The organism is Kitasatospora fiedleri (genome assembly GCF_948472415.1).
Classification (GTDB): Bacteria; Actinomycetota; Actinomycetes; order Streptomycetales; family Streptomycetaceae; genus Kitasatospora; species Kitasatospora fiedleri.
On sequence record NZ_OX419519.1, the window covers coordinates 1,762,716 to 1,992,211 of the forward strand.

Below are 229,496 nucleotides of genomic sequence, written 5' to 3' on the forward strand. Positions count from 1 at the left end.
CGCTGAACGACGTCGCCGAGGCCCGGCTGCTGGAGCGGGTGATCGGCACCGGCGCGTCCGTCACCTCGGTCAAGGGCGTGCTGGGCCACTCGCTGGGCGCGGCCGGCGCGGTGGAGGCCGCGCTGACGGTGCTCACCGTGGAGCACGCGACGGTGCCGCCGACGGCGAACCTGGAGCAGCCCGACCCGGAGATCAAGCTGGACCTGGTGGCCGGGGCGCCGCGTCCGCAGCAGGTCGGCCTGGCGGTGAGCAACTCCTTCGGGTTCGGCGGCCAGAACGCGGTCCTGGTGGTCGGCCGGGCCTGACCGCCCTGCCGACCGGGCCCGACCGACCGCCCTGCCGACCGGGCCCGACCGCCCCTCACACACAACGGAAATGGGACCGTGAGCGAGACCTTGGTCAACGACAGGACCGACAACAGGTACGACGTCATCGTGGTCGGCGCCGGCTCGGCCGGCTGCGCGGCCGCCGCCCGCTGCGCCGAGGCGGGCGCGCGGGTCCTGCTGCTGGAGGCGGGCGGCACCGACACCAACCCGGCGATCCACGACCCGCGGCGCTTCGGCGAGTTGTGGTTCGGCCCGGAGGACTGGGCGTACCGCACCGCCGCCCAGCCGGGGGCGGCCGACCGGCAGCTGCACTGGCCGCGCGGCCGGGTGCTGGGCGGGTCGAGCTCGCTCAACGCCATGATCTGGGCCCGCGGCGCGGCGCTCGACTACGACCACTGGGCGTACCTCGGCAACGCCGGCTGGTCCTGGGCGGACGTGCTGCCGGTGTTCCGCCGGATCGAGGACTACGACACCGGCGGGGACGGGCTGCGCGGCGCGGGCGGCCCGGTGCCGGTGCTCACCGACTACCGGCCCGACCCGGTGCACCTGGCCTTCCTGGAGGCCGCCGGGAGCATCGGCGTCGAGCGGCAGGAGAACTACAACGACGGCCGCCCGCACGGCATTTCGCAGATCCAGTTCACCATCGCGCAGGGCCGCCGGTTCAGCGCCGCCGCCGCGTACCTGCGCCGCCCGGGGGTGCCCGGGCCCGAGGTGCTGACGGGGGCGCGGGCCCGGCGGCTGCTGCTCCGGGACGGGCGCTGCACCGGCGTGGAGTGGGTGCGCGAGGGCCGGCTGGAGTCGGCCACCGCGGACGCCGAGGTGGTGGTCAGCGCGGGCGCGATCGAGTCGCCCCGGCTGCTGATGCTCTCCGGCATCGGCGATCCGGCCGAGCTGAAGGCGGTCGGGGTGGAGGTGGCGGCGGCCCTGCCCGGGGTCGGCCGGAACCTGCACGACCACCTGCTGGTGCCGGTGCTGTTCTCCACCGAGCGCGACCCGGGCCGTCCCTCCGAGGGGCTGGGCCCGGCCCAGACGCACCTGTTCTGGCACAGCGGCCCGGGCCTGCCCGGCCCCGACCTCCAGCCGCTGCACTTCCCCGTGCCGATGTACCTGCCCGGCATGTCCGGCCCGCCGACCGGCTTCACCCTCCAGGCGGGCCTGGTCCGGCCGGCCGGGCGCGGCTCGATCCGGCTGACCGGTGCCGAGCCGGAGGACGAACTGCTCATCGACCCGGGCGTGTTGAGCACCGCAGCGGACGTGGACCGGCTGGTCGCCGCGGTCGAGCTCTGCCGCGAGCTGGGCAACGCGGAGCCGCTGCGCACCGAGTGGGGGGCGCGCGAGCTGTACCCCGGCCCGGCGGGCTCCGGCGCGGAGCTGCGCGAGCACGTCCGGCGCACCGTCGGCACCTACCACCACCAGGTCGGCACCTGCCGGATGGGCGTGGACGCGGACGCGGTGGTCGACCCGCGGCTGCGGGTGCACGGGGTGGCGGGCCTGCGGGTCGCCGACGCCTCGGTCTTCCCGACGGTGACCACCGGCAACACGCACGCCCCGGCGCTGCTGGTGGGCGAGCGGGCGGCCGAGTTCATCGCGGCCGAGCACGGCGCCGGGTGGGTGGGCGCGGCGAACTGACGAGACGTCAGGAAAGTGGGGGCGGACCGGCGGCTGCCGGTCCGCCCCCGTCGTCGGTGGCGGGTCAGTGCGGGCGGGCGCCGATCAGCTCCGGGGCGTTGCGCTCGACCAGCTCCTCCAGCAGCGCGGTCTCCGGGTTGTACGGGGTGATCACCACCAGCCGGTGCACGCCGAGTTCGGCGTAGGCGCGGACGGTGTCCGGGTCGAGCGGCCGGGAGGGGGCGACGGTGATCCGCAGCGGTGGGCCCTGGCGGCCGACCTCGGCGGCGGCCTCGGCCAGCGAGCGCAGCTGCTCGGCGGTGGCGGCCGGGCTCAGCCGGAAGCCGAACCACTCGTCGCCGTACCGGGCGGCCCGGCGGTGCGCGGCCCGGCTGTGGCCGCCGACCAGCAGCGGCACCGGGCGCTGCCGGGGCGGGGGTGCGCGTCGACGCCCGCGAAGTCGACGAACTTGCCGTGCTGGGAGGGGTGTTCGTCCTCCCAGAGCGAGCGGACGGCCCGCAGGTACTCGTCCATCTGGGCGCCGCGTTCGCGCACCGGGACGCCGAGGGCGCGCAGTTCGGGCTCCAGGTAGCCGACGGCGGTGCCGAACAGCAGGCGGCCGTCGCTGACCACGTCGAGCGAGGCGAGCTGCTTGGCCAGCACCAGCGGGTTGCGCTGCGGCAGCACGATGCAGCCGGTGCCGAGCCGGATCCGCTCGGTGCGGGCGGCGAGGTGGGTGAGCGCCACCAGGGGTTCGAGCAGCGGCTGGTCGGGCTCCAGCGGCGATTCGGGGGTGCGCGGGGCCGGCAGCACGACGTGGTCGGCGGCCCACAGCGACTCGTAGCCGAGCCGCTCGGCGCGGCGGGCGAGGCGGGTGGCCGTGGCCGGGTCGGCGAACGGGCCCAGGTTGGCGCCGAACAGCCCGACGACGGGCAGGGCGGGTGCGGAGTCGATCACGGGGTGGGTGTTCCCTCGACCTGCGCCAGGAACACCTCCACCGCGGCCCGGAAAGCGGCCGGCTCCTCCAGGTGCGGCAGGTGGCCGGAGGCGCCGAACTCCAGCCGCCAGGCGCGCGGCAGGCCCCGGTAGAGCGCGTCGACGGCCTCCGGGACGACCTGGTCGTGCCGGCCGGAGACCACCAGCGCGGGGAGGCCGACGGCGGCCAGCCGGTCGGTGACGTCCCAGTCCCGCAGGCTGCCGGTCATGCTGAACTCGCTCTCCCCCATCATCGTCCGGTACACCGTGGGGTCCTCGGCCATCGCGGCCATGGTGCGGCGCAGCGCCTCGGGCGCGGGCCCGGCCCGGTAGACGTGCCGCCGGTAGAACGCGGTCATCGCCTCCCCGTACGCGGCCGGGTCGACCGGCTCGCCCGCCTCGTGCCGCGCCAGCACCTCGCGCTGCTCGGCGGGCAGCCGGGCCAGCAGCCCGGCGACGCCGCGGACGTAGGCGGGCGAGGAGGCGAAGGTGTCGGCCAGGACCAGCGCGCGCAGGCCGGCGGGCCGGGTCAGCGCGGTCTCCAGGGCGAGCATGCCGCCCCAGGAGTGGCCGAGCAGGTGGAAGCCGCCGGACAGGCCCAACGCGTCGGCCAGGGCGTGCAGTTCCTCGACGAACAGCTCGGGGGTCCAGAACCCGGCGGGCGCCTCGGGGCGGTGCCCGGAGCGGCCGACGCCGTACTGGTCGTAGAGCACGCAGGGCCGGCCGGCGGCGGCGAGCGCCTCGGCGAGCGGCACCAGGTAGTCGTGGGTCATGCCGGGGCCGCCGTGGCAGAGCACCAGCGGCGCCCGGCCGCCGTCGCCCCCGCCGTCGCCGTCGCCGTCGCCGGGGAGGTCGCCGGGGTGGCTCCCGACCACCCGGTACCAGGTGCGGCCCCGGCGCCACTCCAGCAGGCTCCCGTCCTCGTCCCGCCGCGTCGACTCCGCCATGTCGGACCCCCGTTCGATGGTCCGGACATCATCGCGACCGACCCTGACCGGAGGCTGACCGTGTCCTGACCACCGGGGTGGCGGGGGGTGCGGTCAGCCTGCGGTCAGCCTCCGGTCAGACGCTGCTGGCACGATGTCGGCCGGCCGTCTGACGTGCGGCGGCCGGCTGTCCGCCGCCCGTGCGAGCCGTCCCGGAGGAGCCCGTGAACGAGGTCCGTCCCCCCCAGCCCGAGGAGATCGGTGCCGCGGTCCGCCAGGTGCTCGGCGACTCGCTCGGCTACCTGTACCCGGCCGCGCTGCGGGTCGCGGTCCGGCTGGGCCTGCCCGACCTGCTGCTGTCCGGCCCGCAGAGCGCCGAGCAGCTGGCCAAGACGGTCGGCGCGGACGCCCCGTCGCTGTACCGGGTGCTGCGCTTCCTGGCCACCCGCGGCCTGTTCCGCGAGGACGGGGCGGGCGCCTTCCACCTGACCCCGGCCGCGCACGTGCTGCGCTCCGACGTCCCGTACTCGGTGCGCAGCACCGCGCTGCTGCTGACCGACCGGATGTACTGGGAGTCCACCGGCCGCTTGGAGCAGACCGTCCGGGACGGCCGCACCGCCTTCGACGGGATCTTCGGCGCCCCGCTCTTCGACCACCTGGCCGCCGTCCCCGAGGACGCCGAGACCTTCAACCGGGGCATCGCCGACCTGTCGGTGATCGAGCAGGGCGGCATCGCCGACAGCTACGCGTTCCCGGCCGAGGGCACCGTGGTGGACGTCGGCGGCGGTCCCGGCGGCTTCCTGCGCACCGTGCTGAGCCGCAATCCGGGCCTGCGCGGCGTGCTGTACGAGCAGGCGTCGGTGCTGGCCGGGCACGAGCTGGACGACCCGGCGATCGCGGGCCGCTGGGAGACCGCCGAGGGCGACTTCTTCAGCACCGCCCCGGGCGGCGGCGACCTGTACGTGCTCAAGCGGGTGCTGCACGACTGGGACGACGAGCACTGCCTGCGCATCCTGCGCGCGGTGCGCGACGCGATGCCGGAGCACGCCCGGCTGCTGATCGTCGACGCGGTGGTCCCGGCCGGCAACGACCCGCACCCCGGCAAGCTCTACGACATCGCCATGATGACCATCTTCGACGGCAAGGAGCGCACCGAGCCGGAGTTCGACGCCCTGCTGGCGGCCACCGGCCTGCGCCGGACCCGGACCGTCCCGACGCCGGGCACGGTGTCGATCGTCGAGGCCGTCCGGGCCTGACCCGGGCCCCTTCCCCGGCGCCGTTCCGCCACCGTCGTTCCGCCGCCGTTCCGCCGCCGCCACCGTTCCGCCGCCGCCGTTCCGCCGCCGTCCAGGGAGACGCGATGCCCACTCAGCAGGACCCGGGGACCCCGGAGAGCGCCGGTCCGCCGCGCGGCCGGACCGAACCGGTCTTCGTGCACTTCGACGACCTCGACGCGATGGGGTTCGTCCACAACTCCCGCTACCCGGTGCTGCTGGAGCACGCGCTGACGGTGTTCTGGGCCCGCGAGGGCTTCACCTTCACCGACGGCCGCTACAGCCGGCCGGACGTGTTCCTCGCGGTCGCCGAGTTCGCGATCTCCTACCGCAGCCCGATCCGCGGCATCGGCGAGGTCGGCGTGCACTTCTGGATCTCCCGGCTCACCGACAGCACCGCCGAGTACGGCTTCCGGGTGCTGTCCGCCGACGGCGGCACGGTGCACGCCGAGGGCCGCCGGGTGCACGTGCGGATCGACCGCGAGACCTTCCGACCGACCTCCTGGACACCGGAGTTCCACACCGTGGCGAAGACACTGCTGTGACCGGACACCGTACCGACGTCCCCGCCGACGTCACCCCCGTTGCCGATGTCGCCCCCGCCGCCGCCGCTCCCGCCGCCGACGCCGGGTCCGCCGCGGCGGGCTCCGCGCCGTCGCCGGAGCGGGTGGGCCGCGGCTTCGTCGCGGGCATCGCGCTCGCCTCGCTGGGCCTGTGGGCCGCCCTGTACACGCCCGTCCAGGTGCTGCTGGCCCGGCAGCTGGAGGTGGTCTCCCCCGGCCACAAGGAAGCCTCGCTGGCCCTGGTGACCGGGGTCGGCGCCCTGGTCGCCCTGGTCGCCAACCCGCTGGTGGGCGCGCTGTCCGACCGGACCACCTCGCGGTTCGGTCGGCGCGGGCCGTGGCTGGCGGGCGGCAGCCTGCTGGGCGCGGCGGGCCTCGGGCTGCTCGCCGGGCAGCACACGGTGGCCGGGCTGACGGCGGGCTGGGTGATGGTCCAGCTGGGCCTGAGCGCGGCGCAGGCCGCGCTGGTCGCGGTGGTGCCGGCCCGGGTGCCGGTCTCCCAGCGGGCCGTGGTGAGCGCCTGGGTGGGGGCGACCCAGCCGCTGGCGGTGCTGGTCGGCACCGCCGCGGTGACCGGCCTGGCGGACGACGCGGCCGGCTACCTGGTGCTGCTCGTCCTGCTGCTGGCGGCCCAGCTGCCCTTCCTGCGCTCCCTGCGCGAGGCCCCGGCGAAGGCCGCGGCACCAGCGGCGGGCGGCCGGATCGGGCCGCGCGCCCTGCTGCGCTCCTTCCTGATCAGCCCGCGCCGCCACCCGGACTTCGCGCTGGCCTGGCTGACCCGGCTGCTGATCCAACTCGGCAACGCCACCGGCACCCTCTACCTGCTGTACTTCCTGCGCGACCGGATCCACTACGAGACGCTCTTCCCGGGCCGCAGGGCCGAGCAGGGCCTGCTGGTGCTGGTCGGCCTGTACTCGGTGGGCATCGTGCTGGCGGCCTTCGCGGGCGGCGTGGTCTCGGACCGGATCGGCCGCCGCAAGGCCCCGGTGACGGCGGCCGGCCTGGTCATCGCGGTGGGCGCCGGACTGCTGGCGGCGGTGCCGACCTGGCCGGTGGCGATCGTCGCGGCGGCGCTGTTCGGGCTCGGCTACGGCGTGTACGTCTCGGTCGACCAGGCGCTGATCACCGAGGTCCTGCCGGACCCGGAGACCTACGGCAAGGACCTGGGCGTGATCAACGTGGCGGCGGCGCTCCCCCACGTGCTCGGCCCGGCGATCGCCGCCCTGCTGGTCACCCACCTGGGCGGCTACCCGGCCCTGTTCGGCACCACGGCGGTGCTCAGCGCCCTCGGCGCGGTCCTGGTCCAGCGCATCCGCGGCGTCCGCTGAGCCGGCGCCCGCCGGGAGGGCACCCGCCGGGCGGGGGCACGTGGAGAGGGCGCCCGCCGGGAGGGCGCACGTGGAGAGGGCGCCCGCCGAACCGCGGACGGGCGGGCGCGGCGGGCGCCCGGGGGCGGGGTCAGGCGCAGTCGGGGCAGAGGCCGCGGTAGGTGACCTCGGCGGTGGCGATGGTGAAGCCGAAGCGTTCGGCGGCGGGGAGGGCGGCGAGCGGGTCGCCGGTGGGGTGGACGTCGCGGACGGTGCCGCAGCCGGAGCAGACCAGGTGCTGGTGGGGCTGGTGGGCGTTGGGGTCGTAGCGCTTGGCACGGCCGTCGGTGGCGACCTCGAGGACCTCACCGAGAGTGACCAGTTCGCCGAGCGTGTTGTAGACGGTGGCGCGGGAGATCTCGGGGAGGCGGTCGGCGGCGCGGGCGTGCACCTCGTCCGCGGTGAGGTGGACGTGGTCGCCGTCGAGCACCTCGGCGACCACCCGGCGCTGGGAGGTCAGCCGCCAGCCGCGGGCCCGCAGTCGTTCCAGCAGGTCACTCATCTCGTTCACCCAATCAGCTCAACATTCGCCCGAACTGTACAGCGGGCGTCGCCGGACACCCGATTCGAGCGGGACCACCACCCGATTGACCATGTTCTTGACTTAGACTTCGTCTATCTTAGGATCTGTTCCGGCGAACAGCCAAGGTGCCCGTCGCAGAACGTGATCCGCCCGACCCGGAGGGACATCCCCATGCCCGAGAACGACGACGCCATCGTCACCGACCCCAAGTCCGAGGGTGCGGGCGGCTGCCCGGTCGCGCACGGCCGGGCCGCCCATCCGACCCAGGGCGGCGGCAACCAGCAGTGGTGGCCGCGCCGGCTGAACCTGAAGATCCTGGCGAAGAACCCGGCGGTGGCGAACCCGCTGGGCGCGGACTTCGACTACCCGGCGGCCTTCGCCTCGCTCGACCTGCCGGCCGTCAAGCGCGACATCGAGACGGTGCTGACCACCTCGCAGGACTGGTGGCCGGCCGACTTCGGCCACTACGGCCCGCTGATCATCCGGATGGCCTGGCACAGCGCCGGCACCTACCGGATCACCGACGGCCGCGGCGGCGCGGGCGCCGGCCAGCAGCGCTTCGCCCCGCTCAACTCCTGGCCGGACAACGTCAACCTCGACAAGGCGCGCCGCCTGCTCTGGCCGGTCAAGCAGAAGTACGGCCAGGCGCTGTCCTGGGCCGACCTGCTGATCCTGGCGGGCAACGTGGCGCTGGAGTCGATGGGCTTCGAGACCTTCGGCTTCGGCGGCGGCCGGGCGGACGTCTGGGAGGCCGACGAGGACGTGTACTGGGGCCCGGAGACCACCTGGCTGGGTGACGAGCGCTACACCGGCGACCGCCACCTGGAGGAGCCGCTGGGCGCCGTCCAGATGGGCCTGATCTACGTCAACCCGGAGGGCCCCAACGGCAACCCGGACCCGGTCGCGGCGGCCCGCGACATCCGCGAGACCTTCCGCCGGATGGCGATGAACGACGAGGAGACCGTCGCGCTGATCGCCGGCGGCCACACCTTCGGCAAGACCCACGGCGCGGGCCCGGCGGACAACGTCGGCGACGACCCCGAGGGCGCGGGCCTGGAGGAGCAGGGCTTCGGCTGGCGCAACAGCTACGGCTCCGGCAAGGGCGCCGACACGATCACCTCCGGCCTGGAGGTGACCTGGACCAACACCCCCACCGCCTGGGACAACTCCTTCTTCGAGATCCTGTTCGGCCACGAGTGGGAGCTGACCAAGTCCCCGGCCGGCGCGCACCAGTGGAAGCCGAAGGACGGCGCCGGCGCGGGCACCGTGCCGGACGCCTTCGACCCGGAGAAGAAGCACGCCCCGCAGATGCTCACCACCGACCTGGCGCTGCGCTTCGACCCGGTGTACGAGCAGATCTCCCGCCGCTTCCTGAACGACCCGGCGGCGTTCGCGGACGCCTTCGCCCGGGCCTGGTTCAAGCTGACCCACCGCGACCTGGGCCCGGTCGTCCGCTACCTCGGCCCGGAGGTCCCGTCCGAGGAGCTGCTCTGGCAGGACCCGCTGCCGGCCGCCCAGGGCGAGCCGATCGACGCGGCGGACGTGGCGGCGCTCAAGGCGAAGCTGCTGGACTCCGGCCTGACCACCGCCCAGCTGGTGTCCACCGCGTGGGCCTCGGCGGCGTCCTTCCGCGGCAGCGACAAGCGCGGCGGCGCGAACGGCGCCCGGGTCCGGCTGGAGCCGCAGCGCGGCTGGGAGGTCAACGACCCGGAGCAGCTGGCGCAGGTGCTGCGGGTGCTGGAGGGCGTGCAGCAGGAGTTCAACGCGCGGGGCGGCAAGCAGGTCTCGCTGGCCGACCTGATCGTGCTGGGCGGCACCGCGGCGGTCGAGCGGGCCGCGAAGGAGGGCGGCGTCGAGGTCGAGGTGGGCTTCCGCCCGGGCCGGGTGGACGCCACCCAGGAGAAGACCGACGTCGAGTCGTTCGCCGCGCTGGAGCCGCAGGCCGACGGGTTCCGCAACTACCAGGGCAAGGGCACCCGGCTGCCGGCCGAGTACCTGCTGGTGGACCGCGCCAACCTGCTGAACCTGTCCGCCCCCGAGCTGACCGTCCTGGTCGGCGGCCTGCGGGTGCTGGGCGCCAACACCGGCGGCTCGCAGCACGGCGTGCTCACCGAGCGCCCGGGCACGCTGTCCAACGACTTCTTCGTCAACCTGCTCGGACTGGGCACCGTCTGGGCACCGGTCGCCTCCGACCACACGGTGTACGAGGGCCGGGACGCCTCCGGCGCGGTGAAGTGGACCGGCACCCGGGCCGACCTGGTGTTCGGCTCCAACTCGGAGCTGCGGGCGCTGGCCGAGGTGTACGCCTCGGACGACGCCAAGGAGAAGTTCGTCAAGGACTTCGCCGCCGCCTGGACGAAGGTCATGGAGCTGGACCGCTTCGACCTGGCGTGAGGGTGAGCTGACGGAGGGCCCGGACCGCACCGGCGGTCCGGGCCCTCCGCCGTGCCGTCAGCGGCGCAGTTCCAGGGTGCAGCACTTGACCGCGCCGCCGGCCCGGAGCAGTTCGGTCAGGTCGACGCCGATCGGGGTGAAGCCGCGTTCGCGCAGCCGCTCGGCGAGGCCGACGGCGGCCTCCGGGAGGACGACGTGCGCGCCGTCGGAGACCGCGTTCAGGCCGAACACCCGGGCGTCGTCGGCGTCGGCCAGCAGCGCGTCGGGGTAGAGGCGCTCCAGGACCGCCCGGGAGGCGGCGTCGAAGGCCGGCGGGTGGTACATGATCTCGGTGTCGCTGAGCACCGCGAGCGCGGTGTCCAGGTGGTAGTAGCGGGGGTCGACCAGCCGCAGGGTGACGACCTCGCGGCCGAGGAACTCGCGGGCCTCGGCGTGCGCGGCGGTCTCGGTGCGGAAGCCGGTGCCGGCCAGGACGCGCTCGCCGGCCACCAGCAGGTCGCCCTCGCCCTCGTTGATCCGCTCGGCGTCCTTGACCCGCCAGCCGCGCTCGCGGAACCAGTCGGCGTACGCGGGGCCCTCGGCGGCCCGTTCGGGGTGGCGGAAGCGGGCGCCGAGCACCCGGCCGTCGAGCGTGGTGGCGCCGTTGGCGGCGAACACCATGTCGGGCAGGCCGGGCAGCGGCTCGATCAGCTCCACGGTGTGGCCCAGGCGCCGGAACAGCGCGTGCAGCTGGTCCCACTGGGCCAGCGCGGTGCCGGTGTCGGTGGGCTTGGCCGGGTCCATCCACGGGTTGATGGAGTAGTCGACGGTGAAGTGCGCGGGCCGGCACATCAGGTAGTGGCGCGGGGTCGCGGTTCGCGGCGACACGGTGGTGTCTCCTTCCGGGGCGGGACGGAACGGCCGACGGTCGGTCGGGGGCGTTCCGTGCGCGGGCACGTGCGGTTCCGCACGTGCGGTTTCACACGTGCGGTTTCAACTGCCGATGGACTGTGGGAAGGCGAACAGCCGGTCCGGGTCGTGGCGCTGCTTGGTGGCCGCCAGCCGCGGGTAGTTGGCACCGTAGTAGGCGTCGCGCCAGCCCCGCAGGTCCGGATCGGTGAAGTTCAGGTAGGCGCCGCCGGTCGCGTGCGCGGCGATCAGGTGGTCGAGTCCGGCCAGCCAGTCCAGGTGCGGGGCCGGGTCCTCGCCCGGCAGCCAGGAGGTGTCCAGGCTGACCAGGTACTGCGCGTCGCGGTGGACGAAGGCGGTGGCCGCCGGGTCGACCCGGTTGATCGCCCCGCCCCAGCCGAACAGCGCGAACCCGCAGCCGTCGGCGTTGCCGCCGGGCGGCGCGGCGGCCAGGTGCGCCAGCGCGGCGGCCAGTGCGGCGGGCGGCAGCGGGCGGGCCGCGAAGTGGGTGCGGACGGCGAACGCGCCGCCGCTGGTCTCGTGCCGGAGGTAGTCCATCGCGTCCCAGAAGGCCCGGTCGGCGATCTCCGCGCGCAGCGGCGGCCCGGCGGCGAACGCCGGGGCGAGCAGCGCGCGCAGTTCGGCGGCCGGGCCCAGGTGCAGGCCGACGGTGGAGACCAGGGTCCGGCCGCCGGAGGTGGCGACGCCCAGCCGCAGCGAGGTCTCCTCGGGCGCGGTGAGCATCAACTCCTGGACGGTGTGCAGGACGTGCTCGGCGTGCTCGGCCTCCCAGAGCAGCAGGCAGGTGGACGCGGCGGGGGCCTCGACGGCCTGGAAGGTCAGGTCGAGGTTGATCCCGAAGTTGCCGCCGCCACCGCCCCGGCAGGCCCAGTACAGGTCCTCGTTGCGGTCCGCGTCGCAGGTCAGGACGGTGCCGTCGGCGGTGGCCAGGGTGGTGGCGCGCAGCGTGTCGGCGGTCAGTCCGAACCGGCGGGAGGTGGCGGCGGAGCCGCCGCCGAGCGCCAGCCCGGCGATCCCCACCCCGGCGCCGTTGCCGAGCGGCAGCGCGAGGCCGTGCGGGCGCAGCGCGGCGTACAGCGCGCCGGTCAGCACGCCGCCGCCGACGGTGACCCGTCCGGTCGCCGGGTCGACGGTGATCGCGTCGAGGGCCCGCAGGTCCACCACCAGGCCGGAGTTGACGGAGTTCCCGGCGTACGAGTGCCCGCCGCCGCGCGGCACGATCGGCACCGCGTGGTCCCGGGCCCAGTCGATGGCCCGCAGCACGTCCGGCGGGCCGGCGGCCCGCAGCACGGCGGTGGGCGCGCGGTCGGCCCAGCGCTCGTTGAAGGCCGCGGAGGACTCGTGGAAGGCGGCGTCCCCGGGGCGCAGCAGCGGGCCGGTGGTGTGCTTGTCGAGCAGCGCCCAGTCGGCGGTCACGGGGCGATCTCCTCGATGGTGGAGGTGCCGGTGCCGGGGGTGGGGCCGTAGCGCTCCCAGGTCTCGTGCAGGCGGATGCGGCCGTCGGGGGTGAGGGTGGGGGTGTTGTGGGTGCGGCCGCAGACGATCTGGCCGTCGGTGAGGACGAAGGTGTAGCCCATGGCGAGGGTGCCGTCGGGTTGGCGGGTGCCGGCGGTCCAGCCGCGCTGGATGGTGCCGCCGGTGACCTCGCCCCAGACCAGGTCGCCCTGCTGGTGGTAGACGGCGACGGTGCGGCGGTCGCCGTCGGGGGCGTGGAAGCGGCGGCCGTCGTAGTCGAGCGGGGCGGGGTGGCGGGGGTTCACGCCTGCCACCAGATGGCGTAGTAGGCGAAGTCGGTGTCGTGCGGGTTGGCGACGGCGTGGTCGGTGTCGGCGGGGAGCAGGACGAGGTCGCCGGCGGCGATGGGGTGGCTGCCGTCGGCGGTGCGGACCTCGCCGCGGCCGCTCATGCAGATGAAGAGTTCACGTTCGGTGTGCTGGTGGGTGTCGGTGAGGTCGCCGGGGCGCAGCACGCACCAGGCGCCGTGGAAGGGGGTGGTCAACTCGCCCCAGGGGTGCAGGAGTTTCAGGTCGAGTCCGTGGGCGCGTTCGAGCTGCCGGGGTTCCTGGCGGCGGATCACCAGGCCGGGCGGCGGGCCGTTCTCGGGCATGGCGGGGCTCCGTTCGGCGGAGGCGGTGGCAAAGGGGAAGAGGGAAGCGGGAAGCGGGTCAGCGGGCCGCGGCGGCGTGGCCGAGGCCGGCGTCGCGGGCGAGGACCAGGGCCTGGGCGCGGTCGGCGACGCCGAGCTTGCCGAGGATGCCGGAGATCCGGTTGCTGACCGTCTTGGAGGCGAGGGCGAGTTCCCGGGCGATGAAGGTGTTGGAGCGCCCGGCGGCGAGGTGTTCGAGGACCTCGCGCTCGCGGTCGCTGAGCTGCGGGAACGGGTAGCTGCGCGGGCGCGGGCCGACGCCGATCAGGGTGCCGAGCCGGGCCGCGATGACGCGGTCGAGGATGGCCTCGCCGGCGCCGACGGCGTGGATGCCGCGGACGATCTGGTCGGCGGTGGCGCGTTTGACCAGGTAGCCGCGGGCGCCGGCGTGGAAGGCGGCGGCGACGGCCTTGTCGTCGTCGAGGGGGCTGAACACCAGGACGCCGGTCTCGGGGGTGAGCCGCAGCACCTGGCTGATCATCCGCATGCCGGTGCCCTCGTCCATCTGCGGGTCGAGGACCAGCACGTCGGGCCGGTGCCGGGAGGTCGCGGCGAGCACTTCGCCGGTGGTGCCGGCCTCGCCGACCACCGCCGCGCCGCCGCCGGACTCCACCATGGAGCGGACGCCCTGGCGGACGGCGGGCTGGGCGTCCGCGAGCAGCACGGTCAGCGGTGCGGTGGTCCCGTGCTGGTTCATCGTCCCCTCGCGGCGTGTGGTGGTGCGGCGGGTGGTGCGCGGTACGACAGCGGTGCGGCGGCGGTGCGGCGGTCCGGCGGCGGCGGTGCGGCAGCGGTACGGCAACGGATGATCACGGGTAGTGACGATTCCGTTATCTCATCATGATCCGATCAAACCGGCACCTCAAGTGCGCAATGTCATACAGGAGTTGGCAGATGTGACGATTGGGCGGCGGCTTCCCGGGCCTTGCGCATGATCTCCTCGCGGCCGCGCCAGTGCGACCAGAAGGCGCCGGTGTAGCCGAGCCCGCCCAGGCTGGTGAGGAAGGGGTTGTCGGCGTAGTTGTTGTCGTGCTCGCTCATCCCCTCGACGGTGGGCAGCATCACCCGGTGGTGGTCGGCCGGGTCGATCAGCGCCCACAGGTCGGTGACCGCGCCGTGCCAGCGCTCGGCCGGGTCGGCGGCCCGGGCCGGGTCGGGCAGCAGGTCGGGCGAGAAGTAGCAGACCAGCCGGAAGTTGCCGTGCTCGTCGAACATGAACTGCCGCTCGTACTCGGCCGGGGAGGCGCACATCCGCAGCGGCTTGAGCACGATCGGGCCGTCGGCGGTGTTGGACTGGAGGCCGGGGACGGTGCGCACGCCCGCGCACCGCTCGGCGATGTCGATGCCCATCGGGGTGTACGGGAACAGCCGCAGGCCGAGCGAGAAGCCGGTGACGGTGGCGTCCAGCGCCATGAAGGCGTCCACGCAGGCGCGGACCGTCTCGGGGGTCTCCCCCGGCATGCCGAACAGCGCCTCGACCATGGTGAGGATGCCGCGCTCGTGGCACAGCCGCACCAGCCGCTCGGTGTCGGCGAAGGTGTAGTAGGTGCCGCCCTTCTCGGTGACCTTCCAGCCGCTGAGCACCTCGGGGCGGATGTGGTCGCTGCCCACGTTGACGCCCCGGCAGCCGGCCGCGGCCAGCAGGTCGGCGAACTCCTCGTCGAACGGGCTGGGCTGGCAGTAGACCCAGAGCCGCAGCTGGTTGAGCGGGTTGTCCGGGTCGGCGTGCCGGCGCCGGACGACCTCCCGCAGCAGGTTCTTGGCGTGCGCGATGGACAGGTTGAACTCGCTGTCGGTGGTGTGCTGGTCCAGGATGCCCTGGGCCGCCAGCGACTCCATCTCGTCGACCACCGAGGCGATTTCGCGCTGCCCGTAGCGGGTGCCCTTGGCATCGGGCTCGACGCAGTGCGAGCAGCGGTAGGCGCAGCCGTTCTTGGTCAGGATCGAGCCCAGGCCGCCGCGCCGGTAGTACTCCAGGTTGTCGACCCGGCGCGGCACGCCGGAGCGCCGCCGGTACACCGAGAGCCGGTCGACCTGCCAGACCCGGGGCTCGAACTGCCCGGTGGCCTCGGCGGGCTGGGGCTTGCCGTGGCGGACGGTGAGGACGGCGGGCGGCACCCGGACGGCGCCGCGCGCGGTGTTGCGGATCAGGCCGGGGATGCCGGCGGTGTCGCGACCCTCGGCGACCGCGGCGGCCAGCTCGCAGAGGATCTTCTCGCCGGGGCCCTTCACGCCGTAGTCGATGCCGAAGTACTCGACCAGCGCGAACGGCATGGTGGAGAAGCCGATCCCGCCGCCGACCACGGGCGCGTCGGTGTGCCGGCGGATCTCGGTGATGATCTCCCGGTGCTCGCCGACGAACGGGCGCTGCTCGAAGGCGTACACGGTGTCGGTGTTGCGGACGGTCACCCCGACCAGCATCGGGGAGCGCTCGGCGAAGTACTCGTGCAGGCAGGCTTTCCAGTCGTCGCGGCGGAAGGTCAGGTCGAGCACCTCTACCTCGAAGCCGTCGTCCTCCAGCGCGGTGGTGAGCACGTCGAGGGCGTACGGCGCGATCGGCGGATGCACCTTGTTCGGGTTGACCAGCAGGACGAGTCTGCTCATCGGGGTTCCCTCCCTTGGGGGTTGGCGGCGGGGGGCTCAACTGCGGCTGCGGCGCGGGCTGGTCCGCGACGGGGCTGGTCCGCAGCGGGGGCTCAACTGCGGCGCGGGCTGGTCCGCGGCGCGGGCTCGGCTGCGGCGGGGGCTCAGACCAGGCCGAGGCTGATGCCGAACTCCGGCTCGGAGCCCAGCAGGTAGGCCCCGGCGGACTGCAGGATGCGGTCCTGGGCGACCAGGTGCTGGACGAGCACGGTGGTGTCGCGCAGCCAGCGGTCCATCGGCGAGGAGCGGTTGATCGACCAGGTCTGCAGCAGGTCGTAGAGCCGGGCGACCACGTCGCGGGAGCTGCGGAAGGCGTGCAGCCAGGACAGCGGGGAGGCGGCCCGTTCGGTCGGGGTGAGGTCGTCCAGGGTGCCGCCGGCCGCCAGCACCGCCCACTGCCGGCGCATCGCGCCGTACACGCCCTCCCGGGTGGCGTTGAACTCGGCCTCCAGCCGGGCGAGTTCGGTCTGCACCCGCCAGCTGTCGGCCCAGCTGCGGCCGGCCATCCGGTCGTAGCGGGTGGTGGCGACCTCGCGGGCGTGGTCGAGGGCGGCGCGGGCCACCCCGAGCGGGACGCCGCACATCGCCCGGGTGAAGGAGTCCGGCTGGGCGAGCGGGCCGGGGCGGCCCTGCGGGCTGGCGAAGGTGTAGGTGTGCTCCTCGGGGACGAACACGTCGTCCATCGTGTAGTCGCAGCTGCCGCTGCCGCACAGGCCGGTGGTGTCCCAGTTGTCGACCACCTCGACCGCGGAGCGGGGCACCAGGAACTGCCGGGAGTCGTGCCGGTGCTTGCTGCCGGGCTCGGCCCAGGGCTCGCCGTCCTGGTAGAGGAAGGCGCCGGAGGTCACCCAGTCGGCGTGCTTGACGCCGGAGCCGAACGACCAGCGCCCGCTGAGCCGGAAGCCGCCGGGGACCCGCTCGGCCCGGCCGGCGGGCTGGAGCAGTCCGGCCACCACCAGGTCCAGGCGCGGGAAGACCTCCTTGGCGACGGTCTGGTCCAGGAAGTTGGCGTAGATGCCGGTGTTGGCGCCGATCACCGCGCACCAGGCGGCCGAGGCGTCGCCGTACGCGAGCGCCTCCACCACCTCGGTCTGCTCCATCGAGGTGAGCCCGGGGCCGCCCCACTCGGGGCCGTAGCACATGCCGAACACGCCGGTGGAGCGCAGCAGTTCGACCACCTCGGCGGGCAGGGTGCGGTGGGCCTCGATCTCCGGGGCCCGCTCCCGCAGCACCGGCGCCAGCTCCTTCGCCCGGCGCAGGATCTCCGATGTCATCGCGTCACTTCTCCTTCTCTGTCGGGGGTGGGGCGTCGGGTCAGGTGGAGAGGCCGAGGCTGATCCGGAACAGCGGCGGCCGGCCGAGCAGGTAGGCGCCGACCGACTCCAGCACCGCGTCCTGGGCGGTGAGGTTCTGGCACATCACGGCGGTGTCGCGCAGCCAGCGGTCCATCGGCGAGGAGCGGTTGATCGACCAGGTCTGCAGCAGGTCGTAGAGCCGGACCACGACGGCCCGGGAGGTGCGGAAGGCGTGCAGCCAGGCGAGCGGGGAGGCGGCCCGCTCGGTCGGGGTGAGGTCGTCCAGGGTGCCGCCGGCCGCCAGCACCTCCCACTGCCGCCGGGCCGCCCCGTACACGCCCTCCCGGGCGGCGTGGAACTCGGCCTCGCAGCGCGCGAGTTCGGTCTGCACCCGCCAGCTGTCGGCCCAGCTCCGGCCGGCCATCCGGTCGTAACGGGCGGTGGCGACCTCGCGGGCGTGGTCGAGCGCGGCGCGGGCCACCCCGAGCGGGACGCCGCACAGGGCGCGCATGAAGGAGTCGGGCTGGGCGAGCGGGCCCGGGGTGCCGCGGACCTCCCAGAAGGTGAAGGTGTGTTCCTCGGGGACGAACACCCCGTCCATCGTGTAGTCGCAACTTCCGGTGCCGCGCAGGCCGGTGGTGTCCCAGTTCTCGACCACCTCGACGGCGGAGCGGGGCACCAGGAACTGCCGGGAGTCGTGCGCGTGCGGGCTGCCGGGCTCGGCCCAGGGCTCGCCGTCCTGGAACAGGAAGGCGCCGGAGGTCACCCAGTCGCTGTGCTTGATCCCGGAGCCGAACGACCAGCGCCCGCTGAGCCGGAAGCCGCCGGGGACCCGCTCGGCCCGGCCGGCCGGGGCGAGCACGCCCGCGGTGATCAGGTCCAGGTCGGGGTAGACGTCCTTGACCACGGACTGGTGCAGGAAGTTGGCCAGCAGGCCGCTGTTGGCGCCGATCACCGCGCACCAGGCGGCCGAGGCGTCGCCGTACGCGAGCGCCTCCACCACCTCCAGCTGCTCGATCGAGGTGAGTTCCGGGCCGCCCCAGGCGCGGGCGAAGCACATCCGGAACACCCCGGTGGTGCGCAGCAGTTCGACCACTTCGGCGGGCAGGGTGCGGTTGGCCTCGATCTCCGGGGCCTTCTCCCGCAGCACCGGCGCCAGCTCCTTGGCCCGGCGCAGGATCTCGGCGGCGTCCAGGGCCGCGGCGGCGCTCACCGGTCCACGTCCAGCAGCCCGGCGGGCATCGCGAACGGGGCCCGCGGGTCGGCCGGACCGACCTCGGAGACCCGGGTCTCGACCAGCTCGGCGGCGGCGGCCAGGCGCTGCTCGCAGGCGGCGAGGCTGTCGGCCTCGCAGACCACGAAGGAATGCCGGGCCAGGTAGCCGCCGGGGGGCAGCCGCAGCACGGTGCCGGTCGGGGCCATCGGCGCGGCGTGCAGCAGGCCGGGCGCGTCGCCGGGCTTCGGGAGGGTCAACTCCTCCAGCCGGCAGTCCTGTTCGGGGCAGCCGAAGCGGATGCCGGCCACCGCGGCACGGCTCGGGGCGGTCCGCGGGCGGCGGCCGACCGCGACGTCGAACAGCACCTCGCCGGGCTCGATGCCGGTGGCGATCCGGCCCAGCAGCGGGATCAGGTCGCCGCCGAGCCGGCCGTTGACCTCGATGATCAGCGGTCCGCGCGGGGTGAGCCGCAGCTCGGTGTGGGTGATGCCGTCCTCGACGCCGAGCGCCCGGTGCGCGTCGGCCAGCACGGCCAGCAGCGCGGGGTCGGCGAGCAGCGGGTCGGCGGCGTCGACGATGTGGCCGACCTCCTCGAAGTACGGCTCGTCGCTGCTGTACTTGCGGGCCAGGAACAGCGGCAGGTACTCGCCCCGGTGGACGGCGCCGTCCACGCTGATCTCCGGCCCGCCCGCGTACTCCTCGACGATCACGCTGGCCCGGTACGGCCCGGGGTCGACCCGGCTGGCGGACAGCGCGGTGTCGAACGCCGCGTCGAGCTCACCCTCGTCGGCGGCGAAGACCACACCGATGCTGGCGCCCATGGCGCGCGGCTTGAGCACCACCGGGTAGCCGATCCGGGCGGCGGCGGCGCGAGCCTCCGCCAGGTCGGTGGTGAGCGCGAAGCCGGGCTGGCGCAGTCCGGCGGCGGTGAGCACGGTGCGGGTGCGGTCCTTGTCGCGCACGCCGCGCACGCCGCGCTCGGACAGGCCGGGGACGCCGAGTTCGGCGGCCAGCAGGCCGGCGTCCAGCACCAGCGGCTCGTCCCAGCAGAGCAGGCCGACGATGTTCCGGCGGGCGGCGATCTCCCGGACGGTGGCGTTCATGGTGGCGGTGTCGAAGACGTCCGCGACCACGATCTCGTCGAAGTACTCGCGCTGCCAGGTCGGCCGCAGGTTGTTGACCAGCAGCAGTTCCAGCCCGGCGGCGCGGGCCCGGCGGCTCATCGGGCCGACCAGGTACTCGCGGTACTCCTTCAGCCCGCTGCCGATCACCAGCAGCGTGCCGGGTGTTGCTTCCTGACGTTCCGTCATGATTCCTCCGCTGCGCGGGAGTCGAGGTCGAACCGGACCAGTGCGGCGGCCTCGTCGGCCAGCCGGCGGGCCTCGGCGGGGGTGTCGGCGAGGGCGGTGACGATGCCGACCCGGTCCCAGGAGCTGCGCAGTCCGGCGGCCCGGTGGCCGGGGGCGATGCCGACCACGGCCAGTTGCACGCCCTCGGCGGCGGCGGCCGCGTCCAGGCCGTGCACGGCGGTGACGGTGCCGGGCCGGTCGGGGGCCAGGAAGGCGGCGGCGGTGGCCCGTTCGGCCTTGGCGGGCAGCGGGCCGGGGTCGTCGCCGCGCATCAGCGCGTAGTAGGCGCGGGTGAGGTCGACCGGGTAGGCGGCCTCGATCAGGTCGGTGATCGAGTCGCCGGGCAGCCGTCCGGCGCACTCGACCAGCACCGGGACGCCGTCGGCGAGGATCCACTCGCAGTGCAGCACGCCGGTGCCGAAGCCGACGGCGGCGGCCAGCCGTTCGGTCTCGGCGGCCAGCAGTTCGCAGGTGTCCGGCGGCAGTTCGGCCGGGACGGTGTGCCCGGCCTCGATCGGGTACCGGCCGGGGTAGAGCAGCTTGCCGGTGGTGTTGGCGAACACCGGGCGCCCGCCGGAGACCAGCATCTCGACGCTGAACTCCGGCCCCTCGACGTACTCCTCGGCCAGCATGGCGGCCGCGATCGGCCGGTCCGGGACGAACACGCCCTCGTCCTGGGCCTGCCCGAACGCCCAGGCCGCCTCGACCTCCTCCGGCCCGCGCACCACCAGGGTGCCGACCGAGGCCTGCCGGTTGGCGGGCTTGAGCACCGCCGGGCCGGGGTGCCGGGCCAGGAAGCCGGCCAGCCCGGCGGCGTCGGCGACCGGCTCGCTGGCCGGGTTGGCGATCCCGGCGGCAGCCGCGACCACCCGCAACTGGTGCTTGTCGCGCAGCAGTTGGGCCGCGCCCAGACCGGCCCCGGGCAGCCCGTAGCGCTCGGCGAGCCGGGCCGCGAACGGCACCGCGTACTCGACGGCGGGGATCACCGCGACCGGGTCGAGCCCGGGGTGGGCGGCGAAGAAGGCGTCCGCCCGGCCCGGCAGGTGGTACTCCCACTCGATCAGCCCGCGGGCGTAGTCGATGCCTTCGACGGCTTCGGCGAGGTGCCGCTTGCGGGCGACGTCCGGCTCCTCGACGTAGACCACCGAGCCGGTCTCCTGGAAGGCGGCCACGGCGGGTACCGCGAAGGCCACGTAGCCGACGATCAGCACCGGGCCGGCGGGGGTGGGGCGGGCGTTCATACGGTCTCCTCCACGGGTTCCGGATCGGTGTCCCGGCGCTCGGCGTCCGCCGGGCCCGCCCGGTGCTTGATGCCGAGCAGCGCGAGCACCCCGGCCAGACCGTTGACCAGCGCCATCAGCACCCAGAACCCGGCGTGCAGCCTGGTCCAGGCCCAGACGCCGAACAGCGGTCCGACCGCCGAGGCCAGCCCGGCCGCGGCCTGCATGGTGGCCAGGTAGCGGGCCTTGGCCGCGGCCGGGAAGGTCGCCGGGTGGGCGAACATGCTGGGCCCGGCGATCATCAGGCCGCTGACCGCGAGCACCGCGCCGAACAGCACGAACGCCCCGGAGTGCACGGCCAGCCCGTAGGCGGCCAGGCCGAGCGAGTTGACCAGGTGGCCGACGCCGACCGCCAGGTGGGTGGGGATGCGGGTGATGTACGCGGTGATCTTCAGCTCGCAGGTGATCAGCACCAGCGAGGAGGCGGTCAGCACCGCGCTGTACAGCCAGGTCGGGTAGCCGTCGTGGACGATCTCCAACGGCAGCGAGATCGAGGACTGCACGTAGGCGACCGTCCCGAGCACCACCGCGGCCAGGTAGGCCAGGTACGCCCGGTCCCGGAGCATCGCCGCGTACGCCGCCCGGCCGCCGGAGCGCCGCTCGGCCTTCGCCTGCGGGGCCGGCTCGGGCACCTGGTGCCGGGGCAGCAGCCGGTGGGCGAGCAGCGCGTAGACCAGGGTGGTGGCGCCGTCCAGCCAGAACAGCAGGTCCCAGTCGAGCAGGATCACGCCCGCGGCGATCAGCGGGGCGAGCGCCGCGCCGGTGTTCAGCGCGATCCGCATCATCGAGAACGCCATCACCTGGTAGCGCTCCGGCATCAGGTCGCTGAGCAGCACCGAGGCGGCCGGCCGGTACGCCTGGGCGCACAGCCCGGCGAGCGCGATCGCCACCAGCAGCGCCGGGACCCGCCCGGGCCGGGCCAGCAGCGGCAGCACCGCGACCAGCGGCGCGGAGCAGGCCATCGCCGCGACGATCGCGGTGCGCGCCCCGAGCCGGTGGGTGATCTCCCCGCCGAGCACGGTGCCGAACACGGTGCCCAGGCTGTAGGCGGCCAGCGCCAGGCCCGCGGTGCCGTCGGACATCCCCCGGTGCGTCAGGTACAGCACCAGGAAGGTCTGGACGAACGCGCCGAGCTGGTTGACCAGGACGCCGCCGAGCAGGTAGCGGACGGTGGCCGGGGTGGCCCGGAGCGTGTCGAGGACCCCGATCGGTGGCCCTTCGTCGGTCATGCCGCCTCCCTCACTGCCTCGGCGATGCGCTCCGCGACCAGCGGAGCGGTGGAGAACCCGCTGCCGCCGCAGGCGGCGCGGGTCCACAGGCCCGGGGAGACCCGGGCCAGCAGCGGGCCGCCGGTGGCGGCGTCCGCGGTGTAGTGGCAGACCCGGACGCCCGCCACGGGGTAGCGCTCCAGGTCGGGCAGGACGCCCTCGGCGGCCAGCCGGTCCAGGTACGGACGCTGGTCCTCGCCGCCGCTGTCGGTGTCCGCGACGGGGCGGCACACCGTGTCGGAGCTGAGTTTGAGCAGGGTGCCCGCGCCGGGCGGCAGCACCCAGCCGCGGCCCTCGCGGCCGAGGCCGCCCGCGGTGGGGGCGGCGTCCCAGCGGTCGCCGCCGGCCGGTCGGCCCAGGTAGAGCATGGTCTGCCGGTACAGGGTGACGGGGCTGTCGGCGAGCCGGCGCGTCCACGGGCCGCCGGCCAGCAGGGCCAGGTCGCCGCGGAGCACCTCGCCGGTGTCCAGCACGATCCGCCCGGAGCCGGTGAACACCGAGCGGACGGTGCTGTGCGGGCGCAGCGCCACCCCCGGCCGGGCGGTCAGCCAGCGGGCGGCGGCGCGCAGCACCCGGTCGGCGAGCAGCACGCCGCCGGTGCGCTCGCGCACCCCGACGGTGCCGGGCGGCAGGCCCAGCGGCGGGAGGTCGTCCGGCGCGGGCAGGTCGACCGGGACGCCGGCCTGCTCGGCCGCGGCGAGCAGCTCGTCGAGGCGGTCCGCGGGGTGGGCGGTGAGGACCCCGACCCGGCGGTACAGCGCGGTGCCGAGCAGGGTCTCCAGGTCCTCCCAGTGGCGGTGCGCGGCGAGCCGGCGGGCGGTGCCGTCGGGGTCGCCGGGCAGCAGGGTGCGGAGGGCGCGGTGCTGGTCGTGCGAGGTGGCGTCGGGGTTGGGCAGCGGGCCGCGTTCCAGCACGGTGACCCGGTGCCCGGCCCGGGCGCAGGCGACGGCGGTGAGCAGCCCGGTGACGCCCGCGCCGACCACCAGCACGTGCGCGGCGGCGCTGCCCGTGCTGCCGGTGGTGCCGCTGTCCGCCCGGACGGCGCTGCCCGTCCCGCCGGTGGTGGCGCTGCCCGTCCCGCCGGTGGTGGCGCTGTCCGCCCGGGCGGGGGCGGTGCTCACCGTCCGCCGCCGCGCACGCGGGTCGCCAGCCGGGGCAGGGCGCGGGGCAGGGCGGTGGTGGCGGTCGGTTCGGCGGGGATGGCGGGGTCGGGCAGGGCCTCGGCGCCGAGGTCGACCAGCAGCGGGGCGGCGCAGCGCAGGAACAGGTCGAGTTCGTGCCAGAAGTCGCCCGCGTCGGCGTCGGTGACCTCCCAGCGGTCGAGCCGGCCGAGCTGTTCGGTGAGGGTGAACGCGGCGGCGCTGAGGCTGAAGCGGCGCGGGCGCAGGGCGGCCGCGAAGCGTTCGGCGATCAGGGCGGCGGCGTGCCGGGAGCGGTCGCTGACCGGCAGCGGGCCGCGGTCGAGGTACGCCTCGGCCTTGGCGGCGACCCGGTTCCAGGGTTCGACCAGGCGCTGGCCGCAGACCCGGTCCATGGCGGCGCGGGTGAAGTTGGTGCGCTGGAAGTCCGGTCCGGTGACGGCCAGGTAGTAGCGGGCCAGGTCGCGCGGGACTTCGGCGGTGAGCTGGCGTCCGGTGACGACGTGGCCGCGGCTGGTGGAGAACTTGTCGCTGTCGAGTTCGTAGAACTCGTTGGTGACGAAGTGCGCGGGCAGGGCGAGTCCGCCGAGGGCCAGCAGCATGGCGGTGCCGGCCAGCGCGAAGGCGAAGCTGGCGTCGGAGCCGAAGAAGTAGACCACTTCGGGCCCGGCCTCCAGCGCCCAGTGCCGTTCCTCGTCGCCGGGCACCTCGCCGCGCGACTCGGCGGCCAGCGCGATGGCGTGCAGGCTCCAGGCGACTGTCTCGGTGTCGGAGTACAGCACCTGGCCGGGGGTCTCGGCGAACGGGGCGGGGATGCCCCAGTCGATCGGCAGGGTGATCGGGTAGTCGGGCAGCCGGCGGGCCATCAGCTCCTCGACCAGCTGGGCGAGCCGGGGCCGCATGGTGGGGGCGAGCCGGGCGAAGTGGCTGGCCAGGGCGGCCCGGTGCTCCTCCAGCGGCAGGACCAGGACCTCCTTCTCCCGCAGTTCGACCGGGAGTTCGGGGTGCCGGGTGGAGCGCGGGCCGAGCAGGTCGCCGGAGGCGATCCAGTGGCCGCAGTTCTCGCACAGTCCGGCGCAGCCCTCGGCCAGGCAGACCGGGCAGCCGCCGCGGACGTAGGCGTCGGTGAGGTACTCGCCGGTGGCCGGCAGGTACGGGAAGCGCACCTTGCGCAGCCGCAGGTGCCCCTCGCCGTGCAGCCGCTCGAAGAAGGTGCGGACGGTCTTCAGGTAGCGCTCGTCGAAGCGGACGAAGCCATCGGGGACGATGCCGGCCGCGGCCAGGGTGGCCTCGACCTGTTCGGCGGCGCGCAGCCGCAGTTCCTCGGGGGCCTCGCCGAGCCGGCGGGCGGTGGTGACGATGTAGTTCTGGGTGAAGTGGACGCCGGTGCCGAACAGGCTGTCGCGGCCGGTGGCGCGGGCGTAGCGGGCGCAGACGTCGGCGGAGAGGAACGGCCCGGCCAGGTGGCCCAGGTGCAGGTCCCCGTTGGCGGTGGGGCCGGGGGCGATCACCAGCAGCGCGGCCATCAGCGGGCACCGGCCGGGGCGAGGCCGTGGCGCTCCAGCAGGTCGCCGGTGATGTCGCGGGCCCGGTGGGCGAGCACGCTGATCAGCGAGTCGGCGATGCCGTGGGTGGCCTCGTTGACGCCCTGGAGGTAGAGCGCGGCGTCGGTGCCGGTGCCCAGGTCGACCCGGTAGTCGCGGCTGACGGTGACGTCGGACAGGCCGGTCTTGCCGGTCAACTCCCGTACCAGGGACGGCATCCGGCTGTCGTAGCCGGTGCCGAGCAGGACCAGGTCGCAGCTCATCTCGGTGACCTTGCCGGTGCGCCGGTCGCGCAGGTCGAGGACCACCTCGCCGTCCTCCTCGCGGGCGGCGAGCACCTCGGTCATCGCCCGGACCTCGGCCCGGCCGGTGCCGATCATCTTCTCCCGGTAGAGCAGCATGTACAGCTCGTCCAGGAAGGGCGGGGCGAGGGCCGCGTAGTTGGTGAACCGCATCTCGTCGAGGAGCTGGGCGCGGGTCTCGGCGGGGGCGTCGAAGAACTCGTCGACGAAGGACGGGTAGAACAGCTCGTTGACGAACTTGCTGGTCTGGTAGTTCTGTAGGCCGATCGAGCGGACCAGCATGGTGACGGTGGAGTTCGGCAGGTTCTCGTACAGCGCCATGAACATCTCGGCGGCGCTCTGCGCGCCGCCGACCACCACGGTGCGCAGCGGGGCGTCCTTGTCGACGGCGTTGATCCGGCTGCGGAAGCGGGCGCTGTGGATGAGCTTCTCGGCGGGCAGGTCGGCGAAGACCTCCGGGATGTGCATGTCGCGCCCGGCGCCGACGACCAGGTCGCGGCAGCGGACGGTGTCGCCGTCGGCGAGGGTGACCTGCCAGCCGATCAGCCGGCCGTCGGCGTCGTGGCGCGGCTCGGTGGCGGTGACCCGGGCGTCGTAGCGGATCTGCACCTTCTCCAGCGAGCGGGCCACCCACTGGAGGTAGTCGGAGAACTCCCAGCGGTGCGGGTGGAAAGTGCCCAGGTTGATGAACTGGTCGAGCCGGTCGTGCTGGTGCAGGAAGTTGAGGAACGAGAAGCGGCTGCGCGGGTCGCGCAGCGTCACCAGGTCCTTCAGGAAGGACACCTGGCTGCGGGCCCAGGGCATCAGCAGGTCGCGCTGCCACTTGATGTCCGGGGCCTGCTCCAGCAGCAGGGTGCGCTCGGCCAGTTCGGCCGATCCGCTCTCCTCGATCGCGGCGGCGAGGGCCAGGTTCGCCGGGCCGGCGCCGATCGCCAGTACGCCCACCTCTAGGTCAGCCACATCTTCCCCCTCGGGAACTCGGTTGAACTCGGTTTCGTCCAGGGCCGGTTGTCGTGTCGGCGTCGCGGCGGCGTCGCGTCGTCGCGTCGAGGAATCTAGGAAGCCGGGCTTCCCGGCGGGTAGGGCGCGCTTCCCGGCGGCGGGGGAAATTCCGGACGGGCGCGCGAAGGGCCCCGGGGGAGCTTCCCCCGGGGCCCTTCCGGCCTTCCCTACTTACGGGTGATGCGCAGCACGCCGGTCTCGGTGCCCTGGTAGAGGGTGCCGTCGGGCGCGGTGGTGCCGGTCATCTGGAGCGGGTTGTACAGCAGCCCGATGCCGAAGGCGGTGCTGGTGAGCTTGGCGCCGGTGGCCGGGTCGATCACGGCGTGCGCGTAGGTGGCGAAGGTCTGCGCGCCGATCGAGTCGGTCGGGCCGCTGACGGTGGCGGTGTAGATCAGGTTGTCGCCGAGCGAGAGCCGGGGCAGCGCCGCCGACTTGACGTCGCTCTCCCAGACGGTGGCGCAGCCGGTGCCGCTCTCGTTCAGGTCGACCCGGGCCAGGCCGCCCTGGTAGGAGGCCGAGGACGGGACGCTGGCGGGCGCGCCCTCGGGCAGCGCCGGGTACGGGTAGCCGTAGGTGTTGGTGACGAACACGCTGCGGCCGGAGGCGATCACCGCGTCCTCGGTGCCGCTGGCGGCCCACTTGGTGAGCACCGGCGTGGCGCAGACCGGCGCCGGTCCGGCGTCGACCTTGTAGACCAGCAGGTTCTCGTGCGGGGCGGCGTTGTCGGTGAGGGTGACGTACTCGGTGCCGGTGCCGGGCCCGAAGAAGCTGGGCGTGGCGCCGGTGCCCCAGCTGAGCTGGCCGGGCTTGCGGCCGGGGCCGCGGTCGTAGGGGCGCGCCACTGCACGACGGGCGTGCCGTCGGCGGCCTGGCCGAGCAGGTAGAGGGCGTGGTCGGTGGCGACGGCGGTGTGGCCGGGGACGGTGGAGATGCTGTTGGCGACGCCCTCGCCGGTGGCCAGGGTGCGCACCGCGCCGGTGGCGGTGTCGGCGGTGCCGATCACGCCGCCGCCGGTGGCGAACCAGACCTTGCCGTCCCAGCCGGGGCTGAGGCCGACGATGTTGTCGCCGGACGGGACGGCGCCGGCCAGCGGGGTGCTCTGGTCGACGGTCAACTGCCAGCCGCTGCCCGCCCGGTGGTGGCCGATCCGGAGCAGGTTGTCGTTGCCGTCGACGCCGACCAGCCGGTCGTCCTGGTCCAGGTAGGCGTACACGCCGCCGAACAGCGCGCCCTTGGGCAGCTCCAGCGAGGCGAGGTCCTTGCCGTTGGCCGGGTCGAGCAGGTGCACGGTCGGGGTCTGGCCGAAGATCGTGGTGCAGAGCGCGACGGGGTAGCCGTCCCGGCCGACGGTGACGGTCGGGCAGGCCGAGGCGAGCGCGGTGCGGCTCCAGTTGACGGCGCCGGTGCCGGGCCCGGCGTACGGGGTGGTGTCGCTGGACGCCGAGTCGCCGTGCATCCCGGCGTTGCCGTTCGGGGCGGTCGCCGGGTTCTGCGGCGGCAGCGGTCCGAAGGCGGTGGCGGCGAGCGCGGCGGCCAGGGCGAGGGCGGGGAGCAGCAGTCGTGAGCGCATGGCAGGTCCTGTTCCGGGAGTCGGACGTGTTCCGCCGGGAGCGGAAGGAAAGGACGCCGAACGGCACCGGGGCAGGAAGGCGCGGGGCCGCTCGGCGGAGTGCGTGAGCGGCCCTCGGCAGGAGGGAGGGGAGCGGGCCGCGTCAGCCGACGCGGCGACACCCCGTCGTGGTGGCACGGCCATGGTCGACATGGCGGCGGCTCACCAGCAGGGTCATGTCAGGCACCCTAGCGCCGCCACCCCGCCCCCCGCCGCCCCCGTCCCACCCCTCGGACGGCCCCCTGACCTTCCGTCACCGCCCTTTCCTCCAGGCGCACTCGATACCGGTGCCGCCTCCGCTCCCCCGCGCCCGCCCCGCGACGCGGGAGCCGGTGCGGGTCGTCAGAGCATCCGCTGCGCGGTCGCGGCCCGGGCCAGCAGGGCCTCGGCCTCGGCGGTGCGGCCCTGGGCGGTGAGGATCCGGGCCCGGTACTCCATGGCGTGGGCGTCGCCCAGTTCCTCGGCGCGCAGGAAGGCGTGCACGGCCCGGTCGAGGTCTCCGCGGCTGCGGAAGGCCACGCCCAGCGCGGTGATCGGGAACGCCTCGTCCTGGGCCAGGATCACCGGCGCCCACCGCTCCACCCCGGCCCGGTCCCCACGTTCCAGGGCCTGCCTGACCAGGCCGAGCATGGCGTCCGGGTCGCCGAGCGCGGCAACCTGTTCCCAGATCACCTGGGCCCGGTTGCTGTCCCCGGCCATCGAGTGGTGCGTACCCAGGTTGAACCCGGCCACGGTGTTCCCGGCCGCCCAGGCGCGTTCCCAGCAGTACAGCGCGCCGGCCGGGTGGCCGTTCGAGTGGAACAGCGACCCCAGCTCACCCAATGCGACCTCGTCGCCGGCGTCCGCGGCGGCCAGCAACGCGGTCAGCTCCTCGTCCGGCGGCCAGCCGGACGTCCCGGCCGCCCCCGGCGTCCCCGCCGACGCTTCCTGACGGTTCCGGCGCCACCACCGCCACCCCACCGCGACCACTCCCACCGCACCCGAACCACCGTGACCCGGTGATGATGCCACCCCGCCCCGGACGCCCGTCCGGCGGCCCGGCCGGTTCCGGCGGGCCGGGGCGGGGCATGGCTCGGGGGGACGGTCGGGCGCGGGGTGGGAGGGGGCGCGGTGGGTACGGAGTGGGCGCGGACGGGAGAGTTTCGGGGACGGGACCGGCGACTTCGCGGGGCTGACGGAGCGGCTGGAGTACCTGCGCTGGCTGGGGGTGGACGCGGTGTGGCTGAACCCGTGCTTCGTCTCCCCGTTCGGCGACGCGGGCTACGACGTGGCGGACTTCCTGGCCACCGCGCCCCGCTACGGGACGTCGGAGGAGCTGGCGGAGTTCACCGACGCGGCCCGGCGCGGCGGCATCCGGGTGCTGCTGGACCTGGTCGCGGGCCACACCTCCGACCGGCACCCGTGGTTCGTCCGCTCGGCCGCCGACCCGGACGACCACCGCTACGTCTGGGCGGACCGCCCGGCACCCGGGTACGTGGCCTCGCCGGGCGGCCGGCCCGGCTGGTACCGGCCGAACTTCTTCGACTTCCAGCCCGCGCTGAACTTCGGGTACGCCCGCACCGACCCGGCCGAGCCGTGGCGGCAGCCGGTGGACGCCGAGGGCCCGCGGGCCAATCGGGCGGCGCTGCGCGAGGTCATGGCGCACTGGTTCGGCCTGGGCGTCGCGGGCTTCCGGGTCGACATGGCCTCCTCGCTGGTCAAGGACGACCCCGGGTTCACCGAGACCGGCCGGCTGTGGCGCGAGACCCGGGCCTGGATGGACGCGCACCACCCCGACCGGGTGCTCCTCGCCGAGTGGGGCGACCCGGCCCGGTCCGTCCCGATGGGCTTCCACGGCGACTTCTTCCTCCAGTTCGGCGGCCCCACCGGGGGCGCGGCGCTGCGCTCGCTGTGGAACAACGGCGCGGGCACGGTGCACGAGGAGTGGCCCGAGCAGCCCTGCTACTTCGATCCGGACGGGCGCGGCTCGATGCGCCCGTTCCTCGCCGAGTGGGACCGCGCCGCGCGGGCGACGGCCGGGCGGGGCTTCGCCGCGCTGCCGACCGCCAACCACGACTTCTCCCGGCTGGCCTGCGGCCCGCGCACCCGCGAGCAGCTGGCCGCGGCGTTCGCCTTCCTGCTGACCTGGCCGACCGTCCCGGCGATCTACTACGGCGACGAGATCGGCATGCGCTTCGTGCCGGACCTGCCGGACACCGAGGGCAGCGTGCTGGGCCCGCGCTACAACCGGGCCGGTTCGCGCACGCCGATGCAGTGGGACGCGACGCCCGGCGCCGGGTTCTCCACCGCCCCCGCCGACCGCCTCTACCTGCCGCCGGACCCGGCCCCGGACCGCCCCGACGTCGCCGCCCAGCGCGCCGACGAGACCTCCCTGCTGCACCAGGTCCGGCAGTTGATCGCACTGCGCCGCGCGCACCCCGGCCTCGGCCCGGACGCCCCGGTCGAACTGCTGCACACCGGCTACCCGCTGGCGTACCTGCGCGGCGGGCGCCACCTGGTGGTGGTCAACCCGCGCCGCACCCCCGCCTGCCTCCCGGTGGAACGCGACCTGCCGGGACGGCTGCTGCTCGGGCGGGGCGTGTCGCTGACCCACTCGGTGCTGCGCGCGGAGGGCTTCTCGTACGGGGTCTTCACCCGCTGACCCGGGCCCGCACCCGTCCCGGAATCCGGCCCGGCCCGGCCCCCGACCCCGGCACCGGCGCTTCCCGACATTCGGTCGGAAACCGGACCGCCCGCGCGGCGCTAACATGCCGTCAGAGTGAGCGTTCCGGACGGGAGTTGACGATGGTCGAACTGGTGGTGGGGTCGCGCGCCAGCCAGCTGGCGCGGGCCCAGGTCAAGGAGTTCCTCGCCCCGCTGCGCGAGCGCTTCCCGGACGTCGTGTTCCGCCACCGGGTGATCCTGGAGGACGGCGACCTCGACCGGAAGTCCGACCTGCGCGAGGTCTCCGAACGCGGCGGCGGCGCCGCGTTCGCCGGACGGCAGGCCGCCGCCCTGCTCGACGGCGAGGTCGACGTGGTCGTCCACTCCCTCAAGGACCTGCCCACCGCCGACCCCGACGGCCTGGTGCTGCTCCCCTCCCCGCCGCGCGCCGACGTCCGGGACGCCCTGTGCGGGGCCGCCCTCGCCGACCTCCCGGCCGGCGCCCGGGTCGGCACCTCCGCCGCCCGCCGGATCGCCCAACTCCTGCACGTGCGGCCCGACCTGGCCCCCGAGCGAATCCGCGGCAACGTCCCGACCCGGCTGGCCCGGCTGCGCACCCTGGACGCGGTCGTCGTGGCCGCGGCCGGCCTGCACCGGCTCGGCCGCGCCGGGGAGGCCGCCGAGTTCCTCCCGCTCGACCGCTTCCCGCCCAGCCCCGGGCAGGGCGCCCTCGGCATCCAGGTCCGCGCCGACGACGCCAAGGCCCGCGAACTGCTCGCCGGCACCGGCGATCCCGGCACCGACGCCGAGGTCCGCGCCGAACGCGCCATGCTCGCCGAACTCCACGGCGGCTGCTCCGTCCCGGTCGGCGCCCTCGCCACCACCGCCGACGGCATCCTCACCCTGCACGGCCAGATCACCTCCCCCTGCGGCACCCGGCAGATCGAGGCCCGCCTCTCCGGCACCCCGGCCGGCCCCGAGAAGCTCGGCCGCGCGGTGGCCGGCCTGCTCCTCGACCAGGACGCCGAGACCCTGCTGCGCGGACCGCGCCCGCGCCCGCTCGCCTGAACGGGTGCCGGAACGCACCGACCGATTGCCGCCGGCGCCCGGCGCCCGCCCGGACGAGGCTCGACGCCATGGACAGCAACCGACTCGAAGGACACGTCGCCCTGGTGACCGGCGGCAGCCGGGGCATCGGCGCCGCCATCGCGCTGCGGCTCGCCGCGGAGGGCGCCGACGTCGCCCTGACCTACCGCCAGGACGCCGAACGGGCCGAACAGGTGGCCCGGCAGATCGAGGGACTGGGCCGCCGGGCCCTGGCGATCCGGGCCGACAGCGCGGACGAGACGGCCCTGACCGGCGCGGTGGCACGCACCGTGCGCACGCTCGGCCGACTGGACGTGCTGGTCAGCAACGCGGCCGCCTTCCCCGCCGGCCCGCTGGACGGGGTCGGCACGGCGCAGCTCGACGCCGTCCTGGCCGTCAACGTCCGCGCCCCGTTCCTGCTGGCCCGGGCCGCCGCGGCGCACCTGCCGGAGGGCGGCCGGATCATCGGCATCGGCAGCAACATCGCCGACCGGGTCCCCTTCCCCGGCCTCGCCCTGTACGCGATGACCAAGACCGCCCTGGTCGGCCTGACCAAGGGCCTGGCCCGCGAACTCGGCCCGCGCGGCATCACCGTCAACCTGGTCCACCCCGGTCCGACCGACACCGACGCCAACCCCGCCGACGGCCCCGGCGCCAGCGCGATCAGCGGCCTCACCGCCCTCGGCCGCTACGCCGCCCCCGCCGAGATCGCCGCCACCGTCGCCCACCTGGCCGGGCCCGACGCCGGGTACGTCACCGGCGCGGTGATCGCGGTGGACGGCGGCTTCTCGGCCTGACCGCCCCGGCCCTGGGCGGCCCTGGGCGGCCCTGGGCGGTCAGAGCACCAGGTCGTCGTGCTCGTCGAAGATCCAGCCGTCCTCGTACAGCACCTCGAACAGGTGGCCGTCGGGGTCGGTGAAGTACCCGCTGTGCCCCCAGGGGTTCGGGCCGGCCGGGCGGGTGACGGCGGCGCCCAGCTCGGCGGCCCGGGCCATGACCCGGTACACCTCGTCGGCGCTGCGGGCCACGTACGCCAGGGCGAAGCCGGCGAAGCCGCCCGGCCCCGGGTCGGGCAGCCCGGCGTCGGCCGCGAAGTCCGCCCGGGACTGGAACCCGACCGCGACGCCGCCCAGTTCGAACAGCGCGAACCCGTCCGAGCCGGCCGCGGACCGCCGCCAGCCCAGCTCCTGGTAGAACGCCACCGAGGCGGCGACGTCGCGCACCCCGAGCAGGATCAGGTTGAGTCGCTGACGCATGTCTTCCTCCGGTGGCCGTGTCCGGCGCGCCATCCTGCCACCCGCCGCCGACAACCCCGTCCGGCGCCCGCGGGCTCAGCCGCGCAGCCCGTCCCCGAGCAGCAGCAGGCCGAGCGCCAGCGCCGCCGCCGCGATCACCGCCAGGAAGGGGGCGCGGCTGCGGGGCGGGGCGAGCAGGGTGGCCAGGGCGGGCGGGGCGGTGACGGCGAGGGCGGGCCAGCCGGGGGCGAGCAGCAGGGCCGCGGCGGTCGCGGCGAGGACGGCGACGGCCGCCGAGGCGCGGCGGCCCAGCCGCTGGGGCAGGCCGCGGATGCCGGCGGCGCGGTCCGCGACCAGGTCGGGCAGCACGTTGGCGAAGTGCCCGGCGACACCGAGCAGCGCGCCCGCGCCGAGCACCCCGGGGGCGGGCCAGGGCCGTCCGGGCAGGGCGAGCGTCACGAACGCCGGCAGCAGCGCGAAGGCCACCGCGTACGGGAGCCAGGACCAGGCGGTCGCCTTCAGCCGCAGGTTGTACGCCCAGCCCGCGGCCACCGCCACCAGGTGGACCGCCGCCGCGGCCACCCCGCAGGCCGCCGAGAGCAGCACGCAGCACACCACCGCCCAACGGGTGGCCCCGGCGACCTGCCCCGCCGTCACCTCCGCCGCGGCGAGCGGCTTGTCGGGCCGCCCCGCGTCCGCGTCCCGCCGCCGGTCGATCAGGTCGTTGCTCCACCCGATCGACAACTGCCCGGCCCCGACCGCACCGGCGGTGAGCACCGTGCCGAGCGCGCCGCGCCCGGCCGCCGCGGCCATCGCGGCGGCCAGGGCGGTCACGGCGGCGGAGGGCGCGGGGTGGCAGGCCCGCAGCAGGGCCCCGATCCGGGCCCGGGTCACCACCGCTGCGCTGCTCACACCGGCCAGGCTAGGGGGTGCGCGGCGGATCGCCGCCGAGGACATGGACGAATCGCCAAGATCCCCTCCAGCAAAGGCAGTCCACCCGCCCCGCGCGGCCCGGCGGACCCCATGACCCCCGACCCGCCCATGACCGCCCAGGTCCGCTCAGGCCCACCCGGGCCTGCCCCCGGAAGGAGGAACCGACAGCGGAGGGCCCCGGTTCCGCCGCCCGTGCCATCGGGACGCCGGGCCATCATCCCCGCCTGCGGGCCGATCCCGTCGACAGCGGCGGCCGGTGCCCAGGAGCCCGTGATTGACGCTCCGTCACCGGCCGAGACGCGCCCGGCCGGGCGAATTGACCGGTTCTCTCCGCATCTTCCCTATTCTGGGCCGGTGACGCGGATCGCGGCTGTGCACGGAGTGCTCCCGGCCCACCGCTACGGGCAGCGGGAGTTGGCCGGGCGGTGGCGGCGCTGCGCCCGGGCGCCGGGCAGGCGGGGGCGTTGGCGGAGCGGTTCTTCGCGGGGGCGGGGGTGGAGTTCCGGCACCTGGCGTTCCCGTTGGAGCGCTATCCGGAGCTGGGCGGTTTCGGCCGGGCCAACGACGCCTGGCTGACGGCCGCCGCCGAGCTCGCCGAGCGGGCCGCCGCGCGGGCCCTGGACGAGGCCGAAATCCCCTCCCACCGGGTCGACTTCGTGGTCTCCACCACGGTCACGGGCATCGCGGTCCCGTCCCTGGAGGCCCGGTTGGCGCCCCGGCTGGGGCTTCGCGAGGACATCCGGCGGCTGCCGCTGTTCGGGCTGGGCTGCGCGGGCGGGGCGGCGGGGGTCGCGGCGGTGGACGACCTGCTGGCGGGCCGTCCGGACGGGGTGGCGCTGCTGCTGGCCACCGAGCTGTGCTCGCTGACGCTCCAGCGCGCCGACACCTCGGCGGCGAACCTGCTGGCCACGGCGCTGTTCGGGGACGGCGCGGGCGCGCTGGTCGCGGTCGGCGACGCGGCCGGCGACGCGCTCGGCCGCACCGGGCCCGAGGTGGTGGCGACCCGCAGCCGGCTGTACCCGGGCACCGAGCGGCTGCTCGGCTGGGAGGTCGGCGACTCCGGGTTCGGCATCCTGCTGGGCGCCGAACTCCCGGAGTTGGTACGGCTGCACGTGGGCGAGGAGGTGGCGTCCTTCCTGGCCGCGCACGACCTCAAGCCGGGCGACGTGACGGCCTGGATCTGCCACCCGGGCGGCCCCCGGGTGCTGGACGTGCTGGAGGAGGAACTCGGCCTGCCCGCCACCGCGTTGGCCCCGAGCCGGGCCTCGCTGGCGCGCTGCGGCAACCTCTCCTCGGCGTCCGTGCTGCACATCCTGCGGGACGTGCTCGCGGCCGGCCCGCCGCCGCCCGGCTCGTACGGGCTGATGCTGGCGCTCGGGCCCGGCTTCGCCTCCGAACTCGTCCTCCTGCGCTGGTAGTCGAAGATGATCCCCTACACCGTCCTGATCGCGCTGGTCGCCGTGGAGCGGCTGGCGGAACTGCTGGTCGCCCGCCGCAACGCCGCCTGGAGCCTGGCCCGGGGCGGCGTCGAGTACGGGCGGGGGCACTACCCGGCGATGGTGGTGCTGCACACCGCGCTGCTGGCCGGTTGTCTGCTCGAAGTCCGGTACGCGGGGCGGTCGTTCCTGCCCGTGCTGGGCTGGCCGATGCTGGCGCTGGCGCTGGGCGCGCAGGGGCTGCGCTGGTGGTGCATCCGGACGCTGGGGCCGCGCTGGAACACCCGGGTGATCGTGGTGACGGACCTGCCGCTGGTCTCCGGCGGCCCGTACCGGTGGCTGCGGCACCCCAACTACCTCGCGGTGGTGGTCGAGGGCTTCGCGCTGCCGCTGGTGCACACGGCGTGGGCCACCGCGCTCTGCTTCACGGTGCTGGACGCCTGGCTGCTGGCCACCCGGCTGCGCTGCGAGGACGCCGCGCTGACCCGCTGCCGGGTGGCCGGGTGATCGACCTGCTGGTGGTCGGCGGCGGCCCGGCCGGGCTGGCCACCGCGATCCACGCGGCCCGCGCGGGGCTGGCCACCACCGTCCTGGAGCCGCGGCCGACGCCGATCGACAAGGCGTGCGGCGAGGGCCTGATGCCGGGCGCGGTGCGGGCCCTGGAGCGGCTGGGCGTCGAGGTCGGGGGCCGCCCGTTCGCGGGCATCCGCTACCTGTCCGCGGACGGCGCCCGCACCGCCGAGGCCCGCTTCCGCACCGGGTACGGCCTGGGCGTGCGCCGCACCGCCCTGCACGCCGCGCTCGCCGCCCGCGCCGAACAGCTCGGCGTCCACCGCCTCACCACCCGGGCCGACGGACTGCGGCTGGACCGACACTCGGTCAGTGTCGGCGAGTTGACCGCCCGCCACCTGGTCGCGGCGGACGGCCTGCACTCCCCCGTCCGCCGCGCCCTCGGCCTGCACCTGCCCGCCCCCGGGCGGCACCCGGCCCGGTACGGGCAGCGGCGGCACTTCGCGGTCCGGCCGTGGAGCGACCTGGTCGAGGTGCACTGGTCGCGGCACGCCGAGGCGTACGTCACGCCGATCGCGGACGGGACGGTCGGGGTCGCCGTGCTCGGCACCGCCCGCCTCCCGTTCGACCGCCAACTCGCCTCCTTCCCCGCCCTGTTGGACCGCCTCGGCGACGCACCAGCCGGCCCGGTCCGGGGCGCGGGCCCCCTGCGGCAGCGGGCCGGGGCCCGGGTGCACGGCCGGGTCCTGCTGGTCGGCGACGCCGCCGGCTACCTGGACGCCCTCACCGGCGAAGGCGTCGCCCTCGCCCTGGCCTCCGCCGAGACCGCCGTCCACTGCCTCACCACCGGCCGCCCCGCCACCTACGAACGCGCCTGGCACCGCGCCACCCGCCCCTACCGCCTCCTCACCTCCGCCCTCCTGACCACCCGCCACCACCCCTGGCTGGGCCCCCGCATCGTCCCCCTCGCCGCCACCCTCCCCCCGCTCTTCCGCACCGCCGTCAACCTCCTGGCCCGCTGACCCGGACCGGGCCGGCGGGTCGGGCGACCCGCCCGGGGAACCACCCTCCGCACCGGACCGGCGACGCGGAGTGACGCCGACGGGCCGTTGCGCGGGGGGCGCGGGACACTGGGGGTATGAGCGAGTCCGGAGACATATTCCACCCGCCGGTCGTGGTCCGCCCGCCGACCCGCGGGGTGCGGCCGTACCGGCGGGTGGAGATCTACGGGCGGACGGTGGGGCGGGCGACCGGGCCGGAGGAGGTGGTGGAGCTGATCCGGCGGGCGGGGGTCGCGGAGCCGGACCTGGACGATCCGGACCTGGTGGGGTGGCGGGGCGGGGACCGGACGGTGTGGGGGCGGACGGCGTGAGGCGGTCGTGGCGGGTCAGGGGGCGGGGAGGGCGCGGAGGTAGGCGCGGACCGCTCCGGAGGTCTCGTCGGGGCGGCCGATGACCAGCAGGTCCGGCCCCGGTGCGGTTCCGTGCAGGGGGCGGTAGGTGAGGCCGGGCAGGGTGATCCGTTCGGTGGCGGCGGGGACGAGGGCCACGCCCGCGCCGGCCGAGGCGAGGGCGAGGACGCCGAGGGTGCTGCCGACCACGCGGACCCGGGCGCGGTCCTTCTCGGCGGCGGGCCGGATCCGGGACAGGACGGTCTCGTCCTCCTCGCGGCCGGCGAAGACGATGAGGTCGTGGGTGGCCAGCGCGGCGGCGGTCACGGCGGGGGCGGAGGCCAGTTCGTGGTCGGAGCGCAGGGCGACGGAGAGCGGGGTGGGCGCGCGGCGGGTGACCCGCAGGCCGTCGGCGTCGCCGAGGGCGAGGTCGGGGCAGTAGCCGAGGTCGAGCGTGCCGTCGCGCACCGCCTGGACCTGGGCGGCGGGCGGGAGTTCGGTCAGGGCGAGTCCGACCCGGGGATGGGCCAGGCGGAAGTCGTGCAGGTCGTCGGGGAGGACGCCCTGGAGGACGGCGACGCCGGAGAAGCCGATCCGCACCGTCCCGGTCTCGCCGCGCACGGACTGCCGGGCGGCCCGCAGGGCCCGGTCGGCCTGCGCCAGGGTGCGGCGGGCCGCGGGGAGCAGCAGTTCGCCGGCCTCGGTCAGCTCGACGCTCCGGCTGGTCCTGGTGAACAGCCGCCCGCCCACCTCGCGCTCCAGGGCCTGCACCTGGGCGCTGAGGGTGGACTGGGTGACGTTCAGCCGGGCGGCGGCCCGGCCGAAGTGCCGTTCGTCGGCGACGGCGACGAAGTAGCGCAGGTGCCGCAGTTCCACGGACCGCCTCCCGTCCATCGTCCGCAGCGATCGTTCGATCGTATCTTTCGGTTGGATCTATCGCTCTCCGGAGCGAAGACTGGACGCATGAACGCGACACTCCAGGACCGACAGGACATCGCCGACCTCATGACCGGGTGGATCCACCGCGACCTGGGCGACTGGGAGCGGCTGAAGGGCCTCTTCCACCCGGACGGCCGGATCGAGATCACCTGGTTCGAGGGGCCGGCGCACGAGTTCGTCGACGCGTCCGCCCGGATGGGGGCCTCCGCCTTCCGCACCAAGCACCTGATCACCGCGCCCGTGGTGACCTTCTCCGCGGACGGCACCCGCGCCGTCAGCGAGACCAACGCCGTCATCATCGGCGAGAACACCGACCTCCGGCTGGGCTGCGAGGGCCACAACCGGTTCGTCGACCGCCTGGAGAAGCGAGACGGGGTGTGGCGGATCAGCGACCGCAAGAGCGTCTACGACTTCGCCTCGTTCACCTTCCCGGCCGGCCCCGTCGACATCGACCCGCGGGCGGTCGACCGGCACCCCCGGGAGTACGCGGCCCTCGCCTACCTGCTGGAGGCCACCGGCTACCCGGTGGGCCGGGTCTTCGCGACCAGGGGCAGCGAGCTGGAGCGCGACCTCAAGGAGTCCGCGTCCGCCTGGCTGCACGAGCGGACGGACGGCTGACGACCCGCCCGCCGCGCGCCACCGCGCGCACCCCCGCCGCCACCCACGAAGGACGTCGAACAGCACGATGAGACTGATCACCATCGAGGAACACACCCTGCACCCCGGCGTGGCCCGGGCCTCCGCCGCCCGCACGGCCGAGGTGAGCCCCGGCTTCGGCGCGTCCTACGCCCCGGCGAGCGGCCTGCCCTACAGCCCGTCGGCCGAGGTGCTGGAGGATCTGGACGAGGGGCGGCTGGCCGCCATGGACGCCGAGGGCATCGACCTCCAGGTGCTGTCCAACCTCACCACCCAGTACCTGCCCGCCGACGTGGCGCCGGAGCTGGTCCGCGACGTCAACGACCGCCTCGCGGCGGCCGGTGAGCGCCACCCCGGCCGGTTCGCGGCCTTCGCGTCCCTGCCCACCACCGCCCCGAGCACGCCCCGGACGAACTCCGCCGCGCGGTCCAGGAGTTGGGTCACGTCGGCACCCTCATCCACGGCCGGACCGACGACGAGTTCCTCTCCGCCGAGCGCTTCGAGCCGATCCTGCGCACCGCCGCCGAACTGCGCGTGCCGATCTACCTGCACCCGGCGCCGCCGAGCCGGGTCACCGCCGCCGACAACTACGAGGCGGGCCTGGCCCCGGTCGTCGCCACCCGGTTCGCGACCGCGGCCTGGGGCTGGCACAACGAGTCCGGCATCCACTTCGTCCACCTGGTGCTCAGCGGCGTCCTCGACCGCCACCCCGAGCTGCAGTTCATCCTCGGGCACTGGGGCGAGGCGGTCCCCTGGTACCTGGACCGCCTCGACGAGGCCCTGCCGCGCAAGGCCACCGGCCTGGACCGCACCATCGGCGAGTACGTCCGGCAGAACTCCTACTACACCCCAGCGGCATGTTCACCGCCCCCCACCTGCGCTTCTGCACCGACCTGCTCGGCACCGACCGCATGATCCACTCGGTCGACTACCCGTTCGTCGGCAACGCCGGAGCCCGCGCCTTCCTGACCGGCTCCGGCCTCTCCGAGGACGCCCAACACGACATCGCCCACCGCAACGCCGAACGCCTCCTCGGCCTCTGACCGACCCGCCGGGCGGACCTGTCGCGGGACGCCGCTCAGACCGCCCGGCGGTAGAGCCAGACGCCGAGCGGGGCGAACACGGCGATGATCCCGGCGTCCCAGGCGAGGGCCTGCCAGACCTGGGTGCCGAGCGGGCCGCCGACCATCAGGGCGCGGACGGCCCCGGCGGTGACGGTGACGGGCTGGTGGTTGGCGAAGACCTGGAGCCAGCCGGGCATGGTCGAGGTCGGGACGAACGCGGAGGAGGCGAAGACCAGCGGGGCCAGGACGGGGAAGGCGGCGGCGGTCGCGGTCTCCGGGTCGCCGACGGCCAGGCCGACGACGGCGAAGACCCAGGACATCGCGAGCCCGAAGGCCAGCACCAGCAGCGCGCCGGCCAGGAACGCCAGGACGCCGTTGTGGATCCGGAAGCCGACCAGGAAGCCGACGCCGGTCATCAGCGCGACCACGAACACGTTCCGGGCCAGGTCGGCGGTGGTCCGCCCGGAGAGCACCGCGGAGCGGGCCATCGGCAGCGAGCGGAAGCGCTCCATCAGCCCGGTCTGCAGGTCGCCGGCCAGGCCGATCGCGGTGTTGACCGCGCCGAACGTGACGACCTGCACGAACACCCCGGGCATCAGGTAGTCGACGTACGAGACGCCGTGCAGGACCGCGCCGACCACCCCGCCGAACACGTACCGGAACATCAGCACGAAGACGATCGGCTGCACGGTCGAGAAGATCAGCAGCCGCGGCACCCGGCGCAGCGCGATCAGGTTGCGCCCGGCGACGGCCAGCCCGTCCCGGACGGGGGCGAGCAGGCGGTCGAGCAGCGGCGGTTCCAGGGGGCGGCGACGGTCATGACGGCGGGTCTCCTGCGGCGGAGGATGCGGCGGGGGGCGCGGCGGGCGGGCCGGTCCCGGTGCGGTGGCCGGTGAGGGCGAGGTAGACGTCGTCGAGGCTGGACTCGCGGACGGCGATGGTGCGCGGGGTGAGCCGTTCGGATTCGAGCGCGTGCAGGACGTCCATCAGCAGCAGCGAGCCGTCCGCGCTGGGCAGGCGCAGCACCGCGCCGTCGCGTTCGGGGGTGTACCGGAGGCGGTCGGTGAGCAGGGCGGCGGCGCGGGTGGCGCGCGGGTCCTCGCCCATGCCGAGTTCGAGGACGGTCGTGCCGAGGCGGGACTTGAGGTTGTGCGGGCTGTCGTCGGCGACCACCCGCCCCTCGGCGAGGACGGCGACCCGCTGGGCGAGCCGGTCGGCCTCCTCCAGGTACTGGGTGGTGAGCAGGACGGTGGTGCCCTCGGCGACGAGTTCGCGGATCAGCTCCCAGAGCGCGGTGCGGCTCTGCGGGTCGAGGCCGGTGGTGGGCTCGTCGAGGAACAGCACGGGCGGTTCGGGGACGAGTGCGGCGGCCACGTCGAGCCGGCGGCGCATCCCGCCGGAGTAGGTGCGCACCGGTCGGTCGGCGGCCCGTTCGAGGTCGAAGCGGGCCAGCAGGTCGGCGGCACGCGGGTCGCGGCGGTGGCGGGGCAGCTGGGTGAGGCGGCCGATCAGGCGGAGGTTCTCCCGGGCGGTCAGGTTGGGGTCGACGGCGGCGTACTGCCCGGCGAGTCCGATCAGGCGGCGGACGGCGGCCGGGTGGGCGGCCACGTCGGTGCCGAGCACCTCGGCACGGCCGGAGGTGGGCCGGATGATGGTGGTCAGGATGCGGATCGTGGTGGTCTTGCCCGCGCCGTTCGGCCCGAGCAGGCCGAACACGGTGCCGGGCGGGACGGCGAAGTCGACGCCGTCCAGGGCGACGAAGTCCTTGAAGCGCTTGCCGAGCCCCTGGACCCGGATCGCGCTGCCGGTGCCGCCGGTGCCGCCGGTGTCGCCGGTACTGCCGGTACTGCCGGTTCCGGCCGACTGGGTGGTCATGGGCGCCCCCTCGGGCGAGTGGTACCCCTCCAGTGTCCGCCTGCCCGGGCGAGGGGCGAATCGGGCGCGGGGGCGGGCGGGGGACGGGCCCCGGGGTGGGCCTTCCGGGGCAACGGGGTCCCTCCTGGTGCGGAGCGACCCGGCTCTGGAGTGGCCGGGCGGCGGCCGGCGGGGGTGGATGGTCTCCAGTGCCGCGCCGTCCCCTGGAGCCCCGATGCCCCGTACCCGCCGTGCTGCCGCCGCCCCGCTGTCCCGTACCCGCCGCCCCGCCTGCCGCAGGTGCCGCACCCGCTGGGCCGCCGTGGCCGTGGTGCTGTCGCTGTCCGTCCTCCCGGTCGCGGGGTGCTCGGCGTCCTCGGACCCGAGCGCCCCGCCGGCCGCCGAGTCCTCGCCCGCCACCGCGGTGCCGGCCGCCGACGCGGGCCCGTCGGTGTCGGCGTTCGCCACCACGGCGGGCACCCGGGTGGCGCTGGCCGGGGTGGGCAGCCTGGGCCCGATCCTGGTGGACGACCAGGGCCGCACCCTGTACCTGTACGGTGCCGACACCTCGGTGCACGCGACCTGCCTGGACGAGTGCGCGAAGTCCTGGCCGCCGGTGACCACCCCGGGCTTCCCGTCGGCCGGGCCCGGCGTGGACGACGGGCTGCTGGGCGCGGCGGCGCTGCCGGACGGGACGGCCCAGGTGCTGTACAAGGGCCACCCGCTGTACCGCTACACCGGCGACCACGGGCCGGGCGAGACCGCCGGGCACACGGTGGCGGGCCCGCAGGGCCCCTTCTACGCCGTCACCTCGCTGGGCGACCCGGTCGGCGTCGACATCGCCACGCTGCGCGGCGCGGGCGGCGCGGTCCCGAGCCCGGGCGCGAGCGCGAGCGCGGGGGCCAGCGCGAGCGCGAGCGCGGGGGCAAGCGCCGGCGCGGGGGCCACGCCCGCACCGGACGCGACCACCGACCCGACGGCGTCACCGACGGCGTCACCGACGACACCCCCGGCGGACCCGGGCGCCCAGACCCCGGCCGCGCAGACACCCGCTCCGACCGCCCAGGCCCCGGCCGACGGCTCCGGAGCCGCCCCCGCCGGTGGCGATCCGGCCGGTGGCGGTGCCCCGGCGGGCGGGGCGGGGTCGCAGCCGGGCTGAGCCCGCGGTCGCGAAACGCCCGCCCGGGACGCCGTTCCGGGCGGGCGTTTCGCGACCGGCTCCGCGACCGACTCCTCGACCGGCTCCGCGACCGCGACCGTAGCCGGTCCCGCGGTCGCTCGTTGACAAGTGTCGCCGCCGGGCCGATCCTAAGCAAGCGCTTAGTCAGTACGCCCCGACCCCTGCGAGGTGCCCCGATGACCACCGCTGCTCCGCCCGGACTGGACCTGGAGAGGCTGCGCGCCCACCTGGACACCGCGCTGCCGGCGCCCGTCGCGGGGCCGCTCACGGCGCGGCTGTTCGAGGGCGGGCGGTCCAACCTGACGTACCTGGTCGAGGACGGCGCCTCCCGCTGGGTGCTGCGCCGTCCGCCGCTCGGGCACGTGCTGGCCACCGCGCACGACATGGCCCGCGAGTACCGGGTGCTGGGCGCGCTGGCCGGGACGGCGGTGCCGGTGCCGCGGCCGGTGCTGCTGGTCGAGGACACCGGGGTGATCGGCGCGCCGTTCTACCTGATGGAGTACGTGCCCGGCACCGCGCACCGGGACGCGAAGGCGCTGGCCGCGCTCGGCGAGAACCGGGTGCACGCCCTGGGCGTGCGGCTGGTGGAGACCCTGGTCGCCCTGCACGCGCTGGACCCGGACGCCGCGGGCCTGGCCGGCTTCGGCCGCCCCGAGGGCTTCCTGGAGCGCCAACTGCGGCGCTGGGGGAAGCAGTTGGACGCCTCCCGGAGCCGCGAGGTGCCGGGCGCGGACGAGCTGCACCGGCGCCTCGCCGAGACCCTGCCGGTCTCTCCCGCCCCGGCGCTGGTGCACGGCGACTACCGGCTGGACAACGTCCTGGTGGACGGCGAGGACCGGATCGCCGCCGTCCTGGACTGGGAGATGTCCACCGTCGGCGACCCGCTCACAGACCTGGGCCTGCTGGTGATGTACACCGAACTGGCCCGCCGCTTCGACGGGTTGCTCCCCGGCGCGGCCCTCGCCCCCGGCTTCCCGTCCACCGCCGAGCTGGTCCGCCGCTACGCGGAGGGCTCCGGCCGGGACGTCGCCGGGCTCGGCTGGTACGTCGCCTTCGCCTCGTTCAAGCTGGCGGTCGTGCTGGAGGGCATCCACTTCCGCTACACCCAGGGCGGCACCGTCGGCGCGGGCTTCGACCGGGTCGGCGAACTCGTGCCGCTGTTCGTGGAGTTCGGGCTCGAATCGCTGGAGGGCTGAGGAATGGATTTCGGGTACGACGCCAGGACGACCGAGCTGCTCGGTGAACTCGGCTCCTTCATGGACGAGTTCGTCTACCCCGCCGAACCGGTGCTGGCCGGGCAGCTCGACGACCCGGAGCGCGAACCGTGGTCGATCCCGCCGGTGATCGGCGAGTTGCGGGCCGCCGCGAAGTCCCGCGGCCTGTGGAACCTGTTCCTGCCCGGGGAACTGGGCGCCGGGCTGACCAACCTCCAGTACGCACCGCTGGCCGAACTCACCGGCCGCTCCATCCTGTTGGCCCCGCCCGCGCTCAACTGCGCGGCCCCCGACACCGGCAACATGGAGCTGCTCGCCCAGTTCGGCTCCCCCGAGCAGCGCGAACGCTGGCTGCGACCGCTGCTCGACGGCACCACGCGCTCCGCCTTCGCGATGACCGAGCCGGACGTGGCCTCCTCGGACGCCACCAACATCACCACCCGGATCGAGCGCGACGGCGACGAGTACGTCGTCAACGGCCGCAAGTGGTACATCACCGGGGCGATGAACCCGGACTGCGGGATCTTCATCGTGATGGGCAAGACCGACCCCGCCGCCGAGACCCGCCGCCAGCAGTCGATGGTCCTCGTCCCGCGCGACACCCCGGGCGTGCGGGTGCTGCGCGGCATGCGGGTGTTCGGCTACGAGGACACCGACCACGGCGGCCACGCCGAGATCCTGTTCGAGGACGTCCGGGTGCCCGCCGCGAACCTGATCGGCGAGGAGGGCGGCGGCTTCGCCATCGCCCAGGCCCGGCTCGGGCCCGGCCGCATCCACCACTGCATGCGCGCCCTCGGGATCGCCGAACGCGCCCTCGAACTCACCTGCCGCCGGGTCAGCTCCCGGGTCGCCTTCGGCCGTCCGCTCGCCGACCAGGGCGTCGTCCAGGACTGGATCGCCGAGGCCCGGGTCCGCATCGAGCAGGCCCGGCTGCTGGTCCTGAAGACCGCCTGGCTGATGGACACCGTCGGCAACCGCGGCGCCCACACCGAGATCCAGGCGATCAAGATCGCCGTCCCGTCCACCGTCGAGTGGATTCTCGACAAGGCCGTCCAGGCGCACGGCGCGGCCGGCGTCAGCCAGGACACCCCGCTCGCCCAGCTCTGGTCCGGCAACCGCACCCTCCGCCTGGCCGACGGCCCGGACGAGGTCCACAAGCGCTCGCTCGCCCGCCGCGAGCTGAGGAAGTACCGCTGAGGACAGGGGAGTCGGAGGAACAATGACGGGGCCCCCGCCCCGGGGCCCCGTCAGGGGACGATCGCGAGGCGGCCCGTGGTGGTGCCGGAGGCGACGTCGTGGACGGCGGTGGCGGCGGCGTCCAGCGGGAGTCGGGCGGAGACCAGCGGGCGGGGGGCCAGGGCGGTGAGCGCGGCGTGGCAGTCCCGGACGGCGGCGGGGTCCTCGGTGACGTAGCGGCCCCAGTGCAGGCCGAGCAGCGAGTAGTTCTTGACCAGGGCGTGGCCGAGGGCCGGGGCGGGGATCTCGCCGGAGGCGAAGCCGACCAGCACGATTCGGCCCTCGAAGGCGATGCACCGGGTGGAGCCGGTGAAGGCGGGGCCGCCGACCGGGTCGAAGACCACGTCCGCGCCGCGCCCGCCGGTGGCGTCCTTGACGGCGGCGACGAAGTCCCCGGCGCGGCGGTCGACGACCAGGTCGGCACCCAACTCCCTCGCCACCGCGGCCTTCTCCGGCCCGCCGACCACGGCGATGACGAACGCCCCGGCGGCCTTGCCGAGTTGGACGGCGGCGCTGCCGACGCCACCCGCCGCGGCGTGCACCAGCAGGGTCTCGTCGGGGGCCAGGCGGGCGCGGCGGTGCAGGGCGAACCAGGCGGTCTGGTAGGCGATGTGGAAGGAGGCGGCCTCGGCGTCGTCCAGGTGGCCGGGGGCGGGCAGCGCGGTGGCGGCGTTCATCAGGGCCTGCTCGGCGAACGCCCCGGCGGGCAACTCGGCGGTGCCGATCAGGCGTTCGCCGGCGCGCGGGCCCTCGGCGACCTCGCCGCAGAGTTCCACGCCGGGGGTGAACGGCAGCGGCGGGCGGACCTGGTAGAGCCCGGCGGCCATCAGCGCGTCGGGGAAGTTGACGGCCGCGGCCCGGACCTTGACCAGGAGCTGGCCGGGGCCGGGGACGGGCGGGTCGGCGTCCTCGACCAGCTTCATCACGTCGCGAGGCGCGCCGAGTTCGGCGATCTGCCAGGCTCGCATCAGTTCTCCTGGAGGGTCTCGATCTGCTGCTGGAGCCGGTTCATGCCGTGCAGCCAGCGGTCGGGGGTGGTGGCGCGGGCCGCGTAGTGGTCGGCGGTCTCCGGGTGCGGCAGGATCAGGAACTCCCCGGCCGCCATGCCGCGCAGGGCGGCCGCGGCGGCCTCGGCGGGTTCGATCGCGGTGGGCCGGAGCAGCACCTGCCCGTGGGTGCCGGTGCCGTCCAGCATCCGGGTGCGCACCCCCTGCGGGCAGAGCGCGTGCACCCGGACGCCGCGGTGCCGGTAGGTCGCGGACAGCCACTCGGCGTAGGCGAGCGCGCCGTGCTTGGTGACGGCGTACGGGGCGGAGCCGAGCATGGTGAGCAGTCCGGCGGCGGAGACGGTGGCCAGGAAGCGGCCGGTGCCGCGCTCCAGCCAGTCGGGCAGCAGCAGGCGGCTGGCCCGGACGTGGCCGAGCACGTTGACCTGCCAGGCCGTCTCCCAGGCGTCGGGGGTGGCGTCGGGGCCGCCGGTGGTGGCGACGCCCGCGTTGGCGCAGTACAGGTCGACGGCGCCGAGGTGGGCGCGGGCGGCGTCGATCAGGGCGGCGACGCCGTCCTCGCTCGCCGCGTCGCCGGGGACGGCGTGCCCGCCGGTCTCGGCGGCGACGGCGCGGGCGGCGTCGGCGTCGAGGTCGTTGACCACCACCCGGGCGCCGGCGGCGGCCAGCGCCCGGGCGAGGGCCGCACCGATGCCGTGCCCGGCGCCGGTGACGACCGCGCCGACGCCCTCGAACTCCGCGCCGGGGCCGGTCGCCGCGAGGCCGGTCGCGTCGGGGCCGGTCGCCGCGAGGCCGGTCACAGCCCGCCACCGAGGGTGACGCCGCCGTCGACGACCAGGGTCTGGCCGGTGATCCAGCCGGCGTCCTCGGAGAGCAGGAAGCAGACGGCGCCGGCCACGTCCTCGGGCAGGCCGAGGCGGCCGAGCGGGTAGGCGCGGGCGACCTTCTCCTCCCGGCCCTCGTAGAGCGCCTCGGCGAACTTGGTCTTGACCACGGCGGGGGCGACGGCGTTGATCCGGACGCCGGGGCCGAGCTCGGAGGCGAGTTCCATGGTGAGGCGGATCAGCGCGGCCTTGGAGACCCCGTACATGCCGATGCCGTGGGAGGCGCGGAGGCCGGCGATGGAGGCGACGTTGACGACCGCGCCGCCGTGCTCGGCCATCCAGGCGGCGTGGGCGCGGCGGGTCCAGGCCAGCGGGGCGAGCACGTTGACGGCGAGGATCTTGGCCGCGGCGGCGGGGTCGGTGTCCAGGACCGGTCCGTAGACGGGGTTGATGCCGGTGTTGTTGACCAGCAGGTCGAGGCGGCCGTAGGTGTCCAGGACGGTGGCGACGGTCTCCTCCTGGTGCGCGGCGTCGTCGGACTTCCCGGCGACCGCGATCGCGTGCGCGGGCCCGCCGAGGGCCTGGACGGCCTCGTCCAGGGTCTCCTTGGTGCGGGCGGTGAGGCAGACCTTGGCCCCGCGCCGGACCAGTTCCCGCGCGATGCCGAACCCGATGCCCCGGCTCGCGCCGGTGACCACGGCCACCTTGCCCTCGAACGACACTGTCATCGCCGTACCTCTCGGATCTGCGGGTGCTCCGGGCCCCCGCGTTGACTAAGCGCTTGCTTAGCATCTTGGCGGCGGGCGACACTGTCAACAGCCCGACCCGCCGACCCGCGCCCGACCGTCTGGGAGGATGACCCCCATGACCGACCCAGCGACCGCCGCACTCTGGCCCGGGGAGCGCACCGAGGCCGCCCGGCGGCTGCTGCTGGCCGCCGTGGACTCCTTCGCCCGCCGCGGCTACCACGCCACCACCACCCGGGACATCGCCACCGCCGCCGGGATGAGCCCGGCCGCGCTGTACATCCACTACCCGTCGAAGGCGGCGCTGCTCGCCGAGATCTCCCGCACCGGCCACCGGGCCACCCTGGAGCTGGTGGAGCGGGCCGAGGCCGCCGGGTCCGACCCGGTGGAGCGGATGCGGGCGCTGGCGGAGTCCTTCACGGTCTGGCACGCCCGCGGCCACACCGTCGGCCGGATCGTCAACCACGAGCTGCACGCGCTGCCCGAGGAGGACTTCGCGGCCGTCGCCGAGCTGCGCATCCGGATCGAGGAGGCGGTGCTGCGGATCATCGCGGACGGGGTGGCGCGGGGCCTGTTCCGCGTCCCGGACCAGCGCACCGCGGCCCGCGCGGTCACCTCACTGGGCATCGACGTCTCGCGCTGGTACACCGAGCGCAGCAGCGAGTCCCCCGAGGAGCTGGGGCGGCGCTACGGGCAGCTGGTGCTGCGGATGCTGGGCGCGCCGGCCGACCGGATCGGCGACTGAGGCCGACCGGATCGGCGACCGGCCGCGCGCCACTGGACCTCCCACCCTCCCGGCGATTAGGTTAGCCTTACCTAATCGCCAAGGAGGCTCCCCGTGCTGCCCCAGCCCGACCGCCGCCCGACCGCCCACGAACGCGCCCGCACCCTGCTGGAGTTCGCCTCCTCCGCCGTGCTGGACGTCCGCGGCGCCGACCTCACCGCCCGTCCCGGCCTGCCCCCGCAGGTCGCCTGCGCGCTGCGGCCGGACGGATCGGTGGCCGTGCTGGTCGGCCGCGAGTCGGCCCTGCACCGGATCACCGCGCTGGCCCGCGACCCGCTCACCGCCGAACTCGACTGCGTGGACGTGGCCCCCGTCGCCGTCCCGCACCGCATCCGCGGCCGCCTCCAGGTCCAGGGCCTGCTCTCCCGCTCCCCCGGCGAGGACCCGGCCGCGCTGTTCCCCCGCCACGGGCACCGCGGCGAGGCCGGCGTGCTGCTCCGGCTGGAGCCCGACCACCTGGCGCTGGACGACCTGTGGGGCTCCGAGTGCTGCCTCGACCCGGACGGGCTGGCCGCCGCCGAGCCCGACCCGGTGGCCGCCGAGGAAGCCTGCCTGCTCCAGCACCTGGCCGCCGCCCACACCGACCAGCTGCGCGAACTCGGCGCCCGCGCCCTGGACCGCCCCGACGGCCCGCCGACCGGCTGGCACCCCGCCGACCGGCTGCGCGAGGTCCGCCCGGTCGCCCTGGACCGGCGCGGCCTGCGGGTGCGCCTGCTCGGCGCCGGCAGCGCCCTGGACGCCCGCTTCGAGTTCCACCGCCCCGTCGCCCACCCGGAGGAGCTGCCGGAGGCGATGCACCGCCTGTTCGCCCCGGTCCTGCACGGCGGCCAGGGCGACTGACGCCCGGGGCCCGGCGGACAGGGCCTAACCGGGGCCGAGGACCGAGAAGCGCCCGCCCTCGGCGTCCGCGAGCCGGGCCACCCGGCCGTACGGGGAGTCGGCCGGGCCGTCCAGCACCCGGCCGCCGAGGTCGACGGCCCGGCGGGCGGCGGCGTCGGTGTCGGCGACCGAGAAGAACACCTCCCAGTGCGGGGAGAGGTCCCGCGCGGCGCGCAGCGCGGCGACGCTGCGGCCCTCGGAGCGCAGCACCACCCGCTCGTGCTCGTAGCGGACCTCGAAGTGCGCCGGGTCGCGGTCGTCCCAGCGGAACACCTCGCCGTAGAACAGCGCGGCGGCGAACGGGTCGGCGGTGCGCAGCTCGATCCAGGCGGGGGCGCCGGGCCGGGTGGCCCAGGGGGTGTCGCCGGGCCGGAGGTCGACGGGCTCGCCCTCCCAGATGCCGAAGGTCGCGCCGAACGGGTCGGCGGCCAGCGCGACCCGGCCGGCGTCGAAGGCGAGCGGGCCGACCGCGAGGGTGCCGCCGCGCTCGCGGACGCCGTCGGCGGCCCGGTCGGCGCTCTCGATGCCGAAGTAGGTGGTCCAGGCGACCGGGCGCTCCCAGGCGGTGCCGAGCTCGCTCAGCCCGGCGACCTCGACGCCGTCGGCCAGCGCGCGCAGGTAGCTGCCCCAGCGGTCCGGCCCGGGGGCGAACTCCCAGCCCAGCAGCGGCCCGTAGAAGTCCCGCGCGGCCGGCAGGTCCCGGACCGTCAGGCCGACCCAGCACGGCACCGCGGGCACGCAGCGCACCGTGGCCGTTCGCTCCACCATCCCGCGGGCTCCCTTCGCCGCTCCGCCGGCCGGACGGCCGGACCCGCCCAGCCTAGGCCGACGGCCCCGCCGGATCGTGGTCCGCCTCGCGGGCGAATCCCGGCCGCCGCACCGGGCCGACCGGCGCGGGTCCCCCGGTCGGACGCGTGCCGGTGCCAAGGTCGGGCAGGACGGGGGCACGGGAACACCACTGCGGGAAGGACGTGGGCATGGACACCGGGATCGTGATCGTCGGGGCGAGCCTGGCCGGGGCGAAGGCCGCCGAGGCGCTGCGCGCGGAGGGCTACCAGGGGCCGGTCACCCTGGTCGGCGACGAGTCCGAGCGGCCGTACGAGCGGCCGCCGCTGTCCAAGGGGTACCTGCTCGGCAAGGAGGAGAAGGAGAAGGCCTACGTCCACCCCGCCGACTGGTACGAGCGGCACGGGGTGACGCTGCGGCTGGGCACCGCGGCCACCGGGATCGACCCGGCCGGGCACACCGTCACGCTGGAGGGCGGCGAGCGGCTGCCGTTCTCCAAGCTGCTGCTGGCCACCGGTTCGGCCCCGCGCACGCTGCCGGTGCCGGGCGGCGACGGGAACTTCGTGCGGACGCTGCGCCGGATCGGCGACAGCGAGGGACTGAAGGCCGTATTCCGCCCCGGGGCCCGGGTGGTGGTGGTCGGCGCGGGCTGGATCGGCCTGGAGGCCGCCGCCGCGGCCCGCACCGCCGGGGCCGAGGTCACCGTGCTGGAGGCCGCCGAACTGCCGCTGCTGCGGGTGCTGGGCCGGGAGGCCGCGCAGGTCTTCGCCGACCTGCACCGGGCGCACGGCGTCGACCTGCGGCTGGGCGTGGAGGTCGCGGAGCTGCGCGCGGACGGCGTCCGGCTCGGCGACGGCGGCACCGTCCCGGCGGACGTGCTGCTGGTCGGCGTCGGCGTCAGCCCGAACACGGCGCTGGCCGAGAACGCCGGGCTGACCGTCGACGACGGCGTGCGCACCGACCAGCACCTGGCCACCTCGCACCCCGACGTGTTCGCGGCGGGCGACGTGGCCAACGCCTTCCACCCGCTGTTCGGCCGGCCGATCCGGGTCGAGCACTGGGCGAACGCGCTCCACCAGCCCGCGGTGGCCGCCGCCTCGATGCTCGGCAAGTCCGCGGTGTACGACCGCGTCCCGTACTTCTTCACCGACCAGTACGACCTGGGCATGGAGTACACCGGCTACGCGGAGCCCGGCGGCTACGACCGGGTGGTGTTCCGGGGCGACGTGGCCGGGCGGGAGTTCATCGCGTTCTGGCTCTCCGGCGGGAAGGTGCTGGCGGGCATGAACGTCAACGTCTGGGACGTCACCGACCCGATCCGCGAACTGGTCCGCTCCGGGCGGCCGGTGGACCCGGAGCGGCTGGCCGACCCGGCGGTGCCGCTGGCCGAGCTCTGACCCGGCCGGGTCGTCACGGGCGGCCCGGGGCCCGCCTCAGGTCACCTCGCGCCGTCGCACGTCGTCTCAGGTCACCTCGCGCCACATCAGCGGGGCCATCGGGTCGGCGGTCGGCCGGCTGACCTCCTCGTGCGCCTTGGTGAGCAGCTGCATGGCGAGGTCGTTGAGCGCGCGGGCCCCGGCGACCTCCTCGCCGACCCGCAGTTGCGGGCTGTCGTCGTGGTGCCGGGTGGAGAAGCCGTGCCCGCGCAGCTCGGTGCCGTCGGAGAGGCGGACCAGCGCGGCCGCCTTGGTGCGGTCGCCGTCCTCCTGGAACTCCATCTCGATGTGCCATCCGACCAGGGTCCTCATCATGGCCGCCACCTCCCGGGTGGGTACGGGGTGTTCGAACCGGTCCGGTCCTTCCAGGGTGCGCCGGGCGGACCGGACCGGCCAGGGGAGCCCGTCACGGCAGGGGTTCCGCGGGGGCCGGGCCGTCCGGCGCCTCGGGCGCGCACTCCTCGCGGCCGGTGTCGGTGTGCACCACGCGCACCGGGTGGCCGGGGTCGTCGGGGTGGATGATCTGCTGCGGTCGGCCGCAGCGCGGGCAGAGCAGGGGAATCCGGTTCATCGCCACTGTCCACGCGCCCCGCGGCGGGCAGCTCCCCGGGCCCGCGTGGCCTCCTCACCTCCAGTGTGCCGCCGCACCGCCCCCGACCCTCAAGTCCGGGGCGCCCGGTGTCGATAACCGTGACGGGGGTGCGGCCCGGGCGCCAGCGCCGCACCCCCTCCCCCGTCCCCCTTTCTCCCTCCTCCGGTGCTCGGAATAGTTCCGCAGGCAGTGGAGTTGTGCGGGGCGACGGACCCGATCGGCGGGGCCAGGACGGCGAGAGGCAGGTGGCGACGATGAGCACGGTGGAATTGACCAAGGACAACTTCGACGAGGTGGTCCAGGGCGAGGACGGCAAGGCGTTCGTCCTGATCGATTTCTGGGCGGCCTGGTGCGGCCCGTGCCGCCAGTTCGCACCGGTCTTCGAGCGGGCGTCGGACAAGCACGCGGACCTCACCTTCGCGAAGGTCGACACCGAGGCCCAGCAGGAGCTCGCCGCGGCGTTCGACATCCGGTCGATTCCGACCCTCGCGATCATCCGCGAGGGCGTCCTGGTCTTCGCCCAGCCCGGCGCGCTCCCCGAAGCCGCCCTGGAGGACCTGATCGGCCAGGCCCGGAAGCTCGACATGACCGAGGTCCACGCCGGCGTCGCGGCCCAGAAGGCCGACCAGAACTGACCGCCCCCGCACGGCGGTTCCCCCGCACCACCGAGGACCTGCACAGGGGCCCCGGAGCGCCCACGCCTCCGGAGGCCCCTACCGTGCGTCCGGGTGCCTCCTGTCCCGCCGAGGCCGGCCGGATCAGTTCTCCTGGTAGGGCTCGCGCAGCGGCCGGGGGCGGCGCGCCCCGCTGGTGATCTCTTCGGGCAGGTCGGTGCCCGCGGTGTAGTAGCGCCCCTGGGCCTCGCCCTTCGCGGTGAGCCAGCCGGCCCGGACGAGTTCGCGGATGTCGCGCTGGGCCTGCTGCTCGCTCAGGTCGGCGTCCGCCTGGTAGGTGGCTCGGCGGACCCGGTTGCCCATGGCCGCCGGGTAGAGGGCGTAGAGCATGCGGTCGGGCCAGCCGCGCCGCTCGATGACGTCGTCCAGGGTGGTCCAGACTTCACGGGTGGTCTCCACCTGCCGTTCGACGGCTTGGGCCTGTTGGTGGTGGGCCCGCAGGCAGAAGCGGATCCAGACCAGGGTGTCGCGTTCCGGAGTCCACACCGGTCCGCCGACCTCGGCGAGGACGTCGTAGTAACGGTAGGTGTTGCGGGCCCGGCCCAGCCACTCCTCGATGCTGGAGAACTCCGGCGCCACCACGCCTTCCCGGGCCAGCACCAGAGTGTGCAGCGCCCGGGACATCCGGCCGTTGCCGTCTGCCCAGGGGTGGATCGCGACCAGGTTGAGGTGGGCCATCGAGGCCCGGACCAGCCCCGGCCGGTCCAGGTCACCCTCGTTGAGCCAGGCGACCAACTCCGCCGTGAGCGCGGGGACCGAGTCGGCGTCGGGCGCGGTGTAGGCGGCGATGGTGGGGTCCTCCGCCGAAGTGACGTAGACCGGGCCGGTGCGCCACCAGCCCGGGCGCTTGAGCAGGTGGTGGCCCTGCATCATGAAGTGCAGGGCGTTGAGCAGTTCCTTGCTGAAGGAGAAGTCGTCCCCGGCTTCGGCCAGCCGCTGGATGTAGGTCATCGCCTGCCGGTAGCCCTCGATCTCGGCGGCGACGGTGTCGTTCGCCTCGATCGGAGCCTCTCCGACCATGATGTCCTCGACGTCCGAGACGCTCGCCGCGTAGCCCTCGATCGTGTTCGACCCGGCGATCGCCCGGGCGGTGAGGTTGCGCCGCAGTTGGCCCTCCCAGCGGCGGGAGGTGCGCAGGTGCAGTCGCAGCCGCCCGCGCATGTCGTCGATCTCGGCGAGGACGGCTTCGTCGACGTCACGCAGCACGGGCGTCTTGTAGAGCATGAGGAGATGACACCATGACGGTGTGACGGCGTCAACAAAGCATCGGTAGCCCGGGTCGATCGAGGACGACCGCCCGACTCGGGACCGGGAGCCGGGGTTCAGGAGTCGGCGGCGCGCAGGCGGTCGCTGACGGTGTGGAGGATGTCGGCCAGGGCGGTGAGCTGGTCCGGGGCGAGGACGTCGATGAGTGCTTCGCGGACGGCGGCGACGTGGCCCGGGGCGGCGGCCCGCAGGGCGGTCCAGCCCTGGTCGGTGATTTCGGCGAAGACGCCGCGGACGTCGCTGGGACAGGAGCGGCGGCCGACCAGTCCGGCCTTCTCCAGTTGGGTGACCTGGTAGGTGAGGCCGCTCTTGGAGGTGACCAGGCGGTCGGCCAGGTCGGTCATCCGGAGCGAGCCGCCGGGGGCGGCGGAGAGCTGCACCAGGATCTCGTACTGGGTGTGGGAGAGCCCCGCGTCCTCCTTGAGCTGGCGCTCCAGTCGGCGGGCGACCAGGTTGGTGGCGGCGACGAACCCGCGCCAGGCGGCCATCTCGGTCTCGTTGAGCCAGCGGGGATCGTCCATGCCCCGCAGTCTACTCCGGTTGTTCAAATTCGAACTCGGGTGTACCTTGGGAGCGCAAGGTTCAAATTTGAACTACACGGTGCGGGACCACCCGGTTCCGCACCGCACCGCCGACGGCGAACGGCAGCGCGGCCCCGGCAGCAGGAGGACGGACCCATGAGCACCCCCACCACCGAGCGCATGCCCGCGCTCTACCTCTCGCACGGCGCGCCCCCGCTCGCCGACGACCCGGTCTGGCCCGGCGAACTCGCCGCCTGGTCCGCCGACCTGCCCCGCCCCAAGGCGATCCTGATGGTCTCGGCGCACTGGGAGGAGGCCCCGCTGGCGATCGGCGCGGTGCGCACCCTCCCGCTGGTGTACGACTTCTGGGGCTTCCCCGAGCACTACTACCGGGTCCGGTACGCCGCCCCCGGCGCGCCCGAGCTCGCCGAGTCCGTCCGCAAGCTGCTGCGCGCCCCCGGCACCCCCGTGCAGGACGTGCCGGACCGCGGGCTGGACCACGGCGCGTACGTCCCGCTGGTCGAGATGTACCCCGACGCGGACATCCCCGTCCTCCAGGTCTCGCTGCCCACCCTGGACCCGCGGCGGCTCATGGAGATCGGCCGCAAGCTCGCCCCGCTGCGCGACGAGGGCGTGCTGATCGTCGGCTCCGGCTTCTTCACCCACAACCTGCGCGCCCTCTCCCCCGACGGCCGGATCACCTCCGTGATGGCCGAGTTCGACGACTGGGGCCGCCGCGCCCTGGACGCCCGCGACCTCGACGCACTGCTCGACTTCGAGCACAAGGCCCCCGCCGGACGGCTCGCCCACCCCCGCACCGAGCACTTCGCCCCGCTCTTCGTCACCCTCGGGGCCGGCGAGGCCGACCTCGGCGAGCAGCGCAGCGTCATCGACGGCTTCTGGATGGGCCTGGCCAAGCGGTCGATCCAGCTCGGCTGACCGGACCCCGCCCTCCCGCGCCACGGCTGGTCCTTACGCGTCCTTTCCGCCCCGTTCGGCAGAATGCACCCGGGACGGCGATCGGAGACCGGTGGGCCGTGGACCGGTCCGGCGCGGCTGGTGGGCCGTGGCCGGTCGACCGTGGCCGGACCGGCGACCGCCGGACCGCGGAACGGGAGGACGGACGGGATGGCGGGAGCGGGATGCCCGGGCCGGGCCAGGTACTGCCTGGCCGCGATGGCCGTCGGCTGGGCCGGCAGCTGGCCGGCCCTGCACGCCGAGGGGAACGTCCAGGAGCTGCTGAGGCACTGCCTGAGCGGCCCCGGCGTCCCCTCGTACGCCATGCTGCTGGCCTGGACCGGGCTGCTGCTCAACCTGGCCGCAGTGGTCTGGGCGGTCCGGCTGGCCCACCGGACGCTGCGGGAGACCAGCCGGCCGATCAGCGCCGGGCGCGGCCTGCTGTTCGTGGCGCTGCCCTCGGCGCTCCTGATCGGGGCGTTCCAGTGCGCCGTCCTCCAGGACGCCGGCGCGCACCGCGGGCCGCAGCGCAGCCTCTGCGTGGGCGCGCCGTCCGGTGGCGCGCCGTCCGGCGGCGGGTGGGCGGGACCGGCAGGGGCCCGGCCGGTGGTCAGTAGCCGCAGGTGAAGCGCTCGCCGCGGTGGGCGGGGCGTTCGAGCTCGTCGACCAGGGCGACCGCGAGGTCCGGCAGCGAGACGGTGGACAGGCCGTCCGGGGCCGTCACCAGGGCGTCGGTGCCGGAGCGGTAGCGGCCGGTGCGCTCGCCCGGGAGCAGGCTCTGCGGCGGGCTGAGCACCGTCCAGTCCAGGTCGCGGACGGTGCGCAGGTAGTCCAGCGCCCGGCCGTGGGCGCGCATCAGCTCGAACTGGCGCGGCGGCACGAACGGGTCGTCCCAGAGCGGCGCGCCGGACCCGGCGGTGAGGCTGCCCGCGCTGCCGACCACCAGCAGGCGCGGGGCCGCGTCCGCGAGCTGCCGCAGCCCCGCGACCAGCGCGTGCGCGGCCGGCTCCACCAGCCGCCCCGGCCCGGGCCGTCCCCGCCGCCGACCGCGCTCACCACCGCCTCCTGCCCCTGCGCGACCCGCGCGACGTCCGCCGGGTCCAGCACGTCCCCGCGCTCCACCCTGATCGCCAGCCCCTGGTACTCCTCCGGCCGCCGCACCACCGCGGTCACCCGGTGGCCCCGGGCCAGCGCCTCGGTCACCACGCACCGACCGATCCCGCCGTTCGCCCCGATGACCGCGATCTGCATGCCCGACCAGCCTCGCTCTCCGCACCGCGAATCCGACGTTTCATCAGACCATGTGATCGGTCGGGGGCCTGGGAGGCTGCCACCGGGCGAGGGGAAGGCGGAGGACCGCTGCGCGGGGCCGGGGGCGCGGAACGAGGACCCGGGAGGCTGCCACCGGACGAAGGGAAGGCGGAGGACCGCTGCGCGGGGCCCGGGGGCGCGGGATGGGGAGTGAAGACGTGGAAGGCCGCCGCGAAGCCAGGGACACGGACGCCGCTGCGCGGGGCCGGGGGCGCGGAGCGAAGACCCGGGAGGCTGCCACCGGGCGGGGCCTCGGCGGGACCGGGTGGGACTCGGTGGGGTGGTGGCGGGGTGGGGTTCGGGGGTAGGGGTGGGGGGTCGGGTTGTCGGGTTGTCGGGCGGGAAGGGGTGGGGCGGGTGGACCGGCTGGTGGCGGATCTGATCGTGGAGGGGGCGGAACTGGAGGCGCTGGTGGGCGGGTTGGGGCCCGCCGGGTTCGCGGCGGAGACGCCGGCGGCGGGGTGGACGGTGGCGCACCAGGTGGCGCACCTGGCCTGGACGGACCGGTGGACGCTGCTGGCGGTGCGGGACCCGGCGGGGTTCGCGGCGGCGCTGGGGCGGGAGTTCGCGGACGGGGCGGCGGCGGTGGACCGGGGGGCCGCCGAGGGGGTCGGGGAGGACCCGGCGGCGCTGCTGGAGCGCTGGCGGGCGGGGCGGGCGGAGGTGGCGGCGGCGCTGGCGGAGGTGCCGCCGGACGTGCGGGTGCCGTGGTTCGGGCCGCCGATGAAGGCGCGGTCGATGCTGACGGCGCGGCTGATGGAGACCTGGGCGCACGGGCAGGACGTCGCGGACGCGCTCGGGGTGGAGCGCGTCCCGACCGACCGGCTGCGGCACGTCGCGCACCTGGGGGTCCGGACCGTCGGCTTCGCGTTCGCCGCGCACGGGCGGCCCGCGCCGGACGTCCCGTTCCGGTTCGACCTGCGCTCCCCCGGCGGCGAGTCGTGGTGCTGGGGCGCGGCGGACGCGGCCGACCGGGTGAGCGGCCCGGCGCTGGACTTCTGCCTGCTGGTCACCCAGCGCCGCCACCGCGACGACCTGGCGCTGACCGCGCGGGGCGAGGCCGCCCGGGCCTGGCTGCCGATCGCCCAGGCGTTCGCCGGGCCGCCCGGCGAGGGGCGTCCGCCCCGGCGGGGGTGAGCGCGTCGGCGAGGTGAGCAGGTCAGCGGGGTGCGCGGGTCAGCGGCGCAGGAAGCAGGGTTCCTGGCCGGGCATCGAGACGTACGAGCCGGTCTCCTCGTCGCCGCGGACCTGGAGGAGGACCACCCCGTTCGGGCCGTCGAGGCCGTAGCCGAGCGCGGTGACGCGCCGGCACAGGTCCAGGGCCTGCGCGCGGGCGGTGCCGGGCTCGACGTCGATCGTGACGGCGTTCCCCTGCCCCGGGACGTCGTCCGAGCCGGAGGGCCGGCGCAGGTAGGAGCCGTCGGCGACGTGCGGCAGGCAGCGGATCTCCTCCGGCAGCGACGTCGACCAGCCGCCGAGCCGGCTCTGGGTCGGGCTGGGCGCCGCCCCGCACGCGGCGCCGGGGGACCCGGTGGCAGCGGCAGCGGCGGTCGTGGTGGCGGCGGCGGTGGCGGGAGCCGTGGCGGCCGTGGTGGCGCTGGTGCCGGTGCAGCCCGCGAGGGCGAGCAAGGTGGTCGCACCGAGGGCGAGTGCGGTGGCGCGGGGGCTGGGCGTGCTTCTCCTCTGGTCCGTCCGCACCCTACCGACCGGGGCAACCGCTCTCCCGCCGCCCCCTACGCCGCCGGCGGCCCACCGGCCGCTACTCGGTGGCGAGTTCCGCGCGCGCCTGGTTCACCCAGCGGCGGACGCCGCGGGCGGCGGGGGCGTCGGTGAGGTCGGCGGCTTCCCGGAGGTGGGCGGCGGCGTCGTCCGGGCGGCCCTGCCGGGCGGCGAGGTGGGCCAGGCCGACGAGGTTCGCGGCGACGCCGGGGAGGAAGCCCAACTCGCGGCGCAGGCGGGTGGATTCCTCCAGGTGGGTGCGGGCCTCGTCGAGCCGGCCGGACAGGTGGGCGGCGATGCCGAGGTGGCGGCGGGCGTAGGAGACGGTCAGCCGGTCCCCGGCGGCGGTGGCGAGGGCGAGGGCGTGTTCGAAGGCGGGCAGGGCGGTGGCGGTGTCGTCCCGGACGACCTGGTGGAAGGCGCCGATCCAGAACCGGGCCTCGCCCTCGCCGCGGGTGTCGCCGAGGGCCCGGTACAGCCCGGCCGCGCGTTCGAACAGCTCCAGTTCCCGCTCGTCCGGGACCCGCTGTTCCAGGAAGCGGGCGTGGGCCACCCGGCCGCGGGCCAGCGCGAGGTCGGCCTCGACGGCGTCGAGGTCCCGGTCGGCCGCTGACAGGACGTCAGCCCTGCCACCGAACACGGCCTGTTCGTAGCGGAGTTGGGCTTTCTCGATCCGCGCGTCCATGGTCATGGGCCGATCGTAGCAACGATGTTCGAACGGCGGCCGTACGGTGCGGCGGCCGGGGCAGCTGGGGTGCTTTGTCCTAGATTGCCGGGTTATGGGAGACAGTGACGGGATCAGTCGGCGGACGGTGCTCAGGACGGCCGCCGTCGCCGGTCTCACGGCGGTGGCGGGCGGCGGGGCACGGGCGGCGGCAGCGGGCGCGGCGACAGCGGGGGGCTTTCCGCAGCCCGTGACGGCGTACCGGCGGCCGACGCCGGGACGGGTGCCGTCGGTGCTGGAGCAGGTGCTGGACGTCCGGTTCGCCGGGATCGACGTGCCGGGCCACGGGCGGATCACCACCCGCGCCTACAACGGGGCGCTGCCTGGCCCGACGCTGCGGGTGCGAGCCGGGGACACCCTGCTGCTCACCCACGTCAACGGGCTGCCGCCGAACCCGGCCGCGCCCGGCACCGGGGACGCCCGCGCCCACGGCGCGCGGATGCCGCACCGCCCCAACAGCTTCAACCTGCACACCCACGGGATGCACGTCTCCCCGTCCGGGCACGCCGACAACGTGCTGCGGGAGTTCGCGCCGCGCGCCGCCGAGGGCGATCCGGAGCCGCGCTACACCAGCGTCGTGCACGTCCCGGCCGACCACCCTGCCGGGACGTACTGGTACCACCCGCACCTGCACGGTTCCACCGCCGAGCAGCTCGCGGGGGCCTGGCGGGGGTGATCGTGGTGGAGGGCGACGTCGACGAGGTGCCGGAGGTCCGAACCGCCGCGGACCTGGTGGTCTGCGTCAACGAACTGAAGCTGCGCGACGGGCGGGTGCCCGCGTTCACCTCGAACACCTGGCTGTCCGGGGTGCCGTCGGTGTTCACCGTCAACGGCGCGGTCGGCCCGGTGCTGGCGCTGCGGCCGGGCGAGGTGCAGCGGTGGCGGCTGGTCGGGGCCACCGCGTTCACCGCGCTCACCCTGCAACTCGTCGGCGAGAACGGCACGTTGACCATGCACCGGATCGCCCAGGACGGGGTGACACTGCCCGCGCCGGTGGCCGCGCGGACGGTGGAGCTGGCGATGGGCAACCGGGTGGACGTCCTGGTCCGGGGCGGGGCGCCCGGGCGGTACGAGCTGCGCGCGGCGCGGGTGGGACAGCCGCTGCTGACCGTCGAGGTCGCGGGCGAGCCGGTCGACCCGCCGATGGGCCTGCCGACCGCGCTGCCGCCGGGCCGCCCCTTTCTCGACGAGCGGGAGGCCACCGGCCCCGGCCGGGAGGTGGTCTTCCACGCCGACCCCGGCGTCCTCCCGCAGCCGTTCCCGGACGCCTTCCGCATCCTGGGCAGCCACCCGACCCCGCCCGCGCACCCCGGCGGCGACCTGCGCCGCGACCCGCGTACGGCCTGTACGACCCCGGCTACGTCAACCACGTGCTGCCGCTGGGCCGCACCGAACGCTGGACGGTCCGCACCGGCGAGACCTCCCCCGGCTTCAACCACCCCTTCCACCTGCACACCAACCCGTTCCTGGTGACCCACCGCAACGGCGTCCGCCTCGACCCGCCGGTCTGGCACGACACCGTCGGCCTGGCCGGCGGACACCCCGGCGACGAGGTGACCTTCCTGGTCCGCTACGAGGACTTCACCGGCCACGCCCTCGCCCACTGCCACCAACTGCACCACGAGGACCTCGGCATGATGCAGGCCGTGTCGTACGTCGAACCGTGAACCACCCCGCGAGGGCCGCGCCCGCCTCAGCCTCGCCCCGGCGGCGGGGACGCGGGCCGCACCCGCTGCACCTCGCTCCACACGGTCTCCCGCGCGACACCGCCGTTGCGCGCCGGGGACGAGTACCGGTGCCCCCAACGGTCGCCCAGCGCAAGGGCCTCCAGCACCCCGTACTCGTCCGGCGCGGGGCCGTTCAGGCGCAGTTCGACCCGGTAACAGCTCCCGGTCCCGGTCAACCGCGCCTCCCCGCCACCGGCCCGGGCCAACCGCTCGGCGATCTCCCACGCCCGGACCCGGGCCTCCTCGTCCTCCTCCGGGACGTCGTCCCCCGCCGACGACTCGCCGGTGTACCGCACGTGCTTCCTCCGATGTCTCGTTCCGCGTGTCCGGCAAGGGCGTTCAGGCCGCGTCCGGCGCCCCGTCGGTGGCGGCGCTGACGACGCAGCGCGGGCACCCGCAGGGCGGCCAGATCAGCGCCGAGACCAGGGGCAGGCAGAACGCCTCGTCGCACGTGCGGTACGAGACCTGCGCCCGGGTGCCGTCGTCCCGCACTCGGTAGACCCGGATCGTCAACTTCGAGGAAGAGAAGGGGGGTTCGCCGGACAGGTCGCCCGCCGTCGGATCGTCCGGCTGATGCTGAGTGATCGTCATGATCGTTGCTCCATCGTGCAATTGCCCTCGGCGAGGGTCACTTTCCGCACTCCAAGCGTCACTGTTCGGCGCTAGGCTGAGAAGGCGGGGCACGTCCGCATGCGGAATGCGGAGATTGGGGAGCCATGGCAGCCCAGGAGAGGACGCTCCACCCGGAGCGCTCAGTACGTGACTTGTTCGGATTTCACCTCCGCCGGATGCGCAAGGAGCGGGGGCTCTCGCTCGTGGACCTGGCCGCAGAACTCATGCACGCCAAGACGGTCCTTGCCGACGTGGAAACGGCCGTTCGCCCGATTCCGCGCGAGCTGCCGAAGGAACTCGACGAATTCTTCGACGCCGGGGGGATTTTCGGACACCTGTACAAGCTCTCCTATTTGGAGGCTTTCCCGGACTGGTCGCGCCGGTTCATGGAACTCGAACCGCTCGCCTCCCAGGTGTGGGAGTACGCTGCCAGCTTTTTCCCCGGCCTGTGGCAGACCGAGGAGTACGGTCTGGCCGCGCTCCGGCTGGGGCTGCCGCGCGCCGACTCCGAGGAGATCGAGCGCGTCTGGTCCACCCGAGCTGCGCGGCAGTCCATCCTGCACGGCGACAGCCCGCCTTTCATGTGGGTCGTGCTGGACGAGAACGCCATCCGGCGGCAGGTCGGCGGCCCGGCGGTCATGGCACGGCAGATCGAGCATGTGCTGAGGCTGGCGGACGGACCTCACGCCGCCGTACAGGTGCTCCCGTTCTCGGCCGGGGCCCACGGAATGCCGAGTTCGATCACACTGCTCGACTTCCTCGACGCGCCGCGCGCCGTGTACGCGGAGGGGTACGGCACGGGTCAACTCCTGGAGTCCCCGGCCGAAGTACAGGCCGCCACCCTGGCCTACGATCATCTCCAGGGGGCAGCCCTGTCACCGAAGGAGTCGAAGGTGTGGCTCCGATGCACAATGGAGGAACTCCTAGCATGAGCACCGCGTTCCGCCCGTCCCTCACCGAGTGGCGGAAGTCCAGCTACTCCGACCCGCAGGGCCAGGGTAACTGCGTCGAGATCGCGGAGGCGTACGCCGCCTCCCACGGCGTAATCGCCATCCGCGACAGCAAGAACCCGACCGGCGAACCCCTCCTGGTGTCCGTCGACGCCTGGCACGCCTTCACCGCCGCCGTCAGCGCGGGCGAGCTCGGCTCGATCTGACCTCGCCCCGCCCCGCCGAGCCCCCTCCCGCAGGGGGCTTTCGGCCGTCCCGGCCGGGGCCGGCCCTCGGTGGTGCGTTCCCGGCGGGGAAGATACCGGTACGGGTGGAGGGAGCCGGGGTGCGGGGCTGGGGTGCGGAGGTGGCGGTGGTGTGCGGGTGTGGGGCGCGGGCGTGGCGGGAGGTGGGGCAGTCCGTTCGGGGTGGGCGGCTGTGCTGGGACGCCGAGTTGCGGTGTGCGGGGTGCGGGGGCGGCGGCTGCCTGGGTTTCGGGGAGGGGGACGCGCCGGGCTGGGTCCGTGGGCCGCTGCTGGAGCGGTACGGGCCGGTGGTGGTGCGGTTGGTCGATCCGGGGGCGGGTCGGGGTGCGGCGCTGCGGGTGGTGCGTGCGGCCTGGCCGGTGACGTTGTCGCAGGCCGTCGAGGTGTTGGGGCGGCTGGCCGGGGACGGGTTGGCGGGGACGCCGGGGGAGGCGGCCTGGCTGTGCGGGCGGTTGGCGGGGTAGGGGGTGGCGGCCGAGGCCGTGCCCGGTCCGGCGGGGGCGGACGGCGGGGGCGGACGGCGGGTGGCCGTGGGGGGTGCCCGGGTGAGGGTGGTGGGGGGTCAGTCCTGGTGGGGTTCGGTGGAGCGCCGGCGGTGGGCGGCGCGGGTGAACTGGCCGGTGCCGACGCGGGCGGCGAGGGTGTCGTCGGAGCCGGAGAGCAGGGAGCCGTAGCCGGTGGCGGCCCAGAGGCTGCGGTCGGCGGGGACTTCGAAGTAGGGGACGGTGCGGCCCTGGTCGCGGACGGCGAGCACCTGCGGGGAGCGGCGGGTCCTGAGGGCCTGGCCGCAGTCCGTGCAGACCGCGACGTCGACGCGTTCGCGGCGGCCGAGCGGGCGCCAGGTGGTGCGGCGGACGGCGGTGCCGTGCCGGGGGTCGAAGAAGCAGAGCGGCAGCCGGGGTTCGGGGGCGAGCGCGGCGCGGCCCTCGGCGGCCAGGGCGAGCACACCGGCCAGGTCGGGGATGCCGTCGGCGCCGTCCAGGACCCGGCCGGCCGCGTCGTAGGCGTCCAGGGCGCGGCCCAGGCCGGGGGCGGAGCCGTCGGCCTCGTCCAGGGCCGCGCCGAGGGCGAGCACCTCGTCGGCGGCCTGGCGGCGCAGCCCGGCCTCGTCGGCGGCCCGGTCGGCGGCGAACACCGCGTCGGGGAAGGTGAACGCGGTGTGCCGGGGCCGGCGGCGGCTGCGGGCGACCAGCGCGGCGCCGACCACCAGGGCGAGCACCAGCGCCGCGGCGAGCGCGAACGGGCCGGTGGCGGACGAGGAGGAGGGGGACGCGCCGGGGGTGTCGTCGGTGTGCGGGCGGGCCGAGTACTCGCGGTCGACCCGGTCCGCCTCGGCCTTGTAGACCTCGGTGCCCTGGCCGGTGGCGACCAGGTCGATCACCCGGCCGACCTTGGCGGCCAGTCCGGCGTCCTTGAGTTCCTTGAGCAGGCCGACGGCGTTGGCCGAGTCCCGGACCTGGTGGGTGTCGGCGGGCCACTCGAAGCCGTTCAGCCAGCTGCCGTAGTCGTCGCTGGTGACCATGATCAGCGGCGACTGGCCGAGGCGCTCCTGCACCACGGCGGCCATCGCCTTGGCGCTGCCGTCGAAGGCGTCGCCCTTCTGGAGCGGCACCAGCACGACCTTGACGGGCAGTCCGGTCGCGGCGATCTGCTCGGTGAGCTGCTGCTGCTGGGCGGGGGTGACGGCGGCGGCGAAGGCCGGGTCGACGTACACCGGGGAGGTCTTCAGCGCCTCGGCGATGCTCGCGCCGGTCGCCGTGGTGGCGGGGGTGGCGTCGGCCCGGGCGGGGGCGCCGGTACCGGCACCGAGCAGGGCGGCGCAGGCCAGCAGCAGGACGGCCAGCAGGCGGGAGACCGGTGGGTGGGAGACAGGTGGGTGGGAGGCCGGTAGGAGGCGAGAGGCTGCCCGCCCGGTGGGCACGATCGGCGCGGTCGCGGCGGTCGACGGGGTGCGGCGGTCACTGGACACTGGCGGACTCCCTGGCCCTGAGGATGAGTGCGTCGAGGCCCTCGCGCGCGGACGGCAGGACCTGCCCGGCCTGGTCCCAGGCGGTGCGGGTGCGGTCGTCCGGGCCGGGCGGGCGCAGCAGTAGCCGGTCGGCCTCGGCGCGGCGGGCGGCCAGCTCGACGGGGTTGCGGGTGGCGGCGCTGCGGCGGAGGGCGTCCCGGCAGTCGGAGCAGAGCTGGGCGGAGCCGGGGCCCAGGTCGACGGCGGGGAACCAGGTCGGGACCCGGCCGCCGTCGGCCGTGCCGTGCAGCGGGTTGAGCCGGCACAGCAGCGGGCCCCGGAGTCCGTGCAGGGCGTCGAACCCGGCCCGGGCGAGGGCGGTGGCGGCGGCCAGGTCGGACGGGTCGGCGGTGCGCAACCCGTCCGCGCCGACCAGGAGTTCGGCGGCGTCCAGGCAGTCCCAGGCGCGGGCCCGGCCGGGGGCGTCCTGGTCGACGGCGGCCAGCCGGACGGCGAGGGCGCGGACGTCCTCGTCGGCCCAGGCGCGCAGGTGGCGGGTGGACGGCTGGGCGGCGGTGCGCCTGGGGCCGGGGGCGTGCTGCGGGGCGGCCGGGGCGGCGGCCAGGGCGCGCCGGGAGCGGAGCACGGCCCGGCCGGCGGCGATCGCGGCCCAGGCGAGCAGCAGCAGGACGCCGTACAGCATCGCGCCGAGGATCAGGCCGCCGCCGAAGTCGTTGCCGAACAGCGGCGGCAGCTTGTTGCTGCGCAGTTCGGGCAGTTCGGAGCGGCCGTCGCCGGACGCCGGTTCGCCGGTGGGCCGGGCAGCGGCCACCTGGTCCAGGACGCTGTTGAGCCGGTCCGGGAGGCGCAGGTCGTCGGAGGTGGTGCTGCGGTCGGGGTAGCGCAGGTCGGCGCGGCGGAACCGGTTGGGGGCGTCCGTGCCGACGGGGCCGTACTCGGCGAGTTCGAAGTAGCCGCAGACCGGGTCGATCTGCACGTACACGCCGTCCCGGCCGGTGCGCTGGTGCACCTGGGCGAGCAGGACGGCGCCGTCGCCCTCGCTCTCGTCGTCGGAGTCGGAGGGGGTGAACAGCAGGTACACCGGGGTCTTGGCGGCGAGGTCGGCCACCCGCTGCCGGACGGCCGCGAGTTGGGCGGGCGTCAGCACGGTCGGGGCGGAGGCGTCCTGGTAGACGCCGTCGGCGGTGAGCGCGGCGGCGGCCTCGGTGGTGCGGGCCTCCAGGTCGGCCCGGGTGACGGTGAGGTCGGGGTCGTCGATGGTCTGCGGGAAGACCGCGGACGCGGCGAACACCACGCCGAGCACGGCGGCCACCGTGGCCAGCAGGGTCGCCGCGAGGACGCCGCGGCGCAGCGGCTCGGCGGCGCGGGCGGAGGCGGGGCGCTGCGCGGAGCCCTTCGCCGGGCCCTTCGCGGGGCTCTTCGCCGGACCCTTCGCGGTGCCCTTCGTCAGACCCTTCGCGGGGCCCTTCCCGGTGCCCTTCGCGGGCTTCTTGCCCAGGTCGACGGCCCCGGACCGCCGGCCCGGTGCGCCGGTCCGCCTGGTGGCGGGTCCGGTGGCGGGTCGGAGCGGGCGGCGGCGGGAGAGGCGCAGGCCGAGGGCGAGCAGCAGGCCGGGGAGGACCACGACGGCCAGGCCGAGCAGCAGGTTCTGGTTCTGGCGGTCGGTGGCGGAGATGTACAGCTGGGGGTAGTCGTCGTCGCGGCGTTCCGTCGCGCGCGCCTCGGCGGCGACCTGGTCCGCGTCCCGGACCACCCGGTCGGTGAAGGCGGTGAACCCGGCGAGCGGCCCGGCGTCGTACGGGGTCACGCGGTTGGCGATCCGGGCGGCGTCGGCGGCGGCCGGGAGGTCGACGCCGAACGCGGAGACGGTCAGGCCGCCGTACTCCTGCACCAGCACGTACAGGCCGTCGGCGCCCAGCCGGTCGTGCACCTGGGCGAGCAAGGTCCGGTCGGCGTTCGGCAGCACCAGGACGTAGGTCGGCACGCCGGTGCGCCGCGCGACGGCGGCGAACTGCGGGGCGAGCGAACGCGGCACCTGGCGCGGCAGGTCGGCGGAGATGTAGACCGGGTCCTTGCGCAGTTCGGCGGCCAGCCGCTCGGCCTGGGACGCCTCCGCGGGCAACTGCCCGACGGCGGGCGCGGGGGCGGAGGCGGGCGCGGCAGCGGTCGCGGAGGCGGCAGCGGTCGCGGTAGCCGAAGCCGCGGCGCTCGGGTCGGCTGCGGTGGCCGGGGCGGTGGCGGTGCCGAGCAGCGCCAGCGCGGCGAGCACGGCCGCGGCGGCCACCGGGGCTCCCGGGAGCACCGGTCGGGTCGGCCGTCTCCGGCCAGGTGTCCGCTGCTGTGTCCTCATGGGGCGCCTCCCGGTGGTTCGGCCGGTCACTTTACCCGCGCTTGATGGGGACGAGAACCGGTGCCCGTCGGTTCCGGATGGTTGGATCGGGGCGGCGGCGTCGCGACGGGCACCGCCGGACGGAGGGACGAGAACGATGAGCGGCGCGGCGCGGCCGGACGGCGGGCAGGACGGCAACGACGGCGGGCAGGACGGCAACGACGGCGGGCGGGACGGGCGGCACCCGGCGGACCGGCACGATCTGATCCGGGTGCACGGGGCCCGGGTGAACAACCTCAAGGACGTCAGCGTCGAACTGCCCAAGCGCAGGCTGACGGTGTTCACCGGGGTGTCGGGTTCGGGCAAGAGCTCGCTGGTGTTCGGGACGGTCGCGGCCGAGTCGCAGCGGTTGATCAACGAGACGTACAGCGCCTTCGTCCAGGGCTTCATGCCCTCGCTGAGCCGCCCCGAGGTGGACGTGCTGGACGGCCTGACCACGGCGATCATCGTCGACCAGCAGCGGATGGGCGCCGACCCGCGCTCGACGGTGGGCACCGCGACGGACGCCAACGCGATGCTGCGCATCCTGTTCAGCCGGCTCGGCGACCCGTACGTCGGCCCGCCGCCCGCGTTCTCCTTCAACGTGCCGACGGTGCACGGCGCGGGGGCGGTCACGGTGGAGCGCGGCGAGGGGGCGAAGGCCGAGCAGCGGACGTTCGGGCGGGCCGGCGGGATGTGTCCGCGCTGCGAGGGGCGGGGCAGCGTCTCGGACATCGACCTGCGGCAGCTGTACGACGGGTCGAAGTCGCTGGACGAGGGCGCGCTGACCGTCCCCGGCTACAAGCCCGGCGGCTGGAACTACCGGCTGTACAGCGAGTCCGGCCTGGTCGACCCGGGCAAGGCGATCGACGCGTACACCGAGCAGGAGCGGCACGACTTCCTGTACCGGGAGCCGACCCGGATGAAGATCGCCGGCATCAACATGACCTACGAGGGCCTGGTGCTACGGGTCCGGAAGTCGATGCTGGCCAAGGACCGGGCCGCCCTGCAACCGCACATCCGCGAGTTCGTGGACCGGGCGGTCGCCTTCACCACCTGCCCGGAGTGCGCGGGCACCCGGCTGAGCGAGGGTGCCAGGTCCGCGAAGATCAGGGGCCGCTCGATCGCCGACGCCTGCGCCCTCCAGATCAGCGACCTCGCCGACTGGGTACGGGAGTTGGACGAGCCGACGGTGCGCCCGCTGCTGGAGTCGCTGCGCCAACTGCTGGACTCGTTCACCGCGATCGGCCTCGGCTACCTCTCGCTGGACCGCCCCGCCGGGACGCTCTCCGGCGGCGAGGCGCAGCGGGTGAAGATGATCCGGCACCTGGGCTCCTCGCTGACCGACGTCACGTACGTCTTCGACGAGCCGACCACCGGCCTGCACCCGCACGACATCCAGCGGATGAACGGGCTGCTGCGGCAGCTGCGCGACAAGGGCAACACGGTGCTGGTGGTGGAGCACAAGCCGGAGACCATCGCGATCGCCGACCACGTGGTCGACCTCGGGCCGGGCGCCGGTGCGGCGGGCGGCGAGGTGTGCTTCGAGGGCAGCGTGGACGGGCTGCGCGCCAGCGGCACCGTCACCGGCCGGCACTTCGACGACCGGGCCGCGCTCAAGCCGGACGTACGCACCCCCACCGGCGCGTTGGAGATCCGCGGCGCGGACGCGCACAACCTGCGCACGGTGAACGTGGACGTGCCGCTGGGCGTGCTGGTGGTGGTCACCGGCGTGGCGGGCTCCGGCAAGAGCTCGCTGGTGCACGGCTCGCTGGTGAACGGCGCGGCGCTGGCCGGCGGGGTGCCGGAGGGCGTGGTGGCGATCGACCAGAGCCCGATCCGGGGCTCGCGGCGCTCCAACCCGGCGACGTACTCGGGCCTGCTGGAGCCGATCCGCAAGGCGTTCGCGAGGGCGAACGGGGTCAAGCCCGCGCTGTTCAGCGCCAACTCCGAAGGGGCCTGCCCGAGTTGCAACGGCGCGGGCGTGGTCTACACCGACCTGGGGATGATGGCCGGGGTGGCGACGGTCTGCGAGGAGTGCGAGGGCAAGCGCTTCCAGGCCGCGGTGCTGGAGTACCGGCTCGGCGGCCGGAACATCGCCGAGGTGCTGGCGATGTCCGTCGACGCGGCCGAGCGGTTCTTCGGCACCGGCGAGGCCCGCACCCCGGCCGCGCACACCGTCCTCAAGCGGCTGTCCGACGTCGGCCTCGGCTACCTGACGCTCGGCCAGCCGCTCACCACGCTCTCCGGCGGTGAGCGCCAACGCCTCAAGCTGGCCGCGCAGATGGCCGAGAAGGGCGGCGTGTACGTGCTGGACGAGCCGACCGCCGGACTGCACCCGGCCGACGTCGAGCAACTGCTCGGCCTGCTCGACCGGTTGGTCGACTCCGGCAAGTCGGTGATCGTGGTCGAGCACCACCAGGCGGTGATGGCGCACGCCGACTGGATCATCGACCTCGGCCCGGGCGCGGGCCACGACGGCGGCCGGATCGTCTTCGAGGGCACCCCCGCCGCGCTGGTCGCCGACGGCGGCACGCTGACCGGGCGCCACCTCGCCGAGTACGTCGGGCACGGCGCCGGCTGACCATCCGTCACCGACCGTCGCCGCCCGGTGCGTTCGCGCGGACGGCGGCGACGGTCGGCCACCGTACCGATCCCCTCCGTCACCCGTCACCGCCCCTCCATCACTCCCCCGCATCGCCTCGGCAAAGTTTTCATCCCGGGCAGGTGTTCCCCGCGACAGCGTCCCGGCCCCGGCCGAGAATGACAGCCGGTCTGCACGGGGCACGACAACGCGGGTACGGACGGTACCGGGTACGGGGGAATGAGCATGGCCATACAGCTGTCGCTGACCGAGCTGGACACCGAGCGCTGGGCGGGGCTGGAGACCGCGCACTGGTCCAGCCCCGCGACGATGGTGCCGCGGGTGCTGCACCGGCTGGCCGCCCCCGGGCCCGGGGGCGCCCGCCCCGAGGACTGCGAACTGCTGCACTGCCTCGTCCCCGAACCGGGCCGACCCGTCCCGTCCGCGACCCCCGTCGCCCTGCCGTTCCTGCTCGCCCTGGCCGCCGACCCGGCCACCGGCGCCGCCCGCGCCCCGCTCACCGCCCTGCTCGCCCGCCTGCTGCGCGCCGCCCCCGACCTGCCCGAACGGCACCGCTCGCACGCCCTGCCGCTGCTCACCGACCCGGACCCGGCGGTCCGCCGCGCCGCCCTCCCGCTCGCCCCCGACCCGGGCTGCCTGCTCGGCCTGTGGCGCACCGAGGCCGACCCGTCCGTCCGGCTCTCCCTGCTGCTCGCCCTCGCCCCCACCGGCACCACCGGCGCCCGCGCCGTCCTCGCCGAGACGCTCACCGAGGACCACCCGGCGCTGTACGTCGCCGCCGTGCACGGCTCCGCCGCCTACGACCCCGACCTGCCGGTCCGCCACCTCGACCGGCTGCTCACCCTGCTCACCGACCCCGCCCTGCGCCCGTGCTTCGACGACGTCTGGTACCCCCCGCACCACTGCGAACCGCTCACCCGCGAGCACCTGCTCTGGTCGGTGTACGGGCTGCTGGCACACCGCCCCGACCTCCAGTCCGACCTCCCCCGCCACCTGCTCGCCGCGGCCGACCGCACCGGCGACGGGCGGCTCCGCCGGGAGTCCCTCCAGCTCGCCCGACACCACGCGCCCTGACCGTCCCGTTTCGTCTCTCAGCCCGGCAGCGGCTGTTCCACCGCCCGGGCCAGCGCGGCCCGCAGCCGGGTGAGCCGGGCGATCTCCTCGTCCAGCGCGGCGATCCGCCGCCGGACGACCGGCCCGCCGGAAGCGCTCCCGCACCGCCGGGACGGGTCGGCGACCAGCAGGTCGAAGGACTCGGCGTGGCCGCGCAGGTCCTCGATGGTCAGCCCGAGCGCGAGCAGCCCCCGGATCACCCGGACCCGGGCCACGTCCGTCCCGTCGTAGTCCCGCTGCCCCCCGGCCGTCCGGGCCGGCGGCGGCATCAGGCCGCGCTCCTCGTACAGCCGCAACGCCCTGGGCGTCGCTCCGGCGGCCGCCGCCGCGTCCCCGATCCGCATCCCCGCGCGTCCTTCCTCCCCATGCCACCCCGTCAAACCCCACCACCGGACGGTTGTTCCCGCCACCCGCGCTCGGCGGCGAGGGCGGACGGGGCGGCGGAGGACGGGACGGCGGTGCACCCCGCGAGGGACGGCGGAGGACGGGACGGCGACGCACCCCGCGAGGGACGGCGGAGGACGGGACGGCGGCGCACGGGACGGCGGTGCACCCCGCGAGGGACGGCGGAGGACGGGACGGCGGCGCACCCCGCGAGGGACGGCGACCCGCACGACGCCCGGCGGACCACCGGCCGCCGCGCGGAGGCGGCGCCCCCGGCTCAGGCGCCGGATCGGGTCGGCGACGGGCCGGGGGGACGACGGCGAGAGCTGCGCGAGCGGCCCGTCCGACAGCGGCCGGGACGGCGGACCGCACATCGCCGCCACCCGCCGCCCGCCACAGCTCCCGGCCCGCCCAGCCGCGCCGCGCCGGGTCGGGTCGGCGACCTGCATCCGGTCTGTCGGCCTCGTCCTCCCGGGCGGCCGGGCGGCCGGGCGGCCGGGCGCCGCGTCCCCGGCTGCGTCCCCGGCCCCGGCTCCGGGGCCTGCGGCTCCCTCTACCCCAGTTCCACCAGGACCGCGCCGAAGTACCGGCCCTCGATCATCTCCTGGAACGCCTGCGGGGCCCGGTCCAGGCCGGTGATCCGGGTGTGCGGGAAGGTGATGGCGCCGGTGCGCAGCCACTCGCCGAAGCGGGGCAGCCACTCGGCTTCCGCGGCGGCGTGTCCGTCGTTCGCGTAACCAGCCAACCGGACGCCCTTGAGGATGAGCGGGAAGGCGTCCAGGCGCAGCGGGGCGCTGCTCCCGGGGGTGCCGTCGAGCTGGTGGGAGAGGACGCCGATCAGGGCGGCGCGGGCTCCGGGGCGGGCGGCGGCGAGGGCGGCCTCGGCCTGGTGGCCGCCGACGGTGTCGAGCAGGAGGTCGATGCCGTCGGGGGCGGCCTCGGCGAGTTGCCGGGCGAAGCGTTCGGCCCGCTCCGGGCCGGGCGTGCGTGCGTCCACGAGCACGGCGTCGTAGCCGAGTTCGCGCAGCCGCTCGGCCTTGGCCGGGGAGCCGGTGGTCCCCAGGACGGTCCCCGCGCCGAGCAGGCGGGCGGTCTGGCCGGCCAGCGTGCCGACGGCGCCGGCCGCGCCGGTGACCAGCACGGTGTCGCCGGGGCGGACGGGTGCGGTCCGGGTCAGCGCCCCGTACCCGACCGCGCCGGGCGACAGGTGGGCCGCCGGGTCCGGCAGGTGACCGCCCAGCGGGGTGAGCGCCGCCGGGTCCGCCACCGCGTACTCCCGCCAGCCCTGCACGTGCGCGACCAGGTCGCCGGGCCGCAGCCCGCTGCCCGCCGGGGCTTCGACCACCTCCCCGACGGCCGGTCCGAACAGCGTCTCCCCCGGTCCGATCCCGGGGAACGGCGTCCCCGGCGGGGTGTCGCCGAGCAGCGTCGCCAGGCCGGGGAAGAGCACGAACCACCGGTTGCGCAGCAGCACCCGGCCCGCTCCGGGCTCCGGCGCGGGCGTCTCCACCACGACCAGGTCGGCGGCGACCGGACGGCCCTGCGGGAGACGGGCCAGCCGGACCTCCCGGACGGTTGCGGGCACACTCATGACGGCTCCTCGGGGAGGGCCCGGCGGACGGCCGGGCGGGCGGGCGGAAAGTGCCGGAACGGTAGTCCCTGCCCCACGGGTCAGGGTCAAGGACCCGGGTCTCCCACGGGCCGCGTCCGCGCCGGGACGGGACGCGCCGCGCCGCACCGGGACGGGACGCGCCACGCCGCGCCGGGGCGGGCCGTCAGGTGTCGGTGGCGGCTGGCAGGCTGGCCCGATGAGTGAACCCACCACCTCGCCGCAGAACTTCTCCCCCGCCTGGTCCGAGACCGCGGGCCGGGCCGATCCGCCGCTGGTCGGCGACGAGCGGGAGATCCTGCTCGCCTACCTGGAGTTCCACCGCGAGACCTTCGCGCTCAAGTGCGCAGGCGTGCCGGCCGAGCGGCTGTCCGAGTTCCTGGTGCCGCCGTCCGGGCTGACGCTGCACGGGCTGGTGCGGCACCTGGCCGGGGTCGAGCAGTGGTGGTTGCAGATCCAGTTCGCCGGGGACGAGTCCCGCCCGCTGGTGTACTACTCGGACGACGACCCGGACCAGGACTTCGAGCACCTCGACGGGGACTTCGAGCAGGCCCTCGCCACCTGGCGCGCCCAGGTGGAGGTCTCCCGCCGGATCGTCGCCGACGCCCCCTCGCTGGACGCCACCGGCACCCACAAGGCGACCGGGCAGCCGGTCTCGCTGCGCCGCGTCCTGGTGCACCTGCTGGCCGAGTACGCCCGCCACAACGGGCACGCGGACCTGCTGCGCGAGCGGATCGACGGCGCCACCGGGTACTGACCGGCCCCGCGCGGCCCCCGGCTACCGACCGGCCCGGTACCGGTCCGCGCGGTACCGGCCCCGCGCTGCCCCCGGCTACCGACCGGCCCGGTACCGACCGGCCCGGTACCGGCCCGCGCGGTACCGGGTGCCGGGGGGCTCCGGAGGCACCGCCCGGAGCCTCCCGGGCGGGGGTTGTAGCCTGGTGGGGTGCTCCTACTCGTCAGTCGTCGCCACGTGGACCTGCTCCGCGTCACGAGCATGTCCTGTCGACGCTCCGGCTGACCGCACCCCCGCTCGACCCCCTCTCCCGGCCCCCGCCCTCCCATCCGGACGCGCGGGCCCCCGTCTCCCCCGGCCCGCCCGGCGCGACCCGCCGTCCCCCGCCGGGGTCTTCACCACCGCGGACGCACCCCCATGACGCAGCAGCACCCCACCTCCCTCCCCGTCATCGACCTCTCGCTCGCCGACGGCTCCCCCGCCGACCGGGAGCGCCTGCACCGCGACCTGCGCGCGGCGGCGACCGGTGTCGGCTTCTTCCAGCTCACCGGGCACGGCGTCACCCCCGCCGAGACCGCCGCGCTGACCTCCGCGATGCGGGCCTTCTTCGCCCTGCCCGAGGCCGACCGGCTGGCGGTCAGCAACCTGAACTCGCCGCACTTCCGCGGCTACACCCGCACCGGCGACGAGCGCACCGGCGGCCGCCGCGACTGGCGCGACCAGCTGGACATCGGCCCCGAGCTGCCGCCGCACGTCCCGGCCCCGGGCGAGCCCGCGTACTGGTGGCTGGAGGGCCCCAACCAGTGGCCCGCCGCGCTGCCGGAGCTGCGCACCGCCGCCCTGCACTGGATCGACCGCCTCGACGGCGTCGCCCGCCGGCTGCTGCACGCCCTGCTCGCCTCGATCGGCGCCCGCCCCGACTTCTACGACGACGCCTTCGCCCCGCACCCGCACCTGCGGCTCAAGCTGGTCCGCTACCCGGGCAGCGCCCCAGACGGCCCGCCGCAGGGCGTCGGCACCCACAAGGACTACGGCTTCATCACCCTGCTCCTCCAGGACACCGTCGGCGGCCTCCAGGTCGAGCGCCCCGACGGCACCTTCCTGGACGTCCCCCCGCTGGACGGCGCCTTCGTCGTCAACCTCGGCGAGCTGCTGGAGGTCGCCACCGACGGCTACCTCAAGGCCACCTCGCACCGGGTGGTCTCCCCGCCCGGGGCCCGCGAGCGGTTCTCCGTCCCGTTCTTCTACAACCCCCGGCTGGACGCCCACATCACCCCGCTCGACTTCCCGCACGCCCACCACGCCCCCGGCGTCACCCAGGACCCTTCGAATCCCCTGCACGCCGAGTTCGGCGTCAACGAACTGAAGGGCTACAGCCGGGCTCACCCCGAGGTCACCAGGCGTCACCACGCCGAGCTGCTCCCGCTGGGCTGACCACCGCCGCCCGCGCGGTCCGGGCCCCGGGGTAGGCTCCCCGCGCTGATCGGGCCCGACGGGGAGGGGCGGGGCATGACCGCGTACGACCACTGGTTCCGGCTCGACCTGGAGGTGACCGGCACGGCCGGCGGCCGGGCCGGGCTGCGCGCGGGGCTGGAGGCCCACGGCTGGGTGGTCACGGTGCTGGACGAGGACGGGCCGCGCCGGGCCCGCTGGCTGGTGGAGGCCGGGGTCACCGGCGCCCGGGCCGGGGCGGCCCTCGCGGTGCGGCTCACCCTGGCCCGGCTGGTCGGGCGGAGCCCGGCGGAGGCCGACCTGCGGCTCCAGGAGCCGGTCCACCGCCAGGAGCCGCCGCGCGGGCGGTACACCGTCCGGCGGCCGGTCCCGGGGCCGGTCCGGTGGCGTCCGCTGCTGGCCCGCACCGGGCTGTTCGACACCGGGCGCGAGGTGTTCCTGTCCCCGGGCCCCGACGTCCGGGACCGGGCCGCGGCCGAGGCGGTCCGGGCCCTGCCGGGCGTCGCGCTGCCCCCGGCGGACGGCGAGCCGCACCCGGTCGGCCCGGAACTGGTCCGCGCCGGCCGCACCGGGGCCGTTCCGCTGCCGACCCGGACGGTGGTCCCGCTGCTCGCCGCGGGGTGTTCGCGGTGCTGCTGGCCGGGCTGGCGCTCGGCGGACTGCACGCCGGCCCGGCGGCCCGGGCGGCGGTCCTGCTGCTCGTCGCGCCGGTGGGCGCCCTGCTCGCGGCGGTGGTCGTCCACGCACCGCACTGGACGGCCCGCACCGCGCCCCGCACCCCGGCGGCCTGCGCGGCCGGGGCCGTCGGGGCGCCGGTCCTCGCCGCGCTGGCCGCGCTGGTCGGGGCGTCGTCGGCCCGGCTCTGGCCCACCGCCCTGGTCTCGGTCGGCCTGCTGCTGTGCGGCAACGGGCTGCGGCTGCTGCTGCGCGGCCTGACCTGGCAGGCCACCGCCGCCTGGCTGGTCCCGGCGCTGCTGCCGATCGTGCTGGTCGGGCTGCCCGGGTTCGGCTTCTCGCTGCACGCCTTCTACCTGGACGGCTTCGGCCTGAACCGGGAGGACACCCAGATCCCGGCGCTCTGGCAGGTGATCGCCGACGCCAAGGCGCTGGTGGTGGTGGCGGGCCCGCTGGTCGCGGTGTCGCTGCTCGGCTACGCCCGGCACCTGCACGCCTTCCGGACGCTGGGCGGGGTGTCGGTGGCGGCGCTGCTGCTGCTGGTCGCCTTCGCGGGGGCGGTCGGGCTGTACCAGACGCAGGTCGTCGTGCCCGCCGCGCACGCCGCCGACGTCGCCCAGCAGCAGGCCCGGGCGGGCCGCCGGCCCGCGCCGTACTTCGGCATCGCCCGCGCCTGGTCTGCCTGCGCCCGGTGGGCGAGGCCGGCTGGGACGGGGCCGCGCCGGTGGCGGAGCACCCGTACCTGGTGTTCCCGGCCGCCGGGGACTGGGCCGCGCTGTGGGACGTCCGCACGGGCGGGACGCTGAACGTCAAGCGCGAGCAGTACCGGATCACCGACTCGACCGGGCCGGGTTGCTGACCGGCCGGTCCTGGTGCGGCGGTGGAGGCGGGTGGGACACTACTGGTGTCACAGTGGCGGCGAGGGGTGTGGGGCGTTGGCGGACGGGCCGCGGTGGACGGTGGAGGAACTGGCGGACCGGGCCGGGGTGACGGTGCGCACGCTGCGGTTCTACGGCGCCAAGGGGCTGCTGCCGCCGCCGGAGCTGGGGGCGCGCCGGGTGGGCTGGTACGGGGCGGAGCACCTGGGGCGGCTGGAGCTGATCGAGGAGTTGCAGCGGCAGGGGCTGACGCTGGCCGCGATCGAACGCTACCTGGCCCAACTACCCCAGGACATCGGCGAGTTGGACTTGGCGATCCACCGGGCGCTGGTCGCCTCCTGGACCCCGGAGTCGGCCGAGGAGGCCGACCGGGCCCAGGTGGAGCGCCGCACCGGCCGGGCCCTGTCGGACGCGGACCTCGACTCGCTGGCGGCGATGGGCGCCCTGCACCGCACCGCCGACCCGGACGTGTTCAAGGTCGACCCGGGCCTGCTCCCGCTGGGCGTGCGGGTGCTGGACGTGCCGATCCCGCTGGAGACCCTGCTGGCCGCCCGCGCGGTGGTCCGCCTGCACAGCCGGGCCACCGCCCACGACCTGCACCGCCTGTTCCGCGACACCGTCTGGCGCCCGTACCGGGAGAGCGACCCGCCCCCCGGCGAACTGGAACGGATGCGGGAGCTGACCGACCGCATCCAGCCGATGGTGCTGCAGGCCCTGGTGACGGCGTTCCAGCGCTCCCTGGCCGAGGAGCTGGCCCGCCCGGCGGAGTGACCGGGGGCGGGCGGGCGCGAACTCCGTTCGTACGGTGAGAAATTCCGAGCGCGCACACCGCCGGGGCCCCTATGGTGTGCGGCGATCGGGGCCGTCCGGCCCCCGTGGAAAGCGAAACGATCTGTGCCTTCCCTCCCGTCCCGTCCTTCCGGTCCGCGCCGTTCCACCGCGGCCGCGGCCGCCCTCGGCGTGCTGCTGGCCGTCGGCGGGTTGAGCCGGCCCGCCGCCGCGGCCACCGCCGACCTGCCCGTGCCCGAGGTCCGGTCCACCTCGCCGAGCACCGCCTGCGCGGGCGGCACGGTGCTGGGCGACACGTCGGTGACGTTCTCCGCCCGGGTGGACGATCCGGAGGCCGGTTTCCTGGGCTACGAGTTCAAGGTCACCGAGGCCGGTCACGACGGGACGGTCGTCGCCCGGAACGACCCGGCGCAGTTGACCGTCGCGGCCGGTCAGGACGCCCGCTACGTCCTCGCCCGCGAGGTGCTGTCCGCCGCCGCCGACGGCAGGATCACCACCTTCGTGTGGAAGGTCCGCACGGCCGGTGCCGGGCACCACAGCGACTGGGCCACCTGCCGGTTCACCTTCGACCCGACCCGCCAGGGCGCGCCGGTCGTCTCCCCGCCGGCCGACGCCGTGATCGGCAGGCCCGTCACACTCACCGTCGCACCGCCCGCCGACGGCACCGTGCCCGCGGGCTACCGCTTCCAGCTGAACAGCGACCCGTGGACGGACGTGCCCGCCGATGCCGCGGGCCGGGCCTCGTTCACGTTCACCGCTCCGCAGGAGGTGAACAGGCTCACCGTCACCAGCCTCTCGCCGGGCGGGAACCAGGGCGGGGCCGTCGAGGTCGACTTCGTGGCCGCCGCCCCGCCGCCGGACCTGATCACCGGTGACCTGAACGGCGACGGGAAGCCCGACCTGGTCACCGTCGGCGGCCGCTCCGGCCTCGCCTCCGGCATCTGGTCCGCCCCGGGCCGCGGCGACGGACACCTCGGGGCCGCGAGCAACATCGGCGTCCACGGGACGGGCTTCGAGACCGAGCCGACGCCCGGCGACTTCGACGGTGCGGTCGTCCTCACCGGGCGGTTCACCGGCGGCTCCTTCCAGGACGTCCTGGCCTACTGGCCCTCCGGCCCGCGCGCGGGCCTGGCCCTGGTGCTGGCCGGCGACGGCAACGGCGGTCCGCTCCCCGGCGGCGGCGCGCACACCTCCCTCACCGACTGGGACGGCGGCAACTCCCCGACCCAGGTCGTCGAGGCCGGGAACGTCTCCGGGCTCGACCGCGGCACCAGCGACCTGCTCGGCATCGCCCCGGACGGCTCCGGCGGCACGGCCCTCACCCTCTACCCGGCCGGCTGGTCTCCCGGCGCGTTCGGCCTCCCCGTCCGCTCACCGCCGCGACCCCCGACGGCGACCAGAACTGGAACGACTGGACGATCGCCTCCACCGAGCTCCCGGCGCCCGGCGGCACCACCACCGCGCTCTTCCTGTGGAAGAAGTCCACCGGCGACCTCGTCCTGTGGAAGGACCTCGCCGTCGATCCCGGCACCCACGTCCTCGGACACCAGGCGTTCCAGGTCGCCACCGGGTGGAACACCGGCGCCGACCTCACCCTGCAGGCCGCCGACATCGACACGGACGGCACCCCCGACCTCTGGACGCTGGACGGCTCGGGCGGTGTCACCGCGAACCTGGTGACCGGCCTCTCCGCCGACGGCCCGGCCACCGTCACCCGGGTCACCGACACGCCGGCCGGCTGACGCGCCGCGGCGGGCCGGCCGTGCGTACGGCCGGCCCGCCGGACGGGTGTCAGGGGCGGAGGGTCAGTAGCGGCCGCCGCTCTCGGCGAGGGCAACCAGGGAGGCGGGCGGGGTGAAGCGGTCGCCGTAGGCGGCGGCGAGTTCGCGGGCGCGGGCGGTGAAGCCGGCCGGGCCGCCGGGTAGCCGTTGACGTACTGGAGGACGCCGCCGGTCCAGGCGGGGAAGCCGATGCCGAGGATGGAGCCGATGTTGGCGTCGGGGACGGAGGTGAGGACGTTCTCGTCCAGGCAGCGGATCGAGTCGATGGCCTCGGCGAACAGCATCCGCTCCTTCATGTCCTCGAACGGGATCTCCGCGCCGGGCTCGCCCTTGCCGAAGTGCTCGCGCAGGCCGGGCCAGAGCCGGGTGCGGCGGCCGTCGACGTAGTCGTAGAAGCCGGCGCCGCCGCTGCGGCCGGGGCGGCCGAACTCGTCCAGCATCCGGTCCATGACCTCCTCGCCGGGCTGGGTGGTCCAGCTGCCGCCGGCCGCCTCGACGGCGCGGCGGGTCTCGTTGCGGATCTTGCGCGGCAGGGTGAGGGTGAGCTCGTCCAGCAGGGCGAGGACCTTGGCGGGGTAGCCGGCCTGGGCGGCGGCCTGTTCGACGGAGGACGGGTCGAGGCCCTCGCCGATCATCGCGACGCCCTCGTTGAGGAACTGGCCGATGACCCGGGAGGTGAAGAAGCCGCGGGAGTCGTTGACCACGATCGGGGTCTTGCGGATCTGCCGGACCAGGTCGAAGGCGCGGGCCAGCGCCTCGCCGCCGGTCTCCGGGCCGCGGATGATCTCCACCAGCGGCATCTTGTCGACCGGCGAGAAGAAGTGCAGGCCGATGAAGTCGGCGGGCCGGTCGACGCCTTCGGCGAGCAGGCCGATCGGCAGGGTGGAGGTGTTGGAGCAGAGCAGCGCGTCGGGGGCGACCAGGTGCTGGACCTCCTGGAAGACCTTGTGCTTGAGCTCGGGCTGCTCGAAGACCGCCTCGATGACGGTGTCGCAGCCGGCCAGGTCGGCGGCGTCCGCGGTGGGGGTGATCCGGGCCAGGAACGCCTCGCGCTCGTCGGCGGTCATCCGGCCGCGGGCCACCTGCTTGTCCAGCAGGCCCGCGCTGTACGCCTTGCCGCGCTCGGCGGCCTCCGCGCTGACGTCCTTGAGCAGGACGTCCAGGCCGGCCTTGGCGCAGGAGTACGCGATGCCCGCGCCCATCATGCCCGCGCCCAGCACCGCGACCTTCGCCGCCTTCCGGGCGGTCACCGAACTCGGGCGGGAGGCACCGGAGTTGACTGCCTGGAGGTCGAAGAAGAACGCCTGGATCATGTTCTTCGAGGTGGGCCCGCAGGCGAGTTCGGTGAAGTACCGGGCCTCGATCGCGAACGCGGTGTCCACGTCGACCTGGGAGCTCTCCACGGCCGCCGCCAGGATGTTGCGCGGCGCGGGGTAGGGCGCGCCGTTCAGCTGCTTGCGCAGGTTGGCCGGGAAGGCGGGCAGGTTGGCGGCGAAGGCCGGGGTGCTGGGGGTGCCGCCGGGGATCTTGTACCCCTTGGCGTCCCAGGGCTGGAGGCTGGTCGGGTTCGCGGCGATGAACGCGCGCGCCTTGGCGTCCATCTCCTGCGCGTCGGAGGCGAGTTCGTGCACCAGGCCGTGCTCCAGGGCCTGCGCCGGGCGGTACTGCTGGCCCTGGAGCAGCACCTTGAGCAGGGCGTCGGCGACGCCGAGCATCCGCACGGTGCGCACCACTCCGCCGCCGCCGGGCAGCAGGCCGAGGGTGACCTCGGGCAGGCCGATCTTGCTGCCGGGGGCGTCCAGCGCGATCCGGTGGTGGCAGGCCAGCGCGATCTCCAGGCCGCCGCCGAGCGCGGCGCCGTTGATCGCGGCGACCACCGGCCGGCCGAGCGTCTCCAGCCGGCGCAGCGCGCGCTTGATCCGCATCGAGTCGGCGAAGACCTGCTCGGCGTCGGCCGGGCCGACGGCGGAGAGCAGCTTGAGGTCGCCGCCGGCGAAGAAGGTCTTCTTCGCGGAGGTGACGATGACGCCGGCCAGTTCCTCGGTGGCGGCGAGCCGTTCGACGGTGGCTTCGAGCGCGTCGGTGAAGCCGGCGTTCATGGTGTTGGCGGACTGGGCGGGGTCGTCGAGGACGAGGGTGACCACGCCGTCCTGGTCCTGCTCCCAGCGGATGGGGCTGCTCACGTCGGTCATGTCGTTGGAGTCCTTGGGTGAGTACGTGAGGGGACGGGTGGTCAGGCGGTGACGCGTTCGACGACGGTGGCGATGCCCATGCCGCCGCCCACGCACAGCGTGGCCAGGCCGTAGCGCAGGTCGCGGCGCTCCAGCTCGTCGACCAGGGTGCCGATCAGCATCGCGCCGGTCGCGCCGAGCGGGTGGCCGAGGGCGATCGCGCCGCCGTTGACGTTCACCTGGTCGGGCCGGAAGCCGAGTTCGCGCATGAAGCGGAGCGCGACGGCGGCGAACGCCTCGTTGATCTCGACCAGGTCGATGTCGGCGGCGCTCAGCCCGGCCTTGGCGAGCGCCTTGCGGGTGGCGGGGGCCGGGCCGGTGAGCATGATGGTGGGTTCGGAGCCGGAGACCGCGGCGGAGACGATCCGGGCCCGCGGGGTGAGGCCGTACCGCTCGCCGATCTCGCGCGAGCCGATCGCGACCAGCGCGGCGCCGTCCACGATGCCGGAGGAGTTGCCGGCGTGGTGGACGTGGTCGATGGACTCCACCCAGTGGTACTTCTGGAGCGCGACGGCGTCGAAGCCGCCGAGGTCGCCGATGTCCGCGAAGGAGGGCTTGAGCCCGGCCAGCGACTCGACCGTGGTGCCGGGGCGGATGAACTCGTCGCGGCCCAGGACCACCAGCCCGTTGCGGTCCAGCACCGGCACCACCGAGCGGTCGAACAGCCCGTCGGCCTGCGCCTTCGCGGCCCGGGCCTGCGACTCGGCGGCGAACGCGTCCACGTCGGTGCGGGTGAAGCCCTCGACGGTGGCGATCAGGTCGGCGCCGATGCCCTGCGGGACGAAGCCGGTCTCGTACGCGGTCATCGGGTCGGCGAACCAGGCGCCGCCGTCGGAGCCCATCTTCACCCGGGACATCGACTCGACGCCGCCGGCCAGGATCAGGTCCTCCCAGCCCGAACGGACCTTCGCCGCCGCCAGGTTGACGGCCTCCAGGCCGGAAGCGCAGAAGCGGTTCTCCTGCACGCCCGCGACCGTGTCGGGCAGCCCGGCGGCGATCGCCGCGACCCGGGCGATGTCGGAGCCCTGGTCGCCGACCGGGCTGACCACGCCGAGCACGATGTCGTCGATCGCCGCCGGGTCCAGGGACGGGAACCGGCGCCGCAGTTCGTGGATCAGGCCGACCACCAGGTCGATCGGCTTGGTGCCGTGCAGGGAACCGGTCTGCTTGCCGCGTCCGCGCGGGGTGCGGATCGCGTCGTAGACGTACGCTTCGGTGGTCACGGTGGGGATGCCTTTCGGGCGGAGGGGTCGGGCGGGCTTCAGGCGAGCAGCGAGCGGCCGATGATCTCCTTCATGATCTCCGTGGTGCCGCCGTAGATGGTCTGGACGCGCCCGTCGGTGAACGCCCGGGCGACCGCGCTGTCGCTCATGTAGCCGGAACCGCCGTGCAGTTGCAGGCAGCGGTCGGCGGTGCGCTTCTGGAGCTCGGTGGCCCACCACTTGGCCATCGAGGCGTCCACCGGGGTCAGCGCGTACCTGTTGTGCTCGCTCACGCAGCGGTCCACGAAGGCCCGGGTGACGGCGCACTCGGTGGCCAGCTCGGCGATCTCGAACCGGACGTGCTGGAGCTTGGCCAGCGGCCGGCCGAACGCGGTGCGCTGCTTCACGTACGCCGTGGTCTCCTCCAGCAGCTGCTCGGCGGCGGCGATCGCGGCGACCGCGATGGCCAGCCGCTCCTGGGCCAGGTTGCGCATCAGGTACAGGAAGCCCTGGTGCTCCTCGCCGAGCAGGTTGGCCTTCGGGACGCGCACGTCGTGGAAGAACAGCTCGGCGGTGTCCTGGGCCTTCTGGCCGATCTTGTCGAGGTTGCGGCCGCGTTCGAAGCCCGGCATGCCGCGTTCCACCACCAGCAGGCTCAGGCCGTGCGCGCCGCCCTCGGCGGTGGTCTTCGCGACCACCAGGACCAGGTCGGCGAGGATGCCGTTGGAGATGAAGGTCTTCGCGCCGTTGAGCAGGTAGTGGTCGCCCGCGTCCACCGCGGTGGTGCGGATCGCCTGGAGGTCGGAGCCGGTGTCGGGCTCGGTCATCGCGATCGCGGTGATCAGCTCGCCGGAGCAGAAGCCGGGCAGCCAGCGCTCCCGCTGCTCCTCGGTGGCCAGGCCGGTCAGGTACGGGCCGATGATGTCGTTGTGCAGGCCGACGGCCAGGCCGCTGGCCCCGGCCCGGACGAACTCCTCGGCCAGCACGGCGGCGAACCGGAAGTCCGGGCTGCCCCCGCCGCCGTGGCGCTCGTCCACGGCCAGGCCGAGCAGCCCGGCCTTCCCGGCGGCCAGCCAGGCGGAGCGGTCGACGACGCCCTGCCGCTCCCAGCGGGCGTGGTGCGGGACGACCTCCCGGGCCAGGAAGGCCCGGACGGTGGTGCGGAAGTCCTCGTGCTCCTCGGTGTAGAGCTCGCGCTGCACGGACGTTCCCTTCAGGAGTCTTGCGTGGCAGGGGGGTCGAGGCCGGGGACGGCCCAGTCGCGGGCCACCTCGGCGGTGTGCTCGCCGGGCCGGGCGGGCGGGGTGCGCAGCGCGGCGGGGGTGGCGGAGAAGCGCGGGGCGGGGGCGGGCTGGCGGGTGCCGCCGTGCTCGGCATAGCTGCCGCGGGCGGCCAGGTGCGGGTGTTGGGCGGCCTCGCCGAGCGTCAGCACCGGGGCCACGCAGGCGTCGTGGCCCTCGAAGCGGGCGGTCCACTCAGCCTGGGTGCGGGTGGCGAAGCGGGCGGCGAGGGCGGCGCGCAGCTCGGGCCAGCGGGCCGGGTCGTACTGGTCGGGGAGGTCGGCGTCCAGCTCCAGCAGGCGGGCGAACTCGGCGTAGAAGCGCGGCTCCAGCGGACCGACGGCCATCCAGCGGCCGTCGGAGGTCGCGTACGTGCCGTACCAGGGGGCGCCGCCGTCCAGCAGGTTGACGCCGCGGCGGTCCTGCCACAGGCCCGCGTCCAGCAGGCCCCAGAGCATGGTGGACAGGTGCGCGGCGCCGTCCACGATCGCGGCGTCGACCACCTGGCCGGTGCCGGTGGCGCGGGCGTGGTGCAGCGCGGCGAGCAGGCCGACCACCAGGTAGAGCGAGCCGCCCGCGTAGTCGCCCAGCAGGTTCGCCGGGATCGCCGGGGGGCCGTCCGGCGGGCCGATCAGCCCGAGCAGGCCGGAGGTGGCCAGGTAGGTGACGTCGTGCCCGGCGCGCTGCGCCAGCGGGCCGTCCTGCCCCCAGCCGGTCATCCGGCCGTACACCAGCGCCGGGTTGCGGGCCAGGCAGTCCCGCGGGCCGATGCCGAGCCGCTCGGCCACGCCGGGGCGCCAGCCCTCGACCAGCAGATCGGCCCGGGCGGCGAGGTCCAGCACGGTGGCCGGGCCCCCGGCGGACTTCAGGTCGACCAGCACCGAGCGCTTGTTGCGGTTGGTCAGGTCCCGGGCCGGGTCCGGCCCGAGCGTCTGCCCGCCGGGGCGGTCGACCCGCACCACGTCCGCCCCAGGTCGGCGAGCAGCATCGCCGCGAACGGGCCCGGGCCGATGCCCGCGAGCTCCAGCACCCGGACGCCCACCAGGGGGCCGGAGGGGGGTGTCGCGGAGGTGGCGGGGGGTGTTGCGGAGGTCATCGTCGACCGCCTCCCAGGTTTGACAGTGAAGCTGTCACAGTGGCGATGATAGGGACGTGACCGGCCGGTAACAAGAGCCCGGCCCGGCCGCCGCACCCGGCAGTGCGGGATCATGGACGGACCGATCGACCGGGAGGGCCTGAACCCCATGCGTGAACTCGACCTCGACACCGCCGTACTGGACGACCCCGTGGGCCACTCGCTGGGCGGGGCGCACGCGTACCTGGCGCGGCGGTGCGGGGAGGCGGTGCGGTACGACCCCGAGGTGGCGAGCTTCAGCAGCGTCGGGGCCCGGCCCGGCCCGGGGGCCTGGGACGACCTGGTCGGGCTGCTGGGGGCCGGCGAGTTCGCCGACCTGTTCAGCTGCCCGGCCCTGCCGCCCGCCCACTGGGAGCCCGAATTCGTCCTGGAGGGCCACCAGTTGGTGCAGGTGGAGCAGGTCCGTCCGGCGCTGCCCGGCGGCCTGCGGGCGGTCGAACTGGGGGCCGTCGACGTGCCCGAGATGCTCGACCTGGTGGAGCGCACCCGCCCCGGCCCGTTCCGGCCCCGCACCCGCGAACTCGGCACCTACCTGGGCGTCCGCGACCGGGACGGCGCCCTGCTCGCCATGGCCGGCGAACGCCTCCGCCCGCCCGGCTTCACCGAGGTCTCCGCCGTCTGCACCGCCCCGAGGCCCGCGGCCGGGGCCTGGCCGCCCACCTGGTCGGCGAACTCGCCGCCCGGATCACCGCCCGCGGCGAACGCCCCTTCCTGCACGTGGCCGCCGCCAACACCGGCGCACTCGCCCTGTACGGACGGCTCGGCTTCGCCCGCCGCGCCGACGTGGTCTTCCGCGGCTTCCGCACCCCCTGACCGCACCCCTGACCGCACCCGCCGGACCGCCCCCGCCGGACCGTCCCCGCCGGACCGTCCCCGCCCGAGCGCGCCCGTCCGAACGCGCCCGCTCCGACCGGCCGCACCCGCCCCGACCGGTGATCTTTTCCGACCACGGAACCGGCGGGTAGAGTGCGGCGATCTGTCGTGCCCACGGGGGGCACCACCGAAACGAACGTCCGGTGACCGCATGACCGTCTGGACCCGCCCCGCCGCCTGGTGGCGCAGCGCCATCGTCCTGTCCGCGTTCCTGGGGATCTTCCTCAGCAACAGCTCCCTGGTGTACTTCACCATCCAGAGCAACGTGATCGTGCTCGGCTACTTCCTGGCCGCGGTCTACTGGATGGCCCGGCGCGACACCGCCGACGCCCCGGCCCCCCGCCTGCGCGGCGCCGCCGTCCTGTACATCACCATCACCGGCATCGTCGCGCACGTCCTGCTCAACCACGGCGAGAACCCGCTCCCCGGCCTGGTCTCCGGCCCCGACCGGCTCCAGCACTGGTCCAGCTTCTTCCTGCACTACACCACCCCGGTGCTGGTCCTCGCCGAGTGGCTGGTGTTCTCCCCCCGCAACGCCTCCCGCTGGCGCGACCTCCCGCTCTGGCTCTCCTACCCCCTCGGCTACGCCGTCCTCACCGAGACCCGGGCCGTCCTCTTCCCCGACTTCCCGGTCCGCTACCCCTACTTCTTCCTCGACCCCACCGAGAAGGGCTACGCCTGGGTCGGCCTCCAGATGGTCCAACTCGTCGTCGAGTTCGCCGTCCTCGGCGCCCTGGTCATCGGCCTCGACCGCCTCGGCACCAGACTCCGCCGCGAGCCCGCCCCGCACCCGGCACCGACACCGTCTGAGCCCGCGCGGCGGCGCGGTCAGCGGGTCGCGCCCATGCGTTTCGAGACGCGGGCGGCGGTGGCGGCGACGACCGGGCCCAGTTCGCGGGCGCGGGCGGCGGTGATGCGGGAGGTGAGGGCGGAGGTGGAGATGGCACCGATGACGGTGTTGTTGTGGTCGAAGACCGGGGCGGCGATGCAGCGGACCTCGGGTTCGTTCTCGCGGTCGTCGACGGCGTAGCCGCGGGTGCGGATGCGGGTGAGTTCGGTGCGCAGGGCGGCGGCCGAGGTGAGGGTGCGGGTGGTGATGGCGGGGAGGCCGTCGGCGACGACGGTGGCGAAGGCGTCCTCGGGCATCCAGGCGAGCATGGCCTTGCCGACGGCGGTGCAGTACATCGGGGCGCGGCTGCCGATCCGGGAGGCCATCCGGACGGCGGTCTCGTTCTCGACCTTGTCGACGTAGACCACGTACGGGGCGTCGGGGACGCACAGGTGGACGGTGCCGCCGACCTCGCGCATCAGCTGGTGGGCCTCCTCGGAGGCGGCGGTGCGCAGGTCGAGGGTGGCGAGGTACGCCTGGCCGAGCTGGAGGGCGCCGGGGCCGAGCCGGAAGTGGCCGGTGTCGCGATCGCGGGCGAGGAGCTGGGCGTCGACCAGCGGGGCGGCCAGGCGCAGCACGGTGGACTTGGACATCTCCAGGCCGTCGGCGAGCGCGGTGAGGCTGAGGTCGGTGCCGGCCGCCGCGTGGTCCCGGACGTGTTCGAGCACCGCGAGGGCGCGGCGCAGCGACGCGGACTGGTTGCGTTCCGGCCGGCCCTCGGGGGCCCGGTTCTCGGCGGCGGTGCTGGTCATGGGGTGTGACGCTACGGCGCGCCCGGGCGCGGTGCCAGTTCCGCAGCACATCGTTTTGCAGTGCAGAACTTTCGCGCTCTGCTCTTGTCGCCGTGCCCGGCGAGTTTCTAACGTCCCGCTCACACCGATCCCCCACTGCATGTCCCGGTTCGTCCCGGGACGCGCAGGTGCGTCCCGCTGCGGCGAGGAGATGAGTTGAGCATGAAGAAGCTGGCCCGTGGTGCCGCCCTTGCCCTGCTGGCCGGCACCGTGGCCACGGCCTGTGCGCCGGGCACCGCGAAGACCGCGTCCTCGGAGGACGAGCAGACCGGCACCGTGAAGGTCTGGCTGTACGACGAGGCGAACCGGGCGCCGAAGGAGCAGGTGGTGGCGCAGGCCGTCGCCGACTTCAAGGCGAAGCACGCGGGCGTCGAGGTCGAGGTCTCGTACATCCCGACCGACGCCGGTCCGCGCGCCGAGAAGATGAAGGGCGCGTTCAACGACCCGTCCTCGGCGCCGGACGTGGTGGAGTTCGGCAACACCGACCTGTTCGGCTACACCGCCTCGGGCGGCCTCGCCGACATCACCTCCGACCTGGCGGACTGGGCCGAGGGCAAGGACCTGCCGCAGGACCTGAAGGACACCGCGGTGGTCGACGGCAAGACGTACGGCCTGCCCTGGTGGCTGGGCGTGCGGGCGCTGTACTACCGCACCGACGTGTTCACCGAGCTGGGCCTGTCGGCGCCGACCACGTACGACGAGCTGAAGTCGGCGGCGGAGAAGGTCCGGGCCGCGCACGGCGACCTGCTGGGCATCGCGGTCGGCGGCAAGTACACCTTCGGCGCACTGCCGTTCGTGTGGGCCAACGGCGGCGACCTGGCGGCGCGGAGCGGCTCGGCGTACGCCTCGGCGATCGACTCGGCGCAGTCGCAGGCCGGCGTGAAGCAGTACACCGACCTGTTCACGGACGCGATCTGCCCGGCCCAGCAGTGCGCCGACCTGACCGGCGGCAAGACCGTCGAGGCGTTCGCGGCGGGCAAGGCCGGCATGGCGATCCTGCCGAACTCCTCGCGCAGCGCGGTGGAGGCGGGCGCGGCGGCCGGCAAGTACGCGATCGTGCCGCTGCCGGGCACCACGGCCGGGAAGATCGCCCCGGCGTTCTCCGGCGGCAACGACCTGGGCGTCATGAAGTCCACCCGGCACCGTTCGCTGGCGGTCGACTTCATGAAGGAACTGGCCTCCGAGAAGAACCAGTTGGCGCTGTTCGACGCGATGGGCAACCTGCCGACGCTGTCCTCCGCGCGCGCCGAGGTGGTGCAGAAGCAGCCGTGGCTCAAGCCGTTCACCGACACCATCGAGGCGGGCACCAAGTTCGTCCCGAAGGACGCCGCCTGGGCCCGGATCGACGCCCAGAACGTGGTGCCGACCATGCTGCAGAAGGTCATCACCGGCAAGTCCGACGTGGCCGCCGCCACCAAGGAGGCCGCCGCCGCGATGAACACCTCGTTCAGCGGCAAGTAGCCGTCGGCCCGCAGAGGAACCGGAAGTCGTCGATGCCTGCCACGACCGTCACCGCCCGGGCGGACCACGGGGACCCCACCCCGCTCCGCCCGGCGGGCGGCGCCCCCGCCGGGGCCCGCCGCCGCCCCGGGCCACTGGCCCGGATACCCGTCCCGCTCTGGCTGCTGCTGCCGGCCGCCCTGGTGCTGATCCCGCTGTTCGGCTACCCGCTGTACCAGCTGGGCCTGCTCTCGGTGCTCAAGTTCGGCCAACCGCAGGCCTCCGGCGGGGTGCCGACCGAGTTCGTCGGGCTCTCCAACTACGCCGACGTGCTGGGCGACGCGCAGTTCTGGTCGGTGCTCGCCCAGACCCTGGCGTTCGCCGCGTTCTGTGTCCTGGCCACCCTGGTAGTCGGCGCGACCTGCGCGGTGCTGCTGACCCGGGTCGGCCGGTGGCCCCGGCTGATGCTGATGTTCGGCGCCCTGGGCGCCTGGGCCGCCCCCGCGATGACCGGCTCCACGGTGTGGATGTTCCTGCTGGACACCAACTCCGGCCTGGTCAACGAGGTTCTCGGCACCCAGGGCCACAACTGGATGTACGACAAGTGGTCGGCCTTCGCCATGGTCGCCGTGGTCGTGGTCTGGCACAGCTTCCCGTTCGTGATGATCACCCTCTACGCGGGCATCCAGGCCATCCCGGACTCCGTCCTGGAGGCCGCCCGCCTGGACGGCGCCGGCACCACCACGGTCTTCCGCAAGATCATGCTGCCGATGCTGCGCCCGCTGCTGGTGATCGTGGTGATCCAGTCGATCATCTGGGACTTCAAGGTCTTCACCCAGATCTACGTGATGACCGGCGGCGGCGGCATCGCCGGCCAGAACCTGGTCCTCAACGTCTACGCCTACCAGAAGGCCTTCGTCGCGGAGAACTACAGCCTCGGCGCGGCCATCGGCGTCCTGATGACCCTCATCCTGCTGGCCGTCACCGCCGTCTACGTCCGCGGCCTGCGCCGCTCCGGGGAGGAACTGTGACCGGCAAGCCCCTCTCGATCGGGCGCCGCGACAACCGGGTGCTGCGGCAGGGCGCCAACACGGCCGCCGTGGTGCTCGCCCTGCTGACGGTCTTCCCGCTGTACTGGATGGTGCTGTCGGCGTTGAAGCCGAAGGGCGAGATCACCTCGGCGCACCCGCGGCCGTGGACGTTCGCGCCGACGCTGGAGAACTTCCGCAACGCGCTGGGGGTGTCCGGGTTCGGGCGGTACTTCGCGAACAGCATGCTGGTGGCGGTGGTCGTGGTGGTGGTGTCCGCCGCGGTCGCCTTCCTGGCGGCGGTGGCGCTGTCCCGGTTCAGGTTCCGGTTCCGGACCACGATCCTGATCATGTTCCTGGTGGCGCAGATGGTGCCGGTGGAGGCGCTGACCATCCCGCTGTTCTTCCTGGTGCGCGACATCGGCTCGGTCGCGCCGGGCTTCGGCCTCTCCTCGCTGGGCTCGCTGATGCTGGTGAACCTGGCGTTCTCGCTGCCGTTCGCGGTGTGGATGCTGCGCGGTTTCGTCGCCGCGGTGCCCGAGTCGCTGGAGGAGGCGGCCCGGATCGACGGTGCGAGCCGGTTCACCATCCTGTGGCGAATCCTGTTCCCGCTGGTCGCCCCCGGGCTGGCGGCGACCAGCGTGTTCTCCTTCATCACCGCCTGGAACGACTTCGTGTTCGCCAAGACACTGATCCTGGACACCGACCACCAGACGCTGCCGGCCGCGCTGATGGTGTTCTTCAAGCCGGACGAGAACGACTGGGGCGGCATCATGGCCGCCTCGACCCTGATGACCGTCCCGGTGCTGGTCTTCTTCGTGCTGGTCCAGCGGCACATGGTGTCCGGGCTGGGCGGCGCGGTGAAGGACTGATCCGCTCCGACCGGTCGGCGGCCCGGGCGGCTCAGTCCGCCGCCCGGGCCGCCCAGGCGGCGAACGCCTCGTGGAAGCCGGGGAAGGTCTTGCGCACGCACCCCGGGTCGTCGAAGGTCGTGCCCGGGGTGCGCAGCCCGGCGACGGCGAAGGACATCACGATCCGGTGGTCGCCGCGGGTGGCGATCTCGACCGGCTTCGGGGTGCCGGGGCGGATCTCGATCCAGTCCCGGCCGGTGGCGACCTCGACGCCCTGGCGGCGCAGGTTCTCCGCGCAGGCGTCGAGGCGGTCGCACTCCTTGATCCGGGTGTTGTAGACGTCCTCGATCCGGATCGGGCCGGAGGCGAACGGGGCGATGGCGGCCAGCGTCGGCATGGTGTCGGAGATGTCCCGCATGTGGACGGTGCCGCCGGTGAGGGTCCCGCCGGTGACGGTGGTGGCGTCCGCCCCGATCTCGACCTTCGCGCCGAGCCGTTCCAGCACCTCGACGAAGCGCAGGTCGCCCTGGAGCGCGTCGCGGCCCAGGCCGGGGACGGTCACCTCGCGGCCGGTCAGCGCGGCGGCGGCGAAGAAGTACGAGGCGGTGGAGGCGTCCGGCTCGACCGGGTACCGGGCGGCGGTGTAGCCGCCCGGCGGCACCTCGAACACGTTCCCCGCGCGGGCCACCTCGACGCCGAAGCCGCGCATCATCGCCAGGGTGATCTCGACGTACGGCGCGGAGACCAGGTCGGTGACCCGGATGCGCAGGCCGGTGCGGGTGAGCGGGCCGAGCAGCAGCAGGGCCGTCAGGTACTGCGAGGACAGCCCGGCGTCGAGCACCACCTCGCCGCCCTCGACGCCCGCCGCCCGGACGCTCAGCGGGTGGTGGCCCTCGGCGCCGTGGTGCTCCAGGTCGACGCCGAGGTCGCGCAGCGCGGTGGTGAGCGGGCCGAGCGGGCGGCGGCGCATCTGCTCGGACGCGTCGAAGTGGAAGGTGCCGTGCCCGGCGGCGGCCAGCGTCGGCAGGAAGCGCGCGGTGGTCGCGCCGTCCCGGCAGAACACCGTCGCCCCGTCGGCCGCCGGCCCCTGCGGGCACCCGGTGATCCGCCACTCCCGCTCGTCGCGCTCCACCCGGTACCCGAGCGCGCGGAGCCCCTCGGCGAACCCCTCGGTGTCGTCGGACACCAGCGGCCGCACCAGGGTGGTCACCCCGTCCGCCGCCGCGGCCAGGAACAGCGCACGCGCCGTGACCGACTTCGAACCGGGGATCTCGACCAGCGCCACGGCGCACACTCCAGCGGGGCAACGACAACAGGACCGCCCCCGATCCTGCCCTCCCGTCCACCGACCGGGCCGACTCGTCCCACGGTGCGGACACCCCCGGCCGGTCAGCAGACGGCGGACGGCGGACGGGACGGCGACGGTGGGCGGACCGGGGCGGCGGGCGGGACGGGAGGGCGACGGCGGACGGGACGGCGGCGGGTCAGCGCGGGTCGGTCGGGCGCAGCTCACCCCCGTCCCACTCCAGCCAGCGGGTGATGCCGATCTCCCGGAGGAAGGGGTGGTCGTGGCTGGCGACGAGCAGGGCGCCGCGGTAGCCGGACAGGGCCTGGGTGAGCTGGCGGACGCTGGCCAGGTCGAGGTTGTTGGTGGGCTCGTCGAGCAGCAGGAGCTGCGGGGGCGGGTCGGCGAGCAGCAGGGCGGCGAGGGTGGCGCGGAAGCGCTCGCCGCCGGAGAGGGTGCCGGCCGGCTGGTCGGCGCGGGCGCCGCGGAACAGGAAGCGGGCCAGCCGGGCCCGGACCTCGTTGTCGGTGGCGGCGGGGGCGTGCGCCCTGACGTTCCGGAAGACGGTCTCCCGGTCGTCCAGCACGTCCAACCGCTGCGGGAGGTGGCGCAGTTGGACCGGGGTGGTGACCATACCCTCGGCGGGGGCGAGTTCACCGGCGACGGTGCGCAGCAGCGTGCTCTTGCCGGAGCCGTTGTGGCCGATCAGGGCGATCCGCTCGGGGCCGCGCAGCTCCAGGTCGATCCGGCCGCGGCCGCCGTGGGCCAGCCGGACGCCCTCCAGGGTGAGGACGGTGCGCCCGGCCGGGACGGCGGTGCGGGGCAGGTCGATCCGGATCTCGGCGTCGTCCCGGACCGCCTCCTCGGCGGTGGCCAGCCGCTCCTTGGCCTCGTTGAGCCGCTCGGTGTGCATGCCGCGCAGGCGGCCGGCGGTCTCCTCGCCCTTGCCCTGGAGCTTGTCGGCCAGCGCCTTGGGGTCGTTGCGCCGCACCGAGCGCTGCTTGCCGTAGGCGGCGGACTTGGCGAGCCGCTGGGTGGCCTCGACCAGATCCCGCCGCTGCCGCTTGACGTCGGCCTCGGCGTTGCGGACCAGGCGCTCGGCGGCCTCCTGCTCGGTCTCCAGCGCCTCCTGGTAGGCGCTGAAGTTGCCCCCGTACCAGGTGACTTCGCCGTCCCGCAGGTCGGCGATCTGGTCGACCCGCTCCAGCAGCTCGCGGTCGTGGCTGACCAGCAGCAGCACGCCGGGGAAGGCGGCCACCGCGTCGTACAGCCGGGCCCGGGCCCGGGCGTCCAGGTTGTTGGTGGGCTCGTCGAGCAGCAGGACGTCGGGGCGGCGCAGCAGCAGGGCGGCGAGGTGCAGCAGGACGGCCTGGCCGCCGGAGAGCTCGCCGCTGGTGCGGTCGAGGTCGAGCCCGGCGAGGCCGAGGCGGTCGAGGGTGGCGCGGGCGCGCTCCTCGACGTCCCAGTCGTCGCCGATGGCGGTGAAGTGGCGCTCGGCCACGTCTCCGGACTCGATGGCGTGCAGGGCCTCGCGCTTGGCCCGGATGCCGAGCGTCTCGTCGACCCGCTGCCCGGCGACGACCGTCAGGTCCTGCGGCAGGTAGGCGAGTTCGCCCGCGACCCGGACGGTGCCGGCGGCGGGGGCGAGCTCCCCGGCGATCAGCCGCAGCAGCGTGGACTTGCCGGCCCCGTTGAGGCCGACCAGCCCGGTGCGGCCGGGGCCGACGGCGAGGTGGAAACCGCTCAGCACCGGGCGGCCGTCGGGCCACTCGAAGCCGAGGTCGGTGCAGAGGATCGAGGTGGTGGGTTGCGCCATGAGGGCCTCCTGGAGGTTGCCGTGGGAAGGGGAGCAACACGGGAGACACCGGGGACGCGGGTGCGAGGAGGTCCGGCGCGGGGAAACGGCCGGCCGTCACGGGAAACGGGGAACCCGCACGGGAGCAGTGGATCGCCGCCCTGCCGAGGTCGCACGCGCGCCCGCACGCCGATCGACCCGGGAAGGACACGGGTGTGGCGTGGCGCGGTGTCTCATGACCTCAGACGAGCAACGGCCTTCTCCAGACGTGCGGGAATGTGACGCCTCCGAGGGTACGGACCCCCGCGCACCCGCCGCAACGGAATTAAGTCCCGGGCCCCGGGTCCCCGCCTCCCCCGGGTGTCGGTGGCGGCTGCCAGGATGGGCGCCATGGAACGAGTCCTCGGCATCGGCGGGTACTTCCTGCGCGCCACCGACCCGGCGGCGCTGACCGCCTGGTACCGCGACGTCCTGGGCCTGCCCGCCGACGGGCACGGCCGGTGGGAGCAGGCCCCGGGCCCGACGGTGTTCGCCGCCTTCGAGTCCGGCACCGACTACTTCGGCTCCCCCGCGCAGCAGGTGATGCTGAACGTCCGGGTCCGCGACCTGGACGCGATGCTGGCCCAACTGCGCGCCGCGGGCGCGGCGGTGGCCGGGGAGGTGCAGGAGATGCCGGGCGTCGGCCGGTTCGGCTGGGTGACCGACCCGGAGGGCAACCGGATCGAGCTCTGGCAGCCCGCCTGAGCCGGGGCGGGCCGGCCGGTGCGTCGGGCCCCGCCGGGCCGCCGGGGTCGGTGGGTGCGGCCGTGCCGGCCGGCGGCCCGGCGGCGGCGGAAGAGCACCAGGAGGGCGGTGCCTCCCGCGAGGGCGGCCGCCCGCCACCGCGCTGCGGGAGCTCGCCGAGGAGGCCCGGCTCCGGCCCGCCGAGGCACTGCGGCCGCTGACGGCGGGCCACCGGTCGGCGGCCGGCGGGTGACCGCCGGTCATCGGCTTCGCCTTCGCGGCCGAACCGGTCCCGGCCGGAGCGCCGGTGCGACCGAGTGCCGAGCACGACACGTTCGCGTGGCGGGCCCGGAAGCAGTGGCTGTCGTTCCTTCAGGTCGAGCAGCGGACGTGGTTCGCCTCGCTCCGCACCGCTCACCGGAAGGAACGCACGGTCATGCCGGTCGACGGCCGGGACGCCGCAGGTGCCGCAGGTGCCGCCGCCCGTGAGGCCGGAGAGCTGACGCACCGTCCGGAACGGGCCGTGCGGTACGGCACCGCACCGGGCCTCCGGCGGAGGAGGGCCGGGTGCGGCACCGTGTCGGGTGGTGGTCAGCCGGTGACGGCGACGGGGGCGTCCCGGGCGTTGCGGTCGACGGTCAGGGTGACGCCGCCGTAGGTCTCCTTCTGGTTGACCTGGTACTGGTGGGCGCGGCGGTGTCCGCCGAACAGGCCGCCGCTGTAGGGGAAGCTGCCGGTGGTGTCGGCGGCGCCGTCGTACTTGGCGTACCACAGGGCTTCGGGCAGGTCGGCGGCGCCGGCCTCGGCGGCCCTGGCGATGCCGGCGGCGCTGGAGGAGGCGAAGCCGTAGAAACCGGGCCGGTAGGAGCGCGCCTTGACCGCCCGGTCGAAGGACTGGGTGTAGGCGAGGACCGCGTCCGCGCAGGCCGTGTCGGCGGTGTTGTAGGCCTCCACGTCCAGGTAGAGCGTGCTGCCGGCGCGCATGCCCAGCGCCGACGCCTTGGCCACCGCGTCCGCGCCGTCCGCCGCGCCGAGCGAGACGGCCGTGTCGGCGGTGATCTTCTCGGGGCTGGAGCCGGTCTGGCACGGCGGCTGCGCGCCGACGTACAGCGGCACCAGCTTCCAGCCCGAGCCGGCCACCGCGCCCACCCAGGACGCGGTCAGCTGCGGCTGCGCGCAGCCGCGGTTCTTGCCGCCGACGTAGACGGCGATCGCCCCGTAGGGAGAGGTGCCGCGCCAGGCGTTCATGGTGGCCAGCGGCGGGGCGGTGCAGGTGTCGAAGGCCAGGCCGGTGAACACGCTCCCGCTGGACGTCCCGGCCGGTGCGCCGCCCGCCGCGGCGGCGGGCTTGGAGGCGCCGGGCGCCGAGGCCGAGGCGGCGGCCGAACCGGACGGTGTCGCGGACCCGGACGCCGAAACCAAGGGCGAGGCCGAGGCAGACACGGAGCCGGAGGCGGACGCCGAAGCCGAGGCCGAGGGCGAGGCGGAGGCGGAGAGGCTGTCGGTCGCCGACGGCGAGGCCGCCTGCACTGCGCCGACCGCCTCGCCGGCCACCGCGCCGTGCGGACCGTCGGCTGGCTTCGCGCACGCACTGAGTGCCAGGGCGGCAGCGGCGGTCAGGCAGGCGGCGGACAGCACGGTGCTGCGCCCCTTGTTGAAGGGGGTGTTCGGCACGGGAATTCCTCATGGGCGGAGTGTCCGCGGGGGCGCGGAGAGCGACTGCCGGTATGCATATCACCCCGGGAGGGGTTCGTTCCAGCCGGCTTGAGGCGAAGCGGTGACCTTTGTCCGGGTATATCCGTTCTTTGGGTCGCCCTTTACCTGACCGGCAGTCAGGCACGCCCGCTCCGGCCGCGGAGGATTCACAACTGGCACACACCTCGGGGTCCGGACCTACGGAGCCCGTCACGGCGGGCCCGGCGGAGCCGATCAAGAGCCAAGGGGCCTCGGTCGAGAAGGCCGGCATCCAGCATTCCGACCCAATCCCGCGTCTTCACTTTTCTCGCACACCCCCTCGCCGGACCATCCACGTTTCGGTTTCATAAATCCTTCGAACCCGCCACAAGCCGCTTGCGGGATATTGATATGACTGTTCGTCAATATCCGATTTATTCCCTGCATACGATCCGTGAGCCTCCGTCAGAGCGGCGGGGTCATGTGCAGGGAGTGGATGTGTACGGACGCATATCGGGGGGCCGTGGGCGGTTGGTGCCGCCGGGCGCCCGGGGGTGAGCGCCGTTGTGGCGCTCGCCGTGTCGGTGTCACTGCTGGCGGGGACGGAGGACGCGCTGGCCGCGCCGAAGCCGGACAAGTCCGGTCAGGCGCAGGGCACCAAGTGGGCCACCGAGGCTGCTGACATCCCGTCGGCGCGGGTCGCGGCCCGGCTGTCCGGGCAGCGGGTGGAGGCGCTGTCCGAGCGGACCGAGACGTCGACGACGTGGGTGAACAAGGACGGCTCGCTGACCAGCGAGCTGTTCGCCGGGCCGGTGCGCTTCCAGCGCGACGGCCGGTGGACGGACGTCGACCTGGCGCTGCAGCGGCAGCCGGACGGCTCGGTCGCGCCCAAGGCTCACCCGGGCGCGCTGAAGCTGGCCGCCCCGGGCGGCACCCGGGCACGCTCGCTCGCCGACTCGCAGTCCGGCCAGGGCGAGGACCGCACCCTGGTGACCCTCGGCGAGGGCGACCAGCAGGTCGAGCTGCGGTGGAAGGGCGGCCTGCCCGCACCCGAGCTGGACGGCACGAAGGCCACCTACAAGGACGCGATCAGCGACGGCGCGGCCGATCTGGTGGTGGAGGCCACCCGCACCGGCTTCGAGCAGTACACCGTCCTCAAGCAGCGCCCGACGGCGGCCGGTTACTCCTACACGATGCCGCTGAAGGTCAAGGGGCTCAAGGCAGAGGCGCAGGCGGACGGCAGCGTGCTGTTCACCGACAGGAAGACCGGTGAGAAGCGGGCCGTGCTGCCCGCGCCGGTGATGTGGGACTCCGCCGTCATCGCGGAGGGCTCGCGCGAGCACGCCAACCGGGCGAAGGTCGACCTGAAGGTCGTCCAGCACGGCGACAGCATCGACCTGGTGTTCGCTCCCGACGCGGCGTTCCTCACCGACCCGAACACCCGGTACCCGGTCACCGTCGACCCCTCGACGATCGCGCTGGGCAACGTGTTCGACACCCGGGTGCAGAAGGGCGAGAGCGTCGACTGGTCGGCGGACACCGAGCTGTACTGGGGCAACCCCGGCACCAAGAACGCCGACGGCTCCTCCCGCGAGGCCCGCGCGTTCATCAACTGGAACACCGCGCCGATCGCGGACGCGCTGATCACCAACGCGACCGTGTCGCTGTGGAACTTCCAGTCCGGCAACAGCGACTGCGCCGGCTACGCCTGGGACGTCTACGACACCTCGCTCGCCTCCACCGCCTCACGGTGGACCCTGCAACCCTCCTGGAACTCCAAGCAGGCGACGTCGACGGAGACCGCGGGCCGCACCGGCTGCCAGAACGACGGCTGGATCAACGCCGACGTCACCAACCTCGTGCAGAGCTGGACCTCCGCGAAGAACCCCACGTCCGGCATGGGCCTGCGCGCCCCGGACGAGAGCAGCACCAAGTACTGGAAGGAGGTCAACTCCTCCGAGGCCGGCTCGAACGTGCCCAAGCTGACGGTCACCTACAACTACCGCCCGCGCACCGGCACCGACCAGCAGGCCGGCTCCCCCTTCTACAAGGACGGCAACGGGACCTGGTGGGTCAACTCCACCACCCCGACGCTGCGCGACACCTTCGTCGACCCGAACAACGACAAGGTCGACGGCACCTTCCAGGTCTTCGACAACGACAGCGGCGCGCAGGTCGGCAACGTACTGGTCTCCCCGTACGTCGCCTCGGGCCAGCCCGCCTCGGTGACCGTCCCCGCGGGGCTGCTGACCAACGGCAAGACCTACCGGTTCCGCACCTCGCCCTACGACGGCCTGCACTACAACACCACGTGGTCGCCGTGGGCGTACTTCACCGTCGACACCGCCGCGCCCTCCGCGCCGTCCGCGATCACCTCGACCGACTACCCCTCCGGGCAGTGGGTCAAGGGCGCCGGGCAGTCCGGCGTGTTCACCCTGACCCCGCCCGCCGGTGACCAGAGCGCCCTGGAGTGGACGCTCGACGGCGCCACCTGGACCAAGGTGGCCACCGGGGGCTCCACCGCCCCGGTCAACCTGACCGTCACCCCGGACAAGGCCGGCACGCAGACCCTGCAGGTCCGCGCCGTCGACAAGGCCGAGAACAAGTCCGAACCCGTCACCTACACCTTCCGGGTCGGGGCCGGCGGCGTGACCGCGCCCAACGACGGCACCCGCACCGCCGCCCGCCTCCCGCTGGTCGCCGAGGCCGACGCCGCCAAGTACAACGCCGTCAGCTTCTCCTGGCGCCGCTCGGACGCCGACGCCTGGACCACGATCCCGGCCTCCGACGTCACCAACGCGGGCAGCGCGGTCAGTTGGCCCGTCGCGCTGAACAGCGGCAAGAGCCCGTCGCTGACCTGGAACGCCACCAGCACCGTCAACCCCGACGGCACCGTGCAGGTCCGCGCCGACTTCACCGGCCCGAACAACGCCGCCGTCTCCTCCGAGGGCATCAAGGCCGTCGTCGACCGCAAGGCGACGGGAGCTGCGACCCAGCAGGTCGGCCCCGGCACGCTCAACCTGCTCACCGGTGACCTCACCGTCTCGGCCACCGACGCCTCGTTCTTCGGCCTGACCGTGGGCCGCACCAGTACCTCGCGCGACCCGAAGGCCGCCGCGAACAAGGACGGCCAGGCGCCGATCTTCGGCCCCAACTGGACCTCCGGCGTGGCCTCCGAGGTCTCCCAGTCCGGTTACACCGAGATCCGCAAGACCTCGAACACCTCGCTGGACGTGGTCCTCACCGAGGGCGACACCATCGGCTTCACTGCCAACGCGGCGGGCAACGGCTGGGTGCCCGAGCCGGGCAGCGAGGCACTGACCCTGCGCGGGTCCTTCGCCTCCGGCGACTTCACCCTCTCCGACACCGACGGCACGGTGACCACCTTCGCCAAGGTCGACCCGGCGGCCACCACCTGGACGGTGACGTCGAGCCTGCTGGACGGTCTGGCCAACTCGACCACCACCGTCGTCTCCGAGAAGACCGTGGTGGGCGGCAAGACCCTGGCCCGGCCGAAGTACCTGATCGCGCCGACCTCCGCCGCCACCGCGGCCGCCTGCACGGCCGCCCCGTCCACCAAGGGCTGCCGCGTCCTACAGTTCGTCTACGCCACCACGACCACCGCCACCGGCAACACCAACGGCACCGACTTCGGCGACTTCACCGGCCAGCTCTCCACCATCAAACTGTGGGCCACCGCCCCCGGCGCGACGGCCGCCACCGCCACCGACGTCGCCACCTACCGCTACGACCTGGCGGGCCGACTGCGCCAGACCTGGGACCCGCGCCTGGGCACGAGCGCCAAGACCCAGTACTCGTACATCGAGGGCGCCGCCTCCGACGGCGCGCTGTACGCGGTCCTGCCGCCCGGCGTCAACGGCGGCTACCACATGGCCTACGGCAACATCGCGGCCAACCCGGCCGCCGGTGACGGCATGCTCACCAAGGTGTGGACCAACACCCTCACCCCCGGCACCACCGCCACCGTCAACGGCACCGCCACCACCACGATCGTGTACGGCGTGCCCACCAGCGGCACCAAGGCCCCGAGGACCTGTCCGCCACCGCCGGCGCCACCTGGGGCCAGAGCGACCTGCCCACCGACGCCACCGCGGTCTTCCCCGCCGACCAGATCCCCGCCTCCAACAGCGGTGCCGATCTGAACACCGGCGACTACACCCGGGCCACTGTCCACTACCTCAACGCCTCCGGTCGCCAGGTCAACACCGCCGCCCCCGGGCACCGCCTCACCACCACCGAGTACGACAAGTGGGGCAACGGCGTCCGCACGCTGACCGCCGCCAACCGCGAACTCGCCCTCGGCACCACCGACGCGGCCAAGGCCCAGCTCGCCGACCTCGGCATCAACAACCTGCCCAGCGGCGAACGCGCCCGCCTGCTGTCCACCACCAGCGTGTACAGCGCCGACGGCCAGCGCGAGACGGAGAATTCCGGCCCGCTGCACCGCATCACCCTTGCCGCCGACGTGATCTCGGGCGGGGCGACGGTCGCCAAGGCCGGCACCCAGACCGTCGCCCGCACCCGCACGGTGAAGACCTACGACGAGGGCCGCCCCACCGACGGGACCGCCAAGGTCAAGGACCAGGTCACCACCACCGTCACCGGCGGCGCCCTGCGCGCCTGGCCCGAGGTGTTCGCCGAGACCCGCACCGACAAGTCCGTCTTCGACTGGACGCTGGGTGTCGCCACCCAGCAGATCCAGGACGCCGGCGGGCTGAACCTCACCACCACCACCGGCTATGACGCCCAGGGCCGCGTCACCTCCCGGCAACTGCCCAAGTCGACCGGTACGGACGCGGGCACCACCCGCACCACCTACTGGTCCGCCGCCGGCACCGGCACCTGCGCCGGCCGCCCCGAATGGGCCGACTTGGAGTGCCAGACCGGCCCGGCCGGCGACATCACCGGCGGCGGCACCAACCCGGTCCAACTGCCCGTCAAGACCGTCCAGTACGGGCTGTTCGGCCAGACCACGCAGACCGACGAGACCGCCAACGGCCTCACCCGCACCACCACCATCACCCCCGACGCGGCCGGACGACCGGTGACCACCACCGTCAGCGGTGGCCTCGGCACCGCCGTCCCGGCCGTCACCACCACCTACGACCCGGCCACCGGAGCCGTCACCAAGCAGACCTCCACCGGCGGCGGCACGATCACCAAGGCGTACGACGCACTCGGCCGCCTCATCTCCTACACCGACGCCGACGGCGCGACCACCACCACCGAGTACGACGCCCTCAACCGGCCCACCAAGGTCACCGACAGCGTCCCGTCCACCACCACCTACACCTACGACACCGCCATCGACCCGCGCGGCCTGACCACCTCGGTCACCGACTCGGTCGCCGGCACCTTCACCGCCCGCTACGACGCCGACGGCACCGCCGTCACCCAGGGCATGCCCGGCGGCTACACCCTGACCGACCGCCGCGACCCCTCCGGCACCACCGTGGGCCGCTCTTACACCCGCGACAGCGACGGCACCGTGCTGGTCTCCGACGGCATCACCGAGACCGTCCAGGGCCAGTGGGCCACCCACACCGGCACCCCCGGCGTCACCGCGGCCCAGACCTTCGCCTACGACAAGGCGGGCCGCCTCACCACCGTCCAGGACACCTCCCCCGACGCCGTCTGCACCACCCGCGGCTACGGCTTCGACAACAACACCAACCGCACCACCCTCGCCACCGCCGTCGCCGCCCGCGGCACCGACTGCACCACCACCGGAGCCACCACCCAGACCAACACCCACGACAGCGCCGACCGCCTGGTGAACTCCGGTCACACCTACGACGCCTTCGGCCGCACCACCGCCCTGCCCGGCTCCACCGTCGCCTACTACACCAGCGACCTCGTCCAGCAGCAGACCACCGGCACCAACCGCCAGACCTGGACCCTCGACTCCCACCAGCGCTTCCGCTCCTGGACCGCCGAGACCAACAACTCCGGCACCTGGACCACCAACCTCACCAAGACCAACCACTACGGCTCCGACAGCGACAACCCCCGCTGGGTCGGCGACAACCTCGCCAACTACACCCGCAACGTCACCGGCATCACCGGCGACCTCGGCGCCACCACCACCAACACCGGCCTGACCACCCTCCAACTCGCCAACCTGCACGGCGACATCACCCTGCAACTCCCCCTCAACGGCACCGCCCCCACCGTGCTCGACTACGACGAGTACGGCAACGGCCGCACCGGACAGACCACCACCCGCTACGGCTGGCTCGGCACCAAGCAGCGCTCCACCGAAACCCCCAGCGGCCTCACCCTCATGGGCGTCCGCCTCTACAGCCCCACCACCGGCCGGTTCCTCTCCATTGACCCGGTCCACGGTGGCAACGCCAACGCCTACGACTACGTCCACGCCGACCCGCTCACCAAGTACGACCTCGACGGACGCTGGTGTCTGGTCCGGAACAAGGGCGGCGGCTGCTGGGGAGCCACGACCTGGAAGAACAACAAGCAGACCATCATCACCGGTGTGGCGACCACTGTCGTGACCGGCGGCTGCCTGATCGCCACCGGAGGCGCCGGCTCGGCCGCCTGCCTGTGGGCCGGCGGGGCGGTGGGCGGGGCCATCGGCTACCGGTACGGTGTCGACGAGAACCGGACCTGGCGGGGCTACGCCGCCGCGTCGACCGTCAACGCGGTGCTGACCCGTTACGGAGGCGGTTCCGCCAAGAACGTCTGGAGCCGCTGGGTGTCGCCCTTCTTCAGGGGCCCGGGCCTGCACCGCGGGCGATGGGGCTTCTGACCCCCGGGCACGGAACCGCCGGCCGAAAATGATGTGACCCCGTAACAGACGGCGGCGGGGCGGACCGGTCGAGAACCGGTCCGCCCCACCGCCCACCACCCCACCAACCGAGAACGGGACGCCAGGTGCGACACACGAAAATCGTCAAGATAGCCATCGGCCTTCTCGCCTACGCGGCGCTCGCGGGCCTCACGCTCTTCCTCGCGGGCCGGGTCCCCGGCGACTCGACCACAGGCACCACGATCCGGGCCGCCGCCGGCGGCGTCCTCGCAGTCGGCGCAATCCAGTTCGCCCGCCACGTGGCCCGCACCCTGCGGTCGGACCGCGAGGAGTCATAACGAGACCCGGATTCCTCCGCCGCACCCCACCGACACCGTACGACGGCCCGGCGGCCGGACGGGACGGGCGACGGGCGGGGTCCTCGCCAGGAGCGCGGGGTCCGGCCGGCAGTGGGCATCGGAGGCCAGGTGGAACTCCGACGGCGCCACCGGGGCCGCCAAGATGGTGGTCGAGGGCAACGTCGTGTACGACAACAGGAACACCGTCCCCAGCGCCGTCAGCGGATTCACCAGGATCACCGACGGGCACGGCATCATCGTCGACTCCACCGAGAACCGGGACTTCCGGGGCGCCCCGCTCCACCAGACCCCCTACGCCGGCCGGACGCTGATCCGGAACAACGTCAGGCGAACACCGTCGTCGTCCCCGGCCCCGGCGAAGTGGCAGTGCACGCCCCGGCCGGCGCCGACTTCCGCCTCTCCCCGGCAGCCCCGCGATCGACGCCGGCACCACCGCGGGCGCCCCCGCGACCGACGCCGACCTGCTCCCCCGCGACACCCGCCCGGACCTCGGCGCCTACGAGCACCGCTGACCCGGGCACCCCGGCCCGGCCGTCCGGGGCGCTCCGGGCGGCGGCCTAGAATCGACGCCATCATGACTGCCACTCTCGTCGTCAAGGACCTCGCCGCCGGCCACGGCGAGCGCACGCTGTTCTCCGGGCTGGACCTGGTCGTCGCCCCCGGGGACGTGATCGGCCTGGTCGGGGTGAACGGCGCCGGGAAGTCGACCCTGCTGCGGCTGCTGGCCGGGCTGGACACCCCGGAGGGCGGCTCGCTCAAGCTCAGCCCGCCGACCGCGAACGTCGGGCACCTGCCGCAGGAGCCGGAGCGCCGGGAGGGCGAGTCGGTGCGCGACTTCCTGGCCCGCCGCACCGGCGTCGCGGCGGCCCAGGCGGCGCTGGACGAGGCCACCGAGGGCCTGGTGGAGGGCCGGCCCGGCGCGGACGACGCGTACGCGGTGAGCCTGGACCGCTGGTTGGAGCTGGGCGGCGCGGACCTGGAGGAGCGGGCGGAGGAGGTCGCCGGCCAGCTGGGCCTCAAGGTCTCGCTGGACCTGCCGATGACGGCGCTGTCCGGCGGCCAGGCGGCCCGCGCGGGCCTGGCCTCGCTGCTGCTGTCGCGCTACGACGTGTTCCTGCTGGACGAGCCCACCAACGACCTGGACCTGGACGGCCTGGAGCGCCTGGAGGCGTTCGTGAAGGGCCTGCGCGCGGGCACCGTGCTGATCAGCCACGACCGCGAGTTCCTGGCCCGCACCGTGACCAAGGTGCTGGAGCTGGACCTGCACCAGCAGCAGGTGAACCTGTACGGCGGCGGCTACGACGCGTACCTGGAGGAGCGGGCGATCTCCCGCCGGCACGCCCGCGAGCAGTACGAGGAGTTCGCGGACACCAAGGCGGGCCTGGAGGCCCGGGCCCAGATGCAGCGCAACTGGATGGAGCACGGCGTCCGCAACGCCCGGCGCAAGGGCGGCGACAACGACAAGAAGGCCCGGGCGCAGCGCGCCGAGTCGACCGAGAAGCAGGCCGCGAAGGCCCGGCAGACCCAGCGGATGATCGAGCGCCTGGACGCGGTGGAGGAGCCCCGCAAGGAGTGGGAGCTGCGGATGGAGATCGCCGCCGCGCCGCGCTCCGGCTCGGTGGTGGCGACGCTCCGGCAGGCCGCCGTCCGGCGCGGGGACTTCGCGTTCGGGCCGGTGGACCTCCAGATCGACTGGGCGGACCGGGTGGCGATCACCGGCGCGAACGGCGCGGGCAAGTCGACGCTGCTGGCGGCGCTGCTGGGCCGGCTGGAGCTGGACGCGGGCAGTGCGGCGCTCGGCTCGGGCGTGCTGGTCGGCGAGGTGGAGCAGGCCCGCGGGCACCTGTTCGGCGGCGACGCCGGGCGTCCGCTGCTGGAGGCGTTCGCCGCCGCCGTGCCGGACCTCGCCCCGGAGGAGGTCCGCACCCTGCTGGCCAAGTTCGGCCTGAAGGCGGTGCACGTGCTGCGCCCCGCCGCGACGCTCTCCCCGGGCGAGCGGACCAGGGCGGCGCTGGCCCTGCTCCAGGCCCGCGGGGTGAACCTGCTGGTGCTGGACGAGCCGACCAACCACCTGGACCTGCCGGCGATCGAGCAGTTGGAGTCGGCGCTGGCCTCGTACACCGGCACCCTGCTGCTGGTCACCCACGACCGCCGGATGCTGGACACCGTGCAGGTGAACCGGCGGCTGGTGGTCGCGGACGGGAAGGTCTCCGAAGCCTGAGACGGGCCCGGGGCCTGGCGCAGCGCCCGGTCGCTTTGGGCCGGTTCTTGCCGGGGACCCGACGGCGTCTTCCGCCCGGGTGCGCCGTGTGCTGTGCTGGCGCGCATGGTTGACCGAGCTTCCGCCCCGGCGCCGTCCCACCCGACGGCGCCGCTGCACCCGATGAGCGTGCCCGCCCACGAGGCGGCCGACCGCTGCCGGGCCTTCCACCAGGTGATGGCCCGGCGCCGCACCGTGCGCGACTACGCGAGCCGCCCGCTGCCCGAGGGGGTGCTGGAGTGGGCGGTCCGGACGGCGGCGACCGCGCCGAGCGGCGCCCACGTGCAGCCGTGGCGGTTCGTGGTGGTCACCGATCCGGAGCGCAAGCGGCGGCTGCGGGAGGCCGCGGAGGCGGAGGAGCGGGAGTTCTACGCGCACCGGGCGTCCGAGGAGTGGCTGGCGGCGCTGGCGCCGATCGGCACCGACTGGCGCAAGCCGTTCCTGGAGGACGCGCCCGCGGTGATCGTGGTGTTCGAGGTGCACAAGGGCCCGAACTCGCCGCGTCCGTACTACACCAAGGAGTCGGTGGGCATCGCGGTCGGCTTCCTGCTCGCGGCCCTGCACCAGGCGGGCCTGGCCACGCTGACCCACACGCCCAGCCCGATGCGCTTCCTCAACGAGGTGTGCGACCGTCCGCCGGAGGAGCGCGCCGCGTACGTCATCCCGGTCGGCTACCCGGCCGAGGACGCCCGGGTGCCGGACCTGGTCCGCAAGCCGCTGGACGAGGTGCTGGTGCAGCTCTGAGCCGCCGCCCGCCGGGGTGGTGCGCCGGGGTGGTGCGCCCGGGTGGTGGAGGGGATATCCGCTGGTCGGCGCGTTGCCGGATGGCGCATACTCCGTCCATGAGTCACTCCACCGACGCACCTGACAACGTTGCGCGACCGCTCACCGCGGGCCGCCCGCCCGAGCTGCTGCCCCTCGGCGGCGGCGCGCACCTGCGCCGCCGCCGGGTGGCGGACGCCGCCGGGCTGAACGCCGCGGTGATCGCCAACCTGGACCACCTGCGTCCGTGGATGCCCTGGGCCCGGCAGGCGCCGACCCTCGCGGAGAGCGAGCAGCTCTCGGTGGCCGGCGAGGCGGCCTGGGAGCAGGGCACCGACTTCCTGTACCTGCTCGGCCTGGACGCGGACCCGGCCGCGGTGATCGGCGGCTTCGGCCTGCACGGCCGGATCGGCCCGGGCGCGCTGGAGATCGGCTACTGGGTGCACCACGGGCACACCGGCCGCGGCCTGGCCACCGCCGCCGCCCGCGCGCTCACCTCGGCCGCCCTCGCCCTGCCGGGCATCACCCGCGCCGAGATCCACTGCGACGAGTCGAACGCCGCCAGTGCCGCCGTGCCGCGCAGGCTCGGCTACGTCCTGGACCGGATCGAGCCGGCGGCCCCGACCGCCCCGGCCGAGACCGGCCGCAAGATGATCTGGCTGACCGGGGCCTGAGCGCCCGCCGGGGCGCGCGACGAGGGGACGGCCCGGCGGGCCGTCCCCTCCGGCGTTCCGGGAGCGGACCCGCGGCCGTCCGTCGGCGCTCAGCGGTGGGCGAGCCGTTCGATCAGCGTCTGCCAGCCGTCCGCGAGCAGGGCCCCGAGGTCCTCCTCCGCGCAGCGGCCGGCGGCCGGGGCGGTGGGGGGCAGGTCGGCGACCAGGAAGAGCAGCGGGGGGCCCTCCAGGGCGCTGGCGAGCTGGAGGGCGAGGGTGTCGAGGTCGGGGAGGCCGAGGGCGGCCTGGGCGAGCAGCATCCGGATGTGCGGGCGGGAGAAGTTGGGGCCGACGGCGGGCGGGACGGGGCCCTTGCGCTCGAAGGCGGCGCGGGCGATGTGGTGGCGCTCCAGCAGGAAGCGGGTGCGGGCGCGGCCGTAGGCGATCAGCCGGTCGACCGGGTCGCCGCCGGGGCCGAGCGGGGGCGGGCCGGACAGCACCTGGCACTGGAAGCGCTGCTCCTCGGCGTCGAGCAGGGCGCGGAAGATCCCGGCCCGGGTGCCGAAGCGGCGGAAGACGGTGCCCTTGCCCAGCCCGGCGCGTTCGGCGAGGCCGTCCATGGTCAGGTGGTCCGCCCCGAGTTCGGCGATCATCGCGCGGGCGGTGCAGAGCAGCACCTCGCGGTTGCGGGCCGCGTCCGCGCGTTCGGTGGGGGGTTTCCCGAAGGGGACCAGGGGGCTGTCCATGCCGCCAATTTACCCGGCGGGAGAAACGGGGTAAAGTCCGTTTATGTCGAGTGCGGCGCCTCCCGGCCCGCACCTGCGCCCTGCCGCGCCCGCCCGCCCGCGCCACCGCCCTCCCGGCGGGACGCGAACCGAGGAGTACTGTCATGCACCTGTTCCGCCTGGACGCCAGCATCCTGCCCGGCACCTCGACCAGCGCCGAGCTGGCCACCGCCGCCGAGACCGAGTGGACCGCCACCCACCCCGACGGCACCGTCACCCGCCGCAACCTGGGCACCGACCCGCTGCCCGGCGACGCCTGGACGCACGCCACCCTGGCCGCCTTCACCCCCGAGGACCAGCGCACCCCGAGCAGCGGGAGGCCGCCGCGCTCGGCGCCTCGCTGGCCGAGGAGCTGCGCGCCGCCGACGCCGCGATCATCGCCGTGCCGCTCTACAACTGGGGCGTCTCCCAGCACTTCAAGACCTGGGTCGACCTGGTCATCGCCGCCGCCGGCCCGACCACCGAACTGCTCAAGGACAAGCCGGTCCTCCTGGTCGCCTCGTTCGGCGGCGGCTTCGCCGCCGGCACCCCCCGCGAGGGCTGGGACCACTCCACCCCCTACGTCGAGCGCATCCTGCGCGACGTCTGGGGCGCCGACCTGACCACCGTCCGCCGCGAACTCACCATGGCCGCCGCCAACCCGGCGATGGAGAGCCTGCGCGACCTGGCCGCCGAGTACCACGCCCAGGCCCTGGACGCCGCCGCCACCGCCGGCAAGAACCTGGCCCGCGCCTGACAAACCCCGCCCCTCCGGGCAAGCAGGAGCCCCGCGCACCCGACACTTCGGGCCCGCGGGGCTCCACCGCACTGACGCGGCCTCAGACCTCGCCGAGACCACCGGACTTGACCACCGCGAGGAACGCGGCGAAGGCCGCCTCGGGGAACACCAGCACCGGCCCCTGCGGGTCCTTCGAGTCCCGGACCGGCAAGCGACCGGGCAGCCCGGCCGGAGCCACCTCCACACAGTTGCCACCGTTGTCGCTGTAGGTGGACTTCACCCAGCGCAGCTCGGACAAGTCGACGCCGGTCACGAAAGCTCCTTGAAAGCACCGGACTTGACCGCCATGACGAACGCGGCGAAGGCCGCCTCGGGGAACACCAGCACCGGCCCCTGCGGGTCCTTCGAGTCCCGAACCGGCAAGCGACCGGGCAGCCCGGCCGGAGCCACCTCCACGCAGTTGCCACCGTTGTTGCTGTAGGTGGACTTCACCCAGCGCAGCTCGGACAGGTCGACATCGGTCATGAGAGTTCCTTCCTGACAACCCGGACCCTGGTGAGTGAAGCGGCCGTAGACAGGGACTCCACCTGGAGCAGATCGTACTCCCTGGACCAGGTCGAAACCGTGTCCCGACCGCGCTCCAGATGGCCCCGGCCCTGGGATTCCGCGTACCCGACGACCACCCGGCCGGGGAGGTCCAGCAGCACCAGCGGCATCGTGAACGGTGCGCGCTCGCCGATGTCGAACGGGGCGATCTGCAGGGTGATCCGGGGCCGCCCGGCCAGCTCCTCCAGATACCCCAACTGCTCGGCCATGACCGCCGGGCCGCCCACCGGACGCCGGATGCAGCTCTCGTCCAGGACGGCGTGCACGTAGGGCGCATCCGGCCGGACCAGCAGCCCCTGCCGGGTCGCCAGGAAGGCGACCCGCGCGTCGGCCTGCGCCTGGGTGATGCTCCCTCGCTGCACGGCCGCCGCCGCGAGCGCGGACGCGTAGGCCGGCGTCTGGAACAGGCCGGGCACCACGCCGAGTTCGAAGGTCCGCAGCCGACGGCACCGGGCCTCCGCCGCGGTGAACTCCGCGAAGCCCTCCAGCAGGCTGGCGTTCGAGTACTGCCGCCAGAGCTGCTGGAACCGCTCCCCGGTCCCGAACACCTGATCGGCCCTGACCGCGAGGTTAAGGGTTACGGGCTTCTTCCCTCTTTCCACGTACGAGAGCAGCCCGCCCGAGTACCCCATGCGTGCGGCCAGGGCCAGTTGGGACCACCCGCGCGCCCTCCGCGACCTGCGGAGTTCCTCGCCGAAGCGGAGGGCCGGAGATGACGCGCCGTCAACTTCTCCATCATCGCTCACCACTGAAGCTCCTTGACTCGCCTGAACCGTCAACGGGCAAGTACTGGTGAGCGTAGTCGTTTCTGCCGATGCTGGTGACGTACCGGAAGAAGAGGGACGCGGACGGTGACCGGCGCGCGGAGCGCGGTCCCGGCGCGCGTCGGCCCGGTGCCCTCCGGGGGCGTGGACGCCCCCTTCCCGCCCTGCCCGAGCACTGCGAGGTCCACCACCATGTCCGATCACCCGTGTCCCGAGCCGGGAGCGAAGTTGACGATCCGCGTCTACACGGCGCGGGCCGACGGCACCCGGGTCCAGGTCTCGTTCCGCACGTCCGACGAGCCGATCGGGCCCGCGCCGCTCTCCCCGCTGACCTGGCCGGCCTGCCGGTGTCCGCGGTGCGGTGACGGCGACGGCGGTGGGGAGCGGGCGTCGGATGCGGCCTGAGGGACAGCCGGAGGATTCCGAGGAGGAGGCGCGGCGGCGGGCCTGGGTGATCGCCGACCGGCTGACGCGGGCCGGTGGCGAGGAGGCCCGGCTGACCTCCGTCGCGGGCGGGTACCGGGTCGAGCTCCGGTCGACCCGGCCGGCGCCGGACGTGGCCGGGGTGCTGGCGGCCCTCGCGCTGGGCGACCGCTGGGGGCACCGGCGTTCGATCCTCCCCGACAGCGGCGGCCTGGTGCAGGACAGCGTGTGGAGCGAGGTCTGGACGGAGCCGTCCGTCCCGCCGGGCCCGGAGCGGGGGCGGGAGGGCGGTGCCGGTGGTGACGGCGAAGGGAGCCTTAAGGGTGGCTCAAGCGGGGCGGGGAACGCTTGACGGGCCCCGGTGGGCCGGGCATTTTTGGTGCACGGGGCGGTCCGGCCGCTCCCGGCACGGTGGTCGAGAACCCGCTTCCGGGCGGGTGGTGAGAACCAACCCCCACACGGCCCGGTCGTCGCGCTCCCCCACGGTCAGTAAGCGCGATCGGCCGGGCCGGTTCCGTGCCCGCGGACCGGTGACGGTCGGTCAGGTGAACGTCCGGTGCGGCGGGTTGACGGGGCGCCACGGGCGGGTGAGGTTTCGTCCGCTCCGTTGACCGTCCGGGTCCGTTCGGGACCGGCCGGGACTACGATCGATCGATGACGGACACCACACGCAGAGCAAGCGACAGCACCGAACTGGCCACCAGGTACCCGGCCCTGCACGCGCCGCAGCGCTGGGAGTGGGGCGGTATCGACGCCCAGTTCAGCACCGACCTGCCGCCGGACGAGCTGATCACCAACATCCACCTGGTCGGCTTCGCCGAGGGCCGGGTCGTCCTGTGCCGGGACGTCCGCGGCCACTGGTTCCTGCCCGGCGGCACCCGGGAGGCCGCCGAGAGCGTCGAGTCCTGCCTGGAGCGCGAGCTGCGCGAGGAGGCCGGCGCCCGGCTGCTGGGGCCGCCGACCTGGATCGGGCACCACCTCGCCGTCACCGACTCGCCCACGCCCTACCGGCCCTGGCAGCCGCACCCCGTGAAGGCGTGGCTCTGGGGCTGGGCCGACGTCCTGGTCGACTCCGCCCCCACCAACCCGGACGACGGCGAGCAGGTGGTCGAGGTCCGCCCCGTCACCCCCGACGAGGCGCTGCGCCTGCTCGGCGACCACCGCGAGCCCTGGTGGCCCGAACTCGTCGCGCTGGCGGTCGAGTCCCGCACCGGCTGACCGGCGGCCCGGCCCCCCGGGGCCCGGCCGCCGGCGCGGGGCGGTGCCGCGCTACTTGCCCAGGCCCGCGCGGCGGAGGGCGTCGGCCATGGCGGAGTTGGCGGGGGCGGCGGCCGGGGGGACGGGACGGCGCTCCTGGCGCGGGGGCCGGGAGTCCCGGCGGGGGGACTGCTCGCGGCGGCTCCCGCCGGACGCGCCGGGGGCGGTCTCGTCGTCCAGGCGCAGGGTCAGGCCGATCCGCTTGCGCGGGACGTCCACGCTGGTGACCTTGGCGCGGACGATGTCGCCGGGCTTGACCACCTCGCGCGGGTCCTTGACGAAGTTCTTCGACAGCGCGGAGACGTGCACCAGGCCGTCCTGGTGGACGCCGACGTCGACGAAGGCGCCGAACGCGGCGACGTTGGTGACCACGCCCTCCAGCACCATGCCGACCTCCAGGTCGGAGAGCTTCTCCACGCCGTCCTTGAAGGTGGCGGTCTGGAAGGCGGGACGCGGGTCGCGGCCGGGCTTGTCGAGCTCGCCGAGGATGTCGGTGACGGTCGGGACGCCGAAGGTCCCGTCGGCGAAGTCGCCCGGCCGCAGCGCGCGCAGCGCCGGGCCGTTGCCGATCAGTTCGCGCAGCTGCCCGCCGGTGGCGGCGAGGATGCGGCGGACCACCGGGTACGCCTCGGGGTGGACGGCCGAGGCGTCCAGCGGGTCGTCGCCGTCGGGGATGCGCAGGAAGCCCGCGCACTGCTCGAACGCCTTGGGGCCGAGCCGGGCGACGTCCTTGAGCGCCTTGCGGGTGCGGAACGGCCCGTTCGCGTCCCGGTGGGCGACGATGTTGTCGGCGAGCGTGCCGGTGATGCCGGAGACCCGGGTGAGCAGCGGCGCGGAGGCGGTGTTGACGTCGACGCCGACCGCGTTGACGCAGTCCTCGACCACGGCGTCCAGCGAGCGGGAGAGCTTGAGCTCGCTCAGGTCGTGCTGGTACTGGCCGACGCCGATCGACTTGGGGTCGATCTTCACCAGCTCGGCCAGCGGGTCCTGGAGGCGGCGGGCGATGGAGACCGCGCCGCGGATCGACACGTCCAGCCCGGGGAGCTCCTGGGCGGCGAACGCGGAGGCGGAGTAGACGGACGCGCCGGCCTCGCTGACCATCACCTTGGTCAGGCCCAGCTCGGGGTGGCGCTTGATCAGGTCGGCGGCCAGCCGGTCGGTCTCCCGGGACGCGGTGCCGTTGCCGATCGCCACCAGGTCGACCCGGTGCCGGGCGGCCAGCCGGGCCAGCGCGGCGAGCGCGGCGTCCCACTTGTTGGCGGGCTGGTGCGGGTAGACCGTCTCGTGCGCGACCACCTTGCCGGTGTCGTCGACCACGGCGACCTTGACGCCGGTGCGGAAGCCCGGGTCGAGGCCCATGGTGGCGCGCGTCCCGGCGGGGGCGGCGAGCAGCAGGTCGCGCAGGTTGGCGGCGAAGACCCGCACCGCCTCGTCCTCGGCCTCGGCGCGCAGCCGGGTGCGCAGGTCGATGCCGAGCCGGACCAGGATGCGGGTGCGCCAGGCCCAGCGGACGGTGTCGGTGAGCCACTTGTCGGCGGGGCGGCCGCGGTCGGCGACGCCGAAGCGGGCGGCGATCCGCTGCTCGTAGTCGCTCGCGCCGGGCAGGTCGGCCTCCTGCTCGCCGTCGTACGGGGAGAGGTCGAGGTCGAGGACCTCCTCCTTCTCGCCGCGCAGCATGGCCAGGATGCGGTGCGAGGGCAGCTTGGTGTACGGCTCGGCGAAGTCGAAGTAGTCGGCGAACTTGGCGCCGTCCTGCTCCTTGCCGTCCCGGACCTTCGCGACCAGCCGGCCGCGGGTCCACATCCGCTCGCGCAGCGAGCCGACCAGGTCGGCGTCCTCGCCGAAGCGCTCGACCAGGACGGCCCGGGCGCCCTCCAGGGCGGCGGGCACGTCGGCGACCTGCTCGTTCAGGTAGGTCGCGGCGAGCGCGGCCGGGTCCTGTCCCGGGTCGGCGAGCAGGGTGTCGGCGAGCGGTTCGAGGCCGGCCTCGCGGGCGATCTGCGCCTTGGTGCGCCGCTTGGGCTTGTACGGGAGGTAGATGTCCTCCAGCCGGGCCTTGGAGTCGGCGGCGAGGACCTGCGCGCGCAGCGCGTCGTCCAACTTGCCCTGGGCCTCGATGGACTCCAGGACGGCGGTGCGGCGCTCCTCCAGCTCGCGCAGGTAGCGCAGCCGCTCCTCCAGGGTGCGCAGCTGGGTGTCGTCCAGGGCGCCGGTGGCTTCCTTGCGGTAGCGGGCGATGAAGGGAACGGTCGCACCCCCGTCGAGCAGGCCGACGGCGGCCTGCACCTGGTTCTCGCGGACGCCGAGCTCTTCGGCGATCTTGCGTTCGACGGGCATGGTCACGGTGCCGGTCACCCCTTCAGACGGTTGGGCGGTGTCGCCCGTGCATTCTGGCAGGTCCGACCGGCGGACCTCCGGTGGACCGGGTGGCCGCTCGGGGCGTGGCGCGTTCCGGGGACGCGGGGGGACACGCGCCGGGGCGACCCGGAGGCCGCCCGAATCGTCTGGTATGAGAGGTGGAGGACTGTTTTGCGATCCTCCGTCAGCGCCGCTGCCGGAGCCCCCGTCAGCGCATGGGAGGACCAGGTGGCGCAGGCCCCCGCCCCGGCCGTCCGGACACCCGACCGGCCGGTCCGCTGGACCCGCCCCGCCACCTGGCCCCGCGAGGTGCTCGCCCTCGCCGCGTACTGGGTCGCCGGTCGGGTGCTGATGGTCGGGCTGATCCGCTCCGGCCGGACCGAACCCGCCATCGAGGTGCACCGGCTGTACCACGGCTGGTACCAGGTGCTGCGCACCGGCACCTTCCCGGTCGACGACGTCACCTGGCAGTACCCGCCGGGCGCGGCGCTGCCGATGCTCGCGCCGGGCCTGCTGCCGTTCCTCAGCTACCTCCAGGCGTTCGTGCTGCTGGTGCTGCTGGCCGACGCCGCCGTGCAGGCCGCGCTGCTGGCGGCCGGGCGCGGCCCGGGACGCTCGGTCCGGGGGCGTGGGCCTGGGCGCTGGCCCTGCCGCTGCTGCTCGGCCTGCCCTACGGGCGCTACGACCTGCTCGCCACCGCGCTCGCGGTCGGCGCGCTGCTGCTGCTCCCGGCCCGGCCCCGGCTGGGCGGGGCGCTGGCCGGGATCGGCGCGATGGTCAAGGTGTGGCCCGCGCTGGCCGTCCTGGGCACCCCGCGCGGCCGCACCACCCGGCAGGCGTGGACCGCCGCCGCGCTCTCCGCGCTGGCCCTGCTGCTGGTCCTCGCCGCCTGCTTCGACCACACCCTCGGCTTCCTGCACGCCCAGGGCGGACGCGGCGTGGAGATCGAGTCGCTGGGCGGCAGCGTCCTCCAGGTGGCCCGGCAGTTCGGCTGGTCCGGCCGGGTCGAGCAGCACTACGGCTCGTTCGAGTTCCTCGGCCGGTACGTGCACCGGATCTCGCAGCTGTCGCTGCTGCTGAGCGCCGCGGCCTTCGCCTGGCTGCTGCTGTGGCGGGTGCGGGCCCGGCGCTGGACGGCCGCCACCCCGTACGACGCGGCACTGACCGCGGTGCTGCTGTTCACCGTCACCAGCCGGGTGATCTCCCCGCAGTACCTGGTCTGGCTGATCGGCCTGGCCGCCGTCTGCCTGACCGTGGAGAGCACCACGCAGTGGCCGGTCGCCCTGCTGCTGCTGCCGGTGGTCGGCGTCACCACCGTCGACTACCCGCTGTTCTTCGACGCGATGCAGGCCGGCGGCTGGTGGCCGACCGGGGTGATCCTGCTGCGCAACGGGCTGCTGCTGACCGCCGCGCTCTGGTCCGCCGCCCGGCTCTGGCGGGCCACCGCCTCGCCCGGGCCCGGGCCGGCGCCCCGCGCGGCCGACGCCGCCGGTACCGACACCGGCACCGGCGCGCAGGACGATCCGCGCGGCGACCCGGACCCCGTCCCGACGGCCTGACGGGCCGCCAGGGGACGTACACTCCAGCAATGGCCGACACCGCACTGGACCGGCTCGCCGCCGGCAAGTACCTGCTGATCACCAGCTACAAGAAGGACGGCAGCGCCGTGCCCACCCCGGTGTGGGTGGTCCGGGACGGCGACGCGCTCGGGGTGTGGACCACCGCCGGGTCCTGGAAGGTCAAGCGCATCCGGCGGCGCGGCGAGGTGCTGGTCGGGCCGTGCGACGTGCGCGGCAACCCGACCGGCAAGCCGCTGCCCGCCACCGCCGAGATCGCGGACGCCGCCACCACCGAGCGCTACCGGCAGCTGCTGGCCCGCAAGTACGGGCTGGTCGGGCGGCTCACCCTGCTCGGCAGCCGGCTGCGCCGCGGCAAGGACGGCACCGTCGGGATCACCGTCCGCCTCGACCGGGGCTGACCCGGCGTCAGCCCTCGTACGGCAGCAGCTCGGGGCGCTTGGCCGGGCGACCGTCCCCGGAGGAGCGCCCGCGCAGGCGGCGGCCGATCCACGGGCCGACGTGGGTGCCCAGCCAGCGGGCGTCGGCGCGGGCCCGCTGGACGCGGGTGCGGGGGTCCGGCTCGGCCAGCGGGGCCCGCCAGTCCTCGGCGGCCGGGCGGCCGAGCGCCTCCAGCACCGCCAGCGCGACCCGGCGGTGACCCTCCGGGGACAGGTGCAGCCGGTCCTCGGCCCAGAGCCTGCGGTCGTCGAACACCGGCGCCGAGAACAGGTCGACCAGCACCACCCGGTCCGGGTGGTCCCGCACCACGCCCTCCACGAAGGCCTTCATCCGCAGGATCGCGGGCAGCAGTCGGCGGCTGCCGGCCATCCGCCGGGTCGGGTCGGTGGAGGTGAACAGCACCACGGTGCGGTCCCCGGCGAGCAGCGCGCGGGTGCACGCGCCGAGCTGCCGCTCGACCTCGGCGATGTCGCAGCCCGGCCGGAGCACGTCGTTCAGGCCGCCCGCCAGCGTCACCAGGTCGGCGTCGGTCGCCGCGGCCAGGTCGACCTGCTCGTCCCGGATCTGGCCGATCAGCTTGCCGCGCACCGCCAGGTTCGCGTACCGGAAGCCGTCCGCCTCCGCCTCGGCGGCCAGCACGGCGGCGACCCGGTCCGCCCAGCCGCGGAACTGCCCGTCGGGCAGGGTGTCGTCGCACATCCCCTCGGTGAACGAGTCGCCCACCGCCACCATCGCCCGGTACTGCCGCACACCGCCTCCTGGAGTCGTCCGTCGCGGCCCCACCCTACCGAGGCGTACCGGACGGGCGGGGAAGGCCGTGGCGGTCAGGCCGAGGTGAGGGTGACTGCGGCCTCCGGGGTGTGGAGCTGGAAGGTGAGGGACTCCTGGAGGTAGAGGTGGACGGTGGTGTCGTCGTGGGAGAGGTAGCCGATCGAGAGGTCCTCGCCGAGGTGGAGCTCGAAGTCGCCGCCGCGGGCGGAGAGCAGGACGGCGCCCTCGACGGCGGGGGCCCAGATGATCTCGCCGTCGAGCAGGCGGGCCAGGTGGTTGTGGACCGGGTAGCCGTGGTCGGAGGTCTCGTTGACGGCGGTGAAGGTGTCGGCGCCGAGCAGCAGCGAGTAGGGGCCGCCGACCCCGGCCAGGCGCAGCACGGTGAGGGCGCGGCTGACGGCGTTGGGGTACTCACGGACGTCGGCGGGGAGTTCGACGGGGTGGTGGGAGGAGCCGTCGCGGATGCCGGTGATGCCGGCGGCCTGGTAACCCTCGAAGACCGTGCGGTCCTCGGCGAGGGCGATGGTGCGGGCGGCGTCCTTGACCGGGTCCCAGTCGGAGTCCTTGGAGCCGCGTTCGACGTCGTCCACCGCGGCCCGGGTGACGGTGAAGGGGACGCGCAGCTCGACCACCCGGAGGGACTCGCGGGCGCGGGCCCGGACGCCGTTGCCGGGGGCGGCGATGTCGGCGAGGTGCCCGGTGCCGACGGCCGCCAGCTCGGGCCCGTCCGGTCTGGCCAGGTCGACCACCCGGCGTCCGGCGAGGTGCAGTCGGAAGGTGCGCCGGGCCTCCTCCTCGATCTCGGCCCAGGCGGCGGCGGAGACGGGCGCCAGGGCGCGGTGCAGGTTGTTCACGGTGCGGTGCTCCTTTTCAGACTGCCGATGCGGAGGCTGCCGTCCCGGACCGGCAGCGGGACGGCCGGGGCTTCGACCCGGGCGCCGGGGGCGGGCGGCGGGTCGTCCAGGAAGTCCGCGCTGGGGACGTGGAAGAAGGTGCCGGTGACGGCGGTGGAGAAGTCCAGCAGCCGGTCGTGGGCGGCGGGGCCGCGGCCCAGGAACATGTTGCGGAGCATCTCCTCGGTGACCTGCGGGTCGCGGGCGTAGCCGATGAAGTAGGTGCCGCACTCGCCGCCCTCCGCGAAGGAGCCGAACGGCATGTTGAGCCGCCAGATGTCGCGGTCCTCGCCGTCGGGGCCGGTGACGGTGTTCAGCGCGACGTGCGAGTCGGCGGGCTTGGCGGCGTCGTCGAGTTCGACGTTGTCGAGCTTGGTGCGGCCGATCACCCGTTCCTGGTGCTCGACGCCGATCGCGTTCCACCCGGCCATGTCGTGCAGGTACTTCTGCACGACGACGTAGCTGCCGCCGGCGAAGTCCGGGTCCTCGTCGCCGATCAGGACGGCCTCGGCGGCGTCCCGCCCGGTGGGGTTCTCGGTGCCGTCGACGAAGCCGATCAGGTCGCGGCAGTCGAAGTACCGGAAGCCGTGGGTCTCGTCCAGCACGGTGACCCGGTCGCCGAGCCGCCGGCTGATCAGGGTGGCCAGCTCGAAGCAGAGGTCCATCCGCTCGGCCCGGACGTGCAGCAGCAGGTCGCCGGGGGTGGCCGGGGCGAGGTGCCGGGGCCCGGCGAGTTCGACGAAGGGGTGCAGTTGGGCGGGGCGGGGCCCGGCGAACAGGCGGTCCCAGGCGTCGGAGCCGATGCCGAGCACCAGGCTGACGTCCTGGCGCGGGGCCCGGGAGCCGACCGAGCGGGCCAGGCCGCCGAGGTCCGGCAGCAGGTCGCGGACGGTCTGCTCGCCGCCGTCCTCGATCCCGAGCACCAGGAACACGGCGGCCCCGGTCAGCGTGGAGAGGACCGGTTGGGGCTGCGGCATGGCGGGTGCTCCCAGAGGGCTGCCGGACGTTCGGACGCCCGCCGACCATACCCGGCAAAAGGGTCTAGACACCGCGACAGCACCCGAATCGGGCGTGTCCGGCGGGGGCTTGGGGCCGCCGGGGGCGCCTGGCTCGTCAGGACCGTCGGGCTCGTCGGGGCCGCCGGGCTCGTCAGGACCGTCTGGCCTGCCGCAGCTCGGCGAGCTCCTCGGTCATCCGGGTCAGGAAGCGCACCACGGTGGCGACCTGCTCCGGCGCGAACTCGGCCCGGACCCGGTCGGTGCAGTCCGCGACGGGGGCGAACCACTCCCCGGCGATCCGGGCCGCGTCCGGGTGGTAGTGCACGTGCACCTGCCGCCGGTCGGTGGCGTCCTTGGTCCGGTGGACGTGCCCGGCCCGCTCCAACCGGTCCAGCACCGCGGTCACCGCCCCCGACGTCAACCCCAGTTCGGCCCGCAGCCCCCCGGGCGTGATCCCGGGCGGATCGGCCGCCCGCAACACCGCCAGCAACGCCTGGACGTCCGTCGCGTGCAGGCCCGAGGCCGCCGCGAAATCGTGCCCGAGCAGGTTCATCTCGGACGCCAGCCCCTGCAACAACCGCCCGAACTCCCGCTGCGCCACCGGCCGCTCCTCCACCGCACCCCTCCACCCACCTGCCGCCCTGCCCGCCCGACCCTGCCGCCACGACCCTAGCGCGACCACCTCCGACCGACCGCGCAGGCACCGCAGCGCGACGGAACGACGACCAGCACCTCCGGCGGGGCCCGGCGCACCCGGAACGCGAGGCCGCCCGGCCGGACGCGGGGACCGGCGGCGGGCGTGCACCCCGCACCGCACCCCGCACCGCACCCCTACCCGGCCCCGACTCCCGCCGGGGGCACGGGCGTTCCCCTCACCGCCCCGTTCCGCCCGCGCCCAGCGCGCCCGTCAGCAGGGCGAGGGCGGCCGGGAGGTCGCGGGGGGCCAGGGCGTCGGGCGGGCGGGTGGTGCGGTGCCAGCCGGGGCCGGCGGCGAGGAGGGTGGGGCGGACCCGGGAGCCGCGGCCGCCCCAGGCGGTGGTGGCGGTGGCGCGGACGGGGACCGGGTCGGCGGTGGCGCGGGTCTGCGACCAGAGCAGGACGGCGGCGGGGCCGGTGCGGCGGACGGCTTCGGCGAGGGCCCCGGCGGGCACCGCGGCGCCGAAGACCCGGAAGGGCAGGCCGCGTTCGGCGAGGGCGGCGGCCACCGCCTCCAGCGGGAGGGTGTGCTGCTCGCCGGGCATCGCGGCCAGCAGCACGGGCGGCCCGGGGGCGGCGGCCGGGGGTTCGGCGACCCGGCGCAGCGCGCTGGAGACGTGCCAGGAGAGCAGGTGCTCGACCTCGACGTACCGCTCCCCGCTGCGGGCCCAGCGGCGTCCGGCGGCGCGCAGCGCGGGTGCCATCACGTCCGTCCAGGCGGTGACGGCGCCGAGCCGTTCGACGCTGCCGTGCAGGATGCGGGCGACCTCGGGGCTGTCCAGGCGGCGGGCCGCGCGGGCCAGTCCGCGCACCTCGGGCCGGACCGCCCCGGCCGGTCCGGGGGCCGTCGGCGGCGGGCCGTCCGCCGTCCCGGCCAGCGCGGGGGCGAGCCGGGCGGCCTCGGCGGGCGGCACCCCGCGCGCGGTGAGGCGGCACATCGCCTCCAGCACGGCCACGTCCCGGGGTGTCCAGCGCCGGTGGTGCCCGGCCTCCCGTTCGGCCGGGCCGATGCCGTAGCGGCGTTCCCAGGAGCGGACGGTGGTCGGCGACACCCCGAGCCGCCGGGCGACCGCCCCGGTGCTCGTTCCCGCCTCGGCCGGTTCTGCTGACACCACGTCAGCCTAGGGCCTGCCGGGGGCCCCGGACGTCGCCACCGCCGTCACTGCCGTCACCATAGCCACCGCCGTCACTGCCGTCACTGCCGTCACCGCCGTCACCGCCACGTGGGCTCGACGCGCCAAATCTCTCAATGATTGAGATATTCTCCGCTCATGCCGACTCCCGTCCCGCCCGCACCCTCCGCCCCCGCGCCCCCGTCCGTCCCGCGCCGGCTGCGCTTCCTGCTCCCGCTCGTGCTGCTGCTGGTCTGGCTGGCGCTCGGCGGCGCGCTCGGGCCGTTCGCGGGGAAGCTGGGCGAGGTGTCGACCAACGACGGGGCGGCGTTCCTGCCGCGCAGCGCGGAGTCGACCAGGGTCGCCCAGCTGGAGAAGGACTTCCGGACCGAGTCGACGCTGCCGGTGGTGCTGGTCTGGGAGGCGCGGTCCGGGCAGGTCGACGAGGCGCTGCGGGCCGCCGCCGGGCAGGCGCTGGCCGCGGCGGCGGAGGTGCCCGGCACCACCGGGCAGGCGTCGCCGCTGCTGCCCTCCGAGGACGGGCGGGCGCTGGAGGCGGTGGTGCAGCTGCGCGCCGACCTCGGGCCGGACACCAAGGTCGCGGTCACGGCGATCCGCGAGCGCGCCGAGCAGGTGCCGGACGCGGTGGCCGGGGTGGCCGGACCGGCGGCGGTGCTGGCCGACCTGTCGGGGGCGTTCGCGGGCATCGACGGCCTACTGCTCGGGGTGGCGCTCGGCGTGGTGCTGCTGATCCTGGTGCTGGTGTACCGGGCGGTGCTGCTGCCGGTGCTGGTGATCCTGGGCGCGGTGTTCGCGCTCGGCGTGGCCTGCGCGATCGTGTACGCGCTGGCCCAGCACGGCGTGGTGCGGGTGGACGGGCAGGTGCAGGGGCTGCTGTCGATCCTGGTGATCGGCGCGGCCACCGACTACGGGCTGCTGCTGTCCGCCCGCTTCCGCGAGGAACTCGCCACCGGACCGGACCGGTTCACCGCCGCCCGCACCGCACTGCGCCGCTCGGCGGAGCCGATCGCCGCCTCGGGCCTGACGGTCGGGCTGGGCCTGCTGGTGCTGCTGCTCTCGGACCTGACGAACAACCGGGCGCTCGGCCCGGTCGGCGCGATCGGCATCGCCTGCGCCGTGCTGTCCGCGCTGACCTTCCTCCCGGCGGTGCTCGCGCTGTGCGGCCGGGCCGCGTTCTGGCCGGCCCGGCCCGCCGCCGACGGCCGGGGCGGCTCGCACCGGGTCTGGCAGCGGGTCGCCGACCTGGTGGGCCGCCGCCCGCGCGCCCTGTGGGTGGGTACGGCGGCGGTGCTGGCGGCGCTCGCGGCCTGCTCCCCGCTGCTGGACGCCCGGGGCGTGCCGCAGTCCGAACTGTTCACCACCCCCCAGCCTTCGGTCGCCGCGCAGCGCCTGCTGTCGGCGCACTTCCCGGGAGGCTCGGGCAACCCGGCGGTGATCGTCGCGAACGCCGGTCAGGCCGAGGCGGTGGCGGCGGCCGCGCAGGTGCCCGGCGTGGCCTCGGTGCGCCCGTACACCGGGGGTGCGCCCACCGACCCGCCGGTGACCGCGAACGGCCTGGTCCGGCTGGACGCGACGCTCACCGACCCGGCCGACAGCGACGCCGCGCTCGCCACCGTCGGCCGGCTGCGCACCGCGGTGCACGCCGTGGACGGGGCCGACGCGCTGGTCGGCGGCTACTCGGCGCAGCAGGCCGACACCCGGGCCACCGCGGAGCGCGACCGGACGCTGATCATGCCGGTGGTGCTGCTGTGCATCCTGGTGGTGCTGGTCCTGCTGCTGCGCTCGGTGCTGGCGCCGGTGCTGCTGGCGGCGACGGTGGCGCTCTCCTACCTGGCCACGCTGGGCGTCTCGGCGCTGGTGTTCCCGCACGTGTTCGGGTTCTCGGCGACCGATCCGTCCGTCCCGCTGTACGGGTTCGTGTTCCTGGTCGCGCTGGGCGTGGACTACAACATCTTCCTGATGACCCGGGTCCGCGAGGAGACCGCGGCGCTCGGCACCCGGGCCGGCGTCCTGCGCGGCCTGACCGCGACCGGCGGCGTCATCACCTCCGCGGGCGTGGTGCTGGCCGCGACCTTCGCCGCCCTCGGGGTGATCCCGCTCGCCTTCCTCGCCCAGATCGCCTTCATCGTGGCCTTCGGCGTCCTGCTCGACACCCTGCTGGTGCGCTCGCTGCTCGTCCCGGCCCTGGTGCACGACCTCGGCGGCCGGGTCTGGTGGCCGGCCCGCCGGGCGGACTGAGGGCGCTCAGGCCGGTTCCGGTTCCAGTTCCGTCCGCAGCCGCCGCAGGCCGTCCCGGACCCGGCTCTTGACCGTGCCCAGCGGGGTGTCCAGCAGCGCGGCGATCCGGGTCTGGGTGCAGCCGCCCCAGTAGGCGAGGGCGAGCGCCTCGCGCTGGGCGGGGGTGAGGGCGGCCAGGGCCGCGCGCACGGCGCGGCCCTCCAGCCGGCGTTCGGCCTCGGTGGCGACGCTGTCGTACGCGGGCCGGTACTCGCGCAGGGCGGCGGTGCGCTCGCGTTCGGCCCCGGCCCGGGCGGCGCGGACCCGGTCGACGGCGCGGTGGTGGGCGGCGGTCAGGGCCCAGGCGTACACGCTGCCGCGGTCGGGGCGGTAGCGGTCGGCGGTGCGCCAGAGTTCCAGGAACACCTCCTGGACGACCTCCTCGCTCTGCGCCCGGTCGCGCAGCACCCGCCGCACCACCGCCCCGACCGGACCGAGCAGATGCCGGTACAGCGTCTCGAAGGCGTCCCGCTCGCCCCGGGCGACCCGGGCCACCAGTTCGCCGCCGCACGCTTCCACCGTCACCCTGCCACGGTCGCCCCACCCCGGGCCGGACGCCACTCGCAGCGTCCGTGCAGCGTTTCAGCGGGTGACGGCGACCAGCACGGCCAGCAGGGCGAGCAGCACGGCCAGGGCGCCGTGGACGGCGAGGCGGTGGCGCCGACCGCGAACGGCCGGAGCGTCGGCATCGGCACCATCCCCGTCCCCGTCCACGGCACCGGGCGGGTCGGTCAGCGCGCCGAAGGCGGTCGCGGCGACCAGGACGGCCACCAGGTAGCCGAGGGCCAGTCCGCCGGAGGGGTCGTGCTCGGGCCCCTCTTCGACGCCGCCGGCCAACTCGGCCACCAGCATGGCGACGAGCACGAACAGCAGCACGGCGATCAGCGTGGCGGGCCGCCGGTTCCCGGAGCGGGCCTGCCAGAACGAGCCGAGGAAGCCCACCCCCGACATCGCCACGACGATCACCGCGCCCGACGGGAACGCACCGTCGCCGAAGACCGCCGACAGCCCCCAGACCACCAGCGCGATGACCGCCCCGAGCCCCACCCCGGCCGCCCCGGCCCGGAACCCGGCCCGCGCACCCTCCCACTCCGATTCGCCCACCCCCGGAACCTACCGCCCGACCCGCCCGCGTCACCAGCGGGCATTGAGCACCGCGAGGCCCGACTCGCCGGCCTCGAAGCCGGCCGGCAGCGGCTCTTGGGAGGCCGCCGGGCCGGTGCGGTCGATCAGCAGGACGGCCCGGGCCTCGGCGTCCCGTTCGGCGGGGGCGAAGTCGGTGGCCGGTTCGCGGCGCAGCAGCGGCACCCACGCGTCCTCGCCCGCGCCCTCGCCCTCGGTGGGCACGTCGGCGAACTCGGCGAGCGGGTCGGGCTGTTCGGCGGGGCAGCAGGTGGGGGCGGCGCGGGTGGTGACCAGGGTGACGGCGAGCCGGTCGCCGGTGCGGGTGCAGCGGGCGGCCAGGTCGTGGGCAAGAGGTGGTGGACGCCCTCCGCGCCCTCGTGGCCGTGGGCCAGGAGCCCGCGGACGGCCCGCGCGCCGGGCTCGGCGGAGGCGGTGTCGACGGAGAGCAGCACGCCGACGTCCGCCGCTCCGAACGGCGGGACGGCGGTGATCCGGATACCGGGAGGGGCGTTCACGGGCCCCGGCCGAGCGGGCCCCGCCGACAGCCGGGCGGCGGCGCCGGACGGCCGAACAGCGGCGGCACGGCGCCTAGTTGGCCGAGTTGCCGCCCGTCCAGCTGTGGTTGGCGGCGCGGTGGTGGCGGGAGACCGCGACGTCCCGGTCGACCTGGGCGCGGTGGGCCTCGGTGTGGTCGTACGCCTGGCGCTTGTGGCGGAAGGGCCGGGCGGCCGCGCGGGCGGCCGAGGCGGCGAGTGCGAGCAGGCGCGGCATGGTGGAACCCCCGTCCGTCGCCGAGCCCTGGACGCGGCCCGGATGCCGTCAGCGTACCCGGCAAAGGGCGGGTCAAGCCTCAAGGGAGGCTCAGGAGTTGGCGGCGGTGCGCCGGGGCGGGCTCAGGAGTCGGCGGCGGTGTACCAGTGCTCGCGGACGGCGTCGGTGGGTCGCGGCTCGCCCAGGTCGGGGCCGCCCCAGTGGGCCAGCGCCTCGACCACGGGGCGCAGTTCGGCGCCGCGGGGGGTGAGCTCGTAGACGGTGGCGTTGGCGGGGCGCTCCAGGCGACGGCGCTCCACCAGCCCCTCGCCCTCCAGCTGCTTGAGCCGGGTGGCGAGGATGTCGGTGGAGACGCCGGGCAGGTCGGCGTGCAGGTCGGTGTAGCGGCGCGGTCCGCCGAGGAGTTCACGGACGATCAGGAGGCTCCAGCGCTCCCCCACCGCGTCCAGGGCGCGGGCGACGGCGCAGTACTGGTCGTAGCTTCGGCGTGGCATGCCGTCAGCATAGCCAATAGGTTGGACTTTCCAAGTCCTTACTTGGTAGAACGAAGCAAGCCGGCCGCAGGGGCTCGGTGAGGGTCGGGAGGCCGCTGATGGAGTTTCGCCAGTCCAGCAAGCTGAAGGACGTGTGCTACGAGATCCGTGGCCCGGTCGTCGACACCGCCAACGCCCTGGAGGAGGCCGGCCACAGCGTGCTGCGGCTGAACACCGGCAACCCGGCCCCGTTCGGCTTCGAGGCGCCGGAGGAGATCCTCCAGGACATCATCCGCAACCTGCCCAACGCGCACGGCTACTCCGACTCGCGCGGCATCCTCCCCGCCCGCCGCGCCGTCGTGCAGTACTACCAGCAGCGCGGCGTCCCGGGCGTCGGCGTGGACGACGTGTACCTGGGCAACGGCGCGTCCGAGCTGATCCAGATGGCCGTGCAGGCGCTGGTGGACGACGGCGACGAGGTGCTCGTCCCGGCGCCGGACTTCCCGCTGTGGACGGCGGTGGTGCGGTTCGCCGGCGGCAAGGCGGTGCACTACCTGTGCGACGAGGAGTCCGACTGGTACCCGGACCTGGACGACATCGCCGCCAAGATCACCCACCGCACCAAGGCGATCGTGGTGATCAACCCGAACAACCCGACCGGCGCGGTCTACCCGAAGGAGCTGCTGGAGGGCATCCTCGACCTGGCCCGCCGCCACCACCTGCTGGTCTTCGCCGACGAGATCTACGACAAGATCCTCTACGACGGCACCGAGCACCACTGCCTGGCCGCCCTCGCCGACGACGTGGTCACCCTCACCTTCAACGGCCTGTCCAAGTCCTACCGGGTGGCCGGCTTCCGCAGCGGCTGGCTGGTGGTCTCCGGCCCCAAGGAGCACGCCAAGGACTACCTGGAGGGCCTCACCATGCTCGCCGCGATGCGGCTGTGCCCCAACGTGCCCGCCCAGTACGCCGTGCAGGCCGCCCTCGGCGGCCGGCAGTCCATCGACGACCTGGTCCTGCCGAACGGCCGGCTCACCGAACAGCGCGACGTCACCTGGCGGGCGCTGAACGAGATCCCCGGCGTCTCCTGCGTCAAACCCAAGGGCGCCCTCTACGCCTTCGCCAAGCTCGACCCGGCCGTGCACCGGATCGTCGACGACGAGCGCTTCGTCCTCGACCTGCTGCTCCGCGAGAAGATCCACATCGTCCAGGGCACCGGCTTCAACTGGCCCCGCCCCGACCACTTCCGCTTCGTCACCCTCCCGCGCGCCGACGAACTGGAGACCGCGATCAACCGGATCGGCCGCTTCCTGGCCACCTACCGCCAGTAGCGGGGGCGGTGGCGCGGGTACGGGCGGCGCTTCGCCCTGCCGGACCGTCGGAGCGACGGTCCACCGAACGACGGTGCCGCCTCGGAGAGGACTCTCCGAGGCGGCACCGTCGTTCGGTGGACCGGTTCGGTTCAGCTCAGTTGGACCGGGGCGACGGCCAGGATTCCGCCGGGCAGGAGGGAGATCGCGGTGGGGGACAGGACGGTGTTGTAGGTCTGGACGTCGCTGACGGAGCCGGCGAGGTACTCGCCGTAGCCGCTCTTGAAGAGGCGGCGGCCGATCTGGAGGGGGCCGGTGGCGTTCCAGGTGCCGCCGCCGTAGGGGGCGGTGGCGGCTTGGGCACCGTTGATGTAGAGGCTGACCTGGTTGGTGGTGGTGTCGTAGACGCCGGTGAGGTGGTACCAGACCCCGACCGCGGGTGCGGTGGAGCCGGTGGTGGGTCCGTAGGTGGAGGTGTAGCTGCCGGTGTCGTCGTCGCTGCGGGTCTTGCCGAAGGCGAAGGCGCGGTAGGAGGCGGAGTAGTAGAGGGTGAACCCGTTGGTGTGGGTGCCGGACTGGGAGACGAAGGTGGAGTTGGCGCCGAGGCTGGTGAGCTTGACCCAGGCGGAGACGGTGAAGCTCTTGCCGGTGTCGAGGCTGGTGGTGGTGCTGCTGGCGTAGCCGTCGGTGCCGTTGCCGTTCAGGGTGGTGTGCCCGCTGTCGGTGCCGAGGGTGGCGCCGCCGGTGAGGGTCAGGTCGTTGGCGCGGGCGCTGTCGGTGGTGTCGGCGAGCTTCCAGCGGTCGGTGGGCCGCGGCTGGAAGTAGCCCAGGGTGCCTGACGTGCCGAACTGGGCGACGTCGGCCATCGCGCCGGTGCGGACCTGGACGTCGCTGATCAGGCCGGGGAAGTAGTCGGTGCGGGTGCCGTGGTAGAGGGCGGAGCCGATGGAGACGTTGCCGCCGGCGGACCAGTTGACCAGTCCGGTGGTGGAGGCGGAGAGGGTGCCGTTGACGTAGAGCCTGGTGCTCTTGGTGGCGGCGTCGTAGGAGCCGGTCAGGTGGGTCCAGGTGCCGGCTGCGACGTTCGCGCTGGAGCAGGGGGTGAAGCCGCTGCCGGTGGAGGTCGCGGTGTCGTTGGCCATGATGTTCAGGCACCACCCCTTCACCGTGCTGTTGTACTGCAGGTAGAAGCCGGAGTTCTGGGTGCCGTCCTGGGAGACGGCGGTGGCGTTCTGGGTCGGGAGGTCCGGCAGGTTGACCCAGGCGGAGACGGTGAAGCTCTTGCTGGTGTCCACGCCGGTGGTGGCGCTGGAGGCGTAGGCCGTGCCGCCCTTGAGCGAGAGGACCTGGCCCAGGACGCCGTCGGTGGCGATGGCCGCGCCGCCGTTCAGGGTGAGGTTGTTGGTGCGGACGGTGTCGCTGGCGTCGGTGAGCTTCCACCGGTCGACGAGGGGGCCGGTGAACGGGCTGGCACCCGAGACGCGCATGATGCGGTTGTCGGGGGCGAGGGCGTACAGCTCGGGGTTGCCGTCGCCGTCCACGTCACCCGGGGTGGACAGGGCGGGGTACTCCTTGGTGCCGATGCCCAGCGGGAGGACCGGCTGGGCGGCGGGGAGGGCGGAGCCGGTGGTGGTCGCGGCCCAGTTCTGCTCGGCGTGGCCGGTCAGGCAGTCCCAGAGGACCACCTGGGTGCCGGTGGTGTTCGACGAGGCCGGATCGGCCAGGCAGCGACCGGAGTTGGGGTTGAGCAGGGAGCCGGCGAACGGGCCGGGGGCCCACTTCTGGGCGGCACTGTTGTTGCAGGTCCAGAGCTGGACGAGGGTGCCGTTGGCGGTGCCGCTCTGGCTGGCGTCGAGGCACTTGCCGAGGGCGTGGACGGTGCTGTCGCGGCCCAGCGTGAAGCTCTGGGCGTCGGAGCCGTTGCAGGTCCACATCTGGACCTTGGTGCCGTCCGTGGTGTTGGCGTTGCTGATGTCGAGGCACATGTTCTTGCCGTCGGTGCCCAGGACGCCGGAGACCAGGGCGGCCCGGGTCGGGGCGGCGATGGTGGCGGTGGGGATGCCGTTGGCGTCGAAGGTGAGCCGGAAGCTGCTGATCGCGCCGGTGATGTTGTTGCGGACCCAGAGGGTCGGGGTGCCGCCGGTGGAGGTGGCCCCGGCGCTGGTGCCGGCGGTGACGGCGCCCACGTTGCCGACGCCGACCACGGTGAGGATGCTCCAGTCGCCGGTGCCGATCTGGTACGCGGTGTCGAAGTAGGTGCTGGGATCGGCTCCGGAGATGTAGTACCAGAGCTTGCCGTTCTCGACGGTGAGCAGGTCGGCGGCCGGGCCCACCTTCTGGTCGGGGTGCGCGGCGTTGTAGGCGTTGATGGAGAGCGGGCCGGCCGAGACCAGTTGGCTGACCGAGGACCAGTCCGCGGAGTTGTAGCCGGAGCAGTTGCCCGCCGTCGTGGCCACGCACGCCGGGCGGCGCAGCGGGCCCTGCACGCCCTGGGTCAGGGTGAAGTGTCCGGCGGTGCCGGTCGGGGACGTGGTCGCGTCATTGTGGTAGGCGTACAGGGTGCGGGTCTGCTTCTGGTAGGCGAAGAGGTCGTCCTTGTCCTGCTGGGTGATGCTGCCGCGGTGGGCGATCAGGTAGTTGTCCCAGCCGGTGCGGTCGGGGCTCTGCGCCGGGGTCGAGGCGGTGTCCGGCGCGGTGCCCGGGGCGGTGTTGCCGCCGATCAGGGTGAGGTTGCCGTCGGTGGTGGTGGCGAGCAGGTCGGGGACGCCGTCACCGGTGAGGTCGCCGGCGGTGACCTTCGCGGTGGGGTTCCAGGGCGCGTAGAAGCTGTACGTGGTGGCGGTGGGCTGGGTGTTGCCGGCGTTGTCGACGGCGCGGACGTACAGGGTGTGGGTGCCCCACTGGTTGCTCGGGACGGTGATCGGGATGTCGACGGTGGCCACGCCGTTGGTGACGGTCGCCGGGAGACTGGTCGCGCCGACGGTGGGGATGTTCGCGTCCAGGGAGTACTGGAACTCCCGGACGCCGGAGTTGATGCAGGCGTTGCGGGTGCAGCCGGTCGGCACCGGGTCGGTGGCGGAGACCGCGACGTGGGCGCTGTCACCGGCGTGCTTGGTGGCGGTGGCACCGCCGCCCAGCGGCGGGAAGTCGGCCGACGGGGTGACGGCGGCCTGAGTGGGGGCGCTGAGGTCGACGTCGAAGTAGCAGTACGCGGAGTCGCCGCTGCCGAGGGTGCCGTCCTGGGCCCAGGCGTTCCAGCCGTACTGGTGTCCGTCGCTGACCGCGCCGCCGATCGGGGTGTGCACGGTGGTGCCGGAGGCGACCCAGCCCGGGCTGACCGGCCAGGAGGCGTCCGCGGGGGCGCCGGAGCCGTTGTTCACCATGTTGTCCCAGACGTGGTAGTGCGCCTGGAGGTTGACGCCGGACATCTCCGTGCTGAGGGTGGCGTCCAGGGTGATGTTCGAGGCGTTGCCGTTCATCGTGGTCAGCCCGATCCAGCCGGGGCTGCCCGAACCGCAGGCCGCCGAGGCGGGGTTCCGCGAGGCCGGAGTGGTGCCGAGGTCCTGCGGCGCGTTCGGGGGGACGTCGAACACGGTGGTGAGGTACGGGTTGGTGGCGAAGCGCATGAACCCGTAGTTGGTGGAGGACTTGCTCTCGTTGCCGTACAGGCCGAACGTCAGGTTCGGGTAGTTCTGGTACTGCTTGATGGTGGAGGTCACGTCGAACTGGGCGCTCTGGTTGCCGCAGCCGACGTTGACGTTGGCGCTCTTGACCTGCTGGGTGCCGATCGTGGAGACCACCCCCGGGCCGGGCCAGACCGTGTTCGCGTCGATGCCGCCGGTGAGCTTCAGCGTCGCGGGCCAGGTGGCGTTGCAGTTGGCGTCCGCGCCGTGGGTCGAGTAGAGCGTCATGGTGGACTTGGAGACCACCATGTTCGGGCTCAGGTTGCCGGTGTTGAACTCGTAGAACGAGCGGTACAGGCCGAAGCAGGTCGAGCTGTACTGCTGGTAGCCGGCGCCCTCGCCGTTCTCCTGCGCCTTGTCGTAGGTCTTCTCGGAGGGGCAGCCCTCCTTGACCTGCACGTAGTGGTTGGTCCCCCCGGTCACCGGGTTCACGTACGGGTCGATGTACACCGGCCAGACCGTGTCCGGGCTGTCCAACTGCGCGGCGTCCGGGCTCAGGGTGAGGCCGGCGGAGTCCGCGGCCACCTTGATCGCCGACACGTGCGCCTGGTGGCCCGGGCCCTTGGCGCTGGACGCCTCGGCATCGGCGGCGTCCACCGTCACGCCGGTCGGCGCGGCGGCCGCCTGCGGGGCGCCGGCGGCCCTGGACCGCGACTTCCCGGCCGCGGTGGCGCTGGTGGTGGAGTCCCACATCACCGGGACGGGCGAGGTGAACACCGGAGTGCCGTCGGCGGCGGCCGCCGTCACGGCGCCGTCCGCGTCCGCACGGGTCGTCAATCCCTTGGCATTGGTGGCCAGTTTGAGCGTGCGCAGCGCCGGGTTCGCCGCGGCGGCGGCGTCGTGGACGACCAGCACCTCGTGGAAGGCGCCCTCGTCGGTGACGCTCACCTCGAGGTCGACACCGGGCAGCACGTTGCGGTAGTCGGCGCCCGCGCCCGAGACGACCGGTGCGGGCAGCGCGAACGGCAGGGTCAGCGACAGGTCGTGGCCCTCGGCGTCGGTGAACGTCGCCAGCGGGCCGGTGCCGCCGCCCGACAGCGCGACGCCCGACGGCACGGCCTTCGGCGACCAGGTGCCGTCGCCGTTCCTGGCGAGCGAGGCGTCGACCGCCGTCCAGACGCCGTCCTTCCGCACCCGGGCGGGGCGGACGTTGTCGGTGCGGGTCAGCGTCCCGTCCGGGTTGGCCACCGTCAGGCTGGTCTCGGTGGTCAACTCCTCCACCGTCACCGCCTTCCCGGTCGCCCTGGCCTTCGCCCGGGCCACCTGCACCGGCCCGTTCGGCGCACTGTCCTGCTGCCCGGCGGCCGGCGGCGTGGTGTTGCCGGGCGCCACGGCGAACGGCCGGTCGTCGGCCACCGCCGGAGCGGCGAAGCCGACCAGCACCGCGCAGGCCGCCGCCACCAGTGCCACGGCTCGGCGCCGGGACCGCCTACGGGACGGTCTTCCGTTGACTGCGTGCACTACTACCCCTAGACAATTGCAAAATTTTAGTTAAATGGGGAATCAAATCGAAAGTCCTACGTCACCAAGAGGCGTCCCGAAGCTTCCGATCATGTCCGATTCGCCCACCGGATTCCGATATGGAATAGAGGGACATGACGATCCGTTACGCCGACCAGAACCCTTCTCCACATCGCTCGGCACGGCAGGGTATTGCGATTGGATCGGCATGGCAATAGCGTTCCGCAGCCGCCAGTCATGCGCTTCCAGCTGCCTAAATCTGGCGCATCGTCATGTGATAAACCGTCAGAAAAATGGGAGCATCCCCCCCTATGTTGGCTCGGAGAGGGCGTCCCGCGCGGGCGCGCAACCGACTGAGATTTCGTGGACTGACCGTCGCCGCGACGGTCGCCGCCGCGATGTCATTGATAATTCCGATGGCCGGTGCGACGACCGTCGGCCCCTACCACTACGATGGAAAGCTGTGGGCGGCCGACCCGCTGCCCGCCGTGCCGAAGGTCGTCGGGCACAACGCCACCGCCCCCGCGGACAAGGCGGACCACGGCGTGGCCGCCGGTTCGCGCGAGCTGCGCACCCACAAGGCGGCGGTCGTCAACTGGCCCAAGGCGTCCACCTCCACGGTGCCGGTCGGCTCCGCCGACCCGTCCGGCACGGTGGCGCTCACCGCCCCGACCGGACCGGCGAAGTCGAAGGCTCCGGCTGCGACCTCCCTGAAGGTCGAGACCGCGGACCGTGCCAAGGCCCAGGCCGCGAACGTGGACGGCCTGCTGGTCGGTCTCCAGCCGGTCGAGGGCTCCGGCGGCAGCGTCTCGGTCGCCGTCGACTACGGCTCCATCGCCCAGGCGTACGGCGGCGGCTGGGCTTCCCGGCTGAGCCTGGTGCAGATGCCGGCCTGTGCGCTGACCACTCCGCAGTACGACTCGTGCCGCACCCGCACGCCGCTGGAGACGGTCAACGACCCGGTCACCCACAAGCTGACCGCGAACGTCCAGCTCCCCGCGCAGGAGAGCGCGCCGGCCGGCGGCGCGACCGGGATGCGACTCGACGCCGTGGCCGGCTCCGGCACGGCCGTCGCCGCGGTCTCCGACACCGGCGGCTCGCAGGGCAGCTACACCGCGACCTCGCTCTCGGCTTCCGGGAACTGGGGATCGTCCCAGGGCGCGTTCACCTACACCTACTCGATCGGCGTGCCGCCCTCCCTCGGCGGCACCCCGCCCGCCGTGGCCCTGTCGTACAACTCGCAGTCGGTGGACGGCAAGACCTCTGCCCGCAACTCCCAGGCCTCCTGGGTCGGCGACGGCTGGGACTTCACCCCGGGCTACATCGAGCGCTCCTACCGGCCCTGCTCGTCCGACGGCATCACCGACTCCGGCGACGAGTGCTGGGCGGGCTGGAACGCCACCCTCTCGCTGGGCTCGCACTCCGGTGAACTGGTCCGTGACAGCTCGGGCGCCTACCACCTGCCGAACGACGACGGCACCAAGATCGAGGACCTGACCGGCGCTTCCAACGGCGTCTGGAACGGCGAGTACTTCAAGGTCACCACGCCCGACGGCACCCAGTACTACCTGGGCCTCAACCACGCGCCGGGCACCACCTCGGACACCGCGACCAACAGCGCCTGGGGCGTGCCGGTCTACCACCCGAACTCCGGCGACCCCTGCTACAGCGCGGGCTCCGGCAAGAACTCGCTCTGCCCGGCCAACCCGGCTACCGGTTCAACCTCGACTTCGTGGTGGACGCCAACGGCAACGTCCAGCGCTACGACTGGGCAACCGAGACCAACTCCTACAACCGCGGCTACGGGCAGGTCGCCAACTCCGGCGGCGGCGGCACGATGAGCGCGTACGTGCGCGGCGGCTACCCCACCCAGATCTCCTACGGCTACCAGCTCGCGGACGCCCGGGCCGGTCGCGAGCCCGCGGCCAAGGTGGTCTTCACCCCCGCCCAGCGCTGCGTCACCTCCGACACCGTCTGCCAGTACTCCAACCTGTCCGCGACCACGGCCACCAACTGGCCCGACGTCCCGTACAACCTCAACTGCACGGCTGGAATGGCGACTTCCGGCAACGGTTCCAACGTCTGCCAGGTCGCCGCACCGACCTTCTGGTCCACCGTCCGGCTGAAGACCATCACCACCAGGGTCAGGAACGGCAGCACCTGGTCCGACATCGACTCCTACGCGCTGACGCACCTGTTCTCCGACGCGGGCGGCGCGATGGACCCGGTCACCGGCAAGACCGTCGACCCGGCGGACACCGGCCAGCTGCAGTCCGTCATGTGGCTGTCCCAGATCCAGCGCACCGGCCTCGACACCTCGGCCGGCGGCAGCGGCAGCGGCAGCGCCCCGCTCGACCCGGTCGTCTTCAGCGGCGTCGAGATGAACAACCGCGTCGACGGCGGCCCGGCCGCGCCCCCGCTGTGGCGGCCCAGGATCTCCGCGATCCGGACCGAGACCGGCGAGTCCCTCACGGTCAAGTACCGCGATCCCGAGTGCTCCCGGACCACCGGCGCGATGCCGGCCTCGCCGGACGGCAACACCATGGCCTGCTTCCCGGTGTACTGGAACCCGCCGGGGGTGAAGGACCCGGTGCCCGACTGGTTCCACAAGACACTGGTCGCCGAGGTCGGCGACAACGACCTGACCACGGCCGGGTCCCCGTCCCGGGTGACCAAGTACACCTACGGCGGCGGCGCGGCCTGGCACCGCGACGACTCCGACCTGACGGACGACCAGTACCGCACCTGGAACGACTTCCGCGGCTACCGCACCGTCACCACCACCACCGGCACGGCCCCCGACCCGGTCAGCCAGAGCAGCGTGTCCTACTTCCAGGGCATGGACGGCGACTACAAGGCCGACGGCAGCAAGCGGAGCGTCAGCCTCGCCAACTCCCTGGGCGAAGCGACCACCGACAGCAACTGGCTGGCCGGCAGCAGCCAGGAGAGCACCACTTACACCCAGGCCGGCGGCACGCCCGTCACCCGGACGCTGACGGCGGCACCCGCGGTGACCACCACCGCCACCCGCACGCGCGCCGCGTGGACGTCCAAGACCCCGCCGCCCACCCTCTCCACCCTGCCCGCCCTGGTGGCCCTGCGGCCGCAGAACGCCAGCAGCCGGACCCTGGAGCTGAAGGCCGACGGCAGTTGGCGCACCACCCGGGCCGACATGACCTTCGACAGCCTGGGCCGACCGAGCCAGGCCGATGACAAGGGGGACGTCGCCGACCCGAGCCAGGAGGTCTGCACCAGCGTCTCGTACGCCACCGCACCGGCGTCCAACCCGATGGTGCTCAGCCTCCCCAAGGAATCGCTGACCGTCTCCGGCCCCTGCACCACGAAGGCCGGCAACAGCACGACGATCAAGCACGAACGGCTGTTCTACGACGGTGACGGCACCGTCGCCAACCCCGGCACGTTCGGCAGTGTCGGCGGCAACGGCACCACCGTGGGCCTGATCACCGCCCGTCAGGTGGCCACCTCGTACGACGCCTCCGGCAACGCGGTCTTCCGGACCAACGGGGCCGTCAGCTACGACGCCTACGGCCGGGTCACCTCCTCCCGGGACCTCGCGGGCAACACCACCACCAGCGCCTACACCCCGGCGTCGGGCACCCTCGCCACCGCCGTCTCCACCACCAATCCGGCCGGCTGGACCTCCACCAGCACCTACGCTCCGGCCCGCGGCCTGACGACCCAGGCCGTCGACGCCAACGGGAAGATCACCGACTCCACCTACGACGCGCTCGGCCGCCGCACCCAGATCTGGCTGCCCGGCCGCAACAAGGCGGACGGCAAGACCCCCGACCGGACGTTCTCGTACGCCCTCCACGGCGCCGGGGACCACCCCGACCCGGCGACGGTCACCACCCGGACGCTGCGCGAGGACCAGTCGTACAGCACCTCCGTCGACATCTACGACGGCTTCCTCGGGTTGCGGCAGACCCAGAGCAGCACCGCCGACAACTCCGCGGGCCGCCTGATCGCCTCGACCCGGTACGACTCGCACGGCCGGGCGGTCTCCTCGACCGCGCCGTACGCCGACCCGAGCACCGCACCCGGCGCACCCTGTTCGTGGAGAACGACAACACGCTGCTCTCGCAGACCGTCACCACCTACGACGGCCTGGGCCGAACCACCGCCAGTGCGCTGTTCAGCAAGGGCGCCAAGCTCTGGCAGTCCGCCACCGCCTACCCGGGCATGGACCGCACCGACAGCACCCCGCCGCCCGGCGGCAGCCCCACCAGCGTCGTCACCGACGCCCGGGGCCGGACCGTCTCCAGCACCGTCCACGGCGGCATCGGCACCGGTGACTCCACCACCTCCTACACCTACGGGTTCTCGGGCCAGGTGGCATCCCTCACCGACGCCGTCGGCAACGCCTGGACCTACACGTACGACCTACTGGGCCGGCAGACCTCCCAGAGCGACCCGGACACCGGGACGTCCAGCACCACCTACGACGCGCTGGGCCGGATCGCCACCACCAAGGACGCCCGCCAGCAGACCGTCTCCTACAAGTACGACACCCTCGACCGGCTGATCGGGACCTACGACGGCTCGAGCACCACCGATGCGACCAAGCAGCTGACCGGGTACGTCTACGACACCCTGCAGAAGGGCTACCCGACCTCCAGCACCCGCTACGTCGGCGGTTCCGGCACCGGAAGCAGCGCCTACACCACCGCGGTGACCGGCTACAACGCCTCCTACCAGCCGACCGGAACCAGCGTCACCGTCCCGGCCGCCGAAGGGAAACTGGCCAACACCTACACCATCGGCGCCGACTACACGCCCAACGTCGGCCTGCTCGCGCACACCACCTACAACGCGGACGGCGGCCTCTCCGCCGAGTCGGTCGGATACGGCTACAACCTCCAAGGTGGGCTGGTCAGTTCGGGCTCCGGACGGTTCACCCACTACCTGGACATCGCCGCCTACAGCCCGCTCGGCCAGATCCTGCAGTCCACCTACGGCGACACGGGCAAGCAGTACCGCACCGCGCAGACCTACGACGACGCCACCGGCCGTCTGACCACCAACCGCGTCAGCGTGCAGACCGGCACCACACCGCTCTCCGACACCGCCTACGGCTACGACCAGGCGGGCAACCCCACCACCATCTCCGAAGCCCAGTCCAACGGCACCGGCACCCCGTCACCGACACCCAGTGCTTCGGCTACGACGGCCTCGACCGGCTGACCACCGCCTGGACCGACACCGCCGGCACCACGACACCGACGGCCGGCCAACTGGCCCGGTGCAACTCCACCACCCCCGCCCCGGCCACCCTCGGCGGCCCGGCCGCCTACTGGGAGACCTGGCAGTACAACCTGCTCGGCGACCGCACCCAGCAGGTCCAGCACGACCTGACGGGCAACACCGCCAAGGACGTCACCCAGACCAGCACCTACCCGGCAACGGCACCGCCAAGGCCAACCAGCCCAATACGGTGACCACCGTCACCACGGCCGGCCCGACCGGCACCACCGTCCTCACCCCGCACTACGACGCGGCGGGCAACACCACGGACCGCGCCACCAGCGGGGCGTCCGTCAAGAACCAGACCTTCACCTACAACGCGGAGGGCCGGACCTCCGGCATCGTCACCAAGACCGGCACCGGCGCCGACCAGACCACCAGTTACCTGTACGACGGCAACGGCGACCTGCTGATCCAGCGCAGTCCCACGGGTGCGGTCCTCTACCTGTTCGGCGGTGCCGAACAGCTCACCCTGGACAGCGCCACCGGGTCCGTGAGCGGCCTGCGCTACTACCACAACCCCGACGGCACCACCGTCGTCCGCTCCAGCAGCGGCACCGTCACCTACCAGCCCGCCAACCACCAAGGCACCGCCCAACTCCAGGTCGACGCCGGCACCCTGGCGGTCACCCGGCGCTCCTTCGATCCGTACGGCAACCCGCGCGGCACCCAGCCCTCGGTCTGGGCCGACAACCACGGCTACCTCGGCAAACCCACCGACACCACCACCGGCCTCGACCTCCTCGGAGCCCGCCACTACGACCCCGCCATCGGCCGCTTCCTCACCGCCGACCCGATGCTCGAAGCCGGCGACCCCAACCAGATGGGCGGGTACACCTACTCCTCCGACAACCCCGTCGGCGGCAGCGACCCCACCGGCCTGTTCAACGCGGCCCAGACGGACGGTGGCGGAGCCGGCAGCCCGGACTCGCATCCGGTGAAGCACACCTCGTGCGGCGACGTCGACGCCCGGGTCTCCGACTACCTCCTGAACCAGACCACCTGCGGCGGCTCCAACAGCGGCGGCGGGGGCGGCAGCGACTGGCAGATCCCGGACGCCCAGGACTGCACCGGCCTCTCAGGCTGGCGGGCCGTCTTCTGCCACATCAACAACGCCAACTACCGCACCGGCATCACCATGGGAATGACCGGGGGCAGCGGCGGTGTCCTCACCCCGATGATGCCCGGCCCCAAGGCGGGCGGCGCCCCCCACGAGGAGGCGGAGACCCCGACGAAGCCCTCGGGGAACGGCACCGTCAAGCCGAACGAGCCCGCGGCCGAGGAGCCCACCGCCAGGGCCCAGGAGAAGCTGACCGGGAAGGAGGGCAACGGGACCAAGCCGCCGGAGGAGAGCGACTCCGGCGTCACCCTGCAGAAGGAGCCCGCGGACCCCGCCGCTCCCGCCACTCCGACACCCGAACCCACCAACGGCGGCGGCCCCACCGTCTTCTTCCGGGAGGACGACACCTTCAACCTGCACCGTCCGAAGGCCAAGGCCAAGGCGGGCTACCACGACGTCTGGATCCACGGATCCCCGAACAGCGTGTCGCCCAACTTCCACGCCGCCGAGACCGGAGTCGGGGCGGTCAACCACCGCGTGCTCGCCCAGATGATCAAGGCCAGTCCGAACTACACCGGCGGGCCCATCAGGCTCTGCGCGTGCCAGACCGGTTCCAAGTCCGGCAACTTCGCCCAGAACCTGGCGAACAAGATGGGAGTGGAGGTGCTGGCTCCGACCGGTTACCTTTACATATACGAGACCGGACGCCTGTCGATCGGCAAGGACGGGGCCCCGATAAACCAGCCGCCCTGGACCGGTGGCCAGTGGAAGTCCTTCTCCCCCTTCAAGCCCGGAGACGAGTGATGGCCGACGACACACCCCCGCGAGAGGTCGGGTTCCACGCCTCGGCGGCGGAGCTCTCCGCCGCGTCACGCCCCGCGGCGCACTCCTGGGAGCCGATGGCGGTGGGCTACCTGAAGCGGGGACGGTCCTCATGGCCTCTCCCGGCTGGGTGGACGACCTGCTGAACGACCAGGCCAGGAACATCTGCCAGTGCGCGAACCTGACGGACGGCTCGTGGATGTGGCCGAGCGAGCTCGCCTACTACGTGGAGACCTACCACGTCGAACTCCCCGCCGATTTCCTGGACCACATGGCCTCGCACGGATGGATCACTCCCGAGGTGGGTGACGAGGTCCTGGAGAGGCTGGACGAGGAACTCGCGAAGCGGTACGGATTCGATTCCGAAGAGGACTGAACGCAGCGAGTGAAGTGACGTCCGACCGACCCGCCGGTCCTTTCCGGTGGGTCGGTCGGACGTTTCGTTGTGCCGGGGCCGGGACCGGTCGCCCGCACCAGAGGGGTGCTGCGCGGCGTTCCGATTGCCGATCGGTAACGAAACCGTCACCCCAACTCCACTGGTTGCACACACTCGGAAGGATGGCGGTTCGTCCAGAGCCGTTCCCCCGAGATGAGCCGAGTTGTCCCTCTCCCTCCGCCTGCGCCGGGCCTCCGCCGCGGGCGCGCTGCTGGCCGCCGCGCTGTTCGCCACCGCCTGCGAGCCGACCGACCAGGTCACGCCCGCGCCCGTCGCTTCGCACAGCAGCAGCGCGCCCGCGGCCGGTTCCAGCCCCACGCCGACACCCACGCCGACGCCGACCCCCACGCCCAGCCCCACGCCGAGCCCGACGCCGACGCCGACGCCCACCCCGACGCCCGAGCCGAGTGTCGCGGCGACCACCGCGGCGCCGAAGGCGGCCACCCCGCGCCCGCCACCACCAAGCCCGCCGCGGCCCGGACCACCAGCAAGCCGCCGGCGGCCGAGCCGACGCACACCCAGCAGGCGGCGGGCTGCCACCCGCTGTCCAACGCGGGCAACTGCTACCAGGCGGGCCAGTTCTGCCGGGCGTCCGACCACGGGGTGTCGGGCACCGACGCCTCCGGCCGGGTCATCGTCTGCGTGGACAAGAACGGCTGGCGCTGGGTCGCGTCCTGACCCGACCGGACCGGCTCAGCGGCGCGGCCCGTACATGATCAGGCCGACGCCGGCCAGGCAGACCAGGGCGCCGGCCACGTCCCAGCGGGTGGGGCGGAAGCCGTCCAGGACCACGCCCCACAGCAGGGAGCCGGCCACGAAGACGCCGCCGTACGCGGCCAACACCCGGCCGAAGTCGGCGTCCGGTTGGAGGGCGGCGGTGAAGCCGTACAGCCCGAGGGCGACCACGCCGAGCCCGGCCAGCCACCACGGGCGGGACTCGCGGACGGACTGCCAGACCAGCCAGCAGCCGCCGATCTCCAGGACGGCGGCCAGCGCGAACAGCAGGATCGAACGGGCGGTGCTCACCGCCCCACCCTAGACGGCGCCCGCCCTAGACGGTGCCCGCCCCGGACCGGGCAGCACCTGGTCCGGGGCGGGCGCCGTCCGGCCGGGTTCAGTGGCCGTGCTCGCCGCGGCCCGCGCGGCGGACGATCGAGTAGTGGTCGATCCGGGTGCCGTCCTCGGCCAGCGCGGTCACCTTCATGGTGCTGTTCGCGCCGGGGTGGGCCGGGGTGACGTCCACCTTGACGAAGGAGTAGCCGGTGTAGCGGACCCGCGACCAGTGCACTGTCTCGGGACGTGCACCGCGCCCTTCTCGAAGTGGTAGGTGACCACCTCGTCCTGGTGGTTCTCGTGGCCCTCGTAGCTGTCGGGGGCGTCGAAGGAGTACAGGCTGCGCCCGGCCGCGCCCGCGGTCACGTAGACCACGCCGTCCTTGGTCGGGTCGAGCGTCGCGCCGCTCGGCACCGCCTTGGCGACCTTGTTGCCGAGGATCGCGTCGGTGCGCTCGTACACGTGGTTGTGGCCGTTGACGACCAGGTCCACCCGGTACTTCTCGAACAGCGGCACCCAGGCGTCCCGGACCCCGCCCTCGGAGGCGTGCTGGTGGGTGGTGGAGAAGGCGCAGTGGTGGAAGAAGACCACCACGAAGTCGACCGTCTCGTCGGCCCGCAGCTCGCGCAGCCTGCGCTCCAGCCACTGGGTCTGCCGGCCGTTGGTGTAGCCGAAGTTGGCCGGGATCTCGTACGAGACGTCGTTGGCGTCCAGCGAGATCACGCCGACGTTGCCGTAGGTGAAGGAGTAGACGCCGGGGGCCTTGCGCGGGTCCGGGCCGTCGGTCGGCAGGGTGAAGCGGGCGTCCTCGCCGCCGTACCCGTTGTGCGAGTACCACGCCTCCATGTCGTGGTTGCCGTAGGAGACCATCCACGGGATCTTCGCGGACACCGGCTCGGTCTGCGCCAGGAAGGCGTCCCAGGTCCGGGCGTCGTACGCGGACCTGTCGCTGTCCAGGCCCTGGCCGGCCGGGTCGGCGTAGCAGATGTCGCCGGCGTGCAGGTGGAACACCGGGTTCTGCGCCAGGATCACGTTGTCGTTGCCGGCCGCGTGCGCGGAGACGCCCTGGTCGCCGAAGGCGGTGAAGGTGAACGGCTCGAACGGGCGGCCCCGGCGGCCGTTGCGGGACGGCGCGGTGGTGAAGGTCTTCAGGGTGGAGATCGCCTGGTGCGAGGCCGGGTCGAAGCCCTCGTGGCCGACGCCGTAGTAGTAGGTGGTGCCCGGCTGGAGGTGGTCCAGTGCCACGTGCAGGTAGTACTGGTCGACCGGGGTGGCGCCGTCGACCAGCGCCGGGGTGTGCAGCGCGCGCACCTCGGCCTCGATCTTGTGGCTCAGCTCCCAGGGGTGGCGGCCGAAGCGCAGGAACGGCTTGCGCACCGCCGCCGGCACCTGCCAGGACACCCGCATCTGGGTGCCGGCGTCGGTGCCGAACTGCAGGTGGCGGCCGACCGGCGCGACCAGCGAACCGTTCATCCCGCCGGTCGCGGAGCCGGACGTCACGGACGGGTCGGCGAACGCCGTACCGGAGCCCAGCGCCCCGCCGACGGCCAGCGCGCCGGCCGTGACCGCGCCGGAGCGCAGCAGGGTGCGGCGGGAGAGCTTGCTGCGCAGGTACTCGTGCTGCTCCGCCATGCTCATGCGTGCGGCGAGCTCGGCGGGCACGCCCATGTGGGGGATATCCATGCGCGGGAGACTGTCAGCGGCCGGTGGCCGCCGCCCGGACGGCCGGTGAACGAGCGTCAACAGGCCGGTCTGGTACGGCACATGATCCGGCCATGCGCGGGTAAAGCCGGTGGTGCGACCGCTCCCCGCCACCCGCTCGCCGTGTCCGGCCCCTACAACGGCTCCCCCATCCGGTCCCTGGGAGCAGTCCCCGGGAGCGGCCCCCGGGAGCGGTCCCTACAGCCGCTCCCCCGGCACCGCCAGGTACGCCTCGCGCAGCCGCGCCACCCCCGCGGTGTCGAAGGCCCGCCCGTCCACCGCCGCCACCGGGCGCACCCCGACCGCCGCGTTGGTCGCGAACACCGCGTCCACGCCCGCCAGTTCCGGCCCGACCCGCTCCTCGGCGCCGCCGCACGCCCCGCGCAGCAGCGCCATCGCCGTCCCGGCCAGGTACGCGCCGCGCGGCCACAGCGGCTCGCCGCCGCGCAGGAAGCCGACGTTCCACGTACCGCCCTCGGTGACGCCGCCGTCCCGGTCCACGAACAGCGCGTCGTCGAACCCGGCCTGCTGGGCCAGCCGGCGCTGGCGCAGCGCCCCAAACAGCGCCACGCTCTTCACCTCCGGCAGCTCCCGCTCGAAGCGGGCCGTCCGCACCCGGATCGGCCCCGGCACCCCGCTGCCCGCCGGACGGGCCGTCACCAGCACCCGCGGCTCGGCCTTCCCGCCGATGCTGCCCAGGTCGATCGCCGGGTCGAACACCGTCACCCGCACCGCCACCGCCCCCGCCGCGGGCACCGCCCGCCGGGCGAACCCCCGCACCCGCTCCCGGTCCGGCCGCACCCCGAACAGCGCCGCGCAGTCCCGCTCCAGCCGCTCCAGGTGCAGGTCGAGGCCGCGCACCCGGCCGTCCTCCACCAGCATCGTGGTGAAGTGCCCGTAGTTCGTCAGCGCCAGCACCTGCAACTGTGCCGCCGTCACCGGCCGCCCGTCCAACTCCGCCACCGCGGCTCCTGCGTTCACGCCCCCATTCTCGGTGATCGGCGGGCCGTCCCCGAAACCCCGGTGCGTCCGGGGGCCGGGCCCGGCTAGGTTCCCGGACATGACAGCCTTCGAAACGCAGCGCCGCCCCGTCCCCCGCGCCGACGGCGGTGAGCTCGACACCGCGCTCGCCTTCCTGGCCTTCGCCCGGGAGTGCGTGCTCAAGAAGACCGAGGACCTGACGGAGGAGCAGCTGCGCCGCGTCCTGGTGCCGACCGGGACGAACCTGCTGGGGCTGGTGCGGCACCTGACGGACGGCGAGCGGTACTGGTTCGGCCACCACGTCGCGGGCCTGGCGGAGTACGGGGACGTGGACTTCGCCATGGCCGTCCCGGACGACGTGCCCGCCGACCGGATACTGGCCGCCTACCGGCAGGCGTGCGCGGACAGCGACGCGATCGTCCGCGCCGTCGCCGACCCCGCCCGGCCGACCGCCACGGCGGTGGACGGGGAGCCGCGCTCGCTGCGCTGGGTGCTGGCCCACATGACGGGCGAGACCACCCGCCACGCGGGCCACGCCGACATCCTGCGCGAGCAGATCGACGGCACGACCGGCCGGTAGGCGGTGACCGGGAAGGTTCGCGGGGCCAGAGCGACGGTGCTCCGCATGAGGCGGTGCGGAGGAATTGAGCGGTGGCGGATCAGGTCAGAACACTAGGCTTCCGGCATGTCTGGTCCGACGCTGGTGATCGAGTTGGCGGAGCCTGTCTCCCCGGCTGCACTGCAGGAGTTCCGCGCGTTGATGGCGGGGCTCTCCTCCCACCTCGAGGAGAAGCGACCCGGGTTCTTCGACGTCAACGTGCCCGCTGAGCGACTGGGTGTCGAGGACGGGCGAGAAGAGGACCGGCGAAAGCCGTTTCCGCTTCCCCTTCTTCGCGGCACCTCCGTGGATGGGGAGCTCGCGGCTCTGGTGGGCTTCAATCCGCAGCGCGAGGACTGGCGTCGGCCCTTCCTGGTCTACCTGATGGGGCCGGATGCCGGTGACGAGGGCATCTTCGAGGCCGAGCACGAGGACGAGCCCGAGGTGGAGGCCGTCCTCGGCTTCAGGCCGACCCATGCCGTCAACGTCAGCGCCTGCTGCAACGGTGGGATCGACCACGTGGCCACAGCACTACTGACCGCCGCCGTCATGGACGTCATCGGCGGTGTCGCCAAGGCCGAGCTGCTGGACGGACAGGCGGCGGTCGTCGCCGGCCTCCCGGGGGTGCTGGGTATCACGGACGACGAGTGGACGGTGCTGGGTACGGCGGAGTTCCTGCGGGCCTGGGTCGGGCAACCCGGCTTCCGGCTGCTCAAGTAGCGCGGGAGGAGCCGCGGCGGGAGTGATGCTGTGCCCGGCAGCGTTCGCCAGGTTGCCCGATCACGTGGCGAGAGCGGGTCGGCCGCCCCAGCGCAGGCCCTTCTCGCTGCGGGTGCGCGCGCGTTCCTTGCGCTGGGCCGCGAGAACATCGGGGTAGCGGGCGCTGGTGTTTCGCCGGCGCGGATACCGGTGCACGGCCTCCCGCCCATCGAGGGTCCGAGCAGGCCGGGCCGATCTCGTTGAACCGGTGGATCGCATCCCGCACCGTTTCCTCGTCCGCCTGTACGAGCTGGGCGATGGCCGGGACGCGGTTGCCACCGACCGAGGCCGGCAGCATCATCGCCCGCCGGTGGCGCACCGTGTTCGTGCTGCCCCGACGCACGATCCGCTGTGACTGCTGCCCTCCTGGTCGGTGAGTCTGCCAACCCTGGACGGTTCTGCCACCGGGTCTCCCGCCGAGCTGAACGTCTCGGGACATCCGACCGGCTGAGGGCCCGCCGGCGCCGACCCGGTGAACCCGTGCGGTCGCAGCACCAGACCCGCTTCGGCGGCTCAGGCGGTGGCCTTCGCCGCCGCCCGGCCGGCGGCGCGGCCGGAGAAGAGGCAGCCGCCCAGGAAGGTGCCCTCCAGGGAGCGGTAGCCGTGGATGCCGCCGCCGCCGAAGCCGGCCGCCTCGCCGGCCGCGTAGAGGCCGTCCAGGACGGTGCCGTCGGCGCGCAGGACGCGGGAGTCGAGGTCGGTCTGGAGGCCGCCGAGGGACTTGCGGGTGAGGATGTTGAGCCGGACGGCGATCAGCGGGCCGGCCTTGGGGTCGAGCAGCCGGTGCGGGCTCGCGGTGCGGATCAGCTTGTCGCCGAGGTAGCGGCGGGCCCCGTGGACCGCGGTGACCTGGAGGTCCTTGCTGAACGGGTTGGCGATCTCGCGGTCGCGGGCCTCGATCTCGCGGCGCAGTTCGGCGCCGTCGATGGCGGGGGCGTCGCCCTGGCGCTCGTTCATGCCGCGGACGAGTTCCTCCAGGGTGTCGGCGACCACGAAGTCCGGGCCGTGCTGCTTGAACGCCTCGACCGGGCCGGTGGCGCCGGGCAGGGCGCGGCCGAGCACCTGGCGGATCGAGCGGCCGGTCAGGTCGGGGTTCTGCTCGGAGCCGGAGAGCGCGAACTCCTTCTCGATGATCTTCTGGGTGAGCACGAACCAGGTGTGCTGGTGGCCGGTGCGCATGATGTGTTCGAGGGTGCCGAGGGTGTCGAAGCCGGGGAACAGCGGAACGGGAAGGCGCTTTCCGGTGGCGTCCAGCCAGAGCGAGGACGGGCCGGGGAGGATGCGGATGCCGTGCTTGGCCCAGATCGGGTTCCAGTTCTCGATGCCCTCGGTGTAGTGCCACATCCGGTCGCCGTTGATCAGGTGGCCGCCCGCGGCGCCCGCGACGTCCAGCATCAGGCCGTCGACGTGCGCGGGGACGCCGGAGAGCAGCTTGGCGGGCGGGGTGCCGAGCCGTTCGGGCCAGGCGGCGCGGACCTTGTCGTGGTTGCCGCCGATGCCGCCGGAGGCCACGACCACGGCCTGGGCGCGCAGTTCGAAGTGTCCGGCGACCTCGCGGGAGCTGGCCTCGCCGCGCGGCACGGCGGACGGCGCGAGCAGCTCGCCGGTGACGGTGTCGAGCGTGCCGCCGCTCGCCGCCAGGCCGGTGACCCGGTGCCGGAACCGGAGCTGGACCCGCCCGGCCTTCACGGCCTCGCGGACCCGGCGGGCGAAGGGCTCGACGATGCCGGGGCCGGTGCCCCAGGTGATGTGGAAGCGCGGGACGGAGTTGCCGGGGCCGGAGGCCAGCAGTCCGCCGCGCTCGGCCCAGCCGACCACCGGGAACAGCCGCAGGCCCTGGGCGTGCAGCCAGGCGCGCTTCTCGCCGGCCGCGAAGTCGACGTACGCCTCGGCCCAGCGGCGCGGCCAGGCGTCCTCCGCGCGGTCGAACCCGGCGGTGCCGAGCCAGTCCTGCCAGGCGAGGTCGTGGGAGTCCTTGATCCGCATCCGGCGCTGCTCGGGCGAGTCGACCAGGAACAGGCCGCCGAACGACCAGTGCGCCTGTCCGCCGAGCGAGCCGGCCGGCTCCTGGTCGAGCAGCAGCACCTTCCGTCCGGCGTCGGCGAGTTCGGCGGTGGCGGCCAGGCCGGCGAGGCCCGCTCCGATCACGATGACGTCGGCGTCGTGGGCCATGCGGGGCGTCCTTCCAGACCTGGCGCGGGGGGCCATGCCATGATCCTCCGGCCTGCGGGCCCCGCGGTCAACCCACCGGTAACTTCCGGGAACGCGGCAGCCCCGCCGGGACGGGCGGGGGCTGCCGGGCCGGGGGCCGTCAGGGCTTGATCCGGACCACCTGCGGGTCGTGGTCGGAGGCCTGGGCGGCGAACTCGCTGTTGATGTGCACCACGTCGTAGTGGGTCTTCTTGGGCTTGAGCGCGGGGCTGACCAGGATGTGGTCGAGCACCTGCGAGTTGCCCTGGTAGACGTACGAGTAGCGCTCGTTCGCGGGCAGCTCGTTGACCAGGTCGCGCAGCACGCCGTCCTTGGTCAGGGTCTGCAGCGCGGGCGAGAACTGGTAGTCGTTGAAGTCGCCGAGCGAGACGATCCGGGCCTTGGGGTCGGCCTTGAGCAGCTTGGCGACGAACGCCTGCTCGACGGTGGCCTGCTTGACCCGCTGCACCTCGGAGGAGCGGGTGGGGGCCTGGAAGCGGCTGTCGATGCCCTGGTCGCCGCCCTTGCTGTTGAAGTGGTTGGCGATCACGAAGACCGGCTTGCCCTTGAACTCGAACTGCCCGACCAGCGGCTTGCGGCTGGAGGTCCACGCCTCGTTGCCGGGGTCGATCCGGCCGGGCGAGGCGGTGAGGCGGGTCTTGTTCTTCTTGCCGGTGACGTCGACGGCGGTGGTGGAGGAGCCGCCGGGGATGTCGGTGAAGGAGACCCGCTCCGGGTTGAACAGGAACACCTGGCGGATGTTGCCGCCGGGCTCGCCGCCGTCCTGGCCGTCGACCGGGTCGATCGAGCGCCAGTCGTAGGCCGGGCCGCCGGCCGCCTTAATCGCGTCGATGAAGGTCCTGACCGTGGTGGAGGCGTCCACGGTGCCGTCGTTGACCGCGCCGTTGTCGTCCTGGATCTCCTCGAGGGCGACGATGTCGGGCGAGGCCAGGTTGGTGACGATGCCCTTGGCGAGCTGGGCGAACTTCGCCGGGCCGTCGCTCGGGTCGAGGTTCTCGACGTTGTAGGTGCCGATGGTCAGTTCGTTCTTCTTGCCCTGCTGGGCGACCTCGGGCTTGAGCCCGTTGTCCTCGACCGCGCCCAGGGTGTTGGCGGCGATGGTGTAGCCGCCGAACTGGTTGTAGTCGAGCGGGCCGGTGGTGGCGCCGGTCAGCCGGTCGCCGACGTTGGCGACCGGGAAGGGCACCTCGGTCAGCGGCGGCAGCGACTGGATCATGATCCGGCCGTTGTTCGGCTGGTCGTAGCCGAGGTAGACCACGCCGCCGCGGGCGGTGCGCGGGTCGGTGGCGAGGGCGTCCACCCACAGCTCGTTGTACGTGTCGGTGGCCTGCACCACCGGCACGTCGGCGACCTGGACGTTCATGCCCTCCAGCGACTCGTACAGGTCGAGGGCGTACTTCGCCGGGTCCAGCGGCAGGCCGTCGATCGAGCCGCCGGCCGCGTCGGGGGCGTAGGCGGCCGGGATGTCGGCACCGTTCAGCACGACGGGCGCGGGCACCGGGTTGCCGGAGGAGAGCACGGCGGTGGTCGGGCCGGTCAGCTCGGTGACCGACTGGGAGCCGCCCGAGCTGTTCGGGTAGTACTCGCTGACCTTGCCGGTGACCAGCACCGAGTCGCCGACCTTGACGGTCGGGGCGGCCGAGCCGGTGTAGACGAACACGCCCTCGCTGGTGGCCGGGTCCGCGTCCGGGTTCGGGTCCTGGATCCAGAAGCCCTTGGTGCCGTAGGCGCGCACGCCGGTGACGACGCCGGGCACGTTGGTGACGGTCTGGCCGTTCTTCGGCGAGACCCGGGTGGTGCCCTGGATGTCGTGGACGCGCAGGTCGCCGGGGGTGCCGGGCGGGGTGGTCGGCGGGGTGGTGGGGCCGCCGCCGGTGGTCTCGCCCTTGGAGTTGGTGGGCGTCGGGTCGCCGGCCGTGAGGTCCTTGGCGTTGTCGTCGGTGTCGGCGAGCGCGGCGCCGCGCGCCACCGAGGCGGTGTTGGACGCCCCGGTGACCGGGCTGCCCTCGCGGACCACGGCGGTGCCGAAGCCCACCAGGTCGACGATCCGCGGGTCGGCGGCGCAGTCGGCGGCGGTCTTGCAGCTCAGCGCGGCGGTGCCGTTGACCAGCGCGACGGTGCCGGCGGTGGCGGACAGCGCCAGGTTGCCGCTCGCGTCGGCGGCCGGCAGGTCGGCGGTGCCGCCGGCGCCCGCGCCCTCGGCGACCAGGTAGCGGCCGCCGGGGGCGACCGACCCGCTCAGCGCGGTGACGCCCCACTGGCTGGAGGCGCTCGGGCTGCCGGGCAGGTACTGCACGCTGTAGCCGGTCAGGCCGAAGGCCGCGCCGGACGGGTTGGCCAGCTCGATGAAGTCGTTCTTCAGCGTCGCGCCGGAGTTGCCGCCGCCGCCGTAGACCTCGGCGATCACCGCGCCGGTGGACGGCGCGGCGAACGCGCCCGGCAGCGGGACGGCCAGCAGGGAGGCGGCGACCGCGGCCGTCGCGGTGGCGCGCAGCAGCGTGCGGCGGGAACGGCGGGCGGGAGTGGGGCTGGGCACCGTTGCGGGGCTCCTTCGTGGCAAGGCCATGGCCCGGGCGCGGCGGGGCGCTCCGGGTGGTCGTGAGGGTCCGTCAGAAGGCGTGCTGCCGGGGGCCGGTCCGGGTTCCGGCCGGCTCCTGGCGGGCTACTCGCGTAGATCCGGTTCCCGAAGATACGCGCGTAGAAGTTGACCCGACAAGGGCACCGACGTGAACACTTCCCGACCTGCGACGACCTCCCCGCCCCGGGAACGCCGAAGGGGCGCCCGCCCGGGCACCCCTCCGGTACGAACGGTCCGCGGCTACGCCTCCCCGCGCAGCCCGGCGCCCCACTTCTGCTCGACCCGGCCGAACTTCCAGAACGCCAGCGCCCCGGCCCAGGTCACCACGAACAGGCCGACGATCACGTAGCCCACCAGGTTGAGGTCCAGCGCGCCGATCCAGCCGATCGGGCCGCCGGTGATGTCCAGCTTCTCGGCGAGCAGGCCGATCAGCTCGATCAGGCCGATCACCAGCGCCACGACCACCGACAGGCCGGTCACCGTCAGGTTGTAGTAGATCTTCCGGACCGGCTTGGAGAACGCCCACTCGTAGGCGAAGTTCATGAACGAGCCGTCGATGGTGTCCAGCAGGCTCATGCCCGCCGCGAACAGGATCGGCAGCACCAGCAGCGCGTACCAGGGCAGCGAGAACGCGGCGGCGCCGCCCGCGAGCACCAGCAGCGAGACCTCGGTGGCGGTGTCGAAGCCCAGGCCGAACAGCAGCCCCACCGGGTACATGTGCCACGACTTGGTGACCGCCCGGGTGACCCGGCCCAGGATGCGGTTCAGGAAGCCGCGCCTGTCCAGCTGCCGCTCCAGCTCGGCCTCGTCGAAGTGGCCCTGGCGCATCCGCCGGAACACCTTGAGGATGCCGTTGAACGCGCCCAGGTTGATCAGGCCGATCAGCACCAGGAAGGTGCCGGAGACCGTGACGCCGATCAGCCCGGTCGCGTCGTGCAGCGTCGAGTCGTCCGACTCCACCTGCCCCGCCAGCGCCCGGATGCCGAAGGCCAGCAGCGCGCAGAGTCCGAACACGATCGACGAGTGGCCCAGCGAGAACCAGAAGCCCACCGAGAGCGGGCGCTTGCCCTGGCCCATCAGTTTGCGGGTGGTGTTGTCGATCGCGGCGATGTGGTCGGCGTCGAAGGCGTGCCGCATGCCGAGCGTGTAGGCCGTCAGGCCCATCCCGGCCCCGAACACCTGGCCGCCGACGTCGTAGTGCCTGGGGGCGATCACCGCGAGCAGGGTCACCCACCCCACCACGTGCAGGAGCAGGATGAACCCGGCCATGCCGGCCAGCCTGATCCACTCCTCCCGGGTGAGCCGGTCGCGCAGACGGCTGGGCGCTGCCATGGGTCTTCCTTCCGAACAGGGTGCCGCGAGGGCGGTGAGCCGGGCTATCTTTCCGCTTATATGCATGCAATTGCAAGTCATGTGCAACTGCGAGCCGGGGGCGCACGCCGGGCGCGGAACGGGCTGGAGGCCCCCGGAAGGACTGTTCGGAAAGGTTCCTGACGGTTCGTGGGCCGAAATCCTTGACCCGGACGAATGGTCCAGTCCAATCTAGGTGACGCGCTCACCCCGGGGCGCGCAGGCTCCCACCTGGTCCCCACGGCCGCCGCACCTACCGGACAACCCCACTTCTCCGGAGGTTCCTCCATGCTTGAACGGGCCACGCCCACCCCCGAGCCGACCCCGCGCCGGGCCCTCTCCCGCCGTCGCGCCGGCGCCCTCGTGGTGGCCGCCGCGCTGACGGTCGGCTCCACCGCCCTCGCGCTCTCGCTCGGCTCCGCCTCGGCGGCCACCGTCAACCTGCTCGCCAACGGCGACTTCGAGTCCGGCACGCTGAGCGGCTGGTCCTGCACCGGCGGCTCGGTGGTCACCACCCCCGTGCACGGCGGGTCCTACGCGCTGAGCGGCAACGCCACCGCCGCGGACACCGGCCAGTGCCAGCAGACCGTCACCGTCCAGCCGAGCACCAAGTACACCCTCTCCGGCTTCCTCAAGGGCAGCTACGTGTACCTGGGCGCCACCGGCACCGGCGTGAACGCCTCCACCTGGACGCCGGGCGCCACCGCCTACACCCAGCTGAGCACCACCTTCACCACCGGCGCGGCCACCACCTCGGTGACGGTGTTCACCCACGGCTGGTACGGCGCCGGCGCCTACCAGGCGGACGACCTGGTGCTGACCGGCCCGGGCGGCGGCACCACCACCCCGAGCGCCTCCGCCTCCGCCAGCCCCTCGCGGAGCGCCTCGCCGAGCCCGAGCACGAGCCCCTCGGGCTCCACCTCGCCCAGCCCGTCCACCTCCGCCTCCCCGTCGCCGTCCGCGAGCTCCAGCACCGGCACCGGCAACGGCCCGACCGGCGACGGCAAGATCACCGTGCCGGGCGGGGTGACGGTCACCAGGACCACCTCCAACGCGGTGGTGCTGAAGTGGAACGCCTCGACCGACTCGACCGACAACTACGTCGGCTACAAGGTCTGGTCGAAGGGCCAGCTGGTCGGCACCTCGATGGGCACGAACGTCGCGGTCTCCTCGCTGCTGCCGAACACCGCGTACACCTTCACCGTCCAGGCGTACGACAAGGCGGGGCACGCCTCCCAGCAGTCCGCCGCGGTGAACGCCACCACCGCCGCCGCGCCCGCCGCCAAGCCGCTCAAGTCGGCCTACTTCGACCAGTGGTCGGTCTACGACGCCGCCTACTACCCGAAGAACGTGGACACCTCGGGCGCCGCCGCCAAGCTGGACGTGATCTCCTACGCGTTCGAGAACATCCACCCGACCAACCTCAACTGCTTCGAGGCGGTCAAGGCCTCGGACGCCGCGAACGAGAACAACCCGAACGCGGGCGACGGCGCGGCCGACGCGTACGCCGACTACCAGATGGACTACTCGGGCGCCATCTCGGTCGACGGCTCCACCGACGAGTGGGAGCAGCCGCTGAAGGGCAACTTCAACCAGCTGCGCCAGCTCAAGGCGAAGAACCCGAACCTGCGGATCACCCTCTCGCTGGGCGGCTGGACCTACTCCAAGTACTTCTCCGACGCGGCGGCCACCGACGCCTCGCGCAAGAAGCTGGTCTCCTCCTGCATCGACATGTTCCTCAAGGGCAACCTGCCGGCCAACGTCGCGGGTGACGCCGCCGGCGGCGCGGCCACCGGCGCGGGCATCTTCGACGGCATCGACATCGACTGGGAGTACCCGGGCTCGGCCGGCGGCCACACCGGCAACCACTACTCCGCGGCCGACAAGCAGAACTTCACCGCGCTGCTCGCCGAGTTCCGCAGCCAGCTCGACGCCTACGGGCAGACCGTCGGCAAGAAGTTCCTGCTCACCGCGGCCCTGCCGTCCGGCCAGGACAAGATCCAGTACCTGGAGACCGACAGGATCGGCGCGTACCTGGACTACGCCGACATCATGACGTACGACATGCACGGCTCGTGGGACGCCACCGGTCCGACCAACCTCCAGGACCCGCTGCACGACAGCCCGGCCGACCCGACCACGCCGATCGCCCCCGGCACCGCCAAGTACAACGTGGACACCACGCTGGCCGCGTACACCACCGGCCTGCCCGAGTACGGGATCAAGGGCGGCTTCCCGGCCAACAAGATCATCCTCGGCATCCCGTTCTACTTCCGCGGCTGGACCGGCGTCCAGGCCGGCTCGAACTACGGCCTCTACCAGAACGCCACCGGCGCCACCCCGGCCAAGCCCGGCAGCCAGGAGGCCGGCCTGGCCAGCTGGCGCGAGCTCACCCTCACCGCCCAGAACACCCACTGGGACCCGGTGACCGAGAGCACCTGGGTCTACGACGGCACCAACTTCTGGACCGGCGACGACCCGAAGGCCATCCAGGCCCGCGCCGCGTACGCCAAGAGCAAGGGCCTGGGCGGCATGTTCGCCTTCGCCCTGGAGAACGACGACAACAACTCCACCCTGCTGAACACCCTCTCCACCAGCCTGGGCTGACGCCGCACCGGCCCGCCACGGACCGACGGCCCGCCGCACCTTCCCCATGGGTGCGGCGGGCCGTCGCCGTCCGGGCGCTCCCGTCCGGGGCCCGGACCGCGGCGGCCGGGCCCCGGCTGGGAGCGCCGACGGGCCCGCGCCGCAGGTGAGTTGGGGCGGGCTTGGGACGGGCTTGGCGAAACCGTGAACCGGCTGGGAGCCGGCTGGGAGATCCGTGAAGACGTACCTTACGATCATCGGGTGCCCAGCCTGACCGGACTCTCCCTGCAGATCATCGCCACCCTGGTGGCCGTCGCCGCGTTCGCCGCCACCATGGCGCTGTGGCCCCGGCTCGGCGGGCGGGGCTGGCGGGCCTGGCTCGGCCGGATCGCCGCGTTCCTCGGGACGCAGGTCACCGTGCTGGTCGCGATGGGCCTGGTCGCCAACTCCTACTTCGGGTTCTACTCGACCTGGAGCGACCTGCTCGGCCTGGACGGCAGCCCGGGCACCGTGGTCGACCACCAGCCCGGCGGCCGGGCCGTCTCGGTCACCGGCGAGCAGCGGATGTACTCCGCGCAGGGCTCCGCCCAGGACCGCTCCGGGGTGATCCAGCGGGTGGAGATCCACGGGACCGGCTCCGGACTAACCGGCACCCCCGCGTACGTCTACCTGCCGCCGCAGTACTTCCAGCCCGCCTACGCGAACAGCCGCTTCCCGATGCTGCTGGCGCTGTCCGGCTACCCGGGCACGCCGGAGAAGCTGATCTCGCTGCTCCAGTACCCGGCGTCCGCCCTGAAGGCCGTCGAGACCGGGCAGATGCCGCCCACCGTGCTGGTGATGATGCGGCCCACCCTGGTCGGCAACCGGGACACCGAGTGCATGGACGTGCCCGGCGGGCCCCAGGTGGAGACCTTCTTCACCGAGGACCTGCCGAAGGCGATGTCCGCCGCCTACCGGGTCGACGACCGGCCCGAGGCGCGGGCCGTGATCGGCGACTCCACCGGCGGCTACTGCGCCGTCAAGTTCGCGGTGCGCAAGCCCGATGCGTACCGGGCGGCGATCGCGCTGTCCGGCTACTACGAGGTGCACAACGACCCCACCACCGGCGACCTGTTCGGCGGCAGCGAGGAGGTCCGGCAGGACAACGACCTGCTGTGGCGGCTGCGCAACCACCCCGCCCCGCCGGTCTCGCTGCTGCTGGCCACCAGCCGCAACGAGGAGAACTACCAGCCCACCCAGGAGATGGTCGCCGCCTTCAGGGCCCCGACCCGGCTCTCCACCATCACCCTGGACAGCGGCGGCCACAACTTCCACACCTGGACCCGCGAGATCCCCCCGGCCCTCGCCTGGCTCGGCACCCGCCTCGCCCCGCCCGCCCCGGACCCGGCCGGCCCGGCACCGGCCGCCGCCGCACCGGCCGCCGCCGCCCTCCGCTGACGGCCCGTCACCCCGCGCGGAGGCGGACGTCACCCGTCCGCCGGGAGACTTAGAGCGCCCTCATAGCCGCCTCTCATCAACCTCTCAGCCGGGCCTCCGAGCGTAGTGCCCATGACCACGTCCAGTTCCGTTCCTCCGACCAGCGAGCCGTGGCCCGACGCCGCGAACTACCCGCCCCCGGCGGTCGCGGCCCACGCCGCGGCCGGGCCGACCGAGTGGCCCTCCGCCGGGCCCCTCCCGCCCGCCGGGGCCGAACGCGAGCGGCCCGCTGAGACGCTGTTCCCGCCCGTCGCGCCGCCGCCCACCGGCCCGAAGGGACCGGCCTCCTGGGCCGGCCGGCTGCGCACGCTGCCCGCCCGCACCTGGCGCGGGCGCCCGGACGACCCGCGCTGGGTGCGTCCGGCCCTCCTCGGCCTGCTGCTGGCGACGGCCGTGCTGTACTTCTGGAACCTGACCGCCTCCGGCTGGGCGAACGCCTTCTACTCGGCCGCCGTCCAGGCCGGTTCGGTCAGCTGGAAGGCGATGTTCTTCGGGTCCTCGGACGCGGCGAACTTCATCACCGTCGACAAGCCGCCGCTGGCGCTGTGGCCGATGGCGCTCTCCGCCCGCCTCCTCGGCCTCAGCTCGTTCAGCCTGCTGGCCCCGCAGGTGCTGATGGGCGTCGGCACGGTCGCCGCCGTGTACGCCACGGTGCGCCGCCGCTTCGCCCCGCTGGCCGGCCTGGTGGCGGGCGCCGCGCTGGCGCTGACCCCGATCGCGGCGCTGATGTTCCGCTTCAACAACCCGGACGCGCTGCTGGTGCTGCTGCTCACCCTGGCCGCGTACGGCACCGTCCGGGCCACCGAGACGGCGTCCACCCGCTGGCTGGTGTTCGTCGGCGTGATGTTCGGCCTGGGCTTCCTCACCAAGACGCTCCAGGCGTTCCTGGTGCTGCCCGCGTTCGCCCTGGTGTACCTGGTGTGCGCGCCCACCGGCGTGGGCCGCCGCCTCCGGCAGCTGCTGTACGGCACCGTCGCCATGGTGGTGTCCGGCGGCTGGTGGGTGGCGGTCGTCGAACTGATGCCGGCCTCCGCCCGCCCGTACATCGGCGGCTCGCAGGACAACTCCTTCCTCTCCCTGACCTTCGGCTACAACGGCTTCGGCCGGATCACCGGCGACGAGACCGGCTCGGTCGGCGGCGGCGGTGGCGGCATGCGCGGCGGCGGGGGCGGCGGGGGCGGCATGTGGGGCTCCACCGGCGTCACCCGGCTGTTCGACGGCGACATCGGCGGCCAGATCGCCTGGCTGATGCCCGCCGCACTGATCCTGCTGGCCTTCGGCCTCTGGGCGACCCGCCGCCACCCGCGCACCGACTCGGCCCGGATCGGCTTCCTGGTCTGGGGCGGCTGGCTGCTCTCCACCGCGCTGACCTTCAGCTTCATGTCCGGCATCTTCCACCAGTACTACACGGTGGCCCTCGTCCCGGCGGTCGCCGCCCTGGTCGGCATGGGCGCCGACGGCCTGTGGCGGGCCCGCCACCGCCTCCCGTACGCGGCCGTGCTGGCCGTCACGGTCGCGGTCACCGCCTGGTGGGCGCACCAACTGCTCGGCCGCAGCGCGCAGTTCGTGCCGTGGCTGCGCGACGCGGTGCTGATCGGCGGCGTCCTCGCCGCGATCGCACTGCTCCTCGCGGGCCGCATCCCCGGCCTCACCGGCCGCCGGATCGCCACCGTCGCGGGCCTCACCGCCCTGGCCGCCGGCCTGGCCGGCCCGGCCGCGTACGCCCTCGACACCGTCTCCACCGGCCACAGCGGCTCCATCGTCACCGCGGGCCCGGCCGTCCAGAGCGGCGGCTTCGGCGGTCGCGGCGGCTTCCCCGGCGGCGGGGCCGGTTTCCCCGGCGGCGGCCGGGCGGGCGGCGGCACCGGCGGCATGCCCAACGTCCCGGGCGGCACCGGCACCGGTGGCACCGGCAACGGCGGCAGCAGCAACGGCATGCCGGCCTTCCCCGGCGGCACGCGGAACGGCACCGGCACCGGCAGCAACGGCGGGACGGGCGCCTTCCCGGGCTTCCCGGGCTTCCCGGGCGGCGGCACCGGTACCGGCACCGACGGCGAGCGCCGCACCGGACGCGGCGGCTTCGGCGGCGCGGGCGGCGGCATGGGCGGCATGGGCGGCCTGCTGAACGGCGCCCAGGTCTCCACCGAGGTGGCCGACCTGCTCAAGCAGGACGCCGGCAGGTACACCTGGGTCGCCGCCGCGGTCGGCTCGCAGAACCAGGCCAGCTACCAACTCGCCAGCGGCGAACCGGTGATGGCGCTGGGCGGCTTCAACGGCAGCGACCCGTCGCTCTCCCTGGACGGCTTCAAGCAGCTGGTCCGGGAGGGCAAGGTGCACTGGTTCATCGGTGGCGGCGGCATGGGCGGCGGCAGCATGGGCGGCTCGAACTACTCCGCGGAGATCACCTCCTGGGTGGAGGCCACCTACACCGCCAGGACCGTCGGCGGCACCACCCTGTACGACCTGACCGCGACCCCCAAGAGCCCCGGCCTCTGACCGGCTCCCCTCCCCCGCGCAGCCCCCGAGGCCGTCCGGCTCCCCTCCCCCGGGGAGCCCGGGCGGCCTCGGGCCCTTCCGCCCCTCGTCGCCGCCCCGTCACCAGCGGCCGTCAGCCGCCGCAGAGCGTGAGCATGGTCTTCTTGTCGGCGGGCGTCACCGGCAGCTGGTACTTCAGCGACACCTGCGCCCACCGGATCGCGTACGAGCAGCGCACCTCGGTGTTGGCGGGCAGCCAGGTGGCCGGGCCGGAGTCGCCCTTCGAGGCGTTCTGCGAGCCGTCGGCGGGGATCAGGTTGAGCGGGTCGTTGGCGATCTGCACCCGCTTGGCCTTCTCCCACTTGGCGGCGCCCTGCTGCCAGTCGTAGGACAGCGGCATCACGTGGTCGATCTGGATCTTCGACGCCTGCTGCTTGTTCCACTGCACCGTCTTGCCGGTGTACGGGTCCCAGATGGTCATCCCGGTGACCACGCAGGCCGAGCCGTCCTTGTGCTCGACGTCCTTCCCGTCCCGGGCCAGCACGTCGTCCCGGGTGCCGCAGTCGTTGTGGCCCAGCGGCACGCCGTCCACGTTGTCCGTCCAGGCCGGGCCGAACTGGTCCCGGTCGTAGCCGGTCTTCGGCCCGGGGTCGGCGGTCTTGACCTGGGCGATCAGGTCCAGGCCGGCCTTGCGGTCGGCGTCGCCGGTGACGGGCGCCAGGCCGGGCTTGGTGCCGTCCGGGTTCTGCAGCGGGTTGGTCCCCTGCGAGACCGCCCCGGGGGACGTGGCGCCGCTCGACCCCTTCTTCCCGCTGGTGCACCCGGTGAGGGCCAGTGGAGCGAGCAACAGGACGGCGACGACGGCGGTACGGCGGGCTCGCACGGCATTCCTCTGCGGCTGGGCGACTCTGACGGCCCACCAGGAGACCAGCCCCGCCCCGCCGGGTCAAGCCGTCCGGACCACCGCATGACATATCTCTCCTTTCCCCCGGATACCGGCATTCCGGCTGGGAGAATACGTCGCCCGCACCCGCGGGCCCACCGCCCCGGCCTCCCCTCGGCCCCCTCGGCCGTCCTCGGCAGCCTCAGCCGCCTCAGCCGCCTCAGCCGCCGATCGCGGACATCGGCCGCTCCGGCCGGACGAAGTCGGCGTCGCCGATCCGGTGCCCGGGCCGCTTGCCGGCGACGCAGGCCCGCCAGGCCCGTTCGATCCGCGCGTCGTCGGCGCCGCCGCGCAGCAGGGCGCGCAGGTCGGACTCCTCGGTGGCGAACAGGCAGTTGCGCAATTGCCCGTCGGCGGTGAGCCGGACCCGGTCGCAGCCGCCGCAGAACGGGCGGGTGACCGAGGCGATCACGCCGACCACGTGGCCGGTGCCGGCCAGCCGCCACTCCTCGGCGGGCGCGTTGCCGGGCCGGCCGACCGGGACGAGGCGCCAGCGGGCGGCGAGCACGTCGAGGATCTCGGCCGCCGTGACCATCGCGGCCCGGTCCCAGGCGCCCTGGGCGTCCAGCGGCATGGACTCGATGAACCGCATCCGGTAGCCGCCGTCGACGGCGAACTCGACCAGGTCGACGAGTTCGTCCTCGTTGACGCCGCGCACCGGCACCGCGTTGACCTTCACCGGCTCCAGCCCGGCGGCCTTGGCGGCGGCCAGCCCGGCCAGCACGTCGGCCAGCCGGTCCCGACGGGTGAGTGCCGCGTAGCGCTCGGGGCGCAGGGTGTCCAGGCTGACGTTCACCCGGTGCAGGCCGGCCCGCTTCAACTCCGGTGCGCGGCGGGCGAGTCCGATGCCGTTGGTGGTGAGCGAGAGTTCCGCGCCGAGGTCGCCGAGCCGGGCGAGCAGGTCGGGCAGGCCGCGGCGCAGCAGGGGTTCGCCGCCGGTGAGCCGCAGGGTGCGGATGCCGAGGCGGTGGACGGCGATCCGGGCCAGGCGCAGCAGTTCGGCGTCGGTGAGGGTCTGGTCGCGGGGCAGCCAGTCGAGTCCTTCGGCGGGCATGCAGTAGGTGCAGCGCAGGTTGCACCGGTCGGTGAGGGAGAGCCGCAGGTCGGTGTGGACCCGGCCGTGCCGGTCGACCAGCGGTGCGGGCGCACCGGCGGGGGCGGCGGCGGGGACGTCAGTGGTGCGCGGTGCCATGGGGCCAGTGAACGGGGGCGGCCGGGGGCCGGTCCAGGGACGGAACGGCCGGGAGCGGCGGGCGGGCGGCGGGGGCGGCCTGTCGGATCGTCCAAGGCGGGGCGGCGGGGGGCGGGGGCACACTGGCGGCATGGCGGAACTGCGGGTGCCGGCCCTGGTGCTGGCGGCGGGCGGCGGGTCGCGCCTCGGCGGGCGGCCGAAGGCGCTGCTGTCCTACCGGGGGCGGACGCTGCTGGAGCACGCGCTGGCGGTGGCGGCGGAGGGCGGCTGCGACGGCGCGGTCGCGGTGCTGGGCGCGGCGGCCGGGAGGTGCGGGCCCGGGCGGACACCGACGGCTGTCGACTCGTCGACAATCCCGACTGGCGCACCGGCATGGCCTCCTCGCTGCTCGCGGGCCTGGCCGCGCTGCCGCCGGGGGCGACGGCCGCGCTGGTCCTGCTGGTGGACACGCCGGGCGTCACCGCGGCGGCGGTCCGTCGGCTGCTGGCCGTGCACGCGGGGCCCGCGGACCTCGCCTCCTGCGCCTACGCCGGGCGCCGGGCGCACCCGGTGCTGATCGGCGCCGCGCACTTCCCGGCCCTGCGCACCACGGCCACCGGCGACGCGGGGGCCCGGGCGCTGCTGGCGTCCCGTCCGGTGGCCCTGGTCGACTGCACGGACGCGGCCGTCCCGGACGACCTCGACACCCCGGCCGACCTGGTCCGCTGGGGCATCGGCTGACGCCCGCCGCCCCCGCCGGTGCCCGTCCGCCCCGGGGGCCACGGCGGTCGCGCGCGCCCCCCGGCGCGTGACCGTCCGCGCACCTTTTCCCCACCTCAACTCCGCTGGAGGAATACCTCATTCCGTACCGGTCGGGGCGCCGATCGGCCAGGATGGAGACTCATCCCTCCCGCCGATCCCCTCCCCCGATTTCCTCCCACCCCGATCCGAACGGACGGTGACCACCATGCCGCTGCCCGAGGACGCCGCCGGCGCCACCGACGAGAGGGGCCCGAACGGGTTTCCCCCCGGTTCGCCGTCGGGAGCGAGCCAGTTGCGCTGCCCGGCCTGCCGGGCCGAGCGCCGGTACGAGCCGCCGAGCCTGCCCTGCCCGTGCGGGGCGCAGCTGCGGGTGCCGCTGCTGCGCGGCGGGGTGCCGGTGCAGGTGCGGTTCCGGTCCTGGGAGGACTCCTGGCTGAACATGCGCTGCCCGCACTGCGGGCGCAGCGACCAGTGGCCGCAGCCGGAGTTCACCTGCGACTGCGGGGCGACCGTCCGGCTGCCGGTGGACCGGGCGCCGCGCCCGCAGGGCACCGGGCCGCGCTCGGTCCGCCCGGTGGAGAGCGCCCGCCCGTACACCACCGCCGTCCCGCCGGCCGTCCCGGCCCCGGTGGTTGACCCGCCGGCCGCCGGTTCGGGCCCGGCCCGCGCGCTGCGCCCGCCGTTCCGCCCGCAGCCGGTGCGCACCCCGCAGGACGCGGTGCTGACGGCGGCCCGCTACCTGCAGTGGCTGGGCTTCGCCGACCTGGAGCCGGCGCCGGGCCCGGAGCGGGACTCCACCACCCTGCTGGGCGAGCGGATCGTGGCCCGGGTGGACACCTGGACCGAGCCCGCCGACGTCAAGGCGGTGGAGTGCCTGTGGCTGGAAACCCTCCACGGCGAGGACGTCGCGGCGGCCATGTTCACCGTCTCCGGCTACTCCCGGCAGACCGTGGTCCGCGGCGAGCAGCTGCTGGTCGCCCTGTTCACGCTGGACGCGGCGGGCATCCCGCAGCCGTCGAACGGCGCCGCCGAGGCCCTGATGGAGACCGGCTGGACGTCCTGAGGCCCCGTCGGCACGCCACCGTCCGGATCGGGCCGTTCCGGATTTCCTCGCGCTCGTGATCTGGTGCACAAGCTCCGGCGCGTGTTGAATTGCCGCCACGGCGCGGGCGCTTGGGGAGGCCGGCGGGTCGTTGCATGGCGCGCACAAGGAGGTGGCGTTGTCGGTGCACGGGACTGCCCCGGGGGGCATGGCGGACGTCGTCTGGCGGCTGAGGTCGCGCGGCTGCTGGCAGGAGGCGGCCGACCTGCTGCGCCCGCAGGCCGGGCGGGACCCGGCCGCGGCGCTCCAGCGGGCGGAACTCCTGATCGAGCAGTGCCTGTTCACCGCGGACCACTGGGAGCGGGCGGAGGACGCGCTGCGCCAGGCGGAGGCGTCGGTCGCGGGCATCGAGGCGCGGGCGGCGGCCTCCTGCGCCCGGGGGTTCCTGGCGTACGTGGCGAGCGTGCTGGGCCGCCGGGACCGGCTGGACGAGGCGCAGGCGGCGCTCGGGCGGACCTCGGCGCTGCTGGCGCCGCGGGCGCCGGGGCGTCCGCTGCTGGACTTCCGGCGCGGGCTGGTCGCGGAGAACCTGCTGCACGACCCGGCGGCGGCGCACAGCGCGTACGCCCGGGCGCACGAGGGGGCCCGGGAACGCGGGGACGAGCTGCTGCGCTCCTCGACCTGGCGGCACCTGGCGGGCCTGGCCCGGGCGGCGGGCGACCGGGAGCGGGCGCGGGCCGGGTTCGCGGCCTCGCTGCGGCTGCGCGAGCAGCTGGGTTTCACGGTGGGGGTGGCGCCGGCGCTGGCCGCGCTGGCGGAGGTGTCGGAGCCGGCCGAGGCGGAACGGCTGCGGGCGGAGGCGGCCCGGCTGGTGCAGGCGCTCGGCGGGGTGCCGGTGTGGCTGGCGAGGCGGCTGGCCCAGGTCCCGGCGCAGCCCGGTCCCCCGGACGGCGGCGCACCGAGCGACCTGCAGCGCGGCATCAGCTAAGGTGAGCCTTACCTGTCCGGGGCGAGCAGTGGCCCGGGCAGGTCCACCTCGCCGTGCCCGGGCCCGCTCCCGGGAGCACCACCCAGGGAGCCCGCGTGACCACGTACCAGGTCGAGCAGTCCCCCGCCGCCCCCACCGCCTCCGCCGCCCGCGACGCCCTCCCCTGCCGGGGGAGCTGGCTGCGGCTGGGCCAGGTCTTCCCGACCTGCGCATCCACCACGCCGCCCCGCGCACCGGCCCCGGCTGGACCACCGCCGCGGCGCTGGCCGGGGACGCGGCGGCGCTGGAGGCGATGGTCGCCTTCGACGAGCGCCTCGGCCTCGACCTGTACGGCGCGCCGACCCGGCCGGACGTCACCGCCGGGTTCAGCCTGCACCGCTACGCCTGGCCGGTCGCGCTGGCCTTCACGCTGCCCTGGCTGCTGGAGCGCCGGGTGCCGCTGCTGCCGCCGTCGCGGGTCTCGATCAACCGGACCACCGGGGAGCTGACCGCCCGCCCGGTCGGCTTCCACTGCCTGCCCGACGACCCGGCCGCCGGCCGCGCCGACGCGCGGGTCGTGCCGGACCGCCGGGCGCTCGACGCCGCCCTGCGCACCGCGCTCGCCGAGCACTTCGCGCCCGTCCTGGACTCCTTCCGCCCCCTGGTCCGCCGCGGCCCGCGCACCCTGTGGGGGCTGGTGACCGACGACGTGGTGGACGGCCTCTGGTACGTGGCGGGCCTGCTGGGCGAGGAGCCGCGGGCGGTGGCCGCGCTGGAGGCGCTGCTGACCGGCGACGCCGCGGCGGCCCCGTTCGTGGGCACGCCGGGCTTCCGCGCCGAGGGCGGCGGGCGGGCCCGGACCAGGGTCAGCTGCTGCCTGTACTACACCGTCCGGCCGACCGAACTCTGCGTCAGCTGCCCGCGCGCCAAATAGGTCTGACCATCATTCATTTCCGGGGGATAACCCGGGGAAATTCCCCCCTATCGGGGTAATGGCCCCGATCCCGCCTCGATCGCCGAATTTCTCCGCCATGATGGTCCCCGCCATCACGACCCGGAAAGCGAGGCTGGATCAGGTCATGAGACTGTCGGACATACCGCTGGGCTGGGCCGTCGCCGGTACGGCCGCCCTGGTGGCCGTCGTCGCCCTGCTGGCCTTCGCCCGCAGCCGCACCGGCTCCGCCACCACCGCGGGCAGCGGCCCGGACTCCTCCTGGGAGCGGGCCGAAGAGCGCCGCCGCCGCACCGAGTCCCTCTACGGCGGCGCCTCCTACCTGCTGCTCTTCTGCTGCGCCGCGGTCGCCGCCGCGCTCTCCTTCCACGGGCTGGTCGGCTTCGGCGTCCAGAACCTGGGCCTGTCCGGCGGCTGGGAGTACCTGGTCCCGTTCGGCCTGGACGGCGCGGCCATGTTCTGCTCGGTGCTCGCCGTCCGCGAGGCCAGCCACGGCGACGCCGCGCTCGGCTCCCGCCTGCTGGTGTGGCTGTTCGCCGCCGCGTCCGCCTGGTTCAACTGGGTGCACGCCCCGCGCGGGCTCGGCCACGACGGCGCCCCGCAGTTCTTCGCCGGAATGTCGCTCTCGGCGGCCGTCCTGTTCGACCGCGCACTGAAGCAGACCCGGGTCGCCGCCCTCCGCGAGCAGGGCCTGGTGCCCCGCCCGCTGCCGCAGATCCGGGTGGTCCGCTGGCTGCGCGCCCCGCGCGAGACGTACGCCGCCTGGTCGCTGATGCTGCTGGAGGGCGTGCGCACCCTGGACGAGGCGGTCGAGGAGGTCCGCGACGACAAGCGGACGGCGGCCGAGGACCGCGAGCGCCGCAGGCTGGTCTCCCGCCGGGAGCGGGCCGAGATCCGGGCGATCGGCCGCCAGCCGGGCGCCGGCTGGCGCCACCGCACCGCCCGCCAGCTCGAACCCGCCGCGGCCCCCGCGCCGTCCGCCCCGACGGAGCCCGCCATAGCACCCGCCGGCCTCCCCGCCACCCCGGCGGCGCACCGCAGCATCGACCTCACCCCGGAGGAGGACACCGTGACCCTGCCGCGGCTCGACTCGCTGGAGCAGAAGCTCAAGGACCTGGAGCAGCAGTTCGGGTGAGGGCGCCTGTCGCGCCCGTCGACGGCTGACGCCCCCGGGGCCTGTCAGCTGCTGAGTTCGAACCACATCCGCTTGCCGGTGCCCCGGGGCTCCACGCCCCAGGTGTCGGCGAGCGCCTCGACCAGCATCAGGCCGCGGCCGGAGGACGCCTGCTCGCCGGGGGTGCGGCGGGTCGGCCAGAGGTCGGACTCGTCCTCGACCTCGACCCGCAGCCGGGCCCGGCCGCGCTCCTGGTAGAGGCGGGCGGTGAACATCGCGTCGCGGTCGGTGTGCCGGATCGCGTTGGTGACGAGTTCGGAGGAGAGCAGCTCGGCGGTGTCGATCAGTTCGGGCACGCCCCAGCGCCGCAGCGCGTCCCGGAGTTCGCCGCGCAGTTCGGCGATCCGGGCCAGGTCGGCCTGGCCGATCCGGCGGCGCAGCTGCTGCGCGGCGCGCCCGCCCGCGGGGCCGTCCCAGCGCAGCAGGAGCAGGGCGATGTCGTCCTCGCGCTCGCTGCCGTCGGCGGCCTGGGAGGCGATCCGGTCGGCGAGTTCCTCCAGCGGTTCGCGGGGTGACTCGTCGATGCCGGGGAGCTCGCCGGAGACGGTCGCGCAGAGCCGGGCGAAGCCGGTGTCGAGGTCCATGTCGCGGGCCTCGACCAGTCCGTCGGTGCAGAGCACGACCGTCTCGCCGGGGTCGAGGCTGAACCGGGTGACCCGGTACTCCTCGTCGGGGTCGACGCCCAGCGGCAGGCCGCCGGCGACCGGGACGGGGTGCGCGGTGCCGTCGGCGCGGCGCACCACCGGGTCGAGGTGCCCGGCCCGGACGGCGTAGACCACGCCGTAGTCGACGTTGACCTCGGCGTAGGTGCAGGTGGCGAAGTGGTCGGTGTCGAGGTCGGCGAGGAAGCGGGAGGCGCGGGCCATCACCGCGGCGGGCGGGTGGCCCTCGGCGGCGTAGGCGCGCAGCGCGATCCGCAGCTGGCCCATGATGCCGGCGGCGTGCACGTCGTGGCCCTGGACGTCGCCGATGACCAGGCCGACGTGCCCGCCGGGGAGCGGGACGACGTCGTACCAGTCGCCGCCGATCTGGAGGCCGGAGCCGGCCGCGAGGTAGCGGACGGCGGTGCTGACGCCGGGGACGGCGGGGACGGTGCGGGGCAGCATGACGCGCTGGAGGCCGGCGGCGAGTTCGTGCTCGGCGTCGTGCAGGCGGGCCCGGGCCAGCGACTGGGCGACCAGGCCGCCGAGGGTGGAGAGCAGGGTCCGCTCGTCGGCGTCGAGTTCGCGGTCGTCGTCGAAGGAGACCACGCAGATGCCGGTGGGACGGCCGCTGGCGATCAGCGGCAGGAAGGCCCAGGAGGAGCGGCCGCTCCGCTCGGCCCAGTCCCAGGCTTCGGGGTAGCGCTCGCGGTACTCCTCGCGGCTGGAGACGAAGATCGGGGCGCGCTGCCGGACCGCCTCGGCGGCGGGGTGGGTGGGGGCCAGCGGGACGCGGTCGAACTGGTTGCTGAGGCCGTTGTGGTAGCCGGTGGAGCCGAGCAGCGCGATCCGCCCGGCCTCCAGCGAGGCCAGCGCGAGGCCGTCGGGGCCCAGGCCCGGCAGCGGCAGTTCGGTGAAGACCCGGGCGACGTCCCGGACGGTGACGGCCTCGGAGAGCGCCCGGGCGGCCTCCTTGATGAACCGGGAGCGCTGCTCGCGCAGCACGGCCAGTTCGTCGGCGCGCTCGCGCTTGTGCAGTTCGACGGTGGCGTCCCAGACGAAGCCGACCATCCGGGACGGGCGGCCGAAGGCGTCGGCCAGCACCCGGCCGCGGAAGCGCACGGCGTGCAGTTCGCCGTCGGGGAAGACGGTGCGGTAGTAGGCGCCGCACTGGCCGAGCTCGGCGACGGCGCGCTCGACCCGGCGGCGCACCACGGGCGCGTCCTCGGGGTGCAGCAGGGCCAGGAAGGAGGCGGAGGTGCGGTCGAAGGGCTGCCCGACCAGGCCGAGGATCGCGCAGGCGCGCTGGTCGCCGACCAGCGCGTCGCGGCGGATGTCCCAGTCGAACGAGCCGATGCCGTTGGCGGCCATCGCCGGTTCCAGCCACTCGGGGCTGGAGTCGCCGGTGCGGGTCGGCAGGCCGCGCCCGGAGGACGGCACGGGGCGGCCGACGGACGGGCCGGGGGCGGTGCGCAGCGGGTTCGCGGGGGTCTCGTTCCTGGTGGCCTGGGCGGGCGGGGTGCGGCGGGCGGGCCCAGGCGCCTCGGGCTCTGTGGCCATGCTTCTCCTGCCGGTGTGCCTTGCCCGGCGGCCGCGGGGAACCCGTGTCCCCTGCCGGGCCGGCCGGGCCGCGATGATGGTGCGTGCCTCCTGGCACACATTCTCACTACCCTCTCGTATGTTCGGCAAGGCGGCAATGCCGCTGGGCCGAACGGTACGGATCGCACACGATCACGTCCGGCATATGCACCCGCGGCCCCGTCCGCGCGGCGCTCCGATCCCGTCCGCGCGGCGCTCCGGCCGGGCCCGCGCGGCGTTCGGGGCGGCCTCCGGCAGCGGGCCGGAATTCCCGGTTCAGGCCGCGGACAGTTCGAACCAGGTGGTCTTCCCGTCGGCCCGCAGCTGCACGCCCCAGTCGTCCGCCAGCGCCTCCACCAGCAGCAGGCCGCGCCCCGAGGTGGCCGTCTCGGAGGCCGCGCGCCGGTTGGGCACCCGACCGCCGGCGGCATCCTGCACCTCGACCCGCAGCCGGGCGGCGTCGGTCAGCACCGCGTCGAACACCGCGCCCCGGCCGGTGTGCACCAGCGCGTTGGTGACCAGCTCGGAGGCGAGCAGCTCCGCGGTGTCGGCCAGCTCCGCGGGGACGCCCCAGTGCTCCAGCGCAACCCGCAGCCGACGGCGGACCGCGCCGACCGCCGGCAGGTCCGCCGCGTCCAGCGCGGCGTGCAGCCGGCGGTGCAGCGCGCACCCGGGCAGGTGCGCCGCCGGGGCCTCCGGCACCGGCCCCCGGTGCTCGGCCCCCTCCCGCCACGACGCCGACCGCTGCCGCGGGAACCTCGCCCGACCGTCCATCAACCTCGTACGCCCCCCGCCGTGGCTCCGCACCGCGCCGCCCCCGCTCCCCCGGCGGTCCGGCAGTCGCTTCTCGCCTTTCCTCATGCCCACTCCGCACCCGGAGAACCCCTCGGGCCGCCCGGGTGCCGCGGTCCGCCGTCCTCCCGGTCCGCGCGCCGGGGTTTCCCCACCCGTGTGCCCGGGGTGTCGGCGGTGCTAAGTTTGAACGACGTTCTAACATCTGTACCGGCTCATCCCGCCACCCCGGCACACCCGCCACCCCCGCGACCCCCGCGACCCCCACAAAGCGAGGCACCGTGCGACTGACCCCCACCGAACGGGACCGGCTGCTGATCTTCACCGCGGCCGAACTGGCCCGCGCCCGGCGGGCGCGGGGCGTGCGGTTGAACGTCCCCGAGGCGACGGCGCTGATCGCGGACACGGTCTGCGAGGCGGCCCGCGACGGCCGGCGGCTCGCCGAGGCGATCGAGGCCGGCCGCAGCGTGCTGAGCGCCGCGGACGTGCTGCCGGGCGTCGCGGACGTGGTGACGGTGGTGCAGGTGGAGGCGGTGTTCGAGGACGGCACCCGGCTCGCGGTGGTCACCGACCCGTTCCGCGGGGCGGGCTCGCTGGGCGAGGACGCGCCGGGCGCGGCGCTGCCCGGCGCCGGGGCCGGGTACGACCCGGTGGAGGAGTCGCTGCTGCTGCCGGTGCACAACACCGCCGCGGTGCCGATCTCGGTGACCTCGCACTTCCACTTCTTCGAGTCCAACCCGCGGCTGGCCTTCGACCGGGCCGCCGCCTACGGCACCCACCTCGCGGTGCCGGCCGGCTCCTCGGTGCGCTTCGACCCGGGCGCCACCGTCGAGGTCGGCCTGGTGCCGATCGGCGGGGCCCGGGTGGCGATCGGGTTCGCCGGGCTGGTGGACGGCCCGCTGGACGCGCCGGGCGCGAAGGAGGCGGCGCTCGCGAAGGCCCGGGCCACGGGCTACCTGACGGAGTTCGACGACGCCGGTTTCGACGGCACCGGTTTCGACGGCACCGGTTCCGACGACGCCGAGCCCGCCCAGTGACCCCCTCGACCAGCCGGAAGGACCCCGCATGAGCGCCATCACCCCGCACGACTACATCTCGGTGCACGGCCCGCGCGCGGGCGACCGGGTCCGGCTCGGCGACTCGGGGCTGATCGTCCGGGTCGAGTCGGACTCGCAGGCCCCGGGCGACGAGTTCCTGGCCGGGTTCGGCAAGACCGCCCGGGACGGGCTGCACCTGAAGCCGGCCGCCGTCCGGGAGACCTGCGACGTGGTGGTCTCCAACGTGCTGGTGATCGACGCGGTGCAGGGCATCCGGAAGACCTCGATCGGCATCCGGGCCGGCCGGATCACCGGGATCGGCCGGGCCGGCAACCCGGACACCCTGGACGGCGTGGAGGTGGTGGTCGGCACCGGCACCACCATCGTCTCGGGCGAGGGCCTGATCGCCACCGCCGGTGCCGTCGACACCCATGTCCACCTGCTCTCGCCGCGCATCATGGAGGCGTCGCTGGCCTCCGGGGTGACCACGATCATCGGGCAGGAGTTCGGCCCGGTCTGGGGCGTGGGCGTCAACTCGCCCTGGGCGCTGCGGCACGCGTTCAACGCCTTCGACGCCTGGCCGGTCAACATCGGTTTCCTGGGCCGGGGTTCGTCCTCCGACCCGGCCCCGCTGGTGGAGGCGCTGGTCGAGGGCGGCGCCTCCGGCTTCAAGGTGCACGAGGACATGGGCGCGCACACCCGGGCACTGGACACCGCGCTGCGGGTCGCCGAGGAGCACGACGTCCAGGTCGCCCTGCACACCGACGGGTTGAACGAGTGTCTGTCGGTGGAGGACACCCTCGCGGTGCTGGAGGGCCGGACCATCCACGCCTTCCACATCGAGGGCTGCGGCGGCGGCCACGTGCCGAACGTGCTGAAGATGGCGGGCGTGGAGAACGTCATCGGCTCCTCCACCAACCCCACCCTCCCGTTCGGCCGGGACGCGCTGGGCGAGCACTACGACATGATCGTCTCCGCCCACGACCTCAAGCCCGACCTGCCCGGCGACGCCGCGATGGCCCGGGACCGCATCCGGGCCGGCACCATGGGCGCCGAGGACGTGCTGCACGACCTGGGCGTCATCGGCATCACCTCCTCCGACGCCCAGGGCATGGGCCGGGCCGGCGAGACGGTGCGCCGCACCTTCGCGATGGCCGGGAAGATGAAGGCCGAACTCGGCCCGCTGGACGGCACCGGCTCGTACGGGACGGCCGAGGGCGGCGACGACAACGAGCGGGTGCTGCGCTACATCGCCAAGCTGACCATCAACCCGGCCATCGCGCACGGCCTCTCGCACGAGGTCGGGTCGATCGAGGTCGGCAAGCTGGCCGACCTGGTGCTGTGGCGCCCCGACCACTTCGGCGCCAAGCCGCAGCTCGTCCTCAAGGCCGGCTTCCCCGCGTACGGCGTGGTCGGCGACCCGAACGCCTCCACCGACCGCTGCGAACCCCTGGTGCTGGGGCCGCAGTTCGGCGCGCACGGGGCCACCGCCGCGGACCTCTCGGTGGCGTTCGTCGCCCAGGCCGCCGCCGACTCCGCCTACCTGGACGTCGCGGCCGACCAACTCCCCACCCGCAGGCGGCGGGTGGGCGTGCGCGGTACCCGCGGCATCGGGCCGCGCTCGATGCTGCGCAACGGCCGGCTCGGCCGGGTCGACGTCTCCGCGACCGGACTGGTCTCGCTGGACGGCGAGCCGCTGCGCTCGGCGCCCGCCGACTCGGTCTCGCTCAGCCGCCTCTACTTCCTCTGAACACCCTTCCCCCACCTAGGAATCCACCCTCATGACCGACTCCCCGCCCCCACCCCGGCCGAGCTCGGCTTCCGGATGCCCGCCGAGTGGCACCCGCACCGGCGCACCTGGATGGCCTTCCCCACCGCCAACCCGACCTTCGACGGCGCCGAGCAGCTCGACGCGGCCCGCCGCGCCTGGGCCGAGGTCGCCAACACGGTCGTCCGGTACGAGCCGGTCACCCTGGTGGTGAACACCGGCGAGGCCGAGGCCGCCCGCCGGTACCTCTCCGCCGAGGTGGAGATCGTCGAACGGCCGCTCAACGACGCCTGGATGCGCGACATCGGCCCGTCCTTCCTGATCGACGGGAACGGCGAAGTGGCCGCCGCCGACTGGGTGTTCAACGGCTGGGGCGCGCAGTCCTGGGCCCGCTGGGACAAGGACCAGGACGTCGCCGAGCACGTCACCGACCTGGCCGGCGTGCGGCGCTTCGCCTCCCGGCTGATCAACGAGGGCGGCGGCATCCACGTCGACGGCGAGGGCACCGTCCTGGTCACCGACACCGTGCAGCTCGGCGAGGGCCGCAACGCCGACTGGACCCGCGAGCAGGTCGAGGCCGAGCTGCACGCCCACCTGGGCACCAGCAAGGCGATCTGGCTGCCGCGCGGACTGACCCGCGACTACGACGAGTTCGGCACCCGCGGCCACATCGACATCGTCGCCGCCTTCGTCCGCCCCGGCACCGTGGTCGTCCACTCCCAGCCCGACCCGGCCCACCCCGACCACGCCGTCTGCCGGGAGCTCGCCGACCTGCTGCGCACCGCCACCGACGCCCGGGGCCGCACCCTCGAAGTGATCGAACTCCCGGCGCCCACCGTGCTGTGGGACGAGGACGGCGAGCCGGTCGACTACTCGTACATCAACCACTACGTGGCCAACGGCGTGGTCGTGCTGTGCGCGTTCGACGACCCGCGCGACGAGCAGGCCAAGGCGATCCTGGAGAAGGCGTACCCGGGCCGCACCGTCGAACTGGTCGACGCCCGCGAGATCTTCGCCAACGGCGGCGGCATCCACTGCATCACGCAGCAGCAGCCGCGGGCCTGACCCTCCGCGCCCTGACCTGACCTGAACTGAACTGTCCTGACCTGGCCTGACCTGCAACGGCCGCGGGCCGTAACTCCCTTACCCACAACGAGAGTTCCGGCCCACGGCCGTTCGTCCGCCCCGGCCCGGCCACGGCGGGACACCCGGCCCGTCGTCAGGGCAGCGGCGGGTCGAACACGCCCCACTCCTCCTCCCGGCGGCGCTCGCGCCGGCGGCGTTCGGCCATCGCGTCGACGGCGTCGGTCAGGAAGGCGTCCCAGCAGTCCCGTTCCAGGACGGGGACGCGGCCGGTCCCAGCTGTACAGCGCGGACACTCCCGGCACGGCCGGTAGCGGTGGTCCGGGCTGCCCGGCTGCGGCCCGGCCTGCGACTGGTCGGCGGTCACGGCTCCTCCTCGATCTGGGCCCAGATGACGGTCTCTCCGTCGGCGGTGACCGATCCCCAGCGGTCGGCGGTGCGCAGGGCCCGGAGCAGTTCTCCCCAGGTCAGGGCGTCGTCGGGTGGACAGGGAATGCTGATCCTGGTGCTGCCGACGGCGCATCGCACGTCCGCCTGTGCGCCCGAGGCCCGTTCGATAGCCGTCCGCAGGTCGGACGCGCGCGTGCTGATCTGCACCACTCCCCCAGAGTACACATAGGGCAAAGCTCTACACGTAGAGTAGTGCCACCCGGGATACTGTGTCACCGATCGGCTGGACCACACACCTTTCGGAGGATGTTCCATGACCGGCAGCGGGCCCTCCGCTTATCTCCAGGTCGCCGAGCAGCTCCGCGACCGGATCGCCTCCGGCGAATATCCGCCGGGCAGTCAACTCCCGTCCCTGGCCGACCTGCGGGCCCAGTACGGCTTCTCGCACGGCGTCGGCCAGTCCGCCTACCGGCTGCTGGAGCAGGAAGGCGTGGTGCTCGCCAAACAGGGGCGCGGCTACTTCGTCCGGGACCAGGAACCGCCCCGTCCGCTGGTCCGCCACGCCGGTGCCACCGGACCGGACACCACCGGCCTCGCCGAACAGGGCGTCACCCCCTCCTGGCGCAGCCAGTCCACCACCGAGGCCGCCAGCCCGGCGATCGCCGAACGCCTCGGCATCGCACCCGAGGACCCGGTGATGCACACCTCGTACGTCTACCTGGTCGACGGCGAGCCCGGGTACCTCGCCGAGTCCTGGGAGCCGATGGCCGTCACCGGCCAGGCCCTGATCGTGCTGCCCGAAGCCGGGCCGTACTCCGGGATCGGCATCGCCGCGCGGATGGCCCGCATCGGCATCGAGGTCGGCGAGCCCGTCGAACAGGTCAGCGCCCGCAATCTCACCCGTGCCGAGGCCCAGGCCCTCACGCTGCTGCCCGGCGTCCCCGCCCTCGCCATCCGCCGCACCCACTACGACCGGGCCACCGGCCGTCCCGTCGAGACCGCCGACCTCGTCCTGCCCGGCGAACGCTGGGCCACCCGGTACGGCCGCCCGCCCGGCGCCTGACCCCGGCCGCGGGCGGCGCCCACCGGAAGGGCGCCCGTCCGCGGGAAGCGGTGTGATGGACCCATGGACCCCGAGAACCTGGACGACCTGACCGCCGGACTCCCGCGCCCGGCCCCCGTCCTCGACCCCGCCCGGGCCGCCGCCCCGCTCCGCCGCGCCCACCGCGTCGGACTCGCCGACGGCCGCCGCGAGCACGGCGGCCGGTGAGCCCCGCGCGCGCCGTGCGGGAGACTTCCCCTGCGGGGGACTTCCCGTACGGGGGGCTTCCGCACCAGGAGCTCTCCGGACGGGGGACCTCCCGGAGCGGCCCCCGACAAGCGACACACCGAGGAGTACGGATGGCGCAGCCGCGCACCCGCCGCCCGGCGCGCCCTCGCGAAGAGGTCTACGCCGCCGCCCGCGCCGCGATCGCCGAACACGGCCTGGCCCGGCTCACCATGGCCGGCCTCGGCGAACAGCTCGGCATGAGCGCCGGACACCTCCTCTACTACTTCGGCAGCAAGGACCAGCTCCTGCTGGAGACCCTCCGCTGGAGCGAGGCCCAGCTCGGCGAGCGCCGCGGCCGCGCACTCGCCCGCCGTGAGGACCCCGTCCTCGAACGGCTCGACCGCTACCTGGAGCTGTACCTCCCGGAGGGCCCCGGCGACCCCCGGTGGATCCTGTGGATCGAGGTGTGGAGCCGCTCCCCCGGCACCGCGGAGCTGCGCCAGGGCCAGCTCGACATCGAGGCCCCCTGGCAGGACGACCTCACCGCCCTGCTCGCCGAGGGCCGCGCCACCGGACTCCTCCCCGCCCCCGGCGCCACTCCCGCCCGCGCGGCCCAACTGCGCGCCCTGCTCGACGGCCTCGCCGTCCCGCTCGCCATCGGCCTGCCCGCCACCACCCGCGACGGGGCCCTCGCCCAGGCCAGGTCCGCGGCGCACGCCCTGCTGGGGCTGCCCGCCTAGGGCGTCTTCGAACCCCCGGCGCAGCCCGCGGTCCGGTCGCTCCGTCCAGGAGCTGTCCGGCCGACGCTGCGACTGTCGCTCGGTCGGATCGTTGTGCCGGGTACGGGCGGGAAGGTCGGTGCGATCGACACGGTCGGCGAGATCGGCCGGACGGCTCCTAGGCGCGTCAGGCAACCTTCACCCCGTCGAGACGCCTGACGCGGCGCTAGGCGCGTCGGTGGTCGGCCATCACCTCGGCGAGGACCCGCAGGCTCGTCTCCGCCCGGGCGGAACCGGCCGCCGCCGGGCTGCCCGCCTTCCTGGCGCTCTCGACACTCTCGACGCTTTCGGCGAGGACGAGCAGTGCCTTCCAGGTCAGCCAGCCGCGGGCCCGCGCCCAGGTGCCCTCGTCCTGCCCCACGGCGCGCCGGAACGCCGCCCGGCTCGGGCCGGTGAACAGTCCCCAGGCCAGCACGAGGTCGCAGGCCGGGTCGCCGACGCCGCAGGTGCCGAAGTCGATGACGGCGCTCAACTCGCCGCCGGAGACCAGCAGGTTGCCCTCGGCGAGGTCGCCGTGGAACCACACCGGCGGGCCCGTCCACTCCGCGGCCAGGGCCTCGTCCCAGATCTCGGCGGCGTGCGCGGTGTCCACGTACCCGCCGAGCGCGGCGAGACAGCGCCGGGTCTCCTCGTCGTAGTGGGCCGGCGATGCCCCCCGGTAGAAGCTGTGCGCACCTGCGAGCGGCCCGCCCGTGGTGTCGCACCGGTGCAGGGCGAGGATGAACTCGGCCACGGACTCGGCGAACCGGGGCAGGTCGGCGATGTGTCCCGCCGCCGCCGTCTCCCCGTCGATCCAGCCGCGCACCGACCAAGGATGCGGATACCCCTCGCCCGGCTCGCCCCTGCCCAGCACCTGCGGGACGGGCAACGGCAGGGACGGCGCCAGGCGTGGCAGCCAGGTGTTCTCCTTCTCCACCGCCGGGACGTAGGCGGCGTGCGTGGGCAGACGCACCGTCATCCGCTCGCCGAGCCGGTAGGTGCGGTTGTCCCACCCGTCCACCGCCACCGGCACGACCGGGAGTTCCGCCCACTGCGGGAACTGGGCTCGTAGGAGACGACGCACCAGCCCGGCGTCGATCCCGGCCCGGCCGTCCGGCGGGGAGTGCCTCGTCTCGCTCATCAGCGAGCATCCTCCGCCGCGGCCCGGGACGGCCGCAAGGCGATTTCCCGGCGCGGATTCGCCGGGCCCGTCGGCGGCGGACCCCGGGAACCGGACCACTCGGCGCCCGGGTCGTCCCCGAGAGCGCGCGACGGGGTGGTCGAGCCACTGCGGCGTCCGCCGCGAAGTTCGCGAGGCGGTTCCCGCTCGGAGCCGCGCACGCCGCTGTCCGGCACCCACCGCGGAGCGGGTCGGACAGCTCCTGGTCCGTCTACTCCGTCCAGACCGCGGCCGCGGTGCGGTCGTCCGCGTAGCCCTTGGCGCGGACCTGGATCTGGCGCAGGAAGTCGACGGTGCCCGGCGGGTGCGGGTGCGCCCAGTGGCTGGAGAGGAAGTGGGCGACGGCCGGCTCCTCGGCGATCGGCGCGGCCAGGCCCGGCGTGCACAGGAGCAGGATGTCGCCGGAGGTGGCCGGGACCAGGCGGAAGCGGAACGGCCGGGGCGCGGGCGGCGCGGCCGGCGGGAGCGGCGGCTGCCCGTCGGGGTGGTGCAGCAGCCGCGCGGCGTAGGCGTCGATCCAGTGCCCGGAGCGCAGCAGGTAGAGCCCGCCGGGGCCGGTGCCGAACGCGGCGCGGTGGGTCGCGGCCGGGTCCGCCGACATCAGCAGGCAGTGCAGCGAGGCGGTCTCCTCCGGCGGCAGCCCGGACGTCCCGTCGCCCTCCCCGTGCTGCGCGGCCTCGTGCGCCGTCTCGTAGGCGGCCGTCTCCGCGGCGCTGCGCAGCTGCACCACGGCCTGGAGGGCGATCCGCTGGAGGCCGTAGCGCAGGCGGTCGCGGGCCCCGGCCCGCAGGTCGGCGGCGAGTTCGGCCCGGCTGCGGCCGATCGCGGCGGCCAGTTGCCGGGCCGCCTCGCCCGCCGCGACGGACCCCCACTGGGCGTTGGCCCGGCGGGCGGGCGCGGCCAGCACGGTGAGCACCAGCGCCTCCTCGCCCTCGCCGAACCGGACGGTGAGCAGGGCGTCCGTGCGCGGCTCGCCCCGGTAGCGGGCCGAGTCGCCGCGGATGGACACCGCCCGCAGCGTGGTGCCCGCGAACCGGGCCCCGTCGACGGCCATGTCGGGCACCACCGCGGCCAGCCCCGCCGGGTCGGCGGCGGGCAGGCTGGTCGGCTCGGGCGCGTACGTCGGGGGCCGCTCCCCACGTGCGGCACCGCCGGCGCCTGCGGACGCCCCAGCCAGGGCGCGGACGCGGCCCGCTCCGGCGACGGGGCCTCCGCGACGACGGTCGGCTCGGGGCGGGGGGTGGGGCGGGTGCGGAGGCGGGTGCGGGCTCCGGCGTCGGGACGGGTTCGGACGTCGGCGCGGGGACGGGCTCGGGTGCCGGGACGGGCTCGGGCGCGGCTTGGGGTTCCGGCTGCGGCTCAGGCTGCGGCTGCGGCTCGGGCTCGGATTGCGCGACCGGTTCCGCTTCCGGCTGCGTCCCCGCCTCCGCTTCCGGGCCGGTTGTCGGCAGGTCCGTCAGGGTCGGCGTCGGCGCGGGGGCGGCCGGTTCCTTCGAAAGGTCGGGCCAGGCGGCCTCGGCCCAACTGCGCGGCGGCGGACCGGGCTGCGCCTCGACCGCCGTCTCCACCGCCTCCCCGGCCGCACGCTCCGGCGCCTGGGCCGGTGCCGGGACCTGAGCGGGTTCCGGTACCGGTTCCGGCGTCCGGACCGGTTCGCCGGCCGAGGCGTCCTCCTCCGGGCGGCGTTGCGGGGATCAGTCCGGCGGCGGTGGTGAACCAGTCGTCGACGGTGCCGGTGCCGGCGTCCGCGGCGGGGGTGTCGGGGAGGGTGCCGGCGGGGCCCGCGTAGACGGTGTGCCACCAGGCGTCGTCGGGACGGGGCTGCCGGGGCGGGCCCTGCTCGTTCAACTGACCGCTCCTGATCCGTGAGGGGGGCCGGACGTCAGGCCATTCTTGCGAAGTGCGACGACGGTGTCCGGGATTCGGAAGATCGCGCGGACGTCCGGGTAGGGTTCCGGCCACAGGTGGCGCGGGTGGGCAAGGTGCGGGGGCGGGTGGGCCCCAACAGGGCCTTCGGGGGCGGGGCCGTGGGGCGTTCGGCCGGAAAATGAGAGCCCAAGGGGGGCATCGCTTCACCCGATCGGCTGATTAATATGTGCGCATGACCGCGCCAGGATCTCGTACCCGCCCCGGAGGAGCCGCATGCGCGGTGCTCCGTCCGGCGGCGGTGCTGTGGTCCCTGCTGCTGGCCGCGCTGCTCGCGCTGCTGCCGTGCGCGGCGACCGCCGCGACCGCGCGGCCGCTGAGTTCCCCGTCGGCCGGGCCGGAGGCGCACGGCGCGTCCGCGCAGCCGGGGGCGGTGCCCGTCGCGGGCCCGTCCGCCGGGGCGGTCCGGACGGCAGCCACGGCGGTGCCGCACCGCCTTGCGCCCGCGCCGGACCCGGCGGCGGAGACTGCGCCGGACCCGGCGGCGGAGGCCCCCGGGGCGACGTTCATCCTGTGCACCGCGGACAACCCGGGCCCGGTGCCCGGTCACGGCTGTTCCAGCCACCCCTTCTGCGGTCCGGAGTCGCACCTGCCGAACGCGCCGCCGGAGCCCGGCACGGCCGTCCGGCCCCGGCTGGTCGCCCCGCCGGTGACGCCCGCCGCCTCGGCCGACGGCACGCCGACGGGGTCGCACCACGCGCCCGACCTGCACGCCCTGCAGGTTCACCGGTCCTGAGCGGAACCCACCGCCGACCGCCGCCCCGCCGCGCGGGGAGGTCGGCGGCTCCGCTGCCCCCACCCCACCGCAGACCGCCGTGCTCGCCACGGCGGGGACAAGGAAGACATCCATGGGTTCCGCCTCGAAGCAGTCCAACCCCACCGGCCCCACCGGCAAGCAGCCCAAGCCGGGCAGCAAGTCCGCCCAGCAGGCCGACCGCCGGGCCCGGATCGCCGAGCTGCGCGCCGTCGAGCAGCGCCGCGAGCGCCGCAACAAGCTCCTCACCATAGGCATCTCGTCCGCCCTGGTGCTCGCCATGATCGGCGGCGGCACCTGGCTGGCGCTGGACGCCAAGGACAAGAACGACAAGAAGAAGGCCGCCGCCGCGGCCGCCGCCGACGCCGCGCAGAAGGCCAAGGACGACGCCGCGAAGGCCGACATCCCGGGCCTCCAGACCTTCGGCAAGTTCACCCAGAACCACGTCCAGACCGACGTGAAGTACCCGCAGACCCCGCCGGTCGGCGGCGACCACAACCCGGTCTGGCAGACCTGCATGGGCAACGTCTACGACAAGCCGGTCAAGAACGAGAACGCGGTGCACTCGCTGGAGCACGGCGCGGTCTGGGTCACCTACAACGGCAAGGCCACCCCCGAGGACATCAAGACACTCAGCGACAAGGTCAAGGCCACCCCGTACAGCCTGATGAGCCCGTACCCGGACGAGCAGGGCACCATCACGCTGACCGCGTGGAGCAACCAGCTGATCGTGGACTCCGCCAGCGACCCGCGGATCGACACCTTCTTCGCCAAGTTCGTGCAAGGCCCGCAGACCCTGGAGCAGGGCGCCAGCTGCAGCTCGGGGGCGATGTGACCGCCGCCCGCACCGGCGAGGGGCCGGAACCGGACGACGACGAGGCGTACGAAGCACACGAGGCGTCCGCCGGGTCCGCGTACGAGCCGCAGCGGTCGGCCGCCCGGCGCGGTCGACGGGCGTTCTGGTGGCCCGCCGCGCTGGCCGCCGTGGTCGCGCTGGGGCTCGGCGTCCCGGCGCTGGTCTCCGGCAGCACCCCGGCGTCCGGCAGTTCGGCGACCGCCTCGACGGCCCCGGCCGCACCGGGCACCGACTCGGCGGAGGCCGGGTTCGCCCGCGACATGGCGATGCACCACCAGCAGGCCATCGACATGTCGTTCATCGTCCGGGACCGCACCCAGGACGAGGCGGTGCGCGGCCTCGCGTTCGACATCATCAACACCCAGGCCAACCAGCGCGGCATGCTGATGGGCTTCCTCGACCAGTGGGGCCTCTCGCAGAACAGCAACGCCAAGCCGATGACCTGGATGGGGCACACCTACGAGGCGCACGACGGCTCGCTGATGCCCGGCATGGCGACCAACACCGAACTGGACAAGCTCCGTTCGCTCAGCGGCCGGGACGCCGAGGTGTTCTACCTGCAGCTGATGATCAAGCACCACCAGGCGGGCGCGGAGATGGCCCAGGCGTACGTGGACGCGGGGACCAACGCCCCCGAGAAGCGGCTCGCCCAGGGCATGGTCGACGCGCAGCACGCCGAGATCCAGCTGATGACCGACATGCTCACCGAGCGCGGCGCCCAGCCCGCTCCCTGACGCCGCGACGCGACGCGACCGCAGCGCGCCGCACCGCGTCAACGCCACCACGTCGCCCCCGGAGGGCGCCGCCCGGAATCCCGGACGGCGCCCTCCGGCGTTCTCCCCGCCGCCCCTCACCCCCCTTCCCCCTCCTCTCCCCTCCTCCCCCTGCCGCGCCCCTCCCCTCCCCCGCTCAGTCCCGGCAGAGTCGGACCGCCAGCGCGGCGACCACCGCGAGCAGCAGCGGGACGGCCCGGCCGCCCGCCGCCGTCCCGGCCTGGTGGACGGCCAGGACCGGGAGCGCGGTGCCGAGTGCGGTGCCGAGGCTGCGCACCATGTTGACCAGCCCGCCGCCGACGGCCGAGCTCTGGGCGGGTATCGCCCGCATCACCAGGGCGTTGTTGGCGGGTAGCAGCAGCCCCAGGCCGTAGCCGGTGGGCAGGAGCGCCGCGGCCGTCGTCCACGGGCCGGGTGCGGGCAGCGCGGCCAGGGCGAGCAGCCCGGTGGCGGCGGTGAGCGCGCCGCAGCGGCAGCGGGCCGCGTCGTTCCAGCGGCGGGGCAGCAGCGCGCCGCCGGCGGTCGCGGCGAGGGCGAACGCGGCGGGCAGCGCGGTGATCGCGGCGCCCGCGGCGGTGGCGGTGGTGCCGCGTCCGGCCAGGACGACGGGTTCCAGGACCAGCGGGCAGAACAGCAGCAGGTAGCCGCTCAGCGCGACCAGCAGGCCGGCCCGGATGCCGGGGGTGTTGACCAGGCCGGGCGGGATGATCGGACGGTCGGCGCGGCGTTCCCGGCGGACCAGCGCGAGCGCCCCGGCGGCAGCCGCGACCGGCAGCCCGGCCACCGCCCAGCCGGGCAGCGGCAGGCCGGAGGCGGTGGACAGTGCGAGCAGCAGCGCGGTGGAGGAGGCCGCCAGCAGCAGGAGTCCGGCCAGGTCGAACCGTCCCTCGCGGGCGGCGCGGGCCGGGCGGCGGCCGTCCGGGAAGGTGCGCGGCAGCAGGAACCAGCCGGTCAGCACGCCCAGTGCTCCGATCGGCACGTTGACCCAGAACGCCCAGCGCCAGGACGCGTGCGCGACCAGCAGCCCGCCGAGGGTCGGTCCGAGCGCCAGGCCGAGCGCCTGGGCGGCGGCCTGCACGCCGAGCGCGGTGCGCATCGCCCGCTCGGGGACGCCGCGGGCGACCAGGGCGACGCTGTTGGCCTGCATCATCGCGCCGCCGACCGCCTGCACGGCCCGGCAGGCCACCAGGACGCCCAGGTTCCCGGCCAGCCCGGCGCCGAGCGAGGCCGCCGCGAACACCGCGAACCCGCCCAGGTACATCGCCTTGCGGCCGACCAGGTCTGACAGCCGCCCGACCGGGGCCAGCAGCGCGACCAGTACCAGCAGGTACGCCAGCGAGACCCACTCGACGGCGGCGAACGCGGCGTCGAAGCGCTCTTCCAGCGCGGGGAAGACGAGCGAGGTGACGCTGGCGGTGAGCTGCCCCAGAAACGCGCCCAGGCAGACGGTGCCGACCGCCAGCCAGTGCGCGTGCGGCCAGCGGGCGACGGCCCGGGGGCGGGGGCGTTCGGCGAGTCGCAGGGTGTCGAGCAGCCGGGAGGCGGCCACGGGTTCAGCCATGGGTCAAACATATCTGCCACCGACATAATCGCTCAAGGAGCGTCTCCGCCACCGATCAATGCGCTCTCCGAACCTTCTCTCGTTCCCCTGCCCTCCCGTCCCCATCCCCTGCCCCTCCCGCCCTGGCCAGGGCACTGTTCCGGCCGGTCGACGGGTGGACTCCCGATGGCGCGCGGGTGGCCGGACGCTACGCTGTCCGCCATGTCCTCGCAGCCCCAGCCCGTCCCGCAGCCGCCCGGACCCGTGGACGCGGGTGCCGACGCGCTCGCCGGGGCCCAGCAGCTCACCGACGTGATCACCCGCCTGCGCCGGGCACTGCGGAGCTCGATCCGATCCGAGTTCCCCTGGGAGGCGCTGCCGATGGCCCAGGTCGAACTCCTCCAGACCCTCGCCGCCTCCCCCCTGCGGGTCGGCGAACTGGCGGCCCGCCAACGCCTCGCCCCGAACACCGTCAGCGGCCTCATCTCCAAGCTCCTGGAGGCGGGCCTGGTCGACCGCCAGCCCGACCCGGGCGACCGCCGCACCGCCCGGATCGCCCTCACCGAAGCCGGCCACCAGCAACTGCGCGACTGGCAGAGCGCCCACGAACGCCGCCTCGCCACCGCCCTCGAAAGCCTCGCCCCCACCGACCGCGAAGCCGTCATGCGCGCCCTCCCCGGCCTCGACCGCCTCGCCCACTCCCTCGCGGGCACCGACCCGACGCGGTGACACCGCGCCGAACGGCGACGGCCCGCCCCCTTACCGGGGCGGGCCGTCGCCGTTCGGCTGGCGGGCTCGTCAGGCCCAGACCCAGATCCACTCACAGATGCCCGGCTGCCCGGCCCTGCCGCCACCAGCGCGTAGCGTCGATATGTCGACGCCGCGAACGAGGAGTCGGGCGGAGTTGAAGTCGGTGGCGCAGGGGAGCTCGCGGTCGCGCATGTTGCGTAGTTTTCCTCAGTTAGTGCGATGGATACGGCCATGCAGACTGTACCGCCCAATGACCTTGTTCCACCTCATCAGCCCCTGGAGGCAGGAATGACTCGGGACGCGTCCGCAGTGGACCACCCCGGTCGATGTGGCCCCTCTGACCATCCGCACAGAAGGAGAAGACATCTGTCACCGTGTCGCCAGATTCGGACGCCCGGTTGCGGCAAGGCCGCCCCGAAGCACACTGGGGCGACTCGGAGCACCGCCGCGCTTTTCCGGACCGCCTCATTCCGCCGATCTCAACCGGTTCGCACCGGCCGCGCACCCGGCTCCTCCGGAGGCTGCGGGCCGTCGGCAGCCCCAGCCGCGAGCGAGGGTGTGACCTGGCTGCGACCTGCACGCCCCCAGCGCTCCGCGAGCTCGGACAGGCCACGCAGGGCTGCGGCCTCCTCTCGGGGAGCGTGGATCGACCGGGCTATGGCAAGTGCCCCCGCATAGGCCTCACCGGCCGATTCCGGATTTCCAGCGAGGACGAGAATCCGAGCCTTGGCGATCATCCCCTCGGCCTTATGCTGGGGACTGTCCAGCCGATGAAATGAGCGGAGCGCGCCATCCAGTAGATGAATCGCCCGATCGAAATCTCCGGCCAGCGAAAAAAGTTCGGCGAGGTTCGCCCTGGAAATTTCCAGGTCGATTTCCGGGACAATGCCCTCGCCATGTGTCGATACATAATCGAGCGACTCCCTCGCTGCGGATACATCACCACGCCCGAATTGAAGGCCCGCGATATTCATGGCGACACGGACAGCGGCGGCGAGGTCATCGCACGACTGCAGGACCGGCAACGCTTCGGTCAGATTGTCGAGAGCCTGCTCGGGTTCGCCCAGCTGGTTCTGCAGCATGCCGAGGTTGGCGAGGGCCGCGGCAGTGGCGGCCGGTGCGGTGCCGAGGCCGCGGAGGGTCGCCAAACTCTCGTGCTGCAGGGCCAGCGCCCCCCGCAGTTCACCCTGCCGCCAGCGTAGCTGGGCCAGACAGCCCAAGGCTTCGGCGGTGCCGCGGAGGTCGTGGGCGGCCTGGGCGAGGGCCAGCGCGCGGTGGGCCGATCGGTCGACGTCCGGATAGCGGGCTACCCTCAACGCGTAATGAGAGAGGGCCAGTTGTGCATGCATCTCGGGCTCTGCGGCGCCTTCGTCGCGCCAGTGATCGGCGGCCGACCGGTGGGCGTCGATGGCCTCCCGCCACAGGCATTCGGCATCGAGCCGGCCATTGATCACATGGACCAGTACGGCGGCGGATTTCCGGTCCCCGTCGGCCCGTAAGCCCTTTTCAAGTTCGATCAGGGATGCGGTTTCGACGGCCAGCCAGCCGGGCGCGGGAACCGTCCGGAGAATCTCGGGCGGAAGGTGGGGGAACCCCTCACCCCCCACCTCGGACAACGCGCCGAGCGACATCCGGTAGCGCGTGGGGAAGCACTCCACGTCTGACCGATCTGCCATCACAGTAAGGAAGTTGACGCACCGTCTGATCGTCGCGGACCGCTCCTGGGCGGATTCCTCCCGCAGTTCCTGGGCGGCCGCGTATTCGCGGACCAGTTCGTGGAAGCTGAACCTTTCGACCGCGTGCTCGGCGAGCAGGCTGTCCGCCAGCAGGTCCTCGATCAGACGTTCCGCCCGGTCGACGGGGCAGTCGATGAGCACGGCTGCGGTCAGCAGGCCGAAGTCGTTGCCCGGATGCAGGCTCAATCGGCGGAAGGCGACCTGATGGTCGGCCGACAGACCGTGGTACGACATGGCGAGGGCCCGGTGCAGGCTGTCCGGCCCGTGTCTCAGCTCGCCGAGGCGGTTGCTGCGGGAGAGTCGGTCGGCGAGGTGGGCGAGGTCCCACGACGAACGGGAGCGGAAGCGGCCGGCAATGAGGTGGAGGGCCAGCGGGAGATGGGCGCAGCGACGCGTGACGTCGGCGAGCCGGTCCTGGTCGTCGGCCCGGTCGGGGCCGACCAGGCGGGTGAACATGGCGGCGGAGGCCGCAGGTGTGAGGACATCGAGCGGGACGGTGCTGACGGCGGGCAGCTCAGCCATCCGGTGGCGGCTGGTGATCAAGATGAAGCAGGTGGGCTCGGCGGGGAGCAGCGGGCCGATCTGGTCAGGGCCGGCGGCGTTGTCGAACAGCACCAGCGCGCGGCGCTGGGAGAGCAACTCCCGACATCTGGCCAGGAGTTCGTCGGAGTCGAGGGGAATCTCCGGGGCCGGGACGCCGAACTGGCGCAGCAGGTCGGTGGCTGCGGTTTCGGGGCTGGGGTCGGAGCGGATGGGGGAATGGGCGGCGAGGCGGAGCATGAAGGCGCCATCGGGGAAGTCGGGGCGCAGCCGGTGGGCGGCGGCGAGCGCGAGGGCGCTCTTTCCGCAGCCGGGCTGGCCGCTGAGGGCGATCACCGGGAGGGCTGCGGCCCGGCCGGGGGCGCGGGTCGGCCACTCGCCGCGCGCAGCAGCGGTCAGCAAATCCAACTCGCTTTCTCGACCCGAGATTTCAGGGGCGGGAAGCAGGGTGGAGGGGCGCCGTTCGGGCTCGGGCGGCGGCGCGGCGGCGACCGGGGACGCGGCCGGGCGGTCGATCAGGTCGGAGATGCGGGCCCGGCGCAGGATGCCCTCGTGCAGTCGGTCGAGTGCCTCGCCGGGGTTGGTGGCGAGGTCGTCGTACATCCGCCGCCGGATGCGCCGGTAGACCGTGAGCGCTTCGTCGATCCGGCCACAGCCGTAGAGCGCGGTCATCAGGTGGGCGGCCACCCGTTCGTTCCACGGGCTCTGCTCGGCGAGTTCGGTGAGGTCGGGGACGAGGTCGGCGAAGTGGCCGAGGCGGAGTTCGACCTCGAAGCGGGTCAGCGAGGCGGCGAACCGGCGGTCCAGCAACTGGCTGCGGACCTGCTGCGCCCAGAGGCCGGGCAGGCCGGCGAGCGGCTCGCCCTGCCAGGTGCTGTCGGCCCGGCGGAGGACGGCGAGGGCCCGCCGGTCGTCCCCGTCCTCGGCCAGTCTGCGGGCCTGGCGGGCGAGATCGTAGTACAGCTGCCAGTCCACCTGGTCGGCTTCGGCGTGCAGCGTGTAGGTGCCGGAGCGGGAGACGATCTCGATCGGCGCACCGTCCGTGGCATCGCCCAGCTCGTTGGCCCTGCGCAGGGCCGTGCGGAGTCTGGAGAGGTAGCCGTGCAGAGTGCTGACGGCGCTCGGCGGGGGGTCGCCGTCCCAGAGCCGCTCGGCAATGGAGGTGACCGATTGCGGGCGCTCCAGGTCGAGGGCGAGGCAGGCCAGCAGGGTCCTGGTCTTGCGCGAGCTGATGGGCAACGGCCGTCCCCCGGCCGAGAGTTCGACAGTACCCAGCAGGTGGATCATCGCGGTGTTCCTCCTGTCGCCGGTTTCTCGGTCGCACAGGAGGCGAGCATGGCATGGGTGGGAGTGCACTGCTATAGCAGCCCAATGTTTCCCGGCGCCAGTTTTCCGGCATTGTCCCTGTGTTCCGTCTGGCTTTCTGGTACAAGCACCGGTCCTCGTCCAGGGCGGATCTGCGGCTCGCCGCAGGGGTTTCCAGGACCGCCACCGGAGTGGTCCCGGCCTCATCCGGGTGCCATGAGCTGGCCCTTCGGGCATGAGAGCTGATGGACCGTCAGGAATATGCACTGTTCGGTCGCCACTCACCACCCCGCACGCCCCGGAACACGCTCTGACAGTCATATGCATGACAGAAGAGGGCGGTCGGATCGGTGCCGGACGGAGTGGCGATGCTGGCGGAGACCGGCCGCACCCATCGATCCAGGGGAGGAAAGAGCACGTGGACGACACTCGCAGCTCCATCACCGGCCAGGCCAGGATCGAAGGTGTCGCGCTCCAGGCGGGCGACATTCATGGGGGCGTGCACGTTCATTCGCACGCTCCGGCGCTGCTTCCAGTACCGCGACAGCTTCCACCCGCCCCCGCGCGCCTCCTCGGGCGCGGAGCGGAACTGGCCGCGCTCGACGTGGAGCTGGGCGCGCTCCCGGCTCCCGGGGGGCGCTGCCTGGTGCTGACCGGGCCGGCCGGGGTCGGGAAGAGCGCGTTGGCCGGGTACTGGCTGCGGGCCCGGGCGGCGGAGTTTCCCGACGGGCTGTTCTACGCCGACCTCCGCAGCCACGCGCCCGGCGGGCCGACCGATCCGACGGAGGTGCTGGGCGCGTTCCTGCGGGCGCTGGGGATCTCCGGGGCACCCGCCGAGCTGGGGGAGGCGGCCGCGCTGTGGCGGTCGGCCACGGCGCGGCGGCGGATCGGGCTGTTGCTGGACAGCGCCGCCACCGCCGCCCAGGTCCGGGCGCTGCTGCCCGGCTCCGAGCACTCGGTCGCAGTGGCGACCAGCCGTACCCGGCTGGCCGGGCTCGTCATGGACGGCGCCGGATTCTTCCCGATCGGCCTGATCGACCGCCCCGCCGCCGTCGAACTGCTGGTGGACCGGGTCGGGGCCGACCGGATCGCCGCCGAACCGCTGGCCGCCGACCAGGTGGTCACCCGCTGCGCGGGGCTGCCGCTGGCGATCTGCGTGGTCGGTGCCCGGATGGCCGCGCGTCCGCGGCAGCCGCTGGCCGCGACCGCGGAGGCGCTGCGGAGGGAGGCCGACCGGCTCGCCGTGCTGCGCCTGGACGGCGAGACGGCCGTGCGCGGCGTACTGGACACCTCGTACGAGGTACTGGACCCGGAGGCTGGACGGCTGTACCGGCTGCTGGGGCAGCTGCCGGTGACGGAGTTCACGCCCGAGGTGGCGGCGGCCGCCGCCGAGCTCTCCCGGTAAGGGCCGACCTCACGCTCGACACGCTCGCCGGGGTGCACCTGCTGGAGGAGCGCCGCGACGGGCGCTACCGGTTCCACGACCTGGTCCGGCTGCACGCCCGGGAGCGGGGGCAGGTCGAGGAGTCCCCCGAGCAGTGCCGGGCCGCGGTCCGGCGGGTCGCCGACCACTACCTGGCCACCACCACGGCCGCCGAACTGCTGATCAGCCCCAGCCACCGCAACCTGGCCCGCGACTACAGTCAACCCCCTTGGTGCCCGCTGGAGTTCACCGAGGAGTCAGCGGCCCTCGGGTGGCTCGACCGGGAGCGCGACCAGCTCGCCGCCGTCCTGCGGGACGCCGCCGGGCGCGGCGAGCACAGCCTGGTCTGGCAGTTGGCCGACGCCATGTGGCCGCTGTTCCTCCGGCTGCGCCCGCTCGGTCTCCACCTTGAGGCGCACGAACTCGGCCTGCGGGCCGCCCGGCTCGCCGGGGACCGGGCCGGCGAGCAGCGGATGCTGACCTCCGGTGGCCAGGGCCTGCGCAGTGCCGGGCGCCCCGCGGACTCCGCGCACTGGTACCGGCAGGCGCTCGACCTGGCGATCGCCGACGGCGACCCGCGCGCCGAGTCCCAGGCCCGGACCGGGCTCGGCCACGCGCACCGGCAGCTCGGCGAACTCGACTCCGCCCGGGCCGAGTTCGAGGAGGCGATGCGGCTGAGGACGGCGATCGGCTACCGGCGCGGCGTCGGTCTGCTGCGGATCGCGCTCGGCGAGGTCGCGGTGGACGCCGCAGACGAGGCGGAGGCCGTCCGCCAGCTCGAAGCGGCCATCGAGGACCTGACGGCCGTCTCCGACCCCTACGAGGTGTGCCGGGCGCAGGCGATCATGGGCCGGGCGTACATCCGCGCCGGACGGTACGACCTGGCCTGCGCGGCGCTGGAGACCGCGCGAGAGGGTTTCGTCGCTGCGGGCGCGCCGCCCTGGCAGGCCCGCACCGTCGAATGGCTCGGCGAACTCGCCCTCACCCAGGGCGATCTCGTCCTCGCCCGGGAACGGTTCACCGCCGCGCACGAGGCGTACCGGCGGCTCGCCGCCCCGGACGTCGCCCGGCTCGCCCGGCGGCTGGCCGCGATCGACCCGGACCCGGCCGAGCCGAACGGCGGTGAGGCGGAGGAGGAGTGACGGAGGGTCAGAACAGCCGGTCGCCGCTCTCGTGGGCCAGCAGCCAGCGCTTGGCGTCGATGCCCGCGGCGAAGCCGGTGAGGCTGCCGTTGGCGCCCATCACCCGGTGGCAGGGGCGGATGATCAGCAGCGGGTTGGCGCCGACCGCGCCGCCGACGGCGCGCACCGCGCGCGGGGACTGGCCCGCGACGTCGGCGAGTTGGCCGTAGGTGAGGGTGGTGCCGTACGGGATGTCGTCCAGGGCGTCCCAGATCCGCTGCCGGAAGGGGGTGCCGACGGGGGCCAGCGGCAGGTCGAAGGAGGTGCGCGCGCCGGCGAAGTAGGCGGTGAGCTGGTCGACGGCCGGGGCGAGGGCATCGGCGTCGGGTCGCCAGTGGGCGGCGGGTGCGGCGAGCGCGCCCTTCTGGCCGGGGGCGGTGACGGTGGACAGCGCGCAGCCGCCGTCGGGGCCGAGGACGCCGCTGAGCAGCAGGGTCCCGAGCGGGCTCTCCATGGTGGTGAACACGGTGGCGGGCACGGGGGCGGGGGTGAACACGGCGGTGGGTTCGGTGGTCATGGCTGGTCCTTGGGGGTCTCGCGGGTCGCGCGGGTACGGGGGGTGGCGGCGTGGCGTTCGGCCGCGGCCGACCACAGGTGGTGCAGGGCGTAGGAGCGCCAGGGCGCCCAGCGGGCGGAGCGTTCGGCGGCGGCGCGCGGGTCGCCCGCCTCGCCGAGGGCGCGCAGGCCGTCGCGGACGCCGATGTCGGTGGGGAGGAACACGTCCGGGTCGGCGAGGGCGCGCATCCGCAGGTAGCCGACCGTCCACGGGCCGATGCCGGGCAGCGCGAGCAGCTCGGCGGCGGCCTGTTCGCGGTCGACGCCCGGGTCGAGCCGGACCGTGCCGTCGGCGAGCGCCGCGCACAGGCCGAGCAGGGCCCGGCGCCGGGCGGTCGGCATCGCCAGGTGCTCCGGGTCGGCGGCGGCCAGCGCCGCAGCGGTCGGGAACAGCAGGCGCAGCCCGCCGTCGGCGGTCGGCAGCGGGGTCCCGTACCGCTCGGCGAGCCGCCCGGCCAGGGTGCGGGCGGCGGCCACCGTGACCTGCTGGCCGAGCACGGCCCGGACGGCGAGCTCGTGCGGGTCGACGTGGCCGGGCGAGCGCAGCCCGGGCCGGGCGGCGGCCAGTGGGGCCAGCAGCGGGTCGGCGGCGAGCCGGGCGTCCACCGCGTCGGGGTCGGCGTCCAGGTCGAACAGGGCGCGCAGCCGGTGCACGGCCGTGGTCAGGTCGCGCAGGTCGGTGAGGGTCAGCCGGCAGTCCAGCCAGCCCCGGTCCGGCCGGTCGCCGGGGGCGAGCCCGTCCACCTCGGCCAGGCCGTGCCCGTACGGGAGGGCCAGGGTGCGCCGGTAGCTGCGGGTGCCGGGGCGCGGGCCCGGGACGACCTCCTCGACGCCCGGGACGGCCCGCAGGCCGAGGAAGTCGAGCAGGTGGCCGGTGTCGATCGCGCCCCGGTAGGCCAGCCGCAGGCCGAGCGTGCCGCCCGCGGCCGGGGTGCGGCGGTGGCCGCCGTGCTCGGTGCGCAGCGTGGACGGGGTGCGGTCGTACACCTCGCGGATGGTGTCGTTGAACTGCCGGACGGAGGCGAACCCGGCCGCGAACGCCACGTCGGTGACCGGCAGTTCGGTGGTCTGCAGGAGGAGGCGGGCGGTCTGCGCGCGCTGCGCCCGGGCCAGCGCGAGCGGGCCCGCGCCGAGCTCGGCGGTCAGCTGCCGCTGGAGTTGCCGGGAGCTGTAGCCGAGCCGGGAGGCCAGCCCGGCGACGCCCTCCCGGTCGACCACGCCGTCCCCGATCAGCCGCACGGCGCGGCCGACCAGGTCGGCCCGGTGGTTCCACTCGGGCGAGCCGGGCACCGAGTCCGGCCGGCAGCGCCGGCAGGCCCGGTAGCCCGCGCCCTGGGCGGCGGCCGCGGTCGGGTAGAAGGTGCAGTTGGTGCGCTTGGGGGTGGTGGCCGGGCAGCTCGGACGGCAGTAGATGCCGGTGGTCCGTACCGCCGTGAAGAACACCCCGTCGAAGCGGGCGTCCCGGCTGTCCACGGCCCGGTACCTGGTCTCGTCGTCGATCACGCCTTCCAGTCTGCGTGATCGCCGGAGTGCCGACTGGCGGGAATCGGACATCGCCGTGGGCGGCCCCGGGCAGTGGGCCCGGGGCCGTGGAGCCGAGTGGCGGGGAGGTCAGGGCCTGGGGTAGGAGCGGGCCGCCTTGGTGAGGTGCTTGCGGTGGCGGGCGCGTTCGGCGCGGAGGCGGGCGTCGGTGCGGGCGGCGATGAAGTCGTTCTCGCGTTGGAGCTTGAGGTAGCTCTCCCAGCGGCGCTCGGGGAGGGTGCCGTCGGTGAGGGCGGCGCGGACGGCGCAGCGGGGTTCGGTGCGGTGGGAGCAGTCGCTGTAGCGGCACGCGGCGGCGATGGCGCTGATGTCGGCGAAAGCCCGGTCGATGCCCTCGCCGCCGAAGAGGCCGACGCCGCGCAGGCCGGGGGTGTCGATGACGGCGCCGCCGGACGGGAGCGGGACGAGTTCGCGGGCGGTGGTGGTGTGCCGGCCCTTCTCGTCGACGGAGCGGACCTGCTGGACCGTCATCGCCGCCGTCCCGGTGAGTGCGTTGGTGAGGGTGGACTTGCCCGCGCCGGACTGGCCGATCAGGGCGCAGGAGCCGGTGGCCCGGGCGCGCAGTCCGTCCATCCCCTCGCCGGTCTCGGCGCTGACCGCCAGGACGGCGACCCCGGGCGCGATCGCCTCGACGTCCGCCCGGACGAAGTCGCCGTCGTGGACCAGGTCGGACTTGGTCAGGACGATCAGCGGTTCGGCCCCGGACTCCCAGGCGAGGGCGAGCAGGCGCTCGATCCGGCCGGGATCGGGTTCCGCGGCGAGCGAGACGGCGATCAGTACGGTGTCGACGTTGGCGGCCAGGACCTGGCCTTCGGAGCGCTTGTGGGCGCCCTTGCGGATGATCGCGGTGGTGCGGGGCAGCACCGCCGCGAGGGCGGGGGCGGGACGGGCGGCCGGGTCGAACGCGACCCAGTCGCCGGTGCACGGGTTGTGCGCGGTGTCGGCCGTCATGACCGGACGGGTGGCGGCGCGGCGCACGGCCGGCTCGCCGTTCTCGGGGTCGACGAGCAGGACTTCGCAGCTGCCGCGGTCCATCCGGACGATCCGTCCGGGCAGCAGCCCGGCGGCGGCGAACGGGGCGAACGCGGCGGCCCGGTCGTCCGTCCAGCCGAGCCCGGCGAGCGGGTGCGCGGGGGAACGGAGGACGCGGGAGGAGGAGTGGGCACGGGGAGGGGGCGGGCGGGGGCCTGCACGGTGATCAACGGGACCCTTCGGGGGGGAACGGGCGGCCCCGGCCGGAGGGCGTCAGCGGAGGTGCGACGCCGGGAGACGGCGGGCCGGGGGCCAGGGGGTGGTGGACTCGCTGGACTTCTGGACGCGGTGGCAGACACCTGCGAAGACAGGCCTCACGGTCCTCACCTCCTTCCTCTCCGAACACGCCTCGCGCACCCCGCCCTGGGGCGCGCTCGATCGGCGGACGCCACGCTAGTACCCGCCCGCCCCCCGCGCCACCGATTTTCCACCCCCTCCACGAAAACCCAACTCCCGTACTCGGAAAGGAAGTTGGCGGGAATCCCGGACGCAAGGGTTCCGCAAGCCGCGCAAGGGTTCTCCAGCCGTCCCGCCACCGCGCCCGGACATCCCTCCCCGTGACGGCGGCGCACGGTGCCCGCCGTTCCGGTGGGAGGCCGGAAGAGAGGGGGAGACCCGATGTCCTGGGCGACTCTGCCCGACCGCAAGCGGGTGCTGGCGGTCGTGCACACAACGGTGTATTGGCAGCGGCTGCGCGAGGTGTGCGAGCTGCTGGCGTCGGACCTGCGGGTGCAGGTGGTGTTCACCGTCGCGCCGCACGCGTTCAACGAGGGGTTGGCGGCGTTCCTGACAGGGCTCGGCGGCACGGTGGTGCCGTGGGAGCAGGCGGTGGCCACCGAGTTCGACCTGGTGCTGGCCGCGGGTTCGAAGGGGATCGAGCAGGTCCGGGGCCCGCTGGTGCGGCTGCCGCACGGGGCCGGCCACCTCAAGCTGGCCCGGGCGCTGCCGCCCGCGAGCGCGGTGACGGGCGTCCGGGAACAGCGGCGCAGCGGAAGCGACAACGACAACGGCAACGGCAACGGCCCGCGGGAGGTCTCCGGTCTGGGCCGGGACTACCTGCTGTGGGAGGGCCGCCCGAACGCGGCGGCGTACGCGCTGGCGCACCGGGACGACCTGGCGGCGCTGGAGCGCTCCTGCCCGGAGGTGCTGCCGATCGCGGAGGTGGTCGGCGACGGGGACCACGACCGGATCGTCGCGGCGCTGCCCCGGCGGGCGGAGTACCGGGCGGCGCTGGGCCTGGGCGAGCGGGAACGGCTGGTGCTGCTCTGCTCGACCTGGGGGCCGAACTCGGTGTTCGGCGGGCTGGACGCGCTGCTGCCGCGGCTGGTGCGCGAACTGCCCGCCGGACGGTTCCGGACGGCGCTGGTGGTGCACCCCAACGTGTCGGCCGGGCACGGCGGCTGGCAGGTGCGCCGATGGGTGGAGGGGGTGTCGGGCGGCGCGGTGTCGCTGGTCACCCCGCAGACCGACTGGCGTCCGCTGCTGGTGGCCGCCGACTACGTGATCGGCGACCACGGCTCGGTGACGCTGTACGCGTCGCTCACCGGGGCCCGAATCCTGCTGGCCCGGTTCCCGCACCGGGACGTCAACCCGCACTCGCCGGGCGTCCAACTGGCGCGCACCGCCCCGGCGCTGGACCCGGCGCACCCGCTGGACGGGCAGCTCGCGTACGCGGACGGGGTCTACCGGCGGGAGGCGTACGCGGAGATCGGGGCCCGGATCTCCTCCGAGCCGGGCGCGTTCCTGCCCCGAATCCGGCGGCTGCTGTACCGGGTGCTCGACCTGGGCGAACCGGCCCACCCGGCCGCGGCGCCCGTGCTCGCCCCGCCCACGCCGCTGTTCACGGGCGGAGGCGGGCACAGCGGCGGGCACAGCGGCGGAAACCACGGCGGGAACAGCGACAGCCCGGGGAACGGGGGCGGCCGGTGGCAGTGACGGTGACGGTAACGGTCCGGCTCGACGCCGGCCCGGGCGTCCCGGCCTGGTGCGACCGGCACCTGGCGGCCCGGACCGACGAACCCGCCCGGGTGCGGCACCTGGCGGACGTCCTGTACGGCGAGCACCCGGGCGGGTCGGCCGAGGAGGTGTGGCGGCGGCACCCGGGCTGCGCGGTGCTGGCGCTGCGCGACCCGGGCGGCCTGGTGCACGTCCGCTTCCGCGGCGGCACGCTGACCCTCCGCCCGCCCGCCGCCGGGAGCACCACCGAGCGCACCGCCGCCGACGGCACCGGCAACGGCAACGGCACCGGCACCGGCACCGGAACCGCCGACCCGGCCGCGCTGGCCGGTTCGCTGGTGCACGCCCTGCTGTCGGCCGCCCGCGCCCGGGCCCACGACGGCTCCCACGGCAGCACGCACGGCGACGCGCCCGGCGACGCGCCCGGCAGGACGCACAGCACCGAGAACAGCGCCACCGACAGGTAGCGGCCCCGGCCGCCCGCTCACCGCCCGGGGCGTCGGCGGCGACGGCCGCCGCCGAGCCGGCGCCGGATGTCGCCGTACGGGAGGAAGGAGGCCCAGCGCTCCGGGTACTCACTGGGGACGGGCTCGTCGTCGTCCTCGTCGAAGAGGTCCTCGTCGTGGCCCTCGGCGAGGCCGAACTGGCGGGCCCGTTCGGCGCGTTCGACGGCCCGGCGGGCGGCGGCCTCGCGGCCGCGCTGGACGGCGACGTCCTCGGCGATCCGCTCGTTCTCGGCGCGGGCGTCGGCGGTCTCGACGGTGGGCCAGCGGCGGTCGATCGCGGCGTTCATGGCGGCGCCGATGAGCACGGCCAGCGCCACCACGAAGATCCACAGCAGCACGGCGACCGGGGCGGCGAGCGAGCCGTAGACGGAGTGGCCCTCGACCGAGCTGACCAGGTAGAGCCGGAGCGCGACGCTGCAGACCACCAGGACCAGCAGGGCGACCAGCGCGCCGGGGATGTCCTCGCGCCAGGGCGTGGAGACCGGGACGGCCACGTGGTAGAGGGTGGTGAGGGAGAGCACCAGCAGGATGATCGCGGCGGGCCAGTACAGGCCGTTGATCACTCCGGCCCAGCTCTGGAAGGTGCCGATCAGCAGTCCGGGCCCGGCCACCAGCAGCGGCAGCACCAAGGAGCCGATCACCAGCGCGCCCAGGTAGAGGCCGAGCGACATCAGCCGGGTCTTGACCAGGCCGCGCTTGCCGTCGAGGCCGTACATCACGGTGATGGTGTCGATGAAGATGTACAGCGCCCGGGAGCCGGACCAGAGCGAGAGCAGGAAGCCGATCGAGATCAGGTCCGGCCGGGCGCTGTCGAACACGTCGCGCAGCAGGGGTTGGACGATCTCGTCGATGGAGCTCGGTGAGAGCACCGTCCCAGCTGCTGAGACGATGTCCTGCTTGAGCTTGTCGATCGTCCCGGCCCCGAGGATGTCGTCGAGGTAGCCGAGGGTGCCGGCCAGGCAGAGCAGCAGCGGCGGGATGGAGAGGAGGGTGAAGAACGCCGCCTCGGCCGCGAGTCCGGTGACCCGGTACTCCACGCAGGTGTTGGTGGTGTCCTTCACCAGTGCCCACGCGGTGCCGTGCCAGGTGCTGCGCTTGGCGGCGCGGCGCCGTCCGCCGCGTCGGCGGGAGGGCCGGTCGCCGGTCGGCCCGGGTCCTCCGGCCGGGTGGGGGGTACTGCCTGCTGCTTGCACGCCCCTACGGTATCGGCCCCGGCCGCGCGGCCCGAGCGGCCCTGCCGGGAACCGGCGGCCCGCCGGGGGAACGCGGAAGGAACGCGGGGGAACGCCGGGGGACAACGGGGGAACGGCAGGGGAGTTGGAGGGCGCGCAGGGGGCCCACGGAGGGCCCGCGGAGGGCACGCGGAGGGCACGCAGGGGGCACGGACCGGCCGGGAACGGCCGCTGTCCCAGCATGCGGAACGATGGAGTCCAGGATTCGGACGTTAGTGGACCGCGAGTCGCTCGCCGTGCGAATCTCTTGCCATGTCTAGCGCCGGAACCACCCTAGTTGGCCGACTCCACGTCGACCTCCTTCGCGTGTCCAGCGCCATCTGTCCGGTGACCTGAGCCCTTCGTACGCCGCAGCGCACCGGCGCCATCCCCGCCGTCGCGGATGCGCGCAAGACCCTGCCCCGGCCAGCGTCACCCTCTCCCGCCGCCTGCTGAGACACCGCAGGTGGGAGCGGGCCGCGTCCGGGGGCCGCCAGCAGCACCCCGCACCTGCCAAGCCGCTCAAAGGACTGACACCATGGCCCGCACTCCCGAAACGGTCGAGCCTCAGGACGGCGCCGCGCCCGCGGCCCGCCCCGCCGCCCGCAAGGTGACCCGCCACCGCGGCGAGGGCCAGTGGGGCATGGGGCACTTCACGCCCCTCAACGGCAACGAGCAGTTCAAGAAGGACGACGACGGTCTCAACGTGCGGACACGCATCGAGACGATCTACTCCCAGCGCGGCTTCGACTCGATCGACCCGAACGACCTGCGCGGCCGGATGCGCTGGTGGGGCCTGTACACCCAGCGCAAGCAGGGCATCGACGGCGGCAAGACCGCCCTGCTGGAGCCGCACGAGCTGGACGACGAGTACTTCATGATGCGGGTGCGCATCGACGGCGGCCAGCTGACCACGGCCCAGCTGAAGGCGATCGGCGAGGTCTCCGAGCAGTACGCCCGCGGCACCGCCGACCTGACCGACCGCCAGAACGTCCAGTACCACTGGGTGCGGATCGAGGACGTCCCGGCGATCTGGCAGAAGCTGGAGGCCGTCGGCCTGTCCACCACCGAGGCGTGCGGCGACTGCCCGCGCGTGGTGATCGGCTCCCCCGTCGCGGGCATCGCCGAGGACGAGATCATCGACGGCAGCTGGGCGATCGACGAGATCAACCGGCGCTACATCGGCAGCAAGGAGTTCTCCAACCTGCCGCGCAAGTTCAAGACCGCGATCTCCGGCTCGCCGCTGCTGGACGTGGTGCACGAGATCAACGACGTCGCCTTCGTCGGCGTGGTCCACCCCGAGCACGGCCCGGGCTTCGACCTGTGGGTCGGCGGCGGCCTGTCCACCAACCCGAAGCTGGGCGTGCGGCTCGGCGCGTGGGTGCCGCTGGAGGAGGTCCCGGACGTCTGGGCCGGCGTGATCGGCATCTTCCGCGACTACGGCTACCGCCGCCTGCGCACCCGCGCCCGGTTGAAGTTCCTGGTCGCCGACTGGGGCCCGGAGAAGTTCCGCCAGATCCTCCAGGACGAGTACCTCAAGCGCGAACTCGTCGACGGCCCGGGCCCGCAGGAGCCCAGCGGCCGCTGGCGCGACCACGTCGGCGTGCACCGGCAGAAGGACGGCAACTTCTACGTCGGCTTCGCCCCGCGGGTCGGCCGGGTCAACGGCAAGCTGCTCACCCAGGTCGCCGACCTGGCCGCCGAGCACGGCTCCGGCCGCCTGGCCACCACCGTCGAGCAGAAGCTGATCGTCCTCGACGTCGCCGAGGAGAAGGTCGCCTCGCTGGTGGCCGGCCTGGAGGCGCTGGACCTGCGGGTCACCCCGTCCACCTTCCGCCGCGGCACGATGGCCTGCACCGGCATCGAGTACTGCAAGCTGGCGATCGTCGAGACCAAGGGCCGCGGCCAGTCCCTGATCGACGAACTGGAGCGCCGCCTGCCGGAGTTCGACGAGCCGCTGAGCATCAACATCAACGGCTGCCCGAACGCCTGCGCCCGCATCCAGACCGCCGACATCGGCCTCAAGGGCCAGCTGGTCACCGACGGGAACGGCGAGCAGGTCGAGGGCTTCCAGGTGCACCTGGGCGGCGCGCTCGGCTTCGAGAACGCCGGCTTCGGCCGCAAGATCCGCGGCCTGAAGGTCACCAGCGCCGAACTGCCCGACTACGTCGAGCGCCTGCTGACCCGCTACCAGGCGGACCGTCAGGACGGCGAGCGGTTCGCCCAGTGGGCGATCCGGGCCAGCGAGGAGCAGCTGTCGTGAGCGAGCGTGCCGCCCCCTTCTACTGCCCGTACTGCGGGGACGAGGACCTGCGCCCGTCCGAGAGCGGTCACGGCGCGTGGGAATGCCGGGCGTGCCGTCGGGGCTTCCAGTTGAAGTTCCTCGGACTGCTGCCAACGACCGACGGGGGCACCGGACATGACGACCGCCACTGACGACTACGAGGCGATGGCCCTCCGGGCCGGCCGCGAGCTGGAGGAGGCCACCGCGCAGGAGGTCCTGCGCTGGGCCGCCGACACCTTCGGCAAGCGCTTCTGCGTGACCTCCTCGATGGAGGACGCGGTGGTCGCCCACCTCGCCTCCACCGCCCTGCCCGGCGTGGACGTGGTCTTCCTGGACACCGGCTACCACTTCCCGGAGACCATCGGCACCCGGGACGCGGTCGCCGCGACCATGCGGGTCAACGTGATCACGCTGACCCCGAAGCTCACCGTGGCCGAGCAGGACGCCCAGTACGGGCCGCACCTGCACGACCGCGACCCGGACCGGTGCTGCGCGCTGCGCAAGGTCGAGCCGCTCAACCGCGGCCTGGGCGGCTACGACGCCTGGGCCACCGGCCTGCGCCGCGACGAGTCGCCGTCCCGCGCCGACACCCCCGTGGTGGCCTGGGACGCCAAGCGCCGCAAGGTGAAGATCGCCCCGATCGCCCGCTGGACCCAGGACGACGTGGACGCCTACGTCCAGGCCAACGGGGTGCTGCTGAACCCGCTGCTCTGGGAGGGCTACACCTCGATCGGCTGCTCGCCGCTGTCCTGCACCGCCAAGCCCGGCGCGGGCGAGGAGGGCCGGGCCGGCCGCTGGGCGGGCTCCGGCAAGACCGAGTGCGGCATCCACCTCTGAACCCGCCGCCCCCGTACGTGAACCACCGTTACCGACCGTCAGGAGTGACCACCGTGACCACCGCCGAGACTCTGGCCTCGGGCCGCGAGCGCGGCGCCACCGTGTGGCTGACCGGCCTGCCCAGCGCGGGCAAGACCACCCTCGCGTTCGCGCTGGCCGAGCGGCTGCGGGCCGAGGGGCACCGGGTCGAGGTGCTGGACGGTGACGAGATCCGCGAGTTCCTCTCCCAGGGCCTGGGCTTCAGCCGCGAGGACCGGCACACCAACGTCACCCGGATCGGCTTCGTCGCCCAGAAGCTCGCCGCCAACGGCGTCAAGGTGCTCGCCCCGGTGATCGCCCCGTTCGCCGACTCCCGCGACGCCGTGCGCGAACGCCACGCGGCGAACGACACCGAGTTCCTGGAGATCCACGTCGCCACCCCCGTCGAGCTCTGCTCCGAGCGGGACGTCAAGGGCCTGTACGCGAAGCAGGCCGCCGGCGAGATCTCCGGACTGACCGGGGTCGACGACCCGTACGAGGCCCCCGAGAAGCCCGAACTGCGCCTCCAGACGCAGGGCCGGACGGTGGCCGAGTCCGCGGCCGAACTGCACGCCTTCCTGACCGAGAGGGGACTGGCATGACCGTCACCACGCAGCGCCCGGTCCAGGCCGAGGACAGCCCCTACGCGCTGTCCCACCTGGACGCCCTGGAGGCGGAGTCGGTGCACATCTTCCGCGAGGTGGCGGGCGAGTTCGAGCGGCCGGTGATCCTGTTCTCCGGCGGCAAGGACTCCATCGTGATGCTGCACCTCGCGCTGAAGGCGTTCGCCCCCGCGCCGGTGCCCTTCGCCCTGCTGCACGTCGACACCGGCCACAACTTCCCCGAGGTGCTGGCCTACCGGGACCGCGCGGTCGCCAAGCACCACCTGCGGCTGCACGTCGCCGCGGTGCAGGACTACATCGACCGCGGCGTGCTGCGCGAGCGCGCCGACGGGCTGCGCAACCCGCTGCAGACCGTCCCGCTGCTGGACGGCATCGAGTCCCACAAGTTCGACGCCGTCTTCGGCGGCGGCCGCCGCGACGAGGAGAAGGCCCGCGCCAAGGAACGCGTCTTCTCGCTGCGCGACGAGTTCGGCGCCTGGGACCCGCGCCGCCAACGCCCCGAACTGTGGTCCCTCTACAACGGCCGCCACGCCGTGGGCGAGCACGTCCGCGTCTTCCCGCTCTCCAACTGGACCGAGCTGGACGTGTGGCAGTACATCGAGCGCGAGGGCATCGAGCTCCCGGAGATCTACTACGCCCACCGGCGCGAGGTGTTCAAGCGCGACGGCATGTGGCTGACCGCGGGCGAGTGGGGCGGCCCGAAGGAGAGCGAGACGGTCGAGACCCGCCTGGTGCGCTACCGCACCGTGGGCGACATGTCCTGCACCGGCGCCGTCGACTCCGACGCCGACACCATCGAGGCCGTGATCACCGAGATCGCCACCTCCCGCCTCACCGAACGAGGGGCGACGCGCGCCGACGACAAGATGTCCGAAGCCGCCATGGAGGACCGCAAGCGCGAGGGGTACTTCTAAGCATGAGCACCACCCAGACCGGTACCGCCACCTCGCTGCTGCGCTTCGCCACCGCCGGGTCCGTGGACGACGGCAAGTCCACCCTGGTGGGCCGGCTGCTGCACGACTCCAAGTCGGTCCTCGCCGACCAACTGGAGGCCGTCGAACACGCCTCCCGCCGCCGCGGCCAGGAGGCCCCCGACCTGGCGCTGCTCACCGACGGCCTGCGCGCCGAACGCGAACAGGGCATCACCATCGACGTCGCCTACCGCTACTTCGCCACCACCCGACGCCGCTTCATCCTCGCCGACACCCCCGGCCACGTGCAGTACACCCGCAACATGGTCACCGGCGCCTCCACCGCCGAACTCGCCGTCGTCCTGGTCGACGCCCGCAACGGCGTGGTCGAACAGACCCGCCGCCACGCCGCCGTCGCCGCCCTGCTGCGCGTCCCGCACGTGGTGCTGGCCGTCAACAAGATGGACCTGGTCGACTACGCGGAGCCGGTGTTCGCGGCCATCGCCGAGGAGTTCACCGCGTACGCGGCCTCGCTCGGGGTCAAGGACGTCGTGGCGGTGCCGATCTCGGCGCTGGCCGGCGACAACGTGGTCGAGTCGTCCGCGCACATGGACTGGTACGGCGGCCCGACGCTGCTGGAGCACCTGGAGACGGTGCCGGTCGGCACCGACCCGAGCGCCGAGCCGGCCCGCTTCCCGGTCCAGTACGTGATCCGGCCGCAGAGCGAGGAGTTCCACGACTACCGCGGCTACGCGGGCCAGCTGGCCTCCGGCGTGCTGCGGGTCGGTGACGCGGTGACGGTGCTGCCCTCGGGCCACACCACCACCGTCGCGGCGATCGACGCGCTCGGCACCCCCACCGAGATCGCCTGGGCCCCGCAGTCGGTGACGGTCCGCCTCGCGGACGACATCGACATCTCCCGCGGCGACCTGATCGCGGCCGGCCGGGTGCCCGTCCCCACCAAGGACGTCGAGGCCACCGTCTGCCACCTGAACGAGCGTCCGCTGCACGTCGGGGCGAAGGTGCTCCTCAAACACACCACCCGCACCGTGCGCGCGCTCGTCAAGGAGATCGGCTACCGGATCGACATCGACACCCTGGAGCAGCGCTCCGGCGCCGACGGACTGCACGTCAACGACATCGGCCACGTACTCCTGCGCACCGCCGAACCCCTGGCCCTGGACGACTACACCACCAACCGCCGCACCGGCTCGTTCATCCTGATCGACCCGACCGACGGCACCACCCTCACCGCCGGCATGGCGGGCGAGGCGTTCGACACCGTCAGCATCACCGACGCTTCCACAGAGGAGGACTGGGTCTGATGCCCAGCGAGGCGTTCTCGGGCATGGACAAGGAAGGCGGCCGCATCGGCAGCGGCGTCCTCGGCAGCGGCCAGGGCGGCCTGACGCGATGTGAGGGCTGGCAGGGGCGCTGAGCCCCTGTCACCGGGCCCGCAGCCGCCGTTCCTTCCCACAGTGGGTACGGCGGGGGCGGCCCGGCCCCGGCAGCACGTCAGGCACATCCCGTACGCGACACCTTCCTTCTTCTCGAACGGAACACCTCTCATGGCACCGAGCACCGAGTCCACCCATACCTCCGCACGCCCCCGCGCGGGCCGGATCAGACGCGCCACCGTGGCGGCCGTCGCCGTGCTGACCACCGCCGGCCTGCTGTCGGCCTGCTCGTACGGCTCCAAGAGCGACGACAAGGCGTCCGCGTCCGCCAAGCCGGCCGCCTCGGGCACGAAGCTCTCCGCGGACACCGTGAAGATCGGCTACTTCGCCAACCTGACCCACGGCACCGCGCTGGTCGGCCTCAAGCAGGGCATCTTCCAGCAGGAGCTGGGCGGCACCCAGATCAAGACCCAGGTGTTCAACGCGGGTCCGGCCGAGATCGAGGCGCTGAACGCCGGTTCGATCGACATCGGCTGGATCGGCCCCTCCCCGTCGATCAACGGCTACACCCAGTCCGGCGGCAAGTCGCTGAAGATCATCAGCGGTTCGGCCTCCGGCGGCGTCAAGCTAGTCGTCAACCCGGAGAAGATCCCGACCCTGGACGACCTCAAGGGCAAGAAGATCGCCACCCCGCAGCTCGGCAACACCCAGGACGTGGCGCTGCTCAACTACCTCGCCGAGAAGGGCTACAAGGTCGACGCCCAGACCGGCGACGGCGACGTGAAGGTGCTGCGCACCGACAACAAGGTCACCCCCGACGCGTACAAGTCCGGCTCCATCGACGGCGCGTGGGTGCCGGAGCCGACCGCGTCCAAGCTGGTCACCCTCGGCGCGAAGGTCCTGCTCAACGAGAAGGACGTCTGGCCGGACAAGAAGTTCGTCATCACCAACATCATCGTCTCGCAGAAGTTCCTGACGGAGCACCCGGACGTGGTGGAGGCCGTGCTGCGCGGCTCGGTGAAGACCAACGCCTGGATCAAGGCCAACTCCGACCAGGCCAAGTCCGTCGCCAACGACCAGATCAAGGCCGACGCCGGCAACGCGCTGGACGCCTCGATCCTCGACCCGGCGTGGCAGGACATCGACTTCATCGACGACCCGCTGGCCAACACCCTGCAGGCCGAGGCCGACCACGCCGTCACCGCCGGGCTGCTCAAGAAGCCCAACCTGGCCGGGATCTACGACCTGACCCTGCTCAACAAGGTGCTGAAGGAGAACAACCAGCCCGCCGTCGCCGACGCCGGACTGGGCACCAAGTAAGTCCTCCCAGGCCCCGAGGTCCGCGCCCCGCGCCCGCCCAAGCGATGCCCACTCACCGGGCGGGCGCGGGGCCGGACCCCGGACACCGATCCCCGCCCTGCCCGGAACCACACCCGCAGGAGGTGCCCGTGACCACGGCACTGACCACCTCGCCCGACGCCGCCGGCGCGGGCCGACCGGACGGCGACACCGCCGTCCGGATCTCGCACGTGCACAAGACCTTCGGCCGCCCCGGCACCGCCGCGCCGGTGCTGGAGGACATCAACCTCACCGTCGCACCCGGCGAGTTCGTCACCCTGCTCGGCGCCTCCGGCTGCGGCAAGTCCACCCTGCTCAACCTGGTCGCGGGCCTGGACCAGCCGACCTCCGGCACCATCGAGGTGCCCGGCGGCCGGCCCGCCCTGATGTTCCAGGACCACGCGCTGTTCCCCTGGCTCACCGCCGGGCGGAACATCGAACTCGCCCTGCGGCTGGCCGGCGTCCCCAAGGCCGAGCGCCGCCCCGAGGCCGAGCGCCTGCTGGAACTGGTCCGCCTCGGCGGCTCCTACAAGAAGCGCGTCCACGAGCTCTCCGGCGGCATGCGCCAGCGCGTCGCCCTGGCCCGCTCGCTCGCCCAGGGCTCCCAGGTGCTGCTGATGGACGAGCCGTTCGCCGCGCTCGACGCCATCACCCGCGACGTGCTGCACGACGAGATCACCCGGATCTGGGCCGAGAAGCAGCTCGCCGTCCTGTTCGTCACCCACAACGTCCGCGAGGCGGTCCGCCTCGCCCAGCGCGTCGTGCTGCTCTCCTCCCGCCCGGGCCGGGTCGCCAAGGAGTGGCGCATCGACCTGCCGCAGCCGCGCCGGATCGAGTCGGCCGGGGTCGCGGATCTGTCCATCGAGATCACCGAAGAACTGCGTGGGGAGATCCGCCGCCATGTCCAGCACTGACACCGCCGCCGTCCCCCTGGTCAAGGACGAGCCCGCCGACAGCGCCAGCGTCGAGGCCGGACTCGACGCCCTGGAGACCGTCCAGGCGCAGCGCACCCCGCTCTCGGTGGTGCTGCGCCGGAAGGTCCTGCCGCCGGTCCTCGGCGTGGTGCTGGTCCTGGTCGTCTGGCAGCTCGCCTACAGCCTGGAACTCACCACCCCCGACAAGCTCCCCAGCCCCGCCGACGTCTGGGACTCGCTCACCGAGCTCTGGTACGGCGGCACGCTGCTCTCGATCATCTGGACCAGCGTGTGGCGCGGCCTGTCCGGCTTCGCCCTGTCCGTCGTGATCGGCACCCCAATCGGCCTGGTCGTCGCCCGGATCAAGCCGGTGCGCGCCGCGCTCGGCCCGGTGCTCTCCGGCCTGCAGTCGCTGCCCTCGGTGGCCTGGGTGCCGGCCGGCATCATCTGGCTCGGCATCACCAACTCCGCGATGTACGCCGTCATCCTGCTCGGCGCCGTCCCGTCCATCGCCAACGGCCTGATCAGCGGCATCGACCAGGTCCCGCCGATCTACCTGCGGGCCGGGCAGACCCTCGGCGCGACCGGCCTGCGCGGCGCCCGCCACATCCTGCTCCCCGCCGCGCTGCCCGGCTACCTGGCCGGCCTCAAGCAGGGCTGGGCGTTCTCCTGGCGCTCGCTGATGGCCGCCGAACTCATCGCCTCCTCCCCCGACCTGGGCCTGGGCCTGGGCCGCTACCTGGAGAACCAGCGCGAGTTCTCCAACATGTCCGGCGTGCTGCTCGGCATCCTGCTGATCCTGTTCGTCGGCGTCGCCATCGACCTGCTCTTCTTCTCCCCCCTCGAACGCCGCGTCCTGCGCAGCCGCGGCCTGCTCGTCAACTCCCGCTGATCCCATGACCGCGCGCACCACCGCCACCACCACCCCCGCGTCCCGCCAGGGGCGCGGGGAGCTGCGCGCGGCGGCGGGGCACCTCCCGCAGCCGGGCGACCGCGCGCGCCCGCCCCCGCGCCCGCCGAGTGCGCCGTCCCGCCGAGTGCGCCCGTCCCGCCGCCCCTCCTGCTCGCGCACGGCTCCCGCGATCCGCGCCACGCCGCGACCGTCGAGGCCCTCGCCGACGCCGTCCGCGCCCTGGCCCCGCAGCTGCCCGTCACCACCGCGTACCTGGACCACTGCGCCCCCCGCATCGCCCAGGTCGCCCCGCGCCTGACCGACGCGATCGCCGTCCCGCTGCTGCTGAACCGGGCCTTCCACGCCAAGCACGACATCCCGGCCGCCCTGCGCGCCGCCGGCTCGTCGATCCCGGTCGCGGACGTCCTCGGGCCCTCCCCGCTGCTGCTGGACGCCCTGGACCGCCGCCTCGCCGAGACCGGCCTGGACGTCGCCGACCCGGCCGTCCGGGCCCGCACCGGCGTCGTGCTGGCCGCCGCCGGCTCCTCCGACCCGGCCGCCAACGCCACCACCCGCGCCGTGGCCGCCGAGTGGTGCCGCACCCGCGGCTGGGCCGCCGTCACCACCGCCCACGCCTCCGCGGCCCCGCCCACCGTCGCCGACGCCCTCACCACCCTGCGCGCCGCCCCGGCCGTCCGCACCACCGCCGTCGCCCCCTACCTCCTCGCCCCCGGCCTCCTCCCCGACCGGATCGCCACCGCCGCCACCACCCACCACGCCGACCACCTCGCCCCGGTCCTCGGCGCCGCCCCCGAGCTGGCCCGCCTCGTCCTGGCCCGCCACGCCGAGGCCGCGTCCGCGTCCGTGTCTGCCGCGAACTCCCCCGCCGCCCGCACCGCCTGACGCCGCACCACCGCCGGGTCAGTCCTGTTCGAGGACCCCGACCAGGAACTCCGCGAAGGACTCTGCGCACCGGTACGCGGGCTCCCCGTCCTCACTGATCTCGTAGACGCCGGAACCCGCCGGGCCGATGAAGTAGAAGATGTACCCCTGGTGCGACAGGAACACCACGCAGCCGTCGAAGGACTCCGGTGACCCCGCCTCCTCACACGTCTCCCGGGCCCGCTCCTTGATCCCCAACAACCCCGGGAATTCGTACTCCTCCCCCACCAGCGCGGCCATCCCCCGCCCCCGGCCACCTCCAGGAACTCCCGGTAATCGGCCGGCAGCGACACCCCCTGGTCCGCCTCGATCCGCGCGATCTCGTCGGCCGACAGGCCGCGCGCACCGTCCAGCGCCCCGGGAAAACCCCTCACGACGTCCGACATCGTCACCATCTGTCCACACCTCTCGTGAAATCCGCGGACGTGGCCGCCCCTTCGCCGCGAGGAAACCGGAGCGGTCACTCGTCGGCGGGTCCCGGCATCACCTGTCGGCCACGGGGGCCGAAAGAGCCCGGAGGACGGTCGCGGCGAGGCTGCGGCTGTCGGTCTCGGCCGCCATGGCGGCCAGCAGGTCGACGGGCCGGACGTCGGCGGAGCCGTCACCAACGGCGTGGGCGGCACGTCTGACGGATTCCCCGGCCAGGAGGCTGAAGGGCGGCAGTTCGCCGTCCGGGACGGGGAGCCGCCAGGGCTTCCCGTCCGTCACCCCGACCGCCCAGCGTTCCACTACCGCGTCACGCACCTGTTCTGCGGTGACGTTCCGCTCGGCCAATGCCCGAACGACCGGCTCGTCGGTGGCCGCGAGGACGGCCAGCAGCAGGTGCCCGGTGTCGGTCTGGGTGTGCTCGCGGTGACGGGCGTCCTCCCGTGCGAGGTCGATGACTGTCCGTCGGGATGCGCCGGGGGTCGATGACATGGCAGCAGGCTAGCCGTTGGTGCCGGTCGACGGGGAGGAAGATTTCTTCCGGCCGGGACGTAAGAATCGCGGAGCTGTCGGACACATACCGGGTGAAGGCCGAATAGAGGGGGCAGGGTGAGCGTGGCTGAGGAGTTCAGCGCGCTGTACGACACGCACTACACGGCGGTGCTGCGGTACGTCCGCCGTCGCGTGGGTGCCGACAGCGCGGACGATCTGGCGGCCGAGGTGTTCGTCGTCGTGTGGCGACGCTGGGCGGACGTGCCGACCGAGCCGCTTCCCTGGGTGTACGGGGTCGCGCGGAACGTCGTGGCGAACCACCTGCGCGGTCGGGACCGTGCCGGACGGCTGGCCGCGCGGTGGGAGGCCGAGCCGCTGCCTCCGGTGCCCGATGTCGCCGAGGAGGTGGCGGGACGCGACCGCGTCCGGGCGGCGTGGGCCCGCCTGGGCGACCGGGATCGGGAGGTGCTGGCCCTGATCGGCTGGGAGGACCTCAGCGTCCGGCAGGCCGCCAGATCGCTCCGCTGCAGTACGGCGACGTTCTCGGTGCGCCTGCTGCGGGCACGCCGGCGCCTTCGCTCGGCGCTCGCCGAACCCGTGCCGTCCGATGCCGGTTCCGTGAAGTCGACCGTCCTGGAGGTGAGTCGTGCGAGCGGCTGACAGTGTGAAGGCCCTGATGGTCGGCAGCGACCCTGCCGCCGACCTGGTGGACGACCCCGTCCGCCGCCGGCAGGACCTGGCCCGGATCCTGGCCGAACCACAGGATGCCGCGGCACCGCGGGCCCGGGCAGGGGTGCGCCGCCGGCGGTTCCTGGTCCCGCTCGGCGGTCTCGCCGTAGCCGCCTCGGCCGCCCTGGTCCTCACCCTCCTCCTGCCCACCGGCCCGAGCGGGACCGCCTACGCCGCGACCCCGCCCCCGCTGAGCTACCGGAGCGCTTCGACGGACGTTCCCGCCCCGCGACTCCTCGCGGACATCGCGCAGCGCATCGACACACTCGTCGAACCGGACGGGCCGGACGCGGTGCTGGAGTGGCGCGACTGGAGCCTGTTCACCCGGGTCGACGGGCGGACGGTGTCGTCGAAGGTGGTGGCGGAGGACCACAGGGCCGTTTTCCACACGGACGGCTCCGGCACCCGGACCCACGGCATCGACGGCGGAAGCCCAACGACCGAGCCCTACCAGCGGGGCCTGTACCGCGATCCCGTGCCCGCGGATCCGACACTCCTGCGGGCGGCTCTGCGCGAGGCCACTCCTGCGGTCGACACCGCCTCGGGCCTCGACCAGGCGGTCGGCGGAGTGCTCCGCACCCAGGCGCTGGGACCGGCCCAGCGTGCCGCCGTGCTCGAGTTGATCGCCGACCTGCCGGGCCTGCGCTACGACGGTTCCGTCACGGACCGCGCGGGGCGGCAGGGCGAGGCGTTCTCCGCTGACGGCGACGGCAGCGGTCTGCCGACTCGGTACACCTTCATCGTCGAGGCCACGTCGGGTCGGGTCCTGGGCCAGGAGGAGACACTGACCACACGGGCGGGCTCGTTGAACGTACCGGTGCCGTCGGTGATCGGTTACACCGTCTACCTCTCCTCCGGCCGACAGTGAGTCGTGCGGTCCCTCCCCGTCCTTCCGGGAAAGGACCGCACTGCTTGCCTCAGCAGGCGAAGAAACGGTCCGCTCGGTCGTTCAGGGACGGCCCGACGTTGGCCACCATGGTGCGGTAGTCCTCGTCCCAGAGGTTGACCCAGTTGCCGTTGCCGAGGTCGTCCTGCACACCGATGATCCGGTTGCTGGTGGTGTTGACCCAGCCGGTGGCCTGGTCCCGGAAGCCGAAGTCCCCGAAGTTGATCGCGGCCGAGCAGTGCGGGTCCTGCCACTGGAGACGGCGACCGCCGAAGTTCTCGTGCTCGTAGAAGCAGTACCAGTCCCCACCGAGCAGGCTGCTCGGGCAGCCGTGCCAGTCCACGCTGGCCAGCGCGGCTGCGCCCTCGGCCGGCTCGGCGTCCGCCGAGAGGCCCTTCACGGCCGCGTCGCTGCTGGTGGGTGCGGTGCGCTCGCCGGGCAGCGGAAAGGTCATGATGACGGTGCCGTTGTCGTAGGACACCTCGTTGGCACTGACCTGCGTTCCGCCACGGGTGGTGGCGAGTTGCTGATCGACCAGTGCCTGCAGGCTCGCCGCCTGCTTGGCCGAGAGCGCCTTCACGCTCGGCCGAGTGTCGGTGACCTTGGCCGCCGGCGCGGCCTCCGCCGAAGACATGGTCGCGACGCCCCCGCCGATCACCACCGCAACCGCCGTCAGAATGCTTGCCAATTTACGCATGCAGAATCATCCCCTCCATTTGACGGTCGGCCGCCACTTGCACGGATGGCGCAAGACCCCGCCTCATCTCACAAGACGGCCCCGACTTCGCCCCACTCGCAAGCAACGACCCTGTGCGAACCAACCTATGCCATCAACGGCCCACGGGGCGGCCATTTTCCGGACTGACTGAAATCCGGCGAATGAAAATGCGCCACAGCTCTCATTTTCTACACTCTGCAATTTTCGCGACTCCAAGGGGGATTATGTATATATTTGTCAATGGGATACATTTTGGGGATATGTTCAATTTTGGGCACCCTGATGAACGCGGCCGAAGGAGTCGAGATCTGACCGACGCGACCGTCAAGACTCGTCGGGCGGTCACGCAGCTCTCATTGAAAGACGACCAACAGGCGAGGTCACAGGGAGAGGCAAGACCGCACAGACCGGGACGGGCCCACCACGACCGCCTTGATCGGGCGACGGTCCACCGAACCCGAGAATTACTCCGCAATGGCGCAGCACCTGGCATACATCGGCAAAATCAGTACACCGTGGCCGATCGGAGCGAATTCCTCCGCATCGGCATCTTGCCGCCGGCACCAGCACGGGACGTCCGGTCGCCCCATAGAGGAGCTCGCACCGCCTCACGCTGAAGAAACCTCCCACCGGTGATTCAGGAAGCACCACGCCTCGGCTCTTCCTCTCACCAGGGGGCGGTTTCCGATCGGGGGAAGGCAGACCGGGGCGAACCATCCCGCACCTTCGAAAAGAGCAACCCTGTGTGCTACCGGTGGGCGCACGTGACGAATTCACCATGGGAATCGAAGCAGTTTTAACTCCCCGGGGCGGCGTCGAGCATCGGGGCGGACCCCCTGTCAGGTGCGGCCTGCCACCGGTTGCAGAGCAGAACGGAGGCAGAGTGCCGTCCGGTACGACGCGGTAGGCGAACCGGGGCAAGGTGCCAGTGACGCACGCGGGGCCGTCGAGCACATGGGTGACGCCGGCAACGAGGCGCGGGCCACCGCCACCGGCCACCGAGGCCGAGTCGACGCAGAAGATCGGTCACCCGGGACGCAGATCGCACGCCAATCAGGCGGCCACCGCGCCGTCTCCGGCCACCAGCCGATGGGCCGTCAACTCCCGTCAGCGGAAGCCGAGTCGTCGAGCCGCCCGCGCACCCAAGGGTCCGTCGCGCGGTCCGCCGCCGCGCGGCGGGCCGTGCGGAAGTGCTGGGCCAGGTCGGGGTGGGGGGTGTCCGCCCAGCGCCAGGCGGTGAGGGCGCAGACCTGGCGGAGCGGGTCGCCGGTCTCCAGGGCGGTGAGGAGTTCCTGCTGGAGGCGGCGGCTGCCGCCGGCGACGGCCAGGGCCTGGGCCAGCCAGCGCGGGGAGGAGGGGTCGTCGTCGGTGAGGAGCGCGTCCAGGACCGCCGGGTAGTGGGTGCGGGTCGCGGCGCGGTCCTCGGTCAGGTGGCGGTAGGCGGCCTGCCGCTTGTGGCCGATGCGGTGGTGCTGGGCGTAGCCGGGGGCGCGTGCGGCCAGGGCCTCGACCCGGGGGTCCGGTGCGGTCGGGGCCTCGATGCCGAGCGCCGCCAGCAGCGCGTCCAGGGCCGCCTCCTGGGCGTCCAGCCGTGCGCCCTGTTCCACCCGGACCACCATCCCTCTCCCTCCCCCGCCGACAGATACTTGCAGGCGCGGGAATTTGCACATCTCGACTAAGCTTGTCCGGAACGGGCCCGCGACGGGCCTGCGGCAGGACCACCGACGAAGGGAGCACGGGCCATGACCCGACCGGACCCCGGACTGGCGCACGGCTGGTGCGCCCTGACCGCCCTGCACGGCCGGATCGAGGCCCACGTCGAACGCGCCCTCCAGGCCGAACACGAGCTCAGCGTCCGGGAGTTCTCCGTCCTGGACGTGCTCTCCGAGCAGCACGACGGCGACGGCGGCCACTTCCGGATGAACCAGCTGGCCGACGCGGTCGTGCTGAGCCAGAGCGCCACCACCCGCCTGGTCACCCGGCTGGAGGACCGCGGCCTGCTGTCGCGCTACCTCTGCCCCACCGACCGGCGCGGCATCTACACCAACGTCACCCCGGACGGCCTCGCCCTGCTCGAACGGGCCCGGCCGACCAACGACCGCGCCCTCGCCGAGGCACTCGACAGCGCCGAGCAGCGCCCCGAACTCGCCCCGTTGGTCACGGCCGTCCGCCGCCTCCCCCGGCCGGAGAAGTCGCAGGGCTGAACGGGCGGCACCCCGTTCCCGGTGCGGGCGGCGCGCGGCCGCCCGCAGCACGGGAGCCTGCGCGGACTAGTCCGTCTTGCGGCGCTGGCGCCCCGTCCCGTAGTTGGAGCCGCTCTTCGCCCCGGAGCCCGGCTTCGCCCGCCCGGACGCCTTGCCGATGAAGCCGGCCGCCATCTGCGGGGAACCCGCGCCGGGGCGCTGCTTGGGGCGGGGGCGGCGCGGGTTGCCGCTCATGTCGACGTCCTTGGGCAGGCCGGCGTCGGCCCGCTTCGCCGGACGGCGACGCGCCTCGCCGTCCACCGGCTTCGCCGCGCCGCGCCCGCGGCCCCGGCCTCGTCCGGCACCCTCCGCACCCGCGCCCGCACCGGCGGCCGACGGCTGCGGCGCCAGGGCGGCGGCGACCGCGGCGGGCACCGGCAGGGTGACGGCCACGCCGGACGGGGTGCGGGCGCCGGTGATGCGCTTGAGCTCGCCGTCCTCGGGGCGGACCTTGGTGACGGTCGGGCGGATGCCGGCGATGGTCAGCAGCCGGTTGACCTCGCGGCGCTGCTCGGGCAGCACCAGGGTGACCACGGTGCCGGACTCGCCGGCCCGGGCGGTGCGGCCGCCGCGGTGCAGGTAGTCCTTGTGGTCGATCGGCGGGTCGACGTTGACGACCAGGTCGAGGCCGTCGATGTGGATGCCGCGGGCGGCGACGTTGGTGGCGATCAGCGCGGTGACCTCGCCCTCGCGGAACTGGTCGAGCACCCGGTTGCGCTGCGGCTGCGACTTGCCGCCGTGCAGCGCGGCGGCCACCACGCCGTGGGCGCGCAGCTGCTTGGCGAGGCGGTCGGCGCCGTGCTTGGTGTGCACGAACATGATCACCCGGCCGTCGCGGGCGGCGATCCGGGCGGTGGTCTCGGCCTTGTCGGCGGGGTCGAGCTGGAGCAGGTGGTGGTCCATGGTGGTGACCGCCCCGGCCGACGGGTCCACCGAATGGGTGACCGGGTCGGTGAGGAAGCGGTTGACCAGGCGGTCCACGTTGCGGTCCAGGGTGGCGGAGAACAGCATCCGCTGCCCGCCCTCGGCGACCTGCTCCAGCAGCTTGACGACCTGCGGCAGGAAGCCCATGTCGGCCATCTGGTCGGCCTCGTCGAGGACGGTGATCGCCACGTCGTCCAGGAACACGTCGCCGCGCTGGATCAGGTCGTCCAGCCGGCCGGGGGTGGCCACCAGCACCTCGGTGCCGCGCCGGACCTGGTTGGACTGCCGGGTGATCGACATGCCGCCGACCACGGTGGTGATCCGCAGGTTCAGCACCCCGGCGTACGGGGCGAGCGCCTCGGTGACCTGCTGGGCCAGCTCGCGGGTGGGCACCAGCACCAGGGCCAGCGGACGCCGCGCGGAGGCCCGCTTGCCCGCGGTGCGCACCAGCAGCGGCAGGCCGAAGGCGAGCGTCTTGCCGGAGCCGGTGCGGCCCCGGCCGAGCACGTCGCGCCCGGCCAGCGCGTCCGGCAGGGTGGCGGCCTGGATCGGGAAGGGCTCGGTGACGCCCTGCGCGCCCAGCTCCTTCAGCAGCCCGGCGGACAGCTCCAGCTCGGCGAAGCTCGCCGCCGGCGGCCGGGACGGGGTGCCCTGCACGGGCGTGAAGTCCTCGGCGGGCGCCGCCGCGGGGGCCGCACCGCGCCGCGCCCGGCGCGGCTGCTCACCGCGCGGCGCGCCACCGCGGCCGACCTCGGTGCGGGGGGCGCCGGTACGGGCGGCACCGGTGCGCGGCTGCCCGCCGCGGGTGCGCGGCCGGTCGGCGCGGGCCTGCTCGTCGCGGGGCTGCTCACCGCGGGTCTGGCCGGTACGGGACTGCTGGCCGCGGGACTGCCCGGTACGGGACTGGTCGGTACGCGGACGGGACTGCTCGGGCATGGGTGTTCCCACTCTCTGGGGGCCGCCAGCCGGATGCGCGGGAGGGACCCGCTGGGCTGGGAAACGGTTCGGCCGCCGGATGAGGGGAAGAGGGGCCGCCCCGGCCGTCGGGCGGCATGGACGAGGGCCCGTACCCTGTGGAGGTACGGGCCCTCGCCTGCAACATCTAGGAGTCGGCGTGAGCCGGGACTCAGATGGCGCGGATGTTCTCCGCCTGCGGGCCCTTCTGGCCCTGGGTGACGTCGAACTCGACCTTCTGGCCCTCGACGAGCTCACGGAAGCCGGTCGACTGGATGTTCGAGTAGTGAGCGAACACGTCGGCGCCGCCGCCGTCCTGCTCGATGAAGCCGTAGCCCTTTTCGCTGTTGAACCACTTCACGGTGCCGGTAGCCATAACCGTCTCCACTTTCACTGGGGCATTGGGACACACACCTCGTGCGCCCCACGTAGCCGCGATCCCCATCCGGAGACTAAACACCGGACAAAACAAATGCGCCTGGCGGTTGGAACCAGCAGGCGCACACACACGTTCATGGGAACCAATACTGCAACTGCTTCGACAATAGCACGTCGGTCCTCGTCAACGGTGGCAATGGTTGCGCTGGTCACACCGTGTTTCGCGACCGCGCGCAGGGGGCATGCGGTCCGTTCGGGCCGCATGCCCCCTTCTCCCACCGGGTCAGCGCCGGGTCAGCGCCGGGTCAGCGCCGGGTCAGCGCCGGGCCAGCGCCGGGCCAGCGCCGGGTCAGCCCGGGATCAGCGCCGGCCGGCCGCCTCCGGCTCGCGCTCGCCGACCGCCTCGGGGCCGTGGTCGGGCATCGCGCCGTGACCGGGCCACCAGGCCCGCTTGCCCAGCAGGGCGGTGATCGCCGGGGTGAAGAACATCGCCATCACGAAGGCCGCCAGCACGATGCCGATGGCCAGCGCGAAGCCCAGCTCGGCGAAGAGCACGTTGCCCGCCAGCATGAAGGTCGCGAAGGACGCCGCCAGGATGAACCCGGCCGCGGCGACGGTCGGACCGGCGTGTCGGACCGCCTCCTTGGCCGCCTCGCGCGGGCTGCGGCCCTCGCGGGCCTCCTCCCGCAGGCGGGCGATGATCAGGATGTTGTAGTCGGTGCCGATCGCCACCACGAACAGGTAGATGAAGATCGGCAGCATGAACATCAGACCGGGCTCGGTGCCGATCTTGAGGAAGGCCACCGTGGTGGCGCCCAGGGTGGCCGCGAAGCCGAGGCCGACCGAGGCCATCAGGTACCAGGGCGCGACCACGCTGCGCAGCTGGAGGCCCAGGATCAGCAGGATCAGCAGACCCGCCACCGGGAAGACCAGCTTGTAGTCGTGGGCCATCGCCAGGTTGATGTCCTTGTACACCGACGAGGTGCCACCGATCAGCGCCTCGCTGCCCCCGGGAGCGGCGGCGTGGGCGGTGGAGCGCAGCTCGGTGACCGCGTCGATCGCCGCGTTGCTGGCCGCGGAGTCCTTGAGCGTCACGGTGAAGTCGGCGGTGGTGCCGTCCTCGCTGACCTTGTGCTCGCCCGCGACGCCCGCGACGCCGGGCACCTGGCCGAGCTTGGCGCCGAAGCCGTCCAGCGCGGCGGCGTCCAGCTTGCCGCCGGCCTCGCCGGTGGTCAGGAAGACGTGCGTCGGGTCGGCGGCGCCGGCCGAGAAGCCCTTGCTGAGCGAGTCCATGACGACCATGGACTCCTTGTCCTTCGGCATCATGCTCTTCGCCATGTCGAAGGTGCCCTGGTAGCCGAGGCCGGCCAGCGAGAGGATCACCAGCAGGCCGCCGGAGACCACCGCGACCAGGCCGGGGCGGCGGCCGACGGTCCGGCCGAGCTTGTGGAAGCGGGCGCCCTCGGGCTCCTGCATCCACTTGCGGCCGGGCCAGAAGGTGGCCTTGGCCGGGATGACCGCGAGCAGCGCCGGGGTCAGGGTGAGCGAGGCCAGCGCGGTGACGATCACCGAGATGGCCAGCGCCGGGCCGAGCGCGGTGAACATGCCCAGCTCGGACAGGATGAGCACGGCGAAGGCGACGGTGACCGCGCCCGCCGCCGAGGCGATCGCCTCGCCGACCCGGCCGACGCCGTTGGCCACGGCCGACTTGCGGTCGTCGCCGGCCCGCAGCCGCTCGCGGTAGCGGAACATCAGGAACAGGAAGTAGTCGGTGCCGACGCCCAGGATCACCACGATCTGGATGGCCGAGGCGATCGGCGAGCTCTTCAGGTCGAACAGCTTGGTGACGAAGGCGATCAGGCCGCTGGCCGCGATCATCGGGAACAGCGAGAGCAGCACCGGCAGCCAGCCGACCAGGACGCCGCGGAAGATCACGCCGACGATGACCACGATCAGCACCACGGTGGCGACCATGGTGATCGCGTCGGTGGCGCTGGAGGACTCCTTCTGGTCCAGGGCCATCGCGGCCTGGCCGCCGACCTGGTACTTCAGCGAGGTGCCCTCGGCGAGCTTCCTGCCGTCGTCGCGGAGCTTCTTCGCGGCGTCGCCGTACTCGTCGGTCTGCATCTTCGTCTTGTCGATGGAGACCATCGACATCGCGTAGTGCCCGTCCTTGGACGTGCTCTGCGGGGACGGCGGGATGACCTGCTCGACCAGCGGGATGTGCTCGTCCGTCAGCCCCTGCACGACCTTGGCCATGTCGGCCTTGTCGGCGTCGGTCAGGGCGCCGCCGTCGGTGCGCTCGAACAGCAGGATCGCGCCCGGGGAGAACTCGGCCGGGAACTTCTGCTCCTGGAGCACCGAGGCCCGGATCGACTCGTAGTGCTTCGGCAGGAACTCCGACTCGTCGGTCGAAGCACTCATCTTCGGTGCGAAGGCCGCCAAGCCGATGGAGGCGATCACCCAGGCGATGATCACCCACCAGGCCCGCTTGACGACGAAATGTCCAAGTCGGTGGAACATGCTCGAAATGCCTCCTGGGCATGGTTCACCGCCGCCGGGGGGACGGGGCCGGGCAACGGCTCTGACCGGCGCGCGGGCCCCTGCGGGGATCTAGCCGGTCGGCAGGTAAGGACTGGTGAGCATCCTACGGGACCGTACTTGCCGCCCGGCAAGTGGGTAACGCGGCTGCCCCCGGGAGCGGCCACGGGACCGGCCCCGCACCATCGTCACCCGGCCGCGGCCCCTCCCACCTCGTGCTCCGGGTGGAGATCGCTCCCCCTCAGGGTGGACGTCGCACCGTCCCCGAGGAGGAGACCCCGACCCCCGGGGTGGGGTTAGCCCCCCACTCCTCCCTGGGGGCAGGTTCAGGGAAAAGACGGGGCCTGGCCGGATGGTCCGTCAAAGTCCGCCTCCCTAGCGTGTGTGGTGCCGCGGAGCAGTGCCGCGGCCCACTGGCCGGGGCGGTCCCGACCGCTCGAAACCCTGGGGGGACCCGCAGTGAAGCAAGGAATCGCCGCCACGATGGGCGCCTGGAGCGCCCGCCACCGGAAGACCGCGGTCTTCGGCTGGCTGCTGTTCGTCGTCCTGGTCTCCTACCTGGGCGGGGCGCACGGCTCCGACAAGGTCACCGCCGCCGAGTCGCTGCCGGGCCAGGTCGCCCGGGCCGCGAAGATCCTGGACGAGGCGGGCGTCGAGTCCCCGGCCGGCGAGACCGTGCTGGTGCAGAACGCCGCCCTGACGGCCGACGACCCGGCCTTCCGGGCCGCCGTCGAGCAGGTCGCCGCCGCCGTCCGCGGCACCGGCCGCACCTCCGGGGAGCTCAGCCCGTACGACACCGGCGCGGTCTCCGCGGACGGCCACTCCGCCCTGCTGCGCTTCACGGTCGACGGGGCGGACGACGAGGCCGCGGTGGCCAACGTGCCCGCGGTGGTGGACGCGGTGGCCGGCGTGCAGCGGCGGCACGCCGACTTCGTGATCGAGGAGTACGGCCAGGCCAGCTCCGGCAAGTGGTTCGCCGACCGGTTCCGCGACGACTTCGCCCGCGCCGAGTGGACGGCCGTGCCGCTCGCCCTGGGCATCCTGCTGATCGCCTTCGGGGCCGTGGTCGCCGCCGTCCTGCCGGTGGTGCTGGCGATCACCGCCTTCGTCGCCGCCGGCGGCCTGGTCGCCCTCTGCTCCGGGCTGCTGCACACCAGCGACGACGCCGGCTCGGTGATGCTGCTGGTCGGCCTGGCCGTCGGCGTCGACTACTGCCTGTTCTACCTGCGCCGGGAGCGCGAGGAGCGGGCCGCCGGCCGCGACCACGCCACCGCGCTGCGGATCGCCGCCGCCACCAGCGGCCGCGCCGTCCTGGTCTCCGGCGTCACCGTGGTGGTCGCCATGGCCGGCATGTTCCTCACCGGCGTCGCCGACTTCCGGGCGATGTCCTTCGCCACCATCGTGGTCGTGGTCACCGCCGTGCTCGGCTCGCTGACGGTGCTGCCCGCGCTGCTCTCGATGCTCGGAGACCGGGTCGAGAAGGGCCGCCTGCCCTTCCTGCGCCGCCCGCGGCACGACGCCCGGGGCGGCAGCCGGTTCTGGGGCGCGGTGCTCACCCCCGTCCTGCGCCGCCCGCTGGCCGCCGCCGTCCTCGCCACCGGCCTGCTGCTGGCGGTCGCCGCCCCGCTGCTGACCATGCGCACCGCGAACCTCACCTTCCAGCAGCAGCTCCCGAAGGGCAACGCCCTGGTCGCCACCGCGCAGCGGATCGAGGCCGCCTTCCCCGGCAGCCCCGCCCCCGCCACCGTGGTGGTCAGGGCCCGCGACATCACCTCCCCCGAGATGACCCGGGCGCTGGCCGACCTGCAGTCCCGGGCGCTGGCCACCGGCCGGATGCACGGCCCCACCGAGCTCACCGTGCACGCCGGGCAGAACGTCGCGACCGTCGACATCCCGCTCTACGGCAGCGGCAACGACGCCGTCTCGGCCGCCGCCCTCAGGGCGCTGCGCGAGGAGGTCGTCCCGGCCACCGTCGGGAAGGTGCCCGGCACCGAGGCCCCGGTCACCGGCGAGACCGCCGGGTCGGTCGACTTCAACCGGCAGATGTCCGACTCGATGCTGCCGGTGCTCGGCTTCGTGGTCGCCTTCGCCTTCCTGCTGATGCTGCTCTCCTTCCGCTCGCTGTCCGTCGCCGTCACCGCCGTCCTGCTCAACCTGCTCTCCGTCGGCGCGGCCTACGGCGTGCTGTCCCTGGTCTTCCAGCACGGCGTCGGCGCCGCCCTGATCGGCACCGCGGGCGTCGGGGCGGTCGAGAGCTGGGTCCCGCTGTTCCTGTTCGTGATCCTCTTCGGCCTCTCGATGGACTACCACGTCTTCGTGGTCTCCCGGATCAAGGAGGCCCACGACCGCGGCCTGAGCACCCGGGACGCCGTCGCCCACGGCATCCGCTCCACCGCCGGCGTGGTCACCAGCGCCGCGGTCATCATGGTCGGCGTCTTCGCGGTCTTCGGGACGCTCTCCGTGCAGTCCATGAAGCAGATGGGCGTCGGCCTCGCCGTCGCCGTCCTGATCGACGCCACGGTCATCCGGGCCGTGCTGCTCCCCGCCGTGATGACCCTGCTCGACGAACGGAACTGGTACCTCCCCCGCTGGCTGCACTGGCTCCCCCGGATCGAGGCCGAGACCCCGGCCGCCGACCCGGCCACCGACCCTGCCACCGACCCGGCCGCCGACCCGGGCGCCCCGGCAGGGGCCCCGGCAGGCACCCCGCAGGGCGGCCGGCCCGAGCTGCTGGGCGCCGGCCCCCACCGGTAGCTCGGCCCCACGGCCCCCGGCGGCGCGCCGCCGGGGGCCGGTGCCGGGCCCGGAGGTTCCCCGACAATGGACGGGTGATCTTCGACGAACCGAGGGCGCTGGCCCTCCTGCAGGAAGCATCCGCCCCGGCCGGGATCGACCCGGCCGGGGCCGCGCTGCTCGCGCTCGGGCAGAACGCCGTCTTCGAGCTGCCCGCCGAGGGCCTGGTGGCCAAGGTCGGGCGGACGCCGGGCGCGGCCGGCGCGGCCCGCGCGGAGCGCGAACTGGCGCTGGCCACCTGGCTGGACGGCGCCGGGGTGCCGGTGGTGCGCCCGGCCGAGGGCGGGGTGCGGGTGGTGCGGGAGCACCCGGTGACGTGGTGGCACCGGCTGGCGCCCGCGGTCCGCCCGGCCCGGCCGGCGGACCTGGCACCGCTGCTGACGGCGCTGCACGCGCTGCCGCGGGCCCCCGTCCCGCTCGGGCGGCGCGACCTGCTGGCGCCGGTGGACAGTTGGCTGGCCGCCGCCGCGGGCCACGTCGACCCGGCCGACGCGGAGTTCCTGCGGGCCCGGAAAGAGAGCTTTGTCACCGCGATCGCCGAGCTGGTCCCGGTCCTGCCGCCGGGCCCGATCCACGGCGACGCGCTGCCGCGCAACGTGCACGTCACCCCGGACGGCCCGGTGCTGCTCGACCTGGAGTACATGGCCGCGGACTTCCGCGAGCACGACCTGGTGGTGCTGGCGCTCAGTCAGGACCGCTACGGCGTCCCGGCCGAGGAGGTCGCGGCGTTCAACTCGGCCTACGGGTGGGACGTCCGGGAGTGGCCCGGGTTCGCGGTGCTGCGCGGGGCGCGGGAGACCGCGAGCGCCGCGTGGGTGGCCCAGCAGGCGGCCGGGAACCCGGCCGCCGGGGCCGAGTTCCGTCGCCGGGTGGACTCGCTGCGTGACGGAGCGACGGCAGTACGCTGGTTCGCGTTCTGACCGCTTCCGTCCGGTGCCCGCCCCGTGGTGCGGCGCACCTCCGGACGGAACCACCCCGCTCGTGCCTGGCGTCGTACCGGACGCCCCGCCCCCAGGCGGCCGGTACGACGTCAGGAGTCGCCCCGTGGTGAAGTCCCGCATACCCGCCCCCCGTCGTCCCCTGCTGCTCGGCGCCTGCGCGCTGCTCGGCACGTCCGCCCTGCTGGTGGCGTGCGGTGCGCCGGGCACCCCCTCCGCGGCGGGGGACGCCGCGCACCGCTCGGCCCCACCGAGCGCGAGCACGGGCACGACCGGTACGGCGGACGGGACTTCCTCGGTGGCGGCGCGGCCCACCCCGGGCGAGGACCGGGAGACGGGCGCCGCCCCCGGCCGCACCCCGGCGCCGCCCGCGCCGGGCAGCAGCACCGCCCCGGCCTCGCCGTACGCGTCCCCGTCCCCGTCCCCGTCCGCGCCCGGGTCCACCGCGCCGTCCGCGAGCCCGAGCGCCTCGCGGCCCGCCACCACCCCCACCCAGCCGCCCGCGCCCGCCTCCCACGTGCTGCGGCACACCGCCTCGGGCGGGCGGACGGTGGCGCTGACCTTCGACGACGGTCCGGGCCCGGCCACCGGGCAGGTGCTGGACCTGCTGGCGCAGTACGGCGCGAAGGCGACGTTCTGCGAGATCGGCGGCAACGCGCAGGCCCGCCCGGCGGCGGTGCGGCGGATCGTGGCCGAGGGCCACCGGCTGTGCGACCACACCGTGGACCACCCGCAGCCGATGCACACCCAGTCGCACGAGCGGCAGGTCGCGGAGATCGCCGACGCCAGGTCGATGATCGAGCACGCGGCGGGCGACGGCACGCCGATCGCCTGGTGGCGCGCCCCGGGCGGCGACTTCACCGCGGAGAACGAGCGGATCGGCGCCGACCTGGGCATGAAGTCGCTGGGCTGGTCGGTCGACCCGCGCGACTGGTCGCGGCCGGGCGTGCAGGCGATCGTCGCCAACGTGCAGCACAACCTGCGCCCGGGCGGGGTGGTGCTGATGCACGACGGCGGCGGCGACCGCAGCCAGACGGTGGCGGCGCTCAAGCAGCTGCTGCCGTGGCTGGTCGCGCAGGGCTACGCCTTCGACTTCCCGCAGTCCTGACGGGCCGTCGGCGCCACCGGCGGGAGGCCCCTGGCGGGAGGCCGCCGGCGAACCCACCGACCGGCGGCCGGGCGGGCGCTAGGAGGCTTCCTTGAGCGGCCAGCGCGGGTCGACCACGGCCGCCGGGTCCTTGCGGCGCAGCCAGCTCTGCAGGTCGGTGGCCCAGGCCCGGTGCCAGTCGATCTGCCGCCGGTGCAGTTCGTCCAGCGGCAGGTCGCCGGCCTGCGCGGGGTAGCGGTGGCCGAGGGCGACGGCGACCCGGACGGCGGCCAGCGCGTCGCTGCCGGCCTCGTGCGCGTCGCGCAGTTCGACGCCGTAGACCTCGCAGACCCGCTGGAGGGTGCGCGAGCCCTTGCGGTACTTGTCCAGGGCGCGGTCGACGACCATCGCGTCGACCACCGGGGTGACCGGCCCGCCGAGGCGGTCGGCCAGCGTGGGCAGGCGGTGGCGGCGCAGTTCGGCGTCGAGCAGGGAGAGGTCGAAGGGGGCGTTGAAGGCGACCACGGGCCGCCCGGCGGCCAGCCGGTCGGCCAGGGCGCGGGCGATCTCCTCGATCGCCTCGGCGGCGGGGCGGCCGTGCGCGCGGGCCTCGGCGTCGGTGATGCCGTGGATCGCGGCGGCCTCGGCGGGTATCGGGACGCCGGGGTCGAGCAGCCAGGTGGTGGCCCGTTCGACGCCGCCGCCGAGGGTGTCGACCACGGCGGCGGTGACGATCCGGGACGCCTCCGGGTCGGTGCCGGTGGTCTCCAGGTCGAAACCGGTGAGCGGCCCCTTCCACCAGGTCATGGGGGTGTGTCCTTCCGTCAGCACTGCCAAGGTGGGTCCATCATCGCGCGGCGCAGTGACAGCGCCCGCGGCACTCCTGCCCCGGGCGGGGTCGGGCACGCGCTCAGGACACCGGCCGGGAGTCCCCCCACAGGTCCTCGAACTCCTCGCGGTAGACCTCCAGCAGCCCGGGTTCGGTGCCGCCGGGGTCCTGCCCGGCGCCGCCGCGCAGCACCAGCGCGGGCGACTCGATGCCGCGCACCCGGCGCAGGTAGGGCTGGACGACGCCGAGGTCGGTGGAGCGCCGCCGCCCGCCGGCGCCGGTGGTGCGCTGGCCCTCGACCAGGTAGGCGGTGAACCGGGGCAGTTCGTCGAACACCCGGATCTCGAAGCTGCCCTGGTCGCGCAGCCGGGCCCGGACCCGGCGCACGTGCATGATGTTCATCTCCACGGCGCGCCCCAGCTCGCCGCGCCCGATGGCCAGTTCGCGTTCGCGGCGGCGCACGGCACTGCTCGCCGGGTTGAGGAACAGCAGCCGCACCCGGCAGCCCTCGGTGGCCAGCCGGACCAGCCGCTTGCCGGTGTAGTTCTGGCACAGCATGCCCAGGCCGATGCCGACCGCGTCCAGCCGGCGGGCCCCGTCGAGCAGGTCCTCGACCGGCAGGTCGCGCTGGAGCCGGACCCGGTCGGCGTGCACGGCGACCACGTCGGCGTAGCGGCCGGCGACGAGTTCCTCGACCACGTCGGCGGGCACCCCGCCGTGTCCGCCGTCGAGCAGGGCCAGCAGCCGGGCGGCGGCCCGCTCGGTCTGGTCGAGGACGGTCTGCGACAGGGCCCGGTTGCGGGAGACCACGTGCCGGGCGACCTCCAGTTCGTCGAGCGCCAGCTCGACCTCCCGGCGGTCCACCAGGTGCGGTTCGAAGCACGGCCAGTGCTGCACCATCAGCTCGCGCAGCTGCGGCAGGGTGAGGAAGACCAGCGGGTCGTCGTCCGCCGGGTCGAGCAGGTAGCCCTTGCGGCGGGAGACCTCGCGCACCGCGGCGGCCCGGTGCACCCACTCCTCGCCGGCCGGTCCGGCGGCGGCGGTGACCCACTCCTCGCCGTGCGCGGGCGCGTAGACGGGGCGCAGCACCTCGTCGACCAGGGCGCGCATCCGCTGCTCGACCAGGTTGAGCCAGACGTAGGCGCGGCCGGCCAGCCGGACCCGGCGGTAGGCGTCGTCCCACTGGTCGGCGGCCCAGGCGGGCGGCGTCCCCTCGGCCGGGCCGCCCGGCGGGGGCAGCGGTCCGCGGCCGCCGCGGACGATCAGCGTCGGGGCCTCGCTGCTCCCGGCCCGCGGGTCCGTGCCGTCGCCGCCGGCGGGGAACCCCATCCGCTACCTCACCTCTCGTCCGCCGCCCTGCGGGTGACGGTGCGTCCGCTGGATCCGTCCACCACGACGGCCCTGGTCGCACGCCGCGTGGGCCCGGGGCTCGCGGTCCGGACGATCAAGGGTATCGCCCGGCGCCGCCGGGCCGCAGCCCTCTTGACAGCAAGCGGACCCGGCCCCGACCGTGCGTCACCGCCCGGCCACGCCACGCCGACGGACCGGGCCGCTGGGACACCCGTTCGGGCGAACCACGCGCGGATGGGCGGGGAGTTCGGGCCGCCGCCGGGGAGTATGCGGGTGTGCCGTGCGTCACCTGGTTGCCGCTCCGCACATGGCCGGGCGCTCCGCCGGGAAACCCTCTGGGAAGCGCCAGTTCGCCTCAGGCACAAGGAAGTTGAGGATACATGCAGGTCTGGCCGGGGAAACCGTACCCGCTCGGCGCCACCTACGACGGGGCGGGCACCAACTTCGCCGTGTTCTCCGAGAGCGCGCACCGGATCGAGCTCTGCCTGATCGCCGAGGACGGCTCCGAGACGGTGGTCGAGCTCCGCGAGACCGACGCCTTCGTCCGGCACGCCTACCTGCCGGGCGTCCAGCCCGGCCAGCGCTACGGCTTCCGCGTGCACGGCCCGTACCAGCCGGGCCTCGGGCAGCGGCACAACGCCGCGAAGCTGCTGCTCGACCCGTACGCGAAGGCGATGAGCGGCCACATCGACTGGGACGAGTCGGTGTACGGCTACCACTTCGGCGCGCCCGAGCGCCGCAACGACCTGGACTCGGCCCCGCACACCATGCACTCGGTGGTGATCAACCCGTACTTCGACTGGGGCACCGACCGGCCGCCGCGCACCGACTACCACCGCACCGTGCTCTACGAGGCGCACGTCAAGGGCCTGACCAAGCTGCACCCGGGCATCCCCGAGGAGATCCGCGGCACGTACGCGGGCCTGGCCCACCCGGCGGTGATCGAGCACCTGGCCAAGCTGGGCGTCACCGCGATCGAGCTGATGCCGGTGCACCAGTTCGTCCGCGACCACCGGCTGCGGGACCTGGGGCTGGCGAACTACTGGGGCTACAACAGCGTCGGCTTCTTCGCCCCGCACTCCTCGTACTCCTCCACCGGCGACCGCGGCCAGCAGGTGCAGGAGTTCAAGTCGATGGTCAAGGCGCTGCACGCGGCCGGCATCGAGGTGATCCTCGACGTGGTGTACAACCACACCGCGGAGGGCAACCACCTGGGCCCCACGCTCTCCTTCCGCGGCCTGGACAACGCCTCCTACTACCGGCTCGCCAAGGACCAGCGCTTCTACGAGGACACCACCGGCACCGGCAACTCGCTGCTGATGCGCAGTCCGCACGTCCTCCAGATGATCATGGACTCGCTGCGCTACTGGGTCACCGAGATGCACGTGGACGGCTTCCGCTTCGACCTGGCCGCGACGCTGGCCCGGCAGTTCCACGAGGTCGACCGGCTCTCCTCGTTCTTCGACCTGGTCCAGCAGGACCCGGTGGTCTCGCAGGCCAAGCTGATCGCCGAGCCCTGGGACCTCGGCGAGGGCGGCTACCAGGTCGGCAACTTCCCGCCGCTGTGGACCGAGTGGAACGGCAAGTACCGCGACACCGTGCGGGACTTCTGGCGCGGCGAGCCCGCGACGCTGGCCGAGTTCGGCTCCCGGCTGACCGGCTCCTCCGACCTCTACCAGGACGACGGCCGCCGCCCGATCGCCTCGATCAACTTCGTCACCTGCCACGACGGCTTCACCCTGCGCGACCTGGTCTCCTACAACGACAAGCACAACGAGGCCAACGGCGAGGACAACCGGGACGGCGAGTCGCACAACCGCTCCTGGAACTGCGGCGCCGAGGGCGGCACCACCGACCCCGCCGTGCTGGAGCTGCGCGCCCGCCAGCAGCGCAACTTCATCGCCACCCTGATGCTCTCCCAGGGCGTCCCGATGCTCTGCCACGGCGACGAGGCCGGACGCACCCAGCGCGGCAACAACAACGCCTACTGCCAGGACTCCGAACTGACCTGGGTGCACTGGGACGGGGACGGTGCCGACGCCTCCCTGCTGGAGTTCACCCAGGCCATGATCTGGCTGCGCCGCGACCACCCGGTCTTCCGCCGCCGCCGCTTCTTCCACGGCCGCCCGGTCTCCGGCACCCACGACGACCTCACCGACATCGCCTGGTTCACCCCGGCCGGCGAGGAGATGACCAAGCGGGACTGGTCCACCACCTACGCGAAGTCGCTGACCGTCTTCCTCAACGGCAACGCGATCTCCGAACCCGACCGGCGCGGCGGCAAGATCGTCGACGACTCCTTCCTGCTGCTGTTCAACGCCCACTTCGAGCCGCTCACCTTCACCGTCCCGGCCGGGCACGGCGAGGCCTGGCAGGTCGTCGTCGACACCGCGCTGCCCACCCTGCCGCCGCGCGGCACCGGCCCCCGGGTCAAGGCCGGCGACACCCTGCGCCTGCCCGACCGCGCCCTGATGGTGCTCCAGCGCCCCGCGTGACCCCGCGCGCTCCGGTTCGCCCCGACCCTTCGGTCTGCGGGCGCTCCGGGGCGGGTACCCCCTCCGCACTGCGGAACCGCAGACCGGAGGGGGTACGGAATGTCTCGTCGGTGGTTGGTGACCGGCTGTTCGTCGGGGTTGGGGCTGGCGCTCGCGCGGGCGGTGGCGGCGGCCGGGGACCGGATCGTGGCGACCAGCCGGGGGGCCTCGCCGCTGGACGCGCTGGCGGCGGAGTTCCCCGGGCAGGTGGTGCCGGCCCGGCTGGAGCTGCGCAGCGCGGCGGACTGCGCGGCGGCGGTGGAGCTGGCCCGCACCCGCCTGGGCGGGGTGGACGTGCTGGTGAACAACGCCGCCGTCGGCCTGTTCGGGGCGGTGGAGGAGGTCTCGGACGCGGAGCTGCGCGACCAGCTGGAGGTGCTGGCGGTGGCGCCCTGGCGGCTGGCCCGGCTGGTGCTGCCGGTGATGCGGGCGCAGGGCGGCGGGCACGTCGTGAACGTCTCCTCGGTCGGCGGCCGGATGGCCTTCCCGGGCCTGGGGGCGTACGTGGCGGGCAAGTTCGCGCTGGAGGGGATGAGCCTGGCGCTGGCGGCGGAGGCGGCGGCGTTCGGGGTGCGGGTGACGGTGGTCGAGCCGGGCGGCTTCGCCACCTCGTACGGGAACGCGCTGACCGAGTCGGCGGCGAAGCTGCCGGAGTACGGGCCGGTGCTGGCGCCGATGCACGCGGCGCTGCGCGGCATGGCCGGGTCCGCGGAGCTGAACCGGCCGGAGGCGTTCGCCGAACTGGTGCTGCGCGCGGTGGCCGCGCCGGCGGGCCCGGTGCGGCTGCCGGTGGGGCCGGACGCGTACGCGATGCTGGAGGCGGCGCTGGCCGGGGAGGCGGCGGAGCTGGCGGCGGCTCGGGCGCTGGCGGACGAGGGGGCGGCGGCCCGGGCGGGCGAAGGAGCGGCGGCCCGGGCGGGCGAGGGGGTCGCCGAGCCCGACCCGGTCTGAGGGCGCGCCCCCCGTTCGGCGCAGTGGACGGTAGGTCCGGGGCGGCCAGGGTAGGCATGCGGGTATGACGTCAGCCGCCGCACGCCCCGAGACTGCCGGCATCCCGACGGCCAGTTACCGGCTCCAGCTGCAGCCGGAGTTCACCCTGCACGACGCCCGCCGGGCGGTGCCGTACCTGGCGGCGCTCGGCGTGTCGCACCTGCACCTGTCGCCGCTGCTGGAGGCGGTGGCCGGCTCCACGCACGGCTACGACACGCTCGACCACAGCCGGATCAGCGAACAGCTCGGCGGTGAGCGGGCGCTGCGCGAGCTGGCCGCGGAGGCGGCGGCCCACGGGCTGGCGCTGATCGCGGACGTGGTGCCCAACCACATGGCGCTGCCGGTGCCGGAGCGGCTGAACGGGCCGCTGTGGCAGGTGCTGCGGAACGGCCCGGACGACCCGTTCGCGGACTGGTTCGACATCGACTGGGCCGCCCAGCCCGGCCCGGTGGACGCCCCGGAGCGCGGGCGGCTGCTGCTGCCGCTGCTGGGCGACCGGCTGGGCGCGGTGCTGGACCAGCTGGCGGTGGACGGCGACGTGCTGCGCTACCACGACCACGCGTTCCCGCTGCGGCCCGGCACCGAGGGCCTGCCGCTGGCGGAGCTGCTGGAGCGGCAGTGGTACCGGCTGTGCTGGTGGCAGCTGGCCGACGAGCAGGTCAACTACCGGCGCTTCTTCACCGTCAACGACCTGATCGCCGTCCGGGTGGAGGTCCCGGAGGTGTTCGAGGCCACCCACGGGGTGCTGCTGCGGCTGCACCGGGAGGGCGTGCTGGCGGGCTTCCGGATCGACCACCCGGACGGGCTGGCCGATCCGCGCGGCTACCTGCGGCGGCTCGCGGAGGCCACCGGCGGGGCGTACACGGTGGTGGAGAAGATCCTGACCGGGGACGAGGCGCTGCCCGCGGACTGGCCGTGCGCGGGGACGACCGGGTACGACGCGCTGCGCCGGATCGACGGGGTGCTGACCGACCGGCGGGGCGCGGAGAAGCTGTTCGCGGCCTACCGGCGGGACGTGGGCGAGGCGGCGGACCCGGCGGCGGCCGGCCGGGCCGGGCGGGCCGAGATGGTCGCGCCGGGCGGGGCGCTGGCGGCGGAGACGGACCGGCTGGTGCGCCTGGTGGGGCGGATCTGCGCGGACGGGCCGGAGCTGGCGGACCACTCGCCGCTGGCGGTGCGCCGGGCGCTGGAGGGGCTGCTGACCGGCTACCCGGTGTACCGGCCGTACGTGGTGCCGGGCGAGCCGGCCCCGCCGGAGGCGGTGGCGGCGCTGGCGGCCCCGGTGGACGCCCCCGCCACCGAGCGGCTGGTGCGGGAGCTGGCGCTGGGCGCGCTGGGGCGGTCGGCGGCGAAGGACGAGTTCTGCCACCGGTTCGGGCAGACCGCGTCGGCGGTGGCGGCCAAGGGCGTGGAGGACACCGCGTTCTACCGGTTCAACGCGCTGCTGTCGCTGAACGAGGTGGGCGGCCTGCCGGAGCGGCCGGGCGTGTCGGTGGAGGAGTTCCACCGCTGGTGCGCCGAGCAGGACCGGCTGTGGCCGGCCTCGATGACGGCGCTGTCCACGCACGACACCAAGCGCAGCGCGGACGCCCGGGCCCGGCTGGCGGTGCTGGCGGAGCTGCCGGAGGTGTGGGCGGCGGAGTGCGCGGCGTGGACGCTGGCGGCCGGGCCGTGCGCGGACCGCTCCACGGCGTGGCTGCTGTGGCAGACGCTGCTGGCGGCGTGGCCGGTGTCCGAGGAGCGGCTGCTGGGGGTGGTGCTGAAGTCGGTGCGGGAGGCGAAGCGGCGCACCTCGTGGAAGGACCCGGACGAGTCCTTCGAGCGCGGGCTGGAACGGTACGTGCGGGGGGCGCTGGCCAATCCGGGGCTGTGCCCGCGGATCGCCGGGTTCGCCGGGCTGATCGCGCCGTTCGCCCGGGTGAACTCGCTGTCGGCGGCGCTGCTGCACCTGCTGGCGCCGGGCGTGCCGGACGTGTTCCAGGGCGGCGAGGAGCCGCTGTACACGCTGGTCGACCCGGACAACCGGGCGCCGGTGGACCTGGGCGCGCTGGCGGTGCGGCTGACCGACTCGCCGGAGCCGCGCCCGGGCGACCTGGCCCGGGAGAAGCTGCACCTGACCACCACCGCCCTGCACCTGCGCCGCTCCGGCCCGCTGGGCTCGTACCGGCCGGTGGCGGCCCGGGGCCCGGCCGCCGGGCACCTGGTGGCGTTCGGGCGCGGCGAGCGGGTGCTCGGCGCGGCGACCCGGCTGCCGTACGGGCTGCACCGGGCGGGCGGCTGGCGCGAGACGGTGCTGGAGCTGCCGCCGGGGCGCTGGACGGACCTGCTGACCGAGCGGCACTTCACCGGCGGCACCGTCGAACTCTCGTATCTCTTCCGGCAGTCGCCGGTCGCACTGCTCGCGGAGGGGTCCTGATGCGGTACCGGGTGTGGGCACCGGAGGCCAAGGTGGTCGAGGTGGAGGTCGGGGCGATCCCGTACCTGCTGGAGCGCGACCCGGCCCGGCCGGGCTGGTGGCACGGGGAGGCGCCGGAGGGCGACTACGGCTTCCGGCTGAACGGGGGCCGGGCGCTGCCCGACCCGCGCTCGGCGTGGCAGCCGTTCGGCCCGGACGGGCTGAGCCGCCGGGTCGACCACGGCGCGTTCGCCTGGTCGGAGACGGCCTGGCGGGGGCGCCCGCTGCCGGGCGCGGTGGTGTACGAGCTGCACGTGGGCACGTTCACCGCCGGGGGGACGTTCGACGCGGCGGCCGAGCGGCTCGACCACCTGGTCGACCTGGGCGTGGACTTCGTCGAGCTGATGCCGGTGTGCGCGTTCCCGGGCCGCTCCGGCTGGGGGTACGACGGGGTGGACCTGTGGGCGGTGCACGAGCCGTACGGCGGGCCGGACGGGCTGAAGCGGTTCGTGGACGCGGCGCACCGGCGCGGGCTGGGCGTGGTGCTGGACGTGGTGCACAACCACCTCGGTCCCTCGGGCAACTACCTGCCGCAGTACGGCCCGTACTTCACCGACCGGCACCAGACGCCGTGGGGCTCCGCGGTCAACCTGGACGCGCCGGGCTCGGACGAGGTGCGGGCGTTCCTGATCGGCAGCGCGCTGTCCTGGCTGCGCGACTACCGGATCGACGGGCTGCGGCTGGACGCGGTGCACGCCCTGGTGGACACCCGGGCCCGGCCCTTCCTGGAGGAACTCGCCGCCGAGGTCGAGAAGTTGGCGCAGGCCACCGGCCGGCCGCTGTTCCTGGTCGGCGAGTCCGACCTGAACGACCCGCGCACCACCGCCGCCCGGGAGGCGGGCGGCCTGGGCCTGGACGCGCAGTGGAGCGACGACTTCCACCACGCGCTGCACTGCCTGCTGACCGGCGAGTCGCAGGGCTACTACGCGGACTTCGCCGCCGACCCGTACGCGGCGGTGGCGAAGACGCTCACCCGGGGTTCTTCCACGACGGGAGCTGGTCCTCGTTCCGGGGCCGCTCGCACGGCCGCCCGTTCCCGGCCGGGCACGGGCACCGGCTGCTGGGCTTCGCCCAGTCCCACGACCAGGTCGGCAACCGGGCCGTCGGCGACCGACTGTCGGCCGCGCTGCCGCCGGGGCGGCTGGCGGCGGCGGCCGCGCTGGTGCTGACCTCGCCGTTCACGCCGATGCTGTTCATGGGCGAGGAGTGGGGCGCGGGCACCCCGTGGCAGTACTTCACCGACCACACCGACCCGCGGCTGGCCGAGGCGGTCCGGCAGGGGCGGCGCCGGGAGTTCGCCGGGCACGGCTGGCGGGCCGAGCAGGTGCCGGACCCGCAGAGTCCGGACACGGTGGCCGCCTCCACCCTGGACTGGGCCGAGCCGAAGCGCACTCCGCACGCCGAACTGCTGTCCTGGTACCGGGAGTTGATCCGACTGCGGCGGGACGCCCCGGAACTGTCGGACGGCGACCTGGCCGCGGTGCGGGTCCGCTACGACGCGGCGGCCGGCTGGCTGGCGGTGCACCGGGGCCGCTACCGGGTGCTGGTGCGGCTCGGCGGCTCCGCGCAGCCGCTGACCGTCCCGCTGGAGGGCGGGTTCGCCGCGCTGGAGGCGGCGTTCGGGGAGGTGGCGGTCGGCGGGGCGGCGACCGGCGGGGCTGCGGCCGGCCCGGGCGGCGCGGTGCTGCTCGGGCCGGACGCGGTGGCGGTGGTGCGCACCGCGTAGGCGGCGGGCCTCCGTCCGGCACGGGCGCGCGGTGGGCGGTGGGCGGTGCGCGGTGAGCGGTGGGCGGTGGGCGGTGCGCGGTGAGCGGTGGGCGGTGGGCGGTGCGCGGCGGCTACCAGAGGTACTCGCTGATCCGGGTGTGCAGCCCGGCGGCGTCCAGGCCGTACGCGGCCAGGTGCTCCGGGATCGAGCCGTAGTGCCGGTGCTCGGCCACCGGCACGCCCAGGGCCA

189 protein-coding genes and 19 pseudogenes (2 of these 208 cut by a window edge) are annotated in these 229,496 nt (G+C 74.3%); 109 read left to right on the forward strand and 99 right to left on the reverse strand.

Annotation, left to right across the window (positions count from 1 at the left end; genetic code table 11):
• On the forward strand, positions 1–305 hold the final stretch of the coding sequence (locus QMQ26_RS08400) for a beta-ketoacyl-[acyl-carrier-protein] synthase family protein (RefSeq protein WP_100835546.1). 919 nt of this gene lie to the left of the window's left edge; the window shows 305 of its 1,224 coding nt (coding positions 920–1,224); its start codon lies beyond the left edge, outside the window; its stop codon occupies positions 303–305.
• A 78-nt stretch (positions 306–383) separates the two neighbouring features.
• Complete coding sequence (locus QMQ26_RS08405) at positions 384–1,955, forward strand: GMC family oxidoreductase (RefSeq protein WP_282205272.1); 1,572 nt, start codon at positions 384–386, stop codon at positions 1,953–1,955.
• 64 nt (positions 1,956–2,019) lie between these two features.
• Here QMQ26_RS08405 and QMQ26_RS08415 read toward each other — a convergent pair.
• Both QMQ26_RS08415 and QMQ26_RS08420 read right to left on the reverse strand, forming a co-directional pair.
• Positions 2,020–2,891 (reverse strand): annotated as a pseudogene (locus tag QMQ26_RS08415) (TIGR03619 family F420-dependent LLM class oxidoreductase).
• Entirely contained in the window at positions 2,888–3,856 is a 969-nt protein-coding gene (locus tag QMQ26_RS08420; RefSeq protein WP_282205275.1) for a proline iminopeptidase-family hydrolase, read from the reverse strand. The pseudogene QMQ26_RS08415 and the gene QMQ26_RS08420 overlap by 4 nt, the downstream one beginning before the upstream one ends.
• 203 nt (positions 3,857–4,059) lie before the next feature.
• Between QMQ26_RS08420 and QMQ26_RS08425 the strand changes: the two genes are divergently transcribed.
• The 3 genes from QMQ26_RS08425 to QMQ26_RS08435 all read left to right on the forward strand — a co-directional run bounded on the left by QMQ26_RS08425 (position 4,060) and on the right by QMQ26_RS08435 (position 7,000).
• The gene (locus QMQ26_RS08425) at positions 4,060–5,091 is read left to right on the forward strand and encodes a methyltransferase (protein ID WP_100835548.1); all 1,032 of its coding nucleotides are present in this window, start codon (positions 4,060–4,062) and stop codon (positions 5,089–5,091) included.
• Positions 5,092–5,195: 104 nt separating this feature from the next.
• Positions 5,196–5,654, forward strand: coding sequence for an acyl-CoA thioesterase (locus QMQ26_RS08430; RefSeq protein WP_100835549.1), 459 nt, complete (start codon positions 5,196–5,198; stop codon positions 5,652–5,654).
• Positions 5,651–7,000 (forward strand): MFS transporter, encoded by a 1,350-nt coding sequence (locus QMQ26_RS08435; protein WP_282205276.1) that lies wholly within the window; start codon positions 5,651–5,653, stop codon positions 6,998–7,000. Before QMQ26_RS08430 ends, QMQ26_RS08435 begins: the two co-directional genes overlap by 4 nt.
• A gap of 130 nt (positions 7,001–7,130) precedes the next feature.
• Here the strand turns inward: QMQ26_RS08435 and QMQ26_RS08440 are convergent, their stop codons facing one another.
• Positions 7,131–7,541, reverse strand: coding sequence for a Fur family transcriptional regulator (locus QMQ26_RS08440; protein ID WP_100838388.1), 411 nt, complete (start codon positions 7,539–7,541; stop codon positions 7,131–7,133).
• Between the two features lie 192 nt (positions 7,542–7,733).
• On the opposite strand from QMQ26_RS08440, the gene katG reads away from it, so the two are divergent.
• Positions 7,734–9,956: a catalase/peroxidase HPI gene (gene katG / locus QMQ26_RS08445; RefSeq protein WP_282205277.1), complete on the forward strand. Its 2,223-nt coding sequence runs from the start codon at positions 7,734–7,736 to the stop codon at positions 9,954–9,956.
• 57 nt (positions 9,957–10,013) lie between these two features.
• Here the strand turns inward: katG and ddaH are convergent, their stop codons facing one another.
• The 16 genes and pseudogenes from ddaH to QMQ26_RS08525 all read right to left on the reverse strand — a co-directional run bounded on the left by ddaH (position 10,014) and on the right by QMQ26_RS08525 (position 28,516).
• The gene (ddaH, locus tag QMQ26_RS08450; protein ID WP_100835552.1) at positions 10,014–10,823 is read right to left on the reverse strand and encodes a dimethylargininase; all 810 of its coding nucleotides are present in this window, start codon (positions 10,821–10,823) and stop codon (positions 10,014–10,016) included.
• A 105-nt stretch (positions 10,824–10,928) separates the two neighbouring features.
• Positions 10,929–12,281, reverse strand: a complete 1,353-nt coding sequence (locus QMQ26_RS08455; RefSeq protein WP_100835553.1) for an FAD-binding oxidoreductase — start codon at positions 12,279–12,281, stop codon at positions 10,929–10,931.
• Positions 12,278–12,625, reverse strand: a complete 348-nt coding sequence (locus tag QMQ26_RS08460; protein ID WP_100835554.1) for a hypothetical protein — start codon at positions 12,623–12,625, stop codon at positions 12,278–12,280. Before QMQ26_RS08460 ends, QMQ26_RS08455 begins: the two co-directional genes overlap by 4 nt.
• The gene (locus QMQ26_RS08465) at positions 12,622–12,972 is read right to left on the reverse strand and encodes a cupin domain-containing protein (protein WP_100835555.1); all 351 of its coding nucleotides are present in this window, start codon (positions 12,970–12,972) and stop codon (positions 12,622–12,624) included. The genes QMQ26_RS08460 and QMQ26_RS08465 overlap by 4 nt, the downstream gene beginning before the upstream one ends.
• A gap of 58 nt (positions 12,973–13,030) precedes the next feature.
• A complete protein-coding gene (locus tag QMQ26_RS08470) occupies positions 13,031–13,813 on the reverse strand; it encodes a response regulator (RefSeq protein ID WP_282205278.1) in 783 nt (260 codons plus the stop codon).
• Positions 13,814–13,887: 74 nt separating this feature from the next.
• Entirely contained in the window at positions 13,888–15,615 is a 1,728-nt protein-coding gene (tsrT, locus tag QMQ26_RS08475; protein WP_282205279.1) for a tryptophan 2-C-methyltransferase, read from the reverse strand.
• A gap of 143 nt (positions 15,616–15,758) precedes the next feature.
• Positions 15,759–16,928, reverse strand: coding sequence for an acyl-CoA dehydrogenase family protein (locus tag QMQ26_RS08480; protein ID WP_282205280.1), 1,170 nt, complete (start codon positions 16,926–16,928; stop codon positions 15,759–15,761).
• 40 nt (positions 16,929–16,968) lie between these two features.
• Positions 16,969–18,162: an acyl-CoA dehydrogenase family protein gene (locus tag QMQ26_RS08485; protein WP_282205281.1), complete on the reverse strand. Its 1,194-nt coding sequence runs from the start codon at positions 18,160–18,162 to the stop codon at positions 16,969–16,971.
• Positions 18,159–19,475, reverse strand: a complete 1,317-nt coding sequence (locus tag QMQ26_RS08490) for an ATP-grasp domain-containing protein (protein WP_100835559.1) — start codon at positions 19,473–19,475, stop codon at positions 18,159–18,161. The genes QMQ26_RS08485 and QMQ26_RS08490 overlap by 4 nt, the downstream gene beginning before the upstream one ends.
• A complete protein-coding gene (locus QMQ26_RS08495; protein WP_282205282.1) occupies positions 19,472–20,755 on the reverse strand; it encodes an ATP-grasp domain-containing protein in 1,284 nt (427 codons plus the stop codon). Before QMQ26_RS08495 ends, QMQ26_RS08490 begins: the two co-directional genes overlap by 4 nt.
• Complete coding sequence (locus QMQ26_RS08500) at positions 20,752–22,023, reverse strand: MFS transporter (RefSeq protein WP_282205283.1); 1,272 nt, start codon at positions 22,021–22,023, stop codon at positions 20,752–20,754. Before QMQ26_RS08500 ends, QMQ26_RS08495 begins: the two co-directional genes overlap by 4 nt.
• Positions 22,020–23,183, reverse strand: coding sequence for an NAD(P)/FAD-dependent oxidoreductase (locus QMQ26_RS08505; protein WP_282205284.1), 1,164 nt, complete (start codon positions 23,181–23,183; stop codon positions 22,020–22,022). The genes QMQ26_RS08500 and QMQ26_RS08505 overlap by 4 nt, the downstream gene beginning before the upstream one ends.
• Positions 23,180–24,727: a class I tRNA ligase family protein gene (locus tag QMQ26_RS08510; protein ID WP_100835562.1), complete on the reverse strand. Its 1,548-nt coding sequence runs from the start codon at positions 24,725–24,727 to the stop codon at positions 23,180–23,182. Before QMQ26_RS08510 ends, QMQ26_RS08505 begins: the two co-directional genes overlap by 4 nt.
• Positions 24,727–26,007 carry a SidA/IucD/PvdA family monooxygenase gene (locus QMQ26_RS08515; protein WP_282205285.1) on the reverse strand — a complete coding sequence of 427 codons (1,281 nt, stop codon included), beginning with the start codon at positions 26,005–26,007 and terminating at the stop codon, positions 24,727–24,729. Before QMQ26_RS08515 ends, QMQ26_RS08510 begins: the two co-directional genes overlap by 1 nt.
• A gap of 209 nt (positions 26,008–26,216) precedes the next feature.
• Positions 26,217–27,619 (reverse strand): annotated as a pseudogene (locus QMQ26_RS08520) (hypothetical protein).
• Positions 27,620–28,000: 381 nt separating this feature from the next.
• Complete coding sequence (locus QMQ26_RS08525; protein WP_282205286.1) at positions 28,001–28,516, reverse strand: hypothetical protein; 516 nt, start codon at positions 28,514–28,516, stop codon at positions 28,001–28,003.
• Between the two features lie 277 nt (positions 28,517–28,793).
• Between QMQ26_RS08525 and QMQ26_RS08530 the strand changes: the two are divergent.
• The 3 genes and pseudogenes from QMQ26_RS08530 to QMQ26_RS08540 all read left to right on the forward strand — a co-directional run.
• Positions 28,794–30,299, forward strand: a pseudogene (locus QMQ26_RS08530) (alpha-amylase family glycosyl hydrolase); the annotation flags it as partial.
• A gap of 143 nt (positions 30,300–30,442) precedes the next feature.
• Positions 30,443–31,369 (forward strand): hydroxymethylbilane synthase, encoded by a 927-nt coding sequence (gene hemC, locus QMQ26_RS08535; protein WP_100835566.1) that lies wholly within the window; start codon positions 30,443–30,445, stop codon positions 31,367–31,369.
• A gap of 68 nt (positions 31,370–31,437) precedes the next feature.
• Positions 31,438–32,184 carry an SDR family NAD(P)-dependent oxidoreductase gene (locus QMQ26_RS08540; RefSeq protein ID WP_282205287.1) on the forward strand — a complete coding sequence of 249 codons (747 nt, stop codon included), beginning with the start codon at positions 31,438–31,440 and terminating at the stop codon, positions 32,182–32,184.
• A gap of 39 nt (positions 32,185–32,223) precedes the next feature.
• Here the strand turns inward: QMQ26_RS08540 and QMQ26_RS08545 are convergent, their stop codons facing one another.
• Both QMQ26_RS08545 and QMQ26_RS08550 read right to left on the reverse strand, forming a co-directional pair.
• Positions 32,224–32,643, reverse strand: coding sequence for a VOC family protein (locus QMQ26_RS08545; RefSeq protein WP_100835568.1), 420 nt, complete (start codon positions 32,641–32,643; stop codon positions 32,224–32,226).
• A gap of 75 nt (positions 32,644–32,718) precedes the next feature.
• Positions 32,719–33,534 (reverse strand): UbiA family prenyltransferase, encoded by an 816-nt coding sequence (locus tag QMQ26_RS08550; RefSeq protein ID WP_282205288.1) that lies wholly within the window; start codon positions 33,532–33,534, stop codon positions 32,719–32,721.
• 446 nt (positions 33,535–33,980) lie between these two features.
• On the opposite strand from QMQ26_RS08550, the gene QMQ26_RS08555 reads away from it, so the two are divergent.
• From QMQ26_RS08555 to QMQ26_RS08570, 4 genes are all read left to right on the forward strand, one after another.
• On the forward strand, positions 33,981–34,973 hold the full coding sequence (locus QMQ26_RS08555) for a type III polyketide synthase (RefSeq protein WP_282205289.1): 993 nt from the start codon (positions 33,981–33,983) through the stop codon (positions 34,971–34,973).
• Between the two features lie 6 nt (positions 34,974–34,979).
• Positions 34,980–35,498, forward strand: a complete 519-nt coding sequence (locus QMQ26_RS08560; RefSeq protein WP_282205290.1) for an isoprenylcysteine carboxyl methyltransferase family protein — start codon at positions 34,980–34,982, stop codon at positions 35,496–35,498.
• Positions 35,495–36,523, forward strand: a complete 1,029-nt coding sequence (locus QMQ26_RS08565; RefSeq protein WP_282205291.1) for an NAD(P)/FAD-dependent oxidoreductase — start codon at positions 35,495–35,497, stop codon at positions 36,521–36,523. The genes QMQ26_RS08560 and QMQ26_RS08565 overlap by 4 nt, the downstream gene beginning before the upstream one ends.
• A 152-nt stretch (positions 36,524–36,675) precedes the next feature.
• Complete coding sequence (locus tag QMQ26_RS08570) at positions 36,676–36,873, forward strand: hypothetical protein (protein ID WP_318552219.1); 198 nt, start codon at positions 36,676–36,678, stop codon at positions 36,871–36,873.
• A 15-nt stretch (positions 36,874–36,888) separates the two neighbouring features.
• Here the strand turns inward: QMQ26_RS08570 and QMQ26_RS08575 are convergent, their stop codons facing one another.
• On the reverse strand, positions 36,889–37,767 hold the full coding sequence (locus tag QMQ26_RS08575; RefSeq protein WP_282205292.1) for a LysR substrate-binding domain-containing protein: 879 nt from the start codon (positions 37,765–37,767) through the stop codon (positions 36,889–36,891).
• Positions 37,768–37,854: 87 nt separating this feature from the next.
• Between QMQ26_RS08575 and QMQ26_RS08580 the strand changes: the two genes are divergently transcribed.
• The 3 genes and pseudogenes from QMQ26_RS08580 (at position 37,855) to QMQ26_RS08590 (ending at position 39,509) form a co-directional block, all read left to right on the forward strand.
• Positions 37,855–38,448 carry a nuclear transport factor 2 family protein gene (locus QMQ26_RS08580; protein ID WP_282205293.1) on the forward strand — a complete coding sequence of 198 codons (594 nt, stop codon included), beginning with the start codon at positions 37,855–37,857 and terminating at the stop codon, positions 38,446–38,448.
• Positions 38,449–38,874: 426 nt separating this feature from the next.
• Positions 38,875–39,381, forward strand: a pseudogene (locus QMQ26_RS08585) (amidohydrolase family protein); the annotation flags it as partial.
• Complete coding sequence (locus tag QMQ26_RS08590; protein WP_282205294.1) at positions 39,324–39,509, forward strand: amidohydrolase family protein; 186 nt, start codon at positions 39,324–39,326, stop codon at positions 39,507–39,509. The pseudogene QMQ26_RS08585 and the gene QMQ26_RS08590, both read left to right, overlap by 58 nt.
• 35 nt (positions 39,510–39,544) lie before the next feature.
• Here QMQ26_RS08590 and QMQ26_RS08595 read toward each other — a convergent pair whose 3' ends face one another.
• Positions 39,545–40,246, reverse strand: a complete 702-nt coding sequence (locus QMQ26_RS08595; RefSeq protein WP_404814096.1) for an ABC transporter permease — start codon at positions 40,244–40,246, stop codon at positions 39,545–39,547.
• A 100-nt stretch (positions 40,247–40,346) separates the two neighbouring features.
• The gene (locus QMQ26_RS08600) at positions 40,347–41,405 is read right to left on the reverse strand and encodes an ATP-binding cassette domain-containing protein (RefSeq protein WP_282205295.1); all 1,059 of its coding nucleotides are present in this window, start codon (positions 41,403–41,405) and stop codon (positions 40,347–40,349) included.
• 214 nt (positions 41,406–41,619) lie between these two features.
• Between QMQ26_RS08600 and QMQ26_RS08605 the strand changes: the two genes are divergently transcribed.
• The 3 genes from QMQ26_RS08605 to QMQ26_RS08615 all read left to right on the forward strand — a co-directional run bounded on the left by QMQ26_RS08605 (position 41,620) and on the right by QMQ26_RS08615 (position 44,975).
• Positions 41,620–42,543, forward strand: a complete 924-nt coding sequence (locus QMQ26_RS08605) for a hypothetical protein (RefSeq protein ID WP_282205296.1) — start codon at positions 41,620–41,622, stop codon at positions 42,541–42,543.
• Between the two features lie 197 nt (positions 42,544–42,740).
• Complete coding sequence (locus QMQ26_RS08610) at positions 42,741–43,760, forward strand: phosphotransferase family protein (protein ID WP_282205297.1); 1,020 nt, start codon at positions 42,741–42,743, stop codon at positions 43,758–43,760.
• A 3-nt stretch (positions 43,761–43,763) separates the two neighbouring features.
• The gene (locus QMQ26_RS08615; protein ID WP_282205298.1) at positions 43,764–44,975 is read left to right on the forward strand and encodes an acyl-CoA dehydrogenase family protein; all 1,212 of its coding nucleotides are present in this window, start codon (positions 43,764–43,766) and stop codon (positions 44,973–44,975) included.
• 50 nt (positions 44,976–45,025) lie between these two features.
• Here the strand turns inward: QMQ26_RS08615 and QMQ26_RS08620 are convergent, their stop codons facing one another.
• The 3 genes from QMQ26_RS08620 to QMQ26_RS08630 all read right to left on the reverse strand — a co-directional run bounded on the left by QMQ26_RS08620 (position 45,026) and on the right by QMQ26_RS08630 (position 47,573).
• On the reverse strand, positions 45,026–45,982 hold the full coding sequence (locus tag QMQ26_RS08620; RefSeq protein WP_282205299.1) for an NADPH:quinone oxidoreductase family protein: 957 nt from the start codon (positions 45,980–45,982) through the stop codon (positions 45,026–45,028).
• Entirely contained in the window at positions 45,982–46,713 is a 732-nt protein-coding gene (locus QMQ26_RS08625; protein WP_404814161.1) for an SDR family oxidoreductase, read from the reverse strand. The genes QMQ26_RS08620 and QMQ26_RS08625 overlap by 1 nt, the downstream gene beginning before the upstream one ends.
• Before the next feature lie 104 nt (positions 46,714–46,817).
• Positions 46,818–47,573: an SDR family oxidoreductase gene (locus QMQ26_RS08630; RefSeq protein ID WP_282205301.1), complete on the reverse strand. Its 756-nt coding sequence runs from the start codon at positions 47,571–47,573 to the stop codon at positions 46,818–46,820.
• Positions 47,574–47,709: 136 nt separating this feature from the next.
• On the opposite strand from QMQ26_RS08630, the gene QMQ26_RS08635 reads away from it, so the two are divergent.
• Both QMQ26_RS08635 and QMQ26_RS08640 read left to right on the forward strand, forming a co-directional pair.
• Positions 47,710–48,336, forward strand: coding sequence for a TetR/AcrR family transcriptional regulator (locus QMQ26_RS08635; protein WP_100835585.1), 627 nt, complete (start codon positions 47,710–47,712; stop codon positions 48,334–48,336).
• A gap of 93 nt (positions 48,337–48,429) precedes the next feature.
• Positions 48,430–49,215 carry a DUF2470 domain-containing protein gene (locus QMQ26_RS08640; protein ID WP_282205302.1) on the forward strand — a complete coding sequence of 262 codons (786 nt, stop codon included), beginning with the start codon at positions 48,430–48,432 and terminating at the stop codon, positions 49,213–49,215.
• Positions 49,216–49,239: 24 nt separating this feature from the next.
• On the opposite strand, the gene QMQ26_RS08645 is transcribed toward QMQ26_RS08640, so the two are convergent.
• The gene (locus QMQ26_RS08645) at positions 49,240–50,022 is read right to left on the reverse strand and encodes a VOC family protein (RefSeq protein ID WP_100835586.1); all 783 of its coding nucleotides are present in this window, start codon (positions 50,020–50,022) and stop codon (positions 49,240–49,242) included.
• A gap of 209 nt (positions 50,023–50,231) precedes the next feature.
• On the opposite strand from QMQ26_RS08645, the gene QMQ26_RS08650 reads away from it, so the two are divergent.
• A complete protein-coding gene (locus QMQ26_RS08650; protein ID WP_282205303.1) occupies positions 50,232–51,437 on the forward strand; it encodes an NAD(P)/FAD-dependent oxidoreductase in 1,206 nt (401 codons plus the stop codon).
• 66 nt (positions 51,438–51,503) lie between these two features.
• On the opposite strand, the gene QMQ26_RS08655 is transcribed toward QMQ26_RS08650, so the two are convergent.
• A complete protein-coding gene (locus QMQ26_RS08655) occupies positions 51,504–51,791 on the reverse strand; it encodes a DUF1876 domain-containing protein (RefSeq protein ID WP_199846948.1) in 288 nt (95 codons plus the stop codon).
• A 91-nt stretch (positions 51,792–51,882) separates the two neighbouring features.
• Positions 51,883–52,047, reverse strand: a complete 165-nt coding sequence (locus tag QMQ26_RS08660) for a hypothetical protein (protein WP_159073028.1) — start codon at positions 52,045–52,047, stop codon at positions 51,883–51,885.
• A gap of 275 nt (positions 52,048–52,322) precedes the next feature.
• Here QMQ26_RS08660 and trxA point away from each other — a divergent pair, with 275 nt between their 5' ends.
• Positions 52,323–52,703, forward strand: coding sequence for a thioredoxin (gene trxA / locus QMQ26_RS08665; protein WP_100835589.1), 381 nt, complete (start codon positions 52,323–52,325; stop codon positions 52,701–52,703).
• A gap of 123 nt (positions 52,704–52,826) precedes the next feature.
• On the opposite strand, the gene QMQ26_RS08670 is transcribed toward trxA, so the two are convergent.
• Both QMQ26_RS08670 and QMQ26_RS08675 read right to left on the reverse strand, forming a co-directional pair.
• Complete coding sequence (locus QMQ26_RS08670; RefSeq protein ID WP_282205304.1) at positions 52,827–53,966, reverse strand: Fic family protein; 1,140 nt, start codon at positions 53,964–53,966, stop codon at positions 52,827–52,829.
• 98 nt (positions 53,967–54,064) lie between these two features.
• Complete coding sequence (locus tag QMQ26_RS08675; protein ID WP_282205305.1) at positions 54,065–54,529, reverse strand: MarR family winged helix-turn-helix transcriptional regulator; 465 nt, start codon at positions 54,527–54,529, stop codon at positions 54,065–54,067.
• Between the two features lie 156 nt (positions 54,530–54,685).
• Here QMQ26_RS08675 and QMQ26_RS08680 point away from each other — a divergent pair, with 156 nt between their 5' ends.
• Together QMQ26_RS08680 and QMQ26_RS08685 are read left to right on the forward strand one after the other, a co-directional pair.
• Complete coding sequence (locus QMQ26_RS08680) at positions 54,686–55,468, forward strand: dioxygenase family protein (RefSeq protein WP_282205306.1); 783 nt, start codon at positions 54,686–54,688, stop codon at positions 55,466–55,468.
• A 189-nt stretch (positions 55,469–55,657) separates the two neighbouring features.
• On the forward strand, positions 55,658–56,113 hold the full coding sequence (locus QMQ26_RS08685) for a hypothetical protein (protein ID WP_282205307.1): 456 nt from the start codon (positions 55,658–55,660) through the stop codon (positions 56,111–56,113).
• On the opposite strand, the gene QMQ26_RS37400 is transcribed toward QMQ26_RS08685, so the two are convergent.
• Both QMQ26_RS37400 and QMQ26_RS37405 read right to left on the reverse strand, forming a co-directional pair.
• The gene (locus QMQ26_RS37400) at positions 56,097–56,498 is read right to left on the reverse strand and encodes an NAD(P)-dependent oxidoreductase (protein WP_318552220.1); all 402 of its coding nucleotides are present in this window, start codon (positions 56,496–56,498) and stop codon (positions 56,097–56,099) included. The two genes, QMQ26_RS08685 and QMQ26_RS37400, sit on opposite strands and share 17 nt — an antisense overlap.
• A gap of 77 nt (positions 56,499–56,575) precedes the next feature.
• Positions 56,576–56,737, reverse strand: a pseudogene (locus QMQ26_RS37405) (NAD(P)H-binding protein); the annotation flags it as partial.
• Positions 56,738–57,166: 429 nt separating this feature from the next.
• Between QMQ26_RS37405 and QMQ26_RS08695 the strand changes: the two are divergent.
• Positions 57,167–57,934, forward strand: coding sequence for a TIGR03084 family metal-binding protein (locus tag QMQ26_RS08695; RefSeq protein WP_404814097.1), 768 nt, complete (start codon positions 57,167–57,169; stop codon positions 57,932–57,934).
• 39 nt (positions 57,935–57,973) lie between these two features.
• Here the strand turns inward: QMQ26_RS08695 and QMQ26_RS08700 are convergent, their stop codons facing one another.
• On the reverse strand, positions 57,974–58,495 hold the full coding sequence (locus QMQ26_RS08700) for a hypothetical protein (protein ID WP_282205309.1): 522 nt from the start codon (positions 58,493–58,495) through the stop codon (positions 57,974–57,976).
• 61 nt (positions 58,496–58,556) lie between these two features.
• Positions 58,557–59,207 (reverse strand): tetratricopeptide repeat protein, encoded by a 651-nt coding sequence (locus QMQ26_RS08705; protein WP_282205310.1) that lies wholly within the window; start codon positions 59,205–59,207, stop codon positions 58,557–58,559.
• A gap of 265 nt (positions 59,208–59,472) precedes the next feature.
• On the opposite strand from QMQ26_RS08705, the gene QMQ26_RS08710 reads away from it, so the two are divergent.
• Genes QMQ26_RS08710 through QMQ26_RS08720 form a run of 3 tightly spaced genes read left to right on the forward strand, consistent with a single transcriptional unit; the run spans position 59,473 to position 60,907 of the window.
• A complete protein-coding gene (locus QMQ26_RS08710) occupies positions 59,473–59,916 on the forward strand; it encodes a multicopper oxidase domain-containing protein (protein WP_282205311.1) in 444 nt (147 codons plus the stop codon).
• Positions 59,913–60,713 (forward strand): cupredoxin domain-containing protein, encoded by an 801-nt coding sequence (locus tag QMQ26_RS08715; RefSeq protein WP_282205312.1) that lies wholly within the window; start codon positions 59,913–59,915, stop codon positions 60,711–60,713. Before QMQ26_RS08710 ends, QMQ26_RS08715 begins: the two co-directional genes overlap by 4 nt.
• On the forward strand, positions 60,611–60,907 hold the full coding sequence (locus QMQ26_RS08720; RefSeq protein ID WP_282205313.1) for a multicopper oxidase domain-containing protein: 297 nt from the start codon (positions 60,611–60,613) through the stop codon (positions 60,905–60,907). The genes QMQ26_RS08715 and QMQ26_RS08720 overlap by 103 nt, the downstream gene beginning before the upstream one ends.
• A 26-nt stretch (positions 60,908–60,933) precedes the next feature.
• Here the strand turns inward: QMQ26_RS08720 and QMQ26_RS08725 are convergent, their stop codons facing one another.
• Together QMQ26_RS08725 and QMQ26_RS08730 are read right to left on the reverse strand one after the other, a co-directional pair.
• Positions 60,934–61,263, reverse strand: a complete 330-nt coding sequence (locus QMQ26_RS08725) for a hypothetical protein (RefSeq protein ID WP_282205314.1) — start codon at positions 61,261–61,263, stop codon at positions 60,934–60,936.
• A gap of 43 nt (positions 61,264–61,306) precedes the next feature.
• Positions 61,307–61,558 (reverse strand): hypothetical protein, encoded by a 252-nt coding sequence (locus QMQ26_RS08730; RefSeq protein ID WP_282205315.1) that lies wholly within the window; start codon positions 61,556–61,558, stop codon positions 61,307–61,309.
• Between the two features lie 197 nt (positions 61,559–61,755).
• Here QMQ26_RS08730 and QMQ26_RS08735 point away from each other — a divergent pair, with 197 nt between their 5' ends.
• Complete coding sequence (locus tag QMQ26_RS08735; protein WP_282205316.1) at positions 61,756–62,511, forward strand: DUF5753 domain-containing protein; 756 nt, start codon at positions 61,756–61,758, stop codon at positions 62,509–62,511.
• Positions 62,508–62,735 carry a DUF397 domain-containing protein gene (locus QMQ26_RS08740; protein ID WP_282205317.1) on the forward strand — a complete coding sequence of 76 codons (228 nt, stop codon included), beginning with the start codon at positions 62,508–62,510 and terminating at the stop codon, positions 62,733–62,735. The genes QMQ26_RS08735 and QMQ26_RS08740 overlap by 4 nt, the downstream gene beginning before the upstream one ends.
• A gap of 601 nt (positions 62,736–63,336) precedes the next feature.
• Here QMQ26_RS08740 and QMQ26_RS08745 read toward each other — a convergent pair.
• Both QMQ26_RS08745 and QMQ26_RS08750 read right to left on the reverse strand, forming a co-directional pair.
• A complete protein-coding gene (locus QMQ26_RS08745) occupies positions 63,337–64,743 on the reverse strand; it encodes a hypothetical protein (protein WP_282205318.1) in 1,407 nt (468 codons plus the stop codon).
• Positions 64,733–67,027: a hypothetical protein gene (locus QMQ26_RS08750; RefSeq protein WP_282205319.1), complete on the reverse strand. Its 2,295-nt coding sequence runs from the start codon at positions 67,025–67,027 to the stop codon at positions 64,733–64,735. The genes QMQ26_RS08745 and QMQ26_RS08750 overlap by 11 nt, the downstream gene beginning before the upstream one ends.
• A 202-nt stretch (positions 67,028–67,229) precedes the next feature.
• Between QMQ26_RS08750 and QMQ26_RS08755 the strand changes: the two genes are divergently transcribed.
• Positions 67,230–69,695, forward strand: a complete 2,466-nt coding sequence (locus QMQ26_RS08755; RefSeq protein WP_282205320.1) for an excinuclease ABC subunit UvrA — start codon at positions 67,230–67,232, stop codon at positions 69,693–69,695.
• A 246-nt stretch (positions 69,696–69,941) separates the two neighbouring features.
• Positions 69,942–70,790 carry a HEAT repeat domain-containing protein gene (locus QMQ26_RS08760; protein ID WP_282205321.1) on the forward strand — a complete coding sequence of 283 codons (849 nt, stop codon included), beginning with the start codon at positions 69,942–69,944 and terminating at the stop codon, positions 70,788–70,790.
• Positions 70,791–70,807: 17 nt separating this feature from the next.
• On the opposite strand, the gene QMQ26_RS08765 is transcribed toward QMQ26_RS08760, so the two are convergent.
• A complete protein-coding gene (locus tag QMQ26_RS08765; protein WP_282205322.1) occupies positions 70,808–71,173 on the reverse strand; it encodes a MerR family transcriptional regulator in 366 nt (121 codons plus the stop codon).
• A gap of 593 nt (positions 71,174–71,766) precedes the next feature.
• Positions 71,767–72,804, reverse strand: coding sequence for an MDR family NADP-dependent oxidoreductase (locus tag QMQ26_RS08770; RefSeq protein ID WP_282205323.1), 1,038 nt, complete (start codon positions 72,802–72,804; stop codon positions 71,767–71,769).
• A gap of 217 nt (positions 72,805–73,021) precedes the next feature.
• Here QMQ26_RS08770 and QMQ26_RS08775 point away from each other — a divergent pair, with 217 nt between their 5' ends.
• The 6 genes from QMQ26_RS08775 to QMQ26_RS08795 all read left to right on the forward strand — a co-directional run bounded on the left by QMQ26_RS08775 (position 73,022) and on the right by QMQ26_RS08795 (position 79,032).
• The gene (locus QMQ26_RS08775; RefSeq protein WP_282205324.1) at positions 73,022–73,579 is read left to right on the forward strand and encodes a DinB family protein; all 558 of its coding nucleotides are present in this window, start codon (positions 73,022–73,024) and stop codon (positions 73,577–73,579) included.
• A gap of 189 nt (positions 73,580–73,768) precedes the next feature.
• Complete coding sequence (locus tag QMQ26_RS38215) at positions 73,769–73,843, forward strand: putative leader peptide (protein ID WP_354644872.1); 75 nt, start codon at positions 73,769–73,771, stop codon at positions 73,841–73,843.
• 132 nt (positions 73,844–73,975) lie between these two features.
• Positions 73,976–74,992 (forward strand): isopenicillin N synthase family dioxygenase, encoded by a 1,017-nt coding sequence (locus tag QMQ26_RS08780; protein ID WP_282205325.1) that lies wholly within the window; start codon positions 73,976–73,978, stop codon positions 74,990–74,992.
• 638 nt (positions 74,993–75,630) lie between these two features.
• Positions 75,631–76,491 carry a hypothetical protein gene (locus QMQ26_RS08785; RefSeq protein ID WP_282205326.1) on the forward strand — a complete coding sequence of 287 codons (861 nt, stop codon included), beginning with the start codon at positions 75,631–75,633 and terminating at the stop codon, positions 76,489–76,491.
• Positions 76,492–76,620: 129 nt separating this feature from the next.
• A complete protein-coding gene (locus tag QMQ26_RS08790) occupies positions 76,621–77,334 on the forward strand; it encodes a MerR family transcriptional regulator (protein WP_282205327.1) in 714 nt (237 codons plus the stop codon).
• A gap of 123 nt (positions 77,335–77,457) precedes the next feature.
• A complete protein-coding gene (locus QMQ26_RS08795; RefSeq protein ID WP_282205328.1) occupies positions 77,458–79,032 on the forward strand; it encodes an FG-GAP repeat domain-containing protein in 1,575 nt (524 codons plus the stop codon).
• Between the two features lie 125 nt (positions 79,033–79,157).
• On the opposite strand, the pseudogene QMQ26_RS08800 reads toward QMQ26_RS08795, so the two are convergent.
• The 4 genes and pseudogenes from QMQ26_RS08800 to QMQ26_RS08815 all read right to left on the reverse strand — a co-directional run bounded on the left by QMQ26_RS08800 (position 79,158) and on the right by QMQ26_RS08815 (position 84,942).
• Positions 79,158–81,325: pseudogene (locus tag QMQ26_RS08800) on the reverse strand (3-hydroxyacyl-CoA dehydrogenase NAD-binding domain-containing protein).
• Positions 81,326–81,366: 41 nt separating this feature from the next.
• A complete protein-coding gene (locus tag QMQ26_RS08805; RefSeq protein WP_100835613.1) occupies positions 81,367–82,587 on the reverse strand; it encodes an acetyl-CoA C-acetyltransferase in 1,221 nt (406 codons plus the stop codon).
• Between the two features lie 38 nt (positions 82,588–82,625).
• The gene (locus tag QMQ26_RS08810; RefSeq protein WP_282205329.1) at positions 82,626–83,768 is read right to left on the reverse strand and encodes an acyl-CoA dehydrogenase family protein; all 1,143 of its coding nucleotides are present in this window, start codon (positions 83,766–83,768) and stop codon (positions 82,626–82,628) included.
• Between the two features lie 11 nt (positions 83,769–83,779).
• Positions 83,780–84,942: pseudogene (locus tag QMQ26_RS08815) on the reverse strand (CaiB/BaiF CoA transferase family protein).
• Between the two features lie 148 nt (positions 84,943–85,090).
• Here QMQ26_RS08815 and QMQ26_RS08820 point away from each other — a divergent pair.
• Together QMQ26_RS08820 and QMQ26_RS08825 are read left to right on the forward strand one after the other, a co-directional pair.
• Positions 85,091–85,794 (forward strand): annotated as a pseudogene (locus QMQ26_RS08820) (GNAT family N-acetyltransferase).
• Between the two features lie 211 nt (positions 85,795–86,005).
• Positions 86,006–86,548: pseudogene (locus tag QMQ26_RS08825) on the forward strand (Pr6Pr family membrane protein); the annotation flags it as partial.
• Positions 86,549–86,682: 134 nt separating this feature from the next.
• Here QMQ26_RS08825 and QMQ26_RS08830 read toward each other — a convergent pair.
• The gene (locus QMQ26_RS08830) at positions 86,683–87,495 is read right to left on the reverse strand and encodes an IclR family transcriptional regulator (protein ID WP_100835617.1); all 813 of its coding nucleotides are present in this window, start codon (positions 87,493–87,495) and stop codon (positions 86,683–86,685) included.
• A 201-nt stretch (positions 87,496–87,696) separates the two neighbouring features.
• On the opposite strand from QMQ26_RS08830, the gene QMQ26_RS08835 reads away from it, so the two are divergent.
• The 3 genes from QMQ26_RS08835 to QMQ26_RS08845 are packed head-to-tail and all read left to right on the forward strand — an operon-like array spanning position 87,697 to position 90,874.
• A complete protein-coding gene (locus QMQ26_RS08835) occupies positions 87,697–88,995 on the forward strand; it encodes a sugar ABC transporter substrate-binding protein (protein ID WP_282206469.1) in 1,299 nt (432 codons plus the stop codon).
• A gap of 32 nt (positions 88,996–89,027) precedes the next feature.
• Positions 89,028–90,005 (forward strand): carbohydrate ABC transporter permease, encoded by a 978-nt coding sequence (locus QMQ26_RS08840; protein ID WP_100835619.1) that lies wholly within the window; start codon positions 89,028–89,030, stop codon positions 90,003–90,005.
• Entirely contained in the window at positions 90,002–90,874 is an 873-nt protein-coding gene (locus tag QMQ26_RS08845; RefSeq protein WP_404814098.1) for a carbohydrate ABC transporter permease, read from the forward strand. Before QMQ26_RS08840 ends, QMQ26_RS08845 begins: the two co-directional genes overlap by 4 nt.
• Positions 90,875–90,905: 31 nt before the next feature.
• Here QMQ26_RS08845 and aroA read toward each other — a convergent pair whose 3' ends face one another.
• Both aroA and QMQ26_RS08855 read right to left on the reverse strand, forming a co-directional pair.
• Positions 90,906–92,138: a 3-phosphoshikimate 1-carboxyvinyltransferase gene (gene aroA, locus QMQ26_RS08850; RefSeq protein WP_282205330.1), complete on the reverse strand. Its 1,233-nt coding sequence runs from the start codon at positions 92,136–92,138 to the stop codon at positions 90,906–90,908.
• 199 nt (positions 92,139–92,337) lie between these two features.
• Positions 92,338–93,954, reverse strand: coding sequence for an ABC-F family ATP-binding cassette domain-containing protein (locus tag QMQ26_RS08855; protein ID WP_100835622.1), 1,617 nt, complete (start codon positions 93,952–93,954; stop codon positions 92,338–92,340).
• Positions 93,955–94,323: 369 nt separating this feature from the next.
• Between QMQ26_RS08855 and QMQ26_RS08860 the strand changes: the two genes are divergently transcribed.
• Positions 94,324–94,677 (forward strand): VOC family protein, encoded by a 354-nt coding sequence (locus QMQ26_RS08860; protein ID WP_100835623.1) that lies wholly within the window; start codon positions 94,324–94,326, stop codon positions 94,675–94,677.
• Between the two features lie 130 nt (positions 94,678–94,807).
• Positions 94,808–94,909 (forward strand): annotated as a pseudogene (locus QMQ26_RS38220) (hypothetical protein); the annotation flags it as partial.
• A gap of 338 nt (positions 94,910–95,247) precedes the next feature.
• Here QMQ26_RS38220 and QMQ26_RS08865 read toward each other — a convergent pair.
• Positions 95,248–96,330, reverse strand: coding sequence for a glycoside hydrolase domain-containing protein (locus QMQ26_RS08865; RefSeq protein WP_404814099.1), 1,083 nt, complete (start codon positions 96,328–96,330; stop codon positions 95,248–95,250).
• Positions 96,331–96,908: 578 nt separating this feature from the next.
• On the opposite strand from QMQ26_RS08865, the pseudogene QMQ26_RS38225 reads away from it, so the two are divergent.
• From QMQ26_RS38225 to QMQ26_RS08890, 6 genes and pseudogenes are all read left to right on the forward strand, one after another.
• Positions 96,909–103,117 (forward strand): annotated as a pseudogene (locus tag QMQ26_RS38225) (DNRLRE domain-containing protein).
• Between the two features lie 125 nt (positions 103,118–103,242).
• Positions 103,243–103,455, forward strand: coding sequence for a hypothetical protein (locus QMQ26_RS08875; RefSeq protein WP_100835627.1), 213 nt, complete (start codon positions 103,243–103,245; stop codon positions 103,453–103,455).
• A 437-nt stretch (positions 103,456–103,892) separates the two neighbouring features.
• Positions 103,893–103,988, forward strand: coding sequence for a choice-of-anchor Q domain-containing protein (locus QMQ26_RS38230; protein ID WP_404814162.1), 96 nt, complete (start codon positions 103,893–103,895; stop codon positions 103,986–103,988).
• Between the two features lie 62 nt (positions 103,989–104,050).
• On the forward strand, positions 104,051–105,697 hold the full coding sequence (locus tag QMQ26_RS08880) for an ABC-F family ATP-binding cassette domain-containing protein (protein ID WP_282205331.1): 1,647 nt from the start codon (positions 104,051–104,053) through the stop codon (positions 105,695–105,697).
• Between the two features lie 105 nt (positions 105,698–105,802).
• Positions 105,803–106,480 carry a nitroreductase family protein gene (locus QMQ26_RS08885; RefSeq protein WP_282205332.1) on the forward strand — a complete coding sequence of 226 codons (678 nt, stop codon included), beginning with the start codon at positions 105,803–105,805 and terminating at the stop codon, positions 106,478–106,480.
• Between the two features lie 98 nt (positions 106,481–106,578).
• The gene (locus tag QMQ26_RS08890) at positions 106,579–107,172 is read left to right on the forward strand and encodes a GNAT family N-acetyltransferase (protein WP_159073033.1); all 594 of its coding nucleotides are present in this window, start codon (positions 106,579–106,581) and stop codon (positions 107,170–107,172) included.
• An 89-nt stretch (positions 107,173–107,261) separates the two neighbouring features.
• Here QMQ26_RS08890 and QMQ26_RS08895 read toward each other — a convergent pair whose 3' ends face one another.
• Positions 107,262–107,897 (reverse strand): TetR/AcrR family transcriptional regulator, encoded by a 636-nt coding sequence (locus QMQ26_RS08895; RefSeq protein ID WP_199846950.1) that lies wholly within the window; start codon positions 107,895–107,897, stop codon positions 107,262–107,264.
• A gap of 223 nt (positions 107,898–108,120) precedes the next feature.
• On the opposite strand from QMQ26_RS08895, the gene QMQ26_RS08900 reads away from it, so the two are divergent.
• A complete protein-coding gene (locus QMQ26_RS08900) occupies positions 108,121–108,672 on the forward strand; it encodes an NAD(P)H-dependent oxidoreductase (RefSeq protein ID WP_282205333.1) in 552 nt (183 codons plus the stop codon).
• 82 nt (positions 108,673–108,754) lie between these two features.
• On the opposite strand, the gene QMQ26_RS08905 is transcribed toward QMQ26_RS08900, so the two are convergent.
• The 4 genes and pseudogenes from QMQ26_RS08905 to QMQ26_RS38240 all read right to left on the reverse strand — a co-directional run.
• Positions 108,755–108,967 (reverse strand): DUF397 domain-containing protein, encoded by a 213-nt coding sequence (locus tag QMQ26_RS08905; RefSeq protein WP_282205334.1) that lies wholly within the window; start codon positions 108,965–108,967, stop codon positions 108,755–108,757.
• A complete protein-coding gene (locus QMQ26_RS08910) occupies positions 108,964–109,179 on the reverse strand; it encodes a DUF397 domain-containing protein (RefSeq protein ID WP_282205335.1) in 216 nt (71 codons plus the stop codon). The genes QMQ26_RS08905 and QMQ26_RS08910 overlap by 4 nt, the downstream gene beginning before the upstream one ends.
• A complete protein-coding gene (locus QMQ26_RS38235) occupies positions 109,176–109,808 on the reverse strand; it encodes a DUF5753 domain-containing protein (protein ID WP_404814163.1) in 633 nt (210 codons plus the stop codon). Before QMQ26_RS38235 ends, QMQ26_RS08910 begins: the two co-directional genes overlap by 4 nt.
• A 42-nt stretch (positions 109,809–109,850) precedes the next feature.
• Positions 109,851–110,228 (reverse strand): annotated as a pseudogene (locus QMQ26_RS38240) (helix-turn-helix domain-containing protein); the annotation flags it as partial.
• 190 nt (positions 110,229–110,418) lie between these two features.
• Between QMQ26_RS38240 and QMQ26_RS08920 the strand changes: the two are divergent.
• Positions 110,419–110,799, forward strand: a complete 381-nt coding sequence (locus tag QMQ26_RS08920) for a hypothetical protein (protein ID WP_282205336.1) — start codon at positions 110,419–110,421, stop codon at positions 110,797–110,799.
• Between the two features lie 302 nt (positions 110,800–111,101).
• Positions 111,102–111,665, forward strand: a complete 564-nt coding sequence (locus QMQ26_RS08925; RefSeq protein ID WP_100835636.1) for an NUDIX hydrolase — start codon at positions 111,102–111,104, stop codon at positions 111,663–111,665.
• A 51-nt stretch (positions 111,666–111,716) separates the two neighbouring features.
• Here the strand turns inward: QMQ26_RS08925 and QMQ26_RS08930 are convergent, their stop codons facing one another.
• A complete protein-coding gene (locus QMQ26_RS08930; RefSeq protein ID WP_282206473.1) occupies positions 111,717–114,041 on the reverse strand; it encodes a Tex family protein in 2,325 nt (774 codons plus the stop codon).
• Positions 114,042–114,413: 372 nt separating this feature from the next.
• Here QMQ26_RS08930 and QMQ26_RS08935 point away from each other — a divergent pair.
• Both QMQ26_RS08935 and QMQ26_RS08940 read left to right on the forward strand, forming a co-directional pair.
• A pseudogene (locus QMQ26_RS08935) lies at positions 114,414–115,621 on the forward strand (glycosyltransferase 87 family protein).
• A 29-nt stretch (positions 115,622–115,650) separates the two neighbouring features.
• A complete protein-coding gene (locus QMQ26_RS08940) occupies positions 115,651–116,040 on the forward strand; it encodes a PPOX class F420-dependent oxidoreductase (protein ID WP_100835638.1) in 390 nt (129 codons plus the stop codon).
• A 7-nt stretch (positions 116,041–116,047) separates the two neighbouring features.
• Here QMQ26_RS08940 and QMQ26_RS08945 read toward each other — a convergent pair whose 3' ends face one another.
• From QMQ26_RS08945 to QMQ26_RS08965, 5 genes are all read right to left on the reverse strand, one after another.
• Positions 116,048–116,830 carry an SGNH/GDSL hydrolase family protein gene (locus QMQ26_RS08945; protein ID WP_282205338.1) on the reverse strand — a complete coding sequence of 261 codons (783 nt, stop codon included), beginning with the start codon at positions 116,828–116,830 and terminating at the stop codon, positions 116,048–116,050.
• A 74-nt stretch (positions 116,831–116,904) separates the two neighbouring features.
• Entirely contained in the window at positions 116,905–117,705 is an 801-nt protein-coding gene (locus tag QMQ26_RS08950) for a family 1 encapsulin nanocompartment shell protein (RefSeq protein ID WP_282205339.1), read from the reverse strand.
• Positions 117,702–118,721 (reverse strand): Dyp-type peroxidase, encoded by a 1,020-nt coding sequence (locus QMQ26_RS08955; protein WP_282205340.1) that lies wholly within the window; start codon positions 118,719–118,721, stop codon positions 117,702–117,704. Before QMQ26_RS08955 ends, QMQ26_RS08950 begins: the two co-directional genes overlap by 4 nt.
• 172 nt (positions 118,722–118,893) lie before the next feature.
• The gene (locus tag QMQ26_RS08960) at positions 118,894–119,343 is read right to left on the reverse strand and encodes a MarR family winged helix-turn-helix transcriptional regulator (RefSeq protein WP_282205341.1); all 450 of its coding nucleotides are present in this window, start codon (positions 119,341–119,343) and stop codon (positions 118,894–118,896) included.
• 271 nt (positions 119,344–119,614) lie between these two features.
• The gene (locus tag QMQ26_RS08965; RefSeq protein ID WP_100835643.1) at positions 119,615–120,550 is read right to left on the reverse strand and encodes a MerR family transcriptional regulator; all 936 of its coding nucleotides are present in this window, start codon (positions 120,548–120,550) and stop codon (positions 119,615–119,617) included.
• 159 nt (positions 120,551–120,709) lie between these two features.
• On the opposite strand from QMQ26_RS08965, the gene QMQ26_RS08970 reads away from it, so the two are divergent.
• Positions 120,710–122,809 (forward strand): MMPL family transporter, encoded by a 2,100-nt coding sequence (locus QMQ26_RS08970; protein ID WP_282205342.1) that lies wholly within the window; start codon positions 120,710–120,712, stop codon positions 122,807–122,809.
• Positions 122,810–122,815: 6 nt separating this feature from the next.
• Here QMQ26_RS08970 and QMQ26_RS08975 read toward each other — a convergent pair whose 3' ends face one another.
• From QMQ26_RS08975 to QMQ26_RS08995, 5 genes and pseudogenes are all read right to left on the reverse strand, one after another.
• Positions 122,816–123,373: a sigma-70 family RNA polymerase sigma factor gene (locus QMQ26_RS08975; RefSeq protein WP_282205343.1), complete on the reverse strand. Its 558-nt coding sequence runs from the start codon at positions 123,371–123,373 to the stop codon at positions 122,816–122,818.
• 57 nt (positions 123,374–123,430) lie between these two features.
• Positions 123,431–123,952, reverse strand: a complete 522-nt coding sequence (locus QMQ26_RS08980; protein ID WP_282205344.1) for a hypothetical protein — start codon at positions 123,950–123,952, stop codon at positions 123,431–123,433.
• Between the two features lie 30 nt (positions 123,953–123,982).
• Positions 123,983–124,195 (reverse strand): hypothetical protein, encoded by a 213-nt coding sequence (locus tag QMQ26_RS08985; protein ID WP_282205345.1) that lies wholly within the window; start codon positions 124,193–124,195, stop codon positions 123,983–123,985.
• Positions 124,196–124,561: 366 nt separating this feature from the next.
• Positions 124,562–124,744 (reverse strand): hypothetical protein, encoded by a 183-nt coding sequence (locus tag QMQ26_RS08990; protein WP_100835647.1) that lies wholly within the window; start codon positions 124,742–124,744, stop codon positions 124,562–124,564.
• A 140-nt stretch (positions 124,745–124,884) separates the two neighbouring features.
• A pseudogene (locus QMQ26_RS08995) lies at positions 124,885–125,238 on the reverse strand (winged helix-turn-helix transcriptional regulator); the annotation flags it as partial.
• 98 nt (positions 125,239–125,336) lie between these two features.
• Here QMQ26_RS08995 and QMQ26_RS09000 point away from each other — a divergent pair.
• Positions 125,337–126,548 carry a pyridoxal phosphate-dependent aminotransferase gene (locus tag QMQ26_RS09000; protein WP_100835649.1) on the forward strand — a complete coding sequence of 404 codons (1,212 nt, stop codon included), beginning with the start codon at positions 125,337–125,339 and terminating at the stop codon, positions 126,546–126,548.
• A gap of 131 nt (positions 126,549–126,679) precedes the next feature.
• On the opposite strand, the gene QMQ26_RS09005 is transcribed toward QMQ26_RS09000, so the two are convergent.
• A complete protein-coding gene (locus QMQ26_RS09005; protein WP_282205346.1) occupies positions 126,680–131,620 on the reverse strand; it encodes a LamG-like jellyroll fold domain-containing protein in 4,941 nt (1,646 codons plus the stop codon).
• A 467-nt stretch (positions 131,621–132,087) separates the two neighbouring features.
• Here QMQ26_RS09005 and QMQ26_RS09010 point away from each other — a divergent pair, with 467 nt between their 5' ends.
• The 5 genes from QMQ26_RS09010 (at position 132,088) to QMQ26_RS09030 (ending at position 139,932) form a co-directional block, all read left to right on the forward strand.
• The gene (locus QMQ26_RS09010) at positions 132,088–133,512 is read left to right on the forward strand and encodes a hypothetical protein (protein ID WP_282205347.1); all 1,425 of its coding nucleotides are present in this window, start codon (positions 132,088–132,090) and stop codon (positions 133,510–133,512) included.
• Entirely contained in the window at positions 133,404–136,217 is a 2,814-nt protein-coding gene (locus tag QMQ26_RS38710; protein ID WP_449768971.1) for a hypothetical protein, read from the forward strand. The genes QMQ26_RS09010 and QMQ26_RS38710 overlap by 109 nt, the downstream gene beginning before the upstream one ends.
• 909 nt (positions 136,218–137,126) lie before the next feature.
• Positions 137,127–138,800 (forward strand): RHS repeat domain-containing protein, encoded by a 1,674-nt coding sequence (locus tag QMQ26_RS09020; protein WP_282205349.1) that lies wholly within the window; start codon positions 137,127–137,129, stop codon positions 138,798–138,800.
• Positions 138,801–138,930: 130 nt separating this feature from the next.
• Positions 138,931–139,194 carry a hypothetical protein gene (locus tag QMQ26_RS09025; RefSeq protein WP_282205350.1) on the forward strand — a complete coding sequence of 88 codons (264 nt, stop codon included), beginning with the start codon at positions 138,931–138,933 and terminating at the stop codon, positions 139,192–139,194.
• Between the two features lie 213 nt (positions 139,195–139,407).
• Positions 139,408–139,932 (forward strand): hypothetical protein, encoded by a 525-nt coding sequence (locus QMQ26_RS09030; RefSeq protein WP_282205351.1) that lies wholly within the window; start codon positions 139,408–139,410, stop codon positions 139,930–139,932.
• A gap of 15 nt (positions 139,933–139,947) precedes the next feature.
• On the opposite strand, the gene QMQ26_RS09035 is transcribed toward QMQ26_RS09030, so the two are convergent.
• The 3 genes and pseudogenes from QMQ26_RS09035 to QMQ26_RS09045 form a co-directional block, all read right to left on the reverse strand.
• A complete protein-coding gene (locus QMQ26_RS09035; RefSeq protein ID WP_100835650.1) occupies positions 139,948–140,280 on the reverse strand; it encodes a YnfA family protein in 333 nt (110 codons plus the stop codon).
• 88 nt (positions 140,281–140,368) lie between these two features.
• Positions 140,369–141,990, reverse strand: a pseudogene (locus tag QMQ26_RS09040) (purple acid phosphatase family protein).
• Between the two features lie 216 nt (positions 141,991–142,206).
• The gene (locus tag QMQ26_RS09045; RefSeq protein ID WP_282206474.1) at positions 142,207–142,971 is read right to left on the reverse strand and encodes an aminotransferase class IV; all 765 of its coding nucleotides are present in this window, start codon (positions 142,969–142,971) and stop codon (positions 142,207–142,209) included.
• A 97-nt stretch (positions 142,972–143,068) separates the two neighbouring features.
• On the opposite strand from QMQ26_RS09045, the gene QMQ26_RS09050 reads away from it, so the two are divergent.
• Both QMQ26_RS09050 and QMQ26_RS09055 read left to right on the forward strand, forming a co-directional pair.
• Entirely contained in the window at positions 143,069–143,569 is a 501-nt protein-coding gene (locus QMQ26_RS09050; RefSeq protein ID WP_282205352.1) for a DinB family protein, read from the forward strand.
• A gap of 105 nt (positions 143,570–143,674) precedes the next feature.
• Positions 143,675–144,307, forward strand: coding sequence for a DUF6368 family protein (locus tag QMQ26_RS09055; RefSeq protein WP_282205353.1), 633 nt, complete (start codon positions 143,675–143,677; stop codon positions 144,305–144,307).
• Positions 144,308–144,500: 193 nt separating this feature from the next.
• Here QMQ26_RS09055 and QMQ26_RS09060 read toward each other — a convergent pair.
• From QMQ26_RS09060 to QMQ26_RS09075, 4 genes and pseudogenes are all read right to left on the reverse strand, one after another.
• Positions 144,501–144,751, reverse strand: a pseudogene (locus QMQ26_RS09060) (helix-turn-helix domain-containing protein); the annotation flags it as partial.
• 108 nt (positions 144,752–144,859) lie between these two features.
• A complete protein-coding gene (locus tag QMQ26_RS09065) occupies positions 144,860–146,518 on the reverse strand; it encodes an FAD-binding dehydrogenase (RefSeq protein ID WP_282205354.1) in 1,659 nt (552 codons plus the stop codon).
• Between the two features lie 139 nt (positions 146,519–146,657).
• Entirely contained in the window at positions 146,658–149,093 is a 2,436-nt protein-coding gene (locus QMQ26_RS09070) for an endonuclease/exonuclease/phosphatase family protein (protein WP_282205355.1), read from the reverse strand.
• Between the two features lie 282 nt (positions 149,094–149,375).
• Positions 149,376–150,467 carry a Nickel transporter NicT gene (locus QMQ26_RS09075; protein WP_100835655.1) on the reverse strand — a complete coding sequence of 364 codons (1,092 nt, stop codon included), beginning with the start codon at positions 150,465–150,467 and terminating at the stop codon, positions 149,376–149,378.
• Positions 150,468–150,773: 306 nt separating this feature from the next.
• Here QMQ26_RS09075 and QMQ26_RS09080 point away from each other — a divergent pair, with 306 nt between their 5' ends.
• From QMQ26_RS09080 to QMQ26_RS09090, 3 genes are all read left to right on the forward strand, one after another.
• Entirely contained in the window at positions 150,774–153,092 is a 2,319-nt protein-coding gene (locus tag QMQ26_RS09080; protein ID WP_282205356.1) for a glycosyl hydrolase family 18 protein, read from the forward strand.
• A gap of 240 nt (positions 153,093–153,332) precedes the next feature.
• Positions 153,333–154,508: an alpha/beta hydrolase gene (locus tag QMQ26_RS09085; protein WP_282205357.1), complete on the forward strand. Its 1,176-nt coding sequence runs from the start codon at positions 153,333–153,335 to the stop codon at positions 154,506–154,508.
• Between the two features lie 111 nt (positions 154,509–154,619).
• Positions 154,620–157,043 carry an ArnT family glycosyltransferase gene (locus tag QMQ26_RS09090; protein ID WP_282205358.1) on the forward strand — a complete coding sequence of 808 codons (2,424 nt, stop codon included), beginning with the start codon at positions 154,620–154,622 and terminating at the stop codon, positions 157,041–157,043.
• Positions 157,044–157,155: 112 nt separating this feature from the next.
• Here QMQ26_RS09090 and QMQ26_RS09095 read toward each other — a convergent pair whose 3' ends face one another.
• Both QMQ26_RS09095 and moaA read right to left on the reverse strand, forming a co-directional pair.
• Positions 157,156–157,905 (reverse strand): HNH endonuclease family protein, encoded by a 750-nt coding sequence (locus tag QMQ26_RS09095; protein ID WP_282205359.1) that lies wholly within the window; start codon positions 157,903–157,905, stop codon positions 157,156–157,158.
• 220 nt (positions 157,906–158,125) lie between these two features.
• Positions 158,126–159,157, reverse strand: a complete 1,032-nt coding sequence (moaA, locus tag QMQ26_RS09100) for a GTP 3',8-cyclase MoaA (RefSeq protein WP_282205360.1) — start codon at positions 159,155–159,157, stop codon at positions 158,126–158,128.
• 130 nt (positions 159,158–159,287) lie between these two features.
• Between moaA and QMQ26_RS09105 the strand changes: the two are divergent.
• The 5 genes and pseudogenes from QMQ26_RS09105 (at position 159,288) to QMQ26_RS09125 (ending at position 163,994) form a co-directional block, all read left to right on the forward strand.
• A pseudogene (locus QMQ26_RS09105) lies at positions 159,288–159,877 on the forward strand (nucleotidyltransferase family protein).
• Positions 159,878–160,103: 226 nt separating this feature from the next.
• Entirely contained in the window at positions 160,104–160,961 is an 858-nt protein-coding gene (locus QMQ26_RS09110; RefSeq protein WP_282205361.1) for a hypothetical protein, read from the forward strand.
• Between the two features lie 187 nt (positions 160,962–161,148).
• Positions 161,149–161,928 (forward strand): hypothetical protein, encoded by a 780-nt coding sequence (locus tag QMQ26_RS09115; protein ID WP_282205362.1) that lies wholly within the window; start codon positions 161,149–161,151, stop codon positions 161,926–161,928.
• Between the two features lie 292 nt (positions 161,929–162,220).
• Entirely contained in the window at positions 162,221–162,841 is a 621-nt protein-coding gene (locus tag QMQ26_RS09120; protein ID WP_282205363.1) for a (2Fe-2S)-binding protein, read from the forward strand.
• Between the two features lie 145 nt (positions 162,842–162,986).
• Positions 162,987–163,994, forward strand: a complete 1,008-nt coding sequence (locus tag QMQ26_RS09125; protein ID WP_282205364.1) for a DUF2637 domain-containing protein — start codon at positions 162,987–162,989, stop codon at positions 163,992–163,994.
• A gap of 44 nt (positions 163,995–164,038) precedes the next feature.
• On the opposite strand, the gene QMQ26_RS09130 is transcribed toward QMQ26_RS09125, so the two are convergent.
• Together QMQ26_RS09130 and QMQ26_RS09135 are read right to left on the reverse strand one after the other, a co-directional pair.
• Positions 164,039–166,234 (reverse strand): SpoIIE family protein phosphatase, encoded by a 2,196-nt coding sequence (locus tag QMQ26_RS09130; protein ID WP_282205365.1) that lies wholly within the window; start codon positions 166,232–166,234, stop codon positions 164,039–164,041.
• Between the two features lie 294 nt (positions 166,235–166,528).
• Positions 166,529–166,954 (reverse strand): ATP-binding protein, encoded by a 426-nt coding sequence (locus QMQ26_RS09135; protein WP_282205366.1) that lies wholly within the window; start codon positions 166,952–166,954, stop codon positions 166,529–166,531.
• Between the two features lie 371 nt (positions 166,955–167,325).
• Here QMQ26_RS09135 and ureA point away from each other — a divergent pair, with 371 nt between their 5' ends.
• The 3 genes from ureA to QMQ26_RS09150 all read left to right on the forward strand — a co-directional run bounded on the left by ureA (position 167,326) and on the right by QMQ26_RS09150 (position 170,914).
• Entirely contained in the window at positions 167,326–168,081 is a 756-nt protein-coding gene (ureA, locus tag QMQ26_RS09140) for an urease subunit gamma (RefSeq protein WP_282205367.1), read from the forward strand.
• A 28-nt stretch (positions 168,082–168,109) separates the two neighbouring features.
• On the forward strand, positions 168,110–169,831 hold the full coding sequence (locus QMQ26_RS09145) for an urease subunit alpha (RefSeq protein WP_282205368.1): 1,722 nt from the start codon (positions 168,110–168,112) through the stop codon (positions 169,829–169,831).
• 75 nt (positions 169,832–169,906) lie between these two features.
• A complete protein-coding gene (locus QMQ26_RS09150) occupies positions 169,907–170,914 on the forward strand; it encodes an agmatine deiminase family protein (protein ID WP_282205369.1) in 1,008 nt (335 codons plus the stop codon).
• Positions 170,915–171,068: 154 nt separating this feature from the next.
• Here QMQ26_RS09150 and QMQ26_RS09155 read toward each other — a convergent pair whose 3' ends face one another.
• Together QMQ26_RS09155 and QMQ26_RS09160 are read right to left on the reverse strand one after the other, a co-directional pair.
• On the reverse strand, positions 171,069–171,299 hold the full coding sequence (locus QMQ26_RS09155) for a hypothetical protein (protein ID WP_100835668.1): 231 nt from the start codon (positions 171,297–171,299) through the stop codon (positions 171,069–171,071).
• Positions 171,296–171,532 (reverse strand): hypothetical protein, encoded by a 237-nt coding sequence (locus QMQ26_RS09160; protein WP_159073034.1) that lies wholly within the window; start codon positions 171,530–171,532, stop codon positions 171,296–171,298. The genes QMQ26_RS09155 and QMQ26_RS09160 overlap by 4 nt, the downstream gene beginning before the upstream one ends.
• A 103-nt stretch (positions 171,533–171,635) precedes the next feature.
• On the opposite strand from QMQ26_RS09160, the gene QMQ26_RS09165 reads away from it, so the two are divergent.
• From QMQ26_RS09165 to QMQ26_RS09175, 3 genes are all read left to right on the forward strand, one after another.
• Positions 171,636–172,385 carry a GntR family transcriptional regulator gene (locus QMQ26_RS09165; RefSeq protein ID WP_100835670.1) on the forward strand — a complete coding sequence of 250 codons (750 nt, stop codon included), beginning with the start codon at positions 171,636–171,638 and terminating at the stop codon, positions 172,383–172,385.
• A gap of 63 nt (positions 172,386–172,448) precedes the next feature.
• A complete protein-coding gene (locus tag QMQ26_RS09170; RefSeq protein WP_282205370.1) occupies positions 172,449–172,592 on the forward strand; it encodes a hypothetical protein in 144 nt (47 codons plus the stop codon).
• 131 nt (positions 172,593–172,723) lie between these two features.
• A complete protein-coding gene (locus tag QMQ26_RS09175; protein WP_282205371.1) occupies positions 172,724–173,332 on the forward strand; it encodes a TetR/AcrR family transcriptional regulator in 609 nt (202 codons plus the stop codon).
• Positions 173,333–173,537: 205 nt separating this feature from the next.
• Here QMQ26_RS09175 and QMQ26_RS09180 read toward each other — a convergent pair whose 3' ends face one another.
• Both QMQ26_RS09180 and QMQ26_RS09185 read right to left on the reverse strand, forming a co-directional pair.
• Positions 173,538–174,491 (reverse strand): aminoglycoside phosphotransferase family protein, encoded by a 954-nt coding sequence (locus tag QMQ26_RS09180; RefSeq protein ID WP_282205372.1) that lies wholly within the window; start codon positions 174,489–174,491, stop codon positions 173,538–173,540.
• 250 nt (positions 174,492–174,741) lie between these two features.
• Positions 174,742–175,584, reverse strand: a complete 843-nt coding sequence (locus QMQ26_RS09185) for a protein phosphatase 2C domain-containing protein (protein ID WP_282205373.1) — start codon at positions 175,582–175,584, stop codon at positions 174,742–174,744.
• A gap of 1,095 nt (positions 175,585–176,679) precedes the next feature.
• Here QMQ26_RS09185 and QMQ26_RS09190 point away from each other — a divergent pair.
• From QMQ26_RS09190 to QMQ26_RS09200, 3 genes are all read left to right on the forward strand, one after another.
• Entirely contained in the window at positions 176,680–177,192 is a 513-nt protein-coding gene (locus tag QMQ26_RS09190) for a hypothetical protein (RefSeq protein WP_282205374.1), read from the forward strand.
• A gap of 112 nt (positions 177,193–177,304) precedes the next feature.
• Positions 177,305–178,045: a DUF3105 domain-containing protein gene (locus QMQ26_RS09195; RefSeq protein WP_282205375.1), complete on the forward strand. Its 741-nt coding sequence runs from the start codon at positions 177,305–177,307 to the stop codon at positions 178,043–178,045.
• A 140-nt stretch (positions 178,046–178,185) separates the two neighbouring features.
• Complete coding sequence (locus tag QMQ26_RS09200) at positions 178,186–178,800, forward strand: DUF305 domain-containing protein (protein WP_282206475.1); 615 nt, start codon at positions 178,186–178,188, stop codon at positions 178,798–178,800.
• A gap of 175 nt (positions 178,801–178,975) precedes the next feature.
• On the opposite strand, the gene QMQ26_RS09205 is transcribed toward QMQ26_RS09200, so the two are convergent.
• Entirely contained in the window at positions 178,976–180,400 is a 1,425-nt protein-coding gene (locus tag QMQ26_RS09205; RefSeq protein WP_282205376.1) for an MFS transporter, read from the reverse strand.
• A gap of 201 nt (positions 180,401–180,601) precedes the next feature.
• On the opposite strand from QMQ26_RS09205, the gene QMQ26_RS09210 reads away from it, so the two are divergent.
• Positions 180,602–181,108, forward strand: a complete 507-nt coding sequence (locus tag QMQ26_RS09210; protein WP_100835677.1) for a MarR family winged helix-turn-helix transcriptional regulator — start codon at positions 180,602–180,604, stop codon at positions 181,106–181,108.
• A gap of 500 nt (positions 181,109–181,608) precedes the next feature.
• Here QMQ26_RS09210 and QMQ26_RS09215 read toward each other — a convergent pair whose 3' ends face one another.
• Positions 181,609–184,692 (reverse strand): AfsR/SARP family transcriptional regulator, encoded by a 3,084-nt coding sequence (locus QMQ26_RS09215; protein ID WP_282205377.1) that lies wholly within the window; start codon positions 184,690–184,692, stop codon positions 181,609–181,611.
• Between the two features lie 436 nt (positions 184,693–185,128).
• Between QMQ26_RS09215 and QMQ26_RS09220 the strand changes: the two genes are divergently transcribed.
• On the forward strand, positions 185,129–186,115 hold the full coding sequence (locus QMQ26_RS09220; protein WP_282205378.1) for an ATP-binding protein: 987 nt from the start codon (positions 185,129–185,131) through the stop codon (positions 186,113–186,115).
• 32 nt (positions 186,116–186,147) lie between these two features.
• Entirely contained in the window at positions 186,148–187,275 is a 1,128-nt protein-coding gene (locus QMQ26_RS09225; RefSeq protein WP_282205379.1) for a tetratricopeptide repeat protein, read from the forward strand.
• A gap of 7 nt (positions 187,276–187,282) precedes the next feature.
• Here the strand turns inward: QMQ26_RS09225 and QMQ26_RS09230 are convergent, their stop codons facing one another.
• From QMQ26_RS09230 to rsgA, 3 genes are read right to left on the reverse strand one after another with little or no spacing between them, the layout of a single operon-like run.
• Positions 187,283–187,831, reverse strand: coding sequence for a methylated-DNA--[protein]-cysteine S-methyltransferase (locus QMQ26_RS09230; protein ID WP_100835679.1), 549 nt, complete (start codon positions 187,829–187,831; stop codon positions 187,283–187,285).
• Complete coding sequence (locus tag QMQ26_RS09235) at positions 187,828–189,423, reverse strand: DNA-3-methyladenine glycosylase 2 family protein (protein WP_282205380.1); 1,596 nt, start codon at positions 189,421–189,423, stop codon at positions 187,828–187,830. The genes QMQ26_RS09230 and QMQ26_RS09235 overlap by 4 nt, the downstream gene beginning before the upstream one ends.
• 57 nt (positions 189,424–189,480) lie before the next feature.
• Positions 189,481–190,446, reverse strand: coding sequence for a ribosome small subunit-dependent GTPase A (gene rsgA / locus QMQ26_RS09240; protein ID WP_282205381.1), 966 nt, complete (start codon positions 190,444–190,446; stop codon positions 189,481–189,483).
• A gap of 615 nt (positions 190,447–191,061) precedes the next feature.
• Here rsgA and QMQ26_RS09245 point away from each other — a divergent pair.
• Both QMQ26_RS09245 and QMQ26_RS09250 read left to right on the forward strand, forming a co-directional pair.
• On the forward strand, positions 191,062–192,378 hold the full coding sequence (locus QMQ26_RS09245; RefSeq protein WP_282205382.1) for a hypothetical protein: 1,317 nt from the start codon (positions 191,062–191,064) through the stop codon (positions 192,376–192,378).
• Positions 192,379–192,380: 2 nt separating this feature from the next.
• The gene (locus QMQ26_RS09250) at positions 192,381–192,866 is read left to right on the forward strand and encodes a hypothetical protein (RefSeq protein WP_282205383.1); all 486 of its coding nucleotides are present in this window, start codon (positions 192,381–192,383) and stop codon (positions 192,864–192,866) included.
• A gap of 17 nt (positions 192,867–192,883) precedes the next feature.
• Here the strand turns inward: QMQ26_RS09250 and QMQ26_RS09255 are convergent, their stop codons facing one another.
• On the reverse strand, positions 192,884–194,098 hold the full coding sequence (locus tag QMQ26_RS09255) for a YihY/virulence factor BrkB family protein (protein WP_100835682.1): 1,215 nt from the start codon (positions 194,096–194,098) through the stop codon (positions 192,884–192,886).
• A 291-nt stretch (positions 194,099–194,389) separates the two neighbouring features.
• Here QMQ26_RS09255 and QMQ26_RS37420 point away from each other — a divergent pair, with 291 nt between their 5' ends.
• From QMQ26_RS37420 to QMQ26_RS09305, 11 genes are all read left to right on the forward strand, one after another.
• Complete coding sequence (locus QMQ26_RS37420; protein ID WP_318264789.1) at positions 194,390–194,473, forward strand: putative leader peptide; 84 nt, start codon at positions 194,390–194,392, stop codon at positions 194,471–194,473.
• A 181-nt stretch (positions 194,474–194,654) separates the two neighbouring features.
• Positions 194,655–196,379: a nitrite/sulfite reductase gene (locus QMQ26_RS09260; protein ID WP_282205384.1), complete on the forward strand. Its 1,725-nt coding sequence runs from the start codon at positions 194,655–194,657 to the stop codon at positions 196,377–196,379.
• The gene (locus tag QMQ26_RS09265; RefSeq protein ID WP_199846956.1) at positions 196,376–196,552 is read left to right on the forward strand and encodes a hypothetical protein; all 177 of its coding nucleotides are present in this window, start codon (positions 196,376–196,378) and stop codon (positions 196,550–196,552) included. Before QMQ26_RS09260 ends, QMQ26_RS09265 begins: the two co-directional genes overlap by 4 nt.
• Positions 196,536–197,237 (forward strand): phosphoadenylyl-sulfate reductase, encoded by a 702-nt coding sequence (locus QMQ26_RS09270; protein ID WP_282205385.1) that lies wholly within the window; start codon positions 196,536–196,538, stop codon positions 197,235–197,237. The genes QMQ26_RS09265 and QMQ26_RS09270 overlap by 17 nt, the downstream gene beginning before the upstream one ends.
• 53 nt (positions 197,238–197,290) lie before the next feature.
• A complete protein-coding gene (gene cysC / locus QMQ26_RS09275) occupies positions 197,291–197,857 on the forward strand; it encodes an adenylyl-sulfate kinase (RefSeq protein ID WP_282205386.1) in 567 nt (188 codons plus the stop codon).
• Positions 197,854–198,792, forward strand: a complete 939-nt coding sequence (gene cysD, locus QMQ26_RS09280; RefSeq protein WP_282205387.1) for a sulfate adenylyltransferase subunit CysD — start codon at positions 197,854–197,856, stop codon at positions 198,790–198,792. The genes cysC and cysD overlap by 4 nt, the downstream gene beginning before the upstream one ends.
• Before the next feature lie 2 nt (positions 198,793–198,794).
• Positions 198,795–200,114 (forward strand): sulfate adenylyltransferase subunit 1, encoded by a 1,320-nt coding sequence (locus QMQ26_RS09285; protein WP_282205388.1) that lies wholly within the window; start codon positions 198,795–198,797, stop codon positions 200,112–200,114.
• A gap of 243 nt (positions 200,115–200,357) precedes the next feature.
• The gene (locus tag QMQ26_RS09290) at positions 200,358–201,506 is read left to right on the forward strand and encodes an aliphatic sulfonate ABC transporter substrate-binding protein (protein WP_282205389.1); all 1,149 of its coding nucleotides are present in this window, start codon (positions 200,358–200,360) and stop codon (positions 201,504–201,506) included.
• A 128-nt stretch (positions 201,507–201,634) separates the two neighbouring features.
• Positions 201,635–202,438, forward strand: a complete 804-nt coding sequence (locus tag QMQ26_RS09295; RefSeq protein WP_100835688.1) for an ABC transporter ATP-binding protein — start codon at positions 201,635–201,637, stop codon at positions 202,436–202,438.
• The gene (locus QMQ26_RS09300) at positions 202,425–203,330 is read left to right on the forward strand and encodes an ABC transporter permease (protein WP_282205390.1); all 906 of its coding nucleotides are present in this window, start codon (positions 202,425–202,427) and stop codon (positions 203,328–203,330) included. The genes QMQ26_RS09295 and QMQ26_RS09300 overlap by 14 nt, the downstream gene beginning before the upstream one ends.
• Positions 203,331–203,498: 168 nt before the next feature.
• The gene (locus QMQ26_RS09305; protein WP_282206476.1) at positions 203,499–204,233 is read left to right on the forward strand and encodes a sirohydrochlorin chelatase; all 735 of its coding nucleotides are present in this window, start codon (positions 203,499–203,501) and stop codon (positions 204,231–204,233) included.
• Positions 204,234–204,251: 18 nt separating this feature from the next.
• Here QMQ26_RS09305 and QMQ26_RS09310 read toward each other — a convergent pair whose 3' ends face one another.
• The 3 genes and pseudogenes from QMQ26_RS09310 to QMQ26_RS09315 form a co-directional block, all read right to left on the reverse strand.
• Positions 204,252–204,512, reverse strand: coding sequence for a hypothetical protein (locus QMQ26_RS09310; RefSeq protein WP_282205391.1), 261 nt, complete (start codon positions 204,510–204,512; stop codon positions 204,252–204,254).
• Between the two features lie 41 nt (positions 204,513–204,553).
• Positions 204,554–204,667 (reverse strand): annotated as a pseudogene (locus QMQ26_RS38245) (hypothetical protein); the annotation flags it as partial.
• 88 nt (positions 204,668–204,755) lie between these two features.
• Positions 204,756–205,190, reverse strand: coding sequence for a Clp protease N-terminal domain-containing protein (locus tag QMQ26_RS09315; RefSeq protein ID WP_282205392.1), 435 nt, complete (start codon positions 205,188–205,190; stop codon positions 204,756–204,758).
• A gap of 123 nt (positions 205,191–205,313) precedes the next feature.
• Here QMQ26_RS09315 and QMQ26_RS09320 point away from each other — a divergent pair, with 123 nt between their 5' ends.
• Together QMQ26_RS09320 and QMQ26_RS09325 are read left to right on the forward strand one after the other, a co-directional pair.
• The gene (locus QMQ26_RS09320) at positions 205,314–205,850 is read left to right on the forward strand and encodes an RNA polymerase sigma factor (RefSeq protein ID WP_282205393.1); all 537 of its coding nucleotides are present in this window, start codon (positions 205,314–205,316) and stop codon (positions 205,848–205,850) included.
• A complete protein-coding gene (locus QMQ26_RS09325) occupies positions 205,837–206,787 on the forward strand; it encodes a hypothetical protein (protein WP_282205394.1) in 951 nt (316 codons plus the stop codon). The genes QMQ26_RS09320 and QMQ26_RS09325 overlap by 14 nt, the downstream gene beginning before the upstream one ends.
• Positions 206,788–206,836: 49 nt before the next feature.
• Here QMQ26_RS09325 and QMQ26_RS09330 read toward each other — a convergent pair whose 3' ends face one another.
• A complete protein-coding gene (locus tag QMQ26_RS09330; RefSeq protein WP_282205395.1) occupies positions 206,837–207,439 on the reverse strand; it encodes a hypothetical protein in 603 nt (200 codons plus the stop codon).
• A 1,181-nt stretch (positions 207,440–208,620) separates the two neighbouring features.
• Positions 208,621–209,130, reverse strand: coding sequence for a hypothetical protein (locus QMQ26_RS09335; RefSeq protein ID WP_282205396.1), 510 nt, complete (start codon positions 209,128–209,130; stop codon positions 208,621–208,623).
• A gap of 135 nt (positions 209,131–209,265) precedes the next feature.
• Here QMQ26_RS09335 and QMQ26_RS09340 point away from each other — a divergent pair, with 135 nt between their 5' ends.
• Positions 209,266–209,727: a MarR family winged helix-turn-helix transcriptional regulator gene (locus tag QMQ26_RS09340; protein ID WP_282205397.1), complete on the forward strand. Its 462-nt coding sequence runs from the start codon at positions 209,266–209,268 to the stop codon at positions 209,725–209,727.
• Between the two features lie 66 nt (positions 209,728–209,793).
• On the opposite strand, the gene QMQ26_RS09345 is transcribed toward QMQ26_RS09340, so the two are convergent.
• The 3 genes from QMQ26_RS09345 to QMQ26_RS09355 form a co-directional block, all read right to left on the reverse strand.
• Positions 209,794–211,626 (reverse strand): DEAD/DEAH box helicase, encoded by a 1,833-nt coding sequence (locus tag QMQ26_RS09345; protein WP_282205398.1) that lies wholly within the window; start codon positions 211,624–211,626, stop codon positions 209,794–209,796.
• 190 nt (positions 211,627–211,816) lie between these two features.
• Positions 211,817–212,020 (reverse strand): cold-shock protein, encoded by a 204-nt coding sequence (locus QMQ26_RS09350; protein WP_030460121.1) that lies wholly within the window; start codon positions 212,018–212,020, stop codon positions 211,817–211,819.
• Between the two features lie 362 nt (positions 212,021–212,382).
• The gene (locus QMQ26_RS09355) at positions 212,383–214,545 is read right to left on the reverse strand and encodes an MMPL family transporter (RefSeq protein ID WP_282205399.1); all 2,163 of its coding nucleotides are present in this window, start codon (positions 214,543–214,545) and stop codon (positions 212,383–212,385) included.
• A gap of 501 nt (positions 214,546–215,046) precedes the next feature.
• Here QMQ26_RS09355 and QMQ26_RS09360 point away from each other — a divergent pair.
• From QMQ26_RS09360 to QMQ26_RS09370, 3 genes are all read left to right on the forward strand, one after another.
• Positions 215,047–217,317, forward strand: a complete 2,271-nt coding sequence (locus tag QMQ26_RS09360) for an MMPL family transporter (protein ID WP_282206477.1) — start codon at positions 215,047–215,049, stop codon at positions 217,315–217,317.
• 74 nt (positions 217,318–217,391) lie between these two features.
• Positions 217,392–218,276: a phosphotransferase gene (locus QMQ26_RS09365; RefSeq protein ID WP_404814100.1), complete on the forward strand. Its 885-nt coding sequence runs from the start codon at positions 217,392–217,394 to the stop codon at positions 218,274–218,276.
• A gap of 124 nt (positions 218,277–218,400) precedes the next feature.
• Positions 218,401–219,402 carry a polysaccharide deacetylase family protein gene (locus tag QMQ26_RS09370; RefSeq protein ID WP_282205400.1) on the forward strand — a complete coding sequence of 334 codons (1,002 nt, stop codon included), beginning with the start codon at positions 218,401–218,403 and terminating at the stop codon, positions 219,400–219,402.
• 78 nt (positions 219,403–219,480) lie between these two features.
• Here QMQ26_RS09370 and QMQ26_RS09375 read toward each other — a convergent pair whose 3' ends face one another.
• Entirely contained in the window at positions 219,481–220,188 is a 708-nt protein-coding gene (locus QMQ26_RS09375) for an exonuclease domain-containing protein (protein ID WP_100835700.1), read from the reverse strand.
• A gap of 103 nt (positions 220,189–220,291) precedes the next feature.
• Complete coding sequence (locus QMQ26_RS09380; protein ID WP_282205401.1) at positions 220,292–221,539, reverse strand: SAV2148 family HEPN domain-containing protein; 1,248 nt, start codon at positions 221,537–221,539, stop codon at positions 220,292–220,294.
• 401 nt (positions 221,540–221,940) lie between these two features.
• Here QMQ26_RS09380 and glgX point away from each other — a divergent pair, with 401 nt between their 5' ends.
• The 4 genes and pseudogenes from glgX to treZ all read left to right on the forward strand — a co-directional run bounded on the left by glgX (position 221,941) and on the right by treZ (position 229,265).
• Complete coding sequence (gene glgX / locus QMQ26_RS09385; protein ID WP_100835701.1) at positions 221,941–224,055, forward strand: glycogen debranching protein GlgX; 2,115 nt, start codon at positions 221,941–221,943, stop codon at positions 224,053–224,055.
• Between the two features lie 99 nt (positions 224,056–224,154).
• On the forward strand, positions 224,155–225,045 hold the full coding sequence (locus QMQ26_RS09390) for an SDR family NAD(P)-dependent oxidoreductase (RefSeq protein ID WP_282205402.1): 891 nt from the start codon (positions 224,155–224,157) through the stop codon (positions 225,043–225,045).
• Positions 225,046–225,109: 64 nt separating this feature from the next.
• Entirely contained in the window at positions 225,110–227,500 is a 2,391-nt protein-coding gene (gene treY, locus QMQ26_RS09395) for a malto-oligosyltrehalose synthase (protein WP_100835703.1), read from the forward strand.
• Positions 227,500–229,265 (forward strand): annotated as a pseudogene (treZ, locus tag QMQ26_RS09400) (malto-oligosyltrehalose trehalohydrolase). The gene treY and the pseudogene treZ overlap by 1 nt, the downstream one beginning before the upstream one ends.
• 112 nt (positions 229,266–229,377) lie before the next feature.
• Here the strand turns inward: treZ and QMQ26_RS09405 are convergent.
• Positions 229,378–229,496, reverse strand: the 3' portion of a protein-coding gene (locus tag QMQ26_RS09405) for a transketolase family protein (RefSeq protein ID WP_282205403.1). 820 nt of this gene lie beyond the right edge of the window; only the last 119 of its 939 coding nucleotides appear in the window; its start codon lies off the right edge, out of view — the gene reads right to left on this strand; it ends in the stop codon at positions 229,378–229,380.

Coding starts and splice junctions, on each gene's coding strand:
- QMQ26_RS08615 (WP_282205298.1), top strand. CDS start 43,764: ATGGATTTCGGGTACGACGCCAGGACGACCGAGCTGCTCGGTGAACTC.
- QMQ26_RS08680 (WP_282205306.1), top strand. CDS start 54,686: ATGAGCACCCCCACCACCGAGCGCATGCCCGCGCTCTACCTCTCGCAC.
- QMQ26_RS09245 (WP_282205382.1), top strand. CDS start 191,062: ATGTCCTGGGCGACTCTGCCCGACCGCAAGCGGGTGCTGGCGGTCGTG.
- QMQ26_RS08495 (WP_282205282.1), bottom strand. CDS start 20,755: ATGAACGCCCGCCCCACCCCCGCCGGCCCGGTGCTGATCGTCGGCTAC.
- QMQ26_RS09080 (WP_282205356.1), top strand. CDS start 150,774: ATGCTTGAACGGGCCACGCCCACCCCCGAGCCGACCCCGCGCCGGGCC.
- QMQ26_RS08770 (WP_282205323.1), bottom strand. CDS start 72,804: ATGAGTGTGCCCGCAACCGTCCGGGAGGTCCGGCTGGCCCGTCTCCCG.
- QMQ26_RS09175 (WP_282205371.1), top strand. CDS start 172,724: ATGGCGCAGCCGCGCACCCGCCGCCCGGCGCGCCCTCGCGAAGAGGTC.
- QMQ26_RS08880 (WP_282205331.1), top strand. CDS start 104,051: ATGACTGCCACTCTCGTCGTCAAGGACCTCGCCGCCGGCCACGGCGAG.
- QMQ26_RS09390 (WP_282205402.1), top strand. CDS start 224,155: ATGTCTCGTCGGTGGTTGGTGACCGGCTGTTCGTCGGGGTTGGGGCTG.
- tsrT (WP_282205279.1), bottom strand. CDS start 15,615: ATGAGCAGACTCGTCCTGCTGGTCAACCCGAACAAGGTGCATCCGCCG.
- QMQ26_RS08895 (WP_199846950.1), bottom strand. CDS start 107,897: ATGGACAGCCCCCTGGTCCCCTTCGGGAAACCCCCCACCGAACGCGCG.
- hemC (WP_100835566.1), top strand. CDS start 30,443: ATGGTCGAACTGGTGGTGGGGTCGCGCGCCAGCCAGCTGGCGCGGGCC.
- QMQ26_RS08420 (WP_282205275.1), bottom strand. CDS start 3,856: ATGGCGGAGTCGACGCGGCGGGACGAGGACGGGAGCCTGCTGGAGTGG.
- QMQ26_RS09330 (WP_282205395.1), bottom strand. CDS start 207,439: ATGTCTTCGGCGGAGGCCGCGCCGGCGGCCAAGGTCACCGACACTCGG.
- QMQ26_RS08830 (WP_100835617.1), bottom strand. CDS start 87,495: ATGACCAGCACCGCCGCCGAGAACCGGGCCCCCGAGGGCCGGCCGGAA.
- QMQ26_RS09355 (WP_282205399.1), bottom strand. CDS start 214,545: ATGTTCCACCGACTTGGACATTTCGTCGTCAAGCGGGCCTGGTGGGTG.
- QMQ26_RS08540 (WP_282205287.1), top strand. CDS start 31,438: ATGGACAGCAACCGACTCGAAGGACACGTCGCCCTGGTGACCGGCGGC.
- QMQ26_RS08740 (WP_282205317.1), top strand. CDS start 62,508: ATGAGCACCGCGTTCCGCCCGTCCCTCACCGAGTGGCGGAAGTCCAGC.
- QMQ26_RS09290 (WP_282205389.1), top strand. CDS start 200,358: ATGGCACCGAGCACCGAGTCCACCCATACCTCCGCACGCCCCCGCGCG.
- QMQ26_RS08480 (WP_282205280.1), bottom strand. CDS start 16,928: ATGACATCGGAGATCCTGCGCCGGGCGAAGGAGCTGGCGCCGGTGCTG.
- QMQ26_RS08755 (WP_282205320.1), top strand. CDS start 67,230: ATGAGCGGCGCGGCGCGGCCGGACGGCGGGCAGGACGGCAACGACGGC.
- QMQ26_RS08890 (WP_159073033.1), top strand. CDS start 106,579: ATGAGTCACTCCACCGACGCACCTGACAACGTTGCGCGACCGCTCACC.
- QMQ26_RS09340 (WP_282205397.1), top strand. CDS start 209,266: ATGACCCGACCGGACCCCGGACTGGCGCACGGCTGGTGCGCCCTGACC.
- QMQ26_RS09195 (WP_282205375.1), top strand. CDS start 177,305: ATGGGTTCCGCCTCGAAGCAGTCCAACCCCACCGGCCCCACCGGCAAG.
- QMQ26_RS08660 (WP_159073028.1), bottom strand. CDS start 52,047: ATGAACCGGATTCCCCTGCTCTGCCCGCGCTGCGGCCGACCGCAGCAG.
- QMQ26_RS08840 (WP_100835619.1), top strand. CDS start 89,028: ATGCCTGCCACGACCGTCACCGCCCGGGCGGACCACGGGGACCCCACC.
- QMQ26_RS08930 (WP_282206473.1), bottom strand. CDS start 114,041: ATGCCCGTCGAACGCAAGATCGCCGAAGAGCTCGGCGTCCGCGAGAAC.
- QMQ26_RS09145 (WP_282205368.1), top strand. CDS start 168,110: ATGAGCGCCATCACCCCGCACGACTACATCTCGGTGCACGGCCCGCGC.
- treY (WP_100835703.1), top strand. CDS start 225,110: ATGACGTCAGCCGCCGCACGCCCCGAGACTGCCGGCATCCCGACGGCC.
- QMQ26_RS09315 (WP_282205392.1), bottom strand. CDS start 205,190: ATGTCATCGACCCCCGGCGCATCCCGACGGACAGTCATCGACCTCGCA.
- QMQ26_RS08735 (WP_282205316.1), top strand. CDS start 61,756: ATGCGCAAGGAGCGGGGGCTCTCGCTCGTGGACCTGGCCGCAGAACTC.
- katG (WP_282205277.1), top strand. CDS start 7,734: ATGCCCGAGAACGACGACGCCATCGTCACCGACCCCAAGTCCGAGGGT.
- rsgA (WP_282205381.1), bottom strand. CDS start 190,446: ATGGACCGCGGCAGCTGCGAAGTCCTGCTCGTCGACCCCGAGAACGGC.
- QMQ26_RS08860 (WP_100835623.1), top strand. CDS start 94,324: ATGGAACGAGTCCTCGGCATCGGCGGGTACTTCCTGCGCGCCACCGAC.
- QMQ26_RS08490 (WP_100835559.1), bottom strand. CDS start 19,475: ATGACGGAACGTCAGGAAGCAACACCCGGCACGCTGCTGGTGATCGGC.
- QMQ26_RS09075 (WP_100835655.1), bottom strand. CDS start 150,467: ATGGCAGCGCCCAGCCGTCTGCGCGACCGGCTCACCCGGGAGGAGTGG.
- QMQ26_RS09030 (WP_282205351.1), top strand. CDS start 139,408: ATGAGCCGAGTTGTCCCTCTCCCTCCGCCTGCGCCGGGCCTCCGCCGC.
- moaA (WP_282205360.1), bottom strand. CDS start 159,157: ATGGCACCGCGCACCACTGACGTCCCCGCCGCCGCCCCCGCCGGTGCG.
- QMQ26_RS08610 (WP_282205297.1), top strand. CDS start 42,741: ATGACCACCGCTGCTCCGCCCGGACTGGACCTGGAGAGGCTGCGCGCC.
- QMQ26_RS08940 (WP_100835638.1), top strand. CDS start 115,651: ATGGCCGACACCGCACTGGACCGGCTCGCCGCCGGCAAGTACCTGCTG.
- QMQ26_RS08955 (WP_282205340.1), bottom strand. CDS start 118,721: ATGCCGCAGCCCCAACCGGTCCTCTCCACGCTGACCGGGGCCGCCGTG.
- cysD (WP_282205387.1), top strand. CDS start 197,854: ATGACCGTCACCACGCAGCGCCCGGTCCAGGCCGAGGACAGCCCCTAC.
- QMQ26_RS08990 (WP_100835647.1), bottom strand. CDS start 124,744: ATGCCGCGCCTGCTCGCACTCGCCGCCTCGGCCGCCCGCGCGGCCGCC.
- QMQ26_RS09050 (WP_282205352.1), top strand. CDS start 143,069: ATGACAGCCTTCGAAACGCAGCGCCGCCCCGTCCCCCGCGCCGACGGC.
- QMQ26_RS08670 (WP_282205304.1), bottom strand. CDS start 53,966: ATGCTCTACAAGACGCCCGTGCTGCGTGACGTCGACGAAGCCGTCCTC.
- QMQ26_RS09270 (WP_282205385.1), top strand. CDS start 196,536: ATGACGACCGCCACTGACGACTACGAGGCGATGGCCCTCCGGGCCGGC.
- QMQ26_RS37420 (WP_318264789.1), top strand. CDS start 194,390: ATGTCTAGCGCCGGAACCACCCTAGTTGGCCGACTCCACGTCGACCTC.
- QMQ26_RS08855 (WP_100835622.1), bottom strand. CDS start 93,954: ATGGCGCAACCCACCACCTCGATCCTCTGCACCGACCTCGGCTTCGAG.
- QMQ26_RS08500 (WP_282205283.1), bottom strand. CDS start 22,023: ATGACCGACGAAGGGCCACCGATCGGGGTCCTCGACACGCTCCGGGCC.
- QMQ26_RS08635 (WP_100835585.1), top strand. CDS start 47,710: ATGACCGACCCAGCGACCGCCGCACTCTGGCCCGGGGAGCGCACCGAG.
- QMQ26_RS09110 (WP_282205361.1), top strand. CDS start 160,104: ATGCCGCTGCCCGAGGACGCCGCCGGCGCCACCGACGAGAGGGGCCCG.
- QMQ26_RS09090 (WP_282205358.1), top strand. CDS start 154,620: ATGACCACGTCCAGTTCCGTTCCTCCGACCAGCGAGCCGTGGCCCGAC.
- QMQ26_RS09115 (WP_282205362.1), top strand. CDS start 161,149: ATGGCGGACGTCGTCTGGCGGCTGAGGTCGCGCGGCTGCTGGCAGGAG.
- QMQ26_RS08685 (WP_282205307.1), top strand. CDS start 55,658: ATGGCGGGAGCGGGATGCCCGGGCCGGGCCAGGTACTGCCTGGCCGCG.
- QMQ26_RS09375 (WP_100835700.1), bottom strand. CDS start 220,188: ATGACCTGGTGGAAGGGGCCGCTCACCGGTTTCGACCTGGAGACCACC.
- QMQ26_RS09000 (WP_100835649.1), top strand. CDS start 125,337: ATGGAGTTTCGCCAGTCCAGCAAGCTGAAGGACGTGTGCTACGAGATC.
- QMQ26_RS09185 (WP_282205373.1), bottom strand. CDS start 175,584: ATGGCCGTCGACGGGGCCCGGTTCGCGGGCACCACGCTGCGGGCGGTG.
- QMQ26_RS09310 (WP_282205391.1), bottom strand. CDS start 204,512: ATGGCCGCGCTGGTGGGGGAGGAGTACGAATTCCCGGGGTTGTTGGGG.
- QMQ26_RS09345 (WP_282205398.1), bottom strand. CDS start 211,626: ATGCCCGAGCAGTCCCGTCCGCGTACCGACCAGTCCCGTACCGGGCAG.
- QMQ26_RS09380 (WP_282205401.1), bottom strand. CDS start 221,539: ATGGGGTTCCCCGCCGGCGGCGACGGCACGGACCCGCGGGCCGGGAGC.
- QMQ26_RS08655 (WP_199846948.1), bottom strand. CDS start 51,791: ATGATGAGGACCCTGGTCGGATGGCACATCGAGATGGAGTTCCAGGAG.
- QMQ26_RS08590 (WP_282205294.1), top strand. CDS start 39,324: ATGTTCACCGCCCCCCACCTGCGCTTCTGCACCGACCTGCTCGGCACC.
- QMQ26_RS09210 (WP_100835677.1), top strand. CDS start 180,602: ATGTCCTCGCAGCCCCAGCCCGTCCCGCAGCCGCCCGGACCCGTGGAC.
- QMQ26_RS08560 (WP_282205290.1), top strand. CDS start 34,980: ATGATCCCCTACACCGTCCTGATCGCGCTGGTCGCCGTGGAGCGGCTG.
- QMQ26_RS09130 (WP_282205365.1), bottom strand. CDS start 166,234: ATGGCCACAGAGCCCGAGGCGCCTGGGCCCGCCCGCCGCACCCCGCCC.
- QMQ26_RS08970 (WP_282205342.1), top strand. CDS start 120,710: ATGCCGACTCCCGTCCCGCCCGCACCCTCCGCCCCCGCGCCCCCGTCC.
- QMQ26_RS09120 (WP_282205363.1), top strand. CDS start 162,221: ATGGTCGCCTTCGACGAGCGCCTCGGCCTCGACCTGTACGGCGCGCCG.
- QMQ26_RS08765 (WP_282205322.1), bottom strand. CDS start 71,173: ATGCGGATCGGGGACGCGGCGGCGGCCGCCGGAGCGACGCCCAGGGCG.
- QMQ26_RS08620 (WP_282205299.1), bottom strand. CDS start 45,982: ATGCGAGCCTGGCAGATCGCCGAACTCGGCGCGCCTCGCGACGTGATG.
- QMQ26_RS09170 (WP_282205370.1), top strand. CDS start 172,449: ATGGACCCCGAGAACCTGGACGACCTGACCGCCGGACTCCCGCGCCCG.
- QMQ26_RS09235 (WP_282205380.1), bottom strand. CDS start 189,423: ATGTCCGATTCCCGCCAGTCGGCACTCCGGCGATCACGCAGACTGGAA.
- QMQ26_RS08605 (WP_282205296.1), top strand. CDS start 41,620: ATGCCCCGTACCCGCCGTGCTGCCGCCGCCCCGCTGTCCCGTACCCGC.
- QMQ26_RS08545 (WP_100835568.1), bottom strand. CDS start 32,643: ATGCGTCAGCGACTCAACCTGATCCTGCTCGGGGTGCGCGACGTCGCC.
- QMQ26_RS09215 (WP_282205377.1), bottom strand. CDS start 184,692: ATGATCCACCTGCTGGGTACTGTCGAACTCTCGGCCGGGGGACGGCCG.
- QMQ26_RS09055 (WP_282205353.1), top strand. CDS start 143,675: ATGTCTGGTCCGACGCTGGTGATCGAGTTGGCGGAGCCTGTCTCCCCG.
- QMQ26_RS09180 (WP_282205372.1), bottom strand. CDS start 174,491: ATGAGCGAGACGAGGCACTCCCCGCCGGACGGCCGGGCCGGGATCGAC.
- QMQ26_RS08645 (WP_100835586.1), bottom strand. CDS start 50,022: ATGGTGGAGCGAACGGCCACGGTGCGCTGCGTGCCCGCGGTGCCGTGC.
- QMQ26_RS08630 (WP_282205301.1), bottom strand. CDS start 47,573: ATGACAGTGTCGTTCGAGGGCAAGGTGGCCGTGGTCACCGGCGCGAGC.
- QMQ26_RS08650 (WP_282205303.1), top strand. CDS start 50,232: ATGGACACCGGGATCGTGATCGTCGGGGCGAGCCTGGCCGGGGCGAAG.
- QMQ26_RS09230 (WP_100835679.1), bottom strand. CDS start 187,831: ATGACCACCGAACCCACCGCCGTGTTCACCCCCGCCCCCGTGCCCGCC.
- QMQ26_RS08780 (WP_282205325.1), top strand. CDS start 73,976: ATGACGCAGCAGCACCCCACCTCCCTCCCCGTCATCGACCTCTCGCTC.
- QMQ26_RS08465 (WP_100835555.1), bottom strand. CDS start 12,972: ATGCCCGAGAACGGCCCGCCGCCCGGCCTGGTGATCCGCCGCCAGGAA.
- QMQ26_RS08835 (WP_282206469.1), top strand. CDS start 87,697: ATGAAGAAGCTGGCCCGTGGTGCCGCCCTTGCCCTGCTGGCCGGCACC.
- QMQ26_RS08775 (WP_282205324.1), top strand. CDS start 73,022: ATGAGTGAACCCACCACCTCGCCGCAGAACTTCTCCCCCGCCTGGTCC.
- QMQ26_RS08910 (WP_282205335.1), bottom strand. CDS start 109,179: ATGACCGATGTCGACCTGTCCGAGCTGCGCTGGGTGAAGTCCACCTAC.
- QMQ26_RS09260 (WP_282205384.1), top strand. CDS start 194,655: ATGGCCCGCACTCCCGAAACGGTCGAGCCTCAGGACGGCGCCGCGCCC.
- trxA (WP_100835589.1), top strand. CDS start 52,323: ATGAGCACGGTGGAATTGACCAAGGACAACTTCGACGAGGTGGTCCAG.
- QMQ26_RS09125 (WP_282205364.1), top strand. CDS start 162,987: ATGAGACTGTCGGACATACCGCTGGGCTGGGCCGTCGCCGGTACGGCC.
- QMQ26_RS08760 (WP_282205321.1), top strand. CDS start 69,942: ATGGCCATACAGCTGTCGCTGACCGAGCTGGACACCGAGCGCTGGGCG.
- QMQ26_RS09285 (WP_282205388.1), top strand. CDS start 198,795: ATGAGCACCACCCAGACCGGTACCGCCACCTCGCTGCTGCGCTTCGCC.
- QMQ26_RS08440 (WP_100838388.1), bottom strand. CDS start 7,541: ATGAGTGACCTGCTGGAACGACTGCGGGCCCGCGGCTGGCGGCTGACC.
- QMQ26_RS09300 (WP_282205390.1), top strand. CDS start 202,425: ATGTCCAGCACTGACACCGCCGCCGTCCCCCTGGTCAAGGACGAGCCC.
- QMQ26_RS08885 (WP_282205332.1), top strand. CDS start 105,803: ATGGTTGACCGAGCTTCCGCCCCGGCGCCGTCCCACCCGACGGCGCCG.
- QMQ26_RS09025 (WP_282205350.1), top strand. CDS start 138,931: ATGGCCTCTCCCGGCTGGGTGGACGACCTGCTGAACGACCAGGCCAGG.
- glgX (WP_100835701.1), top strand. CDS start 221,941: ATGCAGGTCTGGCCGGGGAAACCGTACCCGCTCGGCGCCACCTACGAC.
- QMQ26_RS09065 (WP_282205354.1), bottom strand. CDS start 146,518: ATGGCCCACGACGCCGACGTCATCGTGATCGGAGCGGGCCTCGCCGGC.
- QMQ26_RS08600 (WP_282205295.1), bottom strand. CDS start 41,405: ATGACCACCCAGTCGGCCGGAACCGGCAGTACCGGCAGTACCGGCGAC.
- QMQ26_RS09350 (WP_030460121.1), bottom strand. CDS start 212,020: ATGGCTACCGGCACCGTGAAGTGGTTCAACAGCGAAAAGGGCTACGGC.
- QMQ26_RS09205 (WP_282205376.1), bottom strand. CDS start 180,400: ATGGCTGAACCCGTGGCCGCCTCCCGGCTGCTCGACACCCTGCGACTC.
- QMQ26_RS08730 (WP_282205315.1), bottom strand. CDS start 61,558: ATGACGATCACTCAGCATCAGCCGGACGATCCGACGGCGGGCGACCTG.
- QMQ26_RS08580 (WP_282205293.1), top strand. CDS start 37,855: ATGAACGCGACACTCCAGGACCGACAGGACATCGCCGACCTCATGACC.
- QMQ26_RS09165 (WP_100835670.1), top strand. CDS start 171,636: ATGACCGGCAGCGGGCCCTCCGCTTATCTCCAGGTCGCCGAGCAGCTC.
- QMQ26_RS09010 (WP_282205347.1), top strand. CDS start 132,088: ATGGCCGGTGCGACGACCGTCGGCCCCTACCACTACGATGGAAAGCTG.
- QMQ26_RS08675 (WP_282205305.1), bottom strand. CDS start 54,529: ATGGACGATCCCCGCTGGCTCAACGAGACCGAGATGGCCGCCTGGCGC.
- QMQ26_RS09150 (WP_282205369.1), top strand. CDS start 169,907: ATGCCCGCCGAGTGGCACCCGCACCGGCGCACCTGGATGGCCTTCCCC.
- QMQ26_RS08920 (WP_282205336.1), top strand. CDS start 110,419: ATGCGGCCTGAGGGACAGCCGGAGGATTCCGAGGAGGAGGCGCGGCGG.
- QMQ26_RS08430 (WP_100835549.1), top strand. CDS start 5,196: ATGCCCACTCAGCAGGACCCGGGGACCCCGGAGAGCGCCGGTCCGCCG.
- QMQ26_RS09360 (WP_282206477.1), top strand. CDS start 215,047: ATGGGCGCCTGGAGCGCCCGCCACCGGAAGACCGCGGTCTTCGGCTGG.
- QMQ26_RS08510 (WP_100835562.1), bottom strand. CDS start 24,727: ATGGCCGCGCTGCTGGTGATCGCCCCCGGCCCCACCGCCAACGGGGAC.
- QMQ26_RS08705 (WP_282205310.1), bottom strand. CDS start 59,207: ATGACCATGGACGCGCGGATCGAGAAAGCCCAACTCCGCTACGAACAG.
- QMQ26_RS08925 (WP_100835636.1), top strand. CDS start 111,102: ATGACGGACACCACACGCAGAGCAAGCGACAGCACCGAACTGGCCACC.